192 protein-coding genes, 1 tRNA gene and 2 pseudogenes (1 of these 195 cut by a window edge) are annotated in these 230686 nt (G+C 44.2%); 108 read left to right on the top strand and 87 right to left on the bottom strand.

The window, feature by feature from the left end:
* The 10 genes from AC23P2_RS14840 to AC23P2_RS14795 form a co-directional block, all read right to left on the bottom strand.
* Positions 1 to 489, bottom strand: the start of a protein-coding gene (locus tag AC23P2_RS14840) for a mandelate racemase/muconate lactonizing enzyme family protein (protein ID WP_487773930.1). It extends 618 nt beyond the left edge of the window; the window shows 489 of its 1107 coding nt (coding positions 1-489); the start codon lies at positions 487 to 489; its stop codon lies beyond the left edge, outside the window.
* Between the two features lie 14 nt (positions 490 to 503).
* Positions 504 to 1118 carry a Uma2 family endonuclease gene (locus AC23P2_RS14835; RefSeq protein WP_487773929.1) on the bottom strand — a complete coding sequence of 205 codons (615 nt, stop codon included), beginning with the start codon at positions 1116 to 1118 and terminating at the stop codon, positions 504 to 506.
* A 63-nt stretch (positions 1119 to 1181) separates the two neighbouring features.
* A complete protein-coding gene (locus AC23P2_RS14830; RefSeq protein ID WP_487773928.1) occupies positions 1182 to 1844 on the bottom strand; it encodes a thiamine diphosphokinase in 663 nt (220 codons plus the stop codon).
* Between the two features lie 2 nt (positions 1845 to 1846).
* A complete protein-coding gene (locus tag AC23P2_RS14825; protein WP_487773927.1) occupies positions 1847 to 2950 on the bottom strand; it encodes a hypothetical protein in 1104 nt (367 codons plus the stop codon).
* Between the two features lie 69 nt (positions 2951 to 3019).
* Positions 3020 to 3748, bottom strand: a complete 729-nt coding sequence (locus tag AC23P2_RS14820) for a fatty acid desaturase (RefSeq protein WP_487773926.1) — start codon at positions 3746 to 3748, stop codon at positions 3020 to 3022.
* A gap of 50 nt (positions 3749 to 3798) precedes the next feature.
* Complete coding sequence (locus AC23P2_RS14815) at positions 3799 to 4911, bottom strand: helix-turn-helix domain-containing protein (RefSeq protein WP_487773925.1); 1113 nt, start codon at positions 4909 to 4911, stop codon at positions 3799 to 3801.
* Between the two features lie 11 nt (positions 4912 to 4922).
* Positions 4923 to 5957 (bottom strand): serine hydrolase domain-containing protein, encoded by a 1035-nt coding sequence (locus AC23P2_RS14810; protein WP_487773924.1) that lies wholly within the window; start codon positions 5955 to 5957, stop codon positions 4923 to 4925.
* A gap of 68 nt (positions 5958 to 6025) precedes the next feature.
* The gene (locus tag AC23P2_RS14805) at positions 6026 to 6703 is read right to left on the bottom strand and encodes a GIN domain-containing protein (RefSeq protein ID WP_487773923.1); all 678 of its coding nucleotides are present in this window, start codon (positions 6701 to 6703) and stop codon (positions 6026 to 6028) included.
* A gap of 37 nt (positions 6704 to 6740) precedes the next feature.
* Complete coding sequence (locus AC23P2_RS14800) at positions 6741 to 7262, bottom strand: DoxX family protein (RefSeq protein WP_487773922.1); 522 nt, start codon at positions 7260 to 7262, stop codon at positions 6741 to 6743.
* 15 nt (positions 7263 to 7277) lie between these two features.
* A complete protein-coding gene (locus AC23P2_RS14795; protein WP_487773921.1) occupies positions 7278 to 7628 on the bottom strand; it encodes a hypothetical protein in 351 nt (116 codons plus the stop codon).
* Positions 7629 to 7803: 175 nt separating this feature from the next.
* On the opposite strand from AC23P2_RS14795, the gene AC23P2_RS14790 reads away from it, so the two are divergent.
* Positions 7804 to 8136: a translation initiation factor gene (locus AC23P2_RS14790; RefSeq protein ID WP_472489303.1), complete on the top strand. Its 333-nt coding sequence runs from the start codon at positions 7804 to 7806 to the stop codon at positions 8134 to 8136.
* 68 nt (positions 8137 to 8204) lie between these two features.
* On the opposite strand, the gene AC23P2_RS14785 is transcribed toward AC23P2_RS14790, so the two are convergent.
* A complete protein-coding gene (locus AC23P2_RS14785; protein WP_487773920.1) occupies positions 8205 to 9401 on the bottom strand; it encodes an ATP-binding protein in 1197 nt (398 codons plus the stop codon).
* A gap of 115 nt (positions 9402 to 9516) precedes the next feature.
* Entirely contained in the window at positions 9517 to 10935 is a 1419-nt protein-coding gene (locus AC23P2_RS14780; protein WP_487773919.1) for a DUF5723 family protein, read from the bottom strand.
* Between the two features lie 137 nt (positions 10936 to 11072).
* Between AC23P2_RS14780 and AC23P2_RS14775 the strand changes: the two genes are divergently transcribed.
* The 11 genes from AC23P2_RS14775 to AC23P2_RS14725 all read left to right on the top strand — a co-directional run bounded on the left by AC23P2_RS14775 (position 11073) and on the right by AC23P2_RS14725 (position 28817).
* Positions 11073 to 11930, top strand: coding sequence for an Rpn family recombination-promoting nuclease/putative transposase (locus tag AC23P2_RS14775; RefSeq protein WP_487773918.1), 858 nt, complete (start codon positions 11073 to 11075; stop codon positions 11928 to 11930).
* Positions 11931 to 11954: 24 nt separating this feature from the next.
* Entirely contained in the window at positions 11955 to 12920 is a 966-nt protein-coding gene (locus AC23P2_RS14770; protein ID WP_487773917.1) for a GSCFA domain-containing protein, read from the top strand.
* 96 nt (positions 12921 to 13016) lie between these two features.
* Positions 13017 to 13424: a hypothetical protein gene (locus AC23P2_RS14765; RefSeq protein WP_487773916.1), complete on the top strand. Its 408-nt coding sequence runs from the start codon at positions 13017 to 13019 to the stop codon at positions 13422 to 13424.
* Between the two features lie 105 nt (positions 13425 to 13529).
* On the top strand, positions 13530 to 14651 hold the full coding sequence (locus AC23P2_RS14760) for an efflux RND transporter periplasmic adaptor subunit (protein WP_487773915.1): 1122 nt from the start codon (positions 13530 to 13532) through the stop codon (positions 14649 to 14651).
* Between the two features lie 42 nt (positions 14652 to 14693).
* The gene (locus tag AC23P2_RS14755; protein WP_487773914.1) at positions 14694 to 17846 is read left to right on the top strand and encodes an efflux RND transporter permease subunit; all 3153 of its coding nucleotides are present in this window, start codon (positions 14694 to 14696) and stop codon (positions 17844 to 17846) included.
* Positions 17839 to 19284, top strand: coding sequence for a TolC family protein (locus AC23P2_RS14750; RefSeq protein ID WP_487773913.1), 1446 nt, complete (start codon positions 17839 to 17841; stop codon positions 19282 to 19284). The genes AC23P2_RS14755 and AC23P2_RS14750 overlap by 8 nt, the downstream gene beginning before the upstream one ends.
* Before the next feature lie 140 nt (positions 19285 to 19424).
* A complete protein-coding gene (locus AC23P2_RS14745; RefSeq protein WP_487773912.1) occupies positions 19425 to 20894 on the top strand; it encodes a peptide MFS transporter in 1470 nt (489 codons plus the stop codon).
* Positions 20895 to 20900: 6 nt separating this feature from the next.
* Positions 20901 to 21512, top strand: a complete 612-nt coding sequence (locus tag AC23P2_RS14740; RefSeq protein ID WP_487773911.1) for a 5-formyltetrahydrofolate cyclo-ligase — start codon at positions 20901 to 20903, stop codon at positions 21510 to 21512.
* Positions 21513 to 21607: 95 nt separating this feature from the next.
* The gene (locus AC23P2_RS14735; RefSeq protein WP_487773910.1) at positions 21608 to 24487 is read left to right on the top strand and encodes a carboxypeptidase-like regulatory domain-containing protein; all 2880 of its coding nucleotides are present in this window, start codon (positions 21608 to 21610) and stop codon (positions 24485 to 24487) included.
* 288 nt (positions 24488 to 24775) lie between these two features.
* The gene (locus tag AC23P2_RS14730; protein WP_028525416.1) at positions 24776 to 25768 is read left to right on the top strand and encodes an aspartate-semialdehyde dehydrogenase; all 993 of its coding nucleotides are present in this window, start codon (positions 24776 to 24778) and stop codon (positions 25766 to 25768) included.
* Between the two features lie 496 nt (positions 25769 to 26264).
* Complete coding sequence (locus tag AC23P2_RS14725) at positions 26265 to 28817, top strand: M1 family aminopeptidase (protein WP_487773909.1); 2553 nt, start codon at positions 26265 to 26267, stop codon at positions 28815 to 28817.
* Positions 28818 to 29039: 222 nt separating this feature from the next.
* Here the strand turns inward: AC23P2_RS14725 and AC23P2_RS14720 are convergent, their stop codons facing one another.
* A complete protein-coding gene (locus AC23P2_RS14720; RefSeq protein ID WP_487773908.1) occupies positions 29040 to 30032 on the bottom strand; it encodes an OmpA family protein in 993 nt (330 codons plus the stop codon).
* Between the two features lie 528 nt (positions 30033 to 30560).
* On the opposite strand from AC23P2_RS14720, the gene AC23P2_RS14715 reads away from it, so the two are divergent.
* From AC23P2_RS14715 to AC23P2_RS14705, 3 genes are all read left to right on the top strand, one after another.
* Entirely contained in the window at positions 30561 to 31244 is a 684-nt protein-coding gene (locus AC23P2_RS14715) for a type II restriction-modification system restriction endonuclease (protein ID WP_487773907.1), read from the top strand.
* Positions 31241 to 33013 (top strand): hypothetical protein, encoded by a 1773-nt coding sequence (locus tag AC23P2_RS14710; RefSeq protein ID WP_487773906.1) that lies wholly within the window; start codon positions 31241 to 31243, stop codon positions 33011 to 33013. The genes AC23P2_RS14715 and AC23P2_RS14710 overlap by 4 nt, the downstream gene beginning before the upstream one ends.
* Positions 33014 to 33192: 179 nt before the next feature.
* On the top strand, positions 33193 to 34191 hold the full coding sequence (locus AC23P2_RS14705) for a serine hydrolase domain-containing protein (protein ID WP_487773905.1): 999 nt from the start codon (positions 33193 to 33195) through the stop codon (positions 34189 to 34191).
* 187 nt (positions 34192 to 34378) lie between these two features.
* Here the strand turns inward: AC23P2_RS14705 and AC23P2_RS14700 are convergent, their stop codons facing one another.
* Complete coding sequence (locus tag AC23P2_RS14700) at positions 34379 to 35350, bottom strand: glycosyltransferase family 2 protein (RefSeq protein WP_028525419.1); 972 nt, start codon at positions 35348 to 35350, stop codon at positions 34379 to 34381.
* A gap of 222 nt (positions 35351 to 35572) precedes the next feature.
* Here AC23P2_RS14700 and AC23P2_RS14695 point away from each other — a divergent pair, with 222 nt between their 5' ends.
* The 6 genes from AC23P2_RS14695 (at position 35573) to AC23P2_RS14670 (ending at position 42588) form a co-directional block, all read left to right on the top strand.
* Complete coding sequence (locus AC23P2_RS14695; RefSeq protein ID WP_487773904.1) at positions 35573 to 36385, top strand: HpcH/HpaI aldolase family protein; 813 nt, start codon at positions 35573 to 35575, stop codon at positions 36383 to 36385.
* Between the two features lie 17 nt (positions 36386 to 36402).
* The gene (locus AC23P2_RS14690; protein ID WP_487773903.1) at positions 36403 to 38523 is read left to right on the top strand and encodes a hypothetical protein; all 2121 of its coding nucleotides are present in this window, start codon (positions 36403 to 36405) and stop codon (positions 38521 to 38523) included.
* A gap of 33 nt (positions 38524 to 38556) precedes the next feature.
* Positions 38557 to 39537 (top strand): Gfo/Idh/MocA family protein, encoded by a 981-nt coding sequence (locus AC23P2_RS14685; protein WP_487773902.1) that lies wholly within the window; start codon positions 38557 to 38559, stop codon positions 39535 to 39537.
* Between the two features lie 16 nt (positions 39538 to 39553).
* Positions 39554 to 40951, top strand: a complete 1398-nt coding sequence (locus AC23P2_RS14680; RefSeq protein ID WP_487773901.1) for a purple acid phosphatase family protein — start codon at positions 39554 to 39556, stop codon at positions 40949 to 40951.
* A gap of 263 nt (positions 40952 to 41214) precedes the next feature.
* Positions 41215 to 41661: a cold-shock protein gene (locus AC23P2_RS14675; RefSeq protein ID WP_487773900.1), complete on the top strand. Its 447-nt coding sequence runs from the start codon at positions 41215 to 41217 to the stop codon at positions 41659 to 41661.
* 228 nt (positions 41662 to 41889) lie between these two features.
* On the top strand, positions 41890 to 42588 hold the full coding sequence (locus AC23P2_RS14670) for a hypothetical protein (RefSeq protein WP_487773899.1): 699 nt from the start codon (positions 41890 to 41892) through the stop codon (positions 42586 to 42588).
* A gap of 47 nt (positions 42589 to 42635) precedes the next feature.
* Here the strand turns inward: AC23P2_RS14670 and AC23P2_RS14665 are convergent, their stop codons facing one another.
* From AC23P2_RS14665 to AC23P2_RS14655, 3 genes are all read right to left on the bottom strand, one after another.
* Positions 42636 to 45050, bottom strand: coding sequence for a hypothetical protein (locus AC23P2_RS14665; protein WP_487773898.1), 2415 nt, complete (start codon positions 45048 to 45050; stop codon positions 42636 to 42638).
* A 19-nt stretch (positions 45051 to 45069) separates the two neighbouring features.
* Positions 45070 to 46002 carry a metallophosphoesterase family protein gene (locus tag AC23P2_RS14660; RefSeq protein WP_487773897.1) on the bottom strand — a complete coding sequence of 311 codons (933 nt, stop codon included), beginning with the start codon at positions 46000 to 46002 and terminating at the stop codon, positions 45070 to 45072.
* Positions 46003 to 46360: 358 nt separating this feature from the next.
* Positions 46361 to 47452, bottom strand: coding sequence for an acyltransferase family protein (locus tag AC23P2_RS14655; protein WP_487773896.1), 1092 nt, complete (start codon positions 47450 to 47452; stop codon positions 46361 to 46363).
* A gap of 102 nt (positions 47453 to 47554) precedes the next feature.
* On the opposite strand from AC23P2_RS14655, the gene AC23P2_RS14650 reads away from it, so the two are divergent.
* The 6 genes from AC23P2_RS14650 to AC23P2_RS14625 all read left to right on the top strand — a co-directional run bounded on the left by AC23P2_RS14650 (position 47555) and on the right by AC23P2_RS14625 (position 56127).
* Complete coding sequence (locus AC23P2_RS14650) at positions 47555 to 50134, top strand: family 20 glycosylhydrolase (protein WP_487773895.1); 2580 nt, start codon at positions 47555 to 47557, stop codon at positions 50132 to 50134.
* A gap of 94 nt (positions 50135 to 50228) precedes the next feature.
* Entirely contained in the window at positions 50229 to 51089 is an 861-nt protein-coding gene (locus AC23P2_RS14645) for an ROK family protein (protein WP_487773894.1), read from the top strand.
* Between the two features lie 49 nt (positions 51090 to 51138).
* A complete protein-coding gene (locus tag AC23P2_RS14640) occupies positions 51139 to 52392 on the top strand; it encodes a sugar MFS transporter (protein ID WP_472492700.1) in 1254 nt (417 codons plus the stop codon).
* Positions 52393 to 53556, top strand: coding sequence for a XylR family transcriptional regulator (locus AC23P2_RS14635; RefSeq protein WP_487773893.1), 1164 nt, complete (start codon positions 52393 to 52395; stop codon positions 53554 to 53556).
* A 186-nt stretch (positions 53557 to 53742) separates the two neighbouring features.
* Complete coding sequence (locus AC23P2_RS14630) at positions 53743 to 54588, top strand: TonB family protein (protein ID WP_487773892.1); 846 nt, start codon at positions 53743 to 53745, stop codon at positions 54586 to 54588.
* 33 nt (positions 54589 to 54621) lie between these two features.
* Entirely contained in the window at positions 54622 to 56127 is a 1506-nt protein-coding gene (locus AC23P2_RS14625; protein ID WP_487773891.1) for a 3-keto-alpha-glucoside-1,2-lyase-like domain-containing protein, read from the top strand.
* A 69-nt stretch (positions 56128 to 56196) separates the two neighbouring features.
* On the opposite strand, the gene AC23P2_RS14620 is transcribed toward AC23P2_RS14625, so the two are convergent.
* Together AC23P2_RS14620 and AC23P2_RS14615 are read right to left on the bottom strand one after the other, a co-directional pair.
* Entirely contained in the window at positions 56197 to 58524 is a 2328-nt protein-coding gene (locus AC23P2_RS14620) for a hypothetical protein (protein WP_487773890.1), read from the bottom strand.
* Between the two features lie 25 nt (positions 58525 to 58549).
* Complete coding sequence (locus AC23P2_RS14615; RefSeq protein ID WP_487773889.1) at positions 58550 to 59767, bottom strand: DegT/DnrJ/EryC1/StrS family aminotransferase; 1218 nt, start codon at positions 59765 to 59767, stop codon at positions 58550 to 58552.
* 116 nt (positions 59768 to 59883) lie between these two features.
* Between AC23P2_RS14615 and AC23P2_RS14610 the strand changes: the two genes are divergently transcribed.
* The 3 genes from AC23P2_RS14610 to AC23P2_RS14600 are packed head-to-tail and all read left to right on the top strand — an operon-like array spanning position 59884 to position 62635.
* Positions 59884 to 61191 (top strand): hypothetical protein, encoded by a 1308-nt coding sequence (locus AC23P2_RS14610; RefSeq protein WP_487773888.1) that lies wholly within the window; start codon positions 59884 to 59886, stop codon positions 61189 to 61191.
* A 39-nt stretch (positions 61192 to 61230) separates the two neighbouring features.
* Positions 61231 to 61620 carry a hypothetical protein gene (locus AC23P2_RS14605; protein WP_487773887.1) on the top strand — a complete coding sequence of 130 codons (390 nt, stop codon included), beginning with the start codon at positions 61231 to 61233 and terminating at the stop codon, positions 61618 to 61620.
* 13 nt (positions 61621 to 61633) lie between these two features.
* Entirely contained in the window at positions 61634 to 62635 is a 1002-nt protein-coding gene (locus tag AC23P2_RS14600) for an Imm49 family immunity protein (protein WP_487773886.1), read from the top strand.
* Positions 62636 to 62701: 66 nt separating this feature from the next.
* On the opposite strand, the gene AC23P2_RS14595 is transcribed toward AC23P2_RS14600, so the two are convergent.
* Both AC23P2_RS14595 and AC23P2_RS14590 read right to left on the bottom strand, forming a co-directional pair.
* Entirely contained in the window at positions 62702 to 63214 is a 513-nt protein-coding gene (locus tag AC23P2_RS14595) for a hypothetical protein (protein WP_487773885.1), read from the bottom strand.
* A complete protein-coding gene (locus AC23P2_RS14590; protein WP_487773884.1) occupies positions 63204 to 63683 on the bottom strand; it encodes an N-acetyltransferase in 480 nt (159 codons plus the stop codon). Before AC23P2_RS14590 ends, AC23P2_RS14595 begins: the two co-directional genes overlap by 11 nt.
* A gap of 266 nt (positions 63684 to 63949) precedes the next feature.
* Here AC23P2_RS14590 and AC23P2_RS14585 point away from each other — a divergent pair, with 266 nt between their 5' ends.
* The 6 genes and pseudogenes from AC23P2_RS14585 (at position 63950) to AC23P2_RS14560 (ending at position 69361) form a co-directional block, all read left to right on the top strand.
* Positions 63950 to 64513 carry a YdeI/OmpD-associated family protein gene (locus tag AC23P2_RS14585; RefSeq protein WP_487773883.1) on the top strand — a complete coding sequence of 188 codons (564 nt, stop codon included), beginning with the start codon at positions 63950 to 63952 and terminating at the stop codon, positions 64511 to 64513.
* A 13-nt stretch (positions 64514 to 64526) separates the two neighbouring features.
* Complete coding sequence (locus AC23P2_RS14580; protein ID WP_487773882.1) at positions 64527 to 65864, top strand: amidohydrolase; 1338 nt, start codon at positions 64527 to 64529, stop codon at positions 65862 to 65864.
* Between the two features lie 32 nt (positions 65865 to 65896).
* A pseudogene (locus tag AC23P2_RS14575) lies at positions 65897 to 66013 on the top strand (DMT family transporter); the annotation flags it as partial.
* Between the two features lie 415 nt (positions 66014 to 66428).
* Positions 66429 to 67589 (top strand): DegT/DnrJ/EryC1/StrS family aminotransferase, encoded by a 1161-nt coding sequence (locus tag AC23P2_RS14570; protein ID WP_487773881.1) that lies wholly within the window; start codon positions 66429 to 66431, stop codon positions 67587 to 67589.
* A gap of 77 nt (positions 67590 to 67666) precedes the next feature.
* Positions 67667 to 68572 carry a glycosyltransferase family 2 protein gene (locus AC23P2_RS14565; RefSeq protein WP_487773880.1) on the top strand — a complete coding sequence of 302 codons (906 nt, stop codon included), beginning with the start codon at positions 67667 to 67669 and terminating at the stop codon, positions 68570 to 68572.
* A 6-nt stretch (positions 68573 to 68578) separates the two neighbouring features.
* Positions 68579 to 69361 carry a class I SAM-dependent methyltransferase gene (locus AC23P2_RS14560; RefSeq protein WP_487773879.1) on the top strand — a complete coding sequence of 261 codons (783 nt, stop codon included), beginning with the start codon at positions 68579 to 68581 and terminating at the stop codon, positions 69359 to 69361.
* On the opposite strand, the gene ytxJ is transcribed toward AC23P2_RS14560, so the two are convergent.
* Complete coding sequence (gene ytxJ, locus AC23P2_RS14555) at positions 69356 to 69697, bottom strand: bacillithiol system redox-active protein YtxJ (protein WP_487773878.1); 342 nt, start codon at positions 69695 to 69697, stop codon at positions 69356 to 69358. The two genes, AC23P2_RS14560 and ytxJ, sit on opposite strands and share 6 nt — an antisense overlap.
* Positions 69698 to 69760: 63 nt before the next feature.
* Here ytxJ and AC23P2_RS14550 point away from each other — a divergent pair, with 63 nt between their 5' ends.
* Entirely contained in the window at positions 69761 to 71050 is a 1290-nt protein-coding gene (locus tag AC23P2_RS14550) for a 3-deoxy-D-manno-octulosonic acid transferase (protein WP_487773877.1), read from the top strand.
* A gap of 37 nt (positions 71051 to 71087) precedes the next feature.
* Here the strand turns inward: AC23P2_RS14550 and AC23P2_RS14545 are convergent, their stop codons facing one another.
* From AC23P2_RS14545 to AC23P2_RS14535, 3 genes are all read right to left on the bottom strand, one after another.
* Positions 71088 to 73727: a DUF5686 and carboxypeptidase regulatory-like domain-containing protein gene (locus tag AC23P2_RS14545; protein ID WP_487773876.1), complete on the bottom strand. Its 2640-nt coding sequence runs from the start codon at positions 73725 to 73727 to the stop codon at positions 71088 to 71090.
* A gap of 66 nt (positions 73728 to 73793) precedes the next feature.
* Complete coding sequence (uvrC, locus tag AC23P2_RS14540; RefSeq protein WP_487774034.1) at positions 73794 to 75602, bottom strand: excinuclease ABC subunit UvrC; 1809 nt, start codon at positions 75600 to 75602, stop codon at positions 73794 to 73796.
* Between the two features lie 73 nt (positions 75603 to 75675).
* Positions 75676 to 79971, bottom strand: coding sequence for a GEVED domain-containing protein (locus AC23P2_RS14535; RefSeq protein WP_487773875.1), 4296 nt, complete (start codon positions 79969 to 79971; stop codon positions 75676 to 75678).
* A 235-nt stretch (positions 79972 to 80206) separates the two neighbouring features.
* Between AC23P2_RS14535 and AC23P2_RS14530 the strand changes: the two genes are divergently transcribed.
* Positions 80207 to 80893 carry a hypothetical protein gene (locus tag AC23P2_RS14530; protein ID WP_487773874.1) on the top strand — a complete coding sequence of 229 codons (687 nt, stop codon included), beginning with the start codon at positions 80207 to 80209 and terminating at the stop codon, positions 80891 to 80893.
* A 157-nt stretch (positions 80894 to 81050) separates the two neighbouring features.
* On the opposite strand, the gene AC23P2_RS14525 is transcribed toward AC23P2_RS14530, so the two are convergent.
* The 4 genes from AC23P2_RS14525 to AC23P2_RS14510 all read right to left on the bottom strand — a co-directional run bounded on the left by AC23P2_RS14525 (position 81051) and on the right by AC23P2_RS14510 (position 83327).
* The gene (locus tag AC23P2_RS14525) at positions 81051 to 81872 is read right to left on the bottom strand and encodes a TonB family protein (protein WP_487773873.1); all 822 of its coding nucleotides are present in this window, start codon (positions 81870 to 81872) and stop codon (positions 81051 to 81053) included.
* A gap of 18 nt (positions 81873 to 81890) precedes the next feature.
* Positions 81891 to 82295 carry an energy transducer TonB gene (locus AC23P2_RS14520; protein WP_487773872.1) on the bottom strand — a complete coding sequence of 135 codons (405 nt, stop codon included), beginning with the start codon at positions 82293 to 82295 and terminating at the stop codon, positions 81891 to 81893.
* A gap of 107 nt (positions 82296 to 82402) precedes the next feature.
* Complete coding sequence (locus tag AC23P2_RS14515; protein WP_487773871.1) at positions 82403 to 82927, bottom strand: hypothetical protein; 525 nt, start codon at positions 82925 to 82927, stop codon at positions 82403 to 82405.
* A gap of 40 nt (positions 82928 to 82967) precedes the next feature.
* Positions 82968 to 83327, bottom strand: a complete 360-nt coding sequence (locus AC23P2_RS14510) for a PadR family transcriptional regulator (RefSeq protein ID WP_487773870.1) — start codon at positions 83325 to 83327, stop codon at positions 82968 to 82970.
* 108 nt (positions 83328 to 83435) lie between these two features.
* Between AC23P2_RS14510 and AC23P2_RS14505 the strand changes: the two genes are divergently transcribed.
* Both AC23P2_RS14505 and AC23P2_RS14500 read left to right on the top strand, forming a co-directional pair.
* Positions 83436 to 83651 carry a cysteine-rich CWC family protein gene (locus AC23P2_RS14505; RefSeq protein ID WP_487773869.1) on the top strand — a complete coding sequence of 72 codons (216 nt, stop codon included), beginning with the start codon at positions 83436 to 83438 and terminating at the stop codon, positions 83649 to 83651.
* Between the two features lie 226 nt (positions 83652 to 83877).
* Positions 83878 to 85242 carry a monooxygenase gene (locus tag AC23P2_RS14500; RefSeq protein ID WP_487773868.1) on the top strand — a complete coding sequence of 455 codons (1365 nt, stop codon included), beginning with the start codon at positions 83878 to 83880 and terminating at the stop codon, positions 85240 to 85242.
* Here the strand turns inward: AC23P2_RS14500 and AC23P2_RS14495 are convergent.
* The 4 genes from AC23P2_RS14495 to AC23P2_RS14480 all read right to left on the bottom strand — a co-directional run bounded on the left by AC23P2_RS14495 (position 85239) and on the right by AC23P2_RS14480 (position 88240).
* Positions 85239 to 85886 (bottom strand): response regulator, encoded by a 648-nt coding sequence (locus AC23P2_RS14495; protein WP_487773867.1) that lies wholly within the window; start codon positions 85884 to 85886, stop codon positions 85239 to 85241. The two genes, AC23P2_RS14500 and AC23P2_RS14495, sit on opposite strands and share 4 nt — an antisense overlap.
* Before the next feature lie 8 nt (positions 85887 to 85894).
* Positions 85895 to 86569, bottom strand: coding sequence for a sensor histidine kinase (locus AC23P2_RS14490; RefSeq protein WP_487773866.1), 675 nt, complete (start codon positions 86567 to 86569; stop codon positions 85895 to 85897).
* 138 nt (positions 86570 to 86707) lie between these two features.
* Positions 86708 to 87337, bottom strand: a complete 630-nt coding sequence (locus AC23P2_RS14485) for a hypothetical protein (protein WP_487773865.1) — start codon at positions 87335 to 87337, stop codon at positions 86708 to 86710.
* 15 nt (positions 87338 to 87352) lie between these two features.
* A complete protein-coding gene (locus AC23P2_RS14480) occupies positions 87353 to 88240 on the bottom strand; it encodes a hypothetical protein (RefSeq protein ID WP_487773864.1) in 888 nt (295 codons plus the stop codon).
* Between the two features lie 20 nt (positions 88241 to 88260).
* On the opposite strand from AC23P2_RS14480, the gene AC23P2_RS14475 reads away from it, so the two are divergent.
* The 7 genes from AC23P2_RS14475 to AC23P2_RS14445 all read left to right on the top strand — a co-directional run bounded on the left by AC23P2_RS14475 (position 88261) and on the right by AC23P2_RS14445 (position 96627).
* Entirely contained in the window at positions 88261 to 89445 is a 1185-nt protein-coding gene (locus AC23P2_RS14475) for a hypothetical protein (protein ID WP_487773863.1), read from the top strand.
* A gap of 2 nt (positions 89446 to 89447) precedes the next feature.
* Entirely contained in the window at positions 89448 to 89963 is a 516-nt protein-coding gene (locus AC23P2_RS14470; RefSeq protein WP_487773862.1) for a hypothetical protein, read from the top strand.
* Positions 89960 to 91600 carry an ABC-F family ATP-binding cassette domain-containing protein gene (locus AC23P2_RS14465; RefSeq protein WP_487773861.1) on the top strand — a complete coding sequence of 547 codons (1641 nt, stop codon included), beginning with the start codon at positions 89960 to 89962 and terminating at the stop codon, positions 91598 to 91600. Before AC23P2_RS14470 ends, AC23P2_RS14465 begins: the two co-directional genes overlap by 4 nt.
* Positions 91601 to 92001: 401 nt before the next feature.
* A complete protein-coding gene (locus AC23P2_RS14460) occupies positions 92002 to 93027 on the top strand; it encodes a glutamine synthetase beta-grasp domain-containing protein (protein WP_472493571.1) in 1026 nt (341 codons plus the stop codon).
* Between the two features lie 93 nt (positions 93028 to 93120).
* Positions 93121 to 93855 carry a class I SAM-dependent methyltransferase gene (locus tag AC23P2_RS14455; RefSeq protein WP_487773860.1) on the top strand — a complete coding sequence of 245 codons (735 nt, stop codon included), beginning with the start codon at positions 93121 to 93123 and terminating at the stop codon, positions 93853 to 93855.
* Positions 93856 to 93935: 80 nt separating this feature from the next.
* Positions 93936 to 95699, top strand: coding sequence for an ABC transporter ATP-binding protein (locus AC23P2_RS14450; protein ID WP_487773859.1), 1764 nt, complete (start codon positions 93936 to 93938; stop codon positions 95697 to 95699).
* An 82-nt stretch (positions 95700 to 95781) separates the two neighbouring features.
* Positions 95782 to 96627 (top strand): hypothetical protein, encoded by an 846-nt coding sequence (locus AC23P2_RS14445; protein ID WP_487773858.1) that lies wholly within the window; start codon positions 95782 to 95784, stop codon positions 96625 to 96627.
* Between the two features lie 125 nt (positions 96628 to 96752).
* Here AC23P2_RS14445 and AC23P2_RS14440 read toward each other — a convergent pair whose 3' ends face one another.
* Complete coding sequence (locus tag AC23P2_RS14440; protein ID WP_028527124.1) at positions 96753 to 97964, bottom strand: saccharopine dehydrogenase family protein; 1212 nt, start codon at positions 97962 to 97964, stop codon at positions 96753 to 96755.
* A 138-nt stretch (positions 97965 to 98102) separates the two neighbouring features.
* On the opposite strand from AC23P2_RS14440, the gene AC23P2_RS14435 reads away from it, so the two are divergent.
* Positions 98103 to 98576 (top strand): DUF456 domain-containing protein, encoded by a 474-nt coding sequence (locus tag AC23P2_RS14435; protein WP_472493565.1) that lies wholly within the window; start codon positions 98103 to 98105, stop codon positions 98574 to 98576.
* A 205-nt stretch (positions 98577 to 98781) separates the two neighbouring features.
* A complete protein-coding gene (locus AC23P2_RS14430) occupies positions 98782 to 101196 on the top strand; it encodes a TonB-dependent receptor (protein WP_487773857.1) in 2415 nt (804 codons plus the stop codon).
* A 193-nt stretch (positions 101197 to 101389) separates the two neighbouring features.
* Here AC23P2_RS14430 and AC23P2_RS14425 read toward each other — a convergent pair whose 3' ends face one another.
* Positions 101390 to 102499 (bottom strand): D-TA family PLP-dependent enzyme, encoded by a 1110-nt coding sequence (locus tag AC23P2_RS14425; protein WP_487773856.1) that lies wholly within the window; start codon positions 102497 to 102499, stop codon positions 101390 to 101392.
* Positions 102500 to 102755: 256 nt separating this feature from the next.
* On the opposite strand from AC23P2_RS14425, the gene AC23P2_RS14420 reads away from it, so the two are divergent.
* Entirely contained in the window at positions 102756 to 103754 is a 999-nt protein-coding gene (locus tag AC23P2_RS14420) for a ribonucleoside-diphosphate reductase small subunit (protein WP_487773855.1), read from the top strand.
* Positions 103755 to 103889: 135 nt separating this feature from the next.
* Here AC23P2_RS14420 and AC23P2_RS14415 read toward each other — a convergent pair whose 3' ends face one another.
* Complete coding sequence (locus AC23P2_RS14415; protein ID WP_487773854.1) at positions 103890 to 104504, bottom strand: deoxynucleoside kinase; 615 nt, start codon at positions 104502 to 104504, stop codon at positions 103890 to 103892.
* A gap of 250 nt (positions 104505 to 104754) precedes the next feature.
* Here AC23P2_RS14415 and trhO point away from each other — a divergent pair, with 250 nt between their 5' ends.
* The 13 genes and pseudogenes from trhO (at position 104755) to AC23P2_RS14350 (ending at position 114704) form a co-directional block, all read left to right on the top strand.
* On the top strand, positions 104755 to 105729 hold the full coding sequence (gene trhO / locus AC23P2_RS14410; RefSeq protein WP_487773853.1) for an oxygen-dependent tRNA uridine(34) hydroxylase TrhO: 975 nt from the start codon (positions 104755 to 104757) through the stop codon (positions 105727 to 105729).
* 160 nt (positions 105730 to 105889) lie between these two features.
* A pseudogene (locus tag AC23P2_RS14405) lies at positions 105890 to 106162 on the top strand (nucleotidyltransferase domain-containing protein); the annotation flags it as partial.
* Positions 106163 to 106189: 27 nt separating this feature from the next.
* A complete protein-coding gene (locus AC23P2_RS14400; RefSeq protein WP_487773852.1) occupies positions 106190 to 106813 on the top strand; it encodes a hypothetical protein in 624 nt (207 codons plus the stop codon).
* A 4-nt stretch (positions 106814 to 106817) separates the two neighbouring features.
* Positions 106818 to 107162: a protein-tyrosine-phosphatase gene (locus AC23P2_RS14395; protein ID WP_487773851.1), complete on the top strand. Its 345-nt coding sequence runs from the start codon at positions 106818 to 106820 to the stop codon at positions 107160 to 107162.
* A gap of 24 nt (positions 107163 to 107186) precedes the next feature.
* Entirely contained in the window at positions 107187 to 108284 is a 1098-nt protein-coding gene (locus tag AC23P2_RS14390; RefSeq protein WP_487773850.1) for a helix-turn-helix domain-containing protein, read from the top strand.
* A 101-nt stretch (positions 108285 to 108385) separates the two neighbouring features.
* Positions 108386 to 108826: a hypothetical protein gene (locus tag AC23P2_RS14385; protein ID WP_487773849.1), complete on the top strand. Its 441-nt coding sequence runs from the start codon at positions 108386 to 108388 to the stop codon at positions 108824 to 108826.
* A 14-nt stretch (positions 108827 to 108840) separates the two neighbouring features.
* Positions 108841 to 109605 carry a helix-turn-helix domain-containing protein gene (locus AC23P2_RS14380; protein ID WP_487773848.1) on the top strand — a complete coding sequence of 255 codons (765 nt, stop codon included), beginning with the start codon at positions 108841 to 108843 and terminating at the stop codon, positions 109603 to 109605.
* Positions 109606 to 109645: 40 nt separating this feature from the next.
* A complete protein-coding gene (locus tag AC23P2_RS14375) occupies positions 109646 to 111169 on the top strand; it encodes a capsule assembly Wzi family protein (protein ID WP_487773847.1) in 1524 nt (507 codons plus the stop codon).
* Between the two features lie 73 nt (positions 111170 to 111242).
* The gene (locus AC23P2_RS14370; RefSeq protein ID WP_487773846.1) at positions 111243 to 111683 is read left to right on the top strand and encodes a DinB family protein; all 441 of its coding nucleotides are present in this window, start codon (positions 111243 to 111245) and stop codon (positions 111681 to 111683) included.
* Positions 111684 to 111743: 60 nt separating this feature from the next.
* Positions 111744 to 112628, top strand: a complete 885-nt coding sequence (locus AC23P2_RS14365) for a heme-dependent oxidative N-demethylase family protein (RefSeq protein WP_487773845.1) — start codon at positions 111744 to 111746, stop codon at positions 112626 to 112628.
* A gap of 55 nt (positions 112629 to 112683) precedes the next feature.
* The gene (locus AC23P2_RS14360) at positions 112684 to 113121 is read left to right on the top strand and encodes a hypothetical protein (RefSeq protein ID WP_487773844.1); all 438 of its coding nucleotides are present in this window, start codon (positions 112684 to 112686) and stop codon (positions 113119 to 113121) included.
* Between the two features lie 101 nt (positions 113122 to 113222).
* On the top strand, positions 113223 to 114311 hold the full coding sequence (locus tag AC23P2_RS14355) for an agenet domain-containing protein (protein ID WP_487773843.1): 1089 nt from the start codon (positions 113223 to 113225) through the stop codon (positions 114309 to 114311).
* 18 nt (positions 114312 to 114329) lie between these two features.
* Entirely contained in the window at positions 114330 to 114704 is a 375-nt protein-coding gene (locus AC23P2_RS14350; protein WP_487773842.1) for a hypothetical protein, read from the top strand.
* Positions 114705 to 114712: 8 nt separating this feature from the next.
* On the opposite strand, the gene AC23P2_RS14345 is transcribed toward AC23P2_RS14350, so the two are convergent.
* From AC23P2_RS14345 to AC23P2_RS14300, 10 genes are all read right to left on the bottom strand, one after another.
* Positions 114713 to 116083, bottom strand: coding sequence for a S41 family peptidase (locus AC23P2_RS14345; protein WP_487773841.1), 1371 nt, complete (start codon positions 116081 to 116083; stop codon positions 114713 to 114715).
* 28 nt (positions 116084 to 116111) lie between these two features.
* The gene (locus AC23P2_RS14340) at positions 116112 to 116705 is read right to left on the bottom strand and encodes a MiaE family protein (protein WP_472493467.1); all 594 of its coding nucleotides are present in this window, start codon (positions 116703 to 116705) and stop codon (positions 116112 to 116114) included.
* Between the two features lie 93 nt (positions 116706 to 116798).
* Positions 116799 to 120353 carry a carboxypeptidase-like regulatory domain-containing protein gene (locus AC23P2_RS14335; RefSeq protein ID WP_487773840.1) on the bottom strand — a complete coding sequence of 1185 codons (3555 nt, stop codon included), beginning with the start codon at positions 120351 to 120353 and terminating at the stop codon, positions 116799 to 116801.
* An 83-nt stretch (positions 120354 to 120436) separates the two neighbouring features.
* On the bottom strand, positions 120437 to 121993 hold the full coding sequence (locus AC23P2_RS14330; protein WP_487773839.1) for a KGGVGR-motif variant AAA ATPase: 1557 nt from the start codon (positions 121991 to 121993) through the stop codon (positions 120437 to 120439).
* Positions 121990 to 122547 (bottom strand): hypothetical protein, encoded by a 558-nt coding sequence (locus AC23P2_RS14325; protein ID WP_487773838.1) that lies wholly within the window; start codon positions 122545 to 122547, stop codon positions 121990 to 121992. The genes AC23P2_RS14330 and AC23P2_RS14325 overlap by 4 nt, the downstream gene beginning before the upstream one ends.
* Positions 122548 to 122550: 3 nt before the next feature.
* Positions 122551 to 123447, bottom strand: a complete 897-nt coding sequence (locus AC23P2_RS14320; RefSeq protein ID WP_487773837.1) for a hypothetical protein — start codon at positions 123445 to 123447, stop codon at positions 122551 to 122553.
* 62 nt (positions 123448 to 123509) lie between these two features.
* Positions 123510 to 124451, bottom strand: a complete 942-nt coding sequence (locus AC23P2_RS14315; protein ID WP_487773836.1) for a threonine ammonia-lyase — start codon at positions 124449 to 124451, stop codon at positions 123510 to 123512.
* Positions 124452 to 124479: 28 nt separating this feature from the next.
* On the bottom strand, positions 124480 to 126039 hold the full coding sequence (locus AC23P2_RS14310; protein WP_487773835.1) for a GH3 family acyl-acid amido synthetase: 1560 nt from the start codon (positions 126037 to 126039) through the stop codon (positions 124480 to 124482).
* Positions 126040 to 126085: 46 nt separating this feature from the next.
* Positions 126086 to 126862, bottom strand: a complete 777-nt coding sequence (surE, locus tag AC23P2_RS14305; protein WP_487773834.1) for a 5'/3'-nucleotidase SurE — start codon at positions 126860 to 126862, stop codon at positions 126086 to 126088.
* 65 nt (positions 126863 to 126927) lie between these two features.
* Complete coding sequence (locus AC23P2_RS14300) at positions 126928 to 129216, bottom strand: glycosyl hydrolase family 95 catalytic domain-containing protein (RefSeq protein ID WP_487773833.1); 2289 nt, start codon at positions 129214 to 129216, stop codon at positions 126928 to 126930.
* 252 nt (positions 129217 to 129468) lie between these two features.
* On the opposite strand from AC23P2_RS14300, the gene AC23P2_RS14295 reads away from it, so the two are divergent.
* Complete coding sequence (locus AC23P2_RS14295; RefSeq protein ID WP_487773832.1) at positions 129469 to 132270, top strand: 3-coathanger stack domain-containing protein; 2802 nt, start codon at positions 129469 to 129471, stop codon at positions 132268 to 132270.
* Between the two features lie 27 nt (positions 132271 to 132297).
* Here the strand turns inward: AC23P2_RS14295 and AC23P2_RS14290 are convergent, their stop codons facing one another.
* Positions 132298 to 133743 (bottom strand): sulfatase, encoded by a 1446-nt coding sequence (locus AC23P2_RS14290; RefSeq protein ID WP_487773831.1) that lies wholly within the window; start codon positions 133741 to 133743, stop codon positions 132298 to 132300.
* A gap of 242 nt (positions 133744 to 133985) precedes the next feature.
* Here AC23P2_RS14290 and AC23P2_RS14285 point away from each other — a divergent pair, with 242 nt between their 5' ends.
* Together AC23P2_RS14285 and AC23P2_RS14280 are read left to right on the top strand one after the other, a co-directional pair.
* Positions 133986 to 136103 (top strand): alpha-amylase family protein, encoded by a 2118-nt coding sequence (locus tag AC23P2_RS14285; protein ID WP_487773830.1) that lies wholly within the window; start codon positions 133986 to 133988, stop codon positions 136101 to 136103.
* A 212-nt stretch (positions 136104 to 136315) separates the two neighbouring features.
* Positions 136316 to 137833 (top strand): sulfatase family protein, encoded by a 1518-nt coding sequence (locus AC23P2_RS14280; protein WP_487773829.1) that lies wholly within the window; start codon positions 136316 to 136318, stop codon positions 137831 to 137833.
* 191 nt (positions 137834 to 138024) lie between these two features.
* Here AC23P2_RS14280 and AC23P2_RS14275 read toward each other — a convergent pair whose 3' ends face one another.
* From AC23P2_RS14275 to AC23P2_RS14255, 5 genes are all read right to left on the bottom strand, one after another.
* Positions 138025 to 139431, bottom strand: a complete 1407-nt coding sequence (locus tag AC23P2_RS14275; RefSeq protein WP_487773828.1) for an NAD(P)(+) transhydrogenase (Re/Si-specific) subunit beta — start codon at positions 139429 to 139431, stop codon at positions 138025 to 138027.
* Between the two features lie 12 nt (positions 139432 to 139443).
* Complete coding sequence (locus tag AC23P2_RS14270) at positions 139444 to 139752, bottom strand: NAD(P) transhydrogenase subunit alpha part 2 (RefSeq protein WP_028527091.1); 309 nt, start codon at positions 139750 to 139752, stop codon at positions 139444 to 139446.
* Between the two features lie 15 nt (positions 139753 to 139767).
* Complete coding sequence (locus AC23P2_RS14265) at positions 139768 to 140895, bottom strand: Re/Si-specific NAD(P)(+) transhydrogenase subunit alpha (RefSeq protein WP_487773827.1); 1128 nt, start codon at positions 140893 to 140895, stop codon at positions 139768 to 139770.
* A gap of 183 nt (positions 140896 to 141078) precedes the next feature.
* Entirely contained in the window at positions 141079 to 143511 is a 2433-nt protein-coding gene (locus AC23P2_RS14260; RefSeq protein ID WP_487773826.1) for a TonB-dependent receptor, read from the bottom strand.
* A 27-nt stretch (positions 143512 to 143538) separates the two neighbouring features.
* Positions 143539 to 144957: a S41 family peptidase gene (locus tag AC23P2_RS14255; protein ID WP_487773825.1), complete on the bottom strand. Its 1419-nt coding sequence runs from the start codon at positions 144955 to 144957 to the stop codon at positions 143539 to 143541.
* Positions 144958 to 145240: 283 nt separating this feature from the next.
* On the opposite strand from AC23P2_RS14255, the gene AC23P2_RS14250 reads away from it, so the two are divergent.
* From AC23P2_RS14250 to AC23P2_RS14240, 3 genes are read left to right on the top strand one after another with little or no spacing between them, the layout of a single operon-like run.
* A complete protein-coding gene (locus tag AC23P2_RS14250; RefSeq protein ID WP_487773824.1) occupies positions 145241 to 146386 on the top strand; it encodes a sensor histidine kinase in 1146 nt (381 codons plus the stop codon).
* Complete coding sequence (locus AC23P2_RS14245; protein WP_487773823.1) at positions 146358 to 147410, top strand: sensor histidine kinase; 1053 nt, start codon at positions 146358 to 146360, stop codon at positions 147408 to 147410. Before AC23P2_RS14250 ends, AC23P2_RS14245 begins: the two co-directional genes overlap by 29 nt.
* Positions 147407 to 148183 carry a LytR/AlgR family response regulator transcription factor gene (locus AC23P2_RS14240; protein WP_487773822.1) on the top strand — a complete coding sequence of 259 codons (777 nt, stop codon included), beginning with the start codon at positions 147407 to 147409 and terminating at the stop codon, positions 148181 to 148183. The genes AC23P2_RS14245 and AC23P2_RS14240 overlap by 4 nt, the downstream gene beginning before the upstream one ends.
* 11 nt (positions 148184 to 148194) lie before the next feature.
* Here AC23P2_RS14240 and AC23P2_RS14235 read toward each other — a convergent pair whose 3' ends face one another.
* The 3 genes from AC23P2_RS14235 to hslU all read right to left on the bottom strand — a co-directional run bounded on the left by AC23P2_RS14235 (position 148195) and on the right by hslU (position 151684).
* Positions 148195 to 148878, bottom strand: a complete 684-nt coding sequence (locus tag AC23P2_RS14235; protein WP_487773821.1) for a retron system putative HNH endonuclease — start codon at positions 148876 to 148878, stop codon at positions 148195 to 148197.
* Positions 148865 to 150166, bottom strand: a complete 1302-nt coding sequence (locus AC23P2_RS14230; RefSeq protein WP_487773820.1) for an AAA family ATPase — start codon at positions 150164 to 150166, stop codon at positions 148865 to 148867. Before AC23P2_RS14230 ends, AC23P2_RS14235 begins: the two co-directional genes overlap by 14 nt.
* Before the next feature lie 81 nt (positions 150167 to 150247).
* Positions 150248 to 151684, bottom strand: a complete 1437-nt coding sequence (gene hslU, locus AC23P2_RS14225; RefSeq protein WP_487773819.1) for an ATP-dependent protease ATPase subunit HslU — start codon at positions 151682 to 151684, stop codon at positions 150248 to 150250.
* Positions 151685 to 151822: 138 nt separating this feature from the next.
* Between hslU and AC23P2_RS14220 the strand changes: the two genes are divergently transcribed.
* The 4 genes from AC23P2_RS14220 (at position 151823) to AC23P2_RS14205 (ending at position 153145) form a co-directional block, all read left to right on the top strand.
* Positions 151823 to 152113 carry a hypothetical protein gene (locus AC23P2_RS14220; protein WP_028527083.1) on the top strand — a complete coding sequence of 97 codons (291 nt, stop codon included), beginning with the start codon at positions 151823 to 151825 and terminating at the stop codon, positions 152111 to 152113.
* An 83-nt stretch (positions 152114 to 152196) separates the two neighbouring features.
* Positions 152197 to 152649, top strand: a complete 453-nt coding sequence (locus AC23P2_RS14215; protein ID WP_487773818.1) for a nuclear transport factor 2 family protein — start codon at positions 152197 to 152199, stop codon at positions 152647 to 152649.
* Between the two features lie 24 nt (positions 152650 to 152673).
* A complete protein-coding gene (locus AC23P2_RS14210) occupies positions 152674 to 152931 on the top strand; it encodes a hypothetical protein (protein WP_028527081.1) in 258 nt (85 codons plus the stop codon).
* A gap of 28 nt (positions 152932 to 152959) precedes the next feature.
* Positions 152960 to 153145: a hypothetical protein gene (locus AC23P2_RS14205; protein WP_028527080.1), complete on the top strand. Its 186-nt coding sequence runs from the start codon at positions 152960 to 152962 to the stop codon at positions 153143 to 153145.
* Positions 153146 to 153157: 12 nt separating this feature from the next.
* Here AC23P2_RS14205 and cdaA read toward each other — a convergent pair whose 3' ends face one another.
* Both cdaA and AC23P2_RS14195 read right to left on the bottom strand, forming a co-directional pair.
* On the bottom strand, positions 153158 to 153958 hold the full coding sequence (gene cdaA / locus AC23P2_RS14200) for a diadenylate cyclase CdaA (protein ID WP_028527079.1): 801 nt from the start codon (positions 153956 to 153958) through the stop codon (positions 153158 to 153160).
* A 31-nt stretch (positions 153959 to 153989) separates the two neighbouring features.
* The gene (locus tag AC23P2_RS14195) at positions 153990 to 154625 is read right to left on the bottom strand and encodes a DedA family protein (RefSeq protein ID WP_028527078.1); all 636 of its coding nucleotides are present in this window, start codon (positions 154623 to 154625) and stop codon (positions 153990 to 153992) included.
* 112 nt (positions 154626 to 154737) lie between these two features.
* Here AC23P2_RS14195 and AC23P2_RS14190 point away from each other — a divergent pair, with 112 nt between their 5' ends.
* Positions 154738 to 155970 carry a voltage-gated chloride channel family protein gene (locus AC23P2_RS14190; RefSeq protein WP_487773817.1) on the top strand — a complete coding sequence of 411 codons (1233 nt, stop codon included), beginning with the start codon at positions 154738 to 154740 and terminating at the stop codon, positions 155968 to 155970.
* 40 nt (positions 155971 to 156010) lie between these two features.
* Here AC23P2_RS14190 and AC23P2_RS14185 read toward each other — a convergent pair whose 3' ends face one another.
* From AC23P2_RS14185 to AC23P2_RS14170, 4 genes are all read right to left on the bottom strand, one after another.
* On the bottom strand, positions 156011 to 156892 hold the full coding sequence (locus tag AC23P2_RS14185; protein WP_487773816.1) for a DUF4249 family protein: 882 nt from the start codon (positions 156890 to 156892) through the stop codon (positions 156011 to 156013).
* A gap of 49 nt (positions 156893 to 156941) precedes the next feature.
* Positions 156942 to 159692, bottom strand: coding sequence for a carboxypeptidase-like regulatory domain-containing protein (locus AC23P2_RS14180; RefSeq protein ID WP_487773815.1), 2751 nt, complete (start codon positions 159690 to 159692; stop codon positions 156942 to 156944).
* Between the two features lie 144 nt (positions 159693 to 159836).
* Positions 159837 to 160328 carry a hypothetical protein gene (locus tag AC23P2_RS14175; RefSeq protein ID WP_487773814.1) on the bottom strand — a complete coding sequence of 164 codons (492 nt, stop codon included), beginning with the start codon at positions 160326 to 160328 and terminating at the stop codon, positions 159837 to 159839.
* Positions 160329 to 160585: 257 nt separating this feature from the next.
* Positions 160586 to 161236: a hypothetical protein gene (locus AC23P2_RS14170; RefSeq protein WP_487773813.1), complete on the bottom strand. Its 651-nt coding sequence runs from the start codon at positions 161234 to 161236 to the stop codon at positions 160586 to 160588.
* Positions 161237 to 161451: 215 nt separating this feature from the next.
* Here AC23P2_RS14170 and AC23P2_RS14165 point away from each other — a divergent pair, with 215 nt between their 5' ends.
* The 3 genes from AC23P2_RS14165 (at position 161452) to AC23P2_RS14155 (ending at position 164697) form a co-directional block, all read left to right on the top strand.
* Positions 161452 to 162048: an RNA polymerase sigma factor gene (locus AC23P2_RS14165; protein ID WP_487773812.1), complete on the top strand. Its 597-nt coding sequence runs from the start codon at positions 161452 to 161454 to the stop codon at positions 162046 to 162048.
* Between the two features lie 80 nt (positions 162049 to 162128).
* Complete coding sequence (locus AC23P2_RS14160; RefSeq protein ID WP_487773811.1) at positions 162129 to 163787, top strand: hypothetical protein; 1659 nt, start codon at positions 162129 to 162131, stop codon at positions 163785 to 163787.
* Positions 163788 to 163905: 118 nt separating this feature from the next.
* Positions 163906 to 164697 carry a Rossmann-like and DUF2520 domain-containing protein gene (locus AC23P2_RS14155; protein ID WP_487773810.1) on the top strand — a complete coding sequence of 264 codons (792 nt, stop codon included), beginning with the start codon at positions 163906 to 163908 and terminating at the stop codon, positions 164695 to 164697.
* Positions 164698 to 164819: 122 nt separating this feature from the next.
* On the opposite strand, the gene AC23P2_RS14150 is transcribed toward AC23P2_RS14155, so the two are convergent.
* Both AC23P2_RS14150 and AC23P2_RS14145 read right to left on the bottom strand, forming a co-directional pair.
* Complete coding sequence (locus tag AC23P2_RS14150; RefSeq protein ID WP_028527070.1) at positions 164820 to 165344, bottom strand: CvpA family protein; 525 nt, start codon at positions 165342 to 165344, stop codon at positions 164820 to 164822.
* The gene (locus tag AC23P2_RS14145; RefSeq protein ID WP_487773809.1) at positions 165341 to 165793 is read right to left on the bottom strand and encodes a GatB/YqeY domain-containing protein; all 453 of its coding nucleotides are present in this window, start codon (positions 165791 to 165793) and stop codon (positions 165341 to 165343) included. The genes AC23P2_RS14150 and AC23P2_RS14145 overlap by 4 nt, the downstream gene beginning before the upstream one ends.
* 103 nt (positions 165794 to 165896) lie before the next feature.
* Here AC23P2_RS14145 and AC23P2_RS14140 point away from each other — a divergent pair.
* From AC23P2_RS14140 to AC23P2_RS14130, 3 genes are all read left to right on the top strand, one after another.
* Positions 165897 to 165972, top strand: a tRNA-His gene (locus AC23P2_RS14140).
* A 90-nt stretch (positions 165973 to 166062) separates the two neighbouring features.
* Positions 166063 to 166734 carry a carotenoid biosynthesis protein gene (locus AC23P2_RS14135; protein ID WP_487773808.1) on the top strand — a complete coding sequence of 224 codons (672 nt, stop codon included), beginning with the start codon at positions 166063 to 166065 and terminating at the stop codon, positions 166732 to 166734.
* 119 nt (positions 166735 to 166853) lie between these two features.
* Positions 166854 to 167726 carry a MerR family transcriptional regulator gene (locus AC23P2_RS14130; protein WP_487773807.1) on the top strand — a complete coding sequence of 291 codons (873 nt, stop codon included), beginning with the start codon at positions 166854 to 166856 and terminating at the stop codon, positions 167724 to 167726.
* Positions 167727 to 167834: 108 nt separating this feature from the next.
* On the opposite strand, the gene rfaD is transcribed toward AC23P2_RS14130, so the two are convergent.
* The gene (rfaD, locus tag AC23P2_RS14125) at positions 167835 to 168800 is read right to left on the bottom strand and encodes an ADP-glyceromanno-heptose 6-epimerase (protein ID WP_183971822.1); all 966 of its coding nucleotides are present in this window, start codon (positions 168798 to 168800) and stop codon (positions 167835 to 167837) included.
* A 292-nt stretch (positions 168801 to 169092) separates the two neighbouring features.
* On the opposite strand from rfaD, the gene AC23P2_RS14120 reads away from it, so the two are divergent.
* From AC23P2_RS14120 to lpxB, 3 genes are read left to right on the top strand one after another with little or no spacing between them, the layout of a single operon-like run.
* Positions 169093 to 169512 (top strand): 6-pyruvoyl trahydropterin synthase family protein, encoded by a 420-nt coding sequence (locus AC23P2_RS14120; RefSeq protein WP_028527066.1) that lies wholly within the window; start codon positions 169093 to 169095, stop codon positions 169510 to 169512.
* Between the two features lie 44 nt (positions 169513 to 169556).
* Positions 169557 to 171287 carry a hypothetical protein gene (locus AC23P2_RS14115; RefSeq protein ID WP_487773806.1) on the top strand — a complete coding sequence of 577 codons (1731 nt, stop codon included), beginning with the start codon at positions 169557 to 169559 and terminating at the stop codon, positions 171285 to 171287.
* Positions 171288 to 171293: 6 nt separating this feature from the next.
* Positions 171294 to 172412, top strand: a complete 1119-nt coding sequence (gene lpxB, locus AC23P2_RS14110; RefSeq protein WP_487773805.1) for a lipid-A-disaccharide synthase — start codon at positions 171294 to 171296, stop codon at positions 172410 to 172412.
* On the opposite strand, the gene AC23P2_RS14105 is transcribed toward lpxB, so the two are convergent.
* Both AC23P2_RS14105 and AC23P2_RS14100 read right to left on the bottom strand, forming a co-directional pair.
* Positions 172409 to 172951, bottom strand: a complete 543-nt coding sequence (locus tag AC23P2_RS14105) for a DinB family protein (protein ID WP_487773804.1) — start codon at positions 172949 to 172951, stop codon at positions 172409 to 172411. The two genes, lpxB and AC23P2_RS14105, sit on opposite strands and share 4 nt — an antisense overlap.
* 4 nt (positions 172952 to 172955) lie before the next feature.
* A complete protein-coding gene (locus AC23P2_RS14100; RefSeq protein WP_487773803.1) occupies positions 172956 to 173501 on the bottom strand; it encodes a hypothetical protein in 546 nt (181 codons plus the stop codon).
* Between the two features lie 196 nt (positions 173502 to 173697).
* Between AC23P2_RS14100 and AC23P2_RS14095 the strand changes: the two genes are divergently transcribed.
* The gene (locus tag AC23P2_RS14095) at positions 173698 to 175044 is read left to right on the top strand and encodes an APC family permease (RefSeq protein ID WP_487773802.1); all 1347 of its coding nucleotides are present in this window, start codon (positions 173698 to 173700) and stop codon (positions 175042 to 175044) included.
* 319 nt (positions 175045 to 175363) lie between these two features.
* Here AC23P2_RS14095 and AC23P2_RS14090 read toward each other — a convergent pair whose 3' ends face one another.
* Positions 175364 to 177892, bottom strand: a complete 2529-nt coding sequence (locus tag AC23P2_RS14090) for a family 20 glycosylhydrolase (protein WP_487773801.1) — start codon at positions 177890 to 177892, stop codon at positions 175364 to 175366.
* Between the two features lie 80 nt (positions 177893 to 177972).
* On the opposite strand from AC23P2_RS14090, the gene AC23P2_RS14085 reads away from it, so the two are divergent.
* Positions 177973 to 178428, top strand: coding sequence for an acetyltransferase (locus tag AC23P2_RS14085; RefSeq protein WP_487773800.1), 456 nt, complete (start codon positions 177973 to 177975; stop codon positions 178426 to 178428).
* 230 nt (positions 178429 to 178658) lie between these two features.
* Here AC23P2_RS14085 and AC23P2_RS14080 read toward each other — a convergent pair whose 3' ends face one another.
* A complete protein-coding gene (locus tag AC23P2_RS14080) occupies positions 178659 to 179171 on the bottom strand; it encodes a DinB family protein (RefSeq protein WP_487773799.1) in 513 nt (170 codons plus the stop codon).
* A 201-nt stretch (positions 179172 to 179372) separates the two neighbouring features.
* Here AC23P2_RS14080 and AC23P2_RS14075 point away from each other — a divergent pair, with 201 nt between their 5' ends.
* From AC23P2_RS14075 to AC23P2_RS14065, 3 genes are all read left to right on the top strand, one after another.
* The gene (locus AC23P2_RS14075) at positions 179373 to 180101 is read left to right on the top strand and encodes a DUF6602 domain-containing protein (protein ID WP_487773798.1); all 729 of its coding nucleotides are present in this window, start codon (positions 179373 to 179375) and stop codon (positions 180099 to 180101) included.
* Positions 180102 to 180324: 223 nt separating this feature from the next.
* Positions 180325 to 181500 carry an OmpA family protein gene (locus AC23P2_RS14070; protein WP_487773797.1) on the top strand — a complete coding sequence of 392 codons (1176 nt, stop codon included), beginning with the start codon at positions 180325 to 180327 and terminating at the stop codon, positions 181498 to 181500.
* The gene (locus AC23P2_RS14065; protein WP_487773796.1) at positions 181497 to 182405 is read left to right on the top strand and encodes a PE-PGRS family protein; all 909 of its coding nucleotides are present in this window, start codon (positions 181497 to 181499) and stop codon (positions 182403 to 182405) included. The genes AC23P2_RS14070 and AC23P2_RS14065 overlap by 4 nt, the downstream gene beginning before the upstream one ends.
* Before the next feature lie 72 nt (positions 182406 to 182477).
* On the opposite strand, the gene AC23P2_RS14060 is transcribed toward AC23P2_RS14065, so the two are convergent.
* On the bottom strand, positions 182478 to 182918 hold the full coding sequence (locus AC23P2_RS14060) for a VOC family protein (protein ID WP_487773795.1): 441 nt from the start codon (positions 182916 to 182918) through the stop codon (positions 182478 to 182480).
* A 191-nt stretch (positions 182919 to 183109) separates the two neighbouring features.
* Entirely contained in the window at positions 183110 to 183397 is a 288-nt protein-coding gene (locus tag AC23P2_RS14055) for a hypothetical protein (RefSeq protein ID WP_487773794.1), read from the bottom strand.
* Between the two features lie 107 nt (positions 183398 to 183504).
* Here AC23P2_RS14055 and AC23P2_RS14050 point away from each other — a divergent pair, with 107 nt between their 5' ends.
* Positions 183505 to 184257, top strand: coding sequence for an acyl-CoA desaturase (locus tag AC23P2_RS14050; protein WP_487773793.1), 753 nt, complete (start codon positions 183505 to 183507; stop codon positions 184255 to 184257).
* A 66-nt stretch (positions 184258 to 184323) separates the two neighbouring features.
* On the opposite strand, the gene AC23P2_RS14045 is transcribed toward AC23P2_RS14050, so the two are convergent.
* The 6 genes from AC23P2_RS14045 to AC23P2_RS14020 all read right to left on the bottom strand — a co-directional run bounded on the left by AC23P2_RS14045 (position 184324) and on the right by AC23P2_RS14020 (position 189408).
* Positions 184324 to 185205 (bottom strand): bifunctional 5,10-methylenetetrahydrofolate dehydrogenase/5,10-methenyltetrahydrofolate cyclohydrolase, encoded by an 882-nt coding sequence (locus tag AC23P2_RS14045; protein ID WP_487773792.1) that lies wholly within the window; start codon positions 185203 to 185205, stop codon positions 184324 to 184326.
* 105 nt (positions 185206 to 185310) lie between these two features.
* Complete coding sequence (locus AC23P2_RS14040) at positions 185311 to 185619, bottom strand: nucleotidyltransferase family protein (RefSeq protein WP_487773791.1); 309 nt, start codon at positions 185617 to 185619, stop codon at positions 185311 to 185313.
* A 6-nt stretch (positions 185620 to 185625) separates the two neighbouring features.
* Positions 185626 to 186336: an SIR2 family NAD-dependent protein deacylase gene (locus AC23P2_RS14035; protein WP_487773790.1), complete on the bottom strand. Its 711-nt coding sequence runs from the start codon at positions 186334 to 186336 to the stop codon at positions 185626 to 185628.
* Positions 186266 to 187288, bottom strand: coding sequence for an alpha/beta fold hydrolase (locus tag AC23P2_RS14030; RefSeq protein ID WP_487773789.1), 1023 nt, complete (start codon positions 187286 to 187288; stop codon positions 186266 to 186268). Before AC23P2_RS14030 ends, AC23P2_RS14035 begins: the two co-directional genes overlap by 71 nt.
* 99 nt (positions 187289 to 187387) lie before the next feature.
* Positions 187388 to 188587, bottom strand: a complete 1200-nt coding sequence (gene argG / locus AC23P2_RS14025) for an argininosuccinate synthase (protein WP_487773788.1) — start codon at positions 188585 to 188587, stop codon at positions 187388 to 187390.
* A 113-nt stretch (positions 188588 to 188700) separates the two neighbouring features.
* Entirely contained in the window at positions 188701 to 189408 is a 708-nt protein-coding gene (locus AC23P2_RS14020) for a GNAT family N-acetyltransferase (protein ID WP_487773787.1), read from the bottom strand.
* A gap of 414 nt (positions 189409 to 189822) precedes the next feature.
* On the opposite strand from AC23P2_RS14020, the gene AC23P2_RS14015 reads away from it, so the two are divergent.
* On the top strand, positions 189823 to 192522 hold the full coding sequence (locus tag AC23P2_RS14015; RefSeq protein WP_487773786.1) for a PQQ-dependent sugar dehydrogenase: 2700 nt from the start codon (positions 189823 to 189825) through the stop codon (positions 192520 to 192522).
* Between the two features lie 398 nt (positions 192523 to 192920).
* A complete protein-coding gene (locus AC23P2_RS14010) occupies positions 192921 to 194768 on the top strand; it encodes a BspA family leucine-rich repeat surface protein (protein WP_487773785.1) in 1848 nt (615 codons plus the stop codon).
* A gap of 22 nt (positions 194769 to 194790) precedes the next feature.
* Here the strand turns inward: AC23P2_RS14010 and AC23P2_RS14005 are convergent, their stop codons facing one another.
* Together AC23P2_RS14005 and AC23P2_RS14000 are read right to left on the bottom strand one after the other, a co-directional pair.
* Positions 194791 to 195111: a 2Fe-2S iron-sulfur cluster-binding protein gene (locus tag AC23P2_RS14005; protein ID WP_028527043.1), complete on the bottom strand. Its 321-nt coding sequence runs from the start codon at positions 195109 to 195111 to the stop codon at positions 194791 to 194793.
* Positions 195112 to 195213: 102 nt separating this feature from the next.
* The gene (locus tag AC23P2_RS14000) at positions 195214 to 196218 is read right to left on the bottom strand and encodes an NAD(P)/FAD-dependent oxidoreductase (RefSeq protein WP_487773784.1); all 1005 of its coding nucleotides are present in this window, start codon (positions 196216 to 196218) and stop codon (positions 195214 to 195216) included.
* A gap of 227 nt (positions 196219 to 196445) precedes the next feature.
* Between AC23P2_RS14000 and AC23P2_RS13995 the strand changes: the two genes are divergently transcribed.
* The 16 genes from AC23P2_RS13995 to AC23P2_RS13920 all read left to right on the top strand — a co-directional run bounded on the left by AC23P2_RS13995 (position 196446) and on the right by AC23P2_RS13920 (position 212192).
* On the top strand, positions 196446 to 197765 hold the full coding sequence (locus AC23P2_RS13995) for a DUF3472 domain-containing protein (protein ID WP_487773783.1): 1320 nt from the start codon (positions 196446 to 196448) through the stop codon (positions 197763 to 197765).
* 24 nt (positions 197766 to 197789) lie between these two features.
* On the top strand, positions 197790 to 199145 hold the full coding sequence (locus AC23P2_RS13990) for a M28 family metallopeptidase (protein WP_487773782.1): 1356 nt from the start codon (positions 197790 to 197792) through the stop codon (positions 199143 to 199145).
* A gap of 70 nt (positions 199146 to 199215) precedes the next feature.
* Positions 199216 to 199764: a DUF2911 domain-containing protein gene (locus AC23P2_RS13985; RefSeq protein WP_487773781.1), complete on the top strand. Its 549-nt coding sequence runs from the start codon at positions 199216 to 199218 to the stop codon at positions 199762 to 199764.
* A gap of 305 nt (positions 199765 to 200069) precedes the next feature.
* Positions 200070 to 200879, top strand: a complete 810-nt coding sequence (locus AC23P2_RS13980) for an oxidoreductase (RefSeq protein WP_487773780.1) — start codon at positions 200070 to 200072, stop codon at positions 200877 to 200879.
* Positions 200880 to 200883: 4 nt separating this feature from the next.
* A complete protein-coding gene (locus AC23P2_RS13975) occupies positions 200884 to 201702 on the top strand; it encodes a helix-turn-helix domain-containing protein (RefSeq protein ID WP_487773779.1) in 819 nt (272 codons plus the stop codon).
* A gap of 509 nt (positions 201703 to 202211) precedes the next feature.
* Positions 202212 to 202808, top strand: a complete 597-nt coding sequence (locus AC23P2_RS13970) for a DUF1496 domain-containing protein (protein WP_487773778.1) — start codon at positions 202212 to 202214, stop codon at positions 202806 to 202808.
* A gap of 185 nt (positions 202809 to 202993) precedes the next feature.
* Positions 202994 to 203962 (top strand): DUF4062 domain-containing protein, encoded by a 969-nt coding sequence (locus tag AC23P2_RS13965; RefSeq protein ID WP_487773777.1) that lies wholly within the window; start codon positions 202994 to 202996, stop codon positions 203960 to 203962.
* Positions 203959 to 204114: a hypothetical protein gene (locus AC23P2_RS13960; RefSeq protein WP_487773776.1), complete on the top strand. Its 156-nt coding sequence runs from the start codon at positions 203959 to 203961 to the stop codon at positions 204112 to 204114. The genes AC23P2_RS13965 and AC23P2_RS13960 overlap by 4 nt, the downstream gene beginning before the upstream one ends.
* Before the next feature lie 111 nt (positions 204115 to 204225).
* Complete coding sequence (locus tag AC23P2_RS13955) at positions 204226 to 205266, top strand: aldo/keto reductase (RefSeq protein WP_487773775.1); 1041 nt, start codon at positions 204226 to 204228, stop codon at positions 205264 to 205266.
* A 50-nt stretch (positions 205267 to 205316) separates the two neighbouring features.
* Positions 205317 to 206231, top strand: coding sequence for a helix-turn-helix domain-containing protein (locus AC23P2_RS13950; RefSeq protein ID WP_487773774.1), 915 nt, complete (start codon positions 205317 to 205319; stop codon positions 206229 to 206231).
* Between the two features lie 13 nt (positions 206232 to 206244).
* Complete coding sequence (locus tag AC23P2_RS13945; RefSeq protein ID WP_487773773.1) at positions 206245 to 206670, top strand: nuclear transport factor 2 family protein; 426 nt, start codon at positions 206245 to 206247, stop codon at positions 206668 to 206670.
* Positions 206671 to 207003: 333 nt separating this feature from the next.
* Positions 207004 to 208341 (top strand): nucleoside hydrolase-like domain-containing protein, encoded by a 1338-nt coding sequence (locus tag AC23P2_RS13940; RefSeq protein ID WP_487773772.1) that lies wholly within the window; start codon positions 207004 to 207006, stop codon positions 208339 to 208341.
* 241 nt (positions 208342 to 208582) lie between these two features.
* Entirely contained in the window at positions 208583 to 209383 is an 801-nt protein-coding gene (locus AC23P2_RS13935) for a TIGR02391 family protein (RefSeq protein WP_487773771.1), read from the top strand.
* Between the two features lie 187 nt (positions 209384 to 209570).
* Positions 209571 to 210344: a DUF2971 domain-containing protein gene (locus tag AC23P2_RS13930; protein WP_487773770.1), complete on the top strand. Its 774-nt coding sequence runs from the start codon at positions 209571 to 209573 to the stop codon at positions 210342 to 210344.
* A 144-nt stretch (positions 210345 to 210488) separates the two neighbouring features.
* A complete protein-coding gene (locus tag AC23P2_RS13925; protein WP_487773769.1) occupies positions 210489 to 211220 on the top strand; it encodes a hypothetical protein in 732 nt (243 codons plus the stop codon).
* A 315-nt stretch (positions 211221 to 211535) separates the two neighbouring features.
* Complete coding sequence (locus tag AC23P2_RS13920; RefSeq protein WP_487773768.1) at positions 211536 to 212192, top strand: hypothetical protein; 657 nt, start codon at positions 211536 to 211538, stop codon at positions 212190 to 212192.
* A 334-nt stretch (positions 212193 to 212526) separates the two neighbouring features.
* Here the strand turns inward: AC23P2_RS13920 and AC23P2_RS13915 are convergent, their stop codons facing one another.
* The 4 genes from AC23P2_RS13915 to AC23P2_RS13900 form a co-directional block, all read right to left on the bottom strand.
* A complete protein-coding gene (locus AC23P2_RS13915; protein WP_487773767.1) occupies positions 212527 to 213513 on the bottom strand; it encodes a T9SS type B sorting domain-containing protein in 987 nt (328 codons plus the stop codon).
* A gap of 242 nt (positions 213514 to 213755) precedes the next feature.
* Positions 213756 to 216860, bottom strand: coding sequence for an Ig-like domain-containing protein (locus AC23P2_RS13910; RefSeq protein ID WP_487773766.1), 3105 nt, complete (start codon positions 216858 to 216860; stop codon positions 213756 to 213758).
* 32 nt (positions 216861 to 216892) lie between these two features.
* On the bottom strand, positions 216893 to 221860 hold the full coding sequence (locus AC23P2_RS13905; protein WP_487773765.1) for a beta strand repeat-containing protein: 4968 nt from the start codon (positions 221858 to 221860) through the stop codon (positions 216893 to 216895).
* A 61-nt stretch (positions 221861 to 221921) separates the two neighbouring features.
* Positions 221922 to 223718, bottom strand: coding sequence for a hypothetical protein (locus AC23P2_RS13900; RefSeq protein WP_487773764.1), 1797 nt, complete (start codon positions 223716 to 223718; stop codon positions 221922 to 221924).
* 754 nt (positions 223719 to 224472) lie between these two features.
* Here AC23P2_RS13900 and AC23P2_RS13895 point away from each other — a divergent pair.
* The gene (locus AC23P2_RS13895) at positions 224473 to 225177 is read left to right on the top strand and encodes a LytR/AlgR family response regulator transcription factor (protein WP_487773763.1); all 705 of its coding nucleotides are present in this window, start codon (positions 224473 to 224475) and stop codon (positions 225175 to 225177) included.
* Between the two features lie 70 nt (positions 225178 to 225247).
* On the opposite strand, the gene AC23P2_RS13890 is transcribed toward AC23P2_RS13895, so the two are convergent.
* The 5 genes from AC23P2_RS13890 to AC23P2_RS13870 all read right to left on the bottom strand — a co-directional run bounded on the left by AC23P2_RS13890 (position 225248) and on the right by AC23P2_RS13870 (position 230653).
* Positions 225248 to 226078, bottom strand: coding sequence for a phytoene/squalene synthase family protein (locus tag AC23P2_RS13890; protein WP_487773762.1), 831 nt, complete (start codon positions 226076 to 226078; stop codon positions 225248 to 225250).
* 19 nt (positions 226079 to 226097) lie between these two features.
* Complete coding sequence (locus AC23P2_RS13885; RefSeq protein ID WP_487773761.1) at positions 226098 to 227561, bottom strand: phytoene desaturase family protein; 1464 nt, start codon at positions 227559 to 227561, stop codon at positions 226098 to 226100.
* A gap of 88 nt (positions 227562 to 227649) precedes the next feature.
* Positions 227650 to 228933 (bottom strand): metal-dependent hydrolase family protein, encoded by a 1284-nt coding sequence (locus tag AC23P2_RS13880; protein ID WP_028524399.1) that lies wholly within the window; start codon positions 228931 to 228933, stop codon positions 227650 to 227652.
* A 159-nt stretch (positions 228934 to 229092) separates the two neighbouring features.
* A complete protein-coding gene (locus tag AC23P2_RS13875; protein ID WP_487773760.1) occupies positions 229093 to 230019 on the bottom strand; it encodes a DNA adenine methylase in 927 nt (308 codons plus the stop codon).
* A 4-nt stretch (positions 230020 to 230023) separates the two neighbouring features.
* Positions 230024 to 230653, bottom strand: a complete 630-nt coding sequence (locus AC23P2_RS13870; protein ID WP_487774033.1) for a type II restriction endonuclease — start codon at positions 230651 to 230653, stop codon at positions 230024 to 230026.
* Between the last annotated feature and the right edge of the window lie 33 nt (positions 230654 to 230686).

Below are 230686 nucleotides of genomic sequence, written 5' to 3'. Positions count from 1 at the left end.
TAGTTTGACCTTAATCGCGTCGGCTCCTCGTTCTTTGATTTTAATCGCATCAGCCGCCATGGCTTCAGGCGAAGCGATGTAAATAGTTTCGTCGGTGGCAATTGGACGGTTGCCCCCGCCCAAAAACTGGTACAACGGCATATTGGCGTACTTGGCCGCAAGGTCGTACAAGGCCATGTCAAACGCACTTTTCGCCGTAGGATTAGCCGCTAAATACCGTTCCATTGCCCCGATACAGCCCTCCAAATCCAGGGGATTTTTGCCAATCAATAGTTTTGCCAAATCGTACGCTGCCGCATACACCGTCGCTTGCGTTTCGCCCACAATCATCCAAAACGGCGCGCCTTCGCCCGTTCCATATACCCCGTCCGACGTATGAATTTTGACCAAAATATTGCGCGCTTCCTCGATCGTTCCAATGGCGATAGTGACTGGCGCTTGCAGCGGAATATTAAACTTATAAACTTCGATGTGGGTAATGATTGGCATTGTAAAAGAAGAAATTAGCTAAGCGTTACGCCTTTTTTTATCAGATAAGCTCCTATGTTGAATGATTGTCCGTCCATCAATTCAATATCACGGTTCCAATCAAAAGTCTCAATATGTTCGGACGTTGCGACCATTACCACCTGAGCTTCCGTCAGTATCCAGAACACTTTTTGAACGCCAAAAGTGAGGAGTTTTTGTGTTTTTTTATAAATGTATCCCGTCTCTGTCATGTCTTCAACATCCGCATCAATATCTATTTCAAAAACAATAGTAGGCGGCACATTGGCATATTTTCGGGAGATTTTATCAGGTGTCAAAACTGACTGTTCAAAAATGGCAATATCGTTGGCTAAATTGTTTTTATGATCAATGTGTAACCCAGCTTCACTTGTCAACACCGTGTAGTTATCTTCATCAATAAATTTCCCGATGAAAACCGTCAAATAGAACACAATCAATGCCTGCAAGCTGCTCGACCCCATAATTTCAGCAATTGTTTTGTTCCCCGATAAAACCTCACGATACCCCTTATAATACACAGGTTTTCCGTCCATGATTTCGTAAATCAGGGCTTCAGGAACATTCCTTGGGGTTTTTCGCACTTTCCGTGGCGTATCTAAAGCAGTCATGGGAAACATTTATTTTCTCAAAAGTAACAACTATAAACAGTAAACTCAAAACTCGGCACACCATTAATCCCAGCACTCCATAATCAATAAATCGCCCGATTGGGCCGAAATTTTCACAAATCCATCGGTGACCGATTCATTGCTGTTGCCACTTCGGTAGCCCAGCACAAGAGCGTCATTATGGAGATTATATTTTAGTCCTTCGGTCGTGATTCCTGTCACTGTACCCACAGGCACTAGCGAAATGGGGGTTTCGGCGGCATACCATTTTTCAAACGTCCCCACCAACGGAAAAATTTTGGAATAATCGTCGAGCATCACCACTTTGATTTGATTTTTGTACCGTACAATGTTGGTCATGTTGGTCAAGCTATGATCGGCACGGCGGCCCGTAGCCCACACGATATTCACCGCAGGAAAACCACGTTCTATCAAAAACTCAATACCTTTTTCAAGGTCTGTTTTGTCTTGGTCGGGCGTGTGAACAATTTCCAAGGGGTATTGTCGAGCGTGAATTTCCTCAAAATCAACATTTCGGTCAAAATCGCCCAAAAGCACATCCACTTTTATACCCAAATCAAGCACCCGATGAATGGCATGGTCGAGTACCACCACAAACGGCGACCATTCGAGCAATTGCCCCATCAATTCAAAGCTACACCCTTCGCCATTGGCAATCAGCAACGCGGGTTCTTGTTTTTCTCGGACAACGTGATGGGAAGACATGGTTAGTTTTTGGGAAAAGCATGGACGATTGAAAGCGCAAAGAAAACCACAAAATACCATTTGGTACGCTCAAACAACGATTTTTGTGAAGAAATCCACGCCAGAATCCCTAATGTAAGCAGCAACGAAGCGGGTACCAAGCGCCGAAAATACAGGCTTTCGAGCGAAGCATCAGTGAGATAAACACCAATTGTAAAAAACAAATAACCGATTGCCAGCCGAAAAAATAAACTTTTTGTCACCTTTTTTGTCATGCTGTAAGCACCTAATTCATTCTCCTTCGCCCACTTCCAAAACTCCCTCATTATCAACCCAATCATTAAGAATTGCACAAAGGCAGCGCTATAAATCAGCCACTTTGTAGCATCATATAAAACAACATTTTTCAAATCCCAATCACGCACGGCAAAAAACAGGAACTCCTCCCCCAACCCACGCAGCCCCCGCCAAAGTCTTAGGCCAAACGGTTCTTTTGGCCAAAAACCATGCCCACCCGTGAAAGTCTTGGTTTGGGAATAGTTAAAAAGCAGATAACCCGCTACAAAAAGTAAATAATACAAAGAAGCCCTAAACTTACGCTGAAACAATAACACAAACGCCAAAAAGACAGCAGCATACCGACTCAAAAACGCCCCGATTGCCCAAAAAGCACCTTTTTCTGAACCAATACCTTGCGTTGCAAAGCCTACGACAAAGAACAAAAAAACAGTTTCGGACCACGTATTGGCATACACTTGCACCAGCGAAGACGCTCCAAATGCCAACGAAACAAACCACGCTCTTTCTCGAAAACGACTGTATATCAACCAAAAACAACCCGCTAAGGCCAGCAAATTCACCCATTTTGACGCTATTTCTACTGAGAAACCCGTGAGCCATGCCACTCCCGCTATCGACGCCGCGTATCCCACAGGCCAAATCGCACAAAAGGTATCCTGTCCTTCAAAAAAAATGCGGTATCCTTTTCCATCAAGTAAACTTTGAGCGGCGTGGAGATAGTGATACGAGTCGGGGGTAAGAAAATAAGAAGCATCCGCACGGAGTTTGAGGCAAACTACTGCGCAAATGAGTAAAAATTGGAAGAATAAAGAAAGGCGATTCAGCATTTTTGTCACCCTGTAAGGGTCTATCGCCACCGATTTTAGACCCTTACAGGGTGACAAAGGTAACATTTTTTACCTCTCAGCTTTCTCCACACGCTCGCGTGCTTCGGGCAAACGCCACCAAGGTAAATACGGATACGCGTGGTGCTCGAAATGATACCCAAAAAAGTAGCAACTCAAAAACGCCCATAGGTGGTTTAGTTTCTGGCTACGGGCGTTGTGGGGCGGGTTTTCGTGCTCGCCACGGTGCGGTAAATACGTTCCAAAATAAAACAACTGAAAGGTACTCAACACGGCAGGAATCATCCAAAATGCAACCAAATTTTCCCACGGGAACCAGAGTTTCAAGACATTGTACGTGACCGCCATGAGGATGATCTGAACCACCGAAATGTACTCTTTGGCAAAGGCCAAAAACCACAGAAAAAAATTGGGGTGACCGTCGTGGTAATCGGGGTCGTCGTGAGTGGCTGCGTGGCGGTGGTGCAAATGATGCTTGGCCGAAAGTGTTTTGTAATTGTTGAACGCAAAAAGCGACGCACACACAAACCCAATCCAATAATTAAGTCGCTTATTTTCAGGCGCTACTACCCCGTGAATCGAGTCATGCGACGTAATAAACAAGCCCGTATATAAGTGCATTTGGAGCAATATAAAGACGTACACCAACGGGTCGGTGAGGTGCAACGGGTAATGTAATAAAAACGCTAAGCTAACAAACCACATTCCCAGTACAACGAAGGCAATCCAAAGTCCTCTGGTACCGATGGAGGTGGGTTTGATGGTAGGTAATGCAGGCATACGTTTTAAAAGGTATTTTTTGTACAACACCGTGCCTGGCGCTTTTGTTTCTATTCAAACTCCTTCGGTGCTTTTCCCGTAAATTTCTTGAAAGCACGGTTGAAAGTTGATTTGGAATTGAAACCACACTCTAATGCTATTCCCAACAAAGACAAATGCGCGTTATCAGGGTTTTTAAGTTGGCGTTTTACCTCTTCTACGCGGTAATAGTTCACAAAATCATTGAAGTTTTTTCCAAAATTCTGATTGATAGCCGCCGACAAAATCGACGTATTGGTTTTCAGTTTTTGGGCAACCTCGCTGAGCGATAAATCTGGCTGTAGGTACAATCGTTGTTCTTCAAATAAAGCTTCAATTTTAGGCTTCCAAGAAACATAATTGAGTGGCAATACTTCTGTAGTTTTGACTACTTCTACCGCACCCTCAACGTGGGCTGGGGTGTACGATAAACGGGCAGGCTGAGCCTGCGAATACCCCATGATACCCACATAACAAATGATGGCCACCGTAAACAAATGCCACCACCAATCTTGTTCAAAAGGCAAATTATTGAGGGCAACATCGGCGATTTGCCAAGCCAGTTTAAACACCTCTCCCGCGATAATCAGGTAAATAAAATTGCGCAGCCAAACAAAGCTAACCGTTTCAGTATCTGAAAATTGCGTTTCTACCCAACGGCGGTATTCTCGGTACAAAAGCAACGACTGGTAAAAATAGTAGATGTAAGACCCCCAAATAGCTAGACGTTCTACCCAACCCAGCCAGTACGACAACGCTGAACTATGGAAGGTTTTGACCATTTGCGGCCCTTGAACAAACACAACGATGTTGACCAAAAAATAAATGGCATACAGCAAATAATGCCACAAATGGCGCGCTTTGAAGCGAAATTCGCGGTTAATCTGCGCTTTTAGGTAGAAGTAAATCGTGGGAGCAAAAGCAAGGTGAAAATAGCGCGGAAATCCATCGTATTTTTCCCAAAGGATGTTGATGCCCGAAAACCCAAAGGTATAATCCTGAATTTCCATGGCTAAAAAAAACATCACTAAACCCAACAATTTGTCAGAAAGTCGCTCTTCCCGCCAGCCGCGCCAACCAAGTAAAATCGCAAAAAGCAAGGCAAAAAAATACCCAAACTGGAGGGGAGTTTGATAAATAGACATGGCTCAAGGTGTTATTTCCCCAAAGAAGCTTCTACAAGTTCGGTTCTTAGGTCGGAGAGTTTGGTCGCGTCTGTATTGCTGAAAATGATAAACGTTCGGTTGTCGTTGATGAGGTGTAACCACGACGTATTGCTCCCCGAAATACTCCCCTGGCGGTCGGCGCATTGGATTTTTTTACCCCCAAACGTATTATCGCTTACCCAAAAACCATAGGCTACATACCACAATTTGGGATACGCAGTGAGCATCAATTTGACCGTCGAAGGCGCTAACAATTGGCCTTTAAAAAGGGCTTGGTCAAAGGTAAGAAGGTCTTCGGCGGTCGAAAACATAGCCCCCGACGCGTAGAAATTTTCAATCCAGTACGGGTCATCGTTGGCGAATTGCTGACGAGAAGCATCATACAAGTAACTATTAGCCAAGCCTTTGACAATTTTAGCATTGGACAACAAACCAGTGTTTGACAAACCTACTTTGTCCAAAATTTTCTCTTGTAGTACTTGCTCAAAAGGCTTGTGAGTAACGGCTTCAACGATTTTTCCCAACAGGATGTAATCTGCATTTTTATAGCTAAACTGAGTACCTGGTTCCGCCACAAGTTTCCCCGAACAGTATTTTCGTACGATGCTGTCCAACGGATAGTGAAGCGCGTACATCGCTTCATTGTTTTGGTCGAGGTTCTCAATTCCCGAACTATACGTAAGCAGCTGATGCAAAGCCACTTTACTCTTTGCTTCCCCTTGGTAATCAGGCAAATAATCAGCTATTTTATCAGTAAGTTTGAGTTTTCCCTCTTCCATCAATTGCAAAATAAGTACCGCCGTAAAGGTCTTTGTAATCGAACAAATCCGAAACTTCGTTTGCGGCGTCATCGGAATGCTCTCTTGTCGGTTGGCTACCCCTACCCCTTTCAAGTATTCAATTTTACCTTGATTAGCGACCAACACGACCCCGTTGAACGTGTCGTAGTGTTTTAGGATGGCATCGTAATTTTGGGAAAAGACTGAAAAAGAGATAAAAAGTAGGCTGCTAAGTAGGTATTTCATAAAGAACAGTTGTATTGAGGGGAGTATATACGTCTTAACTATTAACCGCTAATTAAGTTTTGAAATGGTTACATTTTTCTGACTTCTCCGTTGCCCATAATCCCTGAAATAGGATCAATTTTCCCTGGGCCAAACTGCATCACGCTGTTGTTGCCCGAACCGTGCGCGGTAAGCGATATTTGGGTATTTACTTGCACATTACCATTGCCGTAGCTTTTTACTTTGGCCATTTTTGCTACCAATTTCTGGGCTTTCACTTCACCATTGCCATTCTTTTTAATATCCAAGTCATCAATCATTCCTTGAAGAACCGCATTGCCATTGCCTTCGTTTTCCAATCGAAAATAACGACCGATGATGCCTGTCACAGACAACGAACTGTTGCCTCGGTGGCGAATAACCGACGCCTCAGGCATCGTTATCTTGACCTTGATGCGGGTATCTTCGACGTAAAGTTTGTTGTTCTTATTCCCTTTCAAACCAATCGTCAACTCGTACTCCTTTTCTTCTATACTTGTGTAAAGTAAAGGCTCTAAATTTTCATCAATGTCTATTTTCACCGAAAAAGGCTTCCCGATTTCCACCTCTATGTTTCCGTCGAGGTCTTCAAAATTGATTTTGTCAAAATCACGAAAGCTGATTGTTTTGGTAATGACTTTTCCAGTACCGCGAAGTGGCCCACGTTGGGCTTGTGTGTACCCAGAGATAGTCGTCAGAATAGCAATGATTATTATTAACTTTTTCATGGCAATTTTAAAGTTTAAAGTTCTACAAATAAGACTGTTATGATTTTATTTTTTGAGAAATGAAATGGTCTAACCCAATTCTTCCCGACCCCATCACGATGGCGTACAACGAAATCCAAAGAAAGCCCATAGCGGGTAGCATTTCCCATACTTCTCCTCCCCATTTTTGGAAGAAAATAGCGACCAACATCGTACAAGCCACCATAAAACCTGCCAAACGTGTCCCCAAACCTAGCACCAAAAGCGCCCCACCAAAGGTTTCGGCCAATACAGCGGCCCACGCAAAAAAAGTAGGGAACAAAGCGAATACTCCGCCAAATTTAGATACGTCTTCTACAAACCAATCGGGCGTAGGAAACTTACTGCCGCCAAAATTGACCATCAGAAAGTAACAGCCTACGATGCGTGGAATCGCCAATAATACATCTGAATACCAAGTGGAGGTATAAACGGGCGTAATGATCTTAGAAAGGGCTTTTTTCATGGCTATAAGTGAGTTTTGAGTAAGTGAATAATTGGAGAAATCGATGAGTGCGGTGGTTGACAATTGCTTTTTCATATAAGTAAGTAGTGATTATTTTTTATAGCCCATTGATAATCCTGTATCTCCTTTTACCAAAAGCTCGACGGTTGCTTGGTCATTGGCTTTATTTTCAATGCGCAAGGCGGTATTTTTATCCACGCTTACCTTCACAGTTTCATTCGGCTTTACAATCACTTGCGAATGTCGCCCGCCACCGACGGGTGCTTCCCAAAGTTCTAAGTCTTCGGTAGAGGCATTTTTTAGCTTGACCGAAAACTTGCCGTGCTCATTGTTTCCCAATATAAAGCTGTCTTGGGCTTTGATGTAGGTAGTAGAACGGAGCGATGTACACGAAGTACTAATGACTGCTAGCGTGATAAGTGAGGCGAGGACTCTTTTCATGATGATAAGAAAGTTTGGCCAACCGCTTCGTTGCGATTGATGATGCAAAGTTGCAGTCATCCATCACGCCCCACGCTCCAAAACATGATTTGGCACGTCTCAAATGATGATTTGATACGTAATCCTTGAAAAAACGCCCAAAAAGCTGCTATTTCGGGGCAAAAAGAAGAAAATCATGGCAAAAAATAACCGTGGCGGCATCGTCTATTCCACCGATCCTAGCTTTCAATTTGACGATTCGGACGAAGAACAAGAGACTCCTACCCCTCAACAACAAGACCTAAAAGTATGGCTCGAACGCAAAGGGGGCGGAAAAGTAGTGACGGCCATCAAAGGATGGACGGGCAAAACGGGCGACATGGAAGCCTTGGCCAAACAACTCAAAAACCTCTGCGGCACGGGCGGTACGGCCAAAGACCGCGAAATTTTGATTCAAGGAGATTTTCGGGACAAGATTTTGACCTGGCTGTTGGCCAAAGGCTACAAAGCTAAAAAAGCGGGTGGGTAAAAAGCAAAAACCGAATCATTTTGAATCGAACTCTTATATCGGCTACGTCGTGCTATTGTTGAGGGGGTTTAATATAACAACCCAAAAATCCATAAAGGAATTTTATTCCCAAAACCTATTTCAATATCATCGGCAGCTATGTAGGCATCCGCAATGTTGGCAATTTGTCGCTGGGTTTTATTTGCACCTCCTACCTCGATAGTATAGCGTCTATCCAGCCGAAAATCGCCTTGCTCGGTATATTCAACACGGTGTTTAGGCTGCGTTTGGCTCAGTAAAAAACTTGCTCGTAGCGTACCTTTGTCAGGACGGGTTTCTGTGAGTGCATATTGCAAATTAGGGTGACTCAAATAGACTTTTTCTGGTTTTTGGAGACGCGTAATCCCAAAACTATCGCGATGTAATAGAGACAATATTCCTAACTCTTCCAAATAATGTAGGTAGTCAACGACGGAGCTACGAGTAGTTTGTAGCATATCGCCGAGTTTAGAAATATTTGGTTTGAAAGGAACACTTTCGGCCAGTACAACCAATAATTGCTTGAGCTTATCTACGCTAGCATAGCTAATGCCGTAGGCAGCAGGAAGGTCAAGCTCAAGGCTAAGGCGGATTGTCTCAGAAAGTTTTTGGCTATATATATCTTCATTTTCAAGAAAATAGGGATAATACCCATACTCTAAGTACTTAGACCAATAGACAAATGGTTTGAAATTTTCGGTCAACTCTACCGCTATTGTCGTGTGGTTATTTAATAAGTCTTCTAATGAAATAGGAGCAAAATAAGCCACTTTTTGAATTTGAAGAAACTCTCGAAAAGATAGCCCATGCAAGGTGTACATTACTGCTCGGCGACTGAGGTCTCCCCGACTGCGTTCGAGGTGAATGATAGAAGAACCCGTAAAAACAATCCTTAATTCGGCAAAATCGTCGTATAAATTTTTGATTTCCTGCGACCATTTGGGGTAGCGGTGTACTTCATCAAGCATAAGCAATTGGCCACCTTTTCGGACAAAATCAGCGCCTAAATCGTATAAGCGATGATTGCTAAAATATAGATCATCCAAGCTGACATACAACGATTTAGTCAGATCGAGTTTCGCTTCTTTGAGGTATTGCAGTAAGAGGGTGGTTTTTCCCACTCCCCTTGCTCCTTTAATCCCAATAAGACGATTACGCGCCCATTCAATTTCGTGGATAGCATCTCGTACAAAATCGGTACGAGTACGCTGAAGCTTGGGAAGGTATTTCGCAAACAATTGCTCCATTTCTGTATTTTCTAAAATACAAAAATAACAAAAAAGTGTATTTTTCAAAATACACTTTTGAGGAATATAACGTACTGATTGTAAATCTCAACTATGAGAAATGGTCGGGTAGCGGCTATTTGTCTTTTTTGTCGTTGAGCCCCCAAAGCTGAATCCCAAAATAAGCCAACGAGCCTCGGGGCTGTACGGCTTTACTCGCCAATGCCCCAAAATTGCTAAATCCAATGTAGGCAGGGCCGAAGCGTACCGAAAAACCAATAGTCGGTTTGTCGTTTCCTTCCCACCAAGTAACAGGAAGGGTAAACTCAACATCTTCCCCTTCAAAACGAGGGGTTAGTGAAAACACCTGCGGCTGGCCCAAATGAGCAGGTAACGTACCCACATTGGTAGGTTTTATCCACGTAGCATTGATAAAAAACGCCTTCGCCAACTGTACATCGGCATCTATGTTGAGCGTACGTGGCAAAGTGGTCGTGTAAGCATAGTCCGTTGGTTTTGCCGTTCCCAGAATGGTTTCTAGCCCTTTTACCGAATTATTTCCTATATCAATCAGTTGGTTTTGAGTAATCGACAACTTATTCACCGAACCGCTGTACTGTTTTCCTCCCGCTGCGTACGTAAGCTTCCCCGCATCCGTCAATGCCACCCCGATTCTGGCAATGTAATTGGCCTGATTTTCGGCGTGCTGACGAATACGTCCTATTTCGATGGTCGCCCCCAAATCAACAGCCGCTCCCGAACCATAGTCTGACGAAAACAAACTACCCAAACTAAACGCCTGAACGGGTTGGGTATAGCCATATTCATAGCTTACATTAGCCAAGTCCATTACGTATTCGTCGGCATTGAGGGGTTTTACTTGGTAATTGGCGTTTTTGATAGTCAAATAAACGTTCCGCGCCCCCGACAGTCGTTTTAATGTGGCTCCTACTTTCACCCGAATCAGTCCATCCAACCGCAAGGGCATCGCCGCCACTGTGAGACCCGTTTCAAAAAACGAGTGTTGATTCATGGTAAAATTGGTAAAACTCCCCGTCGAAGCCGAGGTAAGGCCGTCGTCGAGGCGGTATTTGTAAGCATCAAAAAGGGCTGGAGGTACGCCCGAGCCTTGTACAAACCCGCGTAGGCGCGTCTGAAAGCCCACGACTAGCCAATTGTTTTTCCCCACACCCACGTAGCCCGACGGCGTTCGCAGTTCTGCCAATACATTTACGTTATCGCCTTGCGTGAGCGTCCCCGTTAGCTTCGATTTTCCGTACATATCCGATTCGGCGTAGGCATTCCGAAAGGGATGAAACAAGGCATCGCTCCGAAAATACTTGAAATAGCGGTTGTTGACAGTGGTATTGAAGGATAACAAATTGATGTGATAACGGTAGCGCGTTCCCGCAATCGCCGACGGATTGAACGTAGCGCGATTGATACCCGCATAATTGCTACTGTGCTGTCCTATAAACTCTTGGGCCTGGAGCGCAGATGCGCTCATCAACGCAAAAAAGCCTGCCAAAGTCAAAATAGAGCGGAGTTGTTTCATAAATAGGGAGGGGTAAGCCATCAAATATATCCCCAAAATTCGTCAAAAATTTGGTAGATTAGCCATTTGTCGATGGAAAAGAGCACAGTTAAGACTCATTTCGACTTCTTTGACTAATTTTGAAAAAAATATCTCCTATGAACAACCGAAATTTAATACGATTCGATTGGGCAATTAAGCGATTGTTAAGAAATAAAGCCGATTTTTCGGTCTTAGAAGGTTTTTTATCCGAGCTACTTCGCGACGACATTCTGATACAAACGATTTTAGAAAGTGAAAGCAATCAACGTTATGAATCTGATAAGTTTAATCGGGTTGATATGTTGGTTAAAAATGCAAAAGGAGAATTAGTCATCATTGAAATTCAGAATCAAAACGAATACGATTATTTCCATCGAATGGCCTACGGTACTTCAAAGGTGATTACTGATTATATTTCAGTGGGAGAACCGTATAGAAATATTAAGAAAGTATATGCCATCAACATCGTCTATTTTGATTTGGGGCAAGGCGATGATTATGTTTACCACGGAAAAACCGATTTTTATGGAATTCATACCTCAGGGAAATTAAGACTTTCTGATAAACAAGTTGAGATTTTAGGCAAATCTGAGCCTTTTCAAATTTTCCCCGAGTATTATGTGTTAAAAGTGAATCAATTTAACGACGTCGCCAAAGATTCGTTGGATCAATGGATTTATTATTTCAAAAACAATGAAATCAAAGATGAATTCAACGCCAAAGGAATAGCTAAAGCCAAAGAACTTTGGCGAGTGGATAACCTTAACGAAGAAGAGCTGCTCAATTATCATCATCATATTGAAAACCTACGCTACCAAGCTAGTATGGCTTGGACATTGCAAGTGGATGCTGAAGAGCGTGCAAAAAAGGCCAAAGCAATGGAAATTGCCAAAGGCATGAAACAAGAAGATTTAGATTTATCTTTAATCATGAAACTGACGGGATTAACCCAAGAAGAAATCAATCTTCTTTAGTCTAAAAAATGCAACTCTCCCTCCATGCACTTCCGAACCGAGCTGACCGTCCCCGAAAGTCCTAAAAAAATAACCCTTCAAACCCAGACCTTAACACTAGGCTCATGCTTTGCGGAAGTCATTGGTTCAAAGCTCGTTGAGAATAAAATCCCGACCCTTTCTAATCCGTTTGGAACGCTATTTAATCCGTTATCTATCACCAAACTACTGCATCACGCGCTTGATGAAATACTGCCCGACGAACGTCTGTACGTTGAGCATCAAGGCGTTTGGTTTCACTACGATTTTCATTCCTCGTTATGGGGAACGTCAAAAGAAGCACTGCGGGAGCGGCTTGTTACTACATTAGCTGCCGTCAAGCATTGGCTTTCTCGCACCGAGGTGCTGATTATCACTTTGGGTACAGCCTTTGTGTATCGTCATCTCAAAAGTGGCCAGTTGGTAGCCAATTGCCATAAAACACCCAATTCCGCTTTTCAACGAGAGCTCCTCCGCTCGGAGCAAATTGTAGCAGCATTTGAAAATGTATTGGCGAAGCTCCCCTCGTCTCTTCACGTCATTTTTACGGTTAGCCCCGTACGCCATACCCGCGATACGCTGCCACTCAACGCCGTCAGCAAATCGCTGCTGCGCGTGGCTTGTCACGAGCTATCGGAACAAGGCCATGCTTACTTTCCTGCCTACGAATTATTACTCGACGATCTCCGCGATTATCGCTTCTACAAACCTGACCTTATTCACCCCAACGAACAAGCCGAAGACTATATTTTCGAGCGGTTTGCTAACGCTTTTTTTACCAAAGAGTTACAAAAATTTATCCAAGAATGGCAAAAAATTCGGCAAGCACTCGGGCATCGTCCGCTGTACCCCAATACCGCTAGTCATCGTCAATTTTTAAAAAATTTACTTCAAAAACTGCAAAAAATCGCCAGTGATATTGATGTAACCGTTGAAATAGCCACGGTATCCGAGCAACTTGCTTCTTTATAAAAAAGGGATTCTGCTCGACAAATCCACTCCAAACGCCGTTTTTTAACAAACATACTGTGGATAAAATGGGTTTTAGTGGTATATTTGCCATAGAGCATGAAATCAGCAAGTATCACATACATACTTAAACAAATCGTTTGTTGGGCCTTACTCCTACAAATGATGCACGTGTGTATTGCCCCTGTGCCTCCAATAATTTTGGAAAAAACGGCCACGCTTTACCGTGACAACACCTGTCATCAACGTCCCCAAAACTTTCTCTCCTTGCTTACTGTTGCGTTGGTTAATTCCATCGCCAGCCACACAGATGCTCCTTCTAGTGAAAAAGGGAGTGAAAGTTCTTTTCTTGAAGATTTCAGCATTGGCCTTATTTGGCCGCCGTTTGACGTAGAATTTTTATCCATCCAACTCACCGATGAGTTGGACGCCAATTTCGACCATTATTTAGCCCTTCTTGAAACGCGAGAAATTGAACCCATTTCTCCGCCTCCAAACTTCAGCTAACTTCCTTTAATAGGGCCTCATTTTGAGCGCTCTGAGGACTTGGTTTTCCAAGTCTTTCGCTCCGCGTTTTCCATTACTGTATAATTCAACACAACCATTATTTCTATGAGAGTACCATTAATCGTCACTTCAGTGATTGGGCTGTTCGTTTCGGCTTGCTCAACCGCTGATTCTAACCAAACCACCACCCAAGAGAAGTACCCTGTTATTCAACCCATTACGATCGACACCGTCTATCATACAGACTACGTTTCGGACATCAACTCCGTTAAAAACGTTGAAATTCGCGCTCGGGTCAAGGGCTATATTGAAAGCATTCACGTGGATGAAGGTAAAACGGTAAGAAAAGGGCAGGTGCTCTTTCGTATCAGTAATCAAGAGTACAAAGGGGATTTATTGCGCGCGACGGCGGTCTTAAAAAGTGCCATCGCCGAGGCTAAAACTGCCGAACTTGACCTACTAAACGTCAAGAAATTGGTGGATAAAAACGTCGTGTCCAAAACCGAATACGACATGGCCAAAGCCAAACTCGATGCCCTCAATGCCCGCATCGAAGAAGCAGAATCGCAAGAGCAAAGCGCCAAACTCAAGTTGTCTTTTTCGGAAATCAAAGCGCCATTTGATGGTATTATCAACCGTATTCCTAATAAAATCGGGAGTTTGATTGACGAAGGAACGCTTTTGACTACCATCTCTGATAACCAAGAGGTGTATGCCTACTTTAACGTTTCGGAAAAAGAATACCTCGAATTTGCGGCCAATAATAAGCAAACTGACCATCGAACCCAGGTTGAATTGATTCTGGCCAACAGCGAAGAGCACCCGCACAAAGGCTACGTCGAAACCATTGAAGGTGAGTTTGATAACGCCACGGGTAGCATTGCATTCCGTGCCCGTTTTCCTAACCCAGAGCGAATCCTCAAACATGGCTCTAGCGGTAAGGTACGGGTATTGCGTAAAGTAAAAGATGCGCTCGTCATTCCTCAAAAATCAACCTTTGAAATTCAAGATAAAATCTACGTCTATGTAGTGGACAACCAAAACAAAGTCCAAATGCGCAGTTTCGTACCTAAACTCCGAATGCCACACTTGTACGTATTGGAATCGGGGATTAGTCCGAACGACAAAATCATTTATGAAGGGTTACAAGACATGCGCGTCGGCATGACTATAAAACCTGAAATGAAGTCGTTCGCAAGCATTCGTTCGCAATTGACGCAGCAATAGTCTTGCTGTAAAACCCATTGTTCCACACAAATACGTATCATCATGTTTACCTTGTTTATCAATAGGCCCGTCCTATCGATTGTTATATCGCTTATCATCACGCTGCTAGGGCTGCTTGCCATGACCCAGCTCCCCGTGACCCAATATCCCGACATCGCGCCTCCTGCCGTAACCGTAACCACCAAATACACAGGGGCTAACGCCGAAGCCTGCTCCAAGGCCGTGGTAACACCGCTCGAACGCGCCATCAACGGTGTACCTGGCATGACCTACATGACTTCCGTCTCGGGCAACGACGGCACCAGTATCATTCAAGTTTACTTCAAAGTAGGCACCGACCCTGATTTGGCCTCTGTAAACGTCCAAACGCGGGTGGCTACTGTCCTCGACGAATTGCCCGAAGAGGTTATCAAAGCGGGGGTATCGACCGAAAAAGAGGTAAACAGTATGTTGATGTATATCAACCTCTTGAGTGAAGATACCACCGCCAATGAAGAGTTTTTGTACAACTTTGCCGACATCAACGTCGTGGCAGAATTGAAGCGGGTCGATGGCGTTGGTTTTGCCAACATCATGGGGCAACGCGAGTACTCTATGCGGGTATGGCTCAAACCCGACCGCATGACGGTTTACAACGTTTCGGCTGATGACGTCATTTCAGCCCTCCGCAACCAAAACGTAGAAGCTGCCCCAGGAAAAATCGGGGAAAGTTCTGGCCGCAAATCGCAGTCGTTGCAGTACGTTCTTCGCTACACAGGGAAATTTACCGACCAAGCACAGTACGAAAATATCATCATCAAAGCCAACCCAAGTGGTGATATTTTGCGCTTGAAAGACGTGGCTGATATTGAGTTTGGTTCGTTGAATTACAACGTTTTGTCCAAAGAAAACGGCCGTCCATCGGCCGCGATTTTGCTCAAGCAACGCCCTGGCTCTAACGCAAGTGCGGTAATTGCCAACATCAAAACAAAAATGACGGAATTGCAGAAGTCGTTCCCGCCAGGCATGACCTACACTGTCAGCTACGACGTGTCACGTTTTTTGGATGCTTCTATCCACGAGGTAATCAAGACCTTGATTGAAGCCTTTATTTTGGTGGCATTGGTGGTATTTATCTTCTTGCAAGACTTCCGCTCTACGCTCATTCCAGCCTTGGCCGTACCTGTTTCGCTTATTGGTACATTTTTCTTTATGCAAATGTTCGGTTTTTCCATCAACCTACTCACGTTGTTTGCCTTGGTATTGGCCATCGGGATTGTGGTTGACAACGCCATTGTGGTCGTTGAGGCAGTCCATGCCAAGATGGAGGAAAAAGGGCTAAATGCCAAAGAAGCCACCATCGAATCCATGAACGAAATCAGCGGCGCCATCGTAGCCATTACGCTCGTTATGACGGCGGTGTTTGTGCCCGTAGCGTTTATGGACGGCCCATCGGGGGTATTTTATCGCCAGTTCTCTATCACGATGGCCATTTCAATTGTGATTTCGGGAATCAACGCCCTTACGCTTACACCTGCCCTTTGCGCCATCATGCTCAAAAGCCACCACGGCCAGAAAGCCACGCTGTTGACTCGTTTCTTTGATGGATTCAACAATTGGTACAACGGCGTATCGGATCGTTATCGCTCACTGATTAATGTCATCGCTAATCGTCGAGTTGTGACGTTTGCCATGTTGGTTTTCTTCATTGCGGCTACGTGGGGTACCAACCTCGTACTTCCTTCGGGCTTTATTCCGACGGAAGACCAAGGGACAATTTATGCCAACATCACAACGCCGTCGGGGGCTACCCTCGAACGTACCGAAGCGGTGGTGGACGAAATTGAAAAAGTAAGCCTAAAACTCGATGCCGTGGAGTCCATTTCGACTTTATCGGGCTTTAGTTTGATGACCGACGGAGCGGGGGCTTCTTTTGGGATGGGAATGATGAACCTCAAACCGTGGGAAAGCCGCAAAGAATCGGTCGATGACGTAATTGCATTGTTGTCCGAAAAAACCAAACACATCAAAGACGCCGACATCCAGTTTTTCCCTCCTCCTGCCGTACCTGGTTACGGAAATGCCAGTGGGTTTGAGTTCCGTCTCCAAGACCGAACGGGAAGTGGCAACTTGCAAGCCATGGAAAAGGTGACCAAATCGTTCATTGAAGAACTCAATAAACGTCCCGAAGTAGTCAACGCCTTTACGAGCTACGATGCGAGTTTTCCGCAATACCTGATTCACGTTGACAACGAAAAAGCTGCCCAAAAAGGAGTTTCCATTGACAACGCCATGAACAACCTCCAATCGCTGATTGGTAGTTTTTACGCGACTAATTTTATTCGTTTTGGACAAATGTACAAAGTGATGGTACAAGCCTCGCCCGAGTACCGAATGCAACCCGACGACATCTTGAAACTGTACGTAAAAAACACCGAAGGAGAAATGGTGCCGTATTCGGCTTTTGTCAAAACGGAACGAGTGTATGGCCCCGAGCAGCTTACGCGCTACAACATGTTTACAGCCGCGATGATCAACGGTGAGGCGGCCCCAGGTTTTAGTAGTGGCGATGCCATTCGGGCCATTCAAGAAGTAGCCGCCCAAAAACTTCCCAAAGGCTACACCTACGAATGGTCAGGTATGACCCGCGACGAAATCTTGTCGGGCGACCAAGCCATTTACATTTTTATCATCTGTCTTATTTTTGTGTATTTGTTGCTTGCGGCGCAGTACGAAAGCTTTTTGCTACCGCTTCCTGTGCTTTTATCACTTCCAACGGGAATCTTTGGAGCGTTTTTCTTCTTGGCGGTTTTGGGGTTACAAAACAACATTTACGCCCAAGTCGCGCTGGTGATGTTGATTGGTTTGTTGGGTAAAAATGCCATTCTGATTGTCGAATTCGCGATTCTCAAACGCAGCGAAGGCTACACGCCATTGCAGGCAGCCATCGAGGGTGCGGCCTCGCGTTTACGGCCCATTTTGATGACTTCATTTGCCTTTATTGCGGGGTTGATTCCGCTGATGATGGCCTCGGGTGCAGGTGCTATCGGAAACCGTACCATCGGAACAGCCGCTGCGGGTGGTATGCTCTTCGGGACGGTCTTTGGGGTGATTTTGATACCAGGATTATATGTGGTATTTGAAACCCTATCCGAGCGATTGTCGCGCAAAAAGAAAAAAGAAGTTGCCCACCTAACCCACGAAGTCAATGCGTAAACTCACCCATATCCTCATGTTAGGGCTGTTTGTTGGCAGCCTGTTTTTCTCGGGTTGCAAGTCACTCAAAGCGCCCGAACAGTTACCTACGTTTACCCCAACGCCCGATTCTTTCAATGGCACTGCTCACAGCAGCAATGCCGCTGATATTCAATGGAAAAGCTATTTTTCAGACCCTAATTTAGTATCGCTCATTGATACCGCATTAGCCAACAATTTCGACATTCGCATTGCGCTTCAGCGCATCGAAACCAACAAAGCCCAATCTGAACGCGCCAAAGGGCTTACGCTGCCTTTTGTGACGGGTGCTGGTAATATTGGACAGCGCCGTTTTGGAAAATACACCATGGATGGCATCGGAAATTATGACACCAATTTCTCCAACAATATCTCTGAAAACCAGCGTATTCCTGAGTATTTACCCGACTTTAACGTTGGGCTTCAAAGCTCTTGGGAATTGGATATTTGGGGAAAATTGCGTGCTAGAAAAGAAGCAACTTTGGCGCGGTATTTGGCCTCAGTTGAAGGGCGTAATTTTGTCATAACGAACCTAATTTCTGACATTGCTTCGTTGTATTATGAGCTGATGGCCCTCGACCGCGAACTTGATTTATTGAAAGAAACAATCACGTTGCAAGAAAACGAATTGAACATTATCAAGATTCAGAAAGACGCAGGCCGTTCCAACGAACTGGCAGTAAAGCAGTTTGAGGCACAGCTTCTCAGCACCCAAGGTCTAGAAGCAGAGATTTTGCAGCGCGTACGTGAAGCCGAAAATCGTATCAATTTTCTGTTAGGAAGGTATCCAACCCCAATCATTCGTTCCAGAAATTTGTTTATGACGGGGCTTCCCAATCAAATCAAAGCGGGCGTACCTGCGGATTTGCTCAAAAACCGTCCCGACGTAAAACAGGCAGAGTTGGAACTAGCTGCGGCCAAAGCCGAGGTGTTTATTTCAAAGGCGGCGTTTTATCCGTCACTCAACATCACAGGTGCACTTGGGCTTCAATCTTTCAATCCGCAGTTTTTGATTTCCCCCCAATCCATTGCTTACAACATCATTGGTGGACTGGCCGTGCCGCTTTTCAACAAAACCGCCCTCAAAGCCGAACTAAAAATGGCCAGAGCGGCGCAGGTGGAGGCCGTTTACAACTATCAGCGTAGCATCCTAAACGGATATTTTGAGGTCTATAACCAGCTTGTGCTCATCAATAACCTCGAAAAAATTTACGATTTCAAACGCGCTGAGGTGGACGTACTCAATACCTCCATCCAAACTGCTTCGGATTTGTTTTCTACGGGCCGCGCTTCGTATTTGGAGGTTATTTTTAACCGTAAAAGTGCCCTACAATCGCGCATCGACCTGATTGACGTGCGAAAGCGTCAGTATTTTGCCGTCATTGGTATTTATCGTTCGTTGGGAGGAGGTTGGAAATAACCCATCCAAGGCGGTTTTATTTGTTTACAAGGCTTTTTTTTTACATTTGTGGTAATCGAGTACGCATTTTTACTCGATTACCACTTTTTTAATGCACTTTTTCAGCACTCAAACAAAACCTAACTAAACTGACCTTTTTTATGTCCGAAAAAACACTATTTGGCCATCCCAAGGGCTTATTTGTACTGTTTTTCACCGAAATGTGGGAGCGTTTTTCTTACTATGGTATGCGCGCCATCCTTCTGTTATTTTTGCTCGATAAAACCTCAGGAGGAATGGGCCTCAACGAAGGTGAAGGGGGCGCTATTTACGGATTATATACCTTCTCTGTCTATCTTTTATCCTTGCCTGGTGGCTGGCTTGCCGATAACGTTTTGGGTCAACGCAAAGCCATTTGGTACGGCGGTATCGCCATCATGTTAGGTCACATTGTCCTCGCTTTTCCAGGCTCACAAGCCGTTTTTTTCGCAGGATTAGGGCTTGTTGCAATTGGAACAGGACTACTTAAACCCAACATCAGCTCTATCGTCAGTGAGCTATATCCTGAAGGGGGTGCTATACGTGACGCCGCCTTTTCTATCTTTTACATTGGTATCAATACAGGGTCGTTCTTAGGAATTCTGATTGTAGGTTACCTTGGTCAAAAAGTAGGCTGGCACTACGGCTTCGGAGCAGCGGCGGTAGCCATGTTCTTGGGCTTGCTTGTCTATCGTTTTACGGCCCAAACCTACCTCCAAGACAAAGGCATGTTGCCCAAGGCGTTGGCCTCGGACAAGTCTTCTGAAAAAACCAATCCCATTACGTGGGGACTGCTCGCTGCGTTGGTGGTTTTCCTTCTAGTAATGCAATTCAACGGCTTGTTCCAATGGAGCAGCAAAGCAGCCGTAGCTACGTCGATGGGTGTTATTGCGGTGGCCATCGTTATCGTTTATTTCCTCAACCTTATTTTTGCATCAGGACTTGATACCACCGAAAGAAAACGAATCGTGATTCTATTCATTCTATTCTGGGGTGCTGTATTGTTTTGGGCTGGATTTGAGCAACAAGGTTCGTCGCTGCAAATTTTTGCCGACCGCTATTCAGAGCTTCCTTTTGGAATGCCGTCAAGCTGGTTTCAAAACTTCAATCCTTTCTATATCCTCGTTTTTGCCCCTGTTTTGGGTGGTTTGTGGGTATTTTTGGAGAAAAAACAATTTAACCCACCTTTGCTAGTCAAATTTGCCATTGGTTTATTTTTACTTGGATTGGGCTATTATATCATGGTCGTAGGTGCTCAAATAGCCCTTACTGGCGTAAAAGCATCGGCCTTGTTTTTGACATTTACATACTTATTCCATACCCTCGGTGAATTGTGCTTGAGCCCTGTTGGTTTAAGTGCTTATACCAAACTTGCGCCTAAAAAATACTTGAGCCAATTGATGGGTATTTGGTTTGTGGCTGCGGCTTTGGGCAACCTTTTTGCAGGTTTGTTTGCAGGAGGTTTCGACGAAGAGAACGTTCAGCAAATGCCCCAAATGTTTATGAGCATCGTTTGGTTCTGCTTGGCAGTGGGCGGAGTAATCTTCATTCTTCAACGCCCACTCAAAGATTGGATGGGTGGAATTAAGTAATAAATCATGACCAAAAAGGAGCTACGCAAACTGTTCAAAGAACGCCGTGTGGTACTCTCATCTTCCGAAACAGCCGCGCAAAGTCAAGCCATTGCGCGGCTGTTTTTTGCAACTTTTCCTGTGGCGGACTTCCAAGCCATTCACTGCTACTTGCCTATCCATCGCCAAAAGGAAGTGGATACCTTTCCCATCATTGATACCCTTCAGCGAGAATTTCTCCGTACCAGCATCGTCGTTCCGCGTAGCCTTCCCGAAACGGGCGAAATGGAGCATTATCTGTGGACCCCCGACATCGAACTTCTCCCAAATCAGTGGGGAATTTTAGAGCCAAATCCTTCAACTTCCCTCCATTTTCCAGTGTCAAAGATAGATTTGGTGATTATTCCACTTTTAGCTTTTGACCACCAAGGCAATCGGGTTGGGTATGGAAAAGGGTTTTATGATCGTTTTTTGGCACAGTGCCGCTCCAATGTCCTCAAAATAGGCGTATCTTTTTTTGACCCAATACCAACTATTACCGATGCCGACGCCTTTGATGTTCGTTTAGATTACTGCATCACTCCTACCAATGTATGGCGACTTTCATCCACTCCTTCGGGTTCAACAGGCAGGCTTTGAACAACTTGCAGCTCGGTAACTGTTTGGTTTTGAGAAACCAAACTCACTATAACCAAGCAAACAATAGCGTAACCCGAATTCGCTTTGTTTTTTTTGTGTTAGCTTTCCTTGGGCTACCCTTTACAAATGTTGCCCAGACCCTCACAGGAAATATCATTGACGACGCAACCAATCAGCCCCTGCCTTTTGTAAATGTTTTTATCAGCAACACCACCAAGGGTACACAAACTGATACAAAGGGGAATTTTACGCTGCGGGTTCAGACTTCGGGCTACGTTAAAGTGGTGGCGTCGATGGTGGGGTTTAAATCGTTTGAACAAGAAGTTGTTTTACGTCCCGACGAAACCCGCCGTTTTTCGATTCGACTCCAGCCTGACACTCGTTTTTTAGCGGAAGTAAAGGTGGCTGGCAAACGCGACAAACAATGGAAACGGCTGTACAAAGATTTTCAACGTGAGTTTTTAGGGCGTACCAAAAACGCTCGAAATTGCGAAATCAAAGACCCTTATTTTATTGACCTTAGCCGCAAAAAACAAGTACTTCATGCCACTTCATCCCGCGCTTTTGAGATAGAAAACAAATCACTCGGTTATCATATTGAATACCAATTAGAACAGTTTAACGCCACTACGACTACCTACGAATTTAGCGGCAAGTTGTTGTATCGGGAAATGACAGCCAAAAATGACAGCCAACAAAAAGAGTGGGAATTGGCCCGAAATGACGCCTATCGGGGCTCTATTCACCATTTTTTAAGGGCAGTAGCGCACAAAAAAAGCCAATCGGAAGGCTTTCGGGTTTATCTGGATACGGACACCACTACCCAGCTAATTTCCCGAAATCGGTATTTTAGGAACAACCGTCTCCTTGAAATTAACCCCGATACGTTGGCTTATACCGATGTAGCTTTGCAACGCGTGATTTTGCCCAATCGTAAGTACGAAATCCATTATCTCCATCGCCGCGACCCCCAAAGTTGGTATTTCGACCTCAACCGTGAAGTCACTTGGTTGACCATCAAAGGGGCAGCTTTTGCCTTTTCGTATGATGGTATTCCTGAAAATTCGTACCAGATTACCACAAGCGGGAGCATGAGTAAAAAACGCATCGCGGATTTACTTCCCAACGACTACCAGCCCAACGACAGCCTTTCGTCGGCACCGCTGGAGCAAGCTGGGCTTATTCCGCATTTTCAAAAACAAGAGAAATTTCTTCTGCAACTCTCGCAATCGCACTTTGCCCTGGGCGACACGCTTCACTATCAAGTAGAAGTTATTGATGCTACTTCCCACCAATTTATCTCCCAAACCATTGTGTATCTTGCCATTCGCAACGAAAATAAAGTAGTTTGGCAACAACCTCTATGGATAGAAAACGGGCGGCTTTCGGGACATTGGGTGGTTCCTGATTCATTGCAGGGAGGTACTTACCAACTGATTGCGTACAACAACTGGGCAAGGCATTTTGATGAGCGTTTCTGGGGGCGAGCATCTTTTCAAGTCATCGGCGCTTCTGTTTTGTCTGCACAAAACGATTCGGCCAACGTGGCATTTTTTCCTGAAAGCGGGCATTTGATAGCAGAACTGCCCAATCGAGTTGGGGTTCGTAGTTTTACCAAATCGGGTGCTCCTGTAGCCGTTGATGGTTGGGTACTCAACGCCACCAACGATACCCTAATGACATTTAAAACCAATGGACAAGGATACGGAAACTTCTTCATTTTACCTCCACCTAACCAAACCCTCCGAGCTAAACTAAGCAACGGAAACGAAGTTAGCCTCCCCATCCTTCGACCCAAAGGCTACGTCATTAACGTTGATGTACTGCGCGATACGGCGACTGTCATCATTAAAATTTACAACAACCTTTCGGCCCAAGAGTGGAAACCGATGCGCCTGCTGATTCACTTACGCGGGCAAATTGTCTATGAGGCCATCGCTACCCCCAAGGGAAATCTAACTACCGCCCGCATTGCCAAAGAAGATTTGGAAGGAACAGGCGTTATGCAAGTAATTCTGCTCGACGCGCTCAATAATCCGATTGCCAGTCGCGCTTTCTACCATTCGTCCGACGACGAAGCACCTTTTCATGTTCAGTTTTTTGAAAGCGAATTAAGCGCTTGCTATTTCCCTACAACTACCCCTGCCCTCCCCCAAACCCTGGATACATTCTTACTCACGCATGAAGTGCGCCCTTACAATTCATCGGATGCAACGGTATTGGAGTACGAATCTGGACTCACAGTACGGGGAATGATTAAACAACCCAACGGGCGTCCTGTAGCTAACAGTCCTGTGATTGGCCTTGTACAATCAGACTCAACCGCCCTACATTTTCAAGCCTCAACTGACGTCGAAGGGAGTTTTGCCTCGACTCCAATGTTGTTTTTTGGAGAAACCAACATTACAATTCAAACGCAAAATGACAAAATCAAAAACGCATCCATTGCACTTGATACCAAATGGACGCCCATTGTCCCCCAATGGTTTTGGCATCCCGTCCAGCCCCTCAGTTCCTCGAAAAAAGATAGTTTAGCCCAAGTTTCTAGGCAACGCCATGCCGTTTCTACCACAACAGAAGCACCTAAAGTTTCAAAAGATTTCCGACGCCCCTACCTCAAGGCCGATAGTACCTTGGTCATAGACAAATCAGACCATGCCTTTCCACTTTTACGCTTGTTAGGTGAATTTTACGGCCAAATCAAGCCCAAAACCGACGGAGTCTATTGGATAGAACAAGGGGAAAAAGTGTCAACCCGAAAAGCTTTTTTGAGCATCGACGGGCTGCCTACCTCCTGGGAATCATTGCAAATGCTTTCTGGACAAGATATTGACGCCATCGACATCATTAGGCATTTCCAAGCCTCCAACGAGCCCGCTACCCAAGGAATGCTCAACGTCGTTCTGAAGCCTAATAGCCAGTTTTGGACAGAACAAAATTTGAAACGTTTTAACGTCGATGGATTAATAAAATGACAAAAAAGCTCGTCAACTTTTAACTTTTTTGTAAAAAATCCATTATTTTCTTGACTTACTTCTGAGAAAGACCTTATTTTGCACCCACATTTTGAATCGTCACTGTGAACACAAAGAAATCTAAATAGACACGCGGAGCCTGATGGGATATTGACCCCACCATGCCAGCGTGTTTGTCCAGATTCTTAACCTTCATGGTGACGATTTTTTTTTAGCCCCCATCCCCCAATAGGGGCTTTATATCACTTAAAAAGCACTCCCCTATTGGGGGCGGGGGGCCAAATCATCATGAAAATCGCAGTAGTAGGCGCTACCGGTTTGGTAGGCAGCGAAATCCTCAAAGTACTCGAAGAGCGTAACTTCCCAATCACTGAGTTGATTCCAGTGGCATCAGAAAGATCAGTAGGTAAACAGGTCACGTTCAAGGGTAAACAGTACACCATTGTTAGCTTTGAAGATGCAATTGCAGCAAAGCCAGCTATCGCTATTTTTTCGGCAGGTGGTGGAACTTCTTTGTCGCTTGCCCCTAAATTTGCTGAAGCAGGTATCACAGTCGTTGACAACTCATCGGCATGGCGGATGGATCCTACCAAAAAATTGGTAGTACCCGAAATCAACGCCTTCACGTTGACCAAAGAAGATAAAATCATTGCCAACCCCAACTGTTCGACTATTCAGATGGTGGTGGTTTTGAATCCGTTACACAAGCGCTATGGTATCAAACGCGTGGTGGTTTCTACGTATCAGTCGGTGACAGGAACGGGCAAAGCAGCCGTTGACCAACTTTTTGCTGAACGTGCTGGAAATCAAGACGCGCCCAAGGTTTATCCTCACCCTATTGACCTTAACGTATTGCCGCACATCGACGTTTTCTTGGATAACGGTTATACCAAAGAAGAAATGAAGATGACCAACGAAACCAAGAAAATCATGATGGATGACAACATAGCCGTTACTGCTACGACGGTGCGTATCCCAACGATTGGTGGTCACTCGGAAGCCGTAAACATTGAGTTTGAAAATGAGTTTGACCTCAAAGATATTTACGAAATCTTGGGCCAAGCCGAAGGCGTGGTAATCCAAGACGACCCACAAAATAAAGTATATCCAATGCCTTTGACGGCACACGGCAAAGATGAGACGTTTGTAGGACGTATTCGCCGCGACGAATCACAACCTAAAACCCTCAATCTTTGGATTGTGGCCGACAACCTCCGCAAAGGTGCAGCGACCAACGCCGTTCAGATTGCCGAGTATTTGGTAAAAAACGAATTGGTATAAGGTTGGACAGCGGTCTGACTATCGTCTGACCGCGACTGATAAAGGTCAGACGATAGTCAGACCCTACCTGATAAAGGTCAGACGATAGTCAGACCGTACCTGATAAAGGTCAAACAATAGTCAGACCGTACCTGATAAAGGTCAGACGATAGTCAGACCGTACCTGATAAAGGTCAGACGATAGTCAGACCGTACCTGATAAAGGTCAAACGATAGTCAGACCGTACCTGATAAAGGTCAGACGATAGTGAGACAGTACCTGATAAAAGTCAAACGATAGTCAGACCGTACCTGATAAAGGTCAAACGATAGTCAGACCAGCAAAAGCGCCAGTCGAGTTACATCGATTGGCGCTTTTTTTGTGAATTGTTGCGTTGTTTCCAATACCTTTCCGAACTTTGCGTTATTATTTAATCTGCGTCAGCGGTCTATTTTTTCTCATTGTACCAAATTACCTTTTTGACTTTCAACGTCCTAAAGACAAAGGATTGAACTGATGGTAAAACGAATCGCATTACTTTTATTTTCTTGTTTCATCGCATTTTGCTCGTTTTCAAAAGCAAATAACCCTACTGATACGCTTCGCAAAGCGCCTGTTTGGGTAGCAAAGAAAGGCCCCAGTCGCCCTACTCGCACGCTCAAAAACGATATTTTACATACCCAACTCGACTTGCGCTTCGATTGGCTTCGTCAGCACGCGCTTGGCAGTGCGGTCATTACATTTAAACCTTTTTTTTACCCCCAAAATACCCTTGAACTAGATGCCAAAGGCTTTGACATCAAGGGCATTTTCCAGCTAGATACCCTCAAGAAGTACGATTCGCTTCAGAAAAAGTACATCTACGAATACCTCAACGACCCGCTCGAATACACCTACGACAAGCGCCTTTTGACCATCAAACTCCGTCGTAAGTACTCGCGCTTTGATACCCTTCACGTACTCATCGACTACGTTGCCAAACCCAATGAACTTCCTGCGGGAATTGTGGGCACAAAGGGCGACAAAGGGCTTTATTTTATCAATGCCGACGGATTGGACGAAGGAAAACCGCAGCAGATTTGGACGCAGGGAGAAACCGAATATAATTCTTGCTGGATGCCAACGGTCGATAGTCCCAACGAAAAGATGACCCAAGACATTCGCCTGACGGTCGAAAAACGCTTTAAAACGCTTTCCAACGGTAAACTTATTGAGTCTCGCCTCAACGCTGATAGTACCCGCACCGACCGCTGGGTGCAAAAACTACCACACGCACCTTACCTCGCGGCGTTTGTCGTGGGCGATTTTGCCGTGGTAAAAGATACCATCCGCAATGGCCTCGAACTGAGTTATTACGTAGAACCTGAATATGGGCCACACGCCAAAGCGATTTTTGGTCGTACCCGCGAGATGATTGATTTCTTTGAAAATAAGTTTGGGGTAGAATTTCAGTGGGATAAATACGCCCAAATCGCCGTTCGTGATTTTGTAGCAGGTGCGATGGAAAACACGTCCATGACCGTCCATGCCGAAAACGTACAAAGCGATAGTCGTGCTTTGCTCGACGGAAATTCCGACGACGTCATCGCGCACGAATTGATGCACCATTGGTTTGGAAATTTGGTCACTTGTGAATCGTGGGTACATTTGACCTTGAACGAGGCATTTGCCAACTACTCAGAATACCTCTGGAACGAGCATAAACTCGGGGCAGAACAGGCTGATTTCTGGGCGCAAGGGTCGTTACAGCAGTATTTGGGCGAGTCCGAACAAAAACAAGAACCCCTCATTCGGTACAATTATACCGATATGGAAGATATGTTCGACAACCATTCGTACGCCAAAGGAGGATTGGTGCTGCACATGCTTCGCAAATACATTGGCGACGAAGCGTTTTTTACGGCCACTCGAAACTACCTAATTCGCTACGGATTTGGCACAGTAGAGGTAAATGACTTGCGCGAAGCCTTTGAAGATGTGACAGGAGAAGATTTGAATTGGTTTTTTAATCAGTGGTTCTTATCCTCTGGACATCCCAATTTAAAAGTAGAGAAATCGTACGATACCGATAAAGTTACCCTCAAAGTAACCCAATTACAAGACTCGCTTTATACTCCAATATATCGGCTTCCACTCAAAGTAGATGTGTGGGTAAATGGACAAAAAGAAACCCACGACATCGTCATCAATAAGGCCAAGCAGACGTTTGAACTACCCGCAAAACAACGTCCCGATTTGGTTGATTTTGATGCGGAACGTCAATTGCTAGGTGAAGTCACGTACGAAAAAACCAAGCCTGAGCTTATTTTCCAATACCTGCATTGCAGTAAGTACCTTGCTCGCTATGAAGCCATTACGGGCTTAGAAAATCAGTTGATTGATTCGACCGTGCGGAATTTAATGATGCAAGCCATGAGCGATAAGTTTTGGAAAATCAGGCAGTTAGCAGTTTCCAACTTCTCCGAATACGATGGATTACAATTTAACGAAGTTGAGCGGATTATTCAGAGTAAAGCACGCGTAGATGCCCACCCCCGTGTACGCATGGAGGCCATCATTACGCTGGGTTCATTTGGGGACAACTCCAACGACCCGCTTTTCCGCGAAGCGCTAAACGACAGCTCGTATCAAGTGGTGTCGGCCGCACTCGACGCCTACCTTATCGGAAAGCCCGACGACGCCGTTGACGTAGCAAAACGCTTCGAAAACGCTCCTAATAGCGAAATTGTAACGGCCGTGGCCAATTACTACGCAGGCTTAGCCAAACCCGAACAGTATGACTGGTTTATCACGAAAATGAAGCGTTTAAAATCGGCTGAGATATACAATTTTTTGCAGGTTTTTGGCAAATACCTCATCAAATCTGACGGGTCAGTACAGCGAAAAGCCCTTCCAATGCTCGAAACAATGGCCCGCAACGACCCTGCTTATTTTGTGCGGTTTGGCGCGTACCAAGTACTCGGACTTTTGACCGATATCGAAGGGGTAAAAGCGATGCGGAAGGATATTCGTAATGCCGAACGTGATCCTAAATTGAAGGATATGTACGGGCAGTTTGGGGAATTTTAAGTTTTTCAAGCAAAGTATCCACAAACGAGGCTGTCCAAAAAGTAACAGGTTACAAAATATTCTTTGGTTTTAACCTCATCCCAACCCTTCTCCTTCCATGAGAAGGGCTTTAAAAGTCCCCATCTCCAGAAAGGAGAGGGGGATTTAGGGGGTGAGGTTGAACAGACGCCGAAGATAATTTGGTGATACCAGACTTTTTGGACAACCTCATTCAACCTGTTACTAAAGCACTTTTAGCTCCACTCGACGATTTTTCACTTTATTATCTTCCCCATCGTTTGACACCGCAGGCGCAGCTGATCCCTTCCATTCTACCACCAATTGACTCGTCGAAACGCCTTTTTGTTCCAAATAATTCGCTACTACTTTGGCGCGGTACTCCGACAAAATGAGATTTTTACCAGATTCCCCCACGTTATCGGTATGGCCTGTGATTTGGAGTTTGGTCTGTGGTTGAGCAAGTAAGGCTTTACCTACCGCATCCAAACTCATTTTTGCCTCTTCATTCAACTCATACGTACTCTGTGAAAAGTACAAAACTTGGTCAGTTAATACCATCGCTGGCGGCAAAAGTGATTCTTCTGGCTGGGGAATAACTTCGATAAAATTAAGCCCATCCTTCATCTCAAACTGCCTGAAAAATAGCTTCTTACCTTCTGGCGTTGTTGATTTATATTCGTAAGTACCTTTGGGTAGCTGGGTAGTATTCCAAGACCAATGTTTGCCTTTATTATATGTTTTACGATAGTCAAGATTCGTAAAAGTCCTAGAATTATTTTTCGTAATTGAATGATTGACATCCATTTCATCAGGAAATTGGAAAGACACCAACAATAATTGTGTAAGGCTCCCAGAAACTTGAAGTGAGTCTTTATGCACCATTTCTGGCGTCACTGCAAATGTTGCATGACTCGAAATTTTGCCGATAAATGTAACAGGAAGCGTCTGGGATTGATACCCTTCTGATTCAAACGTCAGAAATTGGGTAGAGTCTGGTACTACAATCTCATATCCCCCGTTGGCATTGGTCTCGTACGTCATCTTTTTCCCCGACTTAAACACCGCCCGAATGGTGCTTTTCTTGAGAAAATCTTTCGAGGTATTGTCGCGAAAACTTCCGACAATGCGCACCGAGTGGTTTTCCATTTGGGCAACTTCCTGAGTACCTCCACTAGCGTAAAGGCTACAAACCAAACTTAGCAAATAAGTAATCATCGTTCTTATAGTTTAAATATTCATTTATATGCAAGAAAGCTATATAATTTCACAATTTAACTACAATACCCGTTTTTTACAAAAAAATTCGGGAGTAAGTCCCACCTTACTGCAAGTGAAGGCAGATTCTCAAATCTGACTCCCGAGGTTTCTCAAAACCTTAAAACATTCGATTGGGAGCAACCTCAGCCGTTGGTTAGAGGTAACCAACCGCACGTGAAAGCCCTATTTATTCGGATACTAAATATTCAGAAGTTGTTACGCTGCTTGCATTTGTCGTTGGCGCATTTTGTATTGTTTTTCAGAGTTTATCTAACAAATAACAGACAAACTACTCATTTTAAGGCAATTATAACAATCACTTGGAAGTTAGTGAGAACTTCTCTATCTTTCAAAGGAAGACGCAATAACTGAGTCTATTTATGAGTTATGCACAATGCCACAAGTGACAGTACTAATATCCAACCGACTGACAAAAAACGAGCAACAGACCAAGCCTGACCAAGATAAAAATTGTAAATTTACAGAATGGAAAAAAAGGAAAAATTGACGATTCAAAAGCTAATAGAAGAAGCACAATTATTCTGTGTTGAACAGTCAAAAATTCAACATAGCGAACTTTATGGTGTTACGGACGGCAAAGCGGTAGGAACGCTTATTGAGCATAAATTCCAAAAACACTTAAACGAAAAATACGAAGTTTTGGTTGGTTCTTCTGCAAGAGGGATAGATTTACCATCGGACGATATACAAACAGACATTAAAGTAACTTCCATCAAACAACCTCAATCATCTTGTCCTTTCACAGATGCGAAACAAAAGATTTTTGGACTTGGCTATAACCTTCTTGTTTTTGTGTATGACAAAACAGACGACCCGACAACGCACAAAGCAATTTTAAATTTTGTAAGTTGTTCTTTCATTCATAAAGAGCGAACAGCGGATTACACAACAACTTACCGTTTGCGTGAAATGGTAAAAGACAGCGCAAATGAAGCCGACATTATTGCTTACTTGCAAGACAAAAATATTCCTGCAGATGAAATAGCACTTAACCAAATAGCTGAACAAATCTTAAAAACACAACTAGAGCAAGGTTATCTGACCATTTCTAATGCCTTACAATGGAGATTACAATATCAGCGTATTGTAGCCTTAACAGATGACGTTCCAGGAATTGAAAAAATTGTAAACTATAACAAACCGCAATGATGAAAGTATTTGAAGCAAATATTACTCATCAAGTTTTGGACTATCTGAACGATAATCTGAAAAACATTATAGATATTGAAAAGGCTAATCAAAAAATGGATGAAGCCTTCGGATTAATTCATTTTTTTGATAATGCAGAAGATTTGCAAATACTTAAAGAAACCATTTCTAATTCTCAAAGTATTGCTTCTGAACCTGACAGAGCAGAATATGGCGACTTTCAGACCAACATGGAATTAGCAAATAAAGTAGCTTTTCATCTGACAACAAAAAACGTTTCGCCAGAAGTTATTATAGAGCCAACTTGCGGAAAAGGCAATTTTATTATTGCTTCTTTGCGACAGTTTACAAGCACAGAGAAAGTTTTCGGAATTGAAATTTACAAACCTTATGTTTGGGAAAGTAAATTCAATATTATTGATTTTTATTTGAGCAATCCGACTGAAAAAAAACCTAAAATTTCAGTCATTCACAGTAGCGTTTTTGAGTTTGACTTTAAAACTATTGCCAAAGAAAACAGCAAAAAAGAAATTTTAATTATTGGCAACCCACCTTGGGTAACAAATTCAAAATTAGGCAGTTTAAGTTCATCTAATCTCCCTAAAAAGACAAATTTTAAAAACCATAACGGTTTAGATGCAATGACAGGAAAGGGCAATTTTGACATTGCCGAATATATTACCTTAATGATGATTGAAACATTTCAATATCAAAAAGGGAACATTGCTTTATTAGTTAAAAATGCTGTAATTAAAAATATCGTCTTTGACCAATTTACAAAAAAATACGTTATTTCTAATTTAGAAAAACATTGCATTGATAGCAAAAATGAGTTTAATGTTTCTGTTGAAGCTTCTCTATTTTATTGTCGCCTAAATTCAAATTCGGCATTCGATTGTGCAGAGTTCGACTTTTATAATAATTCAAATGCAAAACTAAATTTTGGTTGGACTTCCGATAAATTTGTTTCTAATCTTGACACTTATTCCAACGCTGAGCAAATTGATGGGAAATGTCCGTTTGAATGGCGACAAGGTATAAAACACGATTGTTCGTCTATTATGGAATTGGACAAAGTGAATGGTCATTTTGTAAACGGACTGAAAGAAGAAATCAAATTAGAAAATGATTTGATTTATGGTATTCTAAAAAGTTCTGACTTGAAAAACACCATCATAAAAGAAACAAGAAAATACACGATTGTTACGCAAAAAAAAGTTGGGCAAGAAACCAATTACATCAAATACAATTTTCCGAAAACCTATCAGTATTTAAGCGAACATCAAGACATTTTCAATGCGAGAAAATCGAGCATTTACAATAACAAACCACCATTTTCGATTTTTGGAGTTGGAGATTATTCATTTAAACCATATAAAGTTGCCATTTCAGGACTTTATAAGACTTTTTATTTTACGCTTGTTCTTCCACAAAACGAAAAACCTGTAATGCTTGACGATACCTGCTATATGTTGGGCTTTGACAAATTAGAATTTGCAGTTTATTCGTTGATATTGTTAAACTCTGAAACGACAATGCAGTTTCTGCAATCCATAACTTTTACAGATGCAAAACGAACTTTTACAAAAGACGTTTTGATGCGTATTGACCTTTTAGAATTGGCTCAAACTATTGACAAACCTGCATTACAAAAAGAACTGAATCATATAAACGAAACATACAATTTCAATTTAACTTTGGGCTTGTGGCACGACTTCATAACAGAAATGAAACCAATTAAGACTGGGCAAATTCAACTATTTGCATAGACCCAGCGAAAAGGCACTGTGCATAACAGCAGTTTGGTAAAATGGCAGGTTCAGTGCTAAACTAAACGGCAGTTCTTCGATTGAGCTTTTGTATAAAATAAATATTTATTTTTCTATTTACGTCACTTCTTATAGCTGCCAAACCGTTAGCGGGAAGCAAAAACAAGCAAAACCATAAAATGACACGAACTGAAGAGTTTATAGATAAGATTACAACCATTCTTAAAATTTTGCCAGTTCACACGGAAGTCTCTATTTCTGTGACAGAAAATAATACGACAACTTATTATGGTTTAAAAAATGAAGGAGAAAAAATTTCGTATCCAAATAATAAAACATCGGCATTTGAAATAGGTTCTGTTACTAAATCTTTTACAGGGAATGTACTAGCTCAACTAGTAGTTGAAGGTAAAGTAAATCTTGACGACCCAATTTCAGATTTTCTTCATTTTGAACTGAAAAATAATCCAACTATAACGTTGAAACAATTAGGTATGCATACCTCTGGACTTCCGAGAATGCCAATTGGTTATGACGATAGAAAAAATTTCATTAAAGAAAACCCTTTTAGTAATTATTATGAAGAGGATTTAATAAACTATTTAAAAAATGACCTTAAAATGGAATCACAGCCTGGAGAAAGGTTAATGTATTCAAATTTAGGCTTTGGTTTGCTTAGTTATGTTCTGTCGAGGATTCAGGGACAATCTTTTACAGAAATAGTTGAAACGAAAATTTTCAATCCATTGAAAATGCAGCATTCGGCATTTAGCATTGATAGGATTTCTACAAAAGTGATTAATGGCTTGGACAAAGAAGGGAATTATACACCCCATTGGGATGGAGGAATTCTTGATGGTTGTATTGGTATTATTTCCACATCCGAAGATTTAGCAAAATTTGCAATGGCAACTTTAGATATAAAGAATAAAACGACTGACCTGCAAGTTTCTAATGCTGTTTTGGCTAAACCAGATGTTTATTCGGCAATTGGTTGGGTGTTGGTAAAATTTTCTGAAACGGGGTCTATTTTAAAAATAAATGGTGGAACAGCAGGTTCTTCCTCTTCCATTTTTCTCAATCGCCGAAACCAAAAAGCATTAACCTTCTGCTCTAATATTCATCCCGATACTTATATGGATATAGTAGAACCATTGTGTTCCGAAGTTGTGAAATAATTTTTGGACAGCCCATTGAATGCTGCCAGCCGCTAACAAAAATATTTATGCAAACAGGGCTGAGACTACTGAAAGTGAAGGCAGATTCTCAAATCTGACTCCCAAGGTTTCTCAAAACCTTGTTTCATTCGGTTGAGAGCAACCTCAAAGGTTGGTTAGAAGTAACCAACCACACATTTACCGCACATTAAAGCCCAATCTGTTCCGAAACTAGGTAGTCAGGCTGTTTCACGGTATGTTGTTTCACCATCATTTCTCCCAAAAATCCTGCTAGGAAAAGCTGAAATCCTATGACAATCGCAACCAATGCTAAGTAAAACAGCGGATTTTCAGTGACATTTCGATAGGGCTCGTGCGTGTAAATCAAATATAGCTTCTTGATAATCAATGCCGTCGTTATCAAAAAACCAATCAAAAACGAGAGCGTTCCCCACAGTCCGAAGAAGTGCATGGGGGCTTTGCTAAAACGATGCACAAACGTGATAGAGAGCAGGTCTAAAAAGCCATTGACAAAGCGTTCGAGCCCAAACTTCGTGCTTCCGTATTTACGTGCGCGGTGTTGCACCACTTTTTCACCAATTTTACGGAACCCACTCCACTTAGCCACCACGGGAATATAGCGGTGCATTTCGCCGTAAAGCGTAATGTTTTTAACGACGCGCTGTTTATAGGCTTTCAATCCACAGTTAAAATCGTGAAGATATACCCCTGAAATACTGCGCGTTACGGCATTAAAGAGTTTGGTAGGCAAGGTTTTGCTAAGAGGGTCGTAGCGCTTTTGTTTCCAGCCCGACACCAAATCGTACCCATCTTCGGTAATCATCCGGTACAGTTCGGGTATTTCGTCGGGGCTATCTTGGAGGTCGGCATCCATCGTAATTACTACTTTGCCTTTTACCACCTGAAAACCCGTTTGCAAGGCGGGCGTTTTGCCGTAGTTGCGGTTGAAACGAATCCCTTTAATACTCGGATTATCGACCGCCAATTTTTGAATGATTGACCAAGAATCGTCAGAACTTCCGTCGTCGATAAGCAATACTTCGTAGCTAAATTGGTGCTCATCCATCACGCGTTTTATCCACGCAGTAAGTTCAGGTAGAGATTCTTCTTCGTTGAAAAGTGGTATAACCACCGATATATCGAGGGCTTCGTCAGGCATACTGTCCAAAATCATTTGTGTATCTCGAAGCAAAGCTACAAATTCTTTCGGTGCTTCCATTGTCTTTTACAGTTATTGATGTTGCTCACCTTCGGTGAATAAATTACCTTTTCCCAATAAACGTGCCAAAATAGATTCTCATATAAATAGCCTCATCCTTTGCCCCAAACGTATTACTTCTACCGTTGTTATTAAGAAATACTTCCTTTTCAGATTCCAACCATGACCCTTAGCTTACTCCAAAAACTACAAAACGGCCAAAATGTGTATGGCACTTGCTTTACGTCCACCTCGCCCATGTGGCCTGCTACGCTCAAAAAAGTAGGGCTTGATTTTGTTTTTATTGATACGGAGCATATCCCGCTAGACCGCGCAGAACTCGCCAAAATGTGCCAAATTTTCCGCGCCTTGGACATAACGCCCATCGTTCGTATTCCCAGCCCCGACCCATTTTTGGCTTGCCAAGTGATTGACGGCGGCGCGCTGGGAGTGGTAGCACCTTATTTGGAATCAGTCACCCAAATTCGCGAATTAGTAGGTGGCGTAAAGTACCGCCCGCTGAAAGGCGAAGTACTGCACCAATACCTCCACGAAGGCGTAGAAATGCCCGCCGAACTCGCGCAGTATATTGCCAACCACAACGCCGACAACATTTGTATTGCCAACATCGAAAGTGTACCTGCCCTCGAGCGCCTCGACGATTTGCTGTCGGTCAAAGGCTTAGATGCGGTGTTTATCGGCCCGCACGATTTGTCGGTGAGTTTGGGCTTGCCAGAGCAGTACGACCATCCCGTTTTTGAGGAAGCCGTTCGTACCATCATTCATAAAACCCGCGCCCATGGATTAGCCATTGGCATTCATTTTTCGCTGGAGCCCGAGCGACAAATCAAATGGATCAACGAAGGTGCCAATATTGTGGTGCATAGTTTTGACATCGCGCTGTTTACCCAACGTCTCCGTCATGACCTTTCGGTGATAAAACAAGCCGTTGGAGACGCCGTCCAATCCGATGCTTCCCCCAATTTAGTCATCTGACATAACCTACCATCGGCATGTTAACGTCACTTTTGACCTCAACTCCAACCCCTAGTCGGCGACTGTCAACGTTTGTAACGGTAGGACTTTCGTTGTGCATTGGTTGGGGCATCCGTGGGAACTTCGGACATGAATATGGCGCTGCTTTTGCGGGATGTTTGGCGGCCATCACGGGATGTTTGCTTTCTGGTCGCCCCGACTGGCGCGAAAAAGTGCTCTATTTTGCTTTTTTTGGAGCAATTGGTTGGGGATTCGGAGGTTCGATTTCGTACATGCAAGTCATTTCATCCACCGAAAGCGGCCATGCTCCTTCTCAACTTTATGGGTATGTAGCCTTGTTTTACATCGGTTTTCTATGGGCGGCATTGGGAGGCGCAGGAACGGCATTGGCCGCTGCCGCCGACAAATCGACCCTTACTCGCCTGACAAAACCCGTTTGGTGGTTATTTGCGACTTGGTACGTGCTAGACCTCATCGAGGATCCTGTTGCCAACTGGCTACAGTCGGGCATTGCGTTTGACCATACTTGGTCGCGTCACAAAAGCCCGCTTTACTGGTTTGATGCCGATTACCTACCTGCCTTTTTTGCGCTGCTCGCGGCGGGTTTGTACGATACGTGGGAACAACGTTTCAAAAAGAGCTTTTGGTTGCCACTTTGCTTGCTAGGCGGTGCGCTCGTCGGTTTGGTAGGGCAATGGGGTTTACAAAAAACGGGGCTATCACCATCGCTTGCCGCTGCGCTTACCTATACGCTGGGAGACCCTACCTACATCGACCCTGAAACGAAAAAAGCGGCCTTCGACGCCCATAACTTCCTGAACAACTGGCCTCAATGGTTTGGCGACTACCCCCAGCACGTTGGTTGGTTCATTGGAGCAGTGTTAGGCATTACCTTTTATTTTTATCGCTTTGGCAAATTCCGCGATGGTGCTTCCCTCATTGTTTACATGGCAGGCGGCTGGCTGATTTCGTTCCTGATTTTCCCTGTGCTAGGAAGCCTCTTTTTTACGTCCATTGGCGGTTTGCGCATGACACCTCCGCGCAGCGACGACTGGGCTGGAATCACGGGCGCATTTGTGGGAATGATTCTCTGGATGCGCCGCAATGGTTACCAATCAGTAGCGTTTGCATCTGTTGTTTGCGGGACGATAGGCGGGCTAGGATTTTCGGGGATTCAATGGATAAAACAACTCTTGATGGCCTTTGGAAGTCCCCGAATTTTACCTGCTACCGACACTCACCAACTGGCGCTTTGGGCCGATTGGCAACAACAAAATTGGCATAGTTTTTTGGAACAAAGCTACGGTTTTGTCAACGGCATTGCCATTGCGACTTTGTTTGCCATCTTAGCGGCGCGCTTACCTTTATCAGCCCCTTCACCGCAAAAAACGTCTGCCGAAAAATGGGCATTGGGGGGAATGACTCTTTTTGTATTGCTTGGAATTACGTACGTCAACCTATTTAAAAATGTTAGTGAATGGGGCGAACGGCTCAACCAAGAAGTTTGGACTCAGACTATCACACTTTCCGACGGAAGTACCGAAACCGTTCCTACGCTTTGGGATGTCCCCTATTTGGGTCGCCTTCCATACATTGATTTTCTCCATTTTACGCCCGAAGGCTGGTTTCGACTGACGTGGTTGCTGCTCCTTGCTTTGTTTGCCCTCCTAATCCGACGTCATTTCAAAGAGCCCCTTGCTTTATTTCCCAAAACGTGGTTGGGCAAAGGACAATTACTTTTGCTGGTCTTGCTTTGGGTTATGATTATTGGGAACTTTGAACGCGCGCTCGTTGGTTGGCATCCCTCGCGATTGCTCACCGAATGGGTCATTACTGTCAATGCCATGCTGGTTTCATTGCTGTTACTGACCTTACCACGCGAGCACGAGCCTATTTTTGATAGTAGTGAAACCTTTAGCCATTTTCAACACCAATCCTTTAACGGTTTGTATAAAAAAGCCTGGATACGCGCGCTGAGTACCGTTGCCGTTGTCAGTGTATTTTTTTGGTCAACCAACCGCTTTATATATGCGTATCCACCGTACGAAAAATTAGATAAAAAGACGTATTTTACCCGTCTCGGGCCTGAAGCTACATGGCGCTCCAAGCCCAATCTTAAAAACGCCAAGCACAAATAAACAACACCGTATTCATTGAAAACTTTCGCTTTTATGGAACATATCAACTGGGGAATGATTGGTTGTGGCAACGTAACCGAAAAGAAAAGTGGGCCTGCTTTTAGCAAAGTGCCGCACTCGTCGCTCATCGCTGTCATGGGTCGCGATGCCCAAAAAGCCGCCGATTATGCCCAACGCCACGGTGTGCCTAAATGGTACAACGATGTCGATGACCTTATCAACGACCCCGACGTCAACGCCATCTACATCGCTACTCCTCCCAACGTTCACCTCGAATATGCCGCTAAGGCCATGAAAGCGGGCAAGGCCGTATATGTAGAAAAACCAATGGCGCTCAGTGCCGACGAATGCGAGCAAATGAACCAAATCAGTCGCGAAACGGGGGTGCCGTTGTTTGTGGCTTATTACCGTCGTCAGTTGCCTTATTTTCTCAAACTCAAGGAATTGGTGGACAAAAAAGCAATTGGAGACATCCGTTTGGTCAAAGTTCAAATTCATTATAACCCCTACTCTGAAGAAATCGGCGACGGAGCCCAACCACGTTGGCGCGTTGACCCCGCGATTTCGGGTGGAGGGCATTTCCACGATTTAGCATCGCACCAGTTCGACTTGTTAGAATACATTTTTGGCCCTATTGCGTCGGCCAAAGGCATTGCCAGAAACCAAGCTGGACTGTACCAAGCCGACGACATTGTAGTTGCCTCCTTTGAATTTGAGTCGGGCGTATTGGGAACGGGCAGCTGGTGCTACACCCTCAACCCCGAACAACGCCTCGACGAATCGGAATTGATTGGTTCAAAAGGGAAAATCACCTTTTCGTTTTTCGAGCGCTTCACCATTCGCGTTGAAACCGCTGAAGGTACCGAAACCTTTGAAATACCGTACCCTGAACACGTTCAACAACCCCTCATTGAAACAATTGTTCAGCAGCTCAGAGGTGAAGGTGCCTGCCCCAGCACGGGTGAAACTGGTGCTCGCGCTAACCTCCTCATGGATCAAATTGTACAATCATAAGTCAGTGACCTTTGCTATGAAAGTTATCCAAAACTCAGGCGTTTTTGGCCTTCTACTAGGCAGTTTTTTAGCCCTAACGAGCGCGGCACAAACGCACAAACCTTACACACCAAGCCCTTATCCCGACCGTATCATTATGGGTTGGCAGGAAAACAACGCCGCCACTTCGCAGTCGGTCAACTGGCGAACGGATTCTACCATTGTTGCGGCCATTGGCGCCATTCACGAAGCCGATGCTTCGCCCGATTTTGTAAAAAAAGCCACGTTGGTACCTGCCACGACCGAAACTGTTGTCGTGGACGGCAAGCGTGTACTTTATCATACGGTTCATTTTACCAACCTCAAACCCAACACCAAATACAGTTACCGTGTGGGGGCGGGCGAATATTGGAGCGAGTGGTTTCATTTCAAAACCGCCAACGACCAAGCCGTGCCATTCTCGTTTTTGTATTTTGGAGATGCCCAAAACGACATTCGTTCGCTGTGGTCGCGCACCATTCGAGGGGCGTACTCGGCCATGCCTTCGGTGAGTTTGATGATTCACGCGGGCGACCTCATCACTACCTCCAACGCCGACTGGCAGTGGGGCGAGTGGTTTGAAGCAGGCGGCTGGATCAACGGCATGGTGCCAACCCTGGCCAGCCCAGGCAATCACGAATATTTCCGCGACCCCGCAGGCAAATCGTCGCTGTCTATCCACTGGCGGCCTTCGTTTGTTTTGCCAGAAAACGGTCCTTCGGGGCTCAAAGAAACCGCCTATTACTTTGACTATCAAGGCGTACGTTTTGTTTCTTTAAACTCCCAAGCTGCCTTACTCGATGCTACTATTTTGGAAGAACAAGCCAAATGGTTGGTGGGAGTCTTGGAGAAAAACCCCAATCGCTGGACAATTGTGACGCATCACCACCCGATTTATTCGACCGCCAATGGACGGAACAACGATGAATGGCGTTTAAAAATGGAGCCCATTTACAAAAAATACAACGTCGATTTGGTTTTACAAGGCCATGACCATACTTACGGACGGGGTCTTAACATGCCTTTGGGACAGAGCCGAAAATACCCCGATGGCCCTATCTATGTGGTGTCGGTCAGCGGGCCTAAAATGTACACGATTGGCTTGCAAGACTGGATGGACAGGGCAGGCTCTAACACGCAGTTGTACCAAATCATTTCGGTCGATGGCAACAAGCTTTCGTACAAAGCATACACAGTGGCGGGAGAGCTTTATGATGTTTTTGATTTGACCAAAAATGCAGGTGGCCGCAATAAGTTAATTGACACCGCCCCTAAGTTGGCTCCCGAACGCCTCGCTTTACCTGAAACTTATCTCAACCGCTTTACTCCTGAGCAAATCAAAGAGTACGAAAACCGCTTTAAAGAATACAAAGCACGCAAACAGAAGAAAAAATAAGCCTTTCTCCTCCCTCCTAAGGGACAAAAGTATCTCTTCTCAAAAGTTTTAAACTTTTGAGAAGAGATACTGAAATTATAATGGTATGTTTGTTGTTAGAAAGTCTATCAGCATACCAAACTCCCTGTTTTTGTTCGCTTCCCTCTAGTTGTACAATCACATAAGGCAATTAATCTACGCCGTCAAACCGCATTCTTTAATCCTTTGGTATCTCTGCTACACAATTTAATTCAAAGAAATACCATCATTAAACCAAGTACCAAATGGGCGGATCAAAAACAACATTTACCAAGAAAGAGCGCGAACAGAAAAAAATAAAAAAACGTAAAGGGAAAGAAGAACGAAAAGAAGAACGGTTGGCTTCGTCTAGCAAAGGAAAAGGACTAGAAGACATGATGGCCTATGTGGATGAAAACGGCAATTTATCAAGTGTGCCACCTTCGCTAATAAAAAAACAACCTGAAAAGCCAAGAGAGTACTCTGCTGAGATTCAAAACGCCGAGGACGATGCGACGGACCGTATTGGTAGTGTCCATTTTTTCAACGAACAAAAAGGCTACGGTTTTATTAAAGATACTAAGACCAACGAAAGCATTTTCGTGCATATCAACGAATTAAAGGAGCCCGTCAAAGAAAAAGACAAAGTTTCATTCCAGATAAAAATGCGCCCCAAAGGCCCCGTGGCAGTTGAGGTCAAGAAAATAGGGTGATTTCAACTCGAAAACGTTCGCCAAAGCCGCTATTTACAGCGGCTTTTTTGTTTTAAATTGTCTTAGCCTAAACTAACTACCTAAGCAAAATCTTTGAAGTTGTCATTGTAATCAATATATTGCCCCATCAGAAAAATAGTTCTTAAAAAACATACCAATAGAGAGCTCTCCTTCTGTTCAGCAACTATTTATTCGTATTTTTTAATGAAGTCTAAGCCATTGATATTGATGAAAAAAAACTTCACTCTTTTTTCTTTGACGCTTTTCAGTCTCCAAAGCGTCTGCGCTCAAACCGCCCAAGAAGTGTTTGCCAAAAGCCAGAAAGTCTATGAAAATGCCGTTTTTTACCTCGACTCTGGCAAAGTATTTCAACAATTTTACGACTTACCACAACCTTTTGAAAAAGCGAAGTACTTCAAAACAGCCTACGATAAAAAGGGGCGATTCAATTTTGAATATTACGAGGTTGGTTTGTCAAATTCGCTCATGGTCATCAACCGCAACGCCAACAACGTAGCCCAATCTTGGTGGGGAATTGGCAATCAAACACAAAACAATCAGAATTTAGATAAACTTCTCTCATCCGCAGGTGGGGTATCGTCTCGTACTTCAATCCAAATCCCTGGATTACTGCTCACTAACCATAAACTTTTAGGGGAAAGTATTTTTTTATCCACCAAAAACGCGCAGTTGGATACCGACGAAACTATCAACGGGATACTTTGCCACAAAATCAAAGGAAGTGGCTTTGGAGGAAGTGTAATGATCTGGATTGCCAAGGATAGTTACCTCATCAAAAGGGTTGAATCTGACCAAAAAGTTAGCAATTTTCGCGTTAAAAGCACTTTCGACTATTTTTCTTCTTTACCAACAAATTTAGACAACGATGTTTTTGAGTTTCGTCCTAATCGCAAAGTAAAGATGTAAGTTATATACCTTCCCGAAAGTTCACAACTTTCGGGAAGGTCGTAAAATCACTTCTTTATTAGCCAAATTTCGGTCACTTGTGGACCTTGACCGCCCTCGCCACAGGTCCAAATAAAGGTAACTTTGCCGTCGGCAGTCGATTTTTGGGGAACATCAAATTCAAAGAGAGGTTCTTCGCCCGTTTGGAAAAAATCGTGAATCACCACGCCGTCGTCGGTCATCAATTTCATCCGCGAACGAAAACGTCCTGTGTAGGAAACTCGCATTCGATACGTGGCTTGGGGGTCTAATTCGTCATAAGCAATTTTCAACGGCTCTTCATACAGCGTTTTGACCTGTTTCATCCACGCTCGCGGCGTTACTTGCCCTTTAAAACCTGTTGCCCTGATTTCATCCACCCATTCTTCCCCCACGATTCCAACGCCAAAACTTACCCGAGGCGACTGCAAACTGCCTGGGTCTTTCTCCCACGAAACGTCCGAAATCACCCGATACCAACTTTCGGGCGACCCGAAGTGGTCGTAAAAACCTCCCTCGCCTGGGTCGGTGCGGTGGAGTAATTGGTGGATTTTTTGTTGACGTTCGGCTTCGCTCGTTAGTTTTTCAATGTTACCCAATTCATCCATCAACCACGGAGAGTCGTTGAGCGGTAGGTCGATATTATCCACAAAATTTCCGCGCCCCGAAACCGCCCCGTATCGCTCTACTGTCAGCTGGGCACCGATACTTTTGAAAAGAGAATCGGCCAAATCGAAGCATTTTTGACGATATTCAGGCAAAATCGGCGCTTTTACCGCCCGGTCCAAAATCGCTTTAGCCTGCTGAATTGCGGCCAACGAACTTCCTTTGGTAGCACTTCGTAACGCATCCTTGGCTTGCTGCTCCAATTCTGTTTCGTACAACAATCGACGGCGGGTATAAGCATCATAATACGCCCGAATCAGCCCCATTTGAAAGCGAGGATTTTGTAAAACCGCCAACGATGCCTTTTGCTCCATTGATTGCCATTGCATCAGGGTTCTTTCCACCGACTCGTTGGTCAACAAAGGCCCTCGAAACGTATTTTCGAGCGAAATAAGCCCCTGCGCAACGGTTTCTTGGTAGTCCATTCCGACAAACAAACGCGCATAATCACGAAGCGTCTCGATGACAGGAGTTTCGGGATTCCAATCTTGGTCGCTCCACACAAATTTATTCACGTCGTCGTTGGTACCTTCTGAGTAGCTAATGCTCCCAACGCCGTATTCGTCCAAGGCATTATGAATCGTTTTTTCATCGTGCGGGCGAGGGTTAATACTTTCACGGCCAAGGGTTTGCGCAAACGTCAAATCCCAATGAGGAACGGGGTATTGAGAACTGTAATTGTGGGTAATATCGGGATAATGCCGAATCGGAATCGACGCTTTGGTGATGCGACGAATCTCTTGCACGGGCATTTTTACCCACGGCCCAAACACCACACCACCAAACCACGGATACGCTCGATTGACCTGCGCAAAAAACGAATCAAACCACTTTTTACTAGGTTTGAATACCTGCGGCGATACCCAGATTTTGGCTTTGGGATGGTATTTTTTCAAAACCACCGACATTTTTTGAAGCCACGCAAACATAATATCGGGTTCTAAATCGCCCGGGTCGCCTCCTGGTACAAATACGTGATCAAGTTTTGGAATGGCCGAAAATACTTTGTGACGCTCATCAAGTTCGATTTGAATTGAATCGGGATGGGTATAGTTCGAACCCATGTTGGGGTACCACATCCAAACGTCCAGCCCATATTCTTTACAAATCCGCGACTGCTCCCGAATCATATCCATGGCAGGCATTTTCATGTGCCCACTTTTCACGTCATCGTCGGTACGGGGTGGAACGAGTTCGATGCTATTGGCTCCAAAAAGGGCAAGTTCGCGAATGTATTGGTCAAATTGTGCCACCGAAAAAGCGTCGTAAGCATTGGTTTTAGGTCGATACCCCAGCTGATGTCCTCTCACGGGATAGCGCGGACTCGTAGCTAGTTGTACCTCTTCGTCGATGGTTATTTTTTGCGGGTACATCGCTAATTTTCGGAGTAAACGCCCTACTCCGTACAAAACACCGCGCGCATCTTTACCCATAACCAACACGGCTTGCGAAGCAGGAATCGTCACTAATTTAAACCCTTCGGCTGAGATAGTGGACAGTTTTCGTGCCTCCTTTTGCCACGCAGTCGGCAAAAGAGCTACGTCTTTTTCCAACACAATCACGACCAGCGGTGTTGCAGCTATTGGTAGTTTATCCGTTACTTCCCAGGTCACTTGGGTTCGCTTTTTTACCTCTTCTTGAAGGATTTCAATGCTTCGGAGCAGTACTTGTTTGTCCGAAATCGAAGTATAAATGCGCGCTTTGGTGAGGTCAATGGATTTTGCTAAACCCGCAAATGCCATCAAAAAAGCAATCAATAATAGTGGCAGTTTTGTCATAAAAAGAAGCTTTTACCCATCAAAACTTTAATACTTTTGGGCGAATTTCGGGGACATCGTAGTCTTTATTGTCCTGCGGAAACCCTACTTCTTTGGGCGAAGGCCCGACCCACTGAGACTTCTTGCCCGACATCGTAATTTTGCCTTTTTTAGAAATTTCAATCACCGTAAACAGCGGGTCACGGTAGGGTGCAGTGTATTTTATCCATTTGAAATTTTTATCGACCTCCTCGCTGTAACGAACGCGACCGTACTCTTCCCCAAGCCATTTGTAAGACATGGAGTTGATACAGACGTACCAGATTCCGTTGATGTTATCGGCGCGGTCGTAGTGAATATGCCCGTAGAAATTGGCAATTACTTTGTTCTTTTTTGCCTTTGCATTGTGGTTTTCAAGGATTTGGCGAATTTCTTCGGCATTGTCCACCCCGTCTTTGCCTAAGCCTTGGTGCGAGAAAATCACAATCGGCCCTTTCGCCTTCGTAAGTTCGTCGCGTAGCCACGCTATTTGCGACGGGTTTAAATGTTCTTGATAACCCTTCACGTCGGGCGATTTTTTGTCGTTGCCGTCTAAGACGATAAAATTGAATCCTTTTTGCTCAAACGAATAGTACGACGAAGTCATTTTTCGGTACTCCAACGCCTGTTTCAGCGAAAACCCACCGTCCATTTCGTGGTTACCAATGACGTGGTATTTGGGCCCTGGAAAACTATTCCAAATCTCAAAACCATAGGCATATTTGGGAGCAGGAGTTCCAAAATCGCCCAAATCGACTACAAAATCAGGCTTGGCCGTTTTCATGCTGTCCACAAACGCCGTCAAGCGTTCTTTGGCATCGTGCATGGTCGGAACGTGTACGTCCGAAAGCACCCCAAATTTTACTTTTTGCGCCTCCACGGTGGTTTGGACTCCCCACAACGCAAAACAGAGACAAATGAATTGTTTTCTCATATTTTCACAGAGGTCAGACGGTAGTCAGACCGTTTATGTTTAAAATTGTCTGGGTCTGACTGTCGTCTGGCCCAAATAAGCTTGATGTTATACGCAGGTCAGACGATAGTCAGACTGCTCGCTCTTATTTGGGTCTGACTACCGTCTGACCCAAATGAGCTTGATGTTATACGCAAGTCAGACGATAGTCAGACTGCTCGCTCTTATTTGGGTCTGACTACCGTCTGACCCAAATAAGCTTGATGATATACGCAAGTCAGACGATAGTCAGACCGTTTGCTCTCATAGTTTCAGAGGTCAGGCGATAACCAGACCGTTTGCTATCACCTGCTTGGGGTCTGACTATCGTCTGACCCTGTTACAGTTTGATAAAAATCTTTTTTCGATACAGCCAATAGGCTGGGACGAAGTTGATGGCTACGAAAAATAGGGCATAGAGCCAACTAGCAAGGTTAGGGTTCATTCCCATTCCCACCAAGGCACTGACAGCGTGTTCGTTCGGAGTTTTATCACCGAGTTTGGTTCCGAAAAAAAACAAGGCTAAGATGTCGCCAAGCACATATACCGAAATAGCATTAGCTCCAAAGATAATTCCCACTTGTGTTCCTTTGGTTTTCCCCAAAATATCAACCGTAAAATACAACGCACCCAACAACAAACTCGCAAAACCAGATGTCACCAGCACAAATGAACTCGTCCAAAGGTTCTCGTTGACAGGGAACCCAAGCCCCCAAAAATACCCCAGTACCGACGAAATCACGCCAGCGGTCATCAGGTAATTGACCTTTAGGTTTGGGCTTAAATCGGTGATTAACAAGCGCCCCGCCAACATCCCCGTGATTCCTGAAGCGATTGAAGGAAACGTACTGAGAATACTCTCGGGATCCCACGTACCTTGCCACATTTTTCCTGGCAAAAACTTTGAGTCAAACCACGCCACAATGTTTACGCCCGGTTCGAGCATCACTTTTCCTACGCTTGGGGTAGGAATGAGCGTTAAGGCCAACCAATAACCTACCAAAATACTAGCAGTTATCCACGCTTGTTGTCGCCAATTGGTATTTAAAAATAAAATAGCACATCCCATAAACACAAAAGCAATGCGGTGAAGTGTCCCTGTCCAACGGGCTTCGGCAAGATTAAAATCGGGCATCAGGTTGAGAAACATCCCAACGGCATAAATTTTCAGCGACCGAACGATGATTTTTTTGTACAACTCCTTTTTGCCACCGTCTTTCTTTTTTGAGTAAGCCAACACGATGGATACCCCAATCACATACAAGAAAATAGGCGCAACCAAGTCGGTAAACGAAAGCCCATTCCAGACGGTGTGGCGCAGGGTAAAAAAGACGTGATCGCTACTACCTGGGAAGTTGACCATAATCATGGCGGCCACCGTAAACCCACGAAGCGCGTCGAGTGAAATAAGACGAGAGCTTGAAAGAGACATCTTAGTTGGTGTCGGTTAAAGAAAGAATTAAAAATACTGTACCCAGAATGGTATTTTTAATACGCATCAGCGTACTATTAGGGCTACTTAACCTCGGTATTTATGCGTACTATTTCGTCTATCACTGTTTTATGTATTTTTATTTGGTGGCTCAGTGGCTGCAAATCTGCGTCAGAAGGAGCGTTTGACCAAGCAAGTAATATTGCTATTTCGTGGGAATTGACCGACAATTTTGCAGGGCCTAACGATGTTTTTGAAGCGAAATTTTACTTCAAAAACAATGGCTCACTTACCCTTGGCGATAGCGCTTGGGCACTGTTTTTCAACATGGCTCCTCGCCCGCTTACGCCCACGCCTACACCCCAGCTCGCGACACTGGAGCACATCAACGGCGACTGGTACAAGCTTTCTCCTAACAAAGGATTTCGTCTTGCGCCTGGCGATTCGGTTGCCATTAGCTACCGTGGTACCGAAAGTGTCATCAAAGAAACGGATGCTCCACTGGGATTATATTTTGTCTTTTATGATGCCAAAGGCGAAGAATCACAAATTGTTCCCATAGAAAAATGTGCCGTGGTGCCGTTTACGCGAAAAGAGCAACTTTTGCGCGGCCCCAACGACCAAGACCCCATCATTACGGCCAGTCTGCGCTATAATGAAAATCTTCAAGTAAGCCCCGTGGCCGCTACCCAATTACAACGCATTATCCCATCTCCCATCAGTGTGGTAACGGGGCAAGGTTCTTTTTCATTGACCTCATCCACCCCAATTCACTACGCCGCAGGACTTGAAAACGAAGCCAATTTGCTGGCTCAACGCCTCAAAGAGCTGACGGGTAGCGAGTTTAAAACCAAAAACGCATCACCCGCTCCCAATACCATTTCGTTGAGTACAACCGCGTTGAATGTCAAAGGAATTAGCAAAGAAGCTTACAAACTAAGCGTGAGTCCACAAGGAGTTTCCATCGTTGGCAGCGACGCTGCGGGCGTGTTTTACGGCACTCAGAGCCTTGTTGCGCTCATTCCAACGGCAGCTTTAGCCCAAAAATCCAGCACCATTTCGTTGGAAGCGCTGCAAATCGAAGACGCTCCTCGCTTTTCGTTCCGTAGTATGCACCTCGACGTAGGCCGTAATTTTCAAACCAAAGAGACCATTCTTCGTCAGCTAGACGTATTGGCATTTTACAAACTGAACCATTTTTTGTTTTACGTAACGGAAGACGAAGGGTGGCGTGTTGAAATCGATGGTTTGCCTGAACTTACGCAAGTAGGCGGTCAGCGTCAGCACGTGAAGTCGTACAAAGATGCCGCCTTGCACCCAGGCTATGGCTCTGGCCCAGCAGCTTACGGCAAAGGTACCCACGGAAGCGGTTTTTATACCAAAGCTGATTTTATTGAAATTCTGAAATACGCCCACGCTCGCCACATCAAAATCATCCCTGAAGTCAACTTACCTGGCCACGCTCGGGCAGCCATCAAAGCGATGGAAGCGCGTTATCAACGTTTGATGAAAGAAGGCAAAGAGAAAGAAGCCAACGAATACCGTTTGGTGGATCCCAAAGACGAATCGGTTTATTTGTCGGCGCAAAGCTACAAAGACAACGTGACGGATGTGACGCAAGAGTCCACCTACCGATTCTACGAAAAAGTGACCGACGAAATCATCAAAATGTACAAAGAAGCGGGGCTTACTTTGGATATTTTCCACATTGGTGGCGACGAAGTAGCGGGCGGTGCGTGGACCAAGTCGCCTTGGGCCCAAGACCTGCTCAAAAAAGACCCGAGCATCGGCGAATTTCATAATCTCCATGCTTATTTCATTCGCCGTTTGCTGCCTCGTTTACAAAAACGCGGCCTCCAAGTACACGGTTGGGAAGAAGTAGGATTAACAAAAACCAAAGACGGTGCGCTCAAGGTCAATCCTGAGTTTGCGGGTAAAAACGTGGTTCCTTACGTGTGGAACAACCTCTACGACCCAGATTTAGGTTATCGTTTGGCCAATGCAGGTTACCCTGTCGTCTTGTGCAACGTCACCAATTTTTACTTCGATTTGGCCTACAACAATGAGTCGCAAGAACCAGGTCTTTACTGGGCTGGCTTTGTCGATACCCGCGATAACTACACTTTTGCACCGTACGACATGTTTAAAACTACTTATACCAACAACTTTGGCAAGCCTCTGGTATTCAACAACGTAGAGCGTTTGCGACCCGATGCTCGTAAAAATATCGTCGGCGTAGAGTGTCAATTGTGGAGCGAAACCATCAAAGGACGCGACATGCTCGAATACTACACCTTACCAAAATTGATGGGCTTTGCCGAAAGTGCGTGGAGCGCCGAGCGCCCTTGGGAAACCATTGCCGACCGCAGCGCCCGCGAAAAAGCGATTCAGGCAAGTTGGAATATTTTCGTAAATACCCTCGCCCAAAAAGACCTACCTCGCCTAAGCTATCTCAACGGCGGCTACAACTACCGCGTTCCGCTGCCAGGGGCAATAGTCGAAAACGGAACATTGAAGGCCAATATCGCTTATCCTGGGCTTCGGGTACGCTACACAACCGACGGCAGCGAACCTACCGATAAGTCAGCCGAATATACCGCCCCTGTCCAAGTCACAGGCAAAATAAAGCTCAAAGCATTTGACGCCGCAGGCAAAGCAAGCCGCACCGTCGAAGTAAAGTAGCTCTCATTCGTAATTCATCATTTGTAATTCATAGTTACCCACCGCGCGTTCGCTCAAGTAAATACGCAACGTTAACACTTAAAAAGTAGCACCAATGAAAATAGGAGTAGATTTAGGAGGAACCAAAGTAAAAGCGGGAATCGAGTTTAACGGGGAAATTATCCACCAAAACACGGTTTTCCTCCAAGAGAAGGAGTCCATGTCGGCTACTTTAGAGCAGCTGTTTGACCTGATACGTCCCCTCACCGAACACCCCATCGGAAGCATTGGGATTGGTGTTCCCTCAGTCGTCGATGTCGAAAAAGGCATCGTTTATAACGTAGCCAATATCCCTTCGTGGGAAAAAGTAGCGTTACGTGATATTTTAGAAGAAGAATTTAACATACCCGTCTATGTCAACAACGACGCCAACTGCTTTAGCCTCGGCGAGCACCGCTATGGCGTTGCCCAACATTACAATTCTGTCGTTGGAATGACCATCGGAACTGGCTTAGGGTCAGGCATTATCATCGACAATCAGTTATACAACGGGAGCAACTGCGGCGCGGGCGAAATCGGTCTTTTGCCTTACCGCGAGCACAACCTCGAATACTACGCAGGGAGCAACTTCTTTGAAGCCATTCACGGCACTACGGCCCTGCTTGTGAGCAACGCCGCACTCAACGGCGACAAAAAAGCCCTTCGTTTATGGCAAGAATTTGGTGTACATTTGGGGTTTGCCATCAAAGCGGCCATGTACACTTACGACCCCGAAGCCATTGTATTGGGTGGTTCTATTGCCAAAGCTTACTCGTTTTTTGAAGCGGGAATGCGCCAAGCGCTTGAGGATTTTGCCTATCCCGAAACCCTCAAAAGGATCAAAATCCTTCAGTCTCAAAACGATGACATCGCTCTCTTAGGTGCTGCGGCGTTGGTATCGCAAGATGCCAAAGTAACGGTGGGCAGTTTGAGATAATGTGCAGAGGGTTGCTCACAACCCGACCAAATCCAAAACCCAAAACCACATGAAAAGAAACACCTTTATTGTTATTCTCATTTTCGTTATTTTCTTCGTTATATCGTTTTTGAGTAATATTCTTGGCCCCATTATCCCCGACATTGTCGATAGCTTCAATCTCAGCATCGGCTTAGCGGGCTTTTTACCGTTTGCCTTTTTTGTAGCCTACGGGGTGGCGTCCATTCCTTCGGGAATATTGGTCGAAAAATATCGCGAGAAAAAGGTGCTTTTCTGGGCTTTTTTGTTGGCATTTGGTGGGGCTCTGTTATTTGCGCTAGTTCCCACGTTTACGGTATCGCTGTTATCGCTTTTCATCATCGGCATCGGCATGGCCATGCTTCAAGTGGTGATTAACCCTCTACTGCGCGTCGCAGGAGGTGAAGCTAATTTTGCCTTCAACTCCGTGATGGCGCAGTTGTTTTTTGGCGGCGCTTCGTTTTTAAGCCCCATGCTCTACAGCTACTTAGTCCTAAATGTTCATTCAGGCCAAGAAGCTAACGCCTTTATTTCTACGCTCAACGACATCGTCCCCGCCGACTTGAAATGGGTTTCGTTGTATTGGGTATTTGCGGTGGTAGCGCTTTTGATGGTCATCGTTGTAAAAATGGTACATTTTCCCGAAGTGGAGCTCAAAGAAGACGAAAAAATTGACACTCAAAACGCTTTCAATGACTTACTCAAAAACCGTTACGTTTACCTGTTTTTTTTAGGAATTTTTGCGTACGTCGGTACGGAGCAAGGCATTGCTAATTGGACGTCAAAATTTCTCCAAACCTACCACAACGTTGACCCCGCTACGGAAGGCGCTTCGGTGATTTCGTATTTTTGGGGCTTACTCACCATTGGCTGTATTTTAGGACTTGTTTTGTTGAAACTCTTCGACAGCCGTCGGGTATTGCTGCTTTTCACCGTTGGGGCCATCATTTCGGTGTTAGTTGGTTTATTTGGCCCGCTCGAAATGGCCTTGTATGCCTTTCCAATGAGTGGTTTTTTTGCTTCGGTGATGTGGTCAATTATCGTCTCGTTGGCGCTCAACTCCGTTCCTTATCACCACGGGACGTTTTCGGGTATTTTGTGTTCGGGCATTGCGGGTGGTGCGGTTGTGCCACTCGTCATTGGAGGTTTGGCCGAATTGGTAGGCTTGCGTTTGGCGATGTTATTTTTGATGATTACTTTGGGATATATTTTGAGCATTGGTTTTTGGGCAAAACCCCTTGTGACCAACGCCACCATTAAAAGTTGGAAAGAACTTTTTTCGTAGATGTACAAAATTATCCTTCTTATCGACTTTGCCGAAGAATACAGCAAAGGCTTACTTCAAGGAATTTCGAAGTACTCGAAAGAGCATGGCCCGTGGATTTTCTGTCGAATGCCCCTGTTTCAGCGCGAAACGATTGGTATCGACGGAATTTTGGAATGGGCGCTCGAATGGGAAGCCGACGGCATCATTGGGCAGTTGTACAACGACCCCAAGATTTCTAAAATCGTGGAAGCAGGCATTCCCGTCATTGCCCAAGACTTCAAGGAACGTTTCAAAGAGATTCCCAACATCACAGGCGACCACTACGAAGCGGGACACATGGGGGCAGAATATTTTCTCCGAAAAGGCTTCAAACACTTTGCGTTTTACGGTTTCAAGGACATCGTTTGGTCGCGCGAGCGGGCCGAAGGTTTTGAGGCACGCATCCAGAAAGCAGGCTACCCCGTGCATTATTTTGAGCACGCCATGTCGCGGTCGAGTGAGCTGTGGTACTACAAACCTAGCCCCCTGAGCCAATGGCTCAATTCGCTCCCCAAACCGCTTGCCCTCATGGCTTGCGACGACAACCAAGGACAGCATATTACGGAAGCCTGTCGTTTGGCCAATATCCGTATCCCCGAAGAAGTAGCCGTGTTGGGCGTCGATAATGACGAAATGATTTGTGAATTTTCGGATCCACCCCTTTCGAGCATTGCCCAAGATACCGAAAAAGGTGGCTACGACGCAGCCAAATTGTTGCACCACATGATTGAGCACGGTACGTCGGATTTCTACGACATTTACGTAAAACCAACACAAGTAATCACTCGCCAGTCCACCGATATTTATGCCACCAACGACAAGTACATTGCTTCGTCTTTGAAATTTATTCACCAAAATATCGACAAAAACCTGCAAGTCGATGACGTGGTCAAACAAGTGCCGTTGTCGCGGCGGGCCTTGGAACAACGTTTTCAGGACATTACGGGCTACCCGATTTATAAGTATATTTTTAATTTACGTATCGAGAAGTTTACCCAAAAATTACTCGAAACTGACATGACGGTTTTTGAAATCGCGCTTGACATGGGCCTCACCGACAGTAAAAATATTGCGCGGCAATTTCGACAAATCAAAGGCTGTACCCCCATCGAATATCGTAATAAGTATTTAGCAGGAAAATAGGGGATGTTTCCGCCATTCTTAGTTTTAGAGAATAATAAAACAGTTGAACTTTAATTTGAGCAAAAAAGCCTTTTTTAGCGCAAAAAAGGTCAAAATTCAAAGAAAAAAGGCATAAAGCGCCATTAAAAATAGTAGGAGAATTAAGAAATCAAGGTATTTTTGCCCAAAATAATCTAACCCAAAAATATGAGATTTCTTACGCTACTGACCATACTAACATTCCTGATAAGTAACGCATTACATGCGCAATCTACCCCACCCAAAGACAGCATTGGCCATAAAGCGCAAGCCGATAAACTCTTTTTAGCAGGTAAGTATCAACAAGCCAAAGAACTGTACGAAAAGGCGAAACAAGTAACTGGCAATGAGAACGATGATTACCTCATTATGCAACTCGAAAACTGCGACAAGTGCTTAGGTTTTTGGCGTTCGATTCAGGAGTTATCCAAAGGTGCTGACGCCGCCAAAGTAACCATGACCATCTATGAAAAAATATTAGACATTAATCCCAAAGACAGCACCGTACAAGCTACGCTGATGACCAACTATTGGACCCTTGCCAAACAACGCTACCAACAGCTCGACTTCCAACGGGCAAGTGAACTCTTTCGTAAAGTGAGTGGCTATCCCCAATCGCCTTATACTGCCGAAGCGAGGGTATTGGCCGATAGCAGCGACATCTATGCCAAAAGCCTCACCGAAGGTTTTATCGCCCCCGACGTGGAAGTGCCTGCCGCCTACGCTTCTGGATTAAAAGGCATCAGCAATGTCATTGCCAACAACATGAAATATCCAGAAAAAGCCGCCAAAGAAAAAATCAGCGGGAAAGTATGGCTAGGCTTTGTCATCAATGAAAAAGGGAAAGTAATACCCGAATCGGTACGGGTAATCAAGGGCATCGGTGGCGGTTGCGACGAAGAAGCAGTTCGACTCATCAAACTAATGAACAATTGGAACCCTGCCGTTAAATGGGGCAAACCTGTTCGTTTCCAAAATACCTTTGGCATCACATTTTCATTGGGGAAAGAGTAAATTTCCCTTCCCTTCCATTTCTATTTTCCCACTATGAAAAAACTCCTTTTCCTTGCCCTTTCTTACTGTTACTTTAATCAAAGTTTCGCCCAATTTCCCTCCGAAATCGTGGACTTTAAAGCTTATGTCCAAAACCCTGTTTTTGAAGGAACAGGCAAAAAAACGTGGGACGAAAAAATCCGTGAACGAGGCTACATTCTTCACGAAGGTAATACGTATCACCTTTGGTACACGGGCTACAAAAACGAGCCCAAATCCACAAAATTTCTTGGTTACGCCTCGTCCACAGACGGGATTCGCTGGAAGCGCCACCCTCAAAATCCTATTTATAGGTTGGATTGGGTAGAAGATATGTCGGTAGTGAAAGTTAATGGCGTTTATTACATGTTTGCCGAAGGTCGCGACGACGTCGCTCATTTACTTACCTCTACCGACCGTATTCACTGGAAAGAAAAAGGCAATTTGGACATTCGCCAAACCAACGGAACACCCATCAGCAAAGGGGCTTACGGGACGCCTGCGATTTGGTACGAAAATAAAACGTGGTACCTTTTTTACGAGCGGGCCGACCTGGGAATTTGGCTCGCAACCTCCCGCGATTTGAAAATTTGGAAGAACGTTCAAGACGAACCTGTCATTGCTTTAGGCCCTGATGGCTACGACAAATTTGCGGTAGCGATGAACCAAATCATCAAATACCAAGGGAAGTATTACGGCTACTATCACGCATCGGCGTTTAAAGACTGGCGTGAATGGAGCACCAACGTGGCCGTTTCAAACGATTTGATTCACTGGACAAAATACGACCGAAATCCGATTCTCGAAAGCGATAAGTCAAGCGGGATGGTTGTCAACGATGGCAAACAATTCCGCCTATACACCATGCACCCATCGGTACAATTACACACCCCAAGCCCGTGGGAATGGTTGTTTAATGGAAAATCCATGGTCAGCTGGACATCATCCAAAAGTGACCAGTTTCCCAAAGAAGGCTGGGCCATCGAAAACAATGAATTGGTGGTCAACAAAGGCCGAGGGGAAAGCAAGGCCGTAGTGCGGGGTGGAGATATTATTACCAAAAAAACCTACACTCAGTTCGATTTAGAATTTGAATTTAAGCTTGCTCCTGGTGCCAATACGGGTCTTAAATATTTTGTCAAAAAATACCCCAATGGTGCTATGTTAGGCCCAGAATATCAACTGATTGACGATTTGGGCAACAAAGACATTGCCAACGATACCAACGACAAACGGCGTACGGCAAGTTTGTATGAATTGATTGAACCCAATTCACGCCAGCAAAAACCCATCGGCGAATGGAACCGAGGGCGAATTCGGGTAGAGGGCAAACGCGTGACGCACTGGCTCAACGGCGTAAAAGTGGTAGAATATACCATTGGAAGCCCTCAATTTAAGGAAGCTAAGGCGGCTAGCAAGTTTAAGGAAGTAGAGGATTTTGCAATGCCTGGCGGGCATATTCTCCTTCAAGACCACGGTGACGAAGCAGCTTTCCGTGCGATTCGGATTCGGGAGTTGTAATTTTGAACCATATAAGACATATAAGTTTTTCTTATAATCCCTTATATGTCTTTATATGGTTCAAACAAACTACTGCTTCAGCAACCAAACATCCGAGATTTTGGATTGTTTCCGCCAGTTTAGATGTGACTCCTCGGGTTCATCAAACGTAACGTGCAATTTCCCGTCTTGGGTCAACGTCAAGGGTACAATCCATTCTTTGACGCCATTGGGCTCACGACTGTACGTAATCGGCTCCAAACGACGCCCATCCACGCGCAATAACGCTTCTCCTGATCCAACCACCCGAACAATATAACGCGCATCCATTTGGAGGTTATCGTACTCTAATTCAGGACATTTCTGAAACAATTGCGCCGACAAACGAGTCCGACTGAAACCATCTTCCCACCATGCCACGTCGGTTGCATCTTCGGAAACGGTCTTCACGCGAGGGCCTTTCGCTACGCTCGACACGTCGTCGTAAAAACTCCCTTGTCCTGGGCTTTCCCACGTGGCTATGTCTTTCAATCTTGCTTTTTTGGCTTCCTCCGAAGGCAAGGCCGCTATTTTTTTAAACTCATCGGCCAACCACCAACGGTTGTTGAGCGGGTAGTCCACAAAATCAAGCACGCAACCACGTTCATAACCTTTGGCATTGTGTTTTTTGACGCTCGTTTGCAAACCAATCGACGTGAATAAATCGGCACACAATTGTTCTATTTTTTGACGTAACTCAGGCGCACAATTTTGTTGGTCAGCCCGATTTACCAGCGTCAACGCCTCGTTCATGGCTTTTTCAGTGCCTAGCTCTGTTGTCTGAAAAAGCACGCCATTCGCCTGTTTTTCAAGCGATTGCTCATATACCAATCGGCGGCGAGTGTAGGTGTCGTAGTTGGCACGTAGCAAAAGCATCTGCCAACGCCAATTGTTTTTCAAGGCAGGGTTAGCCGTTTCCAGCCCTTTCCAGAAAGTAAACGTAGCCTCTACCCCGCCATTTTGAACCAACGGGCCTTTCCAGTTATTTTCGAGAGCCGCAATCCCGTCGGCAGCACTTTCAGCGGCTGTTTTTCCAAAAAAGAAGCGGGTATAATCTGTCATAATCTCACGCACATCCATCGTAGGATTCCAGCCTCTCATGCTCCATACTACCTTGTTGACGTCGTCATGGCAGCCATCCGAATACGACACAAATCCATCGGTAAAAGGAGCATACGTTTGGTGGATTTCGGAGAAAGCGTAAGGTCTCGGATTGGACGCTTCGCGACCGAGGGTCAGCGCGTAGGCTTGGTCCCAACCGCGCACGGGAAACTCACAGCGAACATTGTGCGTGATGTCGGGGTACTGGCGGTGCTGGTATTTTTTGGGCAAACGAAAACGCGTTTCGGCCATTGGCGGACTTCCTGGCCCTGAAACTACGCCTTGCAGCCAATCGGGGCTATTTTCGGCCAAATAGCGGTAAAAATAATCGGTTTGCTCCACGCTAAAACCTTGTAACGAAACCCACACTTTAGCTTTGGGGTGGTATTTGGTAAGAAGCTGATACAAGTCTTTCAAAAAAGGTAAAACCAATTTTGGGTGATTGTCACCTGGGTCGCCACCTGGCACAAAAATATGGTCGAGGCGAGGGCATTTTTTGTAAAACTCTTCGTGTAAACGCAACTCAGCCGCGCGCTTTTCGGCATCGCTCAATTCAAACGTAACGGGCGTCCATACCCAGTAATCAAGGTCATATTGTTGGCACAACTCTCCCATTTTTACCCGCATCTCCGACGCAGGAATTTTAAAATGGGGATTGGGTTTTTCATCTTCGTGAAACGGAATCCCTTCTACGGCGTTGGTGCCAAAGATCGCTAATTCTCTGAAATATTGATCAAACTGCCCCACCGTCCACGCGTCGTACGAATTGGCGGTATGGCGGTAGCCGAGTTGGTGTCCACGAATCGGGTAAACGGGCGCCGTCGCTACGTCGGTAGTAAGTGCGAGCAACGCATTCCCCGCCGACATCTCCAAATGGCGCAACACCCAGCCCGTTCCAAACAATACCCCACGGGCATCGGCGCCAATAATCCACAGCGTCTGCCCATCGACTACCACCCGAAACCCTTCCGCCCGAGTCTCAGCCGCATCGCCTGCTTTTCGGGCAGGTAGTGCTTTCCCGAACAGTTCACGGTCGCTCGACAGCGCCATTGCCACCGTCACACCCGTTTTCGGCCAAGCCGCAGCGGGTTTGAGCAGCAAATGAGTCCGTTTGTTTATTTCTTCCGTAAAAACTTTAGGAACTGTCTCGCGCATAGGCACTGGCACCGACGGCGACACCACAATCGTGGCATTTTTGAGGGAAAGCGATTGTCCATAGGTCGTCATTATACCACCTAACACCGCTATCCATAGTAAAAAAATACGTTGTTTAAACATGAATTGAGAAATGGTTGGTGAATGGTTACGCTTCGCGTTTTACTTTCAGAATCGCTTCGGCAAACGACTCCATGTCCTCCTTCGTTCCTAACATTCCGTGTTGCAAAATCCACACCCCCTCGTCGCTACACGCGTGTTCGGCCACGGGGCAATGTACTTGGCTGTAATCCACGTAGTCGGGGATGGCATAACACATAAAATTTTTGTTTTGGAACAACGGTTGCTTGTACAACGGATGCGGGTATCCTCTAAAACAAGGGACGCCCTCAGCCGCCAAACGCTCCACAAACTCCACTTTCGACAACCCATTAAAATACGTTTTGTCGTACTTGATGATGTACAAATGGTAACAGTGACGGGTTTCGCCAAAACCTCGTTTCAAAGGAGTAATGCCTTCAATATTTTCCAGTAATTGATTCAAATACACCCCATTGGCATCCCGCACGAGGGTTTGTTGTTCTAAACGCTTTAGTTGCGCCGACAATAGCACCGCTTGCATTTGGGTAATGCGGTAGTTACAGCCTGGGTTATAGTGATCGTACCACTGCCCGCCTTCGATGCGACCGACATTGCGCAAGGAGTGCATCATGGCGTACAGTTCGTCGTCGTCGGTGACAACAATGCCACCTTCACCCGCCGTTAGGTTTTTGGAAGACTGAAAACTGAAGCTCCCTACGTCCCCAATTGCCCCTAGTTTTTTTCCTTTGTACTCGGCACCGTGGGCGTGCGCGGCATCTTCGATAACGCGTAGGTTGTGGCGTTTCGCAATGTCCATAATCGCGTCCATATCGCAAGCCTGCCCACCAAAATGCACAGGAATAATCACTTTGGTGCGGGGCGTAATAGCGGCTTCGATGGCAACGGGACTGATGTTGTACGTTTCGGGGTCAATATCAACAAAAACAGGCACACAGTTGGCCTCAATCACCGTCGATGCCGTCGCAATAAACGTATAAGGAGGAACGATAACCTCATCGCCAGGCTTGACGCCGCAAGCAATTAGGGCCAATCGCAGCGAAACCGAGCCATTGACACAGCTAATGGCGTATTTACTACCGCAATAAGCCGCAAATTCTTTTTCAAACTCCTCGACCAAGTCGCCGCAATCAGGGTTCCCCCATTTTCCACTACGGACTACTTCAGCGACGGCTTCTACTTCTGTTTCGTCAAAAATCGGCCACGCAAAACTCTTTTTGACAGTCTTTTCTGTTATTTCCACGGGTGGGAGGTTTTTAATGTTCATCGGATAATTACAATACTGACTAGCTAGTTTTTTAGACTACTCAAATAGCCTTTTTCAAGGGCAAAAAGGTATATCTAAAAACGATACTAAACCCTGATAAACACCTTTCTTATCCAATGAAAAACAAACAACTTTACTTCCCCATGCTCCTCGTGGCGATGTCGCTCGGAACTGCTTGGGCCATTCGTGGTCAATTCGGACACGAGTACGGTGCGGCTTGGGCGGGGGCAGTGGGCACCCTTAGCATTTTATTTGTCGCGCGCCGCACCGACTGGTACGCCAAGCTCTTTGCTGCCACCCTCGCGGGAGCCATCGGCTGGGGCTTGGGGGGAATTGCCAGCTACGGAATTTTGGTCGGCTACGGTCGCGGCGATGATTTTATCAACGTCTATTACGGGCTGCTCATGCTCTTTGTGGTTGGAGGTTTGTACGGCTACGTGGGAGGGGCATTGTTTGGGTTGGCACTGGCCGACAGCCCTCAAAAACCCGTCAAGTGGCACGAAGTGATTGTCGAGATGGTCGTAGGCGCGGCCGTTGCCTATTTTTTCCTCATTGAAGAATTTGAATGGTACATGACTCCTCCCCGCTCCGAAATGTGGGCAGCGGTGTTTGGCGCGGCCGCCGCGCTGACGTGGTACCTCGTCCGCAACAACCACACCTCTGCCCTGCGCGTAGCGGCCTTTTCGGGACTTGGCGGGGGCTTCGGGTTTGCATTTGGCAATTTCTTGCAAGTATTAGGCGGACTCACGGGCATTAAGTTCAACTTCTGGAATGTCATGGAATATTCGTTGGGCTTTTTTGGGGGATTGGGCATGGCGTACGGCACGTTTACGTCGGAATGGGAACGCACCACTGATACCCAACCCAAGTCCAAAACGTGGTTTCCGTTGCTGATGTCCATGCTCTTTATTCCTTACGTGGTATGGGAACAATCATTTTCGGTCGAGCGCCTGCAAGGCATCTTTAGCAAGCTCGAATTTGCGCCCGAAAGCGACATTTACCGTACGGTGCAGTTGGCGGCATTGGCGTTTGTTTTATTGATGGCGGCGCTGTGGTGGGTGCGCTACTACCTTACCAAAACCAATCCTCTCTCCTACTCCGCATCCGAAGTGTATGCCCTGTTTTTGGGACATTGGGGACTGTATGTGGTGTATAGCCTGCTGGTAACGGGGGCATTTTTAAGTAGCTACCGAATTGAGCAGTACCTCTACATCGTCAATTGGGTCATCGTGGCAGTGCTGATTCGTAAAGCAGAAGTAAGTTTTTCTCCTCGACCCATTGTCGTGGCGAAGTGGGGTAAAAACTTTGTGCTCGTTATTGCAAGCATTGCCTTATTGACGGTGATTTTGATTAGTTCACACGGAGAGCTCAAAAATAGCCATAAGCGTTTTGGCGCTCCGCCCCCTGTGGAGGAGAAGAAATAAAGTTTTTTTGCAAAAAAGCGTTGGGCAACCGACGCTTTTTTGCTTTTATTAGTAATTGGGTGGAATGCTGGGGATGTTAGGGTTATTTTATCTTTGCCTAATACAACGTCAAAACAAGGACAGTTTGACCGAGTTTACAGAACAACTGACCCACAAACTGGTGCTGTAACATGGAACGTTGTGGAGTGTAAAGGTGGTGCATCTGAATTGGGCTCTCGCCAAGTACATCAGCAGTGTACAGAGCTTTACATTCAGAGTATCATTAACAATATAAGAGACAGCAACAAACTAACTAATGACCAACTTATTGATTTAGAGAAGCTGCAAAATGCTTTTGATACAAATAAAGTTAAATCATATCGTTTGAAGCAACCTTTTAACGATGATGGTACATTAGGAAGCACTGAGATTGTAGAGTTTAATCTTTAATTCGTTTAAATTAATGGGGCAAGTTATTAATAAACATAAACGTTCAGATTGGTCTTTTGAAAATAATGACCATTTAATTCAAAGATTTTCTGTGCTTTCTAATAGCACATTAAATAATCCTTTGCCCAAAATATTTTGGCTGCGTGATAAATTAAGTGAAGTTAATTTCACAAATATAAGACATCAAATTAATCGAGGACTTGGTTTTACAGGCCATTACAGCACCGATAATTACACTTATAACTATCTGTATTACTGCAACCAACTGAGCAAAGCCTTTTTTCAATACAGTTTGGCTGATGGGCAGCCTGTCAGGATTCAAATTGCGGATAAAACCATCGAGACCATCGGTAAATTCTCGCCCAATGATAACGAAACGGGCGCCATGAACGTGGTCAGAGGGATTGAGCTTGCCCTAATACTGCGAGATAAAGAGGCACTTCAGTTTTATCCAACGATTCCTTTTGAGTTTACCGAAAAAGCCCAACACGATGACATCATTGCCGAAATCATGCTGATTTTCTTCAACATGCTGGCTCAAAATACCGCCGATGTTGCCGCAGCAGCCACCACTTTTCAGCAAATACAGGATCATTTGCAATGGGAAGAATATAAAAAATATGTACGCTACACGTCCTTTCTCAACGAAAGTATGTGGCGTTACTTGTTTGGGCATCGCCAAGAAAAAGTGGAGTTTTTATACTTGCCATTGCTCAAAGTTTACTTTTTTATCCTAGAAAACAAGCAGGCAGAGTTTGAAGAAGCTGTTTATGAGGCGTTACAACAATGGCAGCAATACTACACCAAGAAATATGTAGAACAAGGGGAAGAATTCGACCGAAGTTTTGAACCAGAGGGTTATTGGTGTATTCCTATGATTGCTGCCTGTGCTTTTGCCCACGACAGCGGGATGAAATTAGCAAATATAGAAAGTGATTACCTCTGCGATTGGATGATTGAAGGTAGGTTTGAGGGGTTTGAGTTATTAGTCAAAGGGGATGAAAAAATAAAATAAGCGCGTATGAAGTCATGATTGGCACACCCAGCTAAACATCATCGGAGAATACCAGGCATTATCTAATTAAAATTCTAATGCCAAATTGCCTTTAACATGCTTCTTCTCTTTATTTCTTAGCGAAGAATTAGTCATGATAGTATATTCCTGTTGTTTCATTGAAAGCCGAAACCAGTTACGAGCAGAAATAAGCTGATTAGAATGAAACTCCAATCGAATAAAAATATCTTCAGAAGGTGCTCTATGACCAGAAAGTAATTGGCTGAGCTTAGTTTTATGAATATCAAGTTCAGAAGCTACCTCAGTCTTCTTTTTATCTTGAAGCTCGATATACAATTTTAAGAAATAGGCAAAGCCTTTTTTGGGATCAAACGTATCCTGCTTTATATAATCCTCAATATGGATTTTCAATTGTAGCAGTTGACCATATAGCTTTTCCTGTTCAGAGCGCTCAGCTAATCTCTCTTGACGAATAACGGCTAATTGCTGATCGGCTTGGCGTTTCTGCTCAAGAGTCATTTTGGCCGGTAGCATAAAGCCATCTACTACTTCTTCGGGAGCTATTGCGTCAAGGTTCATCGTCAATGTAGGTTTGTATGAGAGTATAAAGTGGTCTTCCTTCTAAATACAGTTGCAGGCCACCATCCAGCATACCGTACTTATTTTGATAATGTTTTACTAATCGGGTTTTTGGTTTAAGCGATACACAGGCTAAATCGCCATATTCTTTTACAGCTAATCGACATGCCCATCCAATTAAACAACCAGCAATCCGATCATACTGCTTACCAGGCCCAAAATTATCACTTCGGCTAGCAATCAAGTTAATTTCTACGCGATATTCAAGTGGATAGTATGTTAGTGACATTGCCCCTAACATATCTCTACTGTCTGCCACCCGTAATTTCCACAGTTCAGTTTCCGTAAAGTCTTTCCAGGTAAAATGGAAATCCTTTTTGGTCAGTTTCTTCAAGTCGCTAACTGCTACAGGCTCAATAATAGCCTCAACAGGCGTAGGTGGATCAGCACCCCTATTGAGCAAGTACATCTGTATTTTATTTGAGTATAAATTTACAAAAAAAGTAAACTATTTAAAAATTTGTAAATAAACCTCTTCTGAAATAGAGCATTTTAAGCGATGTATAGGTCTTAGGATAAACTTTAATTAACATGTATAAAAGCATTATAACTTACCTTTATTGCATTCTCACAAAACCCTAGCCGCCTTGTTTTACCTAATCACTTCCATGAGGATATTAGCTAGGTGAGGTGCTTTGGTTAAAAATGACGGGCGGAACGCCCGTACCACATAGTATGGAAATAGACGTATTCTACCCTCAAAATCAGGCGGAATGGCGCGCTTGGTTGGAACAAAATCACCAATCTCAACAGGCCGTTTGGGTTGTTTTTTATAAAAAATCGTCGGCTATACCATCCATTACTTGGAGTGAGGCCGTGGATGTCGCGCTGTGCTTTGGCTGGATAGACAGCAAAAAAGTTACCATCGATTCCGAAAAATCACACCAGTTTTTTTGCCCTCGCAAGGCAAAAAGTACGTGGTCGAAAATCAATAAAGTAAAGGTTGACCAGCTTATCGAGGCGGGATTGATGACGGAAGCGGGTTTCGCTAGTATCGAAGTAGCAAAACGCAATGGTTCTTGGACCTTGCTCGATGAAGTAGAAGCCTTAGTCATTCCTCCCGATTTGGAACAAGCACTTGCGGGGCAGCAGGGTTTGTTGGAGCCTTTTTTGGGTTTGAGTAAATCCGTAAAAAAAGAACGATTAGCGCGGTTGCTTTTTGCCAAACGCCCCGAAACACGCCAAAAACGCATCGATGAAATAATCGTGCTGCTCACCCATAAATATACCAAAGGATAAAACAACTTACAACATGAACCAATCCACCCTTTCGCGCAAAGCCTTTCTTGAACACTCAATCGTAGGTTTGTCAGGGTTTTCATTGGCACCTAGTGCTTCGCTGCTATCTCCCGAAAAAGAAATTGCGTGGGGTGCTTCCACGGGCAATGCCAACAAATATACCCTAAAAAACGTACGCCTTGAAACAGGGTTTGACTACGAAGGCGAGGAGGTAGTTAGCACAAAGACGGGCTTGTTTGCGGTCGAAATTGAAAATGGGAAAATCAAAAACGTCAGCACGCAAAAACCACCCGCCGACGCTATCGACGCGAAGGGTCTTTTGATGCTACCTTCGTTTAAAGATATGCACATCCATTTGGACAAAACCTTTTACGGCGACAAGTGGCAGGCTACCAAAAGACGAACCAATGGCGTCAAAGGCATGATTGCGCTAGAGCAACAGATTTTACCCGACATGCTCAAAAATTCAACCCAAAAAGCCGAAAAACTCATCGAATTGTTGCAATCGCGCGGCACGGGGTTTGCACGTAGTCACGTCAACATTGAGCCAACTTCTAAGCTCCAATCGTTGAAAAATCTGCAAACAGCACTGCGTAATAAAAAAGACGTTTTTGGCGCTGAATTAGTCGCATTTCCTCAACATGGGGTGTTTTATACCGACTCAGCCCCGTATATGAAAGAAGCCGCTCAAATGGACATTGATTTCATTGGGGGCGTTGACCCGTTTACCCTAGACGGTGCCATCGAAAAAACCATGGACTTTACCATTCAATTGGCCTTAGACCACCACAAAGGAATTGACATTCACTTGCACGAATCGGGCGAATCTGGGCTCAAAACCATCGAGTATTTGATGGCCAAAGTCAACGAAAACCCCGTGTTAAAAGGCAAAACCTACGTCAGTCACGCTTTTGCGTTAGCCAAACTTGAGAAAGAAAAACAAGAAGAAATTGCCGAAAAACTTGGCGCTGCCCGCATAGGTATTTTATCCACCATTCCGTTTGGAACCACCATCATGCCCATTCCTACGCTGTTGAAGTACGGGGTCAACGTCATGACGGGTAACGACAGCATTGTAGATCATTGGAATACGTTTGGAACAGGAAGCGTATTACAAAAAGCCAATCTTGCTGCTCAGCTATACGGGTATTCTACGGAGTTTGGGCTATCGAGAATCCTACGATTGGCCACCGCAGGCCCTTTGCCACTCACCGACAAAGGCGAACAGCAGTGGCCCAAAGCAGGCGACGACGCCAATGTAGTATTGGTAGATGCGAGCTGTTCGGCCGAAGCAGTTTCCCGCATCTCCCCCATCAAGTCGCTGATATACCAAGGGACGGTTGTTTACTAAACACTTGATAAAATATACTTGCTTCCAACCGTGTCGGTACTATTTTGATTGGCATCATTGTATTTAAAGAACCCATCACTTTTTGGAGACTCCTATTTCTAATTACTTTAATTGGCTCAATCGTCGGGCTAAAAGCTGTATCACACTAGGCTTTTGAAAAAAATGCTTTTGTCGTCCAATTTTAGATTAAAAAGTCGCTATAAAGTGATTAAAAAGTACTTAAAATAGCCCAAAACTCACCAAAAATCACCATTTTTCTGGCGTCAAATTGATCACACCTTCCCTCTAACTCGCTGTGAATCAATTTGCTAAAATAGTCATCAAAAATAATTTTGATTTCTCTTGTTTTCTTCTATCTTGTATATTGCAGTATCGCTATTTATTGTATATTTGTCTCGACAATACGGTTTTATATCTAAACAAACAAGGTTTTTGGATATTCAGGAATCTTTATTGAACGATAAGACACTATGTTGTCTCTCTAACAAAAGAAGTGCTTAACCTACACTTCTTTCCACAGCCCAATTTTGAGAAAAACGAGTACTATTATCTATCAAACTTTGTATGATTCTTGACAAGATTCTGGAGAAACCCATGAATGAGTATCCTGTTATGGATACGAGGGAGGGTATTGTACTGTTCTACCCTAACATTCCTGCCAAAGCCGCTTCTAACATCACAGAAGTCCTTCATTCACGTTGGATTGGCCAAGGCCCTAAAGTGGACGAATTTGAACGTCGCTTCGAGTCAAAATTTACGTACCCCAACAAATGCTTGGCAGTTGGTTCTGGGACGGATGCTCTTCACTTGGCATATTTGTTGGCCGATTTGCAACCAGGCGACGAAGTCATTGCTCCCGTATTTACTTGTACGGCCACCAACATCCCATTCCTTTATATGGGAGTCAACATTGTGTTTGCCGATGTGGATGACAACCTCAACATCGACGTAAAACACGTGGAGCAACTCATTACGCCCAAAACAAAGGCAATTGTCTGCGTTCATTACGGCGGTCTTCCCTGCGACATGGACGAACTGTGGACACTCGGGAAGAAGCACAATCTCTTCATTATTGAAGACGCGGCGCACGCCGTAGGTGCCAAATACAAAGGGCGCTACATCGGTAGCGAAAGCGACTTTACCATGTTTTCGTTCCAAGCCATCAAACACATTACGACGGGCGACGGCGGCATGTTGGTGGTGAAAGACTCAACTTTGGTCGAAAAAGCAAAACGCCTGCGTTGGTTTGGCATCGACCGCACCAGCAAACAAAAAGGAATTTGGGAAAACGACATTGTAGAAGTAGGCTATAAATACCAAATGACCGACCTTGCGGCCAGCTTGGGCTTGGCAGGTTTGGAAGAATTTGACGAACATTTGGCACATCGTCAGCGGCTTTACCGCTTGTACTGCGAGCTACTCAAAGATATTTCAGGCATTCGGGTGATTGGTAGCGAATACACCGACCGTGAACACGCGGCATGGCTACTCACGGCCGAAGTGGATCACCGCGAAGACCTTATGCGTCACCTCCGCGAACACGGTATTGAGTCGGGACAGGTGCATTATCGCAACGATAAATATTCGATTTTTGGCGGTCGTACGCCAGGGCAATTCCCCAAAATGGATGCCATCGAAGAGCGCTATCTCGTGCTTCCACTACACGCCCGAGTGACCGAAGACGACATTCGATACATTGCGTACGTTCTTCAAAAAGGTTGGTAAATTTAATTTGGCGGAGCTTTTCAGGAGGCCATCAAGCCCCCTAAAAAGCTCCGTTTTTTCATTCTCAAAGTACTTTCATGGAGTTTACGCACACAAAAGTCTCCCTCTCCTATTCTCCCGTCTTTTCGATTCTCATCCCTTCGTGGAATAACCTCGACTACCTAACGTGTCTTGTCAATAGCCTCCGAAAAAATAGCCGTTATCAGCACCAAGTCATCGTTCATGTCAACGAAGGAAAAGATGGTACCGAAGAATGGGTAAAAGCACAAGGCGATATTAGCTATACCAAAAGTAGTCAGAACTCAGGGGTTTGTTACGGCTTCAACGCCGCTTCTCACTTGGCCATTGCCGATTATTTGGTGTTTATCGACGACGACATGTATGTCTGTCCCGATTGGGATTTTTATTTGTTGGAAGAAATAAAACAGCAAAAAAACGATAAGTGGTGCATCAGCGGAACGATGATTGAAGGTTTTGACAATGGCAATGCCTGTGTTATTACCAACAAAAACTACGGAAAACACCCTTCAGAGTTTGACGAAGCTGCTTTTTTATCAGAATATGCCAGTTTTCCCAAAGACGACTGGAACGGTAGCCAATGGTACCCGATGGTCTTGCCAACGTTTGTGTATCGGGCCGTAGGTGGGCTGAGTATTGAGTTCTTTCCTGGCATGTACAGCGACCCCGATTTTATGATCAAACTGTGGCATTATGGGGTACGGTATTACAAGGGAATTGGCAAAAGTCGGGTGTATCATTTTGCCAGTCGAAGCACCGCGCGTGTAAAGCGCAACGACGGTCGAACGCAATTTATCTTAAAATGGGGGCTGAGTAGCAATACTTTTTTCAAAAATTACCTTAAAATTGGGGCAAAATTTTTGGGCACTCTTCCAGAACCCGAAGAAAATACCACGTTACGACTCAAAAAACAAATTGACCGCTGGAAGGTAAAACTCAAAAGCCGTCCCGTAGATATATCCTAGCACCTTATGTCAACTTTAAAAGAACAAATCAAGCTGGTTCCGCATTCAAAAGGCAATGCACTGACGTTTATTCACCAATACCTTGCCCAAAACGACGTTCGGCAAAAAACCGTGATTGACGTCTCAGCGGGGTCGGGCTACGTGGCTAATCTTTGGCACAAAGCAGGGGCCACTGTCCGTGCCTTTGATATGCACCCCGACATCCTCCGAAGCGATGCTTTGACTTGTTCTCCGATTGATTTGACCAAGCCGCTACCTATTGCCTCAAACTCTGCCGACTATGTGCTTTTGATGGAAACGATTGAGCATATTCCTGACCAGACGTCACTATTGAAAGAGCTGGCTAGAATCCTCAAACCCAACGGTTTACTGATTATCACCAAACCCAACAACAGCAGCATGAGCGGCCGAATGGCCAATGTATGGGTAGAAGCCGAACGGAGCGACATGTTTTTGTCGAACGAGGCAGAGGTGATAGGCTACGACGACCAACACCTCTACAACGGTCGGGTGTATCTCTGCAACGTGCAGCGCCTGCGAACGATGGCGAGTTTGGCAGGATTAAGGTACCGAGCTGTTTATTCCAACCAGCTGAGTGTAAGCTCTTTGGTTTGGTTTGTATTTTTTGGGGTGTACCTCTATCTGCGTTCTTTTTTGACTTTTAAGAAGATGGCAAAACACTCGCACAATGACCGAGAAAAGGAAGTTTTACGCGAACAACACCAGCTCAATACCCATCCGACGGTACTCCTTCACAAGCACCTGTGTATTGTTTTTAGCAAACTATGAGGCTACTTGTTCTTTAATCGCTTCGAACGTCACATCGTAGTGTGAGGCATCGAAGATACTTTCGCCGTTGCGAATCAGTATGGCTTGGGGTGACTCATGCCATACGTCAAATTCTTCGGCAATTTTATTGGAAATGGGGCGATACGCTATCAAATCGAGGTAATATGGCTTGAGATTGCCGACTTCTTGTTCGTTCCAATCCCTTTCTAACCGACGCAGTGTAGTGGCACTAATTGAACAACGGGTACTGTGTTTAAAAAGTAAAACAGGATATTGGCGGGATTCTTCCTTGATTTCTTCTAATTGAGCGACGTCAGTGAGTCGATTCCAGTTCATTTAATTTGACACGTAAGAGGTTGATTGAATACTTTTACTGGTCTAACGTAACTTATTCAAAAATTGTTCGCATTTTTCTATACCATTGGCTTACATCTTTTGGTCTTTCTGGCCAACATCGTCGCGCTTTTCCATCCCAAAACGCGCAAATGGGTAGAGGGACAAAGAGGCACGTTGTCATTCCGAGGGAACGAGAAATCTAACACCCTCGTCTTCTGGGTTCATGCCGCGTCGTTGGGAGAATTTGAACAAGGGCGACCCGTCATCGAAGCGATTCGTACCGAATACCCTCATGCGCGTATTGTGCTAAGTTTTTTCTCGCCGTCGGGCTACGAAATCCGCAAAGACTACGACCAGGTGGACGATGTTTGTTACTTACCCGTCGATACCCCCCGAAACGTCAGGCGTTTTTTGGATAGCGTCCAACCCGACGTGGCGTTGTTTATCAAATACGAATTTTGGTATAACTACCTCCACGAGCTCAAAAAAAGACAAATTCCAACCTTTTTATTTTCCGCAATTTTTCGCCCCAACCAACTGTTTTTCAAACCCTACGGAGGCTTTTACCGACGAATGTTGTTTTGTTTCAACGAGATTTTAGTGCAAAACGAGGCATCCAAACAATTACTCAATTCCGTAGGCTATTCGTCCGCGACCGTTGCAGGTGATACCCGCCTCGACCGCGTCGTGCAAATTGCCACACAAGCCAAAAGCTACCCTGTTATTGAAGCATTTAAAGGCACTGCCCCGCTTTTGGTCATTGGCTCTGCCTGGCCAGACGATATGGAGGTGTTGATTCCGTTTTTGAACCAGTGGGAAGCTCCGCTCAAGGTCATCATTGCCCCTCACGAAATCAATACCGAACAAATCCAGCAATGGCAAAAATCACTCAAGAAACATAGTGAGCGGTTTACGGTTTACAGTTTACGGTTTGGGGTTGATAATTTACAAGTTGGAGATGAAGGGGCATCACTCGACACTCTGCATTTTCCCCTCGACATTCTCTTTCTAGATACGATTGGTATGCTGGCTTCGCTATTTCGGTATGCCGATTTTGCTTACGTCGGCGGGGCATTTAAGGATGGATTGCACAATACGATGGAGCCTGCGGTGTATGGAATACCGATTTTCTTTGGGCAACCTTTTTATCAGAAATTCCAAGAAGCGCTAGATTTGTTGCATTTGGGCGGTGCTACCACGGTTGCCACTACCCAAGAATTTACGACGGCTTTTACTGAAGTATATCAAAACCTCGAAATCCGCCAGCAAAAGGCGGGTATTTGCTACAATTATGTACAGAAAAATGCGGGTGCCACGGCCAAAGTGATGGTATCCATACGAAGCGCGTTTTAGCCTCCCGAAAGTTTTAAAACTTTCGGGAGGCTTGGTTTTAATTACCAAACTTAAACGTTGTCCCCACCCGAAAGGCCGTGTGGTCGTACTTGAAGTTATTGAAAACCGCAATCGCTTCTACCCTAAAAAACGGAAACCCTGGAATAAGGCCATCCAACGCATAACCCACTTCGGTATAATGCTTGGCCATCGGAGTTAGTAGATAATGCACCATCAGGTTTTCTTTTAGGCCCGCCAAGCGCACAAGAGGTAAGCGAGTAAGCAAAAAACGGCGGTAAACGTTGGTAACGTGTGCTTCCAAATAACGTTCCGACGTGCTATATTCATAAAAAGGCAACGACCGAAATCGGGTATAGCTATCGCCGTACAAGATGAATGTGCGATTTCCCATAAAATGCTTATAATCCATCAGATACACCGACCGACGATTAAGAAATGCCCCCGCCGAAACGGCATAATGCAGTTCACTTTTGATGCCCGTTTCTAGGTCTTGACGAATATCAAACTCCACGCGATCATAATCAACAGCGCTGTTTCCAATCGTCGGAATTCCTTTGGCATACCGCAACGTCAGCGACGGATTGTTGTTTTCGAGGTAGCGTTTTCGGCCGTTGTACAGGCGGTATTTTTGGCCAGGCTTCCACGTCAGGGCCACGTCTAGTGTGAGGGCATTGTGCGGGGCAAAGGTGTAGTAAGAATCCGCTTCTAAGGCATTAAGTCGGTGGCTATGTTCGCGGTTGTAAGGTGCATTGGGCGTAAAAGCATATTGGTTCCAGCGAATCCAAGGGCGCTGGTTTTCCAGGTTTTCTAGGGCATAACGACGTCCAAATTCAATCCCTCCCGAAATACTCAACACATCGGCGAGGCGCGCGTAATTAAATGCCAATCGGCCAAATTCCTTTTCGTATATTTTCATGTAATTGTTTTCAAACAACAAAGTCGCTGAGGTATTGATGGAAGGGGAAATGGGATTTTCTGGATTAAACTGTGCTACATACCTCCCGCCCGTCAATGAAATACCGCGACGACGCCCCTGCCAGCCCGTGCTTAGCGTCCCCAACAACTCCCGCCGACCAATGGCATAACGCCCCAACGGCTTGATATAAAAGGTATTTGCTTGTTTGAAGCGTCGAATAAAATTTAAGCTACTTTCCAATACGTATCCCTCAACGGTATTGTAGCTAAAATTCTGCAACCGCAGCGGCCCTTCGTATTCCAATCGCCACTGTTTCGACAACTTAAAGGTGCGCCCCGATAACAATGCCATCAAATCGAAATTGGTAGAATCTTTTTTTGCTTTGGTGCTATCAGCCTTTATTTTAGCCACTTTTACCACCCTTACACTGTCCGAATGATGGTAGCTCTTGGTTTCGAGTTCGGTGAGCGGAATGGTGCGAATTTCGTTCCAAAAAGCATCATTACGTTTGTTGGCCATGGAATCAATGACGATGGAGTCGCTACGAACCACATTTACATCTTCCTTTTGGGCTTTACGCTCGTTGCGGTCTTGTTTTTCGTACTCTTTTAACATTTTTCTGAGTTGCTTGCCCGAAACCTCTTTTTGCTGCGCGGCCAATTCATTCAGTTTTTTGGTACGAAGGTCTTTTTTAGAAATATCACTCGATGGCTTTTCGATTTTTTCGTCCAACACCACCACATTTTCCACAAAAGCAGGATTAACCTTTAAGTCATTGTAAGTCAGCGAAATTGCGTGATTAAACTCACCCGTAAACCCTAACAACGACCCCGCAAAACGGATTCGACTGGTAGTTGGCAACCATACGCCCTGCAACGGATTATAGACTTGTTTCATCTGAAAATCAAGCCCTTCGGCCGTTGTTTCAAGGTCAAGACTGTGAATTGCCCAGGTGTTTTCGATGATGTAAATTTGTCCTCTAAATACTCCTTCTCCGTACGATTTGGGAATCACTTTGATTTTATTAACCTCTAAATCACCCTCCCGAAAAGAGCCTTGGTACTCAAATTTATAATAAGTCAGCGCCTTGGGCGACAAGGGCGAAACGGCATCTCCCACTGTGGCATTATAAAAACTCGCCATAATAAACGCATTGGGACTTATGGCGTCTTGGTTGAGGCTATTACGGGTTGAGATGACGCGTTGGTTGTAAGTATTGGGTTGTTTAAATCGAATTTCACTTACACTTTCGTTCACAATCGGACGCCCCTCTTCAATGCCTTCTTTTTTGAGCGAACTCTCGGCGTAAAAAGGAATATTTTTTACCAAACCCGATGATTTGATGTACGCCCGCGCACTGTAAGATTGCACCTGCAACGCATGAAAACGCGCTTTGGCAATGGCTCGGCGCATAATGGTATAGGCGGGGTCTTCACTTTTGGAACCAATTCTTACTTCATTGATGATGAGGGCTTGTTCTTCCAAAGCGATGTTGAGCGTAATGGTCTCATTGGTGACTTCGATGGATTTGGTCAGCGCTTTGAAACCCAAATATTGAAACACTACCTCGTATTTGCCAGGCGCAAGCGTCAATTCATAGCGCCCTTCGGCGTTGGCAATGGTCCCCGTGCTCGTTCCTTTGATAGCGATAGTTGCATACGGGAGTGGCTCGCCTTTGGAGGTTTTAACTGTCCCTTTGATGCCAAAAGCTGCCGCAAACAATGGGGTAAAAGCCAGAAATAGTAGAAAGATTATTCTCATGGATTTCGGTAAATGCTCATTTTATTCATCAACGAATGGGAACTAAAAATCGTCTGTCACGTTACTCTACTCTCCTTGCTGTTGGGCAAAGTATTCTTTGATTTTTTGGGCTTTGTCTTTACCAACAAATTCGGCGATTTTCTCCGCATCTGCCTCGCGTATGGCTTTCACACTTTTAAACTCTTTGAGCAAATTGGCAGCCGTTTTCTTACCAATACCGTCCACATTTTCCAGTTCGCTTACAATGGCATTTCGGCTACGTTTGTCGCGGTGGTAGGTGATGGCAAAGCGGTGTGCCTCGTCGCGAATCTGCTGAATCAGACGCAGTGATTCCGATTTTTTGTCGATATACAACGGTAGCGTATCTTCAGGAAAATAGATTTCTTCCAACCGTTTGGCAATGCCCACAATCGGTACTTTTCCGTACAATCCAACCGCTTTTAAAGCATCGCAAGCGGCGCTCAATTGCCCTTTTCCACCATCGATTACAATCAAATCGGGCAAAGGCGCATTTTCTTCCAACAAACGCGTGTAGCGGCGGGTCACGACCTCATACATACTGGCAAAATCGTTGGGCCCTACCACCGTTTTAATCGAAAAATGTCGGTAATCTTTTTTTGAAGCCCGTCCTTCTTTAAAACATACCATCGCTGAAACAGGATTGGTACCCTGAATGTTTGAATTATCAAAACATTCGATGTGGCGCGGCAATGTTTTGAGCTGGAGGTCGGCTTTGAGTTTAATCAGTACGCGGTCGCGGCGGTTGGTGGTAGCACTTGCCTCAATGAGTTGGCGTTCTGCTTTTTCTTTGCGGAAATAATGCACATTTTTCAACGCCATTTCCAGCAAACTGCGCTTATCTCCAATTTTGGGAATGGTAATCTCGGCTTTAAAATCGGTGGTAATGTCGATGTTTGTGATGATTTCTTTGGCCTCACTTTCGTAAGTAGTACGCATTTCGAAGAGTACCAAGGCCAAAATTTCTTCGTCGGTTTCCTCCAGTTTTTTCTTTACCTCCAACGTCTGAGCCGCCATGATGTAGCCATTCACGATTTTGAGGTAATTGACATAAGCCGCCTCTTCGTCAGAAGCAATGACGATGACATCTACATTGCCAATTTTAGGATTGACGACCGTCGATTTTGTTTGAAAATTTTGGAGCAATTCCAATTTTATTTTCCACTCATGCGCTTTCTCAAACTCCAATTTTTCGGCCGCTTGCACCATATTTTGCTTAAAATACTGCTGCGGAATACTCATTTGTCCTTTGAGAATCTGCTGAATTTGCGCCACTTCCTGCTCATACTCTTCCAGCGGTTGCAAACCCACGCACGGCCCTTTACAGCGTTTGAGGTGGTATTCCATGCACACTTTGTACTTATCCGCCTTTATATGTTCGGGCGACAAGTTGAGGTTGCAAGTGCGCAGCGAATACAATTCTCGAAACATATCCAATAGATTATACATGGCACGTGGATTGGCAAAAGGGCCAAAGTAAGTCCCTGTTTTTTTATCAACGCGGCGGGTGGATTCGACGCGTGGAAAAGGCTCATTGAAAATCTTGATAAAGGGATATGTTTTGTCATCGCGGAGGAGGATATTGAAACGAGGCTGATACCGCTTAATAAGCTGGTTTTCAAGCAGCAGCGCATCAAATTCAGTATGTACAATGGTAAATTCAATCCGACGAATCTGACTTACCAAACGACGCGTCTTGCGGTCGGCGTGGTTTTTGACAAAATAACTACTGACCCGATTTTTAAGACTTTTGGCTTTGCCGACGTAAATAATTTCCCCCTCTTCACTAAAATAACGATACACCCCAGGTTCGGCGGGGATTTTGGCTAACTCAGCTTTATAGTCAAAAACAGACATAGTAATTAAAGGCATTGGATTTTTACCCAACGCAAAGTTCGCCAAAGTTTAGGGCAATCAAAAATGGGGACGTTTAATTACACCCACCTATTTGCGCTTTAAATACCGTTCCTGCTTCGGCCTGAAAACCTGGCTGGAGCGTCACCGAAGTGCCTGATTGGTACGTTACCGTGGTCGTTGTACCTGTCACTCGATTGGCCGCGCTAATGTTATTATTGGATTGTTTCAGCACACTACCCGTAGCAATGTCATCGGTTGGACTTACCAGCGTAATCACCTGATTACAAGGCGAATTACTATTATTGTTCACGACCAAAGTTGAAGTAGTATTTTTACAGCCTGTTGTTGTATCCGTAAAGGTGAATGTGGCCGTTCCTGCTTCCAAACCCGTCACTAATCCTGCATTTGTAACACTGGCCTTTACCGAACTATTGCTTATCCAAGTTCCGCCCGTTGCGGGGAACACCGTGGTGGTGTTACCCACGAAGATAGATGCGGTTCCGCTAAAACCGACCGTTGGAAGTGGATTAACGGTGATGGTGGCGGTAGGCGAGCTGACTGCATCACAAACCCCATTTTTTATAATAACACGATAGTACATCGTTTGCGTCAGGTTCTGTGTGGTCACGCTGGTGGAAGCAATAAAAACATCGGTAGCCGAACTAAAATCAGGTGTGAGTGCCCATTGCCACTTTTGCAATGCCCCTGTGTGGCCCGACAACGTCAATACCGCGCTATTGGGTCCCGTGCAAACTGCCCTACTTCCTGCCAAATTGCCTCCAGCACTCGCCACATCGACCGTTACAGTGGCAGTAGTGCTTGCCGAACATCCGTTGGCCGTCACGGTATAAGTAATCAGGCTACTTCCTGCACTGCCCCCCGTTACAACCCCTGAAGTAGGATGAATGGCCGCGACCGAAGGCGTCGCACTGCTCCACGTCCCGCCCGCTAGGCCATTGGTAGTCAGTGTAATAGGGACACCTACACAAAGTGCCAATGCTCCCGAAATGCTACCTGCATTTGGAGGTGTTGGCTCGACCAGTTTTTGGGTTGTTGTGTCAAGCGCCACACACGAGTTGTACGAAATAGAAAAGTTTTTGTACGTTCCAGCGGAGAGGTTGGCTAACGTAAAAGCATTGTTGGCAATCGACACGGTTTTGGGGCTGCCTGTACCGACAAACGATAGTTGGTAATTCCCACTGGGGATACTCGTAGTGGTAAAAGCAATGCTACCGTTGGCTCCTCCGCAGGTCGTAGGGTTGGTCACTGTACTTGCCATCAACCCAATCGACGTGGGGGTATTAACCGTTTTTGAGGTTAGGTCAAGTGCCGTGCAGCCATTCACGACAATCGTAAAATTGCTATACACTCCTGCTGGTACATTTGTTAGGGTAAACGAATTATTGGCAATCGCTACTGTTTTGGGACTTCCTGCTCCCGTATAAGAAAGTTGATAATTTCCACTTGGAATATTGGTTGTGGTAAAGGCAATAGCGCCATCTGTACCGCCGCACGTGGCCGAAGGAGTAACCGCTCCTGCTGCTAAAGTCGGCACTATTGAATGAGCGACCGTTTTGGACGTCGCATCAGTGCCCGTACAGTTGTTAGCCGTAATCGAAAAATTACTGTACGTTCCCGCCGACAAACCCGCCAATCCAAACGCGTTATTGCTCACTGTCACAGTTTTAGGGCTTCCTGCGCCCGTGTAACTCAACTGATACGTACCGCTTGGTACATAAGATGTTGAAAAAGCGATACTTCCGTCGGAAGCACCACAAACCGTGGCGTTGGTTATCGCCCCCGAAGTCAAGACTGGACTAGGTGGATTACTTACCGTTTTGGTCGTCGCATCACTTGCAGTACAGCCATTCACCGTCATCGAAAAACCACTATAAGTTCCGATAGACAACCCCGTTATAGAAAACGCATTGTTACTCACTGTCACGGTTTTGGGGCTTCCTGCTCCCGTGTAACTCAATTGATAACTTCCATTCGGTACATTTGTGGTCGTAAAAGGTATGCTACCATTGGTTCCTCCACAAGTTGTAGGGTTTACAGATACGCCTGATGCTAAGGTCGAATTAGCAATGACACTTACTGAAACGGCGCCCGTCATGGCTGTAGCTGTACAACCCGACGGGGTCGCCCACACCGTGTATGAGCCCGCAACAGTTTGATTTCCAAAGGACAACGCATTTCCAGTCCCCGTTATGGCTGTACCTACATTGGTATTGTCCCGTTTTAATTGATAAGAGACGCCTGTCTGTGAACCACTTAACCCCACAGCTACCCCCGTTCCTCCACTACAAAAACCACCTCCACCTGTCACAGTATAAGCAGTAGGTGCTGGACAAACAAGGTTGACGTAATAGTCTTCGGTTTCCCCATACGTAAAAGTGCCACACGGGTTGGTGGGAGCACTACTAAAATTGACAATAATTCTCATTCGGGTTTGGCCAATACTGCTTCCAGCTGGCACAGTAATGGTTCCTGTGATTGCCTGTGTTCTGGCAGAAGTTGTGGTAAAAAGCTTTTCGTTTGCCTGAAATTGAGCATCTTTATTCAAATCGACCCAAATGGCAATTTGGGCAGGGTTGTAATATCCTTCCAACGACACCGTAAAACTATTTGATTGCCCCAATGTCAAGCTTTTAACAGGAGAAGTGATGAAACTATACCCACCCGCAGCGCAGTCTGAGTTACTGCTTAGGGTGGTTCCTCCCAGCAGTACGCTTGTTATTAAAATACCATACGTACACCCATTGGTATGGGTAGGGATGCAGTAGGTGCCTGGCGAAGGTGTATTGTTGGTGGTGAAAGTCCCCGTGACAAAATCGGAGCAATTGGCATTGACACGCCATTCGTAGGCCGTGTTAGGGGTTAACGACGAAATTGTCCGATTTTTGTTTCCCGACGTGCCTGCTGAACTCCATGCCCCCGCCCCTACTTGTCGGTATTCGACGGCATAAAGACCTGCCGTGTGCGTCCATGAAACCAACGCTTGGGTACTATAGACCTCAAGAACAGCAAGGTTAGACGGCGCAACGGCACTTCCCAAACATTCTTGCGTTCGGCTCCGAATCAAATTGCCAGGATACATTCCAAAGCCGTTAGCAAAGTTGATACCCGTTGATGTCAAGTGGCAATAACTCATAATGGTACCGCCATTGGTTGGTGCAGGGCCAGGAGGACAACCTTCTTCGGTGGCATAACAGTTGTCGAGCGCCCCGCCAGGCCACGAGCAGCTTTGGGTATGGGGAGAGCCAAAATTATGGCCTAACTCGTGCGTTATCACTTCTACATTCCACGAATAAGTAGGCAAATTAGGGTTGTATGTGCTCAAGTTAGCACTCACCCCATGTCCGTACGATTTGGCACATAGCACATCTATATAAGCAACCCCGCCTCCCAGACTTCGTCCGCTCAAAAAATGAGCCAAACGACCATTAAACGATGTACCAATCGTGCTACGGAATGCACTCAATACATTACCACTACTCGTATAACCCACGTAAGGATCGGTGGTATCCCAGACTTTTATTTCAGAAATAACAACCGACAGCCCTTCATTGCTGTACAAAGTCGCCACTTTGCTAAAAACCGAATTGATGTAACTGACCGTATTGGCGATTGAGCTCCCTTGCTGACCAAACAAGGCAAAATCGGCTTCCAAATAAATTTCGACGGATCCACACGCAACGTTGCTCGCGAGACTACTTGTGGCAGGCGTTTCCTTCACTAGGTTTTGGCCCATTATCCGCACAGGCATTTCATCGGCGGCACAGGTAAAATTCGATTTTTGTTTTAAATCTTGCTCGTTAAATAGGATATAGTTCCCCGAATCACCCTCCAAACCTAGGTTAAAATTGCCTGTTTTTTGGGAAATTATCCCGCTGATTTTCCCATCAATGATACTAACCGAAGCAGTAGATTGGTTGTCACCTTTGACAATTCCTTGGTAAAACTTACCCAAATTTTGCGGCTCGACTACTTCGTTTTTGGCATTTAAAACCTTGAAATTTTTACCAAAAATAGTGTAAGGCACCAGTTCTAGTTCAATGTTCTTGGTAGCCGAAACTGGCAACGAAATTTCGATAAAGTTGCTATTGTCTTGCTGCAATTGCCCTACTTCTGGCTGATTCATCAAAAAACGATGAACTGTTGCCCCTTCGACAAATGCGGTATCGGCCGCAATTCTGGCCGAAGAGAAGGGTGTTGAAAAAGGGCGGTATCGCTTGGGCGTTACTTTCCCTTTTATTTGGTTGATTTGATTTGCAATAGTTCGTTGGGCAATGCCGTTATGACTTACCCACAAACATATTAAAAGCCACACTAACCGAATCGGACGCCTTGATAAAATGTTTTTCATTTGGAATATACCAATAATCGTTGAAAAAGAATACCATTGAAACGTTGTTTATCAGTAGGGCTTTATACAAAAGTGCATAATGCTGCCGTATTCTTCAAATACTTTTTTAATATTTTGGGGTAAAGGCAGCCCTTCTATGTCGGTCAAAAATGCTTAATTATTGATTTTCACTACATTTGCAGAATTTTCACCGTTTTATATACCAAAAAATAAATTTAATTTAATTGTCAAAGCCATGAAAAAAAGTTTTCTCGCTGCAATTTTAGTCGCCTGTTCGCTAGGGGCATCGGCACAGAATGAAGATTACAAGCATGTTTTAAGCGTCCAGTCGGGCGTGAGTTTATTTTCTTTTTTTCGGGGAAACATCACAGGTTCTACCCAATCGTCTGACACGACCGTTGCATTTTCTTCGGGACGGGCATCCACTACTCCGCAAATCAACCTTGCCTACGATTACGGAATCAACCATTGGTTTTCGGTAGGTGGCGCCGTAAGTTTTAACAAGTCTTCGCTCCAACTTAACGACGTTGTCTATAAGAAAAACGAAAACCTTGGCAATGTTACCTTAGGAGTTTCGCGCCTTACGATTGGTGCTCGGGCGCTATTCCATTATGGCAATGCCGACCGCATAGATATGTACTCGGGCGTGCGGCTTGGGATTGGAATTTGGGGCGTCAGTGGGAGTTCTAGCGCAGTAGATGGCAAGATGGACGAAATCTTCAAAGAAGCAGGTGGCGGTGGGCTTTGGCGCGGAATTATTGGCAACAAAGTAGGTGCAGGTTTTGCCATGCCACAAGTACAGGTTATTGTCTTCGGACTACGCGGCTACGTCACCGAACGCATTGGACTAAACGGCGAACTCGGCTTTGGTAGTCCGTATTTTGCTTCGATAGGTATCAATTACCGCATTGGTGGGTTGTAGGAATAACTTTTTTGTCACCTCGACGTAAGGCTTTTGTCACCTCGACGTAAGGAGAGGTCTAAGCCCGCAGCGCTTCCCGAGAACAGTAACATTCTCGGGAGGCTGTGTCAAGTGTGTGAAGATATTTAAAAAATAGGCTGTATGCGGTACTGTTTTTTTATTCTAACGTAAAGACAATCGGCATGTTGAATTTCACCCTTACTGCCCTCCCTGACTGCTTGCCAGGTTTCCATTTGGGCATGAGTTTCATCACACGCACGGCTTCTTCGTCGCAGCCAAACCCAACTCCTCGCGTCACGTTGATGTTTGACAAAGAGCCATCTGGCTCAACGGTAAAACTCAGATAGACTCTTCCTTGCACATTGCTTCGTTGCGCTTGCGACGGGTACCGTAAATTGTTCATCAAAAACGTACGTAGTCCGTTGATTCCTCCCACAAATTCAGGGTCAATCTCCACGCGTTCAAACACTTCTGGCTCTTTGGCAACAACTTCAGCGGGCTTCGCAGCCTCAGCAACGGGCGCATCTTCGGGAGGAGCTACGATGGCCACTTCTTCGGTAGTCCCTTCAATTGTTTCTTGCCCAGGATTTGCTTTTTCTAGCTCCTCCGTTAGGGGTGGAAGCTCCTCAATGGGCGGATTTTCAACGACTTCAGGTACCCGATACCGAACCGCCGCCACTTTGGGTTCTTCTTTCGGCTTTTCGAGTTCGGGCAGTGGCTTTTCTTCTTTTTTCTCCATTTTTACTTGCTCAAGCGTGTATTCTTTCATGTTTATTTGCGCCAGCTCGTTTGTTTTTAATTTCCCATAAATGGTTGGCACAAGCAACATGAGCAAAAACACCGTAACTCCAATAATAAGCGCTTTTTGGAGCACTTTAGGATACGACTTCCGTAGTTCATACGCCCCATAGGCTTGATTCCTTTGGGCAAAAACGATGTCATCCAGCGTATCATACGCTGCTAAAACTGTTGTTTTCATGGTTGTATTTAGGCTATTTTATTGAAACGGATATTTAAGAGTCAAATGAACTCGAACCCGCACGGCCTTTCCGCTTTGCCGTCCAGGTTCCCAAGGAGGAAATAGTTTTACAACCCGCAGAGACTCTTCGTCGCAGCCATGACCAGCACTCCAAGCTAGTTCAATATCAGATAACTGCCCTGTAGGTTCTACAATAAACTTGACCATTACTTTGCATTTCACATTAGCGCTTTGGGCGGCTTCTGGATATACAAAGTGTTTTTGTAAAAAGTAAGTCAACGAATCTTTCCCACCTTTAAACTGGGGAGGATGTTCGACGACCGAAAAGACAGGCTCAGTAATGTTCCTATTTTGACCCACTACCGACATTGGGACAAAATAGCACACAACAATCCCGCACCACTTCCAGTGAAGTAGCTTCATGGCTGCAAAAAATGAGAGAATTAGACCAATTTGAAAATTGGCTAATTTGAAAGTTAACGTTTAGGCATTTTCAAATTAATCAATTTTCAAATTTTCACATTGTATGATTAAGTCGTTGTCATGTGTTTGAGTTGTTGGTTTTTCAGGAACCAAGAGCCTATTGAGTAGGCAACTCCAGATAAGCCAAGCACCCACATGAAACCCGAAGGAGAAAAGAAATCCCAAGACCCTTTGACGATTCCTGACAAAAATGCCATCATCATCAAAAACAGCCCAACCCCCAAAATTAATGCACTACGCAGCGCAAACGGATAGGTTTGGCGAAGGTCGTAGGCACCGTAGTCTTTGTTACGAAACTCAAAAATAATATCGTCCAAGCTTGCACTTTGGAGTTGCTCTTCGGTCATGGCTACTTCGTGTTGGTAGGTATCGCGGAGATACTTTACGGCCATGTTGTTGGCTTCTTGCGTAATTTTTGCCAGCGCCAAATCAAAGTTATAGCCTTTCCAAAGGTATTCTTCAGCTTCGCAAGCCAAGTGATCAAGCAGTTCGGAAACCAAGCGATCATTGGTATTGTGACGAATAAGATGATCGTGTAAAGTGCTAAGTTGTTGCGGAGTTAACTTTTTCATGTCGGTAGTGTCGGTAGTGGTTATGAATACATTTCCAAAATCAGAGTTTAGCCAGAGACATTTCCCCATTCATGGGTTTTAGCAAGCTTTGCATAGCTTCAACAAATCGCTCAAAATCAGACACTTTCTGAACGGCTGTCGCGTTTCCACTCGGTGTGAGCGAGTAGTACTTGCGAAGCCGTCCATCCACTTCTTCTGACTCTGTCATAAGAAACCCGTCTTGTTCAAGCTTGTGTAATACAGGATATAACGCGCCAAAGGTTAGCGTTATTTCACCGCTTGTACGCTCTTTCACCGACTGCGTAATTTCATAGCCGTACATACGTCCTTGTTCGGCCAAAAGCTTTAATACTATCGTTTTGAGCGTGCCTCGTAAAAATTCGTTACTTGATGCTTCCATAAAATCGGTGGTTAGCTCGTTATTTACTATTTTTCTTAAATTGTATGAACAAATGTATATATAAGTTTTCTATATATCAAACAACCTGCAAAAAATATTTTTCTGCTCATGGCAACTTCCTCAAATTCAAGCCAAAGTCCAGTTTGTCCTCGTTGTGGGCAGGCATTTCGTTGTCAGCTTACAACTCAAGGTTCATGTGTTTGTTCAGAAATTACGTTATCCGAACAAACGCTTTCTGATTTGCGCACGCATTACGAAGGCTGTTTGTGCATAAAATGTTTGCAAGAAATAGCACGTACTTCTGCTGTACTGCTGGACACTTAGCATGTGTTAGTATGTGCTTCTGGATACTCATATCCAGAAGCCAAAGGTTTCTCAAAACCTTCATAAGAAAAATTTGCAAGAGGTTGCGAGAAACCTCGCCCGTTGGTTAGGAGTAACCAACGCCACAGTGCACGTGCTTTAAAAATTTAATCCTTACTTCAATAGCCTGAACATCAACAATTTGCTTTTGTTCGTTATCTTCACACGATTTTAAGATTTTTCTAGCATGAAAACCCGTTTCCTTACTTTACTACTCCTCTTTTCGGCCCTATTTATCGTTCTGATTTCGTGCCATACCGAATCGGAAACGGTGCTAGAAGAAGGTTCTTTCAAATTGGTTCAGACCCAAATTTTCGATAAATCGTGCGCCACGTCGGGTTGCCATTCGTCCGAACAAGATGCTTCTTACAAACAACACGGACTTGTACTTACCAGCAAAGTCTCTTACGATAATCTTCTCAACAAATTCCCCAAAAACACCGTCGCCAAAGACGACGGTATGCGCCTAATTACGCCAGGTGATGTGGCGAAAAGCTTTTTGTTTACCAAAATCAATTGCAGTGGGGCATCATTATTGGCAGGGCGTCAGTACGGTAACCCCATGCCGTTGGGCGCCAACAGCCTTTCGGTGGGCGAAATTGAGTTTGTTCGCAAATGGATTGAGGCAGGTGCACCTCGTTCGGGCGGCTCGGTCGATGCCAGCCTTATTTCCAACTCCGTACCCCTTTGCGGGTCAGGCTTTGGCAGTAATTTTACCGCCCTCGAAGCGCCTAATCCAACTGATGGCTTTCAACTTCACCTTGAACCCTTTGAGGTTTCAAACACGTTTGAACGGGAGATTTTTGTCAGAAAACCCGTCGGTAATGCCACCGAATTGTACATCAATCGGATTCAATCTCGAATGCGTCCTGGAAGCCACCACTTTATTTTGTACGACTTCAAAAACCAAGCAAACCTTCCTTCTTTAGGTCAAGTACGTGACTTACGCAATGCCGATGGCAGCAGCAATTTACTTACTTTTTTGAGTATGCAAAACCACGTATTCTGGGCAGGAACGCAAACCCAAGAACACGACTACAGTTTTCCTGATGGCATTGCGCTTCGGGTTCCTGCCAATTATTCGTTTGATTTTAACTCGCATTACGTCAACAAAACTGCGGGTAAAATTCCTGGAGAAGTGTATGTCAACTTGTATAAAATCGACAAGTCGAAGGTAAAAATTGTGGCTAACTCCCTAGATTTGAGCAACCAAGACCTTACACTACTCGCAGGCAAAAAGACGGTAGTGACGAAGAACTTTTTGTTTTCAAAACCCACAAAAGTGCTCATGCTCACGTCACATAACCATAAACTCGGCGAAAAATTTGTCATTAAAATTGTGGGAGGCGCTCGCAACGGTGAAGTGGTTTATGAAAGTACTGATTGGGAACACCCTTTGATTAAAAATTTCCCAGTGGCATTGGAATTTAAAAAAGGCGAAGGGCTGATGTCGGAAATTACGTACAACAATACTACCACTAAAACAGTCCGTTTTGGACTAACGAGTGAAGATGAAATGGGGATTATTTTTGGGTATTATTACGAACCTTAAAGTTCTACGATTTTCAGACGCACAGCCTCCATCACCATCGTAACGCGGGTTTTAACTCCCATTTTTTGGAAAACACTCTCTCGATACCCATCGACGGTGCGCGGACTAACGCACATTTTGTCGGCGATTTCGACGTACGTAAGGTCGCTACAAGCCAAACGGACAAAATCCATTTCTCGCTCATTGAGGTGCAAGGCCGCCACGGGGTCTTGGAGCGTTTCGGGATTGAGGCTTTTGATGAGTTGACTGGTGACAAAATCGGTGTAATATCGCCCTCTTTCTACCAGAGAATCAAGCGCTTGTTTCAGTTCAAAGGGTTTGCAGCCTTTCAACAAATAACCATGAGCCCCGTTGCGGAGCATTCCGATGATAGAAGCTTCGTTGTCGTTCATCGACAAAGCCAGAATCTTGATTTCAGGATGGTTGTTTTTGAGCCAAATGGCAGTTTCGTAGCCATCCATGACGGGCATATTGATGTCGAGTAGCACAATTTGGGGAATCATCCCTAGCTTGATGCGTCGAATGAGTTCTTCACCGTTGGCCGCTTCGTACAGCACCTCGTAGGCATCATATTTTTGTACCAAACCCGACAGCGCCCTCGCCATCAACTCGTGGTCATCCACAATTGCAATCGTAGTTTTCATACAGCCAGTTAGCTCCCCAGGGAAAAATGTTCAATTTTAATACAAACGGTAGTCCCTTCCTTTATCTTACTTTCAACGATACATTTACCGCCGATGAGCTCAGCGCGGCGTTGAATATTTCGAAGCCCTGCCCCTGATTTAGCAAATTCATTTCTCATAACACCTTCATAATCAAACCCTTTTCCATTGTCTTTGATTCTAATTTCAAAATTTGTAGGCTCATACACCACCGATACGTGCAAGGTGGTAGCGGCGGCGTGTTTCAAGGCGTTGTTAATGACTTCTTGCGCCATCCGAAACAAGACGATTTCATGCTGGTACCCCAACGGGTAAGGTGTCCCCAAAATGGTAATCTCAGTTTGGTAGCGGCGGGTCTTGCGAATCCGCTGCAATTCGTGCGAAAGGCTATCAATCAATCCAAAATCTTTGACAAAATCGCCGTCGAGGCTTTTAGTAAGCGCCCGGACATCGGCAATGGTCTGCTCGACTATCTGATTACTCTCCGAAATCTGCGATTTGGTACTTTCATCCTCTACCATTTCTTCCAGCACGTTGAGGTTGATCCTCAGTACCGACAGCAACTGCCCAATGTTATCGTGCAACTCCCGCCCCAGCTGCTGCATCGTGAGGTTTTGTACCTCTAGCTGCGTTTGAAGGATTTCTTGTTGGAAGGAAGCTTGCATGGCAGCTTTTTCTTGGCGGTTTTGAGTTTGACGGCGTTGGAAGATAAGAATATATATAATTATGAATATAACAAAAAATCCAAGTATAAGTATAACTACTAAATATGCTAAAACAATATCAATATCTTCCATTAACAATCATTTATTTAATTTCGCTTGATTTGACATTAATGAAATCAGATAACAGATATATAGAATCCAATTTGACCCAATTCTAAAATTTTTAAAAACAGGAATAAGGCTCACAAATCTATTTTCCATAAAATAATTAAATAAATTAAAAGCAAATATATTTATTATACTATACTGAAGCCATCCTATACTAATCCAAAAAAGAGGATAATGAAATACTGACTCATCTGTTACATTTTTTAATAATTTTGTAAAAAACAATAGAGACCAAAGAATATACAATAGGCAGGCAAGCGTTATTGAATAAGATGGAAGTTTAAATCTTTGAAAAAGAAGAAAAAAAAATACAGAGATAAATATAAAACTCAAATTTATTAGTCTAACATTCTTAAATCTTAGCTCATTCCAATAACTCTTGGTTACTAAAATAAACTGAATAGGTATATAAATATGATATATCCATAGGTTGTTCGCTGTTTTTTTTGCGATGAACATTGCCATAGATTCGCTAAAAAGTGTAATTAGGAGCAAACCCACACTCCAACGTGAAGCTTGCCCTAACTTTACCCAGTTCTTTAAACCAATTATACAACCTGCTACAATAATTAAGTAGTAAATGTATTGGTATGGTTTCATTTTAAGGTCATTTAGTTAATTTTCAGTCGGAGCACCTGGCCTAAGTTCTTGGCAACCTGAAGGTGGCGGGCAAGGGTCTAATACGTCAAGTACATACGCATTCGAGTTATAATTTGGCTGTCTGCTCTTATTAGTGCTATCTGCTGCTATAAAAGCAAAAGAAAATTTATGTGTTTTTCTAACTTTCGCACCAGTAGCATCAGTATATGTAAATGTCCTCGCATCAAACACTGGGTACATTCTTACAACATTCAATTTTTTACCTTTTGCATCATTTATAAAGGCTTCCATTTCAGACACAGCAAATGAGAAGTAATTAGGGAATATTTTAAACGCATCAATTTTCCTTCTGAATGTGTCACGTTTTGCTACAGCGGTATCAAACTCAATCCTCATAGATTTAACCCCTACTTTCATCCCCTCAGATAGCTTCGATAAAGAAATTAGGTTATCTCTTAAAGCGCCTAATGTTTTTATATCATTACTTGTCAGTTCTGACAGCTTAAATCCAGGATTTTTTATCTTATCAATAAGCTGTACCATTTCCAAATAATCACCCTGCGCAGTAGTCTCATCATCTTTGGGTGGTTCTTCTTTCCCACATTTAATTAGTAGAAAAGAAACAGAAAACAAAAGCATAACAAATAAGTGTTTCTTCATCTCAATAGAAATTAAAGGGTTTGACATAGATTTTGGTTGCTTCTGTAAGTTACCTAAGAACTTACTAATTGCAAAGGTATTTCTATAATAAATTTTCCAGTACGGGAAACTTACCATTTCCACTGGGGAAATCTCCCGTATTTTCCCCGTAAACCTCCCCTCTGCAAGACGAGCACCTTCTCCTAGTAAAAGATGTAAACTACTCACTACCTTTACATTACCATCAATTTCTACTATCTTCACTCTCCCAAACTCAACCCATTATGAATGACAGCCTAATTAAAAAACTTACCAAAAACCGAATCACCCACTACGACCTAAACCACCTCATGACAATAGCCACGAGCGATGACCTCAAATCCATCACTCAGTCGGTGTTTGACATGGACGAAGCGACGCTCCTCGAACGGTCGGCAGTGGAAGGCGCTACACGATGGCTCAATAGCATCAAAAACGACCGTCGCAAAGAGTTGTACGTGAAGAAAATTCAGCATCCGCCCCAAGATGGCCTCAAAAAAGTGGTGGCAGAAGGGGATTCTTGGTTCAACTATCCTCTCATTCTGACAGACATCCTCGACTGGATTAGTATGGACAAAAACACGGCTGTTTTTAGCCTTGCTTCGGCCTCCGATTGGCTGGTCAATATTCTAGCATCCAGGGAATACGTCAATGGTCTATCGGTCCATCAGCCCGACTTTTTCCTAATGAGCGGCGGAGGCAATGACGTAGGCGGTATGAGTCGCATGGCACTTATGGTTACTCATAGATTTAATGAAACCTCAGAATTAGCGTACAATGCTTGGGCCAAATACCTTATCGAAAATGCCCACGAAAAACCCTACCAACCCAACGACTCAAGTTTAAATAAAAGAAAACCAACCGAAGAAAGGTGGAACAGGGCGATGGGTTATTTATCTAAAGACTTTTTTGCGTTGATGATGCTGTTCCGTTTGCAGTACTACTCACTCTTTCATAGTCTGTTGGTAGATGGCAAAGATAAATTCCCCGACCTGAAAATTATTACCCAAGGCTACGATTTTCTGGTCCCTTCTGACAATAAAGGTTGGGGAGTCAATCCACTCAAATGGTATATTCCTGTCCTGCGCTGGATTGGGCATGGATGGTGGTTGAAAAAACCGTTGATTTTTAAAGGGTTATCTGGTGAAGAACTACAACTGGACATTCTCTATGCCTGCATGTATTTCTTCAACGAAATGATGATTGAACTCGAAGAGAAATTTATGGAGCTTCACCCAACGGCCAAAGGACGTCTTTTTCACATCGACTCGCGTGGATTGGTACAACCCAACGAGTGGACGGACGAAATTCACCCGCAGCCCCATAAGTTCAGAACTGTTGCCCAGACGTACCTCGACTGCATTCACGGGCGACCTCATCCCTCTGATTATAAGCACGTTTACCGTTCCATCAATCGACAAAAACCATAGCAATGAAAATTTCACTTCTCTTCATCGTTGTAGGTGGTCTAACGGCTTACCTATTTCTTACAACAGCGGCTATTTTTCAGGGGAATTTAGGGCCTAGCTGTAATTTCTGGCCTACTGCCGAGTGTTTAGAGGAAGGGCTTGAGTTGCTTACTACTATCCAAAAACGTCAACTTCTTGCAGTCATTCATATTGACTATTGGTACCTCATCTGCTATCCATTTTTACTTGGAATTTGGGTATATCGTGAAATGCAGGCGCAGACATGGCATTTGCCAAACACCCTACTCAGATTCTGCTTACTGGTAATCTTTGTTTTATTTTTGGCTGATGTGGCCGAAAACATCCTTTTAGGTCAAATCCTTCAAGACATTTCTTATCCTTTCAAAGCCCTTACTCTTGTCACTCGTTTGAAATGGATAAGTTTCGTTTTTATACTTTTAAGTCTTTTGATTAGCGTAATAGGTCGTAAAACAGGGCTTTTCCCCTTATCTTTGCGGCTCAAAAACCGAATTGAATGATTTCAGTAGATAACGTAACCGTAGAGTTTGGGGGAAGGGCCTTGTTTAGCGACATTACCTTCAACATCAACGAAAAAGACAGAATCGCCCTCATGGGCAAAAACGGAGCGGGAAAATCAACCCTCCTTAAAATTATTGCTGGGGCCGATAAGCCAACACGCGGCAAAATCTCCGCCCCCAACGACGCGGTTATCGCTTACTTGCCGCAGCACCTTCTTACCGTTGATGACGCTACGGTGTTTGAAGAAGCCCTCAAGGCGTTTGCCGAAGCGCAAGAAATGAAAAATGAGCTCGATGCCCTCAATCATCAACTGGAAACGCGTACCGATTACGACTCGGACGACTACATGGCGATTATTGAACGGGTATCGGAATTGAGCGAGAAATACTACTCTACCGAAGAAGTAAACTACGACGCCGAAGTAGAAAAAACGCTCCTTGGATTGGGCTTCGTACGCGCTGATTTTTCCCGCAAAACGAGCGAGTTTAGTGGTGGATGGCGGATGCGGATTGAGTTGGCGAAAATATTGCTCAAAACACCCGATTTGATCCTACTCGATGAGCCGACCAACCACCTCGACATCGAGTCAATTCAGTGGTTGGAAGAGTTTTTGGTCAATACCGCTAAGTCGGTGATCGTGATTTCTCACGACCGTGCTTTTGTCGATAACATCACCAACCGTACCATCGAAATCACGATGGGGCGTATTTATGATTATAAGGTAAACTACTCGCACTACTTACAACTCCGTAAAGAACGCCTCGAACAACAGCAGAAGCAGTATAGCGACCAGCAAAAAATGATTGCCGAAACCACCGAGTTTATCGAGCGTTTCAAGGGCACGTATTCTAAAACGTTGCAGGTGCAGTCGCGGGTCAAAATGCTCGAAAAACTGGACATTGTGGAAGTGGACGAAGTGGATACTTCTGCCCTCAACTTGAAATTTCCGCCCGCACCTCGTTCGGGAAATTACCCCGTTATTGTGGAAGATTTGAGTAAAAGCTACGGCGACCACCTTGTCTTCAAAAACGTGAGTATCACCATTGAGCGCGGCCAAAAAGTGGCGTTTGTGGGTAAAAACGGGGAAGGAAAATCGACACTTGTGAAGGCGATTATGGGCGAACTTGAGTACCAAGGCGACCTAAAAATCGGCCACAACTCCATGATTGGGTATTTTGCCCAAAACCAAGCGTCGTTACTCGACCCTGACTTGACCGTTTTCCAGACGATTGATAACATTGCGGTGGGCGAGATTCGCACCAAAATCAAGGATATTTTGGGCGCGTTTATGTTTGGTGGCGATAGTGTCAACAAAAAAGTAGGCGTACTTTCGGGAGGCGAGCGCACGCGTTTGGCCATGATTAAGCTGTTGTTGGAGCCCGTCAATTTGCTCATTCTTGATGAGCCTACCAACCACCTCGACCTCAAAACCAAAGACATTTTAAAAGATGCCTTAAAAGCCTTTGACGGAACTATCATTTTGATTTCGCACGACCGTGACTTCTTAGACGGGCTGGCCGAAAAGGTGTACGAATTTGGCAACCAACGGGTCAGAGAACACCTTGAAGACATCAACGGATTTTTACGCCTCAAGAAAATGGAGAATCTTCGGGAGATTGAGCGAAAAACCAAATAATCTTCTTTTTAGCATTTATTCACAAACCCCGTATTTCACGTCCGAAGTACGGGGTTTTGTTTTCTCTTGCTTACCAATAGGCTTTAAAGCCCTCGTACACATTTATCCTAAATTTTGTATTTTTACCAAAATTATCACCATATTACCTTTCTTTTCATTCTTACTTTTTACACATTTCCATTTTCACTAAACGATATAGGCTTTTTCTGAACAAACTTAGATTTGTACAATTTTTTAGCGTATTTATATAAAAAACACCAATTTTCTTTTATAATAAATGGCTAATGTTAAAAAATATAAAATTTTATTTGGTGTTTATTAAAAAACGCATTACTTTTGAATCCGTAAAAAGTACAACAACACCAAACTGATTTATTCAACCACCTTAAATTTTATTGTCAATGGCAAAGGCTAAATTAGAATACATCTGGCTAGACGGCTACAAGCCCACTCAAAGTTTGCGTAGTAAAACTAAGATTGAGAATAATTTCTCGGGTAAGTTAGAAGACTGCGACATGTGGTCGTTCGACGGCTCTTCAACAGAACAAGCACCAGGCGGCTCGTCTGACTGTTTGTTGAAGCCAGTTTTCATTTGCCCAGACCCAGAGCGTTCTAAATTAGGTACGCCTGCATACTTGGTAATGTGCGAAGTATTGAATGCTGACGGTACAGCACACGAGTCTAACGGCCGTGCGACTATCGAAGATGACGATAACGATTTTTGGTTTGGTTTTGAGCAAGAATATTTCTTGTGGAATCTTGAAATTAACAAGCCACTTGGCTTCCCTGCCAATGGTTACCCAGCTCCACAAGGCCCATACTACTGCTCAGTAGGTGCGAAAAATGCTTACGGACGTGACATCATCGAAGAACACCTTGAGTATTGCCTCCAAGCTGGCTTGAACGTTGAGGGTATCAACGCTGAGGTAGCAGCAGGTCAGTGGGAGTTCCAAATCTTCTCTAAAGGCGCAAAAGACGCTGGAGACCAAATTTGGGTAGCTCGCTATTTGTTGGAGCGTATGGGTGAAAAATACGGTGTAGGTATCAACTGGCATTGTAAGCCACTCGGCGATACCGACTGGAATGGCTCAGGTATGCACGCAAACTTCTCAAATACAATCTTGAGAACAGCTGGTAAGAAAGAAACTTTCGATAAAATTTGTCAAGCGTTTGCTCCAGTTGTTGCTGAGCACATCGCAGTTTACGGCGCAGACAACCACCTCCGTTTGACTGGCAAGCACGAAACACAATCAATTGATCAATTCTCATACGGTGTATCAGACCGCGGTGCATCTATCCGTATCCCTATCGTTGCTGTGAAGAAGGGTTGGAATGGATACTTAGAAGACCGTCGTCCAAATTCAGCTGCTGATCCATACAAAGTAGCAGCTCGTATTATCAAAACCGTTAAAGGCGTAGAAATCTGATTTTTGGAATACATAGCACTAAAAAACCCCGTCTTTGGCGGGGTTTTTTGTTTTTTAGGCTAACTTCGTTGTTTCAAGCCTCTTTACCATTACATGAACTATTCTGACCTTACTTTCAAAGACAGGAATCCTGTCAAACGGTACTTGCAACGCCAACGGCTCAAAGAAGTAGCTAAAAAGCTCACCCAAACCCTCAATAATCAGTCACATTTACACATCCTAGATTTTGGCTGTGGCAATGCCGAGCTTTATAAATACTTAAAAGAAAGCTTTCCTTCGTTTTCGTACATTGGCTACGACCCCAGCGAAAAGTACATAGCGGAAGCCCGCTCCAATGTGCAACTTGCTGCAAATGACGCTTTAACATTCCATAAAAATGAGATTTTGGACAAAAAATACGACCTCATTTTTAGCCTCGAAGTGTTTGAACACCTCCCTGACGACATAATGAGTCACGAACTTGCGACACTCCAAACGCTGCTGTCTTCCCACGGAATCTTGGTTGTAGCCGTACCAAATGAATTGTACTTAGTCGCTCTTATTCGAGGACTGTTCCGCATGACACGCCGATTTGGAGCCTACGATGCTACCCCTAAAAATGTTTTGCTTTCGACCTTAGGCTCTCCGCCCACCGACCGCCATAAAACCCTCAACAAAGCTGGCAATTACATTTGGGCACACATGGGCTTCGACTACCGAGTCTTAGGGAAAACGCTCCAAAGCTACTTTCAGGTCTCAGCACCGTTTGGGTCACCTTTTCCTTTGTTGCCGCTATTGTTTAACACAGAAGTCAATATCTTTTGTCGCCCCAAAAAGCAAAGAAGTTAACCTTTTCAAAAAATTAACGCCTCTGTCCGAAACTCTTACCCACGTAAATTGGGTTAGTAGAATACATTTCCCTTTAAGCTATGAACGAAGAAAAAAAGAGTGGACAGATTTTTGACTTGCCTACCCTGCGTCGCCTGTTTACGTTTGTTAAGCCTTACCAAAAACAATTTTACACACTCGTTACGCTCATTTTGGTGAGTGCAGCGCTTTCGCCACTTAGTCCGCTCCTTTTTCGCTATACCATCGACAACCAAATTGCCTCAGGCGACTACAATGGTCTGGCCATGATGCTTGCCGTCATGGTGGGTTTATTGCTTTTCCAAGCCATTATTCAATTCATTCATACGTACTTAGCGGGTTGGTTGGGTCAAAATATCATTCGCGATATACGGGTGCAGTTGTACGAAAAAATCCTCAGCCTCCGACTCAAGTTTTTTGACCAAACCCCCATTGGACGCTTAGTAACTCGTACCGTGTCGGATGTTGAAACTTTATCGGATGTTTTTAGCGATGGAATGGCAGCCGTTGCGGGCGATATTTTGCAGTTGGTTCTCATCATCGGCGTTATGTTTTACACCGACTGGCGCTTGTCGCTCATTAGTTTGGCGACTGTTCCTTTTATGTTGATAAGTACGTACATTTTCAAAGAGAAAATCAAAGATTCGTTCAACGAAGTTCGCACGGCCGTTTCTAACCTGAATGCCTTTGTGCAAGAGCACATTACGGGCATGAACATCGTGCAGATTTTCAGCGCCGAAAAAATCGAACTGGATAAATTTCAGAAAATCAACACCGTCCACCGCGATGCCCACATTCGGTCTATTTGGTATTACTCGGTATATTACCCCGTTGCCGACGTGATTGCCGCCGCCGCTACAGGCTTAATTGTATGGTATGGTGCGCGCGAAATCCTCCACAATGACATCACATTTGGGACGGTCACGGCCTTTATCATGTTTACCAACCTCTTCTTCAGGCCCATACGAATGCTGGCAGACCGTTTTAACACGCTTCAAATGGGGATTGTGAGTACGGATCGTATTCTCAAATTGCTCGATAGCGACGATTATACGGTCAACAACGGCACGTACGCCCCTACCCAACTTCGCGGTGAAGTATCGTTTAAAAACGTGTGGTTTGCCTATAACGAAGAAGAATACGTCCTTAGAGATATTTCATTTGATGTAAAAGCAGGTCAGACGGTTGCGTTTGTAGGAGCTACTGGCGCAGGAAAATCGTCGGTCATCAACCTGTTAAGCCGTTTTTATGATATAAATAAAGGCGAAATCATGGTGGATGGCGTAGAGATTCACCAGTACGAACTGGGCGCGCTGCGTCACAATATCGGCGTGGTACTGCAAGATGTGTTTTTGTTTTCGGATACGATTCATAACAACATCACCCTCGGCAACCCCGACATTAGTCGCGCCCGTATCATTGAAGCTGCCCAGCTCGTTGGCGCGCATGACTTCATCGAGCGCCTTCCAGGTGGCTACGACTACAACGTAATGGAACGCGGCGCAACGCTCTCGGTAGGGCAACGACAGTTGATTTCGTTTGTGAGGGCGTTGGTTCACGACCCCAAAATCATTGTGTTGGATGAAGCTACTTCGTCGGTTGATACCGAAACCGAGGAGTTGATTCAAAATGCCATTGAGAAACTCATGAAAGGCCGTACGGCCATCGTCATTGCTCACCGACTTAGTACGATTCAGAAGGCGAACCAAATCATTGTCCTCGACAAGGGCCAAATTAAAGAAAAAGGCACGCACGACGAGCTACTGGAACACGACGGTTTTTATGCCAATCTCTATCGGATGCAGTACAAGGAAGTGGTGGGGTAATTATTAAATTTAAAGCAGTGACGCAACCCGCGTGATTGGTTATCCGTATTGTAAGTAAACCATTAAACGATTACTTACATCTATGAACCAATCATCCTTATTCCGCGTGTTCAAACACTACTCTTTCTCTGTGGGTTTAGCAGTTTTATTATTAGCTGCTGGTTGCACCAAAACCGACAGTACACCTACCTTCGACGTAGCGCTGGGACAAACCTCATTGGGGCAAGTGCTTACGGGAGAAAACGGCAAAACACTTTACTATTTTGCCTCCGACATTACAGGTCAATCGCAGTGTTCAGGTTCGTGCTTGACCAACTGGCCCGTATTTTACAAAGAAACACCTACCCTTGGAACTAACTTGACTGCTACCGATTTTACGACTATTACGCGCGCCGACGGTACCAAACAAACCGCTTACAAAGGCTGGCCGCTTTATTACTATGCAGGTGATACCAAATCGGGCGATGTGGCGGGAGAAAAACTCAACAATGTCTGGTTTGTCGCCAAGCCATCGTACTCATTGTTTTTTGCGAATGCTCAATTGGTAGGAAACGATGGTAAAAACTACCTTGCGGACTATACAGTTGGAGATGGGAAGACTGTTTACTTGGTGGATGCGGCAGGGAAAACGCTTTATGGCTACGTTCCTGACAAAAAGAACACCAACGTTTATACCAAATCGGATTTTAGCAATAACCCCACTTGGCCCATTGCCGAAATTGCGATGCCGACCGATTTACCAAGTAATTTATCGACGAGCGATTTCTCGGTTATTGACGTTTTTGGACGCAAACAACTGGTATTTAGAGGACACCCGCTCTACTATTTTGGCCCAGATAATGGCGTTAAAGGTGCTACCAAAGGGGTAAGCGTACCTAGACCAGGGGTGTGGCCTGTGTACAATGCTTCTACGACAGCTTTGCAATAAAAAATAAACCCTTCCAAGGTTTGAAACCTTGGAAGGGCTGTAAGTAAATACCGTGGTTATTAGTAACCATAGGCACATTGAAAAACCTTGACAGGGTTCAAAACCCTGCCAAGGTTAAATAAAGACTAATACTCGTGCGGAAGCGGCTGGTTAATTTGCTCATGCCACGGCAAACCGTGCTGATTGAGTAAATCCATGAATGGGTCTGGGTTTAGCTCTTCGCAATTCCATACCCCTGCTTTCATCCAATCGGCATTGGTCAACATCAACATCGCACCAATCATCGCTGGTACGCCTGTGGTATAGCTAACCGCCTGTGCACGTACTTCTTTCCAGCACTCGGCGTGGTCGCAGTTGTTCCACACGTAATACGTTTTATCTTGTCCGTCCTTGATTCCTTTGATTTGGCAACCAATCGACGTTTGTCCTGTGTAATTTTCACCCAATGAATCTGGCGGAGGCAATACGGCTTTCAAAAACTCCAACGGAACGATGTCCATGCCCTGAAATTTAATTGGCGCAATACTCGTCATTCCTACGTTCTGAAGAACTTCCAAGTGCGTCAAATACGCCTGTCCGAACGTCATCCAAAAACGCGCGCGTTTCAATGTTGGGAAGTTTTTCACCAACGACTCCAACTCCTCGTGGTACAATACATAGCTTTCTTTGGGGCCAATGCCTGGGTAATCAATCGGCTTGTGAATGCTCATCGCAGGAATTTCCACCCACTCCCCGTTTTCCCAGTAGCGACCAGGCTGCGTAATCTCACGAATATTGATTTCGGGGTTGAAGTTGGTAGCAAATGCTTTTCCGTGGTTTCCAGCATTACAGTCGATGATATCTAAGTAGTGCATTTCATCAAACTGGTGCTTGTTGGCAAACGACGTAAATACCTGCGTCACGCCTGGGTCAAAACCGCAGCCCAACAATGCCATCAAACCCGCTTCTTTAAAACGCTCTTGGTACGCCCACTGCCAGCTATACTCAAACTTTGCCACGTCTTTTGGTTCGTAGTTGGCTGTATCAAGGTAGTGAACTCCCGTTTCCAAGCACGCATCCATGATGGTCAGGTCTTGGTAAGGCAGGGCCACATTTATCACCATTTTAGGCTGAAACGACTTGATAAGCACCACAAGCTCCGCTACGATGTCGGCATCTACTGCGGCCGTTTGAATCGTTACCCCGTGCATCGTTTTAATATCTGCCGCAATTTTATCGCATTTCGACTTGGTGCGGCTTGCAAGCATGATTTCGGTAAAAACGTGCGAATTCATTGCGCATTTGTGCGCAACCACGCCCCCTACTCCTCCTGCTCCTATGATTAAGACTTTTGACATTTTAGTTGTGAGAGATTTGGTGACTGAGCCGCTTTCGTTAGAATTTAACTTCCGCCAGCTCAAAATTTAGTCGGCAAAGATACGATGCGTAAGCGTTTTTTCTGTTATTTGAATGTTAGTTTTTAAACACTTAACTTCATGGACATTCTTTTACTCATTTTAGGCATTGCTGGGTTGTTGGTAGGGCTTGCGGGTGCCGTTCTTCCCCTCCCTGGACCGCCATTAAGTTTTGTTGGATTATTGTGTCTTTATTTTTGCAGCTACGCTACCATGAGTTCATGGGTATTGTACTCGTTTGGCTTTGTGACGGTCATTATCACTGTACTGGATTATTACGTCCCGATTTGGGGCATCAAAAAATTTGGCGGGAGTCAATACGGCACTTGGGGTTCTACGTTGGGGCTACTGCTTGGCTTTTTTGTCATTCCTGCTTTGGGAATATTTTTAGGTGCCTTTTTGGGGGCACTTGTGGGCGAACTTATCGGCGGGATGGCCATCGACAAAGCCTTAAAAGCCGCTTTTGGCTCATTTTTAGGCTTTTTATCGGGCATTGTAATGAAAGTAATCTTGTGTTTGGCCATGATTATTTACGCCGTTTTGGCCTTGGTATAAGTTTTTAAAAAAACTTTCGACCTGCTGGCGTAGGGGAATTACCGTGACGAGTTGTCATCTTAGCAAATAGCCAAGAAAACAAACCTCTGTAAACTTTCTCCCGTCGCCCAGTAGGGTAGCCTTGTAAATTGTACTTGCTTTTTACAACACCGCTTTTGCTCGGTGACGGGATTTTTTTGTCTAAAAATCACAATCCTACAAAGCCATGCAAAGCAACATTCGTTTTAAAAACAACCGTTTCCATCACCTTTTTTCGCGTTACTCGTATTTTTTCATCGCAGTCATTGCACCCTTACTTTCAATCACACAAACAGCTCATTCCCAAACCCTTACTCAAACAATACGTGGGATAGTGGTGGATAAAAGCCTCCAAACGCCCATTGCTGGGGCAAGCATTGTACTCGTAGGAAGCCAACCACTGCGCGGTACGACAACTAGCACCGATGGCGACTTTGCCTTACCCAACGTACCAATAGGCCGCCAAACGCTGAAAGTGACGTATATGGGCTACAAAGAGAGTATTATGAGCAATATTGTGGTCAATGCGGGCAAGGAATTAGTGCTAACCATCGGCCTCGAAGAAGACATCACTCAGTTGGCCGAAATCACGGTCAAACCGACTGTTGAAAAAGACAAACCCCTCAACGACATGGCCACCGTAAGCGCCCGTACGTTTTCGGTCGAAGAAACCCAACGCTACGCCGCCGCTGTCAACGACCCTGCGCGTATGGCGACAGCTTACGCGGGTGTGATGTCGGCCGACGACGGGGGCAACAACATTGTCATTCGCGGTAACTCACCCAACGGCTTGCTGTGGCGAATGGAAGGTATTGATATTCCCAACCCCAACCATTTTTCGAGCTTGGGCGCTTCGGGGGGTGGCATTTCGATTTTGAGCGCGCAGGTATTGACCAACTCCGACTTTATGACGGGCGCTTTCTCCGCCGAATACGGCAATGCACTCTCGGGGGTTTTTGACCTTAAACTCCGCAAAGGCAACAACCAAAAGCGCGAATACACCGTTCAGGCGGGGCTTTTGGGCTTAGACATCGCTGCCGAAGGACCTTTTTCGACCACTTATAAAGGTTCTTATTTGGTCAACTATCGCTACTCTACCCTCGAACTTTTGAGTAAAATTGGCCTTCCCGTCGGTGATTTTGCCCAACGTTTCCAGGATATTTCGTACAACATTTCGCTTCCTACCCAAAAATGGGGAAAATTTACCCTCTTTGGTTTTGGCGGATTGAGCAGCAGCATGGGCGTAGCTAAAGCCGATTCTACCCTATGGAAAACTGAAGGCGACAAACGTTTTGATGAAAAATTCAAGTCTAATACGGGGGCTTGGGGAGCAACGCACTCACTTAACTTCAGTCCGAATGCGTTGTTAAAAACGGTGGTGCTGTATTCGGCCTACGAAAACGGGTTTAGGCAAAAACGCTACACCGATAGCTACGTTTTTGAACCTCGCTACGATGAACACTATCAACTCAACAAACTGTCGGTGTCAAGTACGCTCAATTACAAATTCACCGCCCGCCTTGCGCTCCGTACGGGAGCGATTTGGAGCCACCAAACGTACGATTTTTTCCGAGAAGCGTGGGATGCCGAAACGAAGAAATGGGAACGCTACGTGTCGTCCAAAGGCCAAACTGCTACCCTTCAGATTTTTGCGCAAGCCAATTATAAACTCACCGAACGCCTTACTGCTAACCTTGGGGTGCATACCCTGCGTTTATTCCTCAACAGCCGCCAAAGTATTGAACCACGAGCGTCGGTCAAATGGGACTTGGCAACGGGGCAATCATTGGCGCTGGGCTACGGCCTTCACAGCCAAACTCATCCGCTGGCTTTGTATTTTTATTCTCCAACAGCTGGTGATATTCCTAATCGTTACCCCAACCAGTCGCTTAATTTCACCAAGGCTCACCACCTTGTCCTTTCGTACGACCGACTTTTAAGCGAACATACCCGCCTCAAAACCGAGGCTTATTACCAGTCGCTGTACGGCGTACCTGTCAGCGCCAACCAGCGCGATGCCATTTCTATCCTTAACGTTGCGGATGGTTTTATTTCCAAACAGTTGGCCAACAACGGACGAGGCGAAAACTACGGGTTTGAGCTTACGTTGGAGCGTTTTTTACACAACAACTTTTATTACCTTGTGAGTGGCTCGGTTTTCAAATCGCGCTACCAAGGCTCCGACGAAGTTTGGCGCAGTACGCGTTTTGACGCAGGAAGTGCAGTAAATGTATTGGTTGGAAAAGAATGGCCACTAGGTCAGGGGAGAAATAACGTACTGGGTGTCAACCTCAAAACCACTTATATGGGTGGCTATCGCACCACGCCCATCGACCTTGCCGCTTCTCGCCGCCAAGGACAAACGGTATGGATTGATGCCCAAACCAACCAAGACAAATTGGATGCATATTTTCGGTCGGATGTACGGGTAAGTTGGAAACGCAATAAAAACGGCTTCACCAGTACGCTTTCTCTCGACCTTCAGAATGCAACCAACCGCCAAAATGTCTATAACCATTTCTTTGATTCTAACCTCAACGAAGTTCGTACCGTTTATCAATTACCGCTCATTCCTGTCTTGAACTACCGAGTCGAGTTTTAAGGAGGAGTGGACCATTACTTGCTCTCTTTTCTAAATTTATAATCAGTTAAATTGACCTAAAACGGGTATGTGCAGGCAGATTCTCAAATCTGCCTGCCGAGGTTTCTCAAAACCTCGTGACGCGCTCGATTCATTCGGTTTTGAGAAACCTCAAGCGGCGGTTAGGAGTAACCGCCTTGCACATTACCTTCCCCTACACTGTAATTCTACGCTTGCGGCCAAGCACTTGCCACGTATCTACCACTGACTGGTTTTCAACAACGTAGGCTTCGTCGTAGAGATTTACCGTAGGACAGACGTGAAATGGCACGCCGTACAACACATCGCCAACGTTGATATTTTCCCAATTTTCTACGCGGATAACGCCGTGTTCTTCACTTTGTCCAACGAGTTCGTAATTGTCAAGATTCAAAAAACGAATTCGTTTATCAATGGGGTTTTCGGCGGCGACGGCTTTGTGACCCATATCCACCGTAATCAATCCTGCTTTTGGCTTTGAAATCACGCGGGTAAGTACCAGTGCCGCGTACTCAAACGGCTGTTCGGGTAGTTTATCGCCGTAGCCCCAGTCCCACAGCACACAAGTCCCTGGACTACAATACGTTTCGGCATGAAGTGCGTGAACGGTAAACGTAGGCGTTCCACCTGCTACAATGATGGGGCGCGGCAATCCTGCTTCTGCGATGGCTTCTAAAAAATGTTGGACATCCACAAATCCGTCTTCCACTTCGTGGCGACGCGACTCAAAATCGGGCGTCCGCAAGTGCCCATCATATACGTGCAAACCGTGACAAGAAACGTTAGGAAGCTCATGTAGTAGTTGATACAGTTCAAGAATGGCTCCATCGAGGGCGTGTCCTGAGCGGTCCATCCCGTTGTTGACGTCCAAAAACACATCGCTCACCATGCCGCTTGCACCAAAAAGGTCGTTGTGTTCTTTTACCACCGACGCGCTGTCAATTAAGGAGGCCACAAAAACGTCGGGATACTGTTGACGAAACGCCAGCAAACGCTTTACTTTCGGCCCCATCAACTGGTGGGCAATCACCACGTACTTCGCTCCTGCCATAGCGGCCATTTCGGCTTCGGCAATGGTGGCACACTTAAATTTTGAAATGCCTGCGGCGAGCATCATTTTTACCACCTCAGGCATTTTATTGGTTTTCACGTGCGGGTACAAACGCTCGGCATTGCCCGCAATGTCAACCATCTTTTGAATATTACTTACCACTCGCTCTTTATAAATCAACAACGACGGCGAATCTGCTTGCTCCTCGTTTTGGAGCTTATACCATGGAGACATAAAGGTTAATTTGGGTGAATTGTCCAAAAATACGATGGTTCGTTCAGACTTTCCAAACGCTTATACGTAGGTCGCATAAAAATATCAAGAATTTACTTTTCGGAACTATCTCAAAAAAAACAAGTTAGCACCAATGGAGGTTGTATTTTTTTACTTACTTGAAAAGGAGGTGCGCCACGTCAATGACACAGTCCGTCAAAGTTGGTAAATTTGTTACGCTAAAATCCCCCAATACACTTTAACATCTAGCAATATTATGTCACAATCTGAAGTCGCCAACGCTGTAGAGCCCCTGTTGGTTGAAGACCCCCACCGCTTTGTACTTTTTCCTATCAAACACCACGATATTTGGCAATTTTACAAAAACCACGTAGCAACGTTTTGGGTGGCCGAAGAGATCGACCTTGCGTCTGACCTTCAACATTGGGAAAACCTCAACGACGGCGAGAGACACTTCATTTCGCACGTTTTGGCTTTTTTTGCGGCATCCGACGGTATCGTTAATGAAAACTTGGCCGTCAACTTCCTGAGTGAGGTACAGTACGCTGAGGCGAAGTGCTTTTATGGATTCCAAATTGCGATGGAAAACATTCACTCCGAAACCTACTCGTTGTTGATTGATAGTTATATCAAAGACCCCGTAGAAAAAGACCGCATTCTTCGTGCCATCGACACCATTCCGTGCGTGCAAAAGAAAGCTGAGTGGGCTTTGCGTTGGATTTCCAACGGCTCGTTTGCGGAGCGTCTTATTGCCTTTGCGGCCGTAGAAGGTATCTTTTTCTCAGGTTCGTTTTGTTCGATTTTCTGGCTCAAAAAACGTGGTTTGATGCCTGGACTAACGTTCTCTAACGAACTTATCTCACGCGATGAAGGATTGCACCGCGACTTTGCCTGCTTGCTTTACACCGACCACATCATCAATAAACTACCCGAAGAAAGTATTTATAGTATCATACGTGATGCCGTGGATATCGAACAAGAGTTTGTGACGGATGCCCTCCCTGTTTCGCTTATTGGGATGAACGCAACCTTGATGAATCAATACATCGAGTTTGTCGCCGACCACCTTTTGGTGTCGTTGGGATTGAAGAAAATCTACAACTCGACCAATCCGTTTGACTTCATGGACATGATTTCGCTCCAAGGAAAAACCAATTTCTTTGAGAAGAAAGTGGGTGAATACCAAAAACCTGGCGTAAAAAATTCTAGCAAAGAGCGTGATGTTCAAACACTTAGCTTCGATGCTGATTTCTAGTTTGAAAACTACCTGACGCTGCAACAAAAAAGGAAGCCTAGGCTTCCTTTTTTGTTTACTGAGTATGTCGTTAGTCGGGTTGTGAGCAACCCTCTGCACGGTGAGTCGGGTTGCTTACAACCCGACCAGCACGCTCTACCGATATCCTAATGTACGGTTCATTTCGGTGACGATGTAGTTAAAATCATCGGGATTATTCTCAAAGTCAAGGTCGTTGACGTTGATCGTCAACAGCGTTCCGTCGATGTACGTATCAGCGAAGTTTTCGTACAATCCATTGAGATTGAGCAAATATTCGTCGCTGATGGTTTGTTCAAATTCGCGTCCACGTTTCTGAATCTGACGGCGAAGTTTGGGCAAATCAGCCTTCAAATACACAATAATATCGGGGGCTTTGATGGCGTTGGTGATGGTTTCGTACATCATCAAATAGTTCTGATAATCACGGGTTTCCATCAAGCCAGAGTCGGCCAAATTTTTCGCAAAAATAAATGCGTCTTCGTAAATTGTACGGTCTTGAATCACCGTCTGATAGTGCATCGAGCGAATCTTTTGGGCTTGTGCAAAACGACTGTTAAGAAAAAACACCTGAAGATTGAACGACCAACGCGCCATGTCTTCATAAAAATCGGCCAAGTAAGGGTTTCCTTCTACGGCTTCGTACAAAACTCCCCACTTATAGTGTTCTGAGAGCTTGCGAGCGAGCGTAGTTTTACCTGCTCCGATGTTTCCAGTAATTGCAATGTGCATGATAGGGTAGAGTTAAACCGTTATGATAAAGTTTTAAGTGGTGGTATCGATGTTTAGGCGAAAACTTTCATAAAAAGTATGCGAATATAGTCAGACTTTTATACTTTTTCTGACTCATGCGCTTACTTCTCGGCCAGCTCCTAAGTTTTTTGTAATTTTGCAGGAACGTTATTTGCTGATTTTCAATTTCTAACTATACCACAGAAAAAATAGAACTCAGCTTTATGTTGTACTTCTTATTATGAGTCAAATGAAACCTTACAGTGTTCTTTTATACTATCAATACGTGCCCATCGAAGACCCACAGGCGTACCGCGATGCGCAGCACGAATTTTGCGTCAACAACAACCTCCTCGGACGCATCATCATCGCTCCTGAAGGGCTTAATGGTACGGTATCGGGCCTCATCGAAGATTGCGAAGCCTACATGCAGTGGGTGAAAGCCGACCCACGTTTTGCGAGTATCGACTTCAAAGTGGAATACCACGAAAATCATACGTTCCAAAAACTGCACGTACGCCTCAAAGAAGAGATTGTCAACTCTGACTTGCCCGTGGATCCACTCAAACAAACGGGGGTGCACCTAGAGCCAGATGATTTTAAGCAAATGCTCAAAGAAGACCCTGATTTGGTGGTGATTGACATGCGCTCCAACTACGAGCACAGCGTTGGGAAGTTCAAAGGGGCGATTACGTTTGACATGGAAAACCTGCGCGAATTGCCGCAGCACATGCACGAAATTGAGCATTTGAAGGGCCAAGGCAAAAAAATCGTGACGTACTGCACGGGCGGTATCAAGTGCGAAAAAGCCAGCGCTTATCTTCTCGACCAAGGGTTTGACAACGTTTATCAGCTCCACGGCGGCATCATCAAATACGGACTAGAAGCGGGAGGAGAAGACTTTGAGGGAAAATGCTACGTGTTCGATAACCGCCTCACGGTGGACGTCAACCAGGTCAATCCAAAAGTAATTTCGACTTGCTACGTTTGTGGTACACCTTCCGACCGCATGGTCAACTGCGCCAACAACGAGTGTAATATCCACGTACCAATGTGCGAAGATTGCGGGTGGAAAATGGAAGGGGCGTGTTCGGAGGCTTGTAAATGTGTTCCCAACAAACGCATTTACGATGGCACAGGCTACTACCCGCGAAAAAGCGACCACTACACGCCACTTCAAGGGCTCAAAAGCTTTAAAAAGTCTATGAAAAAGGCCGAAGCTTAGTTTTGTTTATGTTGCTCGTCCCGACATCCAGTCGGGACGCCCACGGCATAAAGTCTCCGACTTAAAACACAAATAACTGATATACAATAGATTTCATTCAATGGCAACTACGAATGCAAACGCATTTGGGTTAACCTAGCGCGACCTACAAACACTACGCAATGTATTTGCGGCCTATCCTGAGATAGAAGAAGTCCGTATTTTTGGAAGCAGGGCCAAAGGAAATTACCACAAAGGCAGTGATGTAGATTTGGCCGTGATGAATGAAGGTGTTAGTGTCAAAAGCATTCGTGCCATTACCGCTTTATTATCCGAAAGTTCATTGCCCTACCGAGTCGATTTAGTCAATTTTCCTGCACTTTCATATCCAGATTTCATTGAACATATCAATAGAGTTGGCAGGTTAATTTATAAGAAGATAGAAGGCTTTTAAAGGCAATATATATACATCCCAAGTTTTATGTCAACTACTCATGGATCAGTTACCTTTAATGAAATAAGCGAGACCCATTCGACTTGGGTGATAAAATATTGCTCACCTACTTTCAACAATCCATTATTTCTTATTTGGTACACAGATACCGACAAAAATAGTACTGATAAATTATTGACCTACAAAAACGGAAAAATTTTCGCTACTGATTCATTAAATGATTTAAAATCCAAATTACGTTCTGAAAATAAAGACTTAATTTGGTTTGACAATCTAAATATTTGGCTAGAAAACTCAAACAATTTAGCAGCAGTAGAATATTGCACCTATGATTTAATCTCGCTTACAAACGAGCTTGATGCAGGGAACATGAATGATACTTTATTAGGTGATTTTGTTGACTTTATTAATTTATATCGTGACTTTGTTAATCAGCATCCAAACAACCTTCATCTCCGAGTCTATTCCCATAGCAATGCACTAAAAAAAATATGGAATTACTATTATGATTTTACTTTTTGGCCGTCATATGAGAAACCAGACGAAGCACAACATAGTAAAAAGCCCAAGCTTGGAATCAGTTCAAAAAAAATAGCAAGTCTGTTAAAAGAACTACAAAGAACATTTGAAGAAAATCTACAGCTAAACTAGCAATATGACCGAAAAGCCCAACGTATTGGTTGTATGTGGAAAAAACAAAAAACGGAGTAAAACCGCAGAGCATCTGTTTTTGAACGACAACCGTATTCGCATCCGTTCGGCAGGATTAAGTCCCAAAAGCAACCGAAAAATCTCCGAAAATGATTTGCATTGGGCTGATTTAGTGTTGGTGATGGAATACGAACATAAATCAAAAATTAAGGAGCTTTACAGGCATTTGGAACTTCCTACCATCGAGGTGTTGGCCATTGCCGACGAATACGAGTACATGGACGAAGAACTCATAGAAACCTTGACCGACAGAATCAATGATACCCTAAAACGTATATATGCGATTTAGGCAAACAGCTATTTATGTCAACCAATGAAATTCAGCATCAGCGATTTTAGCATTTTGATGGGGGGAGGTATTGCGCTTTTGGTGGCCATAGGCGTTTGGTTGAGAAACAAACAGCAGTCGTCCGTCGCTAACTATTTTCTCATCGCTTTTTTGCTCAACTGTCTCATTAGCATTTTTCTCAAAATCCTGTACTTCAATCAATTATTTGAGCAATTTCCCCATTTCCTCAAGCTAAACCACCCACTTGGATTACTGCGTCCTGTCACCTTTTACCTGTATTTTTACTTTTTATTTCGCCCGCAAGTGAGGTGGCAAAAAATTCAGTGGCTTCACTTTGCTCCTACGCTTCTGTTGCTGGTTTATACCTTGCCTTTTTATGCCCTAAGTACCCCCGACAAAGTGCTTGTTTTCCAGCAAGCCCTCCCCGACCCTGCCCCCAATTTTAGGTCATTTGCGGGCATTACTGTGTCGTTGGCCGTGGGTTATTTTTTGCTATCGGTGTATGAGTGGTGGCGTTTTCGACCAATCTCCGCACACACCTCTTTGCCCAAAATCGTTTCCACCCGACGTTGGCTACTACTGTTGCTCGTGGGTTATGCCCTTTATCTACTTTCGTCGGCGCTTATTTGGTTCCTAACTTATCCCCAATACGAATATTTTTCCTACCAAATCATCTCCCTTTTTTTGATGGTAGGTTGCATCAAGCTCCTCAGTCAATCCGACTTACCTGCGTACCAAATAATTCCTCCGAAGTATGCTAAGTCTAACCTCGTTGGTGCCCAAAAAACACAATTGCAACAGGAACTTCACCGATTAATGCGGGACGAAAAGCTGTTTTTGAACGAAAACTTACGTCTAAAAGAAATGGCACAAAAAATGGGCATCAACGAAAACCAACTTTCTCAGCTTATAAACGAGGGCGAAGGAATGAGTTTCAACGATTTTGTCAATAAATTTCGCGTTGAAGCCGCCCAAGAGTTACTGGGTTCGGAGCAATTTTACAAAACGACGATTGAAGCCGTAGGGTACGATGTTGGGTTTGGCACACGGGCTTCTTTTTATAACGCTTTTAAGAAATTTACGGGACAAAGCCCCAGCGAATTTCGTCGAAAAAGCAGCTAAATATTGTCCAATCTTACCATTTTTGACGATTATAGGCATTTTTAGACCTACTCTTGCCCAAAAATTCACCAAGTTTTAAAAACCAACAAGAGTAGTCTCCCATGAAACAATCACTTTATTTTTCGCTTAAAACAATCGCCGCTGCTTTTATCTTTGCAGTATTGAGTCCTTCAGCCAACGCCCAATCGGTCTGGATCATGGATTTTGTGGAAGTCAAAAATGGCAAAGAAGCCGAAGTGGCCTATTTTATTCGTCAAAATTGGCAGGTTTTCCGCGTAGAGGCCCTGAAACAAGGCATCATTACGTCTTATAAAGTGCTAAAAACTACTCCTGATTCGACGGCGGCATTTCGCTATATTCTGATGACAGAATACGCCGATAGTGCTGCTGTAAGGCTCAGTGAAGAACGTTTTCGACCTATTTTGAAAGCATTACGCCCCAACGGCCCCCTGTTTTTAAACGAAAGCCGTCCCAAAGATTTTTGGCAAATTCCGATTTCAAAACAGGCAGCAACGTTTATTCATTCAAACGAAAAAAAGTAGCCAACGAGTAACCCATGAAATTCGACACACATGCCCCAAGCACCCGACTCCAGCCGTACATTAAGTATTTTGTGGTGTCGGAAAACGACCAGGAAAGCGACTACAAAGTCTTTCCGTCGTCGGGGCTTGTGATTGGATTTCAGTACCGAGGCCAACTTACTTCTTACCAAAATGACACTGTCCAATCGCTTACTTCGGCGGGAATTACAGGGATGTCCGACAGTTACAAAATTTTCAAAAACTCCGCTCATATCGGCACTATTTTGGTCTATTTTACCGAGACGGGTTTTGCCCATTTTTCCTCCCAACCCACGCACGAACTTTTCAATTTGAGCCTGTCGTTGGAGCATATTTTTGACAAAAGAGTTATCCAAGAAGTAGAGGAAAAATTGGCAGCAGCCACTACCGACAAACAACGCCTCCGAGTCGTAGAGCAGTTTTTTCTTTCCCAACTCAAAGACCTCGAAACCGATAAACTTATCGTGGAGGCGGTTAGGCTAATTTACGAAAGCAAAGGAAGCATTCGGGTGAAAGAACTCAACGAACGGCTGTTTATCAGCGCCAGTCCGTTTGAGAAACGCTTCCGAAAGGTTGTGGGCACGACGCCCAAAAAATTTGCGTCGATTGTACGTTTTAACACCGTTTTAGCTCAATTTGACCAACAAAAATCGCTGACCGATATTTGCTACGAAAACCACTTTTTTGACCAAGCCCACTTCATCAAGGACTTCAAACAATTTACGGGAGATACACCCGAAAACTTCAAACGCTTCCTGTAGAAAAACGATTTTTCACAATCATAAGCCCACCCATTATCGAATGAAAATTTTGTACATTTATGCTTTTGATTGCACCAGCATCCTGCCTCAACTCAGTCGGTTTATGTATCATCGCTTTATCTGTACGCTCTTTTTAGTCCTCTGTTTTGGGTTAGCTTCAAGCGCCCAAGACGATTCCACTCGTTTTTTTGTGGAAACGGGCGGAGTGGCCGCTACCTCACAGCACACACCGTTTTGGCTTCGTTCTAACCAATTTGGAAGCGTTCCCCTCTCCAATCCGTTTGTGTTTGTGAAAACAGGAGCACAAGCTTTTATTGGAACAAAGCCCCGCAAAGCCCAACTTCACCTACAAGGCGAAATTATAGCCAATGTAGGGCGTACTTCTTCGGTTATTTTACCCGTGGCATCTGCCACCTTTCGTCATCGCCAATTTGAAGCCTATGTAGGCCGCCGCAAAGAGTTTTTTGGGTTGGGAGATACCCTACTTTCTTCTGGATCTTACGCTTGGTCGGGCAATGCCCTGCCCATCCCCAAAGTACACATTGGCACCAAGGGGTTTGTCTCTGTCCCTTTTACCAAAGACATACTGGCTTTTCATGCCACATTTTCTCACGGTTGGTTTGGTCGCCAAGATTCGGTTCGTAATTACTACTTACATCAAAAAAGTTTTTACGGTCGAATCGGAAAGCCCACTTGGAAGGTCAACTTTTTCTTAGGATTGCTCCATTATGTACAGTGGGGTGGTACGCCTGTTCATCCCATTCAGGGAGTCCTTACGGATGGCAAATACCCTTCGTCTTTTAAAGATTACCTTTATTTGACCATTGCCAAATCGCCTAACGGAACCAGTTACTCCGAATTTGAAACACTCAACCAGATCGGTAATCATTTAGGATCGATTGACCTAGCCTTCTCCTACAAACAAAGCAATTGGGACGTATTATTATATCATCAGCACCCTTTTGAAGATAAATCAGGGTTGGCATTTATAAACTTTCCCGACGGGTTGTACGGGCTACGTCTCAAAAACGCCAAAGCAAAAACAGGACGTGGGCTCCATATTTCTCAGGTTACCCTCGAATACCTCACTACGCTTGATAAAGGCAATAGTATGAATCCCGATTTGCGCAATAGGTACGAACCTGACCCTTATTTTAGACATGCCCAATATACAACCGACTGGACTTATAACCATTTTATCATCGGAACTCCCTTTTTCACTCGCTACGTTGACATGAACCCCGCACTCATTGCCCCAGCTTACGTCAATAAATTGACAAGAGGCTACTATGTCGCCAACAATAGCGTAGAGCTATTTCATGCAGGGTTAGATGGTACCATTGGGCAGGTCACACGCTTCTCTACTCGAATTTCATACAGCAAAAACTTCCCAGAATACTTTAAGGACGTCTTTGCCAAAGCCAACCAATTCTCATATCTAGCTACTTTTATTTTCCCTTGGAAAAAATACGGACTCGAAACCAAGGCAGCAGTTGCGTTTGATTATGGTCAACTCATTGACAAAAACCTTGGAATGATGTTTTCGGTGAAGAAAGGCTGGTAGCCTAAACGGTAAAATAATAGGTTTTAAGCCCTTATCTAAGAATTATTATCTTTGTGAGGTAAACCTTACAAATATGCCTAAACAACTCTTGACCGACCTACTTCTACAAAATCAATTGACGTGCCATTTTGCCTTTCAGCAAATTACGCCCGAAAACGCACATTTACGTCTTAACCCCCAAACCGCTTCTGTTGGGTTTATTTATCGCCATGTAGCCGAAACCATGAACCTGTTTGGGTATTTTCTAGGAATGCCTAGCGAAGTGACCAACACCACCATGGGGCACACTGACGAAGGCCAGGGCAATGATGTAGAAGAAAGCCATGTATTGCTCCAAAAAGGGTTTGATATGTTACAAAACTGCATCAATTCAACCCCTGAAGAGGCTTGGAACGACCCCATTGATACGCCCTTTTTTGGCACGGTTTCGCGCATGAGAATTTTTTCCCATGTACTTTTTCACAATGCCCATCACGCAGGACAAATTGCTTTAACACTGTCTAAAGGAGCTTAGATATTACATACAACCATGCTGCTGCCTTATTTTCCTTTCGAGGAACGTTACTCTTTTACCATGGGCACTTTTCCCCTCAAAGAAACCGACCCGCTGGTAGAAGTCGATGAGCACTATATGGCCGAAATAACCGAAAAACGTCGCCTACTTGCCGAAGACCACGGTTATTATTTTAACGCGCTGCCCGAAACACATTTGGCACAATGGGAAGTGCTCGACAAAGTGCTTCGGGCATTGGCGGCCTTCTACCCTCAGCATTTTCAGTTGACAATCAAAGACGACCGTTGGCATTGGCATAATCACCTTTTGGACGAACAGCAGTCTTTTGTGTTTGAGGACAATAATAGCCTTCCGCTATCACCCCTCGACTGGGTGGGCCGCCAAGTACAGGAAGATTTGCTTCTGATGGCCAACGACGAAGCCGTCTCGCTCCAAGCAGGGCAATTGTGCTTTCCCAACGACTGGGATTTGGGAGAAAAATTTGGCAAATCGTTTTTAGACATTCACACACACATCCCGAAAGTGCTCGGCCCCATGATGATGACGGCACAAAAGCTGATGGAGCGCATCATCGCCCATCGGCCTGTGTGGCGTCTCAACTGGAATTTCAAGATTCATAACGCGTTAGATATGTCGTCGAAGTATTTTGTGGCTTCGCGAAAAGAGCTGGCAGAAGTAGGCCCTACCCTCACTCCCGACACCCTCGGCGAACGGTTGTACTTACGCGTAGAGCGCCAAACGTTGACGCGCCTACCTCGTTCGGGCTACATTTTGTTTGGGATTCATACCTACCAGAATACGCTCGCCAACGAAGCCAAAGACTCCGACCGCGCGCGACGGATGTACCAAGTTTTGCAAAGCGCCCCACGCGAAGTCATTCATTACAAAGCCATTCCGTTTTTTGAGGAGGCATTGATGAAGTATTTAAAACGAAACCTTATCTAAACCTTATCTAAACCTTATAGGTTTTAAAAACCTATAAGGTTTGAGCTTGCATAATATGAAAAATGAACACTACATTCTAGAAAATGGCGTCTTGGAAATACAAGAGCAACAGCTTTTTATTGATGATACAAAAAAAAAGCAATGGAAAACAGAAGTGCTTTTTCTCCTTTTTTTCGTGATTTTAGGGAGTGCCAAAGTGGGAGAAGGCATATGGAACGACGATTATTTTAAACTATTTTTAGGAGTGGGAATGTTGGGGGTAGCCGCTTTCTCACTATTTACCCATAAATTAAGAACCACTATCCAAGCGGAGGTACTCTTAGCGGATATTGTAAAAATAGAAATCAACAAAAAGAAGCCTGATAGGTGGCTCTTAGGGCATATTTTATTGAAAAACAAGAAAGTACGCATTATCCATCTTAATGAAGACTTTGACAAGGCACGCTTTATTGAAGATATGCGACTGCGAGAGATTCCGATTGTGTTAAAATAATTCATCCCAAACCTTATAGGTTTAACACATTTCCCCAAACCTATGGGGTTTATGTTTAGTGACTTAATGAACAACCTCATAGGTTCTTCAAAACAAAGACAATGAAAACAACCTTTTTTCTCGTTCTTCTTACCTTAACAAGCATTGCCCAACCTAAATCTAGTTTTGAGCCGCAGCGTACGTGGGTATGTATGGTCGGCGTGCTGGAATGGGCAGATGCCAACAGCTTTGCCTCTTTTGAGAAAAAAGGACGCGTCGATGCCAAAATCCTTCAATTTTTCCAAAAGCAAGGCGTACCTTCCGAACACATCCTCTACCTCAAAGACCAACAAGCCACCACCAAAGCCATTCGGGCGGCCATGGCACCGTTTTTACGTCAGGCCAAACCCAACGACCTGTTGTTTTTTTACTACTGCGGCCACGGTTATAAAAACGACGCCAAAAAAGTATGCTTTGCCAGCTACCAAGGCGCCGACTGGTCGGCAGAGGAAATGGTACGAACCGTTAACGATAATTTTGCGGGAAACACGGCCTTCTTTACCGCCGACTGCTGTAATTCGGGCGGGTTGGCGCAAGAAGTTCGTAAATTCCCTCAACGTAATTATGTCGCGCTCAACTCCGTCGTTCCTACCAACGTCTCAACAGGTAACTGGACTTTTTCCAATGCTTTGTTGTACGGTCTAAAAGGAGAATCGTTTGTGGATATCGACCAAAATGGTAAGATTACGTTGGGTGAACTCACCAACTACATCGACGAAGAAATGGCGATTGTGGAAGGGCAAAAAGCCGCTTATTTTGTACCCGAAACCTTACGCACTTGGGCCATCAGTAGCAACGTCCCTCCCAAAAAAGACAAACGCATTGGTCAGCGCGTCCAAGTGGATTATGACGGCACCGATTGGCTGGGATTTGTCGTTGACAGCGACGCGGGAAAGAAGTTCAACGTTCGTTTTTATAGTTATACCAACAACGAAACTGATTGGGTAGCATCCTCGCGTTTAAAACCGTTCGTTTGTCCCAAAAGTTATCCCGTAGGTTCGTCCGTTGAGGTATATTATGACGACGATAAAAAATGGTATCCCGCCAAAGTTTTAAAAACATATTCGTGTTTACACTATATTCATTACAACGATTACGGTAGCGAGTGGGACGAATGGGTAGCACCTTCCAACATTCGGCAAAAAAAATAACCAATTAATAAACCTCTCATGTACAAATCCCTCTTACTTGCCCTTGTATGCGTAGGTCTTTTGACCTCTTGCGGAAACTCCGAAGAGCTGGAACGCCTTCGTAAAGAAAACACCGATTTAAAAGCACAACTCGACTTGCTTAATGCCGCTAAAAAGCCTAAGTACATCCTCAAGCTAAAGTTGAAACAGGCTAGCTTCTCGTTGAGCGTAAAAAAGCACATTCGGAACGCTATAAACGCCATCGAATTTGAGCTTCCCGTCGATAAAGATTTTTACGACAGCGTATCGGAAGGTACCGAAATCGTGGACAAGTTTCGCTTTGGCTCGTTGGTATTGTACGGCACCCTCGGCGACTGGGAAATGACCGTTCGAGGCAAAGAAATCCGCGAATAAAGTAGCTCCTATTTCTGATTTTCGAGGTATTTCACCGCCTCACTCAACCAATCAGATTCGGGAGACTTGAGCTGAATTTTTGGGGCGATACCCGTTTGGTCGATGGGGGCGGTGTCGGTCCACGAAGATTTGACAATGGGAATCACAAATGTAAAATCAGGGCACGGAATGGGGGTAGGTTGGCGCAAGTCACCGTAGTCCATCATCCCCATCGTGTTTTCGCCCATGGTAGTTACTTTTTCAAAATCTTTGACCACCTGAATCGAATATTCGGTAGCGCTACCGCACAGTGCGTTTTGTAAAATGACCACCTTCTTTGGATTGGGCAAGGCCGCTTCGTAGCTCACAGGAAAGTCGGGCTGGGGAACGTACGCGCCGATGTTTTGGCGTAATTTTCGTAACAACGTACTATCGCTACTATAATCACTGCTAAAGACGCGGTTGTTGTTGATGGAGGCTTGCATCAATCCTCCTTTCACAATAAACGGCTTGGTGTATAGATAAGGCAACAGGAGTTCCATGCCAAAATTCCCGCCGCCGTTGTTCCGTACATCAATAATCAAGTACGGAGTAGCTCGAATGAGCGAATCATTCTTTTTGATAAATGTCTCAAATTGGCTCCATTGCATCCCGAAAGTGGGGATACGTACGCAGACTACATTAGGAGAAGGTTTCCAGCACGCCAGCCCTTTGTTGCCGTTTTGCCAAGTGGCCAATTCTTTTTCTTCCGCAGGGGTCGTTGTCGTGGGAAAGAGTCGTTTCCAGGGAAAGTAATTGTAAAAAAGATTTCCTTGAAACTTCGCCCGCGGGTCGAGACTTAGCAAATAACTTCCAAATTCATGGACGCTGTAAAACGTCCCATTTTTCTTGATTTTGGAAAACAACTGCCCCGTTTTGTAGGTCGTATCGGCACTTTCAAGCACAATTCCTTTGTAGGTGTCGGCAGCCTTTCCATCTTTGACAATCGCAATTTTGAGTTTTTTTTCATCGTGCCACCAAATCCCTTCGGGCGACGAACTAGCCGCTTTTTGGGTAAGTTGGCGGGCTTGGGTTTCGGTAAGTGGGTCAAATAGTTTTAGGGCGTGCTCTTTATTGTAAACGCCTATTTGGAGGTGTTTGTCTTGAAAATGATTGATATACGCGGCCAAAATATCAAAACACTCCGCCCGCGACGGACTCCGCATCGACTGAATACGCAACTGCGTGACCATCCGCGCGTACGCAAGTCGATTTTTAGAATTGCTGACTTTATCGCGATAGCCCGCGTAGTCGGTACTAATTTTTTGGATTAATGAGTCAAGGTTGGTACGACAGTCGCAGTTTTGGGCATTGACCGCCCAACTTTGAACAACAAAAAACAAACACAATATCCGTTTCATAGCTGATTTTTGGGGATACGTTATAAACTTAGTGCATTCGGTCACCGCGTATTTCGAGCGTTTGCATGATTTTAGCTTCTTCGGCCAAGAGTTCCTTCCAACGCGTACGCACTTGCTCAACGGGCAGGTATTCTTCGGCCAATTCAATAAAATTGCGGTAATGCCCCGCTTCCGACACCATCAAATCGTGGTAAAAACTGCGGAGGCTTTCGTCCGAAATATGTTGAGAAAGTAACTTAAAACGCTCACAGCTACGTGCTTCAATCAATGCACAGAGCAACAGACGATCCAAAAACACCTCTTCCCGTTCACCTTTTTTCTTCACTACTTGCTGCAAGCGGTTGACATACTCATCTTTACGAGCACGCCCTAGTTTGAAACCGCGCTTGTGAAGTTCTTTCAACACCATCCGAAAATGCGCCCATTCTTCGGCAACGACGGGGGTCATTACTTCCACCAGTTTTTCTTTTTCGGGAAAATGGACAATCATCGAAATGCAGGCCGAAGCGGCTTTTTGCTCACAATAGGCGTGGTCAATCAGGATTTCTTCCAATTGCATCTCAGCAATATTCACCCAACGTGGGTCGGTAGGTAGCTCAAGTCCAAGGGTAGTAAGAGACATTTTTTTTTGGTAACTTAAAACACGTACAAAATTAAAAAAATCTCATTTTCCCAAATGTCATAATTCGTTTCAAGCCGTAAAAAAAACCCTCTTTTATTGAACCCGAATTAACTGAACACCTACCACTGGACGACCGTCAGCCGTAATGCCTTGTATCACCACACGCACCGTCCGCACTACGTCTGACAACGGAAAACGCAACTGACTGCGTCCCTGTCCGTCGGTTTGCATGAGGGGTTTCCAGTATAAAACATCCCGATAATCGACGGGCTTGGCAACGCTGTCAGCGGTGACTTCGGTATCGTAACGGGGCACATAAAATTCCCGTTGTACCGACGGATAACCAATCAATTCAATTGGCGTCATTCCTTCATTCGTCTTAGAATTTTTCTGCATTGACCGAGCTCCTTTTGAGTAAAACGCAATGACGCCGTTCCCCCCCCGAATTCCGTATATACCAGCAGCCCCAGAGTTTTTTAGCACTTCGACACGTTCGATATCTCCTGCATTGTAGTTCAGTAAAGCCGTTCCATCGGGGTCATTAATAGGCACACCATCTATCACATACAAGGGTTGCATACCGCTTTTGAAACTATTTACCCCCCGCATAAATACCTTGTAACTACGCGCCTGTACCGCCCCTTCTCGTTGAACGGTCACGCCCGTCAATCGCCCCTGAATCATTTCGTACAGATTCGGAAAAACTGGAAATTTATCGTCAATAATGAGGACGGCATCAGCCGTGCTGTGCAAACTACGTTGTTGAATATCTTCGGGTCTTTCTTCTGACTTGCGGGCTCGAACCGTCACTTCCTGCAAGACCTGGGCCGTTTTATCGCGGTAAAAATCAGCGTTGGCGTCCTGTCGAATTCGAGCGGCTTTCGATTCTGCCCGCAACGTTAACCAATCGGGGGATGCAGTTATGCGCCCAGATTCCCATTGACTACTCGACGTTTCCAAGGCCAAAAAAGCTTCTTTGGCAGAAAGTTTTCTTGACTTTTCATCCATAATTTGTACCATTAACTGTAGCGTATCAGTAGCCGCCATTCCTACGAGACGAAAACGCCCCTGTTCGTCAGCCCCTGCCGTTCCTACAAAGGATTTCCCAACACCTGTCGATACTACCGTGAGCTTAGCACCAGGTATAGGTTGATTCTTGGCATTTAGAATGCGTCCTTTGAGCGATACGCCACCAAACTGTTCTGTTTCAGGCGTACCGCTAACGCGTCGCCAGCCCTGCGTCAACAGTAAATCATCCAATGCTTGAAGGGTTTCAGCGGAGCGATTCTTCAGATACTGGTTGGGGGTTTCGATACGTCCTCGCAGCTCTCCCGTCAGCAACAAGTGGGTGTGAATATTCGCTTCGGCGGTATCATCAAAGACTTGGTCGGCATCGGTAATCGAGGCTGACAATGCGGCCAGCACTGGTGCCCCATTATCACTCAAATTGATACTCAAGATGGCCTGCTCGCGTGGCTGATAGCGGTTTTTGTTAAAACTCGTCACTATACGTACTGGCGCGATGGCTTCGGGGACAAATACCAATCGTTCGGCCTGGGCCTTACCGATAGCATCATACAGGGTGATTTGTGCAAGCCCTGCTGGCCAAGTCGTTATGGGCAAAGTTATCTTCGCCACTCCGTTTTGCAAGAGAATTTTTCGCTGGTCAATCACCCGACCGTGCTGCTGAATCACCACATAGACAGAGTCGGTTACGGTCCGTTTCGAGCTCCTTATGGTCAACATTAGACGGGTGGTGTCGCTGGTTGCATCAGCCGAAAGCAACAGTCCTTCCATTTCAGGCTTGGGCAATGCTATACGCTGCGGCTGGTTGTTATATATTAAATAAGCATAATAAGTCCGCTGTGCTTTGGGCTCCAGCAATACGCTTGTCATCCCCTGCTGATTGGTTTTAAACCCAACGACTTCCACTCCCAAATCATCAACAATACGTCCCCCAATGGCCAAGCCGTGTCCGTTGGGCTGTAGAATTTTTACGCCCAAACGCGCTGGTAATCCCGCAATCCACCGACCACCTTCAGGCAAAATCTGAACGTCCAGTAGCTTGGGAATAGAATCATTAGGCATGGATGCGTTGCTACTCAGAAGCAGGTTATAGACCGTCACCGACCGCTCAAACGCTGGGCGTCGTTGCGCATCATCTTCGTCGGTGTATGCGCGTAGGTGGTACGTCCCCGTTGTGAGGGTATCCGACAAGCGAAAATCACCGCTGCCGCGCCCTTCCACGATGCGCACCCACTGGTGCTGCACCAGTTTTCCTGTGGGCGTAAGCAGGTCAACATGGATGGCCGTTTCGCCACTGGCCCGTTGATGATTAACCGCGTCGAGTAAATACGTACTCATCCAAAGCCGATCTCCAGTGGCGTAAAAAGGTTTGTCAATGTCTATAAACAAGGTAGGAGCCAGCCACTTAAACCGTTCACTGAAAGCGGCAGTAATGCGTTTTAGGCTGGAATCAGGCAGTGCAATTTTTCCCTGTATTGCCAACGGATCGTTTGTAAGCGACTCCTTCGCATTCGCATCGGGTTGCCATTCGGCGGGCAGCATCGTCGAAAGTCGATCATCTCCCATTGAGCCTTGCGCCACCATTCCTTCAGGCTTCGTAATCACCCCATTGGTAGCCAGTTGTAGGTGGCCGCTGGGGAGCGATATTTCGGTGTATTCGTAACGGGCATCTGGATAAGGCGAAAAGTTGGAAGGGGCATTCCTGTAAAATACAATGAGCTTCATGGACGAAACCAATCGGCGTTCGGTCGATAACTTTCCAGGTTGAATCAACGTAGCAGCCTTGACTGGAATCAAACGCTTGTATTCGCTAATGGCGGCGGCGAGCGTAATGGATTTACGATCTGCGGGCATTGGTTTAGTAATATCTTCCTGAAAAACCATAAAGCCCGCCTGCTCAAACGTATTATCGACCAAAGTGGCCATTAAATGCCGAATAGAGCCTTGGTAGGCCGCCAACCGATTGCGCCGAAACCGATTGGCTTGCCGTTCGGTTTCGGGTTTTAGTTCTTCAAAACGCGCAGTACCCGCCGAATACGTCTTTCCTGAAGTCGCAGCATCAAAATGTTGCAAATCATATACCAATCGGTAGCCCAGCGCTTGATTCTCAACAACTAACGGCTCGTTGGCCGTCGCATACAAGTGGTTATTCTCTTCGTTAAAATACAGTACATCACTGTTGACAAGCTGGCACTGCCCACCAAACGACTCCCCAAGAAGCTCCTTTTTAAACTGACGTAGCTGTTGTTCGCGTTGCTTTTGATTGCCCCGTACTATTACCGTTTCTAAGGTTTGCGCGCTTGCTTTTAGCCGAAAATCAGCTTTTTGGGGAGAGGCATTGTCAAATCTAAACGTACGTTTTTCGGATTCGTACCCAATAAAAGAAGCCACAATTTCAACCGTACCCAGCGGAATACCGACAAGGGTAAACGCTCCTTTTTCATCGGTCACCGCCCCTCGCGTACTGCCATTCACATAGACATTGGCAAAGGGCATGGGTTTACCCGTCGTGGCATCTCCGACATTGCCAGTGAGTGTGGCGGTGGTTTGACCGTAAGCAAAAAGGGTAGATTGTAGAAGTAGGACAACAGTAGTCCAAGCGATAAAGAGCGAGCAACGCATGGTTGTAAAATGGCTGGTTATTTAGGAAAACCAGTGAGGTAATGTAACTACTCGCTCTTTTTTGAAATTTATCTATACTCAAACTAGCTTGAAAACTTGGCTAATAACGCTTTAAAATCTTCATCCTCACGCAAAGACGCAAAGTCGCGGTCTTGCAGGACGTGTTCGACTGTTACTTCTTTTTCTTCTAGCGCCTGTTGAAGTAAACGGAGGGCTTCTTCTTTATTATTGAATAGAGCATAAATGCAGGCTGCGTTGTAAACACGACCTCCTAACCAATAGGCTTTTTGAGCCGCTTGAAGCGCATCCAGCAATGTTTCCACTTTTTGCTGCCCTTTCTGAACATAAGAAGTTTCAATTAAAATAACACTTAAATTATACCATGCGTTACTATAATTAGGGCTTATTTCAATGACCTTCTTAAAGGCTTTAGTAGCTAGTTCATGTTTATGTAATTTACTATAAATAATCCCTAGATTATAATTCCAAGTTGAGCCTTCTGGCTCCATTTGAACCGCCCTCTCAATATCAAGTCGTGCTGCTTCTGTATTACCAAAATTGTAATACAGAGAAAACCGATAATTATACAAAAACGCATCATCATCACAGATTTCAATGGCTCTAGTCAACAACGTAATTTGTTCTTGTATATCCGTTACGTCAAACTTTGCTTGATAATACAACTCATACGCTTTGCGCTTTCTTTCAAAAAGCGCCCATTGTTCTTCCGTCAAGTATTCTTTTGTTACTTGCGTAAAAACGTCCCAATAGTCTTTTCGTATCTGTACTTTGGGCTGCGCTTCTACGTAAAAACCCTCTTGTAGTTTTTCGCCAAAGGCCTGCTCGTCGTCGGCGTGGATGATGGAAAAACGTTGAATTAAATCTTTAATCGGAGCTAGTCTTTCAAAACGGTGTAGAAATTGCGTACTGATGGCTTTTTCGCGGGGGTCTATTTCTTTTCTTCCCGTTCCATGTTGCATAGGTACTCGGTTGAGCACCAAATGATAAGGTAAGTCATGGCTTGATGGGTCGGCCTGCAAGCTGCGGAGTACCCAAAACAAACCGTCTTGGTTTTCGCGGTTATTGATTCCCACCAAAATCGCTTTATCCGCCATTAGTTTCAACGTAATCGAGGCTGTTTCGGTCAAGCCTGTGCGCGAGTCAATCAACAGAAAATCAGGGGCAAGTTCGGCTTCGATTCGGCCTTTCAAATCTTCCAACAACAACAAACCTTTGCTATACCCCGTAGCAGGGTCGTGTTCAAACAGTTGTTGCCAATTGATGGCAAACAATTTTCGCCAATAGTCTGCTTCTTGCAGGTTTCCCGCAGGAATCAGCGTAATAGGATTACCTTTGGACGTAGTAAAGGGCAAATAAAAACGGGTAAAATCAGCGGGTGGGTATCCCGTTTGGTTAAATTCATCGACGTACTCTACAATTCCTTCCGTTTTTGCCAACCGTTCTTGGTCGGCAGGATTTTGTAAGTCTTCAAATTTATAAGGCAACCCAGGTGCTTCTAAATCAAAATCAATAACGCATACTTTTGCCTTCATTTCGTCGGCCAGCCAAAGCGCCATGTTTGAAAGCATCAATGAGCGCCCAACCCCACCTTTGAAGGAATAAAAAGTAATGGTTTTCATGCGACCATTTGAAGATTAAATTGGCGGTTCCGCACTTTGTTGGGATTAAAGTTTTTAAAGCAAGAGGTTATTAATTCTTGTTGCTTCTGCTTAGCTTCGTCAACGACCTGCTGAACTCGTTTGTACAAGTTCTCATTTTGAAGTAAGTTATTATTACCTAATAAAGCTTCACCCACAAATAAGGCTGTATAATAATCTCCTTTAGTAAAATAAGAGTCTATTTTTTCGACCGCCCCGATTAAAAAACCAGCAGGAATACTCCTAAAAAAAGCCTTTCTATCTTCTTCTGTAATAGTCGTATTCGTATCTCCAGCCTCACGACGAGCTTGCCATGCTATTTGCCGTAAACGTTCAAAAATTGCCCTCCAAGTAGGGAAAGTTTCGTTCAACTTAGTAAACCCAAATCGTAAAATAGTTGATTCTATTTGTTCATAGGGCAAATGCTCTTTCCCGTAAAAATCAAAAGGAGGCTTTACCAAATAAACTTGGCCATACGAATCCGCTACAATCCCGTTGCCATCGGTCATAGTAGCAGCTATGAGTGTTAATTCCATCGTTTAAACCAGTTCAGTTATTAGTTGATTATCAGCTTCATATTTATTAATCAACGTTTGTAGCTCCGTTATATTTCTGATCTCAGCTCCAAGCGTAGCAGTTGGGGTCATCATAGCATCAATAAGCGCAGTAAAACGCTCTTTCTCTGCCCGCAAGCGTACCCCTGTTTGAATTTTCACCTCTTGCCACGTAACCACTTCTACGTAGTCTCGGTGTTTGGAGGTGCCTCCCAAGGGTTTCAATATTAACAAATTATAGTCAACATCTGTGCCATTGGCTAAGTCTTCTTTTCGTTTCAGAACAATTAATGGGATAAAATATTCTAACGTAGCTAAATCTCTGGTAAGGGTTTCGAGGGATATCGCCTCGTTATTTGGTGTAAAATACAAACACTGTTTACTGCCATTTTCTTTACGAATGAGACTATTGTACTTGATAAATACCAAGTTAGCTTCCTCAAAATGGCTCAATGGAAATGCCAACGTAAAATCACCAAAGGCAGGAATACCAAGCTGACCGTTGTTAAAGTTTAAATACTTGAAGTTTAGACCTTTTTGAAACGTACCATCAAATACCGCACGTTCGTCTTTGAATTTACTAAAGTGGGCTTCGCGTTGGCTTTCATCCTCAAAACGTTCGTAAGCATTGAGATAACTTCCTTTTTGTAAAATACTGGACAAAACTAAATCATGTTTGTCTCTGCCAGTACAATACATCTGGCCATCTTGGACATTCTGAAAAGCAAAGCCTGAGAAAGTCGCGATGGTCAACTCTCCTTTGTCCCGCAGATGCGTTTCAAAGTCTTGTAGGCGAGCGTTTTCAATGCAAGTGCAACAGTCATCGTAACACGTAAGAAGATACCCCGTATTTTGATTAGCTAAGTCGTAAATGTCATACATAGGTAAAGAAAAGCAGAATTTCTACCTTAAAGCAAAGCACAAAATACGAAAAAAAACAATTCTCAAAACGGCAATTTCCCCAAGTCAACGTTGCCGCCAGTGAGGATAATGCCTACTTTTTTGCCCGCAAAGCGTTCTTTGTTACGAAGCAAGGCCGCAAAAGGTACAGCACAAGAAGGTTCAATGACAATTTTCATCCGTTCCCAAATCAACCGCATGGCAGCGATGATTTCGGGGTCGGACGTAAGAAGAATCTCTTTGACGTGTAAACGAATGATTTCTAACGTTTTATCGCCTAGGTTCGTCATCAGTCCATCGGCGATGGTATTGATGTACGGCGCTTTTTCAATCCGCCCTGATTTGAACGACAAAACGGCATCGGCTGCCCCTTCGGGCTCGCCCGCAACTACCTCCGCCGTGGGGCAAAGGTAATGTGCCGCCAAAGCTGTACCACTGAGGAGCCCGCCGCCGCCCACGGGTGCCATCACGATATCAAACGCCCCGTGGTCTTCGATAAGTTCTTTGATAGCAGTGGCTTGTCCTGCAATCACCCGATAGTCGTTGAAAGGGTGAATCATGGTGGCGCCGTATTTGGCAATCACCTCATCCACGGTACTTTCGCGGGCTTCGAGCGTGGGTTCACATTCGATTACTTCGGCACCGTATCCCCGAACGGCGTCTTTTTTGACTTGGGGAGCCGTGCGAGGCATCACAATGTACGCCTTGGCTCCTACCAGCCCTGCGGCATACGCAATCGCCTGAGCGTGGTTGCCCGACGAATGCGTTGTAACGCCATTTTTTAACTCCGTCGGACTTAACGACAACACCGCATTTACCCCTCCACGCGCTTTAAATGCGCCAATTTTTTGGAAATTTTCGCACTTAAAATAAATCTCCGCCCCACTCATTCGATTAATCGTTTGGCACGTAAGCACAGGCGTGCGATGTACGTGCGGACGAATGCGCTCGTGAGCGGCTTGGATAATGCTAAGAGTAGGTATCATGTCCAAACGGTGTGTTTTGGGTTGCTTTTTATACGGTTAATCCTTGCTTTTGGAGGTAGTTTTCCCAGTCGGTTAGTAAGTTTTTCTTCAAAACGCGCGGCACTTTGTTTTGTCCACCCATTTTCCCTTTGGCTTCGAGCCAACCGTAAAATGTACTGGAAGGAACGACCGTCACCAACACATCTTTCAACGCATGACGGCGCTCTACCACGTAGTCATCGTTCAAAACTTTAAGATGCCCGTCTATTTTTTCTCGCAACACTTCGGGCGCCACGTGGTCGTCGGTGCCGATGTACCAATGGTGCGCAAACAACGAATCGGAACGAACACCCGCCACCGTAAATTCTTTGATGGTAATGTCGAGTTCTTCGGCCGTCAGTTCAATGGCCTTGTTCATGTTTTCGACCGAAAGGTGTTCACCACAAAGACTCAAATAATGCTTGGTACGACCCGTTACGGCGATTTCGGCGCGTTCTTTGTTGACAAATTTTACCGTATCGCCAATCAAATAACGCCACGCCCCCGAGCAAGTAGAAAGCAAAAGTGCGTAGTCCACGCCCTCTTCCACTTCGTCAATCATCAGCGTTTCGGGATTGCAGATAAGCTCACCGTCTTCGTTGAAATTTTTATCGTTGAAAGGCACAAATTCGTAGAAAATGCCATTGTCGAGCACCAAGCGCATCCCATCCGCATGTGGGCGGTTTTGGAAAGCGATAAAGCCTTCCGAAGCCAAATAGGTGTCGATGTAAATCAATGGCCGCGCCAAAAGTTTCTCAAAACCTGCACGGTAAGGTTCAAACGAAACCCCGCCGTGGCCAAAAACGGTGAGGTTAGGCCAAATATCGTGGATGGTGTCGAGGTTATAACGCTCAATGATTTTTTCCATGATGATTTGAAGCCACGCGGGTACGCCTGCCATGAAGCCAATGTCCCAGCTCGGGGCTTCTTCCACAATCTTTTCGAGCTTGCGCGACCAATCGCGTTCGCGGGCAATCTCCCGCCCAGGCTTGTAGTAGCGTTCAAACCAAAAAGGAATATTTTTGGCATTGATACCGCTTACATCTCCCTCAAAACGGCCTTCATCGATGGCCGTCAGGTCGATGCTTCCGCCGACGAGGAAGAAACTTTTCTCGTACAAATCGCTCGGAATTTCTTCGTAGCGGCCCAGCGAAAAAATTTGGCGCAAACTCGTGTTACGAAACGATTTGGCCATGGCTTTCGTCACGGGGATGTATTTTGAAGCGGCTTCGGACGTTCCTGAGCTCAACGCAAAATACTTGACCCGCCCAGGCCAGCAAACATTTTTTTCGCCTTCCCGCGCCATACTCCACCACTCACGGTAGATTTTCTCGTAGTTATGAACGGGAACAAATTCCTTATATTTTTCGTAAAAAGTTTTGCTTTCGTCAAAAACGGCTGCGTTGAGAATGTCCTCAAACTGGTATTTTTCACCAAACTGCGTATAACGAGCCTTAGCAAGCAGCTTGCTGAGGGTTTTACGCTGTATGTTAGCAAAATCTACATTTTCTTTCTGAATACGAGTTGAGAGCTTGATTCCTCCTTTTAACAAGTTTCCCAAAAGTGCCATGCTATCAGGGGTTTTTAGTGTTGTGTATCTTTCTTTATAGGTTAGACTAGAATTGCCATTGCTGCATGAGCTTCATGGTTTCGTAGGCTGTTAAATCATACTGACACGGAACTACCGACACGTAGTTGTTTTCTAATGCCCACTCGCAGGTATCTTCTTGACCTGCGTCGAAATTTACGAAATTGCCCGATAGCCAAAAATAGCTACGGCCGTGTGGGTCTTTTCTTTTGTCAAATTCTTCTTGCCATTTGCCGTTGGTTTGGCGACAAATACGCACTCCTTTCAATGTTTCTTCCGATTTTTTCGGGAAATTAACGTTGAGCGCTACCCCTTTTGGTAGTCCGTTGGCAAGAACGTTGCTGGCAATTTGTTTCACATACGACCTAACGTGCGAAAAATCAGCGTCAGACGCAAAGTCGCAAAGCGAAAAACCAATTGACGGGATTCCTTCGATGGCTCCCTCAATCGCCGCCGACATTGTCCCTGAATACAAGACGCTTATCGACGTATTTGACCCGTGATTGATACCACTTACGACCAAGTCGGGCGTACGATCTTTGAGGACATAGTGCTTGCCTAATTTCACACAATCGGCTGGGGTGCCGCTGCATTCGTAGGCTTTTACGCCTTCAAAAATGGGAGTAGCATGTAGCCGAAGCGGCTCTCCGATGGTGATGGCGTGTCCCATACCCGACTGAGGGCTATCGGGGGCTACAACCACCACTTCTCCTAACTCCTGCATTACTTCTACTAACGTCCTGATTCCTAATGAGGTAATACCGTCGTCATTGCTGACCAATATAAGTGGTTTTGGGGAATACATATTCAATAATCGCTCGTTTAAAGGCTGGCAAAGTTACGGACAAATCGTCATATTTTTATGCTGGCCTATTCGTAGCCATTTTTCAATACTATCTTTCCCCCTTTTTGTGCTACTATTTCAATTTCGGTTTCATCAATGGGCTTGACAATCATTCCTTGTTGTACTTTTACAAGATGCGTTTTGAAAGGAAGTTTCAGGCGAGCTACGCCGCCTTTTTCTGAATACAGCTGAATTTCATCCACATTTCCGCCCGTCCGAGTAGCACTTACCAAAAATGCCCCCTCAGCACGCAGGTCGCGAAAGGACACCTCCGCCCAGTCGGCAGGAACGGCTGGAAACACGCTAATAACTCCCGAATAACTCTGTAAAAGCATTTCTTGAACGCCCGCCGCAAAGGCAAAATTTCCTTCGAGCGTAAACGGACGATAGGTAAATTTGGACAACCCTGATTTGGTTTGATCGCCATTGGCATGAAACGAATTAGGCAAACAAAAAGCCGATGCAAACGTTCGGAGAGTTTTGGCCGCCCCTGCACCATCTTTGGCACGGGCTTTCAGGCTTCCTAGCCAAGCGTAGGAGTACCCACACCACCAATCGGGGCCGATAGAGTCGAGCAAGGCTATGCTTTTTTGGATGATTTTTTGATCGCGTTCGCCCTTTTCCCACTGAATATCACCCAACGGATGAATCGCCATCATGTGCGAAAAATGGCGGTGTGATTGCGAATACGCCAGCGACGGAGAAACCTTCAATTCCAAGCTATCCGACAAGGCATAATCGGCCATTTGTTTGTTGAGTTTTTTCCAACGTGCCATGTCCTGCGTCAAATTGAGCTCGGTGGCCAATTCCTCGGCTTTGCCAAAAGCAAAACGCATCAGCGACAAATCGTAGTTGGTATTTTCCGAAAACCAAGCTGTCACTCGGTTGTCGTTGATTTCAGGGCTAGAACCTATCGGCAGTTGACGTTTCCAATCTTCGTTAAGAATGGTGTTTTTTTCGAGAAAAGTGGCAACTTGTTTGAACCACGGATACGCCCGTTCTTGCAAAAAACGGCGATCCATGCTGTATCGCCACTGGAGATAAAAATGCTGCGACAACCAAGCCGATACCGTTGGAGAAAAAGAATACTGAATCCAACCTCCCATGGGCACGCCCGTAAGCGTGGTTACGCCAGGGACATTGATACCGTCGGTTTGATAAAACCACTTGGTGTATTCACGGTACGCCGCGCGGTTGGCATCGAGGTGATCGAGGTAGCCCATCGCTTCATCGAGGTGGTTGGCGGCATAGCTCGGCCAGTAACTTAGCTGGGTGTTGAGGTCATGGTGAAAGTCCCCTTTCCACGGCGGAAGGCGGCCATTGTCGGCCGTCCAGACGGCTTGCAGCGAAATAGGCGGCGCTCCTTTGCGGGCCGTACTGCCAAATTTGTATTGCTCTAGGTAATATTGTTTTTCGAGTAATGGGTCGGGCAATTTAAGGCTTGATTTTCCCCAAAAGTTTTTCCACCAACTCAAGTGAGGAAGCATCGCTTTTTCGTATGGCATAGCGGTGGCGGTCAGCTCATTGGCAGGCGTTTTGGGCTTATCGGGGTAGTGCGCCGAAATACTCCACACGCCTTCCCACGTTTTGTCGGCCACTTCTTTCCAACGGACACTTACTTCGTATTCAAAATCGCCCCACCCCTTTTGACGGTACGTAGCCGATTTCGAGTTTTGTTTTACTTTCCCTTGTTTATACCCCAAACGTGCCAAGTCATCGCCCGCTACCGAACCGCCTGCGGTTTTGTCCACTTCGCCTTCGTATTTGGGAGTGAGTAACTGAATATCAAACTCTTTGACACCTTCCAGTCGAAAATACCCAAACGGTAAATTGGCATGAACGAAGGAGGTAAGACGCGCGCCATTGGCCCATTTTACTTCTGCCACCGCCCGTTGAATGTCCACCCGTGCACTTGTCACCGCTCCCCATTCTTTTGAGGCTATTTCGAGGGCTGCGCCAGGGATTTTGCTGGGAGCAGGCTCTTTTTCGTAGGGTACGTCGCCGTATTGTTGTACCGTTTTGTAGTTATTTTTCTTGATTTGCTCTTGCACCCACTTGTAGGTAAACTCGGGCTTTTTCATGCCTTCCATGGGGCGTAAATCCCAAAGTTCAGCATGGTCGAGTGAAAAACGTAGCTTATCGTCTTTTTGCCAAATCAGCTCTCCCACAAAGCCGTTCCCCAATGGCAGTGCTTCGTCCCAACGCGTCGGAAGTTTATCAAAAACAAGGTCGTGGCTAGCCGGCACTTGCGCCGAAATAGTGGTGTGTAGGCTACCCACAAAGAACAGTAGCAGCCCTAAAAAGCGTTTGGACATGGGTCAGAGTTTATACTAAAAGTGACTTCAACGCCCCAATTTACCAAGCAATGCCCAATTTTTTACATTAGAAAAATATTAAAGCGCCGAAAGTGCCCTCACGAGGTTTTGAGAAACCTCGGTTTTCGGTTAGGAGTAACCGAAAGCACTAACCAAGATCGAATCCTTCTAGTCAAAAAAAATAGTAAACCAACTGCTATAACTTATCTCTCCTATCATTTATTTTTACACACTAATATTTAATTTATTAGCATGGCTCGAAATTATATTTTTTTAGTAATTATCTGTTTGAATTGGGTTCATTTTGATACCCTGGGGCAGGGTTCTACCTGTACTGATTTAGTTATACCTACAAGTATAGCTCCTAGTTGCGGAAAGAGTAATGGAATTATACGTCTTTCTACGAAAATGGTTAAACCCAAGTTCTTATGGTCAGACGGTAACACCGATTCGATTCGTATCAACTTAGCAGCTGGTAGTTATTCAGTAACAATCAGAGACTCCTTGGGATGCACCGCTACTTTTAACTACAATTTCAGAAACTCACCCTCTTTAATCGAGGCTAACTTCAACATTACTCACCTGAATGGCCTACTGAAATTTGAAGGTAGCAATGCTGCAAACAGTGAATCATTCTGGAACTTTGGGGATGGCAGCCAAGATATAGGCACTCTTTCCTACCACAAATTTGATAGTGTAGGGATATATAACATTACATATACATTAAAACAACCTTGTGGTGAAACCAATATAACAAAGACAATCAATACTGCCAATCTTCAAAAACTTAATTATTCGGAATTTAGCTTTAAAAATCTACCAGTTGATTTTATTGGCACACCTGAAAATACTTTTTGTAAATGTGGAGACAAAAGCTTCGTCAGATCACATTTATTAAATGGAGGAAATGATTATAGACTCTATATATTTGATAAAAACAATGACACCCCTGCCCTCTCGCCTATTATTGGAGGGTATTCGAGCTTCGACTGGGAGGTGGGTAGTTCGAATAAATTTATTTGCTACAAAGGTAGCTATTACTTTTCTGGCAAAAACAATTTTGGTAGATATGTCCTTTATAGAACCGACGGCACAGAAGAAGGGACAATAACCCTAACTCACTCTAACCCGAGCTTAGCAAATGACCCTTATAGCTTCTTTATTCAGAATGATACCCTCTTCTTTAAAGGGCACTATATAACCTCAGGAGTAATAGGTGGAGATTATTTTTTTAAAACAGATGGTCATACTGTTAGTAGCGTTTTTACAAAGGGTTACAGTCAAATCAGTCTTTTTAAAAAGGGATTTGTTTCTGTATCGGGATATGATGAGAAACAACAGCTTAACTTCCATGAAGATATAAACAAATCTCCTAATGTCTTATTCGCTTCTTCGTCATTTTCTTCCAACTCAAAAATAGTAATATTAGGCGCAGTTAATAATTACATCTTATTTTTAGGATATACTCCTACCAATGGTACTGAATTGTGGCGTACCGATGGAACTGTACAAGGTACTCAGCTTATAAAAGACATCAATTTAGGTACAAACGGAATAACTATTAGTAATTATTTTATAAGAGAAGGGCTCTTACTTTTCACAGTTGCTCCAGTAAATTCTTATACCTACAATTTATGGCGTTCAGATGGAACCACTGAAGGCACCTATATGCTAACTGAAACAGGAACTTCTAAAAATATTACTAGCTCCTCTTCTTTTATATCATTTAACTCAAAAATATATTTTATAGGAAGCATTGATGGCACGACTTATCTCTGTAAAACTAGCGGTACTTTACAAGAAACACTAAGAGAAAAAGACCCTACTACGGGCAAATTTATATTTGCTTCCAAAGGCCCCAACAACCAAAATGAGTTAGTCACAGATTCATTAAATCTCTATTATATAAATGATTATAATGATTTTTACGCAGTAACCTGTCGTACAAATGGCAATGGCAAGTTTGAAACCATTGATAAAACGAAGGATTGTGTTTCGCCTGGGATTTTTTTTAGAGATGGTAACAATCGTTTATACACTATTATTTATGGTTCATATCCTTCACCTACTAAGTTGAGAGTAATAAAAGACTATATAGTCACACCTATGGATGATGTCGCTGGTTTTTATGGAGACACTATTATTGCTAAATATAAAGGAAATCTGCAAGTTAGGTGGTTTAATAGCGACAAATCAATGTGTGATACACTTCCATCTAAAAGAGGCAACGAATTCTCTTTTAGAAATTTCCTTCCTTTAAGCACATCTGCATTCAGATACACAGTTGAAAATTCAGAAGGAGCTAAAAGTTTGAAAGCAAATCTTAAAATTCACAACATACCTAACCCTATTAGTATTAATTCAATCCAAAAATGTGATGGATTTTTAAAAATTCATTATAAGTCTACAAAACCGTTCAGCCAATACAATAAGTTTTTGATTACGTTTTATAAGGGCAACACTGCTTTAAATAAAGTTGAGGCAGAAATACTACAAAACAATCAACTATCTGTAGCTCTTAACCCTTCTGCAAACCAATTTAGGATAGAAACGACAGTCCCTTACCAAGACGCTAATTTATTTGGCATAACTACGATTAATAATAGCTACAAAGCAGAATTATTCGCAAGTAAAAACGAAATCGCTCTCGGTGATAGTCTAAAAATTACGGCTTTATTTTATGGAACTCCTCCATTTCATTTACAATTTGAAGGTAATAAACATGAAAATATTCGAAGTAATCTTTTTGAGATATACGTAAAACCAACCCAGAATCGGACCTATAACCTTACCAACTTTGGGGGCGCTTGCGGGTTTGGAGATTCTTACTCACTTAGAAGTACCATTTTTGTAACCCCACCTTGCCTCCAAAGTTACAATCACAGTACACTTATTGAACCAATGAATTACAAAGCGAGCTCAGTAATAAAAAGTAATGGAAAAATATCTCCCACAACCATGACTAGCTATCAATCCAATTCCATCGAATTATTACCTGGATTTTTGGCAGATAAAGGCACCATTTTTCAAGCAAAAACAGGGGGATGTAAGTAATAAGTAAAGATTAATTTCTAGTCTTCTCTACAACCTATTCTCTCCCTTCCAAGCCGTGATTGAGTTGCGAAAGGGCTTCTCGGCATCGTAGTTGGGATTCGGTGATGGAAACATCGCTTCTGTCGCTGCCTGCCAATGTTGGAGTTTTTGGCGTAACTGCTGAACTAACTGCGGTTTTTCGTTCACCAGATTATGTTGTTCCGAAACATCCTCACGGACGTTGTACAACTCCCACCGATTTTCTCCCAAAAACTCAATCAGCTTATACTCACCTTCCATCACAGCCCCCGTCGGTGGTCGCTGAGGGGTATGATAGTGAGGATAATGCCAGTACAAAGTTCGTGCGTCTTTCGATGCTCTGCCCGTTAAAATAGGCACAAAGCTCCGTCCATCAACGTCCTTTTTCTTGGGCAATTGGGTCAATTCTAACAAAGTGGGTGCAAAGTCAATGCTACAAACCGTATTTTCGAGCGTTGTGCGGGGCTTCGTAGCAGACGGATAACGCACCAACAACGGCACTCGAATCCCGCCTTCGTAATAAAACCCTTTCCCTTCACGTAGGGGGGCGTTTCCGTCCACTTCTACCAAACCCCCATTGTCCGACGTAAACACCACAATCGTATTTTCACGCATTCCCAACTCGTCCAGTTTTTTTAAGATTCGACCTACACTTTCGTCCAAACTCTGAATCATGGCGGCATAGATTGGATTAGGCTTGCTGACACCCAACGTCTTTTTCTTTTCCTCGTATTTTTTAATGTAATCGGGCTTCCCTTGCAGAGGGGTGTGTACTTGGTAGTAGCTCATATTGAGGAAAAACGGCTGTGAGCTATTGGCGTGTTTTTCAATGAGCTTGAGGGCGTGATCGGTCAAAAAATCGGTAAGATAATCGCCTTCTTTTCCTTCTTCTGGCAAGAATTTGACGGAATAATCGGCGTTAGGCGTCACGTTTTTGTAGGGATAAAAATACGACCCAGGTTGTCCTTTTGAATGTCCTCCAATATTGACATCAAAGCCGCGATTGTGTGGCCAAAACTCCTCGGTTTCGCCCAAATGCCACTTGCCCACGTGGTAAGTCGCATAGCCATTTTTATGTAAAATTTCGGGTAAGATTTCCTCATCTTTAGGAAGTTCATAGCGCATTTTAGCCGTTTGAAACTTGGCGTAAGGATACACCACGCCAGGTATCCAATCGGTGATTTTGAGGCGGGCGGGGTATTTTCCTGTCATGATGGAGGCCCTCGTAGGCGAGCAAACTGCACAAGCGGCATAGGCTCGCTGAAACTGCGCTCCCTCAGCAGCCAACTGATTGAGATTGGGGGTTTCGTGAAACGTATTACCGTAACATCCCAAATCGGCCCAACCGAGGTCATCGGCCAACATAAAAACAATATTGGGCGCCTTGCGCGGTGCTTGGAAGGCACACAAAGCTAGTAGCGAAAGGAAAATGCTGACAAAAAATAGCTTTTTCATAAAAGAATCTTAAAACGACTACTCGGTCTGACTGTCGTCTGACCGAATACACGCCCCACGAGGTCAGACGACAGTCAGACCGAATGCATGCCCCACGAGGTCAGGCGACAGTCAGACCGAATGCATGCCCCACGAGGTCAGACGACAGTCAGACCGAGTGCATACGACATGTAATACATAAGCAAGAGTTAGGTAAACGTTACCCATAAAATGCTTTGAGAAATGATTAGCCCCTCCTTTCAATGTTGAAATCATTTACTTTTTGCCTGTTTTTTATTTTATGTAGTGTCTTAAGCTTTGCCCAAAAAGCGAGCGCATGGCCAGCCGATTTGCCTTGGTGGAAGCGAAATAACCTGCGCGTCATCCAGACCAACTTACCCGCCTACGAAGCCGCCACCCTCAATGCCGACTCACTGCTGAAAGATTTGGAAGCGTGCTCTGCCAATACATTACTTATCAATGCAGGCGGGATTATGGCGTTTTACCCCACCAAATTGCCGTTTCATTACACCAATCCCTACATGAAAGGCAATATGCTGGGCGATGTCGTTGCCCGTTGTCATCAAAAAGGCATCAAAGTCATTGTCCGATTTGACTTTAGTCGCGTTCACGAAAGCATTTTTAAAGCCCATCCCGACTGGTGTTACGTTTCTCCCAAAGGCGAACGCATCATCAATACCGATATGTACGTGGTGTCCATCAACGCGCCTTACGTGCAGGACTGTGCGTTTAAAATCATTGAAGAGGTCATTGATAACTACCCCATCGACGGTATTTTTCTGAACATGCCTGGCTACCAAGTCAATAATCCGTACGAAGGCAAATACCACGGCATTGACCAAAACGAAGCTGATAAAAGACGATTTGCACAATATAGCAATGGTCTCACCTTACCCACAGAGGAAAACAAAGCTGACCCCGTTTTTCAAAAATACCTCGCTTTTAAAAAATTTACGGTCGAAGATTGGTCAGAGCGGTTGCATAAGCTTGTCAAATCCAAAAATGAGCAGATTGCCATTTGCACCTACATGGACCGCTTTGTGGACATCATTCGGCACGAGTCGCAAACCAATAGCTTGCCGTATTGGCCTTACTCAGCCTCCGACAACGTGGGCAACGCTATCAACTCTTTCCCCAACCACATCATTAGCAACAGCAGCATTCAGCAAATTTCGTTTCAGTCGCGCTACAACGCTGTCGAACCCGAAGAAGTCGCCATTCGACTCTATGAAAATATTGCCAATGGCTCGGGTCTTGACATTAGTATGATGGGTGACATGCGCGGCTACGAAGACGAACGTAATTACGGGGTGATTAAGAAAGTCTATGCGCACCACAAAAAATTTGAGCCTTATTTTGGGAAGTATCGTTCGGTCGCCAAAATAGCGGTGGTTGCACCTGGCGCATGGCCCAGCGGCAATCCCATGCAAGAATACCGTGGCATTCAGCTCATGTTACGCGAGGCACATTTGCCTTTTGACCTTATCGAAGACGCTCAAATTGAGCATTTAGCCGCCAAAATAAATAATTACAAAGTGGTGATTTTGCCCGACATAACGTATTTGAGTAAAACCGCCATTGAGGTATTAAAAGAAGCTATAAAACAAGGTGTTCACCTCATTGCCACCAACCAAACGATGTTTGATAACCCTACGGCTTTGCAAGAATTGTTTGGCGCAAAAATCATCAACAAAGACCACGAAGGCAGCGGTTTTTACCTTTCTCCCGACAACAAAAATGTTTTTAAACGTTTTGCCCAACAAAGAATGGTATTCTGGAAATTTAACTTGGGGCTTTACGACCTTTCAGGCAGCGACCAGCGGTTGTTACCCATTCTTTCCAAAGGCCGCCCTGGCCCGCCCGAAATCATTGGAGGACACGAACCTACGGGGTATTTTGCGATGGGGCTAAAACAACACGCGCGGAGCAAAGCCGTGATTTTACCCATCAACCTCGGTAAGCTTTATTACTTGCACGGGTACGAAGAGCACAAAAACATTCTCCTTGACGCCCTCGACCTCGTTTATCCCGAGGCAGGTGATTTATTACAAACCAACGCCCACGAGCGAGTGGAAGTTATTTTGAAAGAATATACCAAAAACACGCCCGAAAACAGGAATAAATCCGTTTCCGATGGCCTGATTTTACATTTGGTCAATATTACTGGTTTTAGTGGAAATACGTATTTTGCTCCCCTGCCTATTTCTAACCTAAGCTTTCGGATTCAAACGCCATTCAAACCTTCCAAGGTTTTTTCGATGGTCAGCAAAGAACCCGTCGTTTATTCGTGGAAAAATGGCCAACTTGAGATAAAGCTTTCTAAATTGACTGACTTTGAAGGGATTGTGATTGATAAATAGCAAAGAGCAACAGGCAACCCGAAACATACTCTGCCCGAGTATTTTTTAAATCCATAAAATCCGTGTCTAATCCATATCGTCCGTGTGCTCAAATCGTCGATAATAGCACACGGATAACACGGATAGAACAGGTTCACACGGATAAAAGGTAGATAAAATAAAAATCTTCGGTTACAGTACCCGAAACACTAAAACGTAAACAACAAACAATAATGAAAAAAACCTTCCTAATCATCATTACCTTTGGGCTGACACTCGGCATGGGATTGTTGTCGTTTAAGCCCAAAGATAAACGCCCCAACATCCTGATTCTGTTTTCGGACGACCACGCCTTGCAAGCCATCAGCGCTTACGGAAGTCCCTACATCAAAACGCCCAACATCGACCGCTTGGCCAAAGAAGGGGCGGTGTACCAAAATATGTTTTGTACCAACTCCCTCTGCGCCCCTAGTCGTGCTACGTTGTTGACGGGAAAGTACAGCCACAAAAACGGCCACCGCGACAACCTCACGAAGTTTGACGCAGGCCAACCCATGTACCCCAAATACCTCCAAGCCGCTGGCTACCAAACGGGATGGATTGGCAAATGGCATTTAGAAGCTACCCCTCAGTACTTCGATTATTGGTCGGTTTTGCCTGGGCAAGGCGCCTATTACAACCCTGATTTTATCGAAATGGGCGGTAAAATGGTTCGCCAAGAAGGGTACGCCACCGACGTTATTACCGAAAAAGCGCTGCATTGGCTCGACCAAGACCGCGACCCTTCGAAGCCATTTTGTTTGGTGATTGGTCACAAATGTCCACACCGAAATTGGCAACCTGACACGACCGATTTGCGGGCTTTTGACCACGTCAAATTTCCGCTTCCAAAGAGCTTTTATGACGCCTATGAAGGACGAATCGCCGCCAAACGCCAAGACATGACCGTAACCAAAACCATGCGTTTGAAAGAAGACCTCAAAGTGGACGCGGGCAACGACCCTTTTGTGAAACGCATGAACCCCGCCCAACGCAAGGCGTGGCTCGCCTACTACGACCAAGTGTCGGCCGATTTTAAAAAACAAAACCTGTCGGGGCGCGCACTCGATGAATGGAAATACCAACGCTATATGCAAGATTATTTGGGAACACTCCTTTCGCTCGACCGTAACGTGGGAAAAGTATTGGATTATTTGGACAAAAAAGGCTTAACCGAAAATACGTTGGTGGTGTATTCGTCCGACCAAGGGTTTTATTTGGGTGAACATGGTTGGTTCGACAAGCGATTTATGTACGAAGAATCGCATCGCATGCCGATGCTCATTCGCTATCCCAAACGCATCAAAGCAGGGACTATCGACCGTGCGATTCATAACAATACCGATTTTGCCCCTACTATTTTACAAGAAGCAGGGCTGAGTGTTCCTGCTGATATGCAAGGACAGTCGTTTTTTAGCAAAAAAGCGCGCAAATCGACCTATTACCACTATTACGAATACCCCGCCGAGCACAGCGTACAAACACACTTTGGCATCCGTACCGACCGCTATAAACTGATTCGTTTTTACAAAGACGGTGAGTTTTGGGAGTTGTACGACCTCCAAAAAGACCCCGAAGAAATGAATAATTTGTACGACAAACCTGCCTATCAGAAAATTCAAAAACAACTTACGTCCGACCTAAAACAACTTATTCGCCAATACGACGATACTGAAGCGGCGGAGATTTTGGCGAAGGAAGAGAAAAAGTGAGTAAAAACTCTCCTCCTCCCGCTGTAATCTGATTCATTCTTTCTACTAAGATGTTGCTCCTCTGGAGCAATAGAGAAATGGCTTTTTGTTTTAATACCTTCACCCTAGTTTACCTACTAAAAGCAAAGCGCTCAGGTTTCCCCAAGCGCTTTACCAATTTTGTACTTCGTCATTTCTTTATTCTACCTTTGCTAATCCATACCCTTCAATTCCGCTACTACTTTGGTGATAGAGTCTTTGGCATCCCCAAACAACATCATACAGTTGGGGTAATAAAACAATTCGTTGTCGATACCAGCGTAACCTGCCGCCATCGAACGCTTACTGACAATCACCGTTTTGGCTTTGTCGGCGTTCAAAATGGGCATTCCATAAATTGGGCTGGCAGGATTGCTGCGGGCAGCGGGGTTCACTACGTCGTTGGCTCCAACGACAAACACGACGTCGGTCGTCGCAAACTGGTCGTTGATTTCTTCCATTTCCACCAATTTATCGTAAGCCACGTTCGACTCCGCCAAAAGCACATTCATGTGCCCAGGCATTCGTCCCGCCACGGGGTGAATCGCGTATTTTACCTCCACACCGCGCTGTTCGAGCAAGGCTTCCAATTCGTGAATCACGTGCTGCGCCTGCGCCACTGCCAATCCATAGCCTGGTACAATAATCACTTTTTGGGCGTAGTTCATCATAATAGCAACGTCAGAAGGCGTACTGCTTTTCACCGCTCCCCCCGTTGCGGCACTTCCACCACCTGCGGCGGCGGCACTTCCTCCACCGAATGAGCCAAAAATTACGTTTGTAAGAGAGCGGTTCATGGCATTACACATCAAAATCGTCAGCAACGTCCCTGCCGAACCTACCAAAATCCCGCCCGTGAGCATCACTTGGTTGTCGTACAAAAACCCACCAAAAGCCGCCGCTACGCCCGTAAAAGAGTTGAGAAGCGAAATCACCACAGGCATATCAGCCCCTCCAATTGGCAGCACAAAAAGGACGCCGTAGGCCAACGACAACGCAAAAACCGTATAAACCAAGGTCGTGCTTGGATGCCCCAACGCAATGTAAACGGTCAGCCCTAACGTCGCTATCAACAGCACCAAGGTAAGGATGTTTTGCGCAGGTAAGCGGAAGGTTTTTTTCATGATTTCTTGCAACTTGGCGTAGGCGATGATACTACCCGAAAAAGACACGCTACCGATGACCAATCCTGCTACAATCGTCAGGACGGTGGCGGGAGAAGCATCGTCGTGCAGGTGTCCAAATTCGACCAACGAAATCAGTGCCGCACAAGCGCCCCCCATTCCGTTGAAAAGGCTCACCATTTGCGGCATATCGGTCATTTTGACTTTTTTGGCCGAAATCCAACCGACGACTGTTCCAATGGCAATCCCTCCGAAAATCCAGCCGTAGTTGCCAATCGGCTCGCCGTCTTCGTTGGTATGCATAAAGATAGTACCCAAAATAGCAATCGCCATCCCTGCCGCTGCCAAGAAGTTGCCGTTACGGGCAGTTTTAGGCCCCGAAAGCATTTTTAATCCTACGATAAAAAATACCGAGCCCAAAAGGTAAATAAGGTATAACCAATATTGTTGTATCATTTCAGTTGACGGTTACTTTTTCTTTTTAAACATTTCTAACATACGGTCGGTGACGACGAAACCGCCCACAACGTTGAGCGTTCCAAGAATGACCGCCAAAAAGCCGAGTATCAACGCGGGCCAATTGCCCGCTTCGGCATGCCCCATGACGATGATTGCCCCGATAATCACCACCCCGTGGATGGCATTGGCACCCGACATTAGCGGCGTATGCAGGGCAGAGGGAACTTTAGAAATCACCTCAATTCCTACAAAAATGGAAAGAATGAGGATATAGATAAGTTGTATGTTTTCGCCAATAAATGTGATGATTGCGTCCATAAGTTGCTGATGACGTTATTTTAAAATTGATTTTGTAAAAGCATGAACCAACTGACCTTGGTACGTGATGAGGCTTCCTTTGGTGATTTCCTCCTCCAGTTCCCACTTAAAACCGTCTTTGTTGGCCAAATGCAATAGCAATGTACTGATATTTTTGGCGTACAAATCGCTGGCGTTGGTCGCTAGTAGTGCAGGTAAGTTTGACTCTCCAATGATGGTTACACCGTTTTTTACTACCGTCTGATTGGCTTCGCTCAAGGCACAGTTCCCGCCCGATTCTACGGCCATATCCACAATCACGCTGCCCGTTTTCATCGACTTTACCATTTCTTCCGTCACCAGAATGGGGGCTTTTTTACCCATCACCAAAGCCGTTGTGATGACTATATCTGCGTCCTTGATGCGCTGTTTGATGAGGTCTTGTTGTTTTTGGAGAAACTCCGCCGACACTTCTTTTGCATACCCTCCTTCCGACTTGTTGGCTTCCATGCCTTCCACGCTCAAAAACTTCCCACCCAGCGACTCCACCTGTTCTTTGGTTTCGGGGCGAACGTCGGTTACTTCCACTACTGCGCCAAGGCGTTTGGCCGTCGCAATGGCCTGTAATCCTGCCACCCCAGCGCCAAAAATCAGTACCCGCGAAGGTTTGATGGTTCCTGCGGCCGTCATCATTAGCGGAAAAATTTTACCCAGTGCATTGGCTCCTAGCAATACTGCCTTATAGCCCGCGAGATTGGCCTGCGAGCTGAGCGCATCCATGCTTTGGGCTTTGGTCGTACGTGGAACGGCATCCATGCTAAAGGCCGAAATTTTCTTGGCATTGAGGGCTTGAACCAGTTCAGGCTGCGTGTAGGCGTACAGAAACGAAATGCTCACTGCACCTTCGCGCATTTGAGCCACTTCTTCCAGTGTAGGGGCGTTGACTTTTAGAACGACATCGGCGTCGGCAAGGAGCGTTTTGACATCTGCTACCACTTGAGCGCCTGCCTTCTCGTAATCGGTGTTAAGTAGGGAAGATTTCTCGCCAGCATCACTTTGGACGGCGCAGGTAAAACCCGCTTTGAGAAGAGACTTAACAACGTCAGGTGTGACCGCAACCCGCTTTTCGTAGGTTTTGGTTTCTTTCAAAATAGCTATTTTCAAGGTTGAAGTAGTTTATTGGAATAAAACCCCAAAATATAGGACATTATCCACATAAACAATAACATTCACCAGTTTTCGGAAAATCTTTTTGTATCGACCAGCACTGAGCTAAAAATGGCAACCGCTGCCTCTGCAAAGCGCAAAGACAGCGGTTGAAAAAGAGACAATTAAATTAGCACAGCGTTATTTACGAATACGAGCCGCATCCTCACTTACCCCCGATTTTCGACCCCGAGCTTGGTACTTCGACTTCCCAAAGTTGTACGTCACCCGAAACGACGCATAGCGCTGCGGCTGCACGTTGGTAAACGTCATATCCGAATCATCCACTTGGATGTTGGCCCGAAAAATGCTCGTCCAAAAAATATCGTTGACGTTCAGTTGCGTATTCCAGCGGTTATTGGCAAAGCTTTTTTGGATACCTAAATTAATTGCTCCCAACGAACGCGCACGGTAGAAACTAGCACGGTCGGGAACATTGTACCAACCCGACACTTCGAGCGTATATCCTTTGGGCAACGTAAATATGTTGGAAACCCAGAGTGAGGCCGATAACCCAGCCACCGAATTGCTTTGGCCATTGAGGGTGACATTTTCGCCCCCGTAGGCAGTGCTGAGGTACATTTGATAGTTCCATTTGGGCATCAAAGTAGCCGAATGGCTCACATCAAAAAATAGTCGTTGGTTGTTGGCATTGACCTGTTGCCAAGTCGTCAGGCGCGTAGTAGCATTGTACAATGGCAACTGAGTCACCCCGTTTTGGTTGTAGTTATAGCCCGTGACCAACATGAGTTTTTTATACGAATAAGTCACCTCCGATACATTCCGAATACGAGGATACAAGAACGGGTTTCCCATCGCTACTGTATAGGGGTCAATGAAAAAAGGAAAAGGATTGAGTTGCCAGACTGTAGGCCGCGAAATTTTACGAGACGAACTCCATACCAAATTGCTGTTGTCGTTGAGTTTATACTGTAGTGTTAGGTTAGGTAAAATATTCCAATAGTTGCGGTTTACAATCGCTCCCAATGTGACGGATTCACCTTGGGTAACGGTATTTTCTGCCCGAAGCCCTGCCGTAAAACCTAGCTTTTTAAACTGCTTGCTCATTTGCATAAAAAACATCGTAATGTTTTCGTCGAACGTAAACTCATTACTTCGCCCAAAATCTTTACGAAAATCAGCAACCGTCAAAGGAGTCGAACGAGAAGCATCCGTCCGAATGAGCGTATCGTAGTCAATTTTGGCAAGGTTTTTTACGTAATTCATTTTAAACCCCGCCTCCAATTTCCACTCTTTCCCCACAACATCCGTGTAAATCGCGTTCAATGTTCTAAAGGTTGAATTAGCGAGTTGGTCATTTCGCTGAACTGATATACCCCGCACTTGTTCGTTGTTTCGCACATATTCAGAAACCATGTTCTGCGTTCCTGGTTTCTGACTGCCTGCCACGGCCACTTCCAACATCAGTTCACGGCCTTTGTTGTTTTTGTAGGTATAGCCCGCTAGTCCCGTCAAGGAGCGGCTATTTTCCGTCATTTGGTTGTAGCTTATCATCAACGGTTGTTCATTCCCGCGCAGCACCGACTTGTTTTCTGCATACGTCGAACTGGGAGCCTTGCCCATATCGCCCGTAAGTTTAAAATCAAAGCTGTGACGCGGACTGACCACGTACTCTACTCCTACTAATCCGTTGAGGCTTTGGTTGGGGTTTTTAAGATAGGCATACGACTCAAACACATCTTTATTTCCTTCTTTCCCCATTATACGTCGGTCGGTCAGTTCTTGGTACCAATTGGATGCACTCCAACCTGTATTCAGCGAAAACGCCATTTTTCGGGTTTTATACGACAGGTTTCCACCCGCATCGCCCGTCGCAAAACGGTGTTGCAAATACGTCCCATAAATCGACCCCCGCCCACCCAAGTTTTGATCGCGTTTGAGCTTGATGTTGATCACCGTCTGGAACGATGACTCGTACTTGGCAGGCGGCGTAGGCATGAGTTCAATCGTTTCGATTTGGTCGGGGGTTAGCGATTTTAGGTAGTTTTTTTCCTGCTCTTCGGTCATTCGTAGGTCTTTGCCGTCAATCAAAATTTTGGGTGATGTTCCTCTAAACGTAATTTTTCCGCTCATGTCCACCAACAACCCTGGCGAACGCCGCATTACCTCAAGGGCATTGGTGGCAGTTTTGAACATTTTGCTGTCCACATTCACAATGATGTTACCCATTTTTTGCTCAAAAACAGGCTTAATCCCCTTCACCACGACTTCGTTGAGCTGCTTTTGGTCGGCTTGTAAGAATAGCGTTCCTACATCCCAGTCCCGTTGGTTTTCATTAATATGAATCGGAGCCGACACAAAACGCTGGTATTCAACGCTAGAAATGGCCAGCAAATAGTGCCCATCTGCAATATTTTGTAGCATAAAACGCCCTAGTGTGTCAGTCACGCCCCCTTTTACGAGCGATGAATCTGACGATGATAGCAGCGCCACACTCGCAAACTCCACCCCTTTTTGGGTGCTCATTTCCACCGTGCGCCCTTTGATGCTTCCTTTGTTTTGGGCAAAGCATAGCCCGCTGACGAATGTCAGTACAACGAAAATGTATTTCATGACTGTTAAGAAAAAAGGGTTAAAACGCTATTTTGATTGCCAGTAATTTTGAACAAACTTTATCCAATCTTTTTCCGAGCTTGGAATCTTAACATTGGGCTGAAAGCCAACGTTGTCGATGGGGGCCTCATCGACCCAACCTGTGCGGGTGGTGGGCAAGCGTAGTTCAAAGTTTTTGCACGGCAACTCGTGTTCACGCACATTGCCATAGTCCATCATGCCGCCCGTGTGGTTGCCAAAAAGCGTCACTTTTTTACTTTGTTTGGCATAAAACACAAAGTACTCAGCGCTGCTGTAACAGTTTTCATTCATTAGCACCGCTACTTTTTGAGGGTACGGCAACACTTCCCCGTACGACATCGTATCGGCAGGATATTCCACCATTTGTCCTACTTTTAGTCGATTTTTAGCCAGTGATTCCTGCCAAGGCTTCGCGTCTTTGGCCGAAATCCACCCTTGAGTCAGCGCTCGGTCAATCATCGCCTCTTCCGCTTTTAAATTGTCGGGAGTACTTCTAAAATGTGAGTGAATATCTCGGAAAGTATTGGTATTGAGGTATTTTAAAATGGCAGGAAAAGACCCATTCATTCCGCCAAAGTTGTCACGAATATCTACAATCAAATGGGGGGAATTCCGTATCGTTGCATCGTGTACCTTCAAGACACTATCTACCATTTCAAAGGAAATACCGAAAGAAGGGATTCGTACGTAAAAAGTTTGTTTATCAATCGCTTTTACGTGAAACTCCTCGTCGCCCTGCTGTACTTTAGCGAGCTCATCGGGGGTTGCCTTTTGAGGATACTCCCGTACCCAGTAGCCAGAATTAGGGACGTTGAGCAAGTTTCCTTCCAGCGGGAACGTACGTTCAGAAGAAGTGAGGTCGCCTGCCCAGTAAATTCCTTTATAAGGGCTTGGGCCACTGGCGGCGGCTTCAAATTTGACCATACCTGGTTGCCATTTTTTATTTTTAGCCGCCAACACCACCGCCGCCATTTTGTCGGGTTGCTGTGGGTCACGCATGAGTGCCACGCGGTAACTTCCATCCGCGATTTCCCAAATTCCCTCCAATGGATGTAATTTGCCAACGTGGGCATCAAAGTAGCTTTTCGCTTGCTGCTCGTCGGTGCTGATGGTACGGATGGGAACCGTTACTTCGGGCTCATTAAAAGAAACCTGAAAATGGCCATCTTTAAAAAAACGTTTGTAGGCCCGTACCAATTGGAAACAACGCTTATCGCCTGGCAAGTCATGGGCTGCCGTTCGCAAACTATCGAGTAGTCGTTCGTAGCGTGGCCTTGTTTGGGCAGTTACTTTGTCTTGAAAACCTGCATAGTTGGCTTCTGTTTTCTGGATGTAGGTAGCCAACACCGCCGAACATTCACAGTTTTGGGCCCTACTTTCAGTGGCAAAAAGTAAGAAAATACAGAGAAAAAATCGGTTTGCCATACGCTTTGGTTGTTTAGAAATCATGCTTCAAAACTGCACGGATACGTTGTCGTTACCAAAGTTTTTTGACGAACCTCTCTTTCCTCTCGACGAAAACTCGACAAATGAGACGTTTAGGTTGCTTACGGCCAAACCCTATTACGGGAACGTGTGTGCGGTTGCTCACAACCGACTGAGACTCCTGCGGTTGCTCACAACCGCAGGCACATATAGCAACCGCAGACACATATTGAGAGAAACTAATTGACTTTGACGAAATTTGCCCAAATTTTTAGACGAACGTATGAATCGCCTCGACCAACCGAATCTACAACTATTTGATGTCGTTGAAAAAGCCCTAGATTTCTATAATTCTAGGCTTTGGCCGCGTATTTTGGCACATCTGTGTTACATTTACTTGAGCTATACCTTTCTTGCCAACGAATTTTTCGTTGAAAATTTGAAATACGGCGTCTATTTTTATGTTTACTGGCTCACCAATTTAGCCGCGGCCTACGCCATTTTTTATTATTTATTTCCTACCTACTTCGTCACAGAACGCTATTGGCATTTTTTTTCGTCCATTGGCCTGTGGTACTTTACAGTTTTTAGTTACTTCACTCACGCTTTTCTCCAGGAAGTTTACAGTAACAACCCCGTCGTTAGCTATTCAGCATCAAGAGAAGACAATCCTTTTCTTGCTTTTTTCGACTCCTACAACCAATACGGTTTGTGGGGGCACTTTAGAAGCCTATCGTTTGCATTTGTGATATTTTTTGAATTCAAGTCTCATTTTGGGCTCATTATTTTGGTAAAATCTGTCAAGTATTTTATTGAAAATATCATCAAGCAAAAACACCTCAATGACCTTAACCACGACCTCGAATCTCGATTTTTACAAAGTCAGCTCAACCCTCACTTTTTATTCAATTCGCTCAACAATATCTACGGGCTCATTCTCAATCAAAAGCCTACCACCACCACCGCCATCAGCCAACTACAAAGCCTTTTGAAAGAATCTTTTGATGATACTAAAGGCAATAACGTACCGCTACTTTCAGAAATCAATTACCTCAAAAACTACATCAGCCTCGAAAAAATTAGGCACGACCAAAACGTTCATATTGATTTTAAGGTGGACGAAAGCACGGTTAACAATCATTTCATTGCCCCACGGGTTTTGTTACCTTTTGTCGAAAACGCCTTCAAACATGGCCTAAGCGACAACCTCAAACACGCCCAAATCGACATCAGTATTTCTCTAAAAAACAACCAGTTACATTTCGACATCTACAATTCAAAACCCGATTTAAAAGTATCGAAGACCAAAGTAGGTGGAATAGGCTTGGTCAATATCAAACGCCGCCTATCGCTACTCTACCCCTACCATTCGCTCCAAATCCTTGATAACCCCAACAGCTATGAAGTCCACCTTAGATTACCTTTATGATAAACGAGCAGGCATTTTTGAGCTTTTGTTTTGGCTTTTTTGGTTTTTCAACAATACCATTTACATCGGCTCTACCACCAATATGTTTACGTCGGGTGCCTTATTTTGGACCTTCGGCAACATCATCGTTTTTTACATCACTTACCGATTGGCATTGTACTGTGTGCGTCGGCTATTTGTACACTATAAGTATGTCATTTATTTATTTTTAGTATATGTGGTGGGACATTTGGTCAAGACGGTCGTCAACGAAATCATCTGGCAAATTGCGCTAAACCACCTCGATTTTGGAACCTTCAACCAAGACTACCAAAAAATGATTAATATCGACGGCGGGGGGCTAAGGCAACGCTTGTCCAATTTTTTGCTCAACCCTATTGTATTTTTGGTACAGGCATCCCGTTGGTTGCCCATTTCCTTGAAGATAATGATAGATTTGGCCTTAGAGCAACGCAAAAACAATGCGCTGAATAAAAACAAAATGGACTTGGAGATAAAGCTTCTAAAATCGCAGATTAATCCTCAATTTATCAATGAGTCGCTCGAAAACATCAAAAATGTGGTCAATACCGACCCCAAAAAGGCCGAACAAATGACACTCAAGCTTTCAAATATGATTCGCTATACCCTTTATGAAACGGATGTCGAGAAAGTAGCGCTTCAGAAAGAATTGGATTTTATGATTAATTACGTTGATTTGCAAGAAACGCGACTTGCAGACCACGCAAACGTCAATTTTCGGCTCAAAACCCATTTCCTCGATAGCCTGACGATTAGCCCATTACTGATTTTTCCCCTTTTAGAAAAAGCCTTTAAATGTATAAAATCAAACTGCGAGGTGGACATCAAAACGCAAGATGCGGTGTTGGAGTTAAAAATTGAGTCGGACTACGTTACCGACTGCCACCATTCGGGCATCGAAAATGTGCAAAAAAGATTGGCGTTCTTGTACCCCAACAAGCATCGACTGAAGGTAATCGAAAATGAAGGAATGTATAAAGTTGATTTAAAACTTGAGCTATGAAAAACCTCCGTTGCATTATTGTAGAAGACGAGCCCATTGCTCAAGAAATCATTGAGACTTTTGTCAAACGGCTTCCTTTTTTAGAGCTTGTAGGCAAAGCAAGCAACGCCTTTGAAGCGTATGAACTTCTATCGCAACATTCGATTGATTTGATTTTTTGCGATATTGAAATGCCCCAAATCTCGGGCTTGGAGTTTCTCAAATCGCTGTCATATCGGCCACAAGTGATTATGACAACGGCTTTTCACCAATACGCTCACGATGGTTTTGAACTCGATGTTACTGATTATCTACTCAAACCTATCGCTTTTGAGCGTTTTCTAAGGGCCATCCAAAAAGTAAAAGAGCGGCGAGAAGCCAAAGAAATCCTCGAAAAACGCCGTCACGAACTACAAGAAGTGCCATTGGAAACCGAAGCCAAAACTACCCCAACGCCTCGCGGGGAAGACAACGGGATTTTTGTCAAAGAAGATGGAAATTTGGTAAAAGTCCTATTTGATGAAATTCAGTACGTAGAAGCGATGAAGGATTATGTCAAGATTTATATCCGCGACCGCTTCATTGTCACCTACTTAACCATGAAAAAAATGGAGGAAAGCCTACCAGAAAGCATCTTTGTTCGGGTACACAAATCGTACATTGCCAGCTTACCAAAAATCAAAAGCATCAGCGGAAACATATTGTCGTTTCATTCGCATACGCAAATTCCGATTGGGATGCAGTATCGGGAATCACTTTTGGAGCGCCTTGGTCATTTAATTGTAATAAGATAACCTACTTAAAATCAATTAATTCCACGTCTTGTCGCGATATAAATAAGCAAGTACTGACGAAAAGATTCTGATATATTATCTAACAAGCGATTCATCTGAGCTTGCAGAAAATCCTTTTTTTGACGAACAGGAATAGCAACAAAACCTTCCAATATTCCGCTGAGCATATCACTACGTTGTTTTAATAGATCACTATGGTTCAAATTCAATATTTCAATAAATGATTGAACCTGATTTTTAATATCTATCCTTAAATCATATTTAGGAGCTATCGTACCATCCTGATAAACAACAAAATAACGATGATTACTATTTTGAGTCACTTGTGCATCTTGATAATAAATGATTGGAGGTAATAGTGTATTACCCCGTTCTGGCTCACAGTACTTCCTTCCTGTATTGGAGTCAACTGAAGTTTCTTTACACACTGCTACTAAATTGAAATAATTTGTTGATAATTCTAGGTTATGGCTTTTAGGAATTATATGTTCTATTGAAGCTATTTCGTTCGTTAATTTTCGTTGACAATAAGCACAAAGATTTGACTGTTCATTTAACAAGAACACTTTAGCTTGGGATATATTAGGTAAGTTTTGATAATCAGCCCCATAATTAAATGACCGCACTCCGTTTGCTGTAGTAAACCATTGCTCCCACTCTCTTGGTGGAATATCTCTCTTTTTAATGAATTGCATTTTCTTTCTTATAATTATTCCACTCAATTAGTGATTTAGCCTTTTGAATTTCTGCATCTGTTTGTCCTAGCAGATGAATTAGTTCTTCGAGCAAAGGATTAATTTCAAGAGCACTAGCTTCGTCATCAATCAACTGGAAGAGTCTATCCAACTTATTTTGCGTGTCAATATGTCTATCAGGTGCTCCTAAAATATTTCGTAAAATAGAGTTAACTTGTTTTCCAAAATATTTTTCATTACACAATTTCACTTCTTCTTTTTCAATTATATAAAGATTTCCATTCTCAAAATTTGCAACTACTGTTGGACTATGAGTAGTAATAAAAAACTGAACAGAGGGAAATAAATTTTGAATCCAAACAATAGCCTTTCCCTGCCAACGTGGATGTAAATGTAAATCTATTTCATCTATCAAAACTACACCATTTAATTGCGACTTGAGCTCTTGTAATGTGAGCCACGGGTTTAATTGTGAAGCTCTCCAAACCAAATCAATGATTAGAAAAAGCAAATTCCTATAACCATCAGAATAATAACTCAATGGTAAGGGAAGCTGGTCTTCAAATAAAATATATAACTCATTATCGTCTTCAGGTTCTGAATATATCTTCAGTGAAAAATTTACTGGCAAATCAGCAAAAAAAATGAGAGCTTCTTTGAGAGCGAGTTCAACATTTTCAAGAACATTATCAATATTATTAATATCTTTTATTTGAAAGGTTGCACGACGCGTTACCGCACCTTTTAGCCACTCTGTTAGTAAAGGCTTTATGGCTTTTTCTTCTAAACATTGTAAATAACCATTTCTTCTTCCCATCTTAGCATCATACAACTGTTTTTTTGACTGATGCGCATCTTTAAATAGACGTTGAGTGGAATAAAAAGCAATAATTGGGGCAATATTCCTATCTTTTTCATTTTCAAATGCTTCAAAAAAAGCGCCTCCGTATTCACTAATTGATTTTATTTTTTTATTATCGTTTGTTTTTGTATTACGTTTAATTGTTCTCGACCATTCGCCTTGAACATAAAAATTATCGCTTGCTTTTACTGTTGTTTCTTCTTCTCTTCGCCCATTGGTAATTTTAATTTCGTCATAAGCTATTACACGTTGCATTTTTTGCTCTTGAGAACCAAAAAATGCCCCAACTGCGACACAAATGCCTTCTAACAAACTTGTTTTACCACTTCCATTAGCTCCTACAAATAGATTTACACCATCTTTAAAAGATGCATTGAGGTGCGTAAAATTTTTAAAATTAATCAATTCTAAATTTTCAATTCGCATGAGTAATAAGTAGTTTTCGTTGATAGAATAGCAAAAAAATGTAGCTTCTCAAAATAGTGGTTTTTTGAGAAGCTACATTTTTTACAATATATATTGACTCAAATCGCGGTTTTTAACCAAGTTGGCCAAACGCTCCTGCACCAACTCTTTGGTCACAATCACGTGGGCATTGGGTCCGATAACATCAGGAATGTCAAACATGAAGTCATTGAGCAAAGTACTCATCACCGTTTGAAGACGACGCGCACCAATGTTTTCCACTTCAGAATTGATGGTAAATGCCAATTTGGCCAACTCTAACAATGCGTCATCTTGGAAAGTCAATTCGACACCTTCGGCTTCCATCAACGCAAAGTATTGACGCGTGAGAGAATTTCGCGGCTCTTTCAAAATACGGTAGAAATCATTTTCCGTCAAGCTTTGCAATTCGACCCGAATCGGGAAACGTCCCTGTAATTCTGGAATCAAATCCGAAGGTTTAGACACGTGAAAAGCCCCCGCTGCCACAAACAAAATGTGGTCGGTTTTGATAGGGCCGTGCTTGGTATTGACCGTCGAGCCTTCGACAATCGGGAGCAAATCGCGCTGAACCCCCTCGCGGCTTACGTCAGGGCCTCCGCCTTTGCCGTTGGAATTGGCGATTTTGTCAATCTCATCAATAAAAATAATTCCTAAATTTTCGGCCTTCAGCAGCGCTTCTTCTTTGACTTCATCCATATCAATGAGCTTGGCCGCTTCTTCTTCCAACAATATCTTACGGGCATCAGCAATGCTCATTTTACGTTTTTTATTACGCTTAGGCATCATGTTACCGAGCATTTCTTGCAAATTCATCATCGACATATCGTCGATAGGCCCACCCATCACGCCAATATTAGGAGCCGACGAAGACTGCATGTCAATCTCAATTTTCCGATTTTCGAGTTCACCCGCCCGTAGTTTATCGCGAAAACGTACGCGTGTGCGCTCGTTGAGTTCGTGGTCGGGCATCGACGAAACAGGCGGAGGAGGATTAACGGCGTCGGTATCATCCGTAATCTCAAAACCTACACTTGGGCGACCATTGTTATTAGGAGAGTTATTGGGATACATCGGCGGAATCAGCACATCCAAAATAATTTCTTCTACGATGTCCTGCGCCTTTTGTTTTACTTCTTCTTTTTTGGCCGTTTTCACCATATTTACGGCTTGTTCTACCAAGTCGCGTACCATACTTTCGACGTCGCGCCCCACGTATCCTACTTCTGTAAATTTAGAAGCTTCTACTTTTACAAAAGGTGCATCGGCGATTTTGGCCAAGCGGCGGGCAATTTCGGTTTTCCCGACCCCCGTCGCCCCAATCATCAAAATATTATTAGGAATAATTTCTTTTTGCATCTCGGGCGTGCTGTTCATCCGACGCCAGCGGTTTCGGAGTGCAATCGCCACGTTGCGCTTAGCATCGTGCTGCCCGATAATGTATTTGTCTAGTTCGGCGACTATTTCGCGGGGAGTTAGTTTATCTAATTGTGAGGACATCCGTTAATTTGACAATGTGAAAATAGATAAATTTAAGAATGTAATAAGGGCATTTTTTTTGCAAAACAAATGTAGAAACGTTGGCATTTTCAAATTTGACCTCTATTTTTGTACAAATTTGATAAACGAATCTTGAAGATGAAACGTAACTTTTTGAAAATAAGTGCTTTGTTGTTGACGGTTTCTTTAGCCTCTTGTAAGTATCAAAAGAACAATACCATCGAACAGACGGATTTGCGCGCTGGTGATGAATACGTTTACGGCGTACACCCCGATTCAGCGGCTCGTCAAACCAAGATTAAATATACGGCAAAACCAGAGTTAGAGCAACGTACCAACGCCATCCGTGAAAAATTGTTTGGTGGTGCTACTCCAGAAACTACTGCTCCTGCAGCCGCTCCTGCTGATACAGTTGTAGCAGCGAAATAATTTCTGCGGGATTTGTTATAAATTTGAAGCGACGCTTGAACAGGCGTCGCTTCTTTTGTTTCCATCAACCTTCTACTAAACCAATGAAACCATTTTTTCTCCTCTGCTTTTTTCTCACTGCGTCATTGATTGGCTTTTCGCAAACCGAAGAAGCTGCCGTGAAAGTACCTATCCAACAACTTTTTGAAGGAATGAAAAAAAGTGACTCGTCGATGGTACACCAAACATTACTTGCCAACGCCCGCCTCGAATCAATTGTCAAAGCCAAATCAGGCGACATCAGCGTTAAGTCTGATTCGTTTGATGGATTTCTCAAAAGCATTGGCAAAGCCACACCTGGCGACTTTGACGAACGCCTTTCTGGAATGCAAATCCGTATTGATGGTGACTTGGCTACTGCTTGGACTCCGTACAAATTTTATTACAAAGGCAACTTCAGCCACTGTGGTGTCAATGCGTTTCAATTAATAAAAACACCTGCTGGCTGGAAAATCCTCAGCATCATTGATACGCGCCGCAAAGAGGCATGTGAGTAAATTTCAAAAATAGAAGACACAATTATGCGCTACGTTGGAGACATCGCCACGACTGATTCGTACAAAATTTCGCTTTATACTTGGAATGAAAAATACATCGTCAAGATTGAAGCTGGCCCTTACGAACAAATGTATAAGGTAAATCAATTGGACTTTTTGGGGGATGAAGCTGCCCTGAGAGAAGTTTTTGCAGACGAAGTTTTTCTAAAAAGTGTATTTGCACGTTTCCAGCAAATGCACAGCGACTTCAACGACGTCCTTACCCGATTTGATTTAGTCTAGTAGTGGTTCATTCTCAAACTTTTTTGCCATGACTTTTGAAGAATACCTTGTCACCAAAAAAATTGACATAAAAACCTTTAGCCAGCAAGAAGCAGAGCGTTTTCAGGAATGGGAGCAACTGTTCTCTCAAATTCACCCTGAGAGTTTTACCGCCCAAAAGAAGTTTCTTCTCAACGATGTCCGTCGGAAGTACTTATTAAAAAACGAAGGCTAAAAACAGCTCCGTTTATTTTCTGCCTACCTCAAACAAGTATTTTTTGAGGCGTTCTTCGACTTCTGAAGCCGAAATATTGCTAAGGAATTGGCCTTCTATGGCCAACGAAATACGTCCTGTTTCTTCCGAAACGACAATCACCGCCGCGTCGGTTACTTCGCTCATGCCAAGTGCCGCGCGGTGGCGGAAACCCAAATTTCCAAAATCATCGCTATCCGAAACGGGCAAGATACAACGGGCGGCTTTGATGCGCCCATCGGCCACGATGACACCCCCATCGTTCATGGGGCTGTATTGATTAAAAAGCGACAGAAAAAGGCGTTTTGACAACACACTGTCCACTTCTTCACCCGTTTGAATGTATTTATCGAGCTCATCGTTTTTCTTGAGTACTAGCAAGCCCCCCGTAAACTCAGCCGCCAGTGCCCGAACTGCCTCTATGATAGGCTTGATTTCATTGATTTTATCGGCCGAAGTTGGTTGACGAAAAAAACGTCCAATAAGACGATTATTGGCAAAAGCGGTTGATTTTCCTACAAACAACAAAAAACGACGAATCTCTTGTTGGAAAATAACAATCAACGCCACCGCACCTACCCCCATGAAATACTCCAGAATCTTGGTGAGCAATTCCAAACCAATGGCCCTAACAACCAAGTAGAAAAGGTAAATCAACAAATACCCTAAAAATACCCTACTCGCCAAACTTCCCCGCACCAAGTAGTAGATTTGATACAAAAGGAAAGCTACCAAGGCAATATCCAAGACGTCAACCCACTCAACGTTCAAAAAACCGATGTGAAAAACGAACATAACAACGACTAGCTATTTTGATATTGGCAATTTATTCGTCAGCAATTTCTTTTTTGGCGTTAAAATACCCTTTTACTACTGTAAACGTCGTAATTCCTAAAAAGAAAAAGATAATGTAATGTACATAATCTATAATCCACGGGAATTTTTCCCCAAAATAATACCCTCCACCTGTCAATCCAAAAATCCACAATCCCGCTCCCAACACATTAAACAACATAAAGCCGCCAATGTTCATCCGCACCAATCCTGCCAAAATCGGCGCAAACGTGCGCACAACGGGCAAAAATCGACTGATTACCAAGGTACGACTTCCGTACTTATCGAAATACTTACGGGTCGTGTTGATGTGTTGTTTTTTAAAGAACAGCGAATCGGGTCGATTTTGTATGCGATCCCCAAAAAATCGTCCAGTTAAGTAGCCCGTCAAAGAGCCTACGATGGCGGCTAAAAACAGGCACATCAGTAACAAAAAGATGGGTACGTCGAGGATTTTGAGCGCACAAAATACCCCTGCCAAAAAAACAAGATAGTCGCCTGGCAGAAAAAACGCAAAAAACAGCCCATTTTCAGCAAAAATAATAAGCGTTATGAGCACTAGCCCTCCCGTGCGGATAAGTTCCTCGGAGTTAAGGAGGTATTGGAAAAAGTCAAGGATAGAATTCATGTTCAAAATTACACAACTTATCTTTCACAGCAAGCCCTCTACCTGTTGCATACTAATTTTCTAGGGTAATAATTCGCTTTTTCGTACTTTTCGGGGCAAAATAACCCATCGAATGATGAAAAATAACAAATCCGTCATCTTCCCCAGCGCTACTTTTCTTTTTGTGTTCAAATGGTTGATAATGGCACTTATCGTGGGAGTTTTGGCGGGTTCGGCTTCGGCTTTTTTTTTGGTATCACTCAATTGGGTCACCAACTGGCGAGAAACGCATCCTTGGATTACCTGGTTTTTACCCGTTGGTGGGTTTATCGTCGGAGCAGCCTATTATTATTTTGGACAAGATGTAGTAAAAGGCAACAACCAACTCATCGAAGAGTTTCACAGCCCATCCCAGATTGTTCCACTCAAAATGGCTCCACTGGTGCTGTTTGGAACATTAGTCACGCACTTGTTTGGCGGCTCAGCGGGGCGCGAAGGTACGGCCGTTCAAATGGGGGGAGCTATTGCCGACCAGTTTACCAAACTCTTCCGACTTTCGGACGATGACCGCCGCATTTTACTAATCATTGGAATCAGCGCGGGATTTGCCTCAGTATTTGGGACACCACTGGCGGGCTGTGTTTTTGCGCTCGAAGTCCTGATTGTAGGTCGAATGCGCTACGAAGCGCTTTTGCCTAGCCTTCTCACGGCACTGGTCGCCGACTATACCTGCCACGCATGGCAAGTAGCTCATACACATTATAGCATCCCCAATGTACCTCATATTCACGCAGACACGCTACTCTGGGCCATTTTTGCAGGCATTTTATTTGGTCTAACGTCCCTTTCTTTTTCTAAAATCGTACACTTTTGGGGAGATTTTTTCAAACGAACCATTGCCTATCCCCCCCTTCGTCCCGTAATTGGCGGAGCGGTATTGGCGGTTTGTATTTTACTTTTGGGAACAACTCGGCACATTGGCCTGGGGATTCCGACCATCGTTGCATCTTTTACCGAACCGCTTGCACCTTACGATTTTGTACTCAAACTTTTATTGACCACTTTCACCCTCGGCGCAGGTTTTAAGGGCGGCGAAGTCACCCCCCTTTTCTTTATTGGTGCTACGTTGGGCAATGCGCTTTCGGCTTTCGTTCCGTTGCCGATGGCTCTATTGGCGGGGATGGGTTTCGTTTCTGTCTTCGCAGGCGCAACCAATACGCCCATTGCCTGTACATTGATGGGAATGGAGCTTTTTGGGGCTGAATGTGGCGTATTTATTGCCTTATCGAGTGTGGTAGCTTACCTTTTTTCGGGTCACTCAAGCATCTACAGCGCTCAAGTATTTCAAAAAGAAAAACACGATTAGTGTGAGGGAGGGTGCTCACACCCTCCTGCACGCTCCTTGGCTACAATTGATACACATTGACAATCAGCGTATCGGCATTTACACCCGTAAAGACACCAAGGCCGTTAGTAATTGCCGTTGGGGGTGTACTGATATTTTGGGTCGTTGTTCCTGTTGATTTATAGAGCGCGGCATAATCAGCATTCAACCGATACAAAACCGCGTAATGCTTGCCGAAATACTGAAATGTCTGCGGCATAATGCTACTCGAACTCGCCATCGTTGGTTCGTTGTTGAAGCGACGAGCAAACGGGCTTTGGGTAGTTTCGGCGGGTAAGATTGTGATGGGCGTGGGATTTGTTTCGGTATTGATAAAAGCCACAAAGTGATAATCGCTGGTCGGGTTGTCCCAAGTTGCCTCAATTGGGCTTCGGTCTTCCCCCGAGGGCGGACGAAAACCACCCGTCGTGCCACTACTAAGGTCGATTTGGGTTCGATAAATTACGTTTCGGTTCAAGGCAAAACCCGTGGGGCGTTTCGGAATGCTGGTAATTGCTGATACGGGCAGCCCTTTATAATCAAAATCTAGGGTGTAAGTCAACCCAAAAGCCACCAATTCCGTCGCAGCCGATTCGTACATTCCTTCGCTGACTTCTTTTAAGGTGAAAACTTTCCCATCGCTTACGTGGATTTTAATCGTTTGCCCCGTTATAGGTCTTGAAACCGAATCAGCATCGTCGTCCGAAGCAGCGTAAGAAGTCACCGTTGTCAATTTTAAACTTACAGGTTTTCCTGGCGCCAGAAAAGCTTCTACTACCGGCTTTTGGTTAGAAAAAACCACCTGATTCGTGTCCGTACAAGACGCCAAGCCCAATACTCCTAAGAGCAGACCCATCAGCGTCATTTGTTGAAATTTTTTGGAAAAAGTTGCTATATAGTTCATCGAAAAATTCATGTTGAGGTTTACAAAAAACACAGTCTCATCTCCCCTTCTAGCGGAGTTTCCACGAGAAAGTGACGTTTGGTGTGAATCCCAAATAATTGACATTAGTGGTTTGAAGCACACTTTCGCCGTTTTCGGTAATGACTTCAAAACGTTTGTACCACACATTTTTGCGGTTATATAAATTGAACACCGAAAGCCCGATGCTTCCCCAACGCGCATTGTAGGTTGCCGAAATATCGAGGCGATTGTAAGACGAGAAACGAGTCGCGTTTTTATCCGACGGCATTGTAAAACTGCGTATCGAACCATCCAACAACTTAACTTGGTAAGCCCCCACAATCGAAGTATAAGGACGCCCTGTCGAGAATATTTGAGTCAGGGAGAAGTCGATGTTTTTCCAACGATACGCCCCAATAAACTTAAACTGATGGCGCACGTCTTGGTCAGAATGATAAGGTAAATCTGAAAATGCCGACACGTTTCGAAGCGCTTCCGACAGCGTATAACCTATCCAGCCGTTAAAATCTCCGAACTTGCGTTGCACCAACACATCCACGCCGCGTACCACTTCATTGCCGTTAAAAAACGTTTCCTGAACGCTCAACCCTTGGCGGATTTGGGGCACAAAACGCAATGTATATTCGGTGATGCCTGTGTTGTTTTTTTGGTAAAACTCCACGTCCACCAAATACTGCTTATATTCATAACTCCCCCCCACAATAAGGTGGTCCGACTGCGTGATAGGGAGCGTTCCACCATTGGCCAACAACCAATAACTACGGTTACCTTGGGTCAAATCTTCACGGTTGATTTGTTTGGCAAACTGAAAATAACGCCCCGTCGCCATTTTGAGCTTTATTTTATCGGTCAGTGCGTACGTTGCACTCAAACGAGGCTCAAAATAGAGCTTGTTCGTCACATTAAAATGATTGATACGAAGACCTGGTTTCAACAACAACTTGGTATTAAACAAACGCATTTGGTCTTGTAAATAAAACGCCGTTATCAGTCCTTGGTCATTTTTGCTCAACACATTGACGGTGTCATTTTGGATGTATTGATAATCAATGGTATTGGCCGTTGAATGAATCCCAAACTCCAGCTGATTATGCGGCGTAAGTTTGTACTCAAAGTCTATTTTGGCCGTAAAATCCTTCAAATCATTGGTTTCGACTTGTCCGATGTTCTGTTTACGCGTAATCGCCACCGAAGTATCCGTTGCAGGAATTGTACTGACGACGGTGCGGGTATTATCTCGATTGCTGTAAAAATTAGAATAGCTTACGAGCATATTACTGTACAATTTGTCGTTCCAGCGCCGCGACCATTTAAAGCTGCTTCCCAAATTCCCCCAAGCCGAAATGTCATTGGAAGAAGTGGAAGCACCCAAGTCACCACCACGACCAAAATTAAACGACGACGCCGAGGAGTTATCCATCTTGTCCGTTCCGTTGTACAAACTCCACGTCAAAATATCTTTTTTGGAGAGGTTCCACGTCAGTTTTGCGTTTAAGTCATAGAAATACGATTGCGCCGTTTGATTTTGAAGCGCATTATTTCCAAATCGTCCTCCTGGCCCGCCTGGCGGGCGTCCAAAACCAGTCTGTGCGACCGTCGTTTGGCGTTCTGAGGTAAACGTATTGAAGATTTTTTCGTACAGTGGTCCTTTGTACGAACGCCGCCCTGCTACCAACAGCGTCATTTTTTTACTCAATGGCGTTTCGAGATAAGCATTGGCACTCAGTAGGCTCAAATCAGCACCCGCGTTGATTTTGTTTTTATTTCCTTCTTTCCCCGTGATTTCGGCCACGGCCGAAATGCGCCCCCCAAATTTGGCATCAAAACCTCCTTTGTAAAGCTGAATATCTTTCAGGGCGTTGTAGTTGAAAGCTGAGAAAAAGCCAAAAAGGTGATCGACATGATATACCGTAAAGCCATCGTACAGCACCAGTGTTTGATCGGGCGTTCCGCCGCGCACGTACAAGCCCGACGATGATTCGTTGGAAGCACTGACCCCAGGCATCAATTGAAACGCCCGAAAAGGGTCACGTTCTCCAATGTTGGGCAATTTTGCCAAGTTTTTAGGAGTCATTTTAATCATCCCCACAATCTCGTTGGCTTTCAGCACTTCTGTTTTTTCCCCCATCACCATGACCTCTTCCAGTTCTTGTTCGCCTGGCTCAATCTCAATAATGAAATTGTCGAGCGGCGTTTTGGGGGATAAAAACACCGTCGCATTTTTGTAACCCACGTAGCTCACCAACAGCGTCACAGTATCGGAAGGTACTTTAAGCAACGTAAAATACCCGTCCACGTTGGTTTGAGCCCCAATTTTTGTCCCCAGCACCGCCACCGACGCAAAAGGCATGTTTTCGGACGTTCCTTTTTCTACAATGCGCCCCACGAGCGTAAAATCCGCGCGAGTAGGTACACCACGGTAGCGCGTATCAAATTCTTTTCGGGCTTCTTTTGGAAGCTCGGGCGAGTTTTTAGGAACAATTTTAACCGTATTGGCCTCCGTAATATAAAAGGTAAGCTCTTTGGTATCTCTCAATACCCCCTTCAAACCTTCGAGAAATTTGGTATTATCAAACCAATACGATACGCGGTACTTCTTGACCAATTCTTCGTCGTAATCGACCTTGACATTGTACTTTTTCTTCAAATCAGTCAACACAAACAGCAAAGGCTTGTTGTTATAAAATTCGTCTTTGATAACAAGCTCTGCCTCCGCAGGCCCCTGCGCCCATCCAGCAAACGTCCCCAGCAAAAGAAGAACGAGTAATAATTGTTTCATAAAGTATGGATTATAGTTCAAAAAGCCGACAACGACGGCGGTAACGTCGTTCGATTAGATTATTACTTTCGAGTACGTTTCCTGCCGTCGTTGCGTGGCATTAATTTTCTATGTGTAGATGTATCGTCAAAATCTGACGACGGTTTAAACTGCTTTGGCAGCCGCGATGGTCACTGTTACTTGGGCAGAAACCCCCGTTGTGGCATCGGTATCAGTATAAGTTTCTTGAAGCTTTATGGCGCCGTTGCCAATCTGCCCAATGGTTTCCCCCACCGATAGCATATCAAATGACCCGTTGCCTAAGGCTTTGAGCTCGATGGAATCGTAGGTCTCGGTATAAGATTGCATGGTACCTGTGCTATCGCGTTGCGAAATTTTTAATACAATAGTGACGATGTTGGCCGATTTTTTGGCCACTGACATCTCAATCGTTATGTTTTCTTTGATGCTTGTATTGGTTAAGTCAATGCTCTGGGCTACGCCATTGATTGACTCAGTGTAGGTAGTCCCGTTGTACGACCCAATCACTTGGTCGGCGGGCTCAGGTTCAACGGTTGTTTTAGAACAACTGAACAACATAGCAGCACTCAATAGCGCCAAAATGCTTCCTAAGAAGAGGTTTGAGATTCTTTTCATAAACTTCAGGTGTGTGTAATAGGTATGTACTTCTAACTAGGTACTATTAAGAAAAACAGAGGCTGTCCAAAAAGTAACAGGTCACAAAATATTCTTTGGATTCAACCTCATCCCAACCCTTCTCCTTCCAGGAGAAGGGCTTTTAAAGTCCCCATCTCCAGAAAGGAGAGGGGGATTTAGGGGGTGAGGTTGAACAGACGCCGAAGATAATTTGGTGATACCAAACTTTTTGGACAACCTCTTGCAAAAGAGCTAAACTAGCGGCCTTTTTTTCCTTTTTTACCGCGTTGTGGGTGCGCTGGCGGAGTTGTTTCTTGCGTAAACGCACCTGCTGCCGTAAACTGTACTACTTTACGAGACGCTTTTTTCTCTTCGTCGGTGCCCGATGTAAGTTCAACCACAACAAAGAAATCCCCTGCGTCATTTGTTCCTGCTTTCACGGCCGTATAAGTGGCGTAGTTCGACGTGATGTAGGTCGTAATAGCCGCTGGAAGACTAGCAATTTCTACACTTGTCAACTTTGCTTTTTTACCATACTTTTCAAGCACTTTGTTGAAAGTACCATCTGCGTTAAAAAGTACGCCAGTGTGCGTTCCGTCAGCGAGTTTCAGCCCTACCACAATTTGTCCTGCTGCGTCTTTTCCTGCAAACTGGATTTCAGCTCCCGCGTAGTTTGTGGTAATGTAAGAACTCACGGCTGCTGGCAAATCTGCTTCTTCGATTTCGGTTAGTTTGCCTTTACACTTTTGTTTGGTTACGGTGTCAGTCGTGGCCGCAGCGCGAGCTGCCGAAAGCTGCACTACTTCTGTCAAATCTTCCGTTGTCGAATTGGCATTAATGTCTTCACGGTTGCAGCTCACCAAAAATAGTCCTACTAACGCGAACACAAAAAACAAGGTCTTTTTCATGGTTTGTTTTTGTTAAGTTGAAAAATTGATAATTGGAAATTGATTTCAGTAGCCATTACGTAGGGTTTTTGCAGGGCGTGGCAAAAAAGTTTTAAATTTTTTTAAGAAAAAAAAAGTGTAATTTGTTGCAACACTAGGCCCCATAATAGCGTACAGGCGTGTATGTATCAGGCAGATATTGAAGCCGCTAACAACCATCCAAATCCGTTACTACCTTGTTTTTTCGAAAAAAAATCAACTTTACCGAAGATGACCTAGAAGAAGTCATCCAAGCGTGTCGGAGCAACGATAGCCGCGCGCAGAGGGTACTTTTTCAGCAATTTTTCGGTTATGCCAAGGGAATCAGCTTGCGGTATTCGTCGTCGATGGAAGAAGCCGAAGAAATTTTGAACGAAAGTTTCTTAAAAGTCTTCCAGCACATCGACCGCTACGACCTCACCCAGCCTTTCAAGGCTTGGTTGCGGACGATTGTGGTCAACACTGCGATTAGCTATTACCGAAAGCATCAAAAATTTCATGGCGAGATTGGGCTTGACAATATTCATGAGCCTTCGCACGATGAATCGGTCATTGACCAAATATCTGCCGAGGAGATTTTGGCTTTGGTGCAACAGTTGAAACCGATTTATCGTACTGTCTTTACGATGCACGTGGTGGACGGCTACCAGCTTCGTGAGATTGCAGATGTGCTCAATTTTAATGAAGCCACCGTACGCTCCCATTTTTCACGAGCCCGTACCCGTTTGCAAGAGTTAATCAAGCAATCGTACCCGCTTTTTAGCGAGGGGAAAGTAGAACAGAAGTTTAAGTGAGTACCCCAAATTACTGAATTAAACGGCGATTTTCAGCCCAAAAACAATAAACTAAGTGTGAAAACACGCTACCAACAACAATGAAACCCGATAAATTTGACGAAGCTATACGCCAAAAGTTGGAAGGGATTCAGCCCAGTTTTCAAGAAGACGACTGGTCGAAGTTTGCCGCTTACCAAGCAGCCCATACTTCACAGCCCTTTTTCCAACGCTTTAGTGCGCGCACTGCATGGTACACTGCTGCTAGTGTAGCGGCTGCCATGATGGTATTTGCCAATGTCTATCAGTATCGAACCAATAAAAAACTGGACCAAGAAGTAGTCGAGCTTAAAGCAAATATTGCCAAGCAAAAAGACGCTCCCGTTCGAGTGACTACCCGCGTAGATACTGTTTATATTACCAAATACATCGAAGTAAAATCTTCTAAACTCAATACCTATGATTCATCTGTACCTTCTTTAAATGACGAAAGCCCCGAAGAAACAATAGGCCAAGAGCCCGCCGTGGCCGAACGCCTCAAAAATGTTGGCAAGATTATTCGTCAAAGTCCTAACGAACGTATCAGCAGCGCATTTGAACATACACCTAAAGAGAAAGAGGTAGAAGCTACCAAAGACGAGTCAAATGAAGTTGAGAGCAATGCTATCGACAAAAATGTGGTTGAGAAAGGAGTTGTTCTCCAACAAGAAAATGGTTCAAAACCAGCTCCCAAAACAGCTCGCTCTGACCGTGAAAGCGTAGTGTTAAAAAATAATGTGCAAGACAACAAGCACCATCGAGTTGCTTCTAGTGGGGCTGGCTCGTCAAAAAGCAGTTCATTGGTGTCTCCAAAAGGAACATCAAAAATCAACTCGAAACCAGGCACTTACGAAACAACCAGAGCACTTAATGCAGAAACTCAAACAATGGCAACCGAAGGGGCTATTTCAGAGCGTGCGTCTGATGCCATAGCCTTGCTAGAACCCCATACCGAAATCGAAGCATTAGCGGGTATCCTTCCCGCAGAAGCCAAAGTAGAGCGGTATGCCTATACGAAGTTGTCGAACCCTCCCAATACCACTACTTCTACTGCAACAGCCACCACAACGGCATCGGCGGCAGCTCCTCCCCCTTCCATTTCGTTTAAAGGCATGAAGTTTAGGATGGGAGCAGGCTTAAATATTAGCAATGGCTCAACCACCTATACGGCCAACACAAGCTTGCTTTTGGGCAAGTTTTGGAGTATAAACGTGGGCCTAGCGCGTGCTTTTATCATAGGGCCCCAATACTTTACTGAAGATATTTTTAAGGAAAAAACGAAAAGCGATTTTAAAGATTGGAACAAAAAAGGATCCATTCAATCGCCAATGGCTCCACCTCAAGCGTTCAATATCGCCACCAGTGCCACTTTATGGCAGCTACCCGTGAGTTTGACGTATCGTTGGCCAATGAATGACGGATTTGCCTTCTTATTATCAGGAGGTACCAATCTCAATTTATCGGCTCGTCAGTCATTTAGCTTTTACACCCGCGAACGTAACGGAGAAATGACCCAAAAACGGGCAGATTTTGTGCTTAAACCTACGCTGTCAAACGACCTTATTGCGGCAGCTGGTGTCGAAAAGCAATGGAGACACCTTGTCGTCCAAGCTGAAACTTACATTGCTCCTTATTTACAAAAACCGTCGTACCTCACCGAAAACCGCAATTTAGGTATTCGATTTAAGGTCATGTATCAGTTTGGGAAAAAAGCCCTCTAGGCCACCAAAGCGATTTTTTATTACCAAACGTTCAACTAGCCCGCTTACATCGCCCGTCGTGCTCACCAGCCGACGGGTTATTTTTTTATATTTGACCCTCAATCTGACTTGTTCAACTATGCGCATTTCTTTTGTAGGAGCAGGAAACGTGGCTTGGCACCTAGCCCAAGCCCTCGAAAACGCAGGCCACCATATTGTCGAAATATACAGTCGCGATGCCCGAAACGCCCGTCGGCTTGTCAATAAACTATACGATACCCACATCGCCCCCGACCTTGACTTTGCCGAAAGCACTGCCGAATTGCTCATTTTGGCCGTTGCCGACGATGCACTCACTGATGTGGTATCGCAGTTAGTGCTTCCCGAAAACTGTACGGTGGTTCACACTTCAGGTACCAAATCATTGGCAGAATTTCAGCAGCTTATTGACATTTATAGCGACATTCCTGCCCAAACGGGCGTTTTGTACCCGCTCCAAACGTTCAGCAAAGACATCGAACTATCGCTAGTTGATGTACCATTTTGCATCGAATCGTCAGACCCCGTTACTGAAAAAATGCTGATTCAATTAGCCCAAGGCATCAGCAACGTTGTTTATCTTATGACCTCCGAAGAACGGCGATTAATGCACATTGGGGCGGTTTTTGCCTGCAATTTCACCAATCATTTGTTGGCTATCTCCAAAAGAATTTTAGACGCCGAGCACCTTGAATTTGACTTACTCAAACCCCTCATCCGCGAAACACTCCGCAAGGCCCTCCAAAGCCCCGACCCTGCGCTCGTTCAGACGGGGCCAGCACGCCGTGGCGACCACCAAACCATCGAAACGCACCTCGACTACCTCGAACGCTATCCCGCGTGGCAAGGCATTTATGAGGTCTTGTCCGAAAGTATTCAGAGAATGCGGTAAAAAGAATGTCGAGGGTCGAATTCACAGTGTCGAGGGTAGAATGCAGAATGTCGAATCGGAATGCCATATTCTGCACTCGACACTAAAACTCGACATTCTGCACTCGAAATTCGACATTCTCTCTACTCTCCTCTTCCCCACTCACGAATGAGGTTGCCACCTACGGGTATCCAATCAGAGATAACACTGATAATTTTGGGAGCAATGGGGACGGTATATTCGTATAAAAAACTTTCGTTGCGGTATTTGGGCGGCATTGCTACCCCAATCGTACTAAGCAACCAAAAGAAAACACTGATACCAAACACCCAAGTAAATATACCAACAGCAGCCCCTGCTAGGTTGTCGAGCGTGCCTAAGATGGTATAACGAAGCATGGAGCGTAAAGAATACCCAATGCGGTTGACCATGAAGATGGTCGGGAAGAAAATGACTGAAAAGCCAATAAATGGCAAAAACTTACGCGTAAGCTCTACCGTCAGATAAGGTGCCAGCAAATCGGTACCAAAACGAAGAAATTTAAAACCCACAATCATGGCTATCACAAAGGCTGCTACACCGACAACTTCGACGAGTAGTCCCTTGCGATAACCATTAAATGCTCCCCAAGCAAGTGGGATAATAATGAGCAAATCTAGGGTGTTCATCCCACGAGCAAGCTTTTCGCCAGTGTTTGTACCACTTTACCGTCTGTTTGGCCTGCCAATTCTTTCATCGCAACGCCCATTATTTTACCTATTTCAGCAGGCGATTTAGCCCCTACCCGCTCGATTATCTCCACGAGTTTGGCCTTTACTTCTTCCTCCGAAAGTTGTTTTGGTAAATATTTTTCAATGACCGCGATTTCGGCTACTTCCTTTTCCAACAAATCGGGACGATTTTGTTGTTCATAAATAGAGGCCGAATCACGACGTTGTTTGGCGGCTTTGGTCAACAGTTTCAGTTCATCGTCGGCGCTCAAATCTCCACTCGCTCCTTCTTTCGTTACTTCCAAGAGAATCAACGACTTAATGGCACGTAATGCGCGGAGTGTATCCTGATTTTTATCGCGCATGGCCTGCTTGATGTCCTCGTCTATGCGTTTCTTCAGCGTCATGATTTAAAATAGTTTACAAAATTATGTTGCAAATCTACGAAAAAAATGCGCGAAGACTTGGAAAATTTAAAAAGGTGTGCTTATCTTTGCACTCCCAAAACACGGAGGTTGTAGCTCAGTCGGTTAGAGCGTCGGATTGTGGTTCCGAAGGCCGTGGGTTCGAACCCCATCTTCCTCCCTAAAAAATCCCAATGCAAAGCGTTGGGATTTTTTGTATTTATCAGTTCAAAAAACCTTTTCTCCGAGTTCTTGTTAGATAAGTACTACCTATGAAAGCATTTTTCTCATCTCTACGCGCCTCGTCCACATTCGAATACGCCTGCTGGATTATACTACCTGCTATGAACCTTACTGGATTGGCAGGTTTGTTCCTTAGGGATTCCGAGGAGTTCTTCAAAGCACTCGTTCCTTTTCACTTGGTGACTTCATTGTTTATCATGATGATTTTTCACCAAGATTGGAACCGTTCTTTTGTGATTTATTGCATCGTTACCTATCTCATTGGATTTGGCGTAGAAGCACTGGGCATCCACACAGGCCTTATTTTTGGACATTATCAGTACGGTGAAACACTAGGCTGGAAAGTAATTGGTGTTCCTTTGACCATTGGTCTTAACTGGCTCGCAATTATTTATTCGGCGGGTATTCTTATGAGCGATTGGGAAGTTAGCCCTCCCCTCAGAATAATTGCTACTGCTATCTGCGTCGTTTTACTTGACTTCCTGATTGAACCCATCGCTATTACGTATGACTTTTGGAACTGGGAAAACAACACAATTCCTCTCCAAAACTACGTCGCTTGGTTCATTGTCGCAGTAGGCTTGCTTTGGTATTTTGAACGTGCTAATTTTCGCAAAGAAAATCCAGTGGCATTCATGTATGTCCTTGGTCAATGCTCGTTTTTCTTTGGGCTCAACATCCTACTTTATTTATTTAGATAGAGAGAAGTCAAAACAATTTAGAAAACAAAAAGTTACCACAATAAGAGCAGATGTATTGCCTTTACCAAAAGCCAATACAGTAAAACCCAAAAGCTTGATACATATAAAGCGAAAGCCAAATGAGTAACTATTCCATACGAGATTTAGAACAACTTTCTGGCATTAAGGCACATACAATTCGCATTTGGGAACAACGCTATAATATCATTCAACCAAAGCGTACTGACACCAATATTCGGATGTATGACGACCAAGACTTAAAATTGGTCCTAAATATTTCCTTGCTGAAAGATCACGGATATAAAATTTCGGACATTGCGAAATTTTCTTTGGACGAAATTAGCCAAGAAGTTATGGCTATTTCCGATCATAAACTGAACTATCCAGACCAAATTCACGCCCTCACAATTGCGATGATTGACTTGGACGAAGATCGTTTTGAAAAAATTATTAGCACCAATTTTCTTCAGAATGGCTTTGAAAATACCATGCTCAATATTATCTATCCTTTTTTGACCCGCATCGGTACACTATGGCTTACAGGTTCTATCGGGCCTGCACAAGAGCATTTTATGAGCAACTTGATTCGACAGAAAGTCATTGTTGCCATCGACGGCCAAGTCATAAAATATCATCCCAATTCTAAGAAATTTTTATTGTTTTTACCCGAAGGAGAATTACACGAAATCAGCTTGTTGTTTACCAGCTACGTCATTCGGGCGCATCACCATCGGGTTATTTATTTGGGACAAACACTGCCGTTTAATGAGCTCGTTTTTGCCTATGATGTTCATCAACCAGACTATGTCTTTGCAAGCATCACCTCCGTCCCTGCCCACGACGAAGTTCAGACCTATGTTAATAAACTTTGTCAGCAGTTTCCCAAAGCTCAAATATTACTTACTGGCTACCAAGTAGTTGGTCAAGACATTGAAATAGGCCCCAATTGCACTATCATCAACAAATTAGAAGACCTTGTTGAATTGCTTTAACAGCCGTTCAATCCCCATCTTTCCTCTTACAATAGCCATAAACGAGAAAACCCCGACCTGTGGTCGGGGTTTTCTCGTTAGGCAGGAGATAGACAGCCTGCCTAGTGGTTAATAATATGCTTCTTTCGACAAATAGTTTTGAACATAATCTTTCACCCCTTCTTCCAACGTATGGAAAGGTTTGGTGTAGCCAATCGAACGCAATTTGTTCATATTAGCTTGAGTAAAGTACTGGTACTTATCGCGAATGTCGGCTGGTGTATCCACAAAGTCGATGTTTGGCTCCAAGCCCATCGACGTAAATGTATTGATGGCCAAATCCTTAAACGTACGTGCCTTACCACTTCCAAGATTATAGATACCTGAGTTGCGACGGTGGTGCATCAAAAACGAACATACTTCCAGTAAGTCTTTTACGTAAACAAAATCGCGCATTTGCTCGCCATCTTTAAAATCGGGATGGTGTGAGCGGAAGAGGCGCATTTTACCCGAGGCTTTTACTTGGTTGTAGGCGTGGAATATCACCGATGCCATCCGCCCTTTATGGTATTCGTTGGGGCCATAGACGTTGAAAAATTTCAAGCCTGCCCAGAAAAAAGGTTTCTTTTCTTGTTGCAACGCCCAAATGTCAAAGTCGTTTTTGGATTCCCCGTAAGGGTTGAGCGGCTTCAACTGCGGGATTTGCGATTCGTTGTCGTCGTAGCCTAACTCACCTAAACCGTAGGTAGCCGCCGAAGACGCATACACCAACGGGATTTGATAATCGATACATTTTTGCCAAATCTGCTGTGAGTAGCGCACGTTAAGCTCCTCCAAAACATCACGGTCAAACTCCGTCGTATCTGTGCGGGCACCGATGTGGAAAATGAACTCTACTTCGTAGTAATTTTGGTCTAACCATTCAAAAAAAGCAGAGCGCTCCACTCGTTCTTGAATTTTTTTCCCTTCTAAATTTGGTGCTTTTTCAATTTTTGAGAAATCATCAACGGCGATGATAAAATTGAAATTTTCCTCGTTTAACTTGCTGATAAGACAGCTTCCGATAAAGCCTGCAGCCCCAGTGACAATGATCATAGAAATAGCTTATGATAAGGCGTTTAAATAGTGGGTAGTCAATTAGTTGGAACAGTAAAAATACTCAAAAAAACGCTACAAAGGTAGGTATTATTTCACACAAAAAATCATTGAAAATTCCATGAATAAATTTAACTTTTTAAAGAATTTTCAATGAAATCTACGATGTTTTTGGATACCGTTTTTTGGTCGTAATTTTGTCGAAACTTATTAGACAGCAAAGTGACTCCGTTTCTCTTATTTTTAATACGGCACTCTCGGCGCTGTGGACTATTGACTGTCGATTAGAATGATAGTTTACGTAACACGAAAAGAACATTTTAATGCCGCCCACCGGGTATATAACCCTAGCTGGTCGGATGAAAAAAACACCGAAGTATTTGGCATCTGTGCCAATCCAAACTTTCACGGTCACAACTTTGAGCTGATTGTCACAGTAAAAGGCCCTATCAATCCAGAAACTGGCTTTGTAGTGGATATGAAACTCCTCGGCAGGCTAATGAAAGACAGTGTGGTTGACAAAGTCGATCACCGAAATCTTAATCTTGACGTTGATTTTATGCAGGGTATCATTCCTAGCTGTGAAAATTTTGTCCTTGAAATCTGGGCTATCCTAGCAAAAGGACTAAACGAAGTGGCTCCTCACGCCAAATTGCACTACATCAAGCTCATTGAAACCCCAAAAAACTACGTAGAGTATTACGGCGAATAAGCTCGCTTTAAACGATATTCGCGTTCCAATCCCCAAAAATCATTGTGAATCAACCACGTATCGGGCTTTTTTTCTGGCTACTTGTATTCCTAATCATCGGAAGCTACCTGTGGTATATCAATTTGTACGCTGTCAATATTCCTATTACTGACGACTATGATTTGGTTCGGGTAAAATATACGCTTTTGACACAGGAATTCAGTTGGTGGCAGAAAATCAAACTGCTTTTAGAACCTGAAAATGACCACCGTATTCTTATTCCGCGCTCCATTGCGCTGACAGACTATGCCGTAGAAGGATTTATCAATTATCGAACGCTGATTGGGGTAGTCAATCTGAGTTTGTTGGGGATTTTGGGATTTTGGTTTTTGAGTTTTCTCAAACGTGGACTCAATGCTTGGTTCTTTTTACCAGTGTTGTTGTGGTACCTCACCCCCTTTGTGTTTGATGTTACGCTTTGGGGGATTAATGGGATGCAGCATACTACCCTCAACCTGCTGGTATTCGGCACCTTAGCGCTACTTTCTTATTCCACTAACCCTTGGGCTTTTGGGGCGGCTTTGGTCGTTGGGTTTGCGGCTACTTTTACCAATGGAAATGGATTCTTGGTTTTTCCTGCGGGGTTAGCGGTTTTGCTTTTGACCCAAGACTGGAAAAAAAGTGCCCTCTGGACCATCGGAATGATTGCCTCCTTATTGGCTTATTTTCTTAACTATCAAGTAGGACAAGCGACTAAGGTGGCCTTCACAGGCGAATTTGTCGGGAATCTTCTGGTAAGTTTTGCGGCGTTGTCGGGTGGCTGGATGGCGGCTTTCAAAGGCAGTAACCCTCAGTGGTTGTTGTGGGGTTCGTTTTTGGTGGGCATGTTGAGTTTGCTAGGTATCACGTTGTGGCTTGTTTATCAACTATTTATGGCACCTCAGCGCCCTCATTCGGGTCGCCCCTATCTTTGGGTAGGCGTTTTTGTGTTCTCGATTCTGACGATTGGCATCATTGCGGTATCAAGAGGCGGACGCGACGTTTATTCGGTTTTCACGAGTCGGTATAGTTTGTATCCACTTCATTTATTGACACTTACGTACCTAGCGTTGCTGAGTTGGAAGTCCATTTCTCCTTCTTGGGTGTTTCGGATAGCAGTTGTTTTTGGAGGTATTTTTATGACCATGAGTTTGTATCAATACCAAAGAGATATGGATGAACGCCGTCGTAGCCTCATTGCAGACCACTATAACTGGCGGCAGCACCGCAAACTTATCACCCACTTTCGGAGCCAATTGGCCGATTTTTTCACGCTTTCCGCCTACCAAAAAGGCATATACCGTTTTGAAAATTTTCCACTCGGTGCCGCTACCGAACAATTACTCAGTTTACCCGCCGATACTACTCAGCGCGACGCTTTGAAACTAACGCTTGCGACCACTCAAAAAAACATTGATTTTTTTGGGCATCCTCAAACAGTTGCGCAGTTTTCATTGAGTAATGCAGACGTGCTTCAACCTGAATTCGGCGAAGGTATTGGCGTGTTTTTGGTGCTAAAATCAGCAAAAAATAAAACTTATTTGCTTCCTACTTTACCCATTCAAGGTGGGAAACGCGCTTTTTTCACTTCGGCACGGGTCTATAAACCTGGTTTTGAGCTAACGGTTTACAACGAAAATTTTGCCCCTGATACTTATCGCATCGGCCTGCTAAGTCCGAAAGGAACAGGCTACGATTTGCGTTATTTAAAACAATCTATTCAGATTGATTCGCTTTCCACCAAATTGGTCAACTAGCAGCCCATGAAATATTATCTGATAGCAGGAGAGCGCTCGGGCGATTTGCACGGTAGCAACCTCATTAAGGCCATTCGCCGCCACGACTCGGAAGCCGAATGTCGCGTTTGGGGGGGAGAAATGATGCAAGAAGCAGGAGCTGAGTTGGTGACTCACTACGCCGACATGGCGTTTATGGGTTTTTGGGAGGTGGCCAAAAACCTGGGTACGATTTCGGGTTTTCTGAAAAAATGCAAAGCCGATATGCTCGCTTATCGACCCGATGTCGTGATTTTGATTGATTATGCAGGCTTCAATATGAGAATCGCTCGTTTTGCTAAAGAAAACGGCATTCGGACGTTTTACTACATTTCGCCCAAAGTGTGGGCTTGGAATCAAAAACGTGCCCTTAAGCTCAAACGCGACGTAGATCGTCTGTTTGTAATTTTTCCGTTTGAAAAAGAGTTTTTTCGTCGATACAACTACGACGTGGACTATGTAGGAAATCCGCTCTTTGATGCCATCGCCGATTTTACGCCCAATCCAACCTTTTTGGCCGAACATCAGCTTGACCCTACCCAACACATTGTGGCACTGCTCCCAGGAAGTCGAAAACAAGAAGTAGAACAAATGCTTACGTTGATGGTACAAACCAAGCCGCACTTTCCCCATGCACAATTTGTGATTGCGGCCGTTAGTAACCTTCCCCAAACGCTTTATGCGCCCTTTGTAGCACAAGGAGTACGACTCGTTACGGATTCCGCTTACGACTTACTTTCGGTCGCTACGGCCGCGCTTGTCACCTCAGGTACTGCCACACTCGAAACTGCGCTGTTTGAAGTACCCCAGGTAGTTTGTTACAAAACAGGGGGCGTCAGCTACGCCATTGCAAAGCGATTGATACGGGTTCCGTACATTTCGTTGGTCAATCTGATTGCGCAAAAGGAAGCCGTTAAAGAGCTAATTCAAAATGATTTGACCCCCAAAAACCTTACGAGCGAACTAGAAGCAATTTTACCCAACGGCCTCAAACGAACCCAACAAATCAACGACTATCGACAAGTGAAAGCCATTTTGGGAGAAAAAGGGGCTTCAGAACGGGCAGGTCAGCTCATGGTAGAATACCTTAGAAAGAAACCCATTTAGGACTGTAAAACTATTTCCTCCAATTCCTTTTGCTGCCGAAGGTGGTGGCGGCTGTGCATCTCTAGGTTGTGAAACCACTCGTGGGCATTGAGCCACGCAAAAACAGGATGGTAGCACTTGTACTCCCCCGCATCGTTGGTGACGGGCTCAATCAGCGCTTTTGCATCGCTCAAGACTTTCTTCAATTGCTCGCGGTATTCGTCTTGGGTTTTTGGAATAAGTTCTATTTTTCCAAGGCCCTCAGGCACTTTTACTTTGATGGGCGGAAAACCATTGTGTTTGAATACATTATCGCCGTAAGCATTATGTTCACCCCCAAGTTGTCCTTTGCGTTGTTCCAAACACCGAACGGTATTGGCCAAAAAAGAAAAATTAGCCGTCATCAACACGTGTTCGTACATCTGCCCAAGCGACCATACGTCTTCGGCGGGTTTGTGTAAAAATTGTTCGTTGGTATATTTATCAAGCGAGGCGATATAACGGTTGATGGTAATTTCTAATGACGAATAAATTTCCGAGGGCGTTTGTTGACTTGTCATATTATTAAGAATTAGGAATACGTATTTTTTTGAAAAGGCCGTACAGCGCAGCACATACTACTGGAACCAGCGATAACCACTTCAACAATTTAGCTATTTCGCACAATACCGCCACAATCATCGACTGCTCAGGATAACGATATAACAACATTACAATAAACACATTTTCTATAAAATCGAACAGCATTGTCACAAAAGGAAGCAAATTGACATACCGAAAAGGAGTATATGGCTTATTTCTAAACAACAGCGTGAGAATAACTGCGAATAAAAATGTATAAACAATGGGATAAATTACATCTATTGTCATTTCCCCTTGTGCGTAATAGGCGCGTCCCTGCTCCCCATACGCAGCTACCATTTCTAAGGTTTTGGAAGGATTTAACCCAAAAGTAAGGTCAATAGGCCCAATGGGTTTCCCCGCAAACTGATTGATGTTGGCTTCGGCGTTTTTTAAAATATACCCAGGGAATACAACATACGCCACCAAAAGCACAAAAAAGGTTTTAAGATTGGCAATTCTGTTTAAAAACTGGTGAAGAGTTTCCATAATAACAAAGGGGTTTAGGAATAGACATGGTATCAAAGATAATGATTCTTTGTTCAGAAGTAGTGTCCCGCAAATGTCAAAAGACGCCAAAAATTAGGCTTATTGACCTTTTTTTGCCAATTTAGCAACGGCTGCCCACTCTCCTTTTCGTTGTTGTATCTACAATAATGAAAGGAATTTCCTAAACCTCATTAAAATGCAATCAACAGACACCCAACCTAAAGACAATCAGCTGCTTAAAATTCTTGGCGTAGGCTTCGGCATTGCCGTAACCATTGGTGGAACCATCGGAACAGGAATTTTGCGAAAACCAGGCCCCATCGCCCAAGCCCTTGGCGACCCGTGGCTTATCATGGGGGTGTGGATATTGGTGAGCGTCTATGCACTTTTGGGTGTCTTATGTACCATTGAGTTAGGAGTAACTTTCCCAAAAGCAGGGGCTTGGTACGTATATGCACGGCGGGCTTTTGGAGGATACGCAGGGTTTGTGGTGGGGTTCAACAGTTGGCTGGGGACTTCGGCGGCTACAGCCTTTGGAGCATTTACCATGAGCGAATACATTGCCTTACTTCTCCCCTCTACGGCGGGTTATGAAAGCTACATGGCCACCGCCATTCTCATTGGCTTGGGTCTTTTGCATTGGGTGGGACTGCGCACCGCCAGCCGCGCACAGGAAATCATGAGTGTTGCCAAAGCCGTTGGGCTATTTGGCTTTGTGGTGATTTGTTTTGTGTATGGCAACGATGTTTCTACCACCCAAGTCGTCGAAACTACCACCAACGCCGTCGCCAAAGGCTCGTTGATTGGGTCGTTGATTTTTGCTTTACAGGCTATATTTTACACCTTCGACGGCTGGCACACGGCGGCCTATTTTGCCGAAGAAGACGCCGACCCTGCGCGTAACTTACCCAAGTCGATGATTGGAGGGCTATTGCTGATTGTCGTGATTTATTTATTGGTCAACGCAGCCATTTTATACATTTTGCCCATGCCTGTCTTACAGCAGTCCAAACTCGCCGCCGCCGATGCTATTACAATGATTTTTGGAGAACAATCGGGTAAGATAGTGACGTTTTTCTTGATGATTTCGATTTTAGGAATTGTCAATGCGCAAGTGATGTTTAACCCCCGCGTGCTGTATTCGATGAGTCGCGATGGGCTGTTTATACGCCAAGGAACACGGGTCAATGCAGGCGGTACGCCCAGCATTGCCATGCCATTGTCGGTCGCAATGGCCATTGTGTTTATCCTGAGCGGAAAAGAAGCCAGCGGAAAGCTCTCTGATATCGCCACGTTTTTCTTCGTGATTGGCTACACCTCAGGATTTGCTTCGCTGTTGTATCTCCGAAAATCCGAACCCAACATCCCCCGTCCGTGGAAAGTCCCAGGCTTCCCCGTCGTGCCGTGGATTGTCCTTATAGCCTCGGTGGCCTTTCTGATTGGTGCGGGCTTCCAAGACCCTGGCAGCAGTGTTTATGCCGTTGTGTTTTTAGTGTTGAGTTATCCGCTGTATTTGGGAGTGACGCGGTTGAATAGGGGGTAAAAGTATGTTTTAAATCAGCTTTTTTGTGACTTTTGTTTAAACAAAAGTAGTAATACAATCAGGTTGAACGCATTAAAATCTGGAGTGGCTATTCATTGCTCTAAAGGAGCTACATCTTAGTAGAAAAGTGAATCTAATCCCCTCAAATCCCTATCGGGGCGACCGACGCTCGGTGAAAGATATCACCCCGATGGGGCTTTGGAATCGTCGTTCTCCTTCCTTTTCTACTAAGATTTAGCCTCGCTGAGGCTACTTTTTTTAATGCGTTCAACCTGAACCATCAAGCCTTTTCGACTGCGTTGAGATGTACAAGTAACATTTACGGATTCACATCCACCGTACGGCTGGCACGTCCACTGGCGGTAAATACTTTCAATTTAAGGGTTTTACTCACGGGCAAAGGCTGGCTATACACCGTACTGGTTGCCGTCGGCTCGGTGCCATCGGTAGTATAGCGAATCGTCAATCCTGGCAATTGAACATTGGCTTTTACTTGGTTATTTTCAATCACGGCCCCTGCCGTTGGGATGCGATACGCATACCCGCCCGATTTATAATCCAACCGTGGCAACTCTCGCTTGCCGAGCTGATTGGCAAACACCGACCACGCTTTCTGATAGGCTTTATCGTCGTTTTTCTCCGCCCAAGTTGGCGATAGTGCCCATGCTCGTTCGGCCATTCCAAGCAGTTTTGGCAACATCATGTACTCCATCCGTTCGGGCGAATTGACGGTTTCGCTCCACAACAATCCCTGAATCCCTACGATATTTTGTTTTCCATATTCAGTCAAACGCTCTTTCCCATTAAAAATCGAACGGTCGAGGGGATTGCCCAAACGGTCTTCTTTTGAGTTTTTAAAATAGTCGTAAGGAATAAATGAAAACGGCTTATCAACATCAGTATAAGCGCCCCAATAATACCCAGGCTCATCAAACGACTTGTAATAGGCCATGTCAAAATACTGGTGCGTAACGCACGAAAGCACCACTTTGTAGCCCGCATTGGCAAGGCGATAGGCCAAGTCTTCGGCGCCCCAGCCCAACACATTGTTCCACACGTCCACCTGCACCCCTTTTCCCACAAAATCAGGATTGGGGATGACGTGATTTTTACCATCGAGCATGGTTTTGCGCATGGCTACTTCTTCCCAACCATAGACATAAAGACCGCGTTTTTGGGCTATATCAATCACTTTTCCGTAGAAATAGTACCAAAGGTCGTCGGTTGATTGAATACTCGGATTGTCACGACGCAACTGCTGTACCGCAGGCGATTGCGTCCATACCCCTCCTGGCACTTCGTCGCCACCATAATGAATCGTTTCCAAAGGCGCGTTGGCATCACGGTACATGGCCACAATTTCGTCGGTCACTTTTTCCAAAAAACGGTAAGTCGAGGGCATCGCTACGTTCATCACGTTGTCGTTCCATGACTGCACCGAACGATATACTGAGCGATCGGACGGGTCGTGAAGGAGGTATTTTTCGGCTTCCTCTTTTTGCCCTTGTGCCATTTTTTGCGAATAACGCGCTTTCATGGCGACCACGGCCGCGCGGGCATGACCTGGTGCTTCAATTTCGGGGATTACTTTGATGTGACGAGTCGTGGCATAGCGCAACAGTTCTAAGAAATCTTGGCGGCTATAATAGCCCGTGCCTGCGTTTTGGGAAGCATCAGGACCTGAGCCAAATGCAGGTTGAAGCAGTTTGAGCGGATCGGTTCCGTGGCCGCGCACTGCCCCAATTTGTGTCAGTTCGGGCAACGACGGGATTTCCAAACGCCAACCTTCATCGTCCGAAAAATGCAAATGCAGCACGTTAAGTTTGTAGGAAGCCATCAAATCGAGCAACTTCATCACTTGTGCTTTTGAGTGGAAATTCCGAGCTACATCGAGCATAATCGCACGGTGTCCAAAACGCGGCTGGTCGCTCACTTCTACGCCCGTTACCAACAAACTTGGCTGGGTTTTGCCCCAGGCAGTCGGTGGTAACAGCGCCAACAACGACTGTACGCCATAAAAAGCACCCGCAGGATCGGCAGCAATGATTTCAATCCCGTTCGGGTTCACGACCAGTCGGTAAGCTTCGCTGGGCATCGTTTCTTCCTTGAATACAATCCCTGTCGTTAGTTTTTCGGTCGAAAACGCCAAGGGTGCTCCCAAAATGGAAGAAAGTTGACTACCCAAATAACTAGCTTCATTACGAAATTTGTCAGGAACAGAAAGGACGGTTTGAGCAGAAATGACAAACGGGCCACCTCGCTCACGGTATTGTTGCGGACTTGGCAGAATTTTCGGCAACTCTTTTTCGGATATTTCTTCCGTCGCTTTGTTTTGATTGTAAATCATCTCGGGCGTAATGAGCCCTAATTTATCTCCTGCAAAACGCTGGTATTGACGGGGTTGGGTAGAAGGCTTTATGGAATAATCGGTCAATGGGTAACCGCGTTCGGGCTGTTGATCCCACACCCAATACAAACCCGCAGGTGCATCGGTAAAGTTGACCACCCACGCCGACGAAATAAACGAAACCACGGTAGAAGCCCCCGCTTTTAGCCCCTGAAACGCCGCCGTAGGCACCAATTGAAACAAGTCACCGTTGATATGCCGAATGGTAAAATCGGGAGAAACGGTGGTGTCAATGGTACGAACGTTATTAAAAAACAAACTCCAACCCGATTTGGGAAGGGCTTTTTTAGACGTATTTGTAAACGTAAACGAAGTCAACGAAGCGGTTTTACCTTTGTGGTTATTTTCCACAATTTCCCAGCTGATTTTCAGGGAAGGAGCCGTTAATTGAGCCCGCGATGATATTGCCACTAAAAACAAGAGAAAAACGAACAGACGCATAAGTGAGACGAAGTGGTTAGGAACAGAAAAGATAAGCTGCAAAAATAGTCGTACTTTTATAAAAAACACATTCGATTTGTATGCTTTCCTTTTCAAACCCTGTTACTATTGAATTAGCGCAACCATCCGATTTTGCCGAAATCGTCGAAGTATGGGAAGCCTCGGTACGTGCCACGCATCATTTTTTACCAGAATCTGACATTCAATACTTCAAGCCGCTGATTCTCAACGAGTACCTCAAAGCCGTACACTTGGAATGTATTCGTAATTTGGAGGGAGCTATTGTGGGTTTTATGGGTGTACACGACGATAGTCTCGAAATGCTTTTCATCCATCCCAACGCTCGCGGGCAAGGCTTGGGCAAAGTGTTTGTTGCTCACGCCGTCAAGGACTTAGGTGTAAAACGAGTCGATGTCAACGAGCAAAATCCGCAAGCAGTAGGTTTTTACGAACGCATGGGGTTTCAAGTCATTAGCCGCTCCGAAACCGATGGCTTGGGCAAACCCTATCCGATTTTGCACATGAAACTATTTTAAGAATGTCGAAGGTAGAGTGCAGAATGTCGAATAGTAGGTAAATGTCGAGAACAACCCTCTACACGACAGAGTTTTTCTACTCGACATTCTGCATTCGACAATTTGAATTTGACATTCTGCACTCTGCATTCGACACTTATTTATTCGAGTAGTGTGCCAAGGGTTGCTCACAAACCGCCCGATGTAACAAATAGGAGTTAAAAACTGGAAACATTAAACCCGAAACTCAATCAACCCTTAACCACCGCCACTGTCACGAGCAATTGGCCGACGTGCCGCTGCGTGTGTTCGGCGGCGTGGAAAAGAAGCCCAAGCACCGTCGATGGAATTTGCGCCCGTCCTACCCCACGTTGTTCGAGCAAGGTAGCTTCGTCGGTAGCAATCAGTTGGGTAAGGGCTTTGTCGATTTGTCGGCTAAAATGCTGAAAAAGCTCTTCAAACGACGCTTGCCCAGCCTGCGGTTTTCCTTCATTGGCCAGCCATTCGAGTTGCGAAGGATTAAGCATTTCGCCTTTGGCGTACGTAAAAAGTCGATCCAATACCCCCGTAAGGTGCTGTAAATGAAACCCTACCGAAGCCATTTCGGAAGGACGCTCCCATAATTTTTCATTGGCAAAATCAGTGCCCATTTTTTCAACCTCTTCACGGGCCTGTAGAAGCGCATGGGCAACGGGTTGTAGTAAAGCGGGAATTTCGGGTAATGGCCCACGTAGCCACACTTCAAGGGTTGAGGCAGGTTTCATAATAAAAGATTGAGTTAATGCATCAAATTAAGAACAAAGAACTTTCGGATACAACACATTTGTTATATATTTACAATAAATATGTTGCAAAATGGCCCACAAAACTTGTAATATTTTTAAAATACTACAAATTAAAACCAAATACACGAATAAAATATAACCCTAACATCTATTCATTTCTTTACAATAAACTTCAATAATATGGCAAACGATTCATACAGAAATCGGCTTATATCTTCAATAAGATTTGCTTATGAAGAATATAAAAACTCAAACAATATTAATCATTCGGGGCTTCAGGGTAGAATTAGAGAAATTGCATTAAATAATCTTTTCAAGCCTTTACTTATCGACTCAATAGCTATTGGGACAGGGAAAATAATAGATAGTAATTCTAGTCAATCTCACGAGACTGATTTAATAATCTACAATAAAAATATTTTACCTCCTTTATTTTACAATGATTTTAATGGACTATTCCCAATTGAAAGCTGTCTATATACTATAGAAGTTAAAAGTACTAGTTCAGTAAAGAATATAAAGGATGCTATTTCTAAAACTGATTATCTCATCAATAATTTACAATTTTCTAGAGATTATCATAATATAGGTGTTAAAAATATCATTCCTGTTTACTTTGCATTTAGTTCAGACTTATCAGGCACTAATAAAACCGAAATAGACAGATATATTGAACATGACAAATATGCTTTAAATTGCCCTATTATAAAAGCTATATGTATTATTGGGCAAGGTTATTGGTATTACGACATTAATTATAAAAATTGGATATTTCATCCTCCAACCCAGGAATTTGATGAAGTTATAGACTTTTTATCTGGTATCCTAAATACTATTCCTAAAATCTCTATCTCTCGATTCTCAACTAGTATTGGCGAATACTTAATGGATAAACGCCTAATAAGATAATTCCAACTTTAGGATATCGTTAAAAACTAATAAAATGAAAATTATTTATAAAATAATTTTCATTCACCATATTATACACAAAGTATGTCATTTTAGCAAAAACTAATTCAATAGACAAATTGTACTCTACTAAAATACTATAATTTATATATACTAGACATTAGCAAAAAACAAATCAGTTTCACTACTTTTGGCATAATATTCACCCTTTCCACTCTAGCCCATGCGTTTCACTATCCTGTGTTTATGGTGTATTGTTGCGTTGTTGTCGAGCGTGCAAGCTCAGAGGACTGCCGTTTATCGTTTTGAAAACTCGTTTGAAGAAGAATCAGGTAAATTCCCAAAACTCAAGGTGTTGGGTCAAGAAGGTACATTTCAAAACGAAAAACTTCCCGAACTCAAAAACCTCCAACGTACCGTTTATGTATTCGACAAAAACTGTGGTTTACAGTTTGACAACCGTGCCGCCAATGGTTTCCTGAGCGGTTCATATACCATTGAGATTTACTTCCGATTTACCACCTTGGACAGCTGGAAACGAGTCATTGATTTTAAAAATCGTAAATCTGATAATGGATGCTATATCTTCTACGGCAAGCTCAATTTTTACAATTTTGCCGTAGGCACCAAAGCCCCCGTCAACCCCAACGAATATACCCACTACGTGGTGGCACGGGATGCCAGAACGAACCAGCTTAAAATGTACGTGGACGGGGAGTCGAAAGTTGAATTTACTGACCGTTTTTCCCAAGGCATCATCGACGAAGACGGCGTACTCAACTTTTTCTTTGATGACCTTATCGTCAAAGACGAAGCCAGTGACGGAGCTGTAGCGATGATTAAATTGTACGACTACGTGGTTGACCCCGCTAGCATCAAGCGTGATTTTCAGCTGCTTGAAGAAAAAATCAGCCAACCCTTGGTTGTAAACGCCCCTACTCCCGTTGCCCCTCAGCCCGTGGTTTCTCCGCCTCTTCCAAAAGAAACTCCCAAAGAAAATGCGCCCGAAACTCCCAAAAACTATACTTCACTAGACAACAAAAACGTTTCAGTTGGGAAAGCAATCGTATTGCAGAACCTACGTTTTGCCCAAAGCAAGCCCGAATTGCTGCCAGAGTCGAATGCAGAATTGGATAACTTGGTCAAATTTATGCAAGAACATCCAACGGCTCACATCGAACTCCAAGGCCACACCGACAACCGTGGCGATTTTGATTTGAACCTAGCCTTGTCTCGTCAGCGGGTTGAAGTGGTGAAGGCATTTTTGGTAAAAAAAGGAATTGCCGCGAATCGAATTACGGGGAAAGGGTTTGGGTCAAGTCGGCCGATTGCCAACAACAACCGTGAGGAAACTCGCCAACTCAACCGCCGCGTAGAGTTGGTTATTACAAAACTTTGAAAACAACTGCCGTGAATAAACTTTGTTATTTAGTAAGTATCTGCGCCTTTTTAATGATTTCGTGCGAAAAACCGACACCTACGCCTGGCGAGCCTACGGAGCTGTCCGATGTTTTTTCGGATACTCCCACCGCTAACCCTGTCTCACCCGCCGAGGAGCTTGACGAAGCGTCAGGATTGGCCGATAGCAAAAAACAACCAGGTTTTCTTTGGACGCACGAAGATGCCGCCTCGCCTGACCGCATTTATTTACTTGATCGTCAGGGTAAAATTGTCGCTACTTACACCACGCCATTTATCAATTACGACTGGGAAGACATGGCAGTAGGCCCAGGCCCCGACGCCAATGAATCCTACATTTATCTAGCTGACATCGGTGACAATGGCAACGTTAGAGACATCAAACAAATCTACCGTTTTCCTGAGCCTAGTACATTTACTTCTACAATCACTAATTTTGATTGGATTCGTTTTCGCTTTCCCGATGGGGCTTATGATGCCGAAACGTTACTGCTTGACCCTTTGACAAAAGATATTTACGTCGTCACCAAGTGGCTTACCAACGCCCGTGTGTATCGCTTGGCTTACCCCCAATCTACTACAGAAGTTATCACTGCCGAAAAAGTAGGAGAAATGACCGTCGGAGCAGATTTAACGGGCGGGGCCATTTCAACCATTGGTACCGAAGTAATCGTACGGGGCTATACCGCCATTTATTATTGGAAACGTAAAGCTACCGAAACTGTAGGCGAAGTGCTGCTTCGCGCCCCTACCAAAAGCTTGCCGTACATTTTTGAACCTCAAGGCGAAGCGGTTTGTTTTGACATCAACAATAAAGGCTACTTTACCCTCAGCGAACGCCGAAATGTCCCATCGGTCAACTTGTATTTTTATGCGAGGAAATAAGCTGTAAAGGCGTTCAGGTTTTGAGAAACCTGAAGCACATTCGACATTTTGCACTCGCCCCTCGACATTCCCCTAGGGTTTCCACTCATTGAGTTCGACCAAATAGCCATCAGGGTCGGGTACATAAATTTGAATCACTCCATCGAAGCGCGTTTGTTTGTGAAAAGGGAGCTTAAGCCGCGTTAGGTACGCCTCTGCCTTTTCCATTGAGGCCACAAAAATGGCAAAATGACTACCGTTTCGGTCGTTAACTACGGGTTGTGTACGACCTGCCAACAGGTGAATTTGTTGGTCAGTGCCAATTTTAAACCACGCCCGAATCGCCTTTAAATTGTCGGGCACTTCAATGCGTTCTAATTGCAACACTTCCCCATAAAACTTCGCACTCGCCTGCAAATCGGCCACTTGAAGGGCTAAATGGTTATGCTTGACAATCCCAATTTTATCTTGTGAAAACCCTGAGAAAGATACCGAAAACAAGAGCACAGCGAAACAAAAAAAGAGATACTTCATGGGAAATGAATGGTAAAAAAGTGGGTCAATAGGTTCTATTCTCCAAAAGTATCTTTTTACTTGCATTTACCTACAGCGCTTCTTCTGGTTGTGAGCAACCAAAAGCACAGGCTAATGTTGATTGCAGAGTTTAGAATGTCGAATGTGGCATTTCTATTCGACATTCTAAACTCTGCATTCGACATTCTAACTCACAGCCACATTTTTACCAATTCTTCCCATTCTTTTTCCAATGAATACGACGGCATTTCGGCACGGGCACGACGGTACCAGTAGCCTGCGTTCCATTGGTCTCCTTCTCTGCGGTGCAAATACGCGTGCAGGCGGTCATAGTCGCGCGTACCTTCTTTCGCTTGAGCAATGTCATGCGCTTCCTCCCATTGCCCCATGGCATCATACCACAAGGCCCTCACCAAAATTGGACAATCAGCAGGTGGCTCTGCCAACGAAAGGCTTTGTTTAAAATCGTTGAATGTCATTTTTCAAGAAGTTTTAAAAAACAAAGAAACCTGATTTTTCTCATCTTTTCTTCCAAACCCTCCCGATACTTTTGTGGTAGTGTAGTTTAAATTCATTTTTTCCGTTTATGTATATTCTTGTGTTTTTTGTAGCCCACTGGTATTTGTCTCTCTTGATGCAAACCTTTTTCTTGCACCGTTACGCTGCTCATAAAATGTTTACAATGAGCCCGTTTTGGGAAAAATTCTTTTACACGCTTACATTTATCTTTCAGGGCTCTTCGTTTTTGAGTCCGTATGCGTATGGGGTGATGCACCGCTTGCACCATGCCTACGCCGACACCGAAGAGGACCCTCACTCACCGAGTTTTTCGTCGAGTCTTTTTGACATGATGTGGAAAACGAAGAATTATTACAACAACATCTTGCACCGTGAAGACCAAATTCCTGCCAAATTTAAGAAGGATGTCCCCCATTGGCAGTTCATGGAACGTCTTGGCGATTATTGGATTATTCGTATCGGTTGGGGAGTTTTGTACACGCTGTTTTACATCAAATTTGCGACAGCTTGGTGGATGTTTTTGTTGTTGCCCATTCACTTTTTGATGGGGCCTGTCCACGGCGTCATCATCAATTGGTACGCGCACAAATACGGTTATACCAATTTCAAGGTAAACGATACAGCCAGAAATCTCCTTCCTTTTGACTTTTTGATGATGGGCGAATCGTACCACAACAACCACCACAAACTGGGAGGAAGGGCCAATTTTGGCGTAAAATGGCATGAGTTTGACCCTACCTATCCGTTCATTTTATTCCTGAACGCAACGGGTATCATCAAACTCAAGCGAAACAATGATTTGAATTATATGCCTAGCTAAGGGCTGTTATTGGTTGATTGGTTAACGGTTATCTGTAGTAATTAACCGTTAACCAATCCTCAACCCTTACTTAAAAATGGCTTTTTTGGAAGCCAAAAGGGTATTGGTCATCAAGCCACAGATGGTCATTAACCCTACTCCGCCTGGTACGGGAGTAATAAAGCTTGACTTGGGAGCTACTTCATCAAATTTGACATCGCCTTTAATGGCAAAGCCGCTTTTTTTAGATTCATCCACCACGCGGGTAATACCTACGTCAATCACAACAGCACCTTCATTTACGTAATCAGCCGTGATAAACTCAGGACGTCCCAAGGCGGCAATCAAAATATCAGCACTCTGACAAACCTCTTTTAAGTTGTGCGTACGGCTGTGGCAAATCGTCACGGTAGCGTTACCTGGGGTGGTATTACGTTGCATCAAAATACTCATCGGAAGCCCCACAATCTGGCTACGTCCTACTACTACGCAGTGCTTGCCAGCAGTGTCGATGTTGTAGCGCTTGAGCATCTCCAAAATCCCAAACGGGGTAGCCGAAATGTAGGCAGGTAAGCCCTTACACATCCGACCGACGTTGATGGGATGAAAGCCGTCCACGTCTTTTTCAGGGGCTACTGCTTCCATCACCGTATTTTCTGAAATATGCGAAGGAAGCGGCAATTGCACAATAAAACCGTCAATATCGGCATCGTTGTTGAGAGCTTCGATATGCGTGAGTAATTCCGCTTCTGAAGTGGTTTCGGGCAAACGCACGAGTGTTGACTTAAACCCAACTTCTTCACAGCTTTTGATTTTGGATGCTACGTAGGTTTCGCTTGCGCCGTTATTTCCTACCAAAATCGCGGCCAAATGAGGCGTTTTTCCGCCTTCCGCTTTGATTTTATCTACTTCTACTTTAATCTCGGCTTTTACCTGCGCCGACAGGGCCTTTCCGTCTAAAAGTTGCATTTTGTATGATTGATTCTTAACTGTTCAATAACTGCTGTACTTCTACCTTTAAAATGGGAAGATAATTGATGATTATCGCCCAGATATTGACTGGCTCAATTGATTTTATTGTCCATACACTAATTCCCTCGTGTTCAACACTTCTTTGATAAAGTAAGGATTTTTGAGCGAATTTTCTGTCAACAAATCAACTTCCCTTTTGAGAACTACTTTTAAAGCATCATACAGAGACCACCATAATTCTCCTTTTTCTAGTGGTTCAATTTCTTCTTCAAATGATATTAAAAAATCAATATCACTCTCATCGTTGAGGTTTTCAGTGGCTCCTGAGCCAAACACGTAGGCTCTTTCAACCTTGTGTGCCTGAAAAATTGTTTTTAACTGAAATAAATTATCCTTTACGAGACGATTCATAGCTTTTCACAAAAACTCTTTCAGCAACATCTCCTTCAACAACTCCATACCCACCGTTGCTTTTTCGGGAATAAACGTGACGTACTTGGAGCTCCCAGCCAGCTCTGGCGTTTTGGGGTCAACCACAAAAATCGGCACACGGGGACGAACGTAGTACACCAAGCCCGCCGCAGGATACACCACCAACGACGTCCCAACTACCACAAAAATATCGGCTTGCTCAGTCAGTTCAACAGCGGGTTCCATCATCGGTACTTCTTCGTGAAACCACACAATGTTGGGGCGTAGTTGGCTGCCAAGTTCGCATTTGTCACCTAAATTCAATTCCCACCCCTTCATGTCATACACCAAACGGGGATTTTTGGTACTGCGCGACTGGAACAGTTCTCCGTGTAAATGCAATACTTTGGTAGAACCTGCTTTTTCGTGCAAATTATCGACGTTTTGGGTAATAATCTGAACGTCAAAGTGTTGCTCTAACTCCGCCAAAATCAAATGAGCAGCGTTAGGCTCGACAGAAAGTGCCTGCTTGCGGCGTTCGTTATAAAAATCAAGTACTAACTGCGGGTTTTTGCGCCAGCCCTCGGGCGTGGCTACGTCCTCAATGCTATAGCCCTCCCACAATCCATCCGAATCGCGAAAGGTTTTAATACCGCTTTCGGCGCTGATACCCGCGCCTGACAGGACGACTAACTTTTTTTTGGGCGACGATGACATTCGTTTCGGGGATAAATGATTGTAAGAACGAATTTACTTTTGCGTAAAACACCGCAGGATTATCCAACCAAGGGAAATGATGCGCTCGGTCAATCACCGCAATGGATGCCGTAGGCAGTGCTTTTTTCCAGTAATTTGCCAATCCGCTGAGATTGAATCGTTGTCGCGATAATACCACCATGACGGGGATTCCGCGTTGGCGAATACTCGTAACACAATCAAACGGATTAGGAACAAATTTACTACTTACCCTGCTCTTTATGTCGATATTCTGAATTTTTTCGTACAAAAACCCTGCCGCTATGGGCTCATGAAGGGTATCGTGTACGTAAGTGGCAGCCTGAAAACCCATGATGGCTTTGGCGCGTGCTACTGAATCGGGAGCAATTGCCTGAAGGTGCTGTTGTAGTTTTTCAAATCGGCGATTAATGACTTCTTGCGACAGCATTCCTGAAAAACCATAGTCCTCGTGCGTATCAAAATACACATCTGAGCTATTGGGTAAGGTCGTCATCGACACGGGATTCACAAGAATAAGCTGTCCCAAATGCGAACCCGCTTGCGACGCATACGCACAGGCAATTTTAGCCCCAAAACCGTGCGCTATCACCGACCATTTCGGGATACGCAACACCATTCGGAGGGCTTCAATATCGGCCACTGCTTTGTTGAAATTAACCGTTGAGTCACTGATGTAGGGAAAACGACTTTTGCCCGTTGCGCGCGGGTCGTAGAAGACAACACGGTTGGTTTCCGATAGCTTTTGGACGAGCTCTTTTAAGTAGCTCGACGAATTTCCCACGTCGCTAACGACGAGGACAGGATTGCCACTACCTACTATTTTGAAGTACAAATTAGCACCGCTATTACAGATAGCCCACCCTTCGTTTTGAGCCCTACTCTCTAACACTACCAACAAAAACGCGATTATAAAGGGTAAAGCTTTTCTCATGCGACACTTGAGATTCTCGTTATCCGTTATTGGTTATCTGTTACTAGAAACCCCTTTAAGGGGGTAACTAATAACAGATTACTTTTCACACCTAACGAATTACTGATTCAACTCACTAATTTTCTGATAAATCATCACTTGGTTAGAGGCTACTTTGGCAAAACCACGAACGTCGTCTCCTGTCCAAGCGTTGTTCATTTCGCCGTAGCTACCAAACACCGACGACATCAAATCGTATTTTGATTCAATGCCTTCAACGTGGAAACGGTACGGTGCCAAATGAACGTGTACCAATCCCGAAACATGCGCTTGGGTATCGGCCAAAAATGTCTCGATGTTGCGCATTACAGGCTCCATAAATTGGCCTTTGTGCAACAGGCTTCCGTACCAGTTGGCCAATTGTTCTTTCCAATATAGTTGTTGCTCGCTCAGTACGTGTTTTTCCAACGTGTGGTGCGCTTTGATAATCACCAACGGCGCCGCTGCTTCAAAACCAACGCGTCCTTTGATACCAATGATGGTGTCACCTACGTGGATGTCACGTCCGATACCGAAAGGCGCTGCGATTTCGGTCAATTTTTGAATCACTTCTACCGCGCTCATTGCTTCGCCGTTGAGCGAGCAAAGTTCTCCTTTTTCAAAGCCCAACGTAACACGTTCAGCCTCGGTTTTGCTTACTTGCGTTGGGAACGCGCTTTCTGGCAAGTAGTTATTTGAAGTCAAGGTTTCTTTTCCACCTACCGATGTTCCCCACAAACCCTTATTGATAGAATACGCTGCTTTATGCCATTCTTGATCAACTCCTTTTGACTTTAAGTATTCGATTTCGGCTTCGCGTGAAAGGCGCATGTCGCGAATCGGAGTGATGATTTCGGCTTCAGGCATGATGATGCGGAACGCCATGTCGAAACGCACTTGGTCGTTTCCTGCGCCTGTACTTCCGTGGGCAATGGCTGCTGCGCCAATTTCCTTGGCAAACTCAGCTGCTGCAATGGCCTGAAAAATACGCTCGGCACTCACCGAAAGTGGGTACGTGTTATTTTTCAGAATATTTCCAAAAATCAAGTATTTGATACACTCATCGTAGTAAGCCGCTGTTTTTGAGATAGTCGCGTGCGACTTTACACCCAACGAATACGCACGAGCTTCGATGGCTTTCAGTTCTTCATCCGAAAAACCTCCAGTATCGACCAATACCGAGTGAACTTCGTAGCCTTTGTCTTCTGACAAATATTTGACACAAAACGAGGTATCAAGACCTCCACTAAATGCTAAAACAACTTTCTTTTTTTCTGACATCGGTGGTAAATACAATTAGTTGCCGCAAAGTTAAGATAATCTAAGGAAGGTTACTAAAAAAATAAACCCGCTGACCTTAACGCCAGCGGGTTAGTATGCAAGGTAGGCTTAACCTACGCCACTTCTAATTCTTGTTGACGATGACGTGCTTTTGCCTCTCTGATTTCGCGTTGTAGCAACACGCGTTGTTTGAGGCGCATCCAACGTTCGTACAATTTTGACTCTTTCAAGAAATTCCAAGGTGCTTTTTTACCACTTTTATGTACAACTTGCGGGTCGTACATCATCCCTGTACACAAGCAGTTTTTACGATTGGTACGCGTGAGTACGTCGTAGTTGACACAGCTAGAACAGCCTTTCCAGAACGCGTCATCGGCAGGCAGCTCGCTGAAAGTCACAGGCTCATAGCCCAAATCCGAGTTGATTTTCATCACAGCAAGGCTCGTAGTGATACCAATGATTTTGGCGTCTGGATATTTCACCCGCGACAGTTCAAATGCTTTGCGCTTAATCGCCTTTGCAATACCACTTTTACGGTGGTCAGGATGAACGATAAGCCCCGAGTTAGCCACAAATTTGCCATGTTCCCAGGTTTCGATGTAGCAAAAACCTACCCACTCACCCAAAAGCGTAGTGGCGATGATTGCCTTACCCTCGGCCATTTTCTCGCGGATGTAAACTGGAGAGCGTTTGGCAATCCCTGTTCCGCGTTGTTTGGCGCTTTCTTCCATCTCTTTGCAGATGGTTTCGGCGAGGTCAAAATGTTTTTCTTCGGCTGTTTCTACAATGTATTGGTCAGATACGATTTCGATGTTTGACATTGTCGTTTAGTCAGGATTAAATCCTCTGCGGAGACAAATAATCCGCTTTGGTGTTGAAAATTGATGATTTGGGGAAAAGATGCGAAGTATGTTTACCACATAGGCAAACGGAGATTATTGTGTCCTTTCGGACCTACAAGTAAATGGCGTAGTGTGTGCGCAGCGAGTATGTGAGAGCGTTTTGGCCACTTTTGTGATTTTGTTTTTGAAAAAAACGTGACAAATATCGGTTAAATTGTATGAACTGTGCAAGAAAAGAACGAATTATTTTTTTCGATAGTTCATTTTACTTCCTACATCGTACTATATACAATTTCTTAATAATTTGTAAAACTTGTAAGTCAGCAAATTAGTTTATTCAATAGGCGTACTTTATAAGGTAACACAATACAAATTTTCATTTTAAACTACATTATGAAGCTATTTTTTGGGTCACAGTCATCCTTGGTGCTATCAACTTGCTTGTTGGTAGCAGCGGTGACAACCTCTGCCGTGGGACAAACGTCCACCCTGCCCGAGGAAAATCGTTTTACCAAAAACATTCTACTTGAAAAGCTCGACGAACCCACCGAGCTTGTGGTACTGGAAGACCAGCGCGTACTCTTAACCGAGCGTAAAGGGAAAGTAAAATTGTTCAACCCCAAAAAACCGAACTCGTACAAAGTAGTAGCCAATCTACCCGTGTACATTCTACAAGAATACGGCTTGATGGGCATTAACGTTGACCCCAACTTTAAAGAAAACAAATGGGTGTATTTGTACTACTCTCCCGTATCGACCGAAGCTGACACTTCACAGCGATTGGTACGAATGAAATATGACACCGAAAAAGACACCCTGCTTCCTAGTACTGAGCAGGTACTTTTGCGTGTTCCAGTAAAACGCACCGACTGCTGCCATACGGGCGGGTCGATTGCATGGGACAAACAAGGAAATTTGTACCTCTCCACAGGCGACGACATCAACCCTTTCGGAAATGATGGCTACGGCGCGCTCGACGGGCGCCCTGGTCGTGCCAATTGGGATGGTCGCTCGACGTCTTCCAACACCAACGACCTCCGAGGTAAAGTACTTCGCATCAAGCCTCGTCCTGAAGGTGGGTATGACATTCCAGCGGGTAACTTATTCCCCGCAGGTACGGCGAAAACCCGTCCAGAGATTTATACCATGGGAACACGTAACCCGTACCGTATTTCGGTGGACCAGCGTACCAACTATTTGTACTGGGGTGATGTAGGCCCTGACGCAGGCAACGACAGCCCAACGCGTGGGTCAAGAGGTTATGATGAAGTAAACCAAGCCCGTAAAGCGGGGTATTTTGGCTATCCATTGTTTATTGGTGATAACCGCCCTTACAATCGTTATGACATGGGCACGAAGGTATCAGGCGAACGTTTTGACCCGCTCAAGCCCATCAACGACTCTCCGCACAACACAGGTATCACCGAATTACCCCCTGCGCAAAAAGCGTTCATTTTTTATCCTTACGCCGATTCCCCTGAGTTTGGACCAATCGTGGGTAAAGGCGGTCGTAATGCCATGGCAGGGCCTGTTTACTACTACGACGATTATCCAGAAACCGACGTAAAATTCCCTCGCCATTACGACGGTAAGCTGTTTGCCTACGAATGGATTCGCGACTGGATTCACCCCGTGACCATGACCAAAGACGGTGACTTTGTGAAAATGGAAGAGTTTATGCCAAGCACTAAATTTAGCCACCCCATTGATATGCAGTTTGCTGTGGATGGGTCGCTTTATGTGCTCGAATACGGAAACACTTGGTTTGCCCAAAACGATGACTCTCGCCTATCGCGCATCACGTACAACGCTGGCAATCGCAAGCCATTGGCCGTAGCGAGTGTGCAGAAAAAAGCAGGAGCTGCACCTATGAAAGCTGAATTTTCTTCAAAGGGTACTATTGATTACGACGGTGACCCACTCAAGTACGAATGGACATTTGGCAAAGGTTTACCCAAGAGTTCAGTAGCTAACCCAACATTTACGTACACAAAACCTGGCATTTACACCGCTACCCTCAAAGTAACCGATAGCAAAGGCAACGTAAGTAGCAGCAATGTGGAGGTAAAAGTAGGAAATGAGCCACCAAAAATAGAAGTAGCTTTGGCAGGTAACAAATCGTTTTACTGGGAAAATAAACCCGTAGCGTACGAAGTGAAAGTTTCGGACAAAGAAGATGGAAGTTTGGCCAACCAAAAAATCAACCCTGAAGACGTAACCGTAACGGTAGATTACTTGGAAGGTTTTGATAAAACGATCTTAGCGCAAGGCCACCAAGCCAACTTAGGCGTAGCGACGGGCAAACGCTTGATGGATTTGTCGGATTGTAAAGCGTGCCACGATGTAGTAAAAAAATCAATCGGGCCTGCGTATCGTGACGTGGCGAAGAAATACAAAGGACAGCGCGACATTGAAAGCCGTTTGGCCGATAAAATCATCAACGGTGGCGGCGGCGTATGGGGCGAACAAGCCATGAGCGCTCACCCACAAATCAAGAAAGAAGAAGCCAAAGAAATCGTGAAGTATATCATGTCGTTGGGCAACGAAAAAGGCCCCGACAAAAAACCTGTGAAAGGTGAGTACGTAACGGCTTCGAAGCAAAAAGAAGGGTCGTACATTTTCCGAGCTAGTTACACCGACAAGGGTAATCCTGTCGTTGGCCCGCAAACTTCTACCAGCACAGTAGCTTTGCGTCCTGCCAAATTGAAAGCAACTTGGAACGATGAAGCCAAAGACGCCACGACGGTTGAGCTTCCAACAAAATCGGAAGTGCTGGCCCCTGTGAAAAATGGTAGCTACGCACTCTACAAAGACGTGGACTTAACAGGTGTGAGCAGTTTGTCGTGCATGGTTTATGCCAGCCCCGACCGCACCGTAGGCGGTACGATCGAAGTACGTTTGGATAGTCCAACGGGTGCTTTGATTGGCCAGACCGAAGTATCAAACAGCCAAATGGGGGCTGTTACGTTATCGCTCCGCAAACCCGACAACAAAGTACATAACTTGTATTTGGTTTTCACGACCACCAAATCGGTGCCTGAAGGCAATGGTTTGTTTGGCGTAGAATGGCTTCAATTTAACGCAGGGCAATAATTTTGTTAGCCGTTATTCGTTAATGTTAACCGTTTTGCCGTGGGGCTGGTTGTAAGCAACCAGCCCCATTGTTTTTATCCTTCTCCTGATTTCTCCCCCAAAACTAAAAACGTTGCGCCTCTATCGAGGCTACTTTAAATTTCTCAAAAGCTTTGCTACACCACTACAAATCAGCATCTTACTCAACAAATCCATGCACTAAATAATAAAAATATACTCAAAGAAAACAAATAAATGAATAGCCATTTTTTTAGGGATACAATGTTTTACTTACCCTAACTTTTCTTTTCTTTGATAATTAATTAACTCATTCATAGACTCAGGCTCTGAAGCATACCTATCCAGAACATACATTTTTACACTTTTGCAATTATTTTCTTGAGCGATTACTATTTATTATGCAGAAAATTCTACTTCAATTCCTGACTATTTTTTCATTTGCTTGGGCTACTCTCCTGCACTCTGCCCAAGCCCAAAGTAGCCCCTTCATCACCCGTTGGGATTTATCAAAACCAGGTGGCGCCGCCACTACTTTGACATTTGGCGTAGCCACCGCTGGTACCGTAAGTTACACTTGGCAGCAGGTGGGTAGCACCGCCTCTGGCAGCGGTACATTTAGCGGAAGTACACTCACCATCACAAATTTACCTGCCAATGCCATCATCGACCTAAGCATTGACCCCGTTAATTTCCAAAGAATCAATATCAATTACGGTACAAGCCGCCAACGCCTCATCGAAATAAAGCAATGGGGTACAGTAGCTTGGAGCAGTATGCAGAAGGCATTTTACGGTTGCTCGAACATGGCACTTACAGCCACTGATGTACCCAACTTTACAGCCGTTACCAATATGGGTTATATGTTTAGCGATTGTTATGTCTTTAACCAATCGGTAAGTCATTTCAATACCGCAGCCGTTACTAATATGGAGGGAATGTTTTCTGGCTGTCGTGCCTTTAATCAATCGGTAAGCAATTTTAATACCGCAGCCGTTACTAATATGTACGGTATGTTTTCTGGTTGTACAGTTTTTAACCAATCGGTCAGCAGTTTTAATACTGCCGCTGTTACTAAGATGAGTTTTATGTTTGTTGGTTGCAGCTCCTTTAATCAATCAGTAAGCAATTTTAATACTGAAAAAGTTATTAATATGTATGCTATGTTTCAAGGTTGTAATGTCTTTAATCAATCGGTGAGCAATTTTGACACTAAAAATGTAACTAATATGAGGTCTATATTTTCTGGTTGTAGTAACTTTAATCAATTGGTGAGCAATTTTAATACTAAAAATGTGACTAATATGTATGAAATGTTTAGGGACTGCCGTACATTTAACCAATCGGTGAGAAATTTTAATACTGAAAAGGTGACCGATATGAGTTTAATGTTTTATGGTTGTAACACCTTTAACCAGTCGGTGAGCAATTTTAATACTGAAAAAGTTACTAGTATGTATGCTATGTTTAGTGGTTGTAGCGCCTTTAATCAATCGGTGAGCAATTTTAATATTGAAAATGTCTCCTATATGTTCAATATGTTTGCAGGTTGTAGTACCTTTAATCAAAGTTTGGCTGCTTGGGGTAGTCAACTTAATGCTAATGTGAACCTCACTGGCTTTTTGGATAACTGCGGCATGAGTGTAGCTAACTACGATGCTACGCTCACGGCTTTTGCGGCAGGCTCGGTAACGGGTAGAGATATGGGCGCTTCAAATCTTAAGTACTGCAATGCAGAAACAGCCCGCACGCTCCTTACTACACCCGTCGCCTCGGGGGGAAAGGGCTGGAGCATTTCGGGGGATTCTAAAAACTGCACTATCCCAGCGGTCATTACCATTAGCCCCGAGCAGCCCGCTATTTGTCCAGGAACTTCCATCACCCTCACAGCGAGTGGATGCACAGGTACCATCACTTGGCGGGGTGGAGAAAGTCCGCAAACGGGGGCTTCAATCACTGTCAGTCCTGCGCTTACTACTTCCTATTCAGCCAATTGCAGCACGGGTGGTACGGAAACCGTTACGGTGAAGGTCGCAAATAATGCCCTCGCCGTTGGCTACAATGTAGTCACCGAGAAGGAGCGGTTTAAGGCATTAACTACCCTTACTTCCGACAAAAAAGTGGGCAATGTCAATTTTACGCCTAGCGCTCATGTCAGCTTTGAAGCTGGCAATTCCATCACCTTGCTCCCTGGCTTTTCCGCCGAAAAAACCAGTACGTTTCTGGCCGAAATAAAAGGCTGCCAATAAAGTAGTGAGACATTGGGGAGGCTTATTCTTCCTCCCCCAATATTTTAAACGTTGTTCCTTGCAGGGTTTCGTCCACGCGTAGTTGGCAGGCGAGTCGGCTGCATGAAGTAGCCGAGGGCAAGGTGTCCAAAATATCCAATTCGGCGTCGCTTACCGACGGCAAGTTTTCTCCTCCGTCCAATACCCCTACGTGGCAGGTAGCGCAAAGTGCCATTCCTCCACACGTAGCCAAAATCGAATACTCAGAAGCTTTTAACACTTCCATCAAATTAAGCCCTATTCCCTCGGGAATCTCTAGGTCTTGGCGTTCGCCTTTGCGGTCTTCTATGGTGAATTGTATCATATTGTTTGCTACGTTAATGGTTATCTGTTAACCGTTAATTGTGTTTCATGCTGTTCCCAAACTTTGATTTGGGAACACTTCGGTTTCGCGTCTCCGACGCCCTTAAAAAGCATTGACCCCGTTTACCGTCGTATATTTAAAACTGAGGTGCTGATTGGGATACACGTATTTGAACGCGCTTTGGCACATCATCGCCGCCTCGTGGAAGCCCGTTAAAATCAGTTTGAGTTTGCCAGGGTACGTGTTAATGTCACCAATGGCATAGATGCGTTCGACGTTGGTCGAATAATCGAACGTATTTACTTCAATGGCTGATTTACTGATGTTTAGCCCCCAATCGGCGATGGGGCCGAGTTTGGGGCTCAAACCAAACAACGGAATAAAAAAGTCGGACGACAGTTGGGTGGTACTTTTGTCTTTGGCCGCCACAACTACCTCTTTCAAATGACCATTACCGTTTAAGCCGACCACATTTGACTGCAACAGCAGATTGATACGACCGTGCTGGGCCAACTCAAACACTTTATCGGCCGAATCGGGTGCGCCACGAAACGAATCACTGCGGTGAATCAAAGTGACGTTTTTGGCCACGTCGGCCAAGTAGGCCGTCCAGTCGAGGGCAGAGTCGCCACCGCCTGCAATCACCACGTTTTTGTCCCTAAATTTCTCTGGGTTTTTGACCATGTACGCAACCCCTTTTCCTTCAAACCGTTCCAAGTCAGGAATTTCGGGCTTGCGTGGTTCAAAACACCCTAACCCCCCCGCAATGACCATCACTTGGCAATGCACCTCGGTATCGTCAGACGTTCGCACGATCAACGAACCATCGGGCTGTCGTTCTACTTTTTCCACGCGCTCCCCCAGCGTAAAGGTTGGTTTGAAGGGAGCAATTTGCGCCATCAGATTATCTACCAACTCTTGCGCCTTGATGGTGGGGTAGCCTGGAATATCGTAAATGGGTTTTTGAGGGTAAATTTCTGACAACTGCCCTCCTACTTGTGGTAAGGCATCAATCAAATGACAACGCATTTTTAGAAGTCCCGCTTCAAAAACGCTAAACAGCCCCACAGGCCCAGCTCCTACAATACAAAGATCTGTCGTTATCATAACCATTAGTAATTTTAATAGTTTGTGTCTTTATTTTAAAATCTGTCTTAATGATGACGTTGGAACACGGATAGACAGATTTACAACAGCAAAAGTAGAACGTTTTACCATAGCGCGCCAATCATAAAAACGCATCAATTATTACTAAAAGTTATAGATAGCTATTTCCACGTTTTTTCCCGTAGTTTTGTTCCAACAACCGAAACCACTATCTTTTCCTCATTTCTATGCGTCAATTTTGCCGTTTTAATTTGCTCATTTGGGCTATTTTCAGCTGTCTATCGGCTTGTACTGCGACTTCTCAAGTTCCTGTTCCGTTTCACGAGACACCTCCGCAAACTGTGCCCGTGGGTGGCAATGCGTGGCTGCTGCATTCTACCGATAAAAATGAGAAAATCACCAACGATGGACTGGTTCAATGGAGCCAACCCTCCACGATTTGTCGCACCTACGTTCGGGTAAGTCAGGCGGGGAAACTCAAACTCTCGGCCACCCTGAAAGGCGGGACAGGTGAAAGTGAAGTTCAGTTTACGGTTTTGGGAAAACCTTTTCAGGTCAAAATAGCCCCTACTACGACGCAAGAATACACCATCGGCGAATGGGAAATCCCGCAGGCGGGCTACATCGCTATCGACGCGCAAGGCGTTCGCCGAAGTGGCAACACCTTCGGTGATTTACAGCAACTTACCCTCAGTGGCAGTGCCCTTGGAAGTGACCCTGTTTTTGTCAAAAACAATACCGATAATTACTTTTATTGGGGACGTCGAGGCCCGTCGGTTCACCTGCGATATACGCTTCCTGCCAACCAAAACATTGAGTGGTTTTATAGCGAACTCACCGTTCCTGAAAAAGAAGACGTGATAGGGTCGTATTACATGGCCAATGGTTTTGGCGAAGGGTATTTTGGAATGCAGGTCAACTCCCCGACGGAGCGTAGGGTGCTGTTTTCGGTTTGGAGTCCTTTTGCGACCGATAACCCTAACGCCATTCCCGACGACCAAAAAATTTTGATGCTCAAAAAAGGAGCAGATGTTTACACGGGCGAATTTGGAAACGAAGGCTCGGGTGGGCAAAGCTACCTCAAGTACGCGTGGAAAGCGGATAATACCTACCGTTTTTTGTTGCAAGGCAAACCTACTACCGACAATTACACCATTTATACTGCCTACTTTTTTGCCCCTGAAGAAAATCAATGGCGACTCATTGCCAGTTTTAAACGCCCCAAAACCAACACCTACCTCAAGTCGCTTTACTCGTTTTTGGAAAATTTCACCCCCGACACGGGCAACCAATCCCGCATGGCTTTGTATGGGAATCAATGGGTGTGGACGACTCATAATCAGTGGGTAGAGCTAACCGAAGCGAAATTTACGGGCGACGCCACGGCCCGCAAAAACTACCGAAAAGATTACGCTGGCGGGTTATCTAAAGGCTCGTTTTTTCTAAAAAACTGCGGCTTTTTCAACGATTTTGTCCCACTCGACGGCACATTTCAAAGAAATGCCGCAAAGTCGCCACCCGCCATCAACTTTTCGTCGCTGCCGTAAGTTTATTAGCTAAAACCTATACGCATGAGAAAAACCACTACCTTACTTTTGGGCGCATTGTTGTGTTCCTCCCTTGCCAATGCCCAGCAAGTGATTAACCGCGACCCCGCAATTGCAACACTCGTCGCCGAGATTTCGTCTGACAGCTTGCGGAGCCACGTTGACAAACTGGTCAGTTTTGGCACCCGCCATACCCTCAGCACCGTCACCGACCCCAAACGGGGCATTGGCGCGGCTCGCCGATGGGTATTGAGCAAATTTAACGAGTATGCCAAACAATCGGGTGGACGTATGACGGCCCTAATTGACACTTGGATGCTAGAACCTGACGGCAGACGCGTGGACAAAGCCCATGAAATTGGGAACGTGATGGCAACCCTCAAAGGCACCGACCCCAACGATGACCGTATTTTTATGGTCAGTGGGCACATCGACAGCCGCGTCACCGACGTCAACAACCGCGAAGCCGACGCGCCAGGTGCCAACGACGACGGCAGTGGAACTGCGGCGGTAATTGAGTTGGCACGGGTGATGAGCAAAGCATCCTTTCCTGCGACCATTATTTTTGTGGTCGTGAGTGGTGAGGAACAAGGTTTATACGGTGCCAACCATTTGGCCGAAAAAGCCGCCAACGAAAAATGGAACTTGGAAGCGCTCCTCAACAACGACATTATGGGCTCGAATCATAGTCCCGACACCCGCCTAATTGACAACACCAAACTGCGGGTGTTCAGCGAAGGACTACCTGCGTTTGACACCGACAAGCGTGCCAACGGCATTCGTCAGTACGGTACTGAAAACGACGGAAAATCGCGCACGTTGGCTCGGTACGTCAAGGAAATTGGAGAACGTTACGTTGATAACCTCGAAGTTCGGCTTATTTATCGCAACGACCGCTACCTGCGCGGTGGCGACCATACTCCGTTTGTCAACCGCGATTTTGCGGCGGTTCGCCTGACCGAAATGAATGAAGATTTCAATAACCAACACCAAGACCTCCGCACTGAGAAGGGCGTTGAGTACGGCGATTATGCCAAGCACATGGATTTTGAGTACTTGCGCAAAAACACTGCGGTCAACCTTGCTACGTTGTCCAACCTTGCCAAAGCCCCATCGATGCCGCAAAACGTAACCCTTGAAGCCCGTAATCTTACCAACAGCACTTCGCTGTTTTGGCAAGCTCCCAAAGCTGGCAAAATCAAAGGTTACTACGTGTTGATGCGTGAAACGCATTGGCCTTTTTGGCAAAAGAAGTTTTTTACGGAGAAAAACGGCCTCACGTTGCCTTATTCTAAAGACAATTATTTCTTTGCGGTACAGGCCGTTGGCGAAGATGGCCACGAAAGCCTCCCCGTTTTACCACGTCCGAGTATGAGATAGGTGGGTCAATAACCAGTTCACCAATAACCAGTTCACCAATAACCAATATACTTGTAACCAATTCACAATTATGAAAAATAGCTTTCTTATCCTAGCCCTCGTGCTTTTGTCAGTCCTTGAAGTATCGGCCCAAGGGTTTCGCAATGTCGATAAAAGTCCGATGGATGCGGCTTATTTCCCTGACAACTTTGCCCACGACCGCAAAGGTGACGAAAAAGCCCTCGTCCGTGTTCTTTACAGTCGTCCTGCGAAAAATGGTCGTGAGGTTTTTGGTAAACTAATCCCTTACGGCAAAGTATGGCGTACGGGTGCCAACGAAAACACCGAGATTAAGTTTTACCAAGATGCGACGATTCAAGGTAAGAAAATCAAAGCAGGAACGTATGCTCTTTTTACCATTCCGAATGAAAATGAATGGGTTATTATTTTAAACAAAGACCTCGACTACTGGGGAGCATATCAGTACAAAGAAGCCAACGACGTGGCACGCTTTACGGTGAGTCCGAAAAAATCGGAAACGGTCATCGAAAACTTTTCCATTCAGTTTCCTAAAGGAACAGAGGCTACCCTGCGCATGGGCTGGGACACGACCGTGATTGAGCTACCTATTCAGTTTTAAGTCTATTCTACCATTTGGCGTCGGAGACGCAAAGCCATTTTCGCCCCGACTGGATGTCGGGGCGAGCTTTTGATGGTGCGAGCGTCCCCGCTTCCTACCCTTATTTACAGGCTTCTAGCCTTTCTATTCCAAACTAGGCTCGAAGCCTTGGAATAGTCAGCACAAGCGAAATGATTGCGCTATCGAAAACGATAGGCCCATTCCCAAACAATTGAACTTCTCACCAAACAAATTTGGACTTTTCGGAAAACCTCTCCCCCATTGCACTTGCCTAATTTTGTGTCATCATTTAAAAACAAAAAATCATGACAAAGACAGTATTAGTAACAGGAGCTTCGGCAGGAATTAGTAAAGCAACCGCAATCTATTTGGCACAAAATGGCTACAATGTGTATGGTGCTGCCCGCAGAACAGAAAAAATGCAAGACTTAAAAATTTACGGAATTAAGCCAATTTCGTTGGACGTTACAAAAGATGAAAGCATTATAGCCTGTGTTGAGCAAATTTCCAAAGAATCAGGAAGCATCGACATTTTGATAAACAATGCAGGTTTTGGTTCGTCAGGTGCCATCGAAGACGTATCAATGGAAGATGCACGTTACCAATTAGAGGTAAATGTCTTTGGCGCAATGCGTTTAACACAATTGGTGCTACCTAAAATGCGACAAAACAAGTACGGAAAAGTAATCAATATTTCTTCCATTGGTGGAAAAATCGCATTTCCGATGGCAGGCTGGTATCACGCAAGCAAGTTTGCAATGGAAGCACTAAGCGATAGTTTACGGTTGGAAGTAAAGTCGTTCGGAATTGATGTAATTGTGATTGAACCAGGCGGAATAAAGTCGGAATGGGCAGACGTGGCAAACCAAACATTGAAACGTACTTCAGCCAACACTATTTACAAAGAAATGGCCGAGCGTTTAGAAAAATTAAACGCAAACGATACTTTTCCCGAACCACTTATAATCGCCAAACTAATAAGGGAAAGCATTGAAGCTAAAAATCCGAAAACACGGTATTCGGGCGGTTCTAATGCAAAACAAATTTTAGCTGCTCGAAAAATCGTTTCTGATAAGATGTTGGATAAAATAATTATGAATCAATTTAAAGGCTAATTCAATGCGAAACTTAACGAAACAGAATATCGTATTATTCTCCTCACCCACAGGAGAATTTTCGCATGACCCTTTCGTATCCGAGCATTGGCTGGTCTTTATTGTATCGGGCTTTTCAGAAGTATTTTCACCCGAAGGAGTCATTTCTCATCCGCCAGGAACATTGGGTTTAGTGCGCAAAAATCAATTGGTAAAAACTGTAAAAAAAGCCGATGGGGAAAAACCGTTTAAGTCCATCAGCATTTGTATTGATTACCAAACATTAAAAAAATTTGGTGATCAATATGACGTCAAAGCAGACGGAATCTATTTGGGTGAGCCGAATATTACCATAGAAAATGATGAGTTTATGAAAGCCTATTTCAATTCGCTTATGCCGTATTTTTCTCAACCCGAAAAATTAACGCCAACTTTAGCGCAAATAAAAACGAACGAAATAATTGAAATACTGCTTCAAAAACCAGCCCTGAAAAGCTTTTTGTTTGATTTTAGCGAACCCCATAAAATTGATTTAGAAGCATATATGAACAGGTATTTCTCATACAATGTTCCTATTACCCAATTCGCTCAACTCACAGGTCGCAGTATTTCTTCATTCAAGCGAGATTTTACGAAGACATTCAATGCTACACCCGAAAGGTGGCTGCAAAAACGCAGGTTGGAAATGGCATACTTTCTAATTTCACAAAAGAGTAAAAAGCCTTCGGACGTTTATTTAGAGGTTGGTTTTGAAAACTTATCGCATTTTTCAACAGCTTTCAAGAGAGAGTTTGGGGTAAATGCTTCTTCAATTTATCTCGTACCATCGACAGACCTTGCATAGCCTAAGCCATTGCTATGCCACTCATTTGCACGAAGTAGGCACAGATAGTAAGCTCCTCGGTCATAGGCGACATCAAAACACTCCTACGCTATACCCACATGATCAAGCGGACTCTTGACAATATCAAGAGTCCGCTTGATTCTTTAAAACTTCAAAAAGGAGGAATAATTGAGCTTTTGGGAAACATTTTTTATATTTGATTTGTCGCTTTAGGTGTATTAACAATGCAAAAAGTACGACATCAAAAGCACAATTTCACCTTAGAAAAAACCAATAACAATACTCAAAGTACGACACTAAAAATACAATGTATTCTTGAAAAAATAACAATAAATACAATAAGTACTGCAAAACTTTCGTATATTTGGGAGTTGGTGGCAATTTTGAAAAACCGACACTACACAAAAGTGCCATTTGACAAAACCTAAATCTAACATAAATTTGACATTTAAAAACGGACAAGCCGAAAACCGTAATTACAAAGTAGGCAAAACTAAATTTATAAAAAAATGTGTACTTACAAAAATCAAAATTACAGTGAAGGTTCAATTGTCAAATTTGATGATGGACATTATTATCAATGTTTCCAAGGAACATGGCGACTTTACCTATTAAAAAGCTCTGAAAAGGTTAAGCTTGTATCTAAACAACCAATAGATGGAGAAAATATCTACAAATACACCTATCTGTGTGAATTCGCTAACGGTATTTCAAGAAATATATCAGTAAACTCTTCAAATGATTCAGAAGCTAATTTACAAGCAATTCATGAGTGGGAAGCTAAATTTAATGAAATTCAAAAAGTAGAAACTTTAATAATGACGCTTCAAATTCCTACAAAGGAAATGAATGATGAAATTATGAAAATTCCAAATATTCAAACCGAAATATATGGTGAAAGAATTGCTTTTACGAATTACTCTTTCTATGACGAAATTTATTGGAGCGGTGATAGACTTTACGGAAGATGGGCTCAAACACTTGCAGGAGTGTGTTCGGGCAATTCAGTATTTGGCTTTTTTTATAGGATTCAAATTCTTTCAAACCCAAGTATAATTGATACATGCAGTGGACATTATGTAGCGAAAATTGAAAATCAGGCATAAAAAAACTGCCACCAACAAGGGTTTGCCAAAAGTGGGGCTGAAGTGCTTCATTCAACATTTGTGCTTCTAATAAGCAGTAGTGCTAAATTGAAACTTCGTGCTTCTAATCCCCCACCTTCGGCAAGCCCCAAACCGTTGGCGGTCATTGTAAGGACGACACTCTTGAATTGACAAATTAAGAAGAAATGAGAAAAACAGTTTTCATATCATCAACATACCTTGACTTAAAGGAAGAAAGAAAAAAGGTTTGGGACACCCTTGAAAAGTTTGATGTTGCGGTTAAAGGAATGGAACAATTTGGAGCAAGAAAATCAAATCCTTTGGAGACTTGTCTAACAGAAGTTGAACAGTCTGATATTTACGTTGGAATAATCGGAATGCGATATGGAAGTGAAGAGCCAAATTCAGGGAAATCTTATTCACAATTAGAATACGAAAAAGCCATTGACCAAAACAAAGAAATTCTCATTTATATAATTGACGAAGACAATTCTTCAGTAAAACCAAGTCTAATTCAATTTGACAAAATCCATAAACTAAATAACTTCAAAGCAATTCTTAAAGAACGGCATACAATAGACACTTTTTCAAATGCTCAAGACCTTATATCTAAATTACAAAGACAGTTCACAGAATACTTAACACCCAAAAAGGACACTGTAATTGAAGACGAGTATGAGAATACAAAAAAAATACTTGACTTATTCTTCTTAGTGCCAGCAATTTATTCAGGGAGAGAAATTAAGTTGAAAGTGAAATTTATTGGACAGCCAAAACCTGTTTCAAAAGCCATCTGTAAGAACTTCAACTTTGAGTTTGGAAAGACAATCGTAAATCAAATAGAAGTTATTTATCCCACTTTTGAGTTTAAGAACTTCAAGCATATTTTCATTGAGTATAGACACTTTGAAGAATTTTTATCATTGGAAAAGGCGAGTGAATATGAGATTTTTGCGAAAGTGCTTTTCAAGGACGAAAAAGTAAAATCACTAACAACAGATTTTCGTGACAGAATAGAAAGGGTTTATGACGACAGTTTTTATGGACCACCTGATGACTACTATGACCCAGAGCCACCTGAACCATATTATGACGTTTTGAGAGTTGGTGACGGACAAATTGCATTAACTCTTAAAGACGTGAAAACAAAGTGACAAAAGAACAACGAACCGCCAACACGGGTTTTGCGTCAGGCGGGGTGAAGTTCATACTTGGTGCTTTGTGCTTCTATTCAAGTTCAGTGCTGGTTGACAGTTTTGTGCCCCGAAACCCGCCCGAACGCAAAGCCCGAAAACGTTGGCAGTAATGGTACGACAGCCCTCAACATCAAACCTCATTTTGAACACAAACAACTGCATTTAGGATACAAACAGCCTTTTAAAACTTCTGACTTTTGCACTTCACAATTAAATTCAAAATGATGAAGTACAAAATTTTAGGAAACACAGGTTTGAAAGTATCAACTCTCTGTTTGGGGACAATGAACTATGGTGGAAAAGGTTTTTTTGGATATATGGGCAACCTTGACCAAAAAGCAGTTGATGAACAAATTAAAACTGTGACAGATGCAGGGGTGAATTTTATAGACACTGCAAACATCTATTCAGAAGGACTTTCAGAGGTTATGATAGGACAAGCTATCAAAAACCTTTCTATCAACAGAGACGACTTGGTTTTAGCAACCAAAGTAAGGGGTACAATGGGTAAAAGCCAGAATGATTTGGGGCTTTCAAAAAAACACATTATTCAACAAGTTGAAGGAAGTTTAAAAAGACTTGGTACAGACTATATTGACTTGTACCAAATTCACACAGCAGACCCATTAACACCTATTGAAGAAACCATCAAAACATTAGACGATTTAGTAAGAAGTGGTAAAATCAGGTATTTTGGGGCAAGTAACATTTCGGCTTGGCAATTAATGAAGGGCTTGGCTTATTCCCAATACAACCATTTAGACAGGTTTGCTTCTTTACAAGCAAATTACTCATTAGATGTTAGAGACCCAGAACGAGAAATTGTACCAATGTTACAAGACCAAAAAGTAGGTTTAGTAGTTTGGAGCCCACTAAGTGGTGGCTTACTCACAGGCAAATACAAAAGAGATGGACAAAAGGAAGAAGGCAGATTAAACAACTTCCCTTTTCCACCCTTTCACGAAGAAAGAGCTTATGATGTTTTAGATGTGCTTACACCAATGGCACAACAAAAACAAGTTTCAATTGCTCAATTAGCATTAGCTTGGTTATTACATCAGCCAGTTGTAAGTAGTATTATCATTGGTGCTACTAAAATAAATCAGCTACAAGACAACTTAAAATCTGTAGATGTTACATATACAGCAGACGAATTAAAACAATTAGATGAAGTAAGCAAATTGCCAGCAGAGTATCCAGGTATTGTTTTAGAGGTAATGACTGCTGACAGAAGTGCAGGAGTTGATTTTTTAAATGCTTAAATTTTAAAACACAAGTAGGCAATATAAAATATTGCCTACATATTTTGAATATGAAACATATAGAGCAAAATATCAAAAAAATAAATTCCATTAAAGAGTTACATTCTTTTATGGGTTTACCAAGTCCATTAAATCCTTTGCTAACAATTATTGACCATTCACAAACTCAAAATAAAAAGCAACAAACTAATCAAAAATTACTTTTATATTTTTACAATATTTCAATTAAAAGAAGTTTTAAAGGCAAATTGAAATACGGTAAAAATCATTATGATTTTGACGATGGTACTATGTCATTTATAGCACCAAATCAAATAATTAGTATAGATAACGAAGAAGATAGAAACGCAGACGGCTGGAGTTTGTTATTTCATTCAGATTTAATCAGACAATACCCATTAGGAAAAGTAATTAAAAACTATAGCTTTTTTTCCTATTCTATAAATGAAGCATTGCATCTTTCAGTGGAAGAAGAAAAAACTATTGAAGCAATTGTTCAAAATATTCAAAACGAACTCAATTCAAGATTAGATAATTTCAGTCAAGATGTAATTGTTTCAAACCTTGAATTATTGTTGAGTTATTGTAATCGTTTTTATAACAGACAATTCATTACAAGAAAAATGGCTACAAACGATTTGCTCACAAACTTTGAAAATATTTTAGACAAATATTTTACTGAAAATTCAAACTTGGAATTGCCAACAGTAGAAAAATTAGCAACGAAACTCAATGTTTCATCTTCTTATTTAAGTGATATGTTGCGAAGTTTGACAGGGCAAAACACCCAACAACACATACACAATAAACTCATTGAAAAAGCAAAAGAAATTTTGACAACCTCAAATTTGACAATTAGTGAAATTGCATATCAATTAGGTTTTGAATATCCACAATCATTTAGCAAACTATTCAAAAGTAAAACTAATTTGACACCAATTCAATATAGAAGTTTATTTAATTAATTTTTTAGAGACTATGAAAACTTTTTTTCCAGTTGTGTGTTTGATTATTTCATTATCATCTTGCAACTCAAATGACAATATAAAACAAATTATCATTAAGAAATATGAGAAAGTACGAACAACATTAAATATTGGCGACCCAAATTATGTTTTAGAGATGCACTCAAAAGATGCAATTCTATTTCTACAAAACGGAACGGAAATAGTTGGAATAACTGCACTAAAACCATTTTATGAAAAAGTTGCTTTAACAGGTATTGACATAGCAAGCAAATCAACATCAGTAGAATTACTATCAGAAAATGTTGCAGATGAAGTAGGCACTTTCACATCAACATCAAAATCAGGTGCTAAAAATTCAGCAAAGTACATTAACATTTGGAAAAAAATTGACGGTGATTGGAAACTATACAAAGCAATCGACCAAGCAAAATTGTAGGACGAAAAACCACTGCCGCCAATAACTAAGCATTCGTGGTGGCCGTAGGCCAAGCCATGAAGGCGCTGTTGAACGAAACTCGGGCGGGCGGCTAGCCTAGCGGCGAGTGCTCACCAAACCTTTTTCTTTTGTTATGGAGTTATCGTTGAAGTTGCAGCTACGTTGAGGGCAGGTTTTTGAATTGAAGTTAATACTTGGGGCGACGGTCATGTGCAAATTTGAAGCTTTGTGTCCCGATAGCTATCAGGATTCAGTGCAGGTGGACAGTGTGTGCAAGATATTCGTTGGGGCAACAGCGGAAAGCGAGTAAATAAAATTTATAGAACTCATCAAGTGAAATACATTCTTCTTCTTACATTTTTATTGTTCGTAGAATATTCTTCAGCGCAAGTTGACCAGGGTGACAAGCAAAGGCTCATTGTCACTACCGACCTTGGTGGCACAGACCCCGATGATACCCAATCTATGATTCACCTTTTGGTTTGTTCCAATAGCATAGACATCGAGGGGCTTGTAAGTACGCAGGTTTGGATGGACGACCCTGACAAAACCACTAAAATAATCGAGGTTATTAATTGGTATCAAGAAGTACTTCCCCGCCTTAAAAAGCACGCTTTAGGTTATCCAGAGGCAGATTATTTAAAGTCAATCACCAGGCAAGGGCAACCAAAATCCAATATGTCAGGCGTAGGAGCGGGCAAAGACTCTCCAGGGTCAGAATTGATTATATCGGTCATAGATAAGAAAGGAGATAACCGCCCAGTATGGATTGCTGGATGGGGAGGCATGAATACGTTGGCACAAGCCCTCTGGAAAGTTAAGAACACACGAAACAAAAAAGCAGTCAATGCATTCGTAAAGAAAATACGAATCTATGACGTGCTTGGGCAGGATGATGCTGGCGCCTGGATTGCGAAAAACTTTCCTGACATTGTTTATATACGCAACAGAGAAATTTATGGATGGGCGCCGTCTGACAATTGGACAAAGAACAACGTGCAGAACCGCCTGCCTTTAGGTAGTCATTACCCTAATAGGGTTTGGGCAACAGAAGGCGACACTCCTGCTTTTCTCTATCTTTACGCCAATGGTTTAAACGTACCAGAACACATCGATTATGGAGGGTGGGGCGGGCGGTTCTCCACGGATAAAGTAAGTGGAATACGTGGCATGGACTTCATTGTCAAAAGCGGTAAAGATGAGACCCAATATGACCCTTATTATATGTATGGTAGTTCAAAAGAGGGTATTGCGGCCATAAACAAATGGAAACAACATATCTTCAATAATTTTGCAGCTCGTATGTTATGGGCTACTACGGACGATTATTCTGCGATAAATCATCATCCAGTAGCTGTTGTAGATGGTGATAGCTCCTTAAAATGTTTATATAAAAGAGTTAAAGCTGGAAATGCCTTGACATTTGATGCCTCTGAATCAAAAGACCCTGATGGAAATCAATTGGATTATAAATGGTCTGTTTATTATGAACCAAGTACTTATAAAGGTGCAGTAACGATAGAAAAGAGTTCTGCCTCTAAATGTAAAGTACTTGTACCTCCTGATGCTTCCGACAAGACAATACACGTTATTTTAGAAATTACCGACAATGCCATTCCAGCTTTGACTGTGTATAAACGAATCGTAATAAGTGTGGACAAAGCAAAGTAGCAAAATGCCCGCCATCAATAACTAAGCATTCGTGGCAGGCGGCCAGCCTGGCGGTGAGTATTAACAATACAAAAAGATACAATTTCACCATGGCATAAATCAACAATAATACACACAGTAAAACACTAAAAGTACAATGTATTCTTGAAAAAATAATAATAAATGCAATAAGTACTGCAAAACTTTCGTATATTTGGGAGTTGGCACTCATTGTAAAGTGACACAGCATAAGAAAAAACGAATGACTAATTCTTTTGACGATATAACATTGAGAAATCTTTCCGACATAATCTCGGGAATGTTGACTCATACAAAAATATCGGAACATTTATCGGGAGCAGGAATTAAAGAATCCCAACTTGGGACAAACAAAACTGACAGACTGTTTTACGCCTTGAAGGAAAGACAGCAACAAGACAGATGTGGAAATAATGTTTTAGCATTTGTAGTTAGACTATTAAATCCAAAAAGATATAGTGATGAAGCGGTTTTTGAAAAAGACAGGACAACAATAAACGAGAAACTGGCTTACGAAGGAATTGAAATTGACAAAACAGGACAGGCTAAAAAAGTTGACAAGGCAAAGACAATTTCTGAAGCGAAAAGGCGGTCATTGAAAATTAAAGAAAAAGTTCACGGTATTGGTGTTCACAGAGAAATTCTACCCTATTGCGAAGAAGAATGGTTAAAAGAAAATTATTTCCACGCAATCCTTGAAATAACAAAGAGTGTCGCTGAACGACTAAGACAACTAAGTAACTATACTTCTGATGGAGCAGACCTTGTTGACGACTGTTTTGGACTTGGAAAAGATAAGAAACCAATGCTTGCGTTCAATACATTACAAACACCAAGTGACGAAAGTGAACACAAAGGATTTGGAAATTTTTGCAAAGGTTTTTTTAGTATGTATAGAAACCCGAAAGCACATAATCCGAAAATATTAGAAGACACACAATTATCACAAATGACAGAAGTTTTAGTCGTGGCGACAATTATTCATAACAAACTTGACAACACACATAAAACAGGATACAAATAGGACGAGAAGATGACTGAAGAAAGAACAACGAGTGCTAACACGGGTTTTGCGTCAGGCGGGGTGACGTGCAAACTTGGAGCTTTGTGCTTCTAATAAACTTTAGGAATAAACTGAAACTTTGTGCTTCGAAATCCCGCCCGAACGCAAAGCCCCTGACGTAAGCGGTAATTTTTACAGACACCAAACGATGTTTAAATTTTATACAATACCATCAGAAGACATTATTGACAAACTTATTGGCGAACAAGCGACAATAAAGCTATCATCTGCCTTTAACCTTAACGACCCTTATGAACTTAAGTTTAATTTAGACTTAGACCCGTTAGCAGAGGGACACGAAGAACAGTACTATAAGAATAATCCAGGCAGTTCCGCCGAAGATTTTAAAAGTTGGCAGAAACACGCCTTAGAACACGACGGTTATACTTGGTACGCAGAACAACAACAACGAAATGCCGTAGCACAAACAATTGCCCTATGTTCATTTACGGAAAACAATAAGAACAACTTAATGTGGTCCCATTACACTAATAATAACAAAGGTATTTGTGTAGAATACAAACCTGAACTGTTTGAATACCTAAAAACATTAAAAGGCTATGTTGTTTTTTGGAAAGTAAATTATTCTGACGAGCCACCAACAATTAAAGGACTTGAAGATGTTAATTCAAAAGTTGAAAAAATTATGTTTAACAAACAATCGGAATGGAAATACGAAAGAGAACATCGAATTGTTTTCCTAAGCGACAAAGACACGGAGTTTATTCCAATAGATAGGAAATATATCAAGTCTGTTTATATCGGCTCACGCATTGACAGAGAGATAGAGAATAAAATACTTTCAGTTTGCAACAACACAGAAATTGACATATTCTATGGGATAACACTTGGTAAATCTTACGAAGTACATTTCGAAAAACATAAGGACGGGACTTTTTATTCCAAAGCGTTTTGGACATAAAACTACCGCTTACAGGGGTTTGGCGTTATAGGGGGCTGAAGAATAAAGGTTCAAGTATTGTATTTCAATTTATCTTTAGTACAAGGTTGAGCTGACGTTCCCTGACTTCCCCTACAACGCCAATCCCTAATCCGTACGTTATTTATGGAACATTTTGAAAAGCTTAGGAAAGACATTTGGCAACTGGATTGGAAGTTTCCACCTGACAGTAAATTGACGAACTACAATGAATTTACGCCATGTAGAGAAATATTCATGGCAATTTGCGATGAGATAGGAAAATTCTTTACGCATTACGGCTTCAAATATTCCCGAAGCAAACCTAAACTTGAAATCAAACAAGGTGACCTGACATTGAAAGTGAACTTCTTCTCAAGCGGTTCAAATAGGCCTGGGTCTTATGTGAATTTGGAAATCAATCCCGATGTTTATTCAAACAAACTTGCCCAGCAGGACAAAGATGAAGAATACGATGCAAAAGGGTTTCTCTTAGGCTCTATAGATTTCACGTACAAAACGCAACCAGAAAAGCCAGATGGAACTGTCACCGTAGAATTATTGGATGGGACGATTGCCGACGAGAGAATTGAGGATTTCAAAGGTGCCCGCTATATCAAAAATCGAAACTATAATGTGTACGGACTGACTGAAGAAAAGTTTATTAAGGTTATACAGTACATTTTCGCTATAGCTATCGAGCCGTTTGTAAACCTCACAGACAGAAAATACCTAATTCAATTCATCAATGAGGCTGCGTATGATAGATTTGGTAGAGACACCGAACGCCTAAAAAAATATATTCACCTTACGTTTCCGCAACCGCAGGACATCCTACAGGCAATTGACAACAAAATAAACTTCTTCAGGCAACCCTAAAACAACGTACAATAACTAAGCATTCGTGGCAGGCGGCCAGCCTGGCGGTGAGTATTAACAATACAAAAAGATACAATTTCACCATGGCATAAATCAACAATAATACACGAAGCACAACACCAAAATGTAATATATTCTTGAAAATATCATAACAAATACAAGAAGCACTGCAAGACTTTCGTATATTTGGGAGTTAGGCGAAACTCTTAAAAAAAGTACCTAATTTATTGCGTAAATACGCTTCGCCTAACATGTATTGGCGCAATAAACTGCGTTGCAAACTACTTCGCCAATACTATCATTGGTAGCAATATTATGACAGACCAAGACGCAATAAAACTTACCAATAATACCTTTGACTTGATTAGACAATCGAGGACAATCTTGGAGGTTGAGAATATCGCAGACAGACTGAAAATTCCAGATAAAAATAGGATGAAAGTTGATGAGTATCCTAAAATTGAATTTAAAATAACTGGCGAAGAAATTAAAACTTTACTTGAACAAAATTTTATTGACAAGAACTTAAATTTTTCGTCAACTATAACATCAAAATTGACCGACCCATTAACAAAACTTCTTTACGCAATTGCTTGGAAAAATGGCGATTTAAAGAAAATTAAACACATAATCAAGGGCGTTACAGACAGTGAGAATAAAGATTCTGAACAAGATGATGCATTAGTTTTTTACCAATTTGGAAAATATCTGACAAAAATATCTGGACAACCGATTATTGACCAGCACGTGATTCGAGCATTTGCAGTGTACAATGAAACCGACAATAGCCAAATCAAAGATTTAAGAAAAATTGAAACTTTAAATAAAAAACATAAAGTAATCATTAACGAATATAAAAAATGGTTGACCTCAGACAACCTAACAACTGAGTTACGAAGCGAAATTGACTACTCCTACCATATTGACAAATTGCTCTTTGCGACAGGCAAAACTATCAAAAGCAAAAGCTGACGGACAAAAAATACTACAGCTAATAACTAAGGTTTCGTGCGGCTGAAAGCCAAGCCATGAAATCCCGAAAGCCTTCGGGATTGAACGAAACTCGGGCGGGCGGCCAGCCTAGCGGTGAGTGCTCACCAAACCTTTTTCTTTTGTTATGGAGTTATTGTTGAAGTTGCAGCTACGTTGAGGGCAGGTTTTTGGCCTGCTTTTTTTATGGCTAATAATCAAACATTCTTCCCCTTAGGCATTTTGTGCTGCCACCCACAACGGCGTCGGAGACGCTACGCCATTTTCGCCCCGACTGGATGTCGGGGCGAGCGGGCGAGTGGCAAAAATTAAAAAGTTATCTTACAATCGTAAACGCCTTGCGGTGCAGCTGCCCGTCGGCCAGCTTAATGATATAAAAGTACGTTCCGTCTGGCACATCTTTGCCCGTATCAGTACTTTTCCCTTGCCAATCGTTGCGGTAATCGGCGTTGCTATATACCACTCCTCCGTAACGATTATACACCTCCAAACTTAGCTTAATACCGCGTTTGTTGGTAATCACAAACTTGTCGTTGATGCCGTCGGAGTTGGGTGAAAACCCTTCGGGAATCACCAAATCGGGCTCGTCGGTAGGCGTCACAACACGGTCGGGTACGTTGGCCGTGGGGTCGGTCGTTGAGGGGTTGGTAGGCGTGGTTATAATTCCTCCTCCAGCGGTGTTATTATTGTTTGGCGGCGTGGTCGTTACCACGTTCGGACACGCTTCCGACAAGGCTGCCAACGAACCGTTGGAGAACTGCCCAGCGCTTACTTCCTTCAAGTCATAACCACTGGTTGTCGTCAGCACTTGCGACAAACCTGATTTGGGAAAGGTCTGGGGCGTGTACCACGTCAATTGTGAAGTAGAAGCGGTGGTTGTGTTGACAATATCAAACTGAATGGTGGCAATCGTGGCCCAATCCGTTGTCAGGCGTTGGGGGCTTTTTCCCGTCCCTATGTAAAACAAATTCAACGAAACCAAGCCTTTGTTCTGGCCTTCGGTAGAGCCGTTGAGGTTTTGGGGGCCGTATTCTTGGCCATTTTCGGCTTCGCTACTGAATCGGTGTTGTTTTTTTAGCACGGGGTTTTTGAGGATACGGTTATCGTAGCTAAAACGGAAATTGGCATCTCCCATGTTAAAATTATCGTTCATTGACACCGCGCGAACATCGACATCCACTTGGGCAATTTTGGCATTACAGTCGATTTTACTTACTCTAAGGCGGGCATTGAACATGGTTTGGGCGTTTCCTTGACTCCACAGCCCGACGAAGAGAAGGAATAATAAGGTTATTTTTTTCATGATTCCAGTCGTTTTACGGAGAAACAACACGAAGCTGTCTAAAAAGCCTGGCAGTGCCAAAGTATCTTTTGTGTCTATTCAACCTCACCCCCTAAATCCCCCTCTCCTTTCAGGAGAAGGAGACTTTTTAAGCCCTTCTCCTGAAAGGACGGGGCCGCCTGAGCGGAAGGGTTGGGATGAGGTTAGAACCAAAGAAAATTTTGTAATCTGTTACTTTTGAGACAGCCCCGCATTTTTCTGAATTAGTGAGGAGTACGAGAATAACGTCCGTTGTTTTTCTTCCAAAGTACACTGTCAGAGAAGTTTACATCGGCATCCATGTTGTAGTCTCCTTTTTTGTACTGGTCGAAAATACCACTTTCGAGTTTCCACCTGTTCGAGTCGTTGAAGTTGATGTCAAAGTTTTCAAAGAAATCATCTTTGTTGCCATCAGCCGCATACATCAGCCACTTGTTGGTGGTAGCGTCTTTGATCTGTCCAAACGACGGCGGGTCGGTTGTCACGTAGCTATCTTGTTGTGTAAAATCAAAAGAAATTTTACCCGCTACGATAGGCACTTTTGTGGGAGACATTACCCCGAGGTGATTACGGTGCTCGACTACCACAAACAAAGCCGACGCTGTCGTATTTATTGTGTAACATGGTTGAATAAAGGTAATCGTACCGTCGTCATGCAACAGCCCCGCTCCTTTCCAAACGTTGCTTACACTCACAGAATCAGTCCGTAACGACACCAATACCCAATCAACCACGGTATTTGGATAAATAAACCCACTGGCGTGCCCTTCGGTCCCTGTATAGTTCCAAGGCACATCGTTGTACGGTTGTCCTTTTGGCGTTACCACCGCAAAATCGCCGATTGGCGTTTGCCCAGGTAACAATCCACGTTGGTTGAGCGTTGTTGTCATCTTACTTGTACTTGGGTTAAAAGGCCCTTCAAGAAGCACCTTCAACTCCATTGTCAAACAAGCTGGTGGGAAGTTTGACGGAATAATTGTCACTGGAACTTCTACCGTTACACACAAATTACCTTGGTCGCAGATTGTTAAACAAACCTTGTCGTTGCCCGTTTTGCCTGCCTGAGGTGTGTATGTCAAACATACCTCGTGGCTACTGTTGTTGACCGACAAACCTGATACGCTGCCTTTCAAAGGAACATTACACTGTGTTACGGTATGCGTATCGCTACCGTTGGGGTCACTAATCGGGCCACATATCGATACTGGAACACCCTCCTTCGTCACAATTGGAGGTAAAGACACAATCGGCGGTTGCGGGATGGTCGGTACCTGAACCCGTGGATACACCGTAATTGGAATATTTACCGTGTCACACAATGACGGAATGCCATTGTCGCAAACAATCACACAAATAGAATCCCGTCCAAAATAACCCGATGAAGGTGTATAAGTGATGCACAACTGTCCACCTACCGTTGTGATTGGATTCGCCGTACCGTGTTTTGGTGCACCACAAATGGTGAAGCTATTTGTACCCAAGCCATTCGGGTCTAAGATGGGCATACACGTTGTGGTTGTACTATCCTGAACCGTGATAATTGGCGTCACTACAACCACAGGAGGCTGGTTGGTTGGTGTGGTTGGTATCTCTGGTACAATCGTAATCGGAACTCGGACAGTATCACACAAACCGCCCTGATCACACACAACCAAACATACATTATCAACACCCGTTTGGCCTACATTGGGCGTGTATGTAATACAAAGTTTCCCCGTCTGATTGTTCACCGTCTGAACCGTCGTCCCTTTGCTGGCCGCGCCACATACAGTTACCGCATGCGTGTCGCCAACATTCGGGTCGTTGATTTCCCCACAGACCGTTTTGGCTACGCCTGGCGTCGTCACGATAGGAGGCACTACCACAACAGGTGGGTAGTTAACTGGTGGGAAGTTTGACGGAATAATTGTCACTGGAACTTCTACCGTTACACACAAATTACCTTGGTCGCAGATTGTTAAACAAACCTTGTCGTTGCCCGTTTTGCCTGCCTGAGGGGTGTATGTCAAACATACCTCGTGGCTACTGTTGTTGACCGACAAACCTGACACGATGCCTTTCAAAGGAACATTACACTGTGTTACAGTATGCGTATCGCTACCGTTGGGGTCACTAATCGGGCCACATATCGACACTGGTACACCCTCCTTCGTCACGATTGGCGGCAAGGACACAATCGGCGGTTGGGGGATGGTCGGTACCAGAACCCGTGGATACACCGTAATTGGAATATTTACCGTGTCACACAATGACGGAATGCCATTGTCGCAAACAATCACACAAATAGAATCCCGTCCAAAATAACCCGATGAAGGTGTATAAGTGATGCACAACTGTCCACCTACCGTTGTGATTGGATTCGCCGTACCATGTTTAGGTGCACCACAAATGGTGAAGCTATTTGTCCCCAAGCCATTCGGGTCTAAGATGGGCATACACGTTGTGGTTGTACTATCCTGAACCGTGATAATTGGCGTCACTACAACCACAGGAGGCTGGTTGGTTGGTGTGGTTGGTATCTCTGGTACAATCGTAATCGGAACTCGGACAGTATCACACAAACCGCCCTGATCACACACAACCAAACATACATTATCAACACCCGTTTGGCCTACATTGGGCGTGTATGTAATACAAATTTTCCCCGTCTGATTGTTCACCGTCTGAACCGTCGTCCCTTTGCTGGCCGCGCCACATACAGTTACCGTATGCGTGTCGCCAACGTTCGGATCGTTGATTTCTCCGCAGACCGTTTTGGCTACGCCTGGCGTCGTCACGATAGGAGGCACTACCACAACAGGTGGGTAGTTAATCACGCAACTGGTGCTCGCTACCACAATCACACTTGCACTACTAAAACATAAAGCCACAGGGTCATAAAAAGCTACGTAAAAAGTACCTGCACCTGCAGTAGTTACGGCGCTAGCGGTCAACCTATTGACATTACTAGCAGGGAGCGCGCTGTGGAAGGTAACAATCGTTCCAAATGGCTTGGCCGTCGAATCTACAAATGCCCGTAAATCAACCGTTGTGGTAGGGCAAGAATTTGTAGCAACCCGAAGCGGCGACGCCTGACTGTAACACGTTCCAAAATTATACACACCATAATACACCCCTGGGACTGCTACCGCCGCCTGGGTACTGGTCATTAGGTTGGCTGCTGAAACAGGGAAGCCATTGTGCCATTCAAAAGTAGCCCCTGCTGGCGGTGCCGCCGTGGGCTGATGGGTAGTAAGATCCACCGTTGGCAGCTGGGCATATCCTATAGATATACCCAAAAACCAAACAATGCTCATTACCCAACCTATAAAGATTCTCTTGGTTCTCATATCCAAAGTTCGTTATGTTGAGTAATGATGATTTATTTCAATTGTGGTCCTACTTGCACTGCCGAACAGTTATCAAGTGTCCAGACATCCGCGATAATCTTTTTAGGAGTAATCGTCAATAAATCAGCAGTACATGTTGTCAAAGAGCCGATGGTGAAGTTCAACGTACCAAGCGCTGTTCCGTCATAGCGAATAGGAATGTGCAATGTCTGAACTCCCGTATTAGTAGCACATGCTTGTGTAACACCGTTTGCGAGTGTTATTCCCGAACCACTCACAGTCAATGGCGTAAAACATCCTGCGGTTGTCACATTGACCGTTACTACCAACGTATGCTGACTTGGCGTACCTGCAACTGGGGCTGGATAGATGAGGGTTTTTGGACAATCAATTGTACCTACAGGCCCTGCGGAAGTTACGACAACTGTGTAAGTGACAGTCGTGCAAAACGCAATCGGTGAAGTACTATCACATACTTTGACACAGAAATAGTACGTACCTGGCGTAGCTGGTGCGGTGTATGAGTAGGCACCTGTTGTGCTACTAATGGTCAAATTACTTGCTAGAGGTAGCGGGGTTGCTCCTACTGGTGCAGTACAGCCAGGATCAGAAGCGCCATTTGAATAGGTATATGGCGAAAGTCCTCCTTGTGGTTGCAACTCAGTAGCTGCATTTCCAGTCTTGGCTTCTCCTGTAACGGCCGTTTGGGGCGTTGGTAAAGTCACACATGGCAACGAAAGGGTTACCGTTACCCCAACCGCTGGCGCAGGGCTATAACAATTGTTGATGGCATCATAGCAAACAGGGTAATACACCCCTCCTACTCCCACCGTTCCTGGCAAAAGTACTTTTGTGGATGCCGACAAGCCCGTGTTTGTGGTATGCCATTCCAAAAGTGAACCTATTGGACACGTACTTGTCACCAAACCTGTCAAACTTACGGTTGTTAGTGGGCATACATTTGATATTGCCGTTGCTGATAGCGTAGGAGCTACCGAACCTGCGGCACAAACACACGCGTTTATTGACACTGTCACTGAGTCAGCCCTGAAGCTAAAACAGCCCGTGTTTTTATCGAAATACAAAGCGTAATATTTACCCGCAGTAGCTACAGCCGTGGCATTTGTCAGTGTATCACCTGCTGAAGTTGGAATTTTTGAAGTACTCCAAACCAAATGCGTACCACTTGGTACAGTACCTGTATTTGTCAACGCATTCAAATTGACCGTTACATTAGGACAGGTGTTGGCTGCGGTCGTCGCTGTGATTACAGGAGGCAAAGAACCTGCGGCAGTAGCACCCCTCATGATTAACTTGAACACTTTGGTATTGCCAATATCTAACGAAGCCAAGTTACCTACTGTAATCCGCACTTCATCAAATGTTTGTGTGGTGGTAAATCCAACAATTTGACGTGATGCGCTTAATAGTTCAAGTGAAATTAAATTTCCTCCGCTCGTTTCTCTAAGAACACCATTCAAATAGGTCGAAACAGTCGCGGCATTGACGAGGTTTACCCCGATCAACGACGCATTTTCAATATCAAAACCTACAAATTCACCTGCGGCGTGTACTGTAGCACCATCTTTAATCGAAATCGAACCGTTGGCTAAAACTCCTGCCGTCAGAATAATTTCAGCAAAGTTTGCGCTCGAATTATCTACCACATTCGTTGCATCATTTACAGCACAAAGCAAACAGGCTATTCCTGAAATTCCCGTGCGGCTTCCACTAATCACCGCAGGATACGTTGGTTGTACAAAGTCCGTTATTGTCGTACATGTCAATGCAGGCCCAGCGCAAAACGTCTGGAAAACAGCACCATAGACCCTTGTCACGCTCAAAACACCCAATAAATTGCTAATCTCAATCTTCACCTCATCAAAGGCCGCCGTTGTAACCATACCTACCAACTGCTCGCCTGTGCCTGTCAATAAAATTGAATTCAATGACAACAACGTCCCTGTGCTTGATGTCTCTTGCAGCACTCCATCTAAGTATGTCTTTATCGTAATGCCTGACAATAAATTCGCCCCTATCAAACCTGGGTTTGAAATGTTGAACCCTGCAAATGTCCCCGCTGGATAATCTGTCAACTGGTCTTTCACCGCCAATGAACCTACACTACCCGCTGACACCGCCATTGTGATGGTCGCGTAATCCGTCGTGCTTGCACTTATCGCATTCGCAGCGTCAGTCACCGAACAACCAACACACGCTATGCCTGAGATACCCGTATTGGCACCACTGATTGACGTCGGGTAAACTGGATTGTTCATCGGAGTTTGGGTGTTACATACCAATGATGGACCAGCACAAAACGTCTGGAAAACAGCACCATAAACCCTTGTTACGCTCAAAACACCCAATAAATTGCTAATCTCAATCTTCACCTCATCAAAGGCCGCCGTCGTAACCATCCCTACCAACTGCTCGCCTGTGCCTGTCAATAAAATTGAATTCAATGACAACAACGTCCCTGTGCTTGATGTCTCTTGCAGCACTCCATCTAAGTATGTCTTTATCGTAATACCTGACAATAAATTCGCCCCTATCAAACCTGGGTTTGAAATGTTGAACCCTGCAAATGTTCCCGCTGCGTAATCTGTCAATTGGTCTTTCACCGCCAATGATCCCACACTACCCGCTGACACCGCCATCGTGATGGTCGCGTAATCCGTCGTGCTTGAGCTTATCGCATTCGCAGCGTCAGTTACCGAACAACCAACACACGCTATACCTGAGATACCCGTATTCGCTCCACTTATTGACGTCGGGTAAACTGGATTGTTCATCGGAGTTTGGGTGTTACATACCAATGATGGGCCAGCACAATAGCGCTGGAATACCGCACCATAGACCCTTGTCACGCTCAAAACACCCAATAAATTGCTAATCTCAATCTTCACCTCATCAAAGGCCGCCGTTGTAACCATACCTACCAACTGCTCGCCTGTGCCTGTCAATAAAATTGAATTCAATGACAACAACGTCCCTGTGCTTGATGTCTCTTGCAGCACTCCATCTAAGTATGTCTTTATCGTAATGCCTGACAATAAATTCGCCCCTATCAAACCTGGGTTTGAAATGTTGAACCCTGCAAATGTCCCCGCTGGATAATCTGTCAACTGGTCTTTCACCGCCAATGATCCCACACTACCCGCTGATACCGCCATCGTGATGGTCGCGTAATCCGTCGTGCTTGCACTTATCGCATTCGCAGCGTCAGTTACCGAACAACCAACACACGCTATACCAGAAATACCCGTATTCGCGCCACTGATTGACGTCGGATAATCGGGGTTATTCATTGAGGTTTGGGTATTACATACCAATGCAAGTCCTGCACAATAACGCTGGAATACCGCACCATAGACCCTTGTCACGCTCAAAACACCCAATAAATTGCTAATCTCAATCTTCACCTCATCAAAGGCCGCCGTTGTAACCATACCTACCAACTGCTCGCCTGTGCCTGTCAATAAAATTGAATTCAATGACAACAACGTCCCTGTGCTTGATGTCTCTTGCAGCACTCCATCTAAGTATGTCTTTATCGTAATGCCTGACAATAAATTCGCCCCTATCAAACCTGGGTTTGAAATGTTGAACCCTGCAAATGTCCCCGCTGGATAATCTGTCAACTGGTCTTTCACCGCCAATGATCCCACACTACCCGCTGACACCGCCATCGTGATAGTTGCATAATCCGTCGTGCTTGAGCTTATCGCATTCGCAGCATCAGTCACCGAACAACCAACACACGCTATACCTGAGATACCCGTATTCGCGCCACTGATTGACGTCGGGTAAACTGGATTGTTCATCGGGGTTTGGGTGTTACATACCAATGATGGGCCAGCACAATAGCGCTGGAAAACAGCACCATAGACCCTTGTCACGCTCAAAACACCCAATAAATTGCTAATCTCAATCTTCACCTCATCAAAGGCCGCCGTTGTAACCATACCTACCAACTGCTCGCCTGTGCCTGTCAATAAAATTGAATTCAATGACAACAACGTCCCTGTGCTTGATGTCTCTTGCAGCACTCCATCTAAGTATGTCTTTATTGTAATACCTGACAATAAATTCGCCCCTATCAAACCTGGGTTTGAAATATTAAACCCTGCAAATGTCCCCGCTGGATAGTCTGTCAACTGGTCTTTCACCGCCAATGAACCTACACTACCCGCTGATACCGCCATTGTGATGGTCGCATAATCCGTCGTGCTTGCACTTATCGCATTCGCAGCGTCAGTTACCGAACAACCAACACACGCTATACCTGAGATACCCGTATTGTCACCGTTTATTGAAGTTGGATGTATCGGGTTGTTCATCTGAACTTGGGTGTTACAATCCAATGCTGGCCCTGCACAAAATTTTTGAATAATAACGTTATAAACATCCGCACTGAACAAAACCCCCACAAGCGAAGTATATTCAATTCGTACCTCGTCAAAGGCTTGGGTAGTGACAAAACCTAAAATGGCATGGCCATTGCCCATTAACAAGCTAGAGTTGATACCTACCAAACCTGTAACCGCATTAAATGTCTCACGAAGTGACCCATTGTTATAGGTATAAATCGTTACTGTAGAAGCGACTGAAGCACCAATAAGACCACTTGTCCCCACTTCAAAACCAGCAAAAGTCCCTGCTGGATACTCGTCGGCAGCATCGTTATCTTTAACAACAATTCTGCCACCACAACCAATACCAGTCAAATTAATAGACGCATTGTCGGTCAAGGTACTGTTCACCACTCTATTCTCATTGCTTACAAACGAAACAATCGGCACGCAACCCCCGAAGGTAGTTCCCGTTGCATCGATGTTTGTAAATGTACCGTTGACCAGCTCAGTTTGGTCATTACAAGGTGCGTTTGCAATTTGCGCTCGGGTCTCTTGGTAGAGAAATACCACTGCGACGGCGAGCTTTACCCAAAGCCAAAAAAAATGACTTCGGCTAGTTGTTCCTAGCATAAACGTTTTCATAGTTAATAAGAGATTTGATAAGGGGATATAATAGAGATTTCAAAACGGGAAAAAGCAAGCCTTAAATAGGCTTGCCTGCACTCTTGGTTTTCTTGACCACCAGCGGTATGCACAAATTCGGTGGACAGCAATCAATTGCTTCGATGATGATAGGGCAGCACCCTTCCGCAGGGCAGCTTCCTGCATCGGCACTGATACTGTATGCTCCTGCCTCCGATAAATTGATGGAATTTCCTGTACCTACTTGCGTCGCTCCCTTAAACCATCGAACGTTGGTAAAGAAGCTTGGCACGGTCACCGTAATTTCTTGATTTGAGCAAAGTTTGATTGGTACACTTACACAAGCATGAGCGATATCATCTTCGAGTAGTGAGTTATTGTTTGGCGTCGAATCGGGGTCGTCTTGGTCTGAGGCCGTAACTTCCGCCCGGTTAAAATGTACGCCTTCTGCCAAAATTTGCGTATTGATTGTTAGCTCTACGCTGTCACCTGGTGCGATACTTGCAATGCTCCACGTCACCACCTGGCCTGCTGGCGTGAGTGCTGGCGAAGAACTAAGCCACTTCAAAGCCACTGGAAGCGAATCTGTTATTACAACGTTTGTCGCCGAGTCTGGCCCATCGTTTTTGACAGTTAGTTTAAATATGGCAGTACTACCTACAGTTGCTTGGGCAGCCGAGATACGTTTTTTGCTCAATGACAAATCTGCAACTTTTCCAGCACAACGCTGGGCAGGACAAAGCGTTGCTTTGGTATATTCCACTCCTGTGGCCACATCAGTAAGTGTGTATTGATTGCCGCTAATGTTTACCTCGTTCATCCCTGTTTTAGGAAAGTCGGTACTGGTTTGCCAGTTTAAATCAAAACAAGGATTTGTCAACGCGCCTTTATAATCCATCGAAATACACGAGACGGTCGTCCAAGCTTGGGTCACTTGGCGCGCCGTTGGCGTTCCTGTGGGGCTGTATTTTACATTGAGCGACACCACTCCGCTGGTAGCATTTTCGGTACTTCCTGTCAAATTTTGAGCTGTATAGCGGTTGTCAGATGCGGGAGCCACAGATGAAAAGGCTTCTTGCGAAACAATTTGTGGGTTTGTTAAAAGGGTTGCGTTGTAATTGAAGCGGTAATTGGCATCTCCCATCAAGAATGCACTTTCGGCATCCGCAGCGCGTACTTCCACCCGCAACACGACCTTCTTGGTTTCACAATCAAAGCTTTTTACCGATAACCGTACGCCGTATTTGGCCTTACTTGCCTGACAAAACTGATCAGCACACACGGTTAGGTTTTCAAAAACCCTGGCTGACGCCACATTTTTGGTTGTGTAGGCAAAAGGGCTAGCAGAGGTTACAATTACCTCGTTCATACCCGTTCTTGGGAAATCTGTATCTTTTTGCCACGCAAGTGTATAGCAACCTGTGATGGCAAGGACATCAAACGACAAACAACTCACCGTTGCCCAGTCAGTTGTTACTTGCCTTGCTCCTGCCCTGCCTGCAAAAATGGTATTTAGAGAAACTATACCATTTGTAGCCCCCGCAGTGCTTCCTTCTAGGTTCTGAGATTGGTAGGCAATTTGGCTAGCGGGTGCATTTCCTGAGAAATTTTCTTCGCTTACTATCGTGGGGTTTGCCAATTGTTGGGTACTATACCGAAAACGATAATTTGCATCTCCCATTAAGAATGTACTGTCGGCGTTATTGGCCTTAACTTGGACTTGCACTACCATTTTTTTGGTAACGCAATCAAACGATTTGAGGCTCAATCGCACTGCAAAAGAGCCTTTTTGGGCATGGGTCGCAACCGACACCAATAGCAAGCCAACGGCTGCCAACAGTCGTACAAATTGTTTCATCGGAAAAGGGGTATTTTTAATGGAAGATATAAACGATAAACAGGTAGTGCTCACACCACGAGCAACCGTTCTGAGGAAGAGTCTAGAAAATAAAACACCTTGTTTCGCAGCCTCTCTGGGCCTTGAAAATGACGAATAATCGTCTGATAGTGATGATTTTGGGGCAAAAAATCCCCTATCACCATTTTTGCAGTATCTTTGCATGGTGTTAACCTGTTTTTGGGGTTCAACCAACGAAGGAGGAGAAAGAAGGCTTGATTACTTTGGTCGGTACTAAGGATTCTTTCCCTCCTGTTTTTGATATTTTTATTAAACTTCTCTGCTACATTGTCATTTTTTTTCTTTAAAAAACCTGCTTGTGCGCACCCAAAAAGGGCCTAGCAAATCGGTGTTATTTGTAATTGTCTAGCATCAATTTTGAGGCCAAGCAACTTGCAAAAAAAACGTGCTTTTTTTTTACATAGTCAATTCACAATTTGGCATAGGTTAATTCAAAAAATATACTGATGAATTGAACGATACTGCGTATATTTTTTTTCTTCCCCCTCTCCTACCCAAAAAACTACACGAAATACCAATATCTGATATGTCAATATTCTATTTAAGCATATCAATTGGCATTTTAAATACCAATAACTACAAACATATACTAATAACTAGCACGCTTTTTGTTATGTAAAAATCAACTGCCTCAATCATCCATTTACTGATTGATTGGCTTTCGTATTTACAAAAATTTACTTTTCCGTTCGTTATGAATAGTCTAACCCCTGTTATTGCAATTGCTGATATAACCCTTGCAAATCAAGTGAAGGAGTTGCTTGGACAACTTCCCTTTATGCAACCTCCCATTGTGTGTCAATCAGGTACCCAACTGTTGGGTATTCTAAATACCCAAGATGCCAACATCCTTTTTTGGGGGGCTGATTTCACCGACATACCTGGGTTTGATTTGTTTCAACTCCAAACAAACCTCCCCCCCGTTATTGTTGTGAGTCATTCTAAAGAGATGGCCATAGCAGCCTTTGATGTAGGTGCGCTCGACTACTTGGTCTCGCCGCTGATTCCGCTGCGCTTTCAAAAAGCGTGTTATCGGGCTTTACACGTGATGAGCCACGCCAGTAATTTGACGTTAGCTGATAAAATCATGGTAAAAATTGGGCGAAAAATACACGCTATTCTTTTTGAAGAAATCTTGTTTATTGAAGCCTATGGCATGTACTCGAAAATTTGCAAACCAAACGGCAAAGTTCTCGTAATCAACGACGTAATCACCCGTCTTGAACACCAGTTACCCGCCAAAATTTTCACTCGGGTACACAAATCCTATATTGTTAATATTCAGAAGATAACAAGCTTTGATAAGAAAAACCTTTACATAGACGACAAGACCATTGAGATAGGTGTCACCTACAAACTTCGCCTAAACAGTTGGCTCAAGTTATTGGATAAAGAATAAAAAAGCGGCTTCCAGCCTACTTTCTAGTAAGTTGGAAGCCGCCATAATGCTTAGGAGAACGGTATTGAATTTAGGAGAGCCTAAATTGAAGGTATGTTTTTGCTAAAAGTGCCATTTTCTGAAAATCTGGCACCCGAATACGTTCTTCTTGAATGCGAGACGCCGACGTTTCTTTGATTTTGGTGAAAAGCTTCAAATAATACACATAGGCCAAGTAAACCCCCATGCGGGCACTTTTCGGAAGCTGTTGGATGGCAATATTGGCCGCGTCAAAATCCGCCTGAATGTCAGCTTCGATTTTTCGTTTGGCTTCTTTGGAAAATAAACGGAAGTCAACTTCTGGGAAATATACCCGCCCACGATCCACAAAATCGCTTTTCAAATCGCGCAAGAAATTCACTTTCTGAAAAGCTGCGCCCAATCTTCTCGCCCCTTCCTTAAGGTGGTCAAACATCTTACTGTCGCCTTCACAAAATACCCTCAAACACATCAATCCGACCACTTCGGCCGAGCCATAAATGTATTCGTCGTATAAATTTCTATTGTATTCCAAGGGAGCCAAATCCATTTCCATGCTGTGCAAAAACGCATCAATCAAATCCCGTTCGATTTGGTACTCATTCACCACCAACTGAAACGCGTGAAGCACAGGATTGAGGCTAATTTTTTGCTCAATGGCTTCATAAGTATCATACCGAAACTTATCTAGCAAAAACTTTTTATCGTGATCATGAAACGTATCTACAATCTCGTCGGCACAGCGAACAAAACCATAAATGGCGTAGATGGGCAAGTGGAATTTTGTATCTAACGTCTTGATACCCAACGTAAAAGAAGTACTGTAGCGCTCCGTGATAAGCTTGCTACATTCCAAGGCTGTCTGATTAAATAACTGTATCATGGAGAATGGTTTGGTTTCTTTATGCTTTTTCAACTTCATCGGCAACTACTAGACCCGAAATTAACGACGGGGGTACGCCTGGCCCAGGCACTGTGAGTTGTCCTGTATAAAACAAATTAGCTACCTTTTTGTTTTTGAGCGTTGGTTTTAAAAATGCCGTTTGAAACAACGTGTTTGCCAAACCGTACGCATTGCCTTTGAAGGCATTGTAATCCGACATAAAATCGCGGTGGGCATAGGTACGTTTATAGACCACATGCGAACGAATGTCTTCCCCAACGTATGTCTCCAAGCGTTCCATCACTACATTGAAATACCGTTCGCGAATTTCTTCCGAATCATCTTTTAAATCGGGCGCTACGGGAATCAACAAAAACAAGTTTTCGCAGCCCTCAGGCGCGACCGAAGGGTCGGTTTTGGAAGGTGCCGATGCGTAAAACAACGGCTTACTTGGCCACTGTGGTTTGGTATATATTTCGTGGGCGTGCTGCTTGAAATCTTCGTCAAAAAACAAATTGTGATGCTGTAGTTTTGGGATACGTTTGTTGACCCCTAAATAGTACAGCAACGACGAAGGCGCAAGGGTACGTTTGTCCCAATACGTATCCGAATAATTGCGGTACTGACCCAGCAGTTTTGTATCAACATGATGATAATCAGCTCCTGCCACCACCACGTCGGCGTCGAACGTACCCGTCTCAGTCACTACTTGTTTGGCTACTCCTCCCACGACGTCGATGCGGGTCACGTTTTGATTGAGCAAGATTTTTACGCCTTTTTCTTCCGCCAACGCCACCATTCCTTTGACAATTTCGTGCATTCCTCCCATCGGATACCACGTCCCCATCGAAATTTCGGCGTAGTTCATCAGACTGTACATGGCAGGCGTATTTTCGGGCGTTGCGCCCAAAAATAGAATGGGAAACTCCATTAATTGCAGCAACTTTGGATCCGAAAAATACTTACGGATATGCCCCGCAAAGGTTTGAAGCACGTCCATTCGACCCAAATCATAGAGCAGTTTGAGGCTCACAAACTCCCAAATACTCCGACTTGGCTTCCAAACGAACTTGTTCATGCCCACGTCGTATTTGTAGGCGGCTTGTTCCAAAAACGCCTCCAAGCGTTGCCCGCTGCCAGGCTCTATTTGCTCAAAAAGTTGTTTTAACTTGTCAATTCCCGCAGGAATATCGACTGCTGAAGTGGCGTCAAAAATAACGGCATACGAAGGATCTAGCCGCACAAGCTCGTAGTAATCAGAAGGCTTTTTGCCAAACTTTCCAAAATACGTCTCAAACACGTCGGGCATCCAATACCAGCTGGGGCCCATGTCAAACGTAAAACCTTTTTCACGAAAAACCCGTGCCCGTCCACCAGGCACGGAATTTTTCTCTAAAATAGTTACCTCAAACCCTTTATTGGCAAGACTAGTGGCGGCCGAAAGCCCCGCAAAACCTGCTCCTATGACGATTACTTTTTTCAACGTATAAATTGTTCTTCCGTGATGAATGTACGAATTAAACTCATAAACCCCATCAACGGTTTTTGAATATACGCAAAAAAGTTAAAAATTACTGTTTCACCACCGCGCCGTCTTTCATCACAAACGTGACGTTTTGAAGCGTTTTGATGTTTTGGAGGGGGTTTTCGTCCGTCGCAATAATATCAGCATATTTTCCTTTGCTAATGCTACCCATATTGGCTTCCTCGCCCAAAATCTGCGCGGGCACGATGGTCGCCGACTTAATAGCTTCCATTGGCGGCATTCCTACTTCGGTCATGTACTCAAATTCTTTGGCATTTTTTCCGTGAGCAAATACGCCTGCATCGGTTCCAAACGCAATTTTTACGCCTGCTTTGTAGGCTTTTTCAAACGTTTTCTGAATCAACGGCCCGATTTCCAACGCTTTGGCCCGTACGAACGGGTGGAAATAACCAATGATTTTCGCTGAATCGGCCGCCGAACGCCCCGCAATGATGGTAGGGACATAATACGCCCCCGTTTTTTTGAAAATCTCAATGGCCTCATCGTCCATGTACGTTCCGTGCTCGATGGTCGTCACACCCGCGCGCAATGCCCGCTTCATCCCCTCCGCACCGTGGGCGTGGGCAGCCACGTGAAAACCGTAATCTTTGGCCGTAGAAACAATCGCCGACACTTCATCGTCGGTAAATTGAGGGGCTTTTCCACTCTTGGCGATGCTCAACACCCCACCCGTGGCGGTAATTTTGATGCAGTCAGCCCCGTCTTTGTAACGTTGGCGCACGGCTTTGCGGCCTGCTTCGGGTGAGTCCACCACGCCATCGGTCATTTTTTCGGGAGCGGTAAAGTGGTTACCGAGACCGTTGGTAGGGTCGCCGTGGCCTCCCGTAGTTGCGAGGGTTTGACCTGCCGTAAAAATGCGCGGCCCAACGACCAAACCTTTGTTGATGGCATTGCGTAGCGAAATATTGACGCCGCTTCCGCCCAAATCACGCACAGCCGTAAAGCCCGCCATGAGGTTGATATAGGCATATTTTTGGGCTTCAAACGCAATATCAGCGGGCGTGTAGCTAACGCGCTTGGCAAACTGGTCGCGGCTGGTTTCACTTTCGATATGGACGTGCATATCGGTCAGGCCAGGCAGAACCGTTTTGTTTTTTAGGTCAATGACTTTGTCCGTACCTTGTCCTTTGGTGTAGCCTTTTTCCACGGCCGTGATGCGGTTTTTCTCCACCACAATTGTCATTTGATCTTGGGCAGCATCGGCCAAGCCGTCAATAAGTTTTCCGCAGTGGATGAGGGTACGTTGGGCGTACAATGAAGAGGAAGCAGCGAGTGCCATCGCACCCGCCAAGAGGTAGATTTTTTTCATTGGGATTTGGTCTTTGTTTGAAAAGGTCACTCAAAGAAAACAAACTGTAGTGACATCTCCATACTTTTCTTTAAATATGGGTAATATAGAGAAAACCAAAAAATCAGACTCTATTCCCTAATATCATATCAAGTTCATTGTAGATATTCTATCTTGTTTTCAATTCCAAACAATCTCTAATTGCTGTTCTTTCGATTTCTTTTTCAGCCCGTGGTTATGTTCATCAATTTGATTTGTATCAAAATTGCAGACCAATGCTTCAACAACAGTTCTTCTATTTTCAATACTGCCACCATTATGATAAAAATGATCTTTAGTAACGATATTAAACTTCTTCCAAAACTTATTTATCATTTCATTTTCTCGCCAGTCATTGTGATGCCACGTCGATAAAATAAATTTTGCTTTAGTTTCTGAAAGCAGATTAAACAAAAGCTCTTCATCCTTCTCAGTCCAACCATTATAATAATCAACGTGTCTTCCATAATAGGGAGGATCACAATAAATAATATCATTTTCAGTAGCTAGTGGAATTACTTCAGAAAAGGATTTATTATAAAATATCCAGTTAGGCTCAGGTTGTATAATTTGAGAAACGGTTGCCACCTGGTTGGTAATTTTAGTAATGTATGCTTGTGCAAAACGATCAGGTTTTTTACAAAATGGAATATTCCAGTTTCCTTTACTTCCAAATCGCATCATTCCATTAAAACCAGCCCTTGATAAAAAGATAAAATCATAAGGTGAAAATTCTCCACTGTTGAAACGTGAACGAACTTTCAAATAGTGCTCATATCCATCATTATCAGCTACGCTCAATAGCCGTCCCTCTTCTTCTAAATACTTCTTCATTAAAGGGGCTAAAATTTCTCCTTCTTGTATCCCTTTATAAAAACCTATTATGTGGGGATTAGTATCATTTAAAATTGCTTTTTTATACCCAGCATTAAATGCTACTACTCCAGTGCCTAGAAAAGGTTCTATCCATTTTCCTTTTTGGTGAGCAATAGCTGTTAAATCTTTAATCCAAGGTATTAGTTTTGTCTTAATACCCTGACTTTTAATGGGAGGAACAATGACTTTCATAGCCTTAACTTTTTGAATTTCTTGTAACAATCTTATCCCACAAATCTGTTCTACCCTTAAACTCTAAAAAATCTTTAAGGTTGGTAATTTTAGTAGTTTTACCGTTTTTTACCATTGTAGCAGCGCCAAAATTTATCCAATATTCGTCAAACCATTCTTCTCCCAATTGGCTAAAAACACCATTTTCGTTTCGTAAATCTTCAATACTTAATGTAGAACCAATATTTGCAGTATTACCTGACCCCTGTTTATCACTTGCTATTTTCCACTTTTCAGCAACGAAAAAATCAAAATCTTTGATTACAGATGTTATAGATTTTAAATCCTTAACACTTGTCACCTCTCTTTCCCCAATTTTTCTATTCGGTAATTCATATTCTTCTTGAAGCTCCTGGACTTGATAAATTTCTGTATCTGAGAGAGCATCTAAATCTATATCTGTTCGTGTGTAGATAACACCTAAACAGTAATGACCTAAATATTGGTTATATGGAAATTGAATGTTTTTTTTCTTATCTCTTTCTTTGAAATAGCTTCCATGGCTACCTAATGTAAAACTTGAAATTCCACTTTTTTTTCGATAAGTTGTTTGTAACTGTTTAGGTAGCCCATTGAAAAGAGCCTTGTAGGACAGATTCGATATTTTGAATGATATTCCGATTCATTT

The organism is Runella sp. R0.1_18 (assembly GCF_057652155.1).
This window is presented reverse-complemented; position numbering and strand designations above follow the sequence as displayed.

Bases quoted from the DNA above. Each gene is read 5' to 3' on its own strand.
- AC23P2_RS14835 (WP_487773929.1), bottom strand. From the start codon at position 1,118: ATGACTGCTTTAGATACGCCACGGAAAGTGCGAAAAACCCCAAGGAAT.
- AC23P2_RS14830 (WP_487773928.1), bottom strand. From the start codon at position 1,844: ATGTCTTCCCATCACGTTGTCCGAGAAAAACAAGAACCCGCGTTGCTG.
- AC23P2_RS14825 (WP_487773927.1), bottom strand. From the start codon at position 2,950: ATGCTGAATCGCCTTTCTTTATTCTTCCAATTTTTACTCATTTGCGCA.
- AC23P2_RS14820 (WP_487773926.1), bottom strand. From the start codon at position 3,748: ATGCCTGCATTACCTACCATCAAACCCACCTCCATCGGTACCAGAGGA.
- AC23P2_RS14815 (WP_487773925.1), bottom strand. From the start codon at position 4,911: ATGTCTATTTATCAAACTCCCCTCCAGTTTGGGTATTTTTTTGCCTTG.
- AC23P2_RS14810 (WP_487773924.1), bottom strand. From the start codon at position 5,957: ATGAAATACCTACTTAGCAGCCTACTTTTTATCTCTTTTTCAGTCTTT.
- AC23P2_RS14805 (WP_487773923.1), bottom strand. From the start codon at position 6,703: ATGAAAAAGTTAATAATAATCATTGCTATTCTGACGACTATCTCTGGG.
- AC23P2_RS14800 (WP_487773922.1), bottom strand. From the start codon at position 7,262: ATGAAAAAGCAATTGTCAACCACCGCACTCATCGATTTCTCCAATTAT.
- AC23P2_RS14795 (WP_487773921.1), bottom strand. From the start codon at position 7,628: ATGAAAAGAGTCCTCGCCTCACTTATCACGCTAGCAGTCATTAGTACT.
- AC23P2_RS14790 (WP_472489303.1), top strand. From the start codon at position 7,804: ATGGCAAAAAATAACCGTGGCGGCATCGTCTATTCCACCGATCCTAGC.
- AC23P2_RS14785 (WP_487773920.1), bottom strand. From the start codon at position 9,401: ATGGAGCAATTGTTTGCGAAATACCTTCCCAAGCTTCAGCGTACTCGT.
- AC23P2_RS14780 (WP_487773919.1), bottom strand. From the start codon at position 10,935: ATGAAACAACTCCGCTCTATTTTGACTTTGGCAGGCTTTTTTGCGTTG.
- AC23P2_RS14775 (WP_487773918.1), top strand. From the start codon at position 11,073: ATGAACAACCGAAATTTAATACGATTCGATTGGGCAATTAAGCGATTG.
- AC23P2_RS14770 (WP_487773917.1), top strand. From the start codon at position 11,955: ATGCACTTCCGAACCGAGCTGACCGTCCCCGAAAGTCCTAAAAAAATA.
- AC23P2_RS14765 (WP_487773916.1), top strand. From the start codon at position 13,017: ATGAAATCAGCAAGTATCACATACATACTTAAACAAATCGTTTGTTGG.
- AC23P2_RS14760 (WP_487773915.1), top strand. From the start codon at position 13,530: ATGAGAGTACCATTAATCGTCACTTCAGTGATTGGGCTGTTCGTTTCG.
- AC23P2_RS14755 (WP_487773914.1), top strand. From the start codon at position 14,694: ATGTTTACCTTGTTTATCAATAGGCCCGTCCTATCGATTGTTATATCG.
- AC23P2_RS14750 (WP_487773913.1), top strand. From the start codon at position 17,839: ATGCGTAAACTCACCCATATCCTCATGTTAGGGCTGTTTGTTGGCAGC.
- AC23P2_RS14745 (WP_487773912.1), top strand. From the start codon at position 19,425: ATGTCCGAAAAAACACTATTTGGCCATCCCAAGGGCTTATTTGTACTG.
- AC23P2_RS14740 (WP_487773911.1), top strand. From the start codon at position 20,901: ATGACCAAAAAGGAGCTACGCAAACTGTTCAAAGAACGCCGTGTGGTA.
- AC23P2_RS14730 (WP_028525416.1), top strand. From the start codon at position 24,776: ATGAAAATCGCAGTAGTAGGCGCTACCGGTTTGGTAGGCAGCGAAATC.
- AC23P2_RS14725 (WP_487773909.1), top strand. From the start codon at position 26,265: ATGGTAAAACGAATCGCATTACTTTTATTTTCTTGTTTCATCGCATTT.
- AC23P2_RS14720 (WP_487773908.1), bottom strand. From the start codon at position 30,032: ATGATTACTTATTTGCTAAGTTTGGTTTGTAGCCTTTACGCTAGTGGA.
- AC23P2_RS14715 (WP_487773907.1), top strand. From the start codon at position 30,561: ATGGAAAAAAAGGAAAAATTGACGATTCAAAAGCTAATAGAAGAAGCA.
- AC23P2_RS14710 (WP_487773906.1), top strand. From the start codon at position 31,241: ATGATGAAAGTATTTGAAGCAAATATTACTCATCAAGTTTTGGACTAT.
- AC23P2_RS14705 (WP_487773905.1), top strand. From the start codon at position 33,193: ATGACACGAACTGAAGAGTTTATAGATAAGATTACAACCATTCTTAAA.
- AC23P2_RS14700 (WP_028525419.1), bottom strand. From the start codon at position 35,350: ATGCCTGACGAAGCCCTCGATATATCGGTGGTTATACCACTTTTCAAC.
- AC23P2_RS14695 (WP_487773904.1), top strand. From the start codon at position 35,573: ATGACCCTTAGCTTACTCCAAAAACTACAAAACGGCCAAAATGTGTAT.
- AC23P2_RS14690 (WP_487773903.1), top strand. From the start codon at position 36,403: ATGTTAACGTCACTTTTGACCTCAACTCCAACCCCTAGTCGGCGACTG.
- AC23P2_RS14685 (WP_487773902.1), top strand. From the start codon at position 38,557: ATGGAACATATCAACTGGGGAATGATTGGTTGTGGCAACGTAACCGAA.
- AC23P2_RS14680 (WP_487773901.1), top strand. From the start codon at position 39,554: ATGAAAGTTATCCAAAACTCAGGCGTTTTTGGCCTTCTACTAGGCAGT.
- AC23P2_RS14675 (WP_487773900.1), top strand. From the start codon at position 41,215: ATGGGCGGATCAAAAACAACATTTACCAAGAAAGAGCGCGAACAGAAA.
- AC23P2_RS14670 (WP_487773899.1), top strand. From the start codon at position 41,890: ATGAAAAAAAACTTCACTCTTTTTTCTTTGACGCTTTTCAGTCTCCAA.
- AC23P2_RS14665 (WP_487773898.1), bottom strand. From the start codon at position 45,050: ATGACAAAACTGCCACTATTATTGATTGCTTTTTTGATGGCATTTGCG.
- AC23P2_RS14660 (WP_487773897.1), bottom strand. From the start codon at position 46,002: ATGAGAAAACAATTCATTTGTCTCTGTTTTGCGTTGTGGGGAGTCCAA.
- AC23P2_RS14655 (WP_487773896.1), bottom strand. From the start codon at position 47,452: ATGTCTCTTTCAAGCTCTCGTCTTATTTCACTCGACGCGCTTCGTGGG.
- AC23P2_RS14650 (WP_487773895.1), top strand. From the start codon at position 47,555: ATGCGTACTATTTCGTCTATCACTGTTTTATGTATTTTTATTTGGTGG.
- AC23P2_RS14645 (WP_487773894.1), top strand. From the start codon at position 50,229: ATGAAAATAGGAGTAGATTTAGGAGGAACCAAAGTAAAAGCGGGAATC.
- AC23P2_RS14640 (WP_472492700.1), top strand. From the start codon at position 51,139: ATGAAAAGAAACACCTTTATTGTTATTCTCATTTTCGTTATTTTCTTC.
- AC23P2_RS14635 (WP_487773893.1), top strand. From the start codon at position 52,393: ATGTACAAAATTATCCTTCTTATCGACTTTGCCGAAGAATACAGCAAA.
- AC23P2_RS14630 (WP_487773892.1), top strand. From the start codon at position 53,743: ATGAGATTTCTTACGCTACTGACCATACTAACATTCCTGATAAGTAAC.
- AC23P2_RS14625 (WP_487773891.1), top strand. From the start codon at position 54,622: ATGAAAAAACTCCTTTTCCTTGCCCTTTCTTACTGTTACTTTAATCAA.
- AC23P2_RS14620 (WP_487773890.1), bottom strand. From the start codon at position 58,524: ATGTTTAAACAACGTATTTTTTTACTATGGATAGCGGTGTTAGGTGGT.
- AC23P2_RS14615 (WP_487773889.1), bottom strand. From the start codon at position 59,767: ATGAACATTAAAAACCTCCCACCCGTGGAAATAACAGAAAAGACTGTC.
- AC23P2_RS14610 (WP_487773888.1), top strand. From the start codon at position 59,884: ATGAAAAACAAACAACTTTACTTCCCCATGCTCCTCGTGGCGATGTCG.
- AC23P2_RS14600 (WP_487773886.1), top strand. From the start codon at position 61,634: ATGGGGCAAGTTATTAATAAACATAAACGTTCAGATTGGTCTTTTGAA.
- AC23P2_RS14595 (WP_487773885.1), bottom strand. From the start codon at position 63,214: ATGAACCTTGACGCAATAGCTCCCGAAGAAGTAGTAGATGGCTTTATG.
- AC23P2_RS14590 (WP_487773884.1), bottom strand. From the start codon at position 63,683: ATGTACTTGCTCAATAGGGGTGCTGATCCACCTACGCCTGTTGAGGCT.
- AC23P2_RS14585 (WP_487773883.1), top strand. From the start codon at position 63,950: ATGGAAATAGACGTATTCTACCCTCAAAATCAGGCGGAATGGCGCGCT.
- AC23P2_RS14580 (WP_487773882.1), top strand. From the start codon at position 64,527: ATGAACCAATCCACCCTTTCGCGCAAAGCCTTTCTTGAACACTCAATC.
- AC23P2_RS14570 (WP_487773881.1), top strand. From the start codon at position 66,429: ATGATTCTTGACAAGATTCTGGAGAAACCCATGAATGAGTATCCTGTT.
- AC23P2_RS14565 (WP_487773880.1), top strand. From the start codon at position 67,667: ATGGAGTTTACGCACACAAAAGTCTCCCTCTCCTATTCTCCCGTCTTT.
- AC23P2_RS14560 (WP_487773879.1), top strand. From the start codon at position 68,579: ATGTCAACTTTAAAAGAACAAATCAAGCTGGTTCCGCATTCAAAAGGC.
- ytxJ (WP_487773878.1), bottom strand. From the start codon at position 69,697: ATGAACTGGAATCGACTCACTGACGTCGCTCAATTAGAAGAAATCAAG.
- AC23P2_RS14545 (WP_487773876.1), bottom strand. From the start codon at position 73,727: ATGAGAATAATCTTTCTACTATTTCTGGCTTTTACCCCATTGTTTGCG.
- uvrC (WP_487774034.1), bottom strand. From the start codon at position 75,602: ATGTCTGTTTTTGACTATAAAGCTGAGTTAGCCAAAATCCCCGCCGAA.
- AC23P2_RS14535 (WP_487773875.1), bottom strand. From the start codon at position 79,971: ATGAAAAACATTTTATCAAGGCGTCCGATTCGGTTAGTGTGGCTTTTA.
- AC23P2_RS14530 (WP_487773874.1), top strand. From the start codon at position 80,207: ATGAAAAAAAGTTTTCTCGCTGCAATTTTAGTCGCCTGTTCGCTAGGG.
- AC23P2_RS14525 (WP_487773873.1), bottom strand. From the start codon at position 81,872: ATGAAAACAACAGTTTTAGCAGCGTATGATACGCTGGATGACATCGTT.
- AC23P2_RS14520 (WP_487773872.1), bottom strand. From the start codon at position 82,295: ATGAAGCTACTTCACTGGAAGTGGTGCGGGATTGTTGTGTGCTATTTT.
- AC23P2_RS14515 (WP_487773871.1), bottom strand. From the start codon at position 82,927: ATGAAAAAGTTAACTCCGCAACAACTTAGCACTTTACACGATCATCTT.
- AC23P2_RS14510 (WP_487773870.1), bottom strand. From the start codon at position 83,327: ATGGAAGCATCAAGTAACGAATTTTTACGAGGCACGCTCAAAACGATA.
- AC23P2_RS14505 (WP_487773869.1), top strand. From the start codon at position 83,436: ATGGCAACTTCCTCAAATTCAAGCCAAAGTCCAGTTTGTCCTCGTTGT.
- AC23P2_RS14500 (WP_487773868.1), top strand. From the start codon at position 83,878: ATGAAAACCCGTTTCCTTACTTTACTACTCCTCTTTTCGGCCCTATTT.
- AC23P2_RS14495 (WP_487773867.1), bottom strand. From the start codon at position 85,886: ATGAAAACTACGATTGCAATTGTGGATGACCACGAGTTGATGGCGAGG.
- AC23P2_RS14490 (WP_487773866.1), bottom strand. From the start codon at position 86,569: ATGCAAGCTTCCTTCCAACAAGAAATCCTTCAAACGCAGCTAGAGGTA.
- AC23P2_RS14485 (WP_487773865.1), bottom strand. From the start codon at position 87,337: ATGAAACCATACCAATACATTTACTACTTAATTATTGTAGCAGGTTGT.
- AC23P2_RS14475 (WP_487773863.1), top strand. From the start codon at position 88,261: ATGAATGACAGCCTAATTAAAAAACTTACCAAAAACCGAATCACCCAC.
- AC23P2_RS14470 (WP_487773862.1), top strand. From the start codon at position 89,448: ATGAAAATTTCACTTCTCTTCATCGTTGTAGGTGGTCTAACGGCTTAC.
- AC23P2_RS14465 (WP_487773861.1), top strand. From the start codon at position 89,960: ATGATTTCAGTAGATAACGTAACCGTAGAGTTTGGGGGAAGGGCCTTG.
- AC23P2_RS14460 (WP_472493571.1), top strand. From the start codon at position 92,002: ATGGCAAAGGCTAAATTAGAATACATCTGGCTAGACGGCTACAAGCCC.
- AC23P2_RS14455 (WP_487773860.1), top strand. From the start codon at position 93,121: ATGAACTATTCTGACCTTACTTTCAAAGACAGGAATCCTGTCAAACGG.
- AC23P2_RS14450 (WP_487773859.1), top strand. From the start codon at position 93,936: ATGAACGAAGAAAAAAAGAGTGGACAGATTTTTGACTTGCCTACCCTG.
- AC23P2_RS14445 (WP_487773858.1), top strand. From the start codon at position 95,782: ATGAACCAATCATCCTTATTCCGCGTGTTCAAACACTACTCTTTCTCT.
- AC23P2_RS14440 (WP_028527124.1), bottom strand. From the start codon at position 97,964: ATGTCAAAAGTCTTAATCATAGGAGCAGGAGGAGTAGGGGGCGTGGTT.
- AC23P2_RS14435 (WP_472493565.1), top strand. From the start codon at position 98,103: ATGGACATTCTTTTACTCATTTTAGGCATTGCTGGGTTGTTGGTAGGG.
- AC23P2_RS14430 (WP_487773857.1), top strand. From the start codon at position 98,782: ATGCAAAGCAACATTCGTTTTAAAAACAACCGTTTCCATCACCTTTTT.
- AC23P2_RS14425 (WP_487773856.1), bottom strand. From the start codon at position 102,499: ATGTCTCCATGGTATAAGCTCCAAAACGAGGAGCAAGCAGATTCGCCG.
- AC23P2_RS14420 (WP_487773855.1), top strand. From the start codon at position 102,756: ATGTCACAATCTGAAGTCGCCAACGCTGTAGAGCCCCTGTTGGTTGAA.
- AC23P2_RS14415 (WP_487773854.1), bottom strand. From the start codon at position 104,504: ATGCACATTGCAATTACTGGAAACATCGGAGCAGGTAAAACTACGCTC.
- trhO (WP_487773853.1), top strand. From the start codon at position 104,755: ATGAAACCTTACAGTGTTCTTTTATACTATCAATACGTGCCCATCGAA.
- AC23P2_RS14400 (WP_487773852.1), top strand. From the start codon at position 106,190: ATGTCAACTACTCATGGATCAGTTACCTTTAATGAAATAAGCGAGACC.
- AC23P2_RS14395 (WP_487773851.1), top strand. From the start codon at position 106,818: ATGACCGAAAAGCCCAACGTATTGGTTGTATGTGGAAAAAACAAAAAA.
- AC23P2_RS14390 (WP_487773850.1), top strand. From the start codon at position 107,187: ATGAAATTCAGCATCAGCGATTTTAGCATTTTGATGGGGGGAGGTATT.
- AC23P2_RS14385 (WP_487773849.1), top strand. From the start codon at position 108,386: ATGAAACAATCACTTTATTTTTCGCTTAAAACAATCGCCGCTGCTTTT.
- AC23P2_RS14380 (WP_487773848.1), top strand. From the start codon at position 108,841: ATGAAATTCGACACACATGCCCCAAGCACCCGACTCCAGCCGTACATT.
- AC23P2_RS14375 (WP_487773847.1), top strand. From the start codon at position 109,646: ATGAAAATTTTGTACATTTATGCTTTTGATTGCACCAGCATCCTGCCT.
- AC23P2_RS14370 (WP_487773846.1), top strand. From the start codon at position 111,243: ATGCCTAAACAACTCTTGACCGACCTACTTCTACAAAATCAATTGACG.
- AC23P2_RS14365 (WP_487773845.1), top strand. From the start codon at position 111,744: ATGGGCACTTTTCCCCTCAAAGAAACCGACCCGCTGGTAGAAGTCGAT.
- AC23P2_RS14360 (WP_487773844.1), top strand. From the start codon at position 112,684: ATGAAAAATGAACACTACATTCTAGAAAATGGCGTCTTGGAAATACAA.
- AC23P2_RS14355 (WP_487773843.1), top strand. From the start codon at position 113,223: ATGAAAACAACCTTTTTTCTCGTTCTTCTTACCTTAACAAGCATTGCC.
- AC23P2_RS14350 (WP_487773842.1), top strand. From the start codon at position 114,330: ATGTACAAATCCCTCTTACTTGCCCTTGTATGCGTAGGTCTTTTGACC.
- AC23P2_RS14345 (WP_487773841.1), bottom strand. From the start codon at position 116,083: ATGAAACGGATATTGTGTTTGTTTTTTGTTGTTCAAAGTTGGGCGGTC.
- AC23P2_RS14340 (WP_472493467.1), bottom strand. From the start codon at position 116,705: ATGTCTCTTACTACCCTTGGACTTGAGCTACCTACCGACCCACGTTGG.
- AC23P2_RS14335 (WP_487773840.1), bottom strand. From the start codon at position 120,353: ATGCGTTGCTCGCTCTTTATCGCTTGGACTACTGTTGTCCTACTTCTA.
- AC23P2_RS14330 (WP_487773839.1), bottom strand. From the start codon at position 121,993: ATGAAAACCATTACTTTTTATTCCTTCAAAGGTGGGGTTGGGCGCTCA.
- AC23P2_RS14325 (WP_487773838.1), bottom strand. From the start codon at position 122,547: ATGGAATTAACACTCATAGCTGCTACTATGACCGATGGCAACGGGATT.
- AC23P2_RS14320 (WP_487773837.1), bottom strand. From the start codon at position 123,447: ATGTATGACATTTACGACTTAGCTAATCAAAATACGGGGTATCTTCTT.
- AC23P2_RS14315 (WP_487773836.1), bottom strand. From the start codon at position 124,451: ATGATACCTACTCTTAGCATTATCCAAGCCGCTCACGAGCGCATTCGT.
- AC23P2_RS14310 (WP_487773835.1), bottom strand. From the start codon at position 126,039: ATGGCACTTTTGGGAAACTTGTTAAAAGGAGGAATCAAGCTCTCAACT.
- surE (WP_487773834.1), bottom strand. From the start codon at position 126,862: ATGTATTCCCCAAAACCACTTATATTGGTCAGCAATGACGACGGTATT.
- AC23P2_RS14300 (WP_487773833.1), bottom strand. From the start codon at position 129,216: ATGTCCAAACGCTTTTTAGGGCTGCTACTGTTCTTTGTGGGTAGCCTA.
- AC23P2_RS14295 (WP_487773832.1), top strand. From the start codon at position 129,469: ATGGCTCGAAATTATATTTTTTTAGTAATTATCTGTTTGAATTGGGTT.
- AC23P2_RS14290 (WP_487773831.1), bottom strand. From the start codon at position 133,743: ATGAAAAAGCTATTTTTTGTCAGCATTTTCCTTTCGCTACTAGCTTTG.
- AC23P2_RS14285 (WP_487773830.1), top strand. From the start codon at position 133,986: ATGTTGAAATCATTTACTTTTTGCCTGTTTTTTATTTTATGTAGTGTC.
- AC23P2_RS14280 (WP_487773829.1), top strand. From the start codon at position 136,316: ATGAAAAAAACCTTCCTAATCATCATTACCTTTGGGCTGACACTCGGC.
- AC23P2_RS14275 (WP_487773828.1), bottom strand. From the start codon at position 139,431: ATGATACAACAATATTGGTTATACCTTATTTACCTTTTGGGCTCGGTA.
- AC23P2_RS14270 (WP_028527091.1), bottom strand. From the start codon at position 139,752: ATGGACGCAATCATCACATTTATTGGCGAAAACATACAACTTATCTAT.
- AC23P2_RS14260 (WP_487773826.1), bottom strand. From the start codon at position 143,511: ATGAAATACATTTTCGTTGTACTGACATTCGTCAGCGGGCTATGCTTT.
- AC23P2_RS14255 (WP_487773825.1), bottom strand. From the start codon at position 144,957: ATGGCAAACCGATTTTTTCTCTGTATTTTCTTACTTTTTGCCACTGAA.
- AC23P2_RS14250 (WP_487773824.1), top strand. From the start codon at position 145,241: ATGAATCGCCTCGACCAACCGAATCTACAACTATTTGATGTCGTTGAA.
- AC23P2_RS14245 (WP_487773823.1), top strand. From the start codon at position 146,358: ATGAAGTCCACCTTAGATTACCTTTATGATAAACGAGCAGGCATTTTT.
- AC23P2_RS14240 (WP_487773822.1), top strand. From the start codon at position 147,407: ATGAAAAACCTCCGTTGCATTATTGTAGAAGACGAGCCCATTGCTCAA.
- AC23P2_RS14235 (WP_487773821.1), bottom strand. From the start codon at position 148,878: ATGCAATTCATTAAAAAGAGAGATATTCCACCAAGAGAGTGGGAGCAA.
- AC23P2_RS14230 (WP_487773820.1), bottom strand. From the start codon at position 150,166: ATGCGAATTGAAAATTTAGAATTGATTAATTTTAAAAATTTTACGCAC.
- hslU (WP_487773819.1), bottom strand. From the start codon at position 151,684: ATGTCCTCACAATTAGATAAACTAACTCCCCGCGAAATAGTCGCCGAA.
- AC23P2_RS14220 (WP_028527083.1), top strand. From the start codon at position 151,823: ATGAAACGTAACTTTTTGAAAATAAGTGCTTTGTTGTTGACGGTTTCT.
- AC23P2_RS14215 (WP_487773818.1), top strand. From the start codon at position 152,197: ATGAAACCATTTTTTCTCCTCTGCTTTTTTCTCACTGCGTCATTGATT.
- AC23P2_RS14210 (WP_028527081.1), top strand. From the start codon at position 152,674: ATGCGCTACGTTGGAGACATCGCCACGACTGATTCGTACAAAATTTCG.
- AC23P2_RS14205 (WP_028527080.1), top strand. From the start codon at position 152,960: ATGACTTTTGAAGAATACCTTGTCACCAAAAAAATTGACATAAAAACC.
- cdaA (WP_028527079.1), bottom strand. From the start codon at position 153,958: ATGTTCGTTTTTCACATCGGTTTTTTGAACGTTGAGTGGGTTGACGTC.
- AC23P2_RS14195 (WP_028527078.1), bottom strand. From the start codon at position 154,625: ATGAATTCTATCCTTGACTTTTTCCAATACCTCCTTAACTCCGAGGAA.
- AC23P2_RS14190 (WP_487773817.1), top strand. From the start codon at position 154,738: ATGATGAAAAATAACAAATCCGTCATCTTCCCCAGCGCTACTTTTCTT.
- AC23P2_RS14185 (WP_487773816.1), bottom strand. From the start codon at position 156,892: ATGAACTATATAGCAACTTTTTCCAAAAAATTTCAACAAATGACGCTG.
- AC23P2_RS14180 (WP_487773815.1), bottom strand. From the start codon at position 159,692: ATGAAACAATTATTACTCGTTCTTCTTTTGCTGGGGACGTTTGCTGGA.
- AC23P2_RS14175 (WP_487773814.1), bottom strand. From the start codon at position 160,328: ATGAAAAGAATCTCAAACCTCTTCTTAGGAAGCATTTTGGCGCTATTG.
- AC23P2_RS14170 (WP_487773813.1), bottom strand. From the start codon at position 161,236: ATGAAAAAGACCTTGTTTTTTGTGTTCGCGTTAGTAGGACTATTTTTG.
- AC23P2_RS14160 (WP_487773811.1), top strand. From the start codon at position 162,129: ATGAAACCCGATAAATTTGACGAAGCTATACGCCAAAAGTTGGAAGGG.
- AC23P2_RS14155 (WP_487773810.1), top strand. From the start codon at position 163,906: ATGCGCATTTCTTTTGTAGGAGCAGGAAACGTGGCTTGGCACCTAGCC.
- AC23P2_RS14150 (WP_028527070.1), bottom strand. From the start codon at position 165,344: ATGAACACCCTAGATTTGCTCATTATTATCCCACTTGCTTGGGGAGCA.
- AC23P2_RS14145 (WP_487773809.1), bottom strand. From the start codon at position 165,793: ATGACGCTGAAGAAACGCATAGACGAGGACATCAAGCAGGCCATGCGC.
- AC23P2_RS14135 (WP_487773808.1), top strand. From the start codon at position 166,063: ATGAAAGCATTTTTCTCATCTCTACGCGCCTCGTCCACATTCGAATAC.
- AC23P2_RS14130 (WP_487773807.1), top strand. From the start codon at position 166,854: ATGAGTAACTATTCCATACGAGATTTAGAACAACTTTCTGGCATTAAG.
- rfaD (WP_183971822.1), bottom strand. From the start codon at position 168,800: ATGATCATTGTCACTGGGGCTGCAGGCTTTATCGGAAGCTGTCTTATC.
- lpxB (WP_487773805.1), top strand. From the start codon at position 171,294: ATGAAATATTATCTGATAGCAGGAGAGCGCTCGGGCGATTTGCACGGT.
- AC23P2_RS14105 (WP_487773804.1), bottom strand. From the start codon at position 172,951: ATGACAAGTCAACAAACGCCCTCGGAAATTTATTCGTCATTAGAAATT.
- AC23P2_RS14100 (WP_487773803.1), bottom strand. From the start codon at position 173,501: ATGGAAACTCTTCACCAGTTTTTAAACAGAATTGCCAATCTTAAAACC.
- AC23P2_RS14095 (WP_487773802.1), top strand. From the start codon at position 173,698: ATGCAATCAACAGACACCCAACCTAAAGACAATCAGCTGCTTAAAATT.
- AC23P2_RS14090 (WP_487773801.1), bottom strand. From the start codon at position 177,892: ATGCGTCTGTTCGTTTTTCTCTTGTTTTTAGTGGCAATATCATCGCGG.
- AC23P2_RS14085 (WP_487773800.1), top strand. From the start codon at position 177,973: ATGCTTTCCTTTTCAAACCCTGTTACTATTGAATTAGCGCAACCATCC.
- AC23P2_RS14080 (WP_487773799.1), bottom strand. From the start codon at position 179,171: ATGAAACCTGCCTCAACCCTTGAAGTGTGGCTACGTGGGCCATTACCC.
- AC23P2_RS14075 (WP_487773798.1), top strand. From the start codon at position 179,373: ATGGCAAACGATTCATACAGAAATCGGCTTATATCTTCAATAAGATTT.
- AC23P2_RS14070 (WP_487773797.1), top strand. From the start codon at position 180,325: ATGCGTTTCACTATCCTGTGTTTATGGTGTATTGTTGCGTTGTTGTCG.
- AC23P2_RS14060 (WP_487773795.1), bottom strand. From the start codon at position 182,918: ATGAAGTATCTCTTTTTTTGTTTCGCTGTGCTCTTGTTTTCGGTATCT.
- AC23P2_RS14055 (WP_487773794.1), bottom strand. From the start codon at position 183,397: ATGACATTCAACGATTTTAAACAAAGCCTTTCGTTGGCAGAGCCACCT.
- AC23P2_RS14050 (WP_487773793.1), top strand. From the start codon at position 183,505: ATGTATATTCTTGTGTTTTTTGTAGCCCACTGGTATTTGTCTCTCTTG.
- AC23P2_RS14045 (WP_487773792.1), bottom strand. From the start codon at position 185,205: ATGCAACTTTTAGACGGAAAGGCCCTGTCGGCGCAGGTAAAAGCCGAG.
- AC23P2_RS14040 (WP_487773791.1), bottom strand. From the start codon at position 185,619: ATGAATCGTCTCGTAAAGGATAATTTATTTCAGTTAAAAACAATTTTT.
- AC23P2_RS14035 (WP_487773790.1), bottom strand. From the start codon at position 186,336: ATGTCATCGTCGCCCAAAAAAAAGTTAGTCGTCCTGTCAGGCGCGGGT.
- AC23P2_RS14030 (WP_487773789.1), bottom strand. From the start codon at position 187,288: ATGAGAAAAGCTTTACCCTTTATAATCGCGTTTTTGTTGGTAGTGTTA.
- argG (WP_487773788.1), bottom strand. From the start codon at position 188,587: ATGTCAGAAAAAAAGAAAGTTGTTTTAGCATTTAGTGGAGGTCTTGAT.
- AC23P2_RS14020 (WP_487773787.1), bottom strand. From the start codon at position 189,408: ATGTCAAACATCGAAATCGTATCTGACCAATACATTGTAGAAACAGCC.
- AC23P2_RS14015 (WP_487773786.1), top strand. From the start codon at position 189,823: ATGAAGCTATTTTTTGGGTCACAGTCATCCTTGGTGCTATCAACTTGC.
- AC23P2_RS14010 (WP_487773785.1), top strand. From the start codon at position 192,921: ATGCAGAAAATTCTACTTCAATTCCTGACTATTTTTTCATTTGCTTGG.
- AC23P2_RS14005 (WP_028527043.1), bottom strand. From the start codon at position 195,111: ATGATACAATTCACCATAGAAGACCGCAAAGGCGAACGCCAAGACCTA.
- AC23P2_RS14000 (WP_487773784.1), bottom strand. From the start codon at position 196,218: ATGATAACGACAGATCTTTGTATTGTAGGAGCTGGGCCTGTGGGGCTG.
- AC23P2_RS13995 (WP_487773783.1), top strand. From the start codon at position 196,446: ATGCGTCAATTTTGCCGTTTTAATTTGCTCATTTGGGCTATTTTCAGC.
- AC23P2_RS13990 (WP_487773782.1), top strand. From the start codon at position 197,790: ATGAGAAAAACCACTACCTTACTTTTGGGCGCATTGTTGTGTTCCTCC.
- AC23P2_RS13985 (WP_487773781.1), top strand. From the start codon at position 199,216: ATGAAAAATAGCTTTCTTATCCTAGCCCTCGTGCTTTTGTCAGTCCTT.
- AC23P2_RS13980 (WP_487773780.1), top strand. From the start codon at position 200,070: ATGACAAAGACAGTATTAGTAACAGGAGCTTCGGCAGGAATTAGTAAA.
- AC23P2_RS13975 (WP_487773779.1), top strand. From the start codon at position 200,884: ATGCGAAACTTAACGAAACAGAATATCGTATTATTCTCCTCACCCACA.
- AC23P2_RS13970 (WP_487773778.1), top strand. From the start codon at position 202,212: ATGTGTACTTACAAAAATCAAAATTACAGTGAAGGTTCAATTGTCAAA.
- AC23P2_RS13965 (WP_487773777.1), top strand. From the start codon at position 202,994: ATGAGAAAAACAGTTTTCATATCATCAACATACCTTGACTTAAAGGAA.
- AC23P2_RS13955 (WP_487773775.1), top strand. From the start codon at position 204,226: ATGATGAAGTACAAAATTTTAGGAAACACAGGTTTGAAAGTATCAACT.
- AC23P2_RS13950 (WP_487773774.1), top strand. From the start codon at position 205,317: ATGAAACATATAGAGCAAAATATCAAAAAAATAAATTCCATTAAAGAG.
- AC23P2_RS13945 (WP_487773773.1), top strand. From the start codon at position 206,245: ATGAAAACTTTTTTTCCAGTTGTGTGTTTGATTATTTCATTATCATCT.
- AC23P2_RS13935 (WP_487773771.1), top strand. From the start codon at position 208,583: ATGACTAATTCTTTTGACGATATAACATTGAGAAATCTTTCCGACATA.
- AC23P2_RS13930 (WP_487773770.1), top strand. From the start codon at position 209,571: ATGTTTAAATTTTATACAATACCATCAGAAGACATTATTGACAAACTT.
- AC23P2_RS13925 (WP_487773769.1), top strand. From the start codon at position 210,489: ATGGAACATTTTGAAAAGCTTAGGAAAGACATTTGGCAACTGGATTGG.
- AC23P2_RS13920 (WP_487773768.1), top strand. From the start codon at position 211,536: ATGACAGACCAAGACGCAATAAAACTTACCAATAATACCTTTGACTTG.
- AC23P2_RS13915 (WP_487773767.1), bottom strand. From the start codon at position 213,513: ATGAAAAAAATAACCTTATTATTCCTTCTCTTCGTCGGGCTGTGGAGT.
- AC23P2_RS13910 (WP_487773766.1), bottom strand. From the start codon at position 216,860: ATGAGAACCAAGAGAATCTTTATAGGTTGGGTAATGAGCATTGTTTGG.
- AC23P2_RS13905 (WP_487773765.1), bottom strand. From the start codon at position 221,860: ATGAAAACGTTTATGCTAGGAACAACTAGCCGAAGTCATTTTTTTTGG.
- AC23P2_RS13900 (WP_487773764.1), bottom strand. From the start codon at position 223,718: ATGAAACAATTTGTACGACTGTTGGCAGCCGTTGGCTTGCTATTGGTG.
- AC23P2_RS13895 (WP_487773763.1), top strand. From the start codon at position 224,473: ATGAATAGTCTAACCCCTGTTATTGCAATTGCTGATATAACCCTTGCA.
- AC23P2_RS13890 (WP_487773762.1), bottom strand. From the start codon at position 226,078: ATGATACAGTTATTTAATCAGACAGCCTTGGAATGTAGCAAGCTTATC.
- AC23P2_RS13880 (WP_028524399.1), bottom strand. From the start codon at position 228,933: ATGAAAAAAATCTACCTCTTGGCGGGTGCGATGGCACTCGCTGCTTCC.
- AC23P2_RS13875 (WP_487773760.1), bottom strand. From the start codon at position 230,019: ATGAAAGTCATTGTTCCTCCCATTAAAAGTCAGGGTATTAAGACAAAA.